Source organism: Panacibacter ginsenosidivorans, assembly GCF_007971225.1.
Lineage (GTDB): Bacteria > Bacteroidota > Bacteroidia > Chitinophagales > Chitinophagaceae > Panacibacter > Panacibacter ginsenosidivorans.
The window spans coordinates 1,211,098-1,441,783 of the sequence record NZ_CP042435.1 but is presented as its reverse complement, the minus strand read 5'-3'; the positions used below and the strand labels follow the sequence as shown (position 1 = coordinate 1,441,783).

General features: G+C 37.8%; 180 protein-coding genes, 3 tRNA genes and 1 pseudogene (1 of these 184 cut by a window edge). 67 read left to right on the top strand and 117 right to left on the bottom strand.

The window, feature by feature from the left end:
* The 3 genes from FRZ67_RS05955 to FRZ67_RS05945 form a co-directional block, all read left to right on the top strand.
* Positions 1 to 939, top strand: partial view of a glycoside hydrolase family 3 protein gene (locus tag FRZ67_RS05955; RefSeq protein ID WP_147188667.1) — the final stretch only. 1,386 nt of this gene lie to the left of the window's left edge; only the last 939 of its 2,325 coding nucleotides appear in the window; its start codon lies off the left edge, out of view; the stop codon is at positions 937 to 939.
* 177 nt (positions 940 to 1,116) lie between these two features.
* Positions 1,117 to 2,703, top strand: a complete 1,587-nt coding sequence (locus FRZ67_RS05950; RefSeq protein WP_147188666.1) for a GDSL-type esterase/lipase family protein — start codon at positions 1,117 to 1,119, stop codon at positions 2,701 to 2,703.
* Between the two features lie 161 nt (positions 2,704 to 2,864).
* Positions 2,865 to 4,421 (top strand): carboxylesterase/lipase family protein, encoded by a 1,557-nt coding sequence (locus FRZ67_RS05945; RefSeq protein ID WP_147188665.1) that lies wholly within the window; start codon positions 2,865 to 2,867, stop codon positions 4,419 to 4,421.
* A 26-nt stretch (positions 4,422 to 4,447) separates the two neighbouring features.
* On the opposite strand, the gene FRZ67_RS05940 is transcribed toward FRZ67_RS05945, so the two are convergent.
* The 40 genes from FRZ67_RS05940 to dnaA form a co-directional block, all read right to left on the bottom strand.
* Positions 4,448 to 5,368, bottom strand: a complete 921-nt coding sequence (locus FRZ67_RS05940) for a DMT family transporter (protein ID WP_147188664.1) — start codon at positions 5,366 to 5,368, stop codon at positions 4,448 to 4,450.
* Positions 5,369 to 5,871: 503 nt separating this feature from the next.
* Positions 5,872 to 10,419, bottom strand: coding sequence for a T9SS type A sorting domain-containing protein (locus tag FRZ67_RS05935; RefSeq protein WP_147188663.1), 4,548 nt, complete (start codon positions 10,417 to 10,419; stop codon positions 5,872 to 5,874).
* A 485-nt stretch (positions 10,420 to 10,904) separates the two neighbouring features.
* Complete coding sequence (gene pcaB, locus FRZ67_RS05930) at positions 10,905 to 12,242, bottom strand: 3-carboxy-cis,cis-muconate cycloisomerase (RefSeq protein ID WP_147188662.1); 1,338 nt, start codon at positions 12,240 to 12,242, stop codon at positions 10,905 to 10,907.
* Positions 12,243 to 12,355: 113 nt separating this feature from the next.
* The gene (locus FRZ67_RS23860; RefSeq protein ID WP_147188661.1) at positions 12,356 to 13,705 is read right to left on the bottom strand and encodes a 3-oxoacid CoA-transferase; all 1,350 of its coding nucleotides are present in this window, start codon (positions 13,703 to 13,705) and stop codon (positions 12,356 to 12,358) included.
* A gap of 170 nt (positions 13,706 to 13,875) precedes the next feature.
* The gene (locus FRZ67_RS05920) at positions 13,876 to 14,436 is read right to left on the bottom strand and encodes a DUF3237 domain-containing protein (protein ID WP_147188660.1); all 561 of its coding nucleotides are present in this window, start codon (positions 14,434 to 14,436) and stop codon (positions 13,876 to 13,878) included.
* A 135-nt stretch (positions 14,437 to 14,571) separates the two neighbouring features.
* Entirely contained in the window at positions 14,572 to 15,792 is a 1,221-nt protein-coding gene (locus FRZ67_RS05915) for a flavin-dependent oxidoreductase (RefSeq protein WP_147188659.1), read from the bottom strand.
* Positions 15,793 to 15,799: 7 nt separating this feature from the next.
* Complete coding sequence (gene pcaG / locus FRZ67_RS05910; RefSeq protein ID WP_147188658.1) at positions 15,800 to 16,381, bottom strand: protocatechuate 3,4-dioxygenase subunit alpha; 582 nt, start codon at positions 16,379 to 16,381, stop codon at positions 15,800 to 15,802.
* Positions 16,381 to 17,067 (bottom strand): protocatechuate 3,4-dioxygenase subunit beta, encoded by a 687-nt coding sequence (gene pcaH, locus FRZ67_RS05905; protein WP_147188657.1) that lies wholly within the window; start codon positions 17,065 to 17,067, stop codon positions 16,381 to 16,383. Before pcaH ends, pcaG begins: the two co-directional genes overlap by 1 nt.
* Before the next feature lie 77 nt (positions 17,068 to 17,144).
* Positions 17,145 to 17,525 (bottom strand): 4-carboxymuconolactone decarboxylase, encoded by a 381-nt coding sequence (gene pcaC, locus FRZ67_RS05900; protein WP_147188656.1) that lies wholly within the window; start codon positions 17,523 to 17,525, stop codon positions 17,145 to 17,147.
* A 5-nt stretch (positions 17,526 to 17,530) separates the two neighbouring features.
* Complete coding sequence (gene pcaD / locus FRZ67_RS05895; protein ID WP_147188655.1) at positions 17,531 to 18,316, bottom strand: 3-oxoadipate enol-lactonase; 786 nt, start codon at positions 18,314 to 18,316, stop codon at positions 17,531 to 17,533.
* A 91-nt stretch (positions 18,317 to 18,407) separates the two neighbouring features.
* On the bottom strand, positions 18,408 to 19,589 hold the full coding sequence (locus tag FRZ67_RS05890) for a 4-hydroxybenzoate 3-monooxygenase (protein ID WP_147188654.1): 1,182 nt from the start codon (positions 19,587 to 19,589) through the stop codon (positions 18,408 to 18,410).
* Positions 19,590 to 19,689: 100 nt separating this feature from the next.
* Entirely contained in the window at positions 19,690 to 20,802 is a 1,113-nt protein-coding gene (locus tag FRZ67_RS05885) for a 5-methyltetrahydropteroyltriglutamate--homocysteine S-methyltransferase (RefSeq protein WP_147188653.1), read from the bottom strand.
* A gap of 65 nt (positions 20,803 to 20,867) precedes the next feature.
* Complete coding sequence (locus FRZ67_RS05880; RefSeq protein WP_147188652.1) at positions 20,868 to 21,635, bottom strand: SDR family NAD(P)-dependent oxidoreductase; 768 nt, start codon at positions 21,633 to 21,635, stop codon at positions 20,868 to 20,870.
* 98 nt (positions 21,636 to 21,733) lie between these two features.
* Positions 21,734 to 22,222 (bottom strand): cupin domain-containing protein, encoded by a 489-nt coding sequence (locus tag FRZ67_RS05875; RefSeq protein ID WP_147188651.1) that lies wholly within the window; start codon positions 22,220 to 22,222, stop codon positions 21,734 to 21,736.
* A gap of 85 nt (positions 22,223 to 22,307) precedes the next feature.
* Positions 22,308 to 23,066: a cyclase family protein gene (locus FRZ67_RS05870; protein WP_147188650.1), complete on the bottom strand. Its 759-nt coding sequence runs from the start codon at positions 23,064 to 23,066 to the stop codon at positions 22,308 to 22,310.
* A 171-nt stretch (positions 23,067 to 23,237) separates the two neighbouring features.
* Positions 23,238 to 23,534 carry an antibiotic biosynthesis monooxygenase family protein gene (locus tag FRZ67_RS05865; RefSeq protein WP_147188649.1) on the bottom strand — a complete coding sequence of 99 codons (297 nt, stop codon included), beginning with the start codon at positions 23,532 to 23,534 and terminating at the stop codon, positions 23,238 to 23,240.
* A gap of 20 nt (positions 23,535 to 23,554) precedes the next feature.
* Complete coding sequence (locus tag FRZ67_RS05860) at positions 23,555 to 24,517, bottom strand: fumarylacetoacetate hydrolase family protein (protein ID WP_147188648.1); 963 nt, start codon at positions 24,515 to 24,517, stop codon at positions 23,555 to 23,557.
* 211 nt (positions 24,518 to 24,728) lie between these two features.
* A complete protein-coding gene (locus FRZ67_RS05855; protein ID WP_147188647.1) occupies positions 24,729 to 25,961 on the bottom strand; it encodes an MFS transporter in 1,233 nt (410 codons plus the stop codon).
* Positions 25,962 to 26,091: 130 nt separating this feature from the next.
* Positions 26,092 to 27,234 (bottom strand): FAD-dependent monooxygenase, encoded by a 1,143-nt coding sequence (locus FRZ67_RS05850; RefSeq protein ID WP_147188646.1) that lies wholly within the window; start codon positions 27,232 to 27,234, stop codon positions 26,092 to 26,094.
* A 112-nt stretch (positions 27,235 to 27,346) separates the two neighbouring features.
* On the bottom strand, positions 27,347 to 28,123 hold the full coding sequence (locus FRZ67_RS05845) for an SDR family NAD(P)-dependent oxidoreductase (protein ID WP_225975519.1): 777 nt from the start codon (positions 28,121 to 28,123) through the stop codon (positions 27,347 to 27,349).
* Positions 28,120 to 29,454 (bottom strand): histidinol dehydrogenase, encoded by a 1,335-nt coding sequence (hisD, locus tag FRZ67_RS05840; protein WP_147188645.1) that lies wholly within the window; start codon positions 29,452 to 29,454, stop codon positions 28,120 to 28,122. The genes FRZ67_RS05845 and hisD overlap by 4 nt, the downstream gene beginning before the upstream one ends.
* Positions 29,455 to 29,552: 98 nt before the next feature.
* Entirely contained in the window at positions 29,553 to 30,638 is a 1,086-nt protein-coding gene (locus FRZ67_RS05835; protein WP_225975518.1) for an alpha/beta hydrolase family protein, read from the bottom strand.
* 92 nt (positions 30,639 to 30,730) lie between these two features.
* Positions 30,731 to 31,723 carry a VOC family protein gene (locus FRZ67_RS05830; RefSeq protein WP_147188643.1) on the bottom strand — a complete coding sequence of 331 codons (993 nt, stop codon included), beginning with the start codon at positions 31,721 to 31,723 and terminating at the stop codon, positions 30,731 to 30,733.
* Between the two features lie 167 nt (positions 31,724 to 31,890).
* Positions 31,891 to 32,088, bottom strand: coding sequence for a family 1 glycosylhydrolase (locus FRZ67_RS23910; RefSeq protein WP_147193084.1), 198 nt, complete (start codon positions 32,086 to 32,088; stop codon positions 31,891 to 31,893).
* Positions 32,089 to 32,457: 369 nt separating this feature from the next.
* The gene (locus tag FRZ67_RS05820; RefSeq protein ID WP_147188642.1) at positions 32,458 to 33,999 is read right to left on the bottom strand and encodes a GMC oxidoreductase; all 1,542 of its coding nucleotides are present in this window, start codon (positions 33,997 to 33,999) and stop codon (positions 32,458 to 32,460) included.
* A 196-nt stretch (positions 34,000 to 34,195) separates the two neighbouring features.
* A complete protein-coding gene (locus tag FRZ67_RS05815) occupies positions 34,196 to 35,134 on the bottom strand; it encodes a hydroxypyruvate isomerase family protein (protein WP_147188641.1) in 939 nt (312 codons plus the stop codon).
* Positions 35,135 to 35,151: 17 nt separating this feature from the next.
* Complete coding sequence (locus tag FRZ67_RS05810) at positions 35,152 to 36,171, bottom strand: sugar phosphate isomerase/epimerase family protein (RefSeq protein ID WP_147188640.1); 1,020 nt, start codon at positions 36,169 to 36,171, stop codon at positions 35,152 to 35,154.
* Positions 36,168 to 36,566, bottom strand: a complete 399-nt coding sequence (locus FRZ67_RS05805; RefSeq protein WP_147188639.1) for a C-glycoside deglycosidase beta subunit domain-containing protein — start codon at positions 36,564 to 36,566, stop codon at positions 36,168 to 36,170. Before FRZ67_RS05805 ends, FRZ67_RS05810 begins: the two co-directional genes overlap by 4 nt.
* A gap of 34 nt (positions 36,567 to 36,600) precedes the next feature.
* Positions 36,601 to 36,999, bottom strand: coding sequence for a C-glycoside deglycosidase beta subunit domain-containing protein (locus FRZ67_RS05800; protein ID WP_225975517.1), 399 nt, complete (start codon positions 36,997 to 36,999; stop codon positions 36,601 to 36,603).
* Positions 37,000 to 37,139: 140 nt separating this feature from the next.
* On the bottom strand, positions 37,140 to 38,165 hold the full coding sequence (locus FRZ67_RS05795) for a sugar phosphate isomerase/epimerase family protein (RefSeq protein ID WP_147188638.1): 1,026 nt from the start codon (positions 38,163 to 38,165) through the stop codon (positions 37,140 to 37,142).
* 149 nt (positions 38,166 to 38,314) lie between these two features.
* Positions 38,315 to 39,529: an MFS transporter gene (locus FRZ67_RS05790; protein WP_158638315.1), complete on the bottom strand. Its 1,215-nt coding sequence runs from the start codon at positions 39,527 to 39,529 to the stop codon at positions 38,315 to 38,317.
* A 332-nt stretch (positions 39,530 to 39,861) separates the two neighbouring features.
* The gene (locus FRZ67_RS05785; RefSeq protein WP_147188636.1) at positions 39,862 to 42,741 is read right to left on the bottom strand and encodes a TonB-dependent receptor; all 2,880 of its coding nucleotides are present in this window, start codon (positions 42,739 to 42,741) and stop codon (positions 39,862 to 39,864) included.
* Between the two features lie 349 nt (positions 42,742 to 43,090).
* Positions 43,091 to 44,005: a helix-turn-helix domain-containing protein gene (locus tag FRZ67_RS05780; protein ID WP_147188635.1), complete on the bottom strand. Its 915-nt coding sequence runs from the start codon at positions 44,003 to 44,005 to the stop codon at positions 43,091 to 43,093.
* Positions 44,006 to 44,332: 327 nt separating this feature from the next.
* A complete protein-coding gene (locus FRZ67_RS05775; protein WP_147188634.1) occupies positions 44,333 to 47,197 on the bottom strand; it encodes a TonB-dependent receptor in 2,865 nt (954 codons plus the stop codon).
* Between the two features lie 535 nt (positions 47,198 to 47,732).
* Complete coding sequence (locus FRZ67_RS05770) at positions 47,733 to 48,638, bottom strand: helix-turn-helix domain-containing protein (RefSeq protein WP_147188633.1); 906 nt, start codon at positions 48,636 to 48,638, stop codon at positions 47,733 to 47,735.
* A gap of 81 nt (positions 48,639 to 48,719) precedes the next feature.
* Positions 48,720 to 49,298: a TMEM175 family protein gene (locus tag FRZ67_RS05765; RefSeq protein ID WP_147188632.1), complete on the bottom strand. Its 579-nt coding sequence runs from the start codon at positions 49,296 to 49,298 to the stop codon at positions 48,720 to 48,722.
* Between the two features lie 126 nt (positions 49,299 to 49,424).
* A complete protein-coding gene (locus tag FRZ67_RS05760) occupies positions 49,425 to 51,143 on the bottom strand; it encodes a M61 family metallopeptidase (protein WP_158638314.1) in 1,719 nt (572 codons plus the stop codon).
* Positions 51,144 to 51,533: 390 nt separating this feature from the next.
* Positions 51,534 to 51,607 (bottom strand) — tRNA-Pro (locus tag FRZ67_RS05755).
* Positions 51,608 to 51,648: 41 nt separating this feature from the next.
* Positions 51,649 to 51,737 (bottom strand) — tRNA-Ser (locus FRZ67_RS05750).
* A 229-nt stretch (positions 51,738 to 51,966) separates the two neighbouring features.
* Positions 51,967 to 53,400, bottom strand: coding sequence for a chromosomal replication initiator protein DnaA (dnaA, locus tag FRZ67_RS05745; protein ID WP_147188630.1), 1,434 nt, complete (start codon positions 53,398 to 53,400; stop codon positions 51,967 to 51,969).
* Positions 53,401 to 54,145: 745 nt separating this feature from the next.
* On the opposite strand from dnaA, the gene FRZ67_RS05740 reads away from it, so the two are divergent.
* From FRZ67_RS05740 to FRZ67_RS05730, 3 genes are all read left to right on the top strand, one after another.
* Positions 54,146 to 54,523 carry a DUF3127 domain-containing protein gene (locus FRZ67_RS05740; protein ID WP_147188629.1) on the top strand — a complete coding sequence of 126 codons (378 nt, stop codon included), beginning with the start codon at positions 54,146 to 54,148 and terminating at the stop codon, positions 54,521 to 54,523.
* A gap of 69 nt (positions 54,524 to 54,592) precedes the next feature.
* Positions 54,593 to 55,162, top strand: coding sequence for a hypothetical protein (locus tag FRZ67_RS05735; RefSeq protein ID WP_147188628.1), 570 nt, complete (start codon positions 54,593 to 54,595; stop codon positions 55,160 to 55,162).
* Positions 55,163 to 55,255: 93 nt separating this feature from the next.
* Positions 55,256 to 56,857 (top strand): NAD(P)/FAD-dependent oxidoreductase, encoded by a 1,602-nt coding sequence (locus FRZ67_RS05730; RefSeq protein WP_147188627.1) that lies wholly within the window; start codon positions 55,256 to 55,258, stop codon positions 56,855 to 56,857.
* Between the two features lie 100 nt (positions 56,858 to 56,957).
* Here the strand turns inward: FRZ67_RS05730 and FRZ67_RS05725 are convergent, their stop codons facing one another.
* Positions 56,958 to 57,956, bottom strand: coding sequence for a zinc dependent phospholipase C family protein (locus FRZ67_RS05725; RefSeq protein ID WP_147188626.1), 999 nt, complete (start codon positions 57,954 to 57,956; stop codon positions 56,958 to 56,960).
* A 266-nt stretch (positions 57,957 to 58,222) separates the two neighbouring features.
* Between FRZ67_RS05725 and FRZ67_RS05720 the strand changes: the two genes are divergently transcribed.
* The 5 genes from FRZ67_RS05720 to FRZ67_RS05700 all read left to right on the top strand — a co-directional run bounded on the left by FRZ67_RS05720 (position 58,223) and on the right by FRZ67_RS05700 (position 63,709).
* A complete protein-coding gene (locus FRZ67_RS05720) occupies positions 58,223 to 59,158 on the top strand; it encodes an ABC transporter ATP-binding protein (protein WP_147188625.1) in 936 nt (311 codons plus the stop codon).
* Between the two features lie 66 nt (positions 59,159 to 59,224).
* Positions 59,225 to 60,529, top strand: a complete 1,305-nt coding sequence (locus FRZ67_RS05715; protein WP_147188624.1) for an ABC transporter permease — start codon at positions 59,225 to 59,227, stop codon at positions 60,527 to 60,529.
* 186 nt (positions 60,530 to 60,715) lie between these two features.
* Complete coding sequence (locus tag FRZ67_RS05710) at positions 60,716 to 61,336, top strand: hypothetical protein (protein ID WP_147188623.1); 621 nt, start codon at positions 60,716 to 60,718, stop codon at positions 61,334 to 61,336.
* 266 nt (positions 61,337 to 61,602) lie between these two features.
* Complete coding sequence (locus tag FRZ67_RS05705) at positions 61,603 to 62,187, top strand: riboflavin synthase (protein WP_147188622.1); 585 nt, start codon at positions 61,603 to 61,605, stop codon at positions 62,185 to 62,187.
* A 22-nt stretch (positions 62,188 to 62,209) separates the two neighbouring features.
* Complete coding sequence (locus FRZ67_RS05700; protein WP_147188621.1) at positions 62,210 to 63,709, top strand: hypothetical protein; 1,500 nt, start codon at positions 62,210 to 62,212, stop codon at positions 63,707 to 63,709.
* A gap of 93 nt (positions 63,710 to 63,802) precedes the next feature.
* On the opposite strand, the gene FRZ67_RS05695 is transcribed toward FRZ67_RS05700, so the two are convergent.
* Together FRZ67_RS05695 and FRZ67_RS05690 are read right to left on the bottom strand one after the other, a co-directional pair.
* Complete coding sequence (locus FRZ67_RS05695; RefSeq protein WP_147188620.1) at positions 63,803 to 65,230, bottom strand: hypothetical protein; 1,428 nt, start codon at positions 65,228 to 65,230, stop codon at positions 63,803 to 63,805.
* 356 nt (positions 65,231 to 65,586) lie between these two features.
* Entirely contained in the window at positions 65,587 to 67,578 is a 1,992-nt protein-coding gene (locus FRZ67_RS05690) for a sensor histidine kinase (RefSeq protein WP_147188619.1), read from the bottom strand.
* A 703-nt stretch (positions 67,579 to 68,281) separates the two neighbouring features.
* On the opposite strand from FRZ67_RS05690, the gene prfB reads away from it, so the two are divergent.
* Positions 68,282 to 69,377, top strand: a protein-coding gene (gene prfB / locus FRZ67_RS05685) for a peptide chain release factor 2 (protein ID WP_374728502.1) whose coding sequence is annotated in 2 segments (ribosomal slippage) — positions 68,282 to 68,329 and positions 68,331 to 69,377 — 1,095 coding nt in all. Because the reading frame shifts where the segments join, the coding sequence is not laid out codon by codon here.
* A 514-nt stretch (positions 69,378 to 69,891) separates the two neighbouring features.
* Here the strand turns inward: prfB and FRZ67_RS05680 are convergent.
* From FRZ67_RS05680 to FRZ67_RS23745, 3 genes are all read right to left on the bottom strand, one after another.
* The gene (locus tag FRZ67_RS05680; protein ID WP_147188617.1) at positions 69,892 to 70,065 is read right to left on the bottom strand and encodes a phosphatidate cytidylyltransferase; all 174 of its coding nucleotides are present in this window, start codon (positions 70,063 to 70,065) and stop codon (positions 69,892 to 69,894) included.
* A gap of 220 nt (positions 70,066 to 70,285) precedes the next feature.
* Positions 70,286 to 70,942, bottom strand: coding sequence for a DUF6629 family protein (locus tag FRZ67_RS05675; protein WP_147188616.1), 657 nt, complete (start codon positions 70,940 to 70,942; stop codon positions 70,286 to 70,288).
* 127 nt (positions 70,943 to 71,069) lie between these two features.
* Positions 71,070 to 71,201, bottom strand: coding sequence for a hypothetical protein (locus FRZ67_RS23745; protein ID WP_262713660.1), 132 nt, complete (start codon positions 71,199 to 71,201; stop codon positions 71,070 to 71,072).
* Between FRZ67_RS23745 and hemG the strand changes: the two genes are divergently transcribed.
* Complete coding sequence (gene hemG / locus FRZ67_RS05670) at positions 71,194 to 71,730, top strand: menaquinone-dependent protoporphyrinogen IX dehydrogenase (protein ID WP_147188615.1); 537 nt, start codon at positions 71,194 to 71,196, stop codon at positions 71,728 to 71,730. The genes FRZ67_RS23745 and hemG overlap by 8 nt on opposite strands.
* 375 nt (positions 71,731 to 72,105) lie before the next feature.
* Positions 72,106 to 73,752, top strand: coding sequence for a hypothetical protein (locus FRZ67_RS05665; RefSeq protein ID WP_147188614.1), 1,647 nt, complete (start codon positions 72,106 to 72,108; stop codon positions 73,750 to 73,752).
* A gap of 157 nt (positions 73,753 to 73,909) precedes the next feature.
* Here FRZ67_RS05665 and FRZ67_RS05660 read toward each other — a convergent pair whose 3' ends face one another.
* From FRZ67_RS05660 to FRZ67_RS05650, 3 genes are all read right to left on the bottom strand, one after another.
* Positions 73,910 to 75,511: a GMC family oxidoreductase gene (locus FRZ67_RS05660; protein ID WP_147188613.1), complete on the bottom strand. Its 1,602-nt coding sequence runs from the start codon at positions 75,509 to 75,511 to the stop codon at positions 73,910 to 73,912.
* A 258-nt stretch (positions 75,512 to 75,769) separates the two neighbouring features.
* A complete protein-coding gene (locus FRZ67_RS05655) occupies positions 75,770 to 78,160 on the bottom strand; it encodes an ABC transporter permease (RefSeq protein WP_147188612.1) in 2,391 nt (796 codons plus the stop codon).
* Positions 78,161 to 78,480: 320 nt separating this feature from the next.
* Positions 78,481 to 79,998, bottom strand: coding sequence for an alpha/beta hydrolase-fold protein (locus tag FRZ67_RS05650; RefSeq protein ID WP_147188611.1), 1,518 nt, complete (start codon positions 79,996 to 79,998; stop codon positions 78,481 to 78,483).
* 261 nt (positions 79,999 to 80,259) lie between these two features.
* Between FRZ67_RS05650 and FRZ67_RS05645 the strand changes: the two genes are divergently transcribed.
* Both FRZ67_RS05645 and FRZ67_RS05640 read left to right on the top strand, forming a co-directional pair.
* Positions 80,260 to 83,502 carry a S41 family peptidase gene (locus tag FRZ67_RS05645; protein WP_147188610.1) on the top strand — a complete coding sequence of 1,081 codons (3,243 nt, stop codon included), beginning with the start codon at positions 80,260 to 80,262 and terminating at the stop codon, positions 83,500 to 83,502.
* A gap of 297 nt (positions 83,503 to 83,799) precedes the next feature.
* Positions 83,800 to 85,107 carry a sulfatase-like hydrolase/transferase gene (locus FRZ67_RS05640; RefSeq protein WP_147188609.1) on the top strand — a complete coding sequence of 436 codons (1,308 nt, stop codon included), beginning with the start codon at positions 83,800 to 83,802 and terminating at the stop codon, positions 85,105 to 85,107.
* A 33-nt stretch (positions 85,108 to 85,140) separates the two neighbouring features.
* Here the strand turns inward: FRZ67_RS05640 and FRZ67_RS05635 are convergent, their stop codons facing one another.
* Positions 85,141 to 85,419, bottom strand: a complete 279-nt coding sequence (locus tag FRZ67_RS05635; RefSeq protein ID WP_147188608.1) for a hypothetical protein — start codon at positions 85,417 to 85,419, stop codon at positions 85,141 to 85,143.
* A gap of 293 nt (positions 85,420 to 85,712) precedes the next feature.
* On the opposite strand from FRZ67_RS05635, the gene FRZ67_RS05630 reads away from it, so the two are divergent.
* Positions 85,713 to 85,991, top strand: a complete 279-nt coding sequence (locus FRZ67_RS05630; protein ID WP_147188607.1) for a hypothetical protein — start codon at positions 85,713 to 85,715, stop codon at positions 85,989 to 85,991.
* 292 nt (positions 85,992 to 86,283) lie between these two features.
* Here the strand turns inward: FRZ67_RS05630 and FRZ67_RS05625 are convergent, their stop codons facing one another.
* Positions 86,284 to 86,781: a DUF4251 domain-containing protein gene (locus tag FRZ67_RS05625; RefSeq protein ID WP_147188606.1), complete on the bottom strand. Its 498-nt coding sequence runs from the start codon at positions 86,779 to 86,781 to the stop codon at positions 86,284 to 86,286.
* 516 nt (positions 86,782 to 87,297) lie between these two features.
* On the opposite strand from FRZ67_RS05625, the gene FRZ67_RS05620 reads away from it, so the two are divergent.
* On the top strand, positions 87,298 to 88,641 hold the full coding sequence (locus FRZ67_RS05620) for an oligosaccharide flippase family protein (protein ID WP_147188605.1): 1,344 nt from the start codon (positions 87,298 to 87,300) through the stop codon (positions 88,639 to 88,641).
* A gap of 254 nt (positions 88,642 to 88,895) precedes the next feature.
* On the opposite strand, the gene FRZ67_RS05615 is transcribed toward FRZ67_RS05620, so the two are convergent.
* Positions 88,896 to 89,189: a putative quinol monooxygenase gene (locus FRZ67_RS05615; RefSeq protein ID WP_147188604.1), complete on the bottom strand. Its 294-nt coding sequence runs from the start codon at positions 89,187 to 89,189 to the stop codon at positions 88,896 to 88,898.
* Positions 89,190 to 89,550: 361 nt separating this feature from the next.
* Complete coding sequence (locus tag FRZ67_RS05610; RefSeq protein ID WP_147188603.1) at positions 89,551 to 89,892, bottom strand: hypothetical protein; 342 nt, start codon at positions 89,890 to 89,892, stop codon at positions 89,551 to 89,553.
* Between the two features lie 355 nt (positions 89,893 to 90,247).
* Between FRZ67_RS05610 and FRZ67_RS05605 the strand changes: the two genes are divergently transcribed.
* The 4 genes from FRZ67_RS05605 (at position 90,248) to FRZ67_RS05590 (ending at position 92,549) form a co-directional block, all read left to right on the top strand.
* On the top strand, positions 90,248 to 90,628 hold the full coding sequence (locus FRZ67_RS05605) for an iron chaperone (RefSeq protein ID WP_147188602.1): 381 nt from the start codon (positions 90,248 to 90,250) through the stop codon (positions 90,626 to 90,628).
* Between the two features lie 201 nt (positions 90,629 to 90,829).
* On the top strand, positions 90,830 to 91,255 hold the full coding sequence (locus FRZ67_RS05600) for an SRPBCC family protein (RefSeq protein WP_147188601.1): 426 nt from the start codon (positions 90,830 to 90,832) through the stop codon (positions 91,253 to 91,255).
* 364 nt (positions 91,256 to 91,619) lie between these two features.
* Positions 91,620 to 91,760, top strand: coding sequence for a hypothetical protein (locus FRZ67_RS23365; protein ID WP_158638313.1), 141 nt, complete (start codon positions 91,620 to 91,622; stop codon positions 91,758 to 91,760).
* 327 nt (positions 91,761 to 92,087) lie between these two features.
* Positions 92,088 to 92,549, top strand: a complete 462-nt coding sequence (locus FRZ67_RS05590) for a VOC family protein (protein WP_147188599.1) — start codon at positions 92,088 to 92,090, stop codon at positions 92,547 to 92,549.
* 97 nt (positions 92,550 to 92,646) lie between these two features.
* Here FRZ67_RS05590 and FRZ67_RS05585 read toward each other — a convergent pair whose 3' ends face one another.
* A complete protein-coding gene (locus FRZ67_RS05585; RefSeq protein WP_147188598.1) occupies positions 92,647 to 93,081 on the bottom strand; it encodes a lipocalin-like domain-containing protein in 435 nt (144 codons plus the stop codon).
* 76 nt (positions 93,082 to 93,157) lie between these two features.
* Positions 93,158 to 93,230 (bottom strand) — tRNA-Thr (locus FRZ67_RS05580).
* A gap of 170 nt (positions 93,231 to 93,400) precedes the next feature.
* On the opposite strand from FRZ67_RS05580, the gene FRZ67_RS05575 reads away from it, so the two are divergent.
* Entirely contained in the window at positions 93,401 to 94,000 is a 600-nt protein-coding gene (locus FRZ67_RS05575) for a c-type cytochrome (protein WP_147188597.1), read from the top strand.
* A 369-nt stretch (positions 94,001 to 94,369) separates the two neighbouring features.
* On the opposite strand, the gene FRZ67_RS05570 is transcribed toward FRZ67_RS05575, so the two are convergent.
* Complete coding sequence (locus FRZ67_RS05570; protein WP_147188596.1) at positions 94,370 to 94,828, bottom strand: hypothetical protein; 459 nt, start codon at positions 94,826 to 94,828, stop codon at positions 94,370 to 94,372.
* Between the two features lie 318 nt (positions 94,829 to 95,146).
* Between FRZ67_RS05570 and FRZ67_RS05565 the strand changes: the two genes are divergently transcribed.
* On the top strand, positions 95,147 to 97,012 hold the full coding sequence (locus tag FRZ67_RS05565) for a M61 family metallopeptidase (RefSeq protein ID WP_158638312.1): 1,866 nt from the start codon (positions 95,147 to 95,149) through the stop codon (positions 97,010 to 97,012).
* 173 nt (positions 97,013 to 97,185) lie between these two features.
* Here FRZ67_RS05565 and FRZ67_RS05560 read toward each other — a convergent pair whose 3' ends face one another.
* On the bottom strand, positions 97,186 to 98,103 hold the full coding sequence (locus FRZ67_RS05560) for a BPSS1187 family protein (protein WP_147188594.1): 918 nt from the start codon (positions 98,101 to 98,103) through the stop codon (positions 97,186 to 97,188).
* Positions 98,104 to 98,459: 356 nt separating this feature from the next.
* Between FRZ67_RS05560 and FRZ67_RS05555 the strand changes: the two genes are divergently transcribed.
* Positions 98,460 to 100,076 (top strand): T9SS type A sorting domain-containing protein, encoded by a 1,617-nt coding sequence (locus FRZ67_RS05555; protein ID WP_147188593.1) that lies wholly within the window; start codon positions 98,460 to 98,462, stop codon positions 100,074 to 100,076.
* 379 nt (positions 100,077 to 100,455) lie between these two features.
* Here FRZ67_RS05555 and FRZ67_RS05550 read toward each other — a convergent pair whose 3' ends face one another.
* Both FRZ67_RS05550 and FRZ67_RS05545 read right to left on the bottom strand, forming a co-directional pair.
* Positions 100,456 to 100,680: a helix-turn-helix domain-containing protein gene (locus FRZ67_RS05550; RefSeq protein ID WP_147188592.1), complete on the bottom strand. Its 225-nt coding sequence runs from the start codon at positions 100,678 to 100,680 to the stop codon at positions 100,456 to 100,458.
* 3 nt (positions 100,681 to 100,683) lie between these two features.
* The gene (locus FRZ67_RS05545; RefSeq protein ID WP_147188591.1) at positions 100,684 to 101,217 is read right to left on the bottom strand and encodes a DUF2975 domain-containing protein; all 534 of its coding nucleotides are present in this window, start codon (positions 101,215 to 101,217) and stop codon (positions 100,684 to 100,686) included.
* 348 nt (positions 101,218 to 101,565) lie between these two features.
* Here FRZ67_RS05545 and FRZ67_RS05540 point away from each other — a divergent pair, with 348 nt between their 5' ends.
* Both FRZ67_RS05540 and FRZ67_RS05535 read left to right on the top strand, forming a co-directional pair.
* Positions 101,566 to 101,904, top strand: a complete 339-nt coding sequence (locus FRZ67_RS05540) for an alcohol dehydrogenase catalytic domain-containing protein (RefSeq protein WP_147188590.1) — start codon at positions 101,566 to 101,568, stop codon at positions 101,902 to 101,904.
* A 50-nt stretch (positions 101,905 to 101,954) separates the two neighbouring features.
* A complete protein-coding gene (locus FRZ67_RS05535) occupies positions 101,955 to 102,614 on the top strand; it encodes a zinc-binding dehydrogenase (protein WP_147188589.1) in 660 nt (219 codons plus the stop codon).
* 143 nt (positions 102,615 to 102,757) lie between these two features.
* Here the strand turns inward: FRZ67_RS05535 and FRZ67_RS05530 are convergent, their stop codons facing one another.
* The 6 genes from FRZ67_RS05530 to FRZ67_RS05505 all read right to left on the bottom strand — a co-directional run bounded on the left by FRZ67_RS05530 (position 102,758) and on the right by FRZ67_RS05505 (position 109,765).
* Positions 102,758 to 103,453: a fibrobacter succinogenes major paralogous domain-containing protein gene (locus FRZ67_RS05530; RefSeq protein WP_147188588.1), complete on the bottom strand. Its 696-nt coding sequence runs from the start codon at positions 103,451 to 103,453 to the stop codon at positions 102,758 to 102,760.
* A gap of 108 nt (positions 103,454 to 103,561) precedes the next feature.
* Positions 103,562 to 105,313: a T9SS type A sorting domain-containing protein gene (locus FRZ67_RS05525; RefSeq protein WP_147188587.1), complete on the bottom strand. Its 1,752-nt coding sequence runs from the start codon at positions 105,311 to 105,313 to the stop codon at positions 103,562 to 103,564.
* Positions 105,314 to 105,447: 134 nt separating this feature from the next.
* Positions 105,448 to 105,660 carry a YgaP family membrane protein gene (locus FRZ67_RS05520; protein WP_147188586.1) on the bottom strand — a complete coding sequence of 71 codons (213 nt, stop codon included), beginning with the start codon at positions 105,658 to 105,660 and terminating at the stop codon, positions 105,448 to 105,450.
* Positions 105,661 to 105,827: 167 nt separating this feature from the next.
* Positions 105,828 to 106,454: a Crp/Fnr family transcriptional regulator gene (locus FRZ67_RS05515; protein WP_147188585.1), complete on the bottom strand. Its 627-nt coding sequence runs from the start codon at positions 106,452 to 106,454 to the stop codon at positions 105,828 to 105,830.
* 189 nt (positions 106,455 to 106,643) lie between these two features.
* Positions 106,644 to 108,959 carry a GEVED domain-containing protein gene (locus tag FRZ67_RS05510; protein WP_147188584.1) on the bottom strand — a complete coding sequence of 772 codons (2,316 nt, stop codon included), beginning with the start codon at positions 108,957 to 108,959 and terminating at the stop codon, positions 106,644 to 106,646.
* Positions 108,960 to 109,348: 389 nt separating this feature from the next.
* Positions 109,349 to 109,765, bottom strand: coding sequence for a DoxX family protein (locus FRZ67_RS05505; protein WP_147188583.1), 417 nt, complete (start codon positions 109,763 to 109,765; stop codon positions 109,349 to 109,351).
* A 380-nt stretch (positions 109,766 to 110,145) separates the two neighbouring features.
* Between FRZ67_RS05505 and FRZ67_RS05500 the strand changes: the two genes are divergently transcribed.
* From FRZ67_RS05500 to FRZ67_RS05475, 6 genes are all read left to right on the top strand, one after another.
* A complete protein-coding gene (locus FRZ67_RS05500; protein WP_147188582.1) occupies positions 110,146 to 111,555 on the top strand; it encodes a T9SS type A sorting domain-containing protein in 1,410 nt (469 codons plus the stop codon).
* Positions 111,556 to 111,876: 321 nt separating this feature from the next.
* Positions 111,877 to 112,179, top strand: coding sequence for a hypothetical protein (locus FRZ67_RS05495; protein ID WP_147188581.1), 303 nt, complete (start codon positions 111,877 to 111,879; stop codon positions 112,177 to 112,179).
* Between the two features lie 62 nt (positions 112,180 to 112,241).
* Positions 112,242 to 113,483: a DUF4153 domain-containing protein gene (locus tag FRZ67_RS05490; protein WP_147188580.1), complete on the top strand. Its 1,242-nt coding sequence runs from the start codon at positions 112,242 to 112,244 to the stop codon at positions 113,481 to 113,483.
* A 254-nt stretch (positions 113,484 to 113,737) separates the two neighbouring features.
* A complete protein-coding gene (locus FRZ67_RS05485; protein ID WP_225975516.1) occupies positions 113,738 to 115,279 on the top strand; it encodes a sensor histidine kinase in 1,542 nt (513 codons plus the stop codon).
* Between the two features lie 129 nt (positions 115,280 to 115,408).
* Entirely contained in the window at positions 115,409 to 116,758 is a 1,350-nt protein-coding gene (locus FRZ67_RS05480) for a serine hydrolase (protein ID WP_147188579.1), read from the top strand.
* Positions 116,758 to 117,444 (top strand): LytR/AlgR family response regulator transcription factor, encoded by a 687-nt coding sequence (locus tag FRZ67_RS05475; protein ID WP_147188578.1) that lies wholly within the window; start codon positions 116,758 to 116,760, stop codon positions 117,442 to 117,444. The genes FRZ67_RS05480 and FRZ67_RS05475 overlap by 1 nt, the downstream gene beginning before the upstream one ends.
* Before the next feature lie 198 nt (positions 117,445 to 117,642).
* Here FRZ67_RS05475 and FRZ67_RS05470 read toward each other — a convergent pair whose 3' ends face one another.
* Positions 117,643 to 118,515 (bottom strand): TIM barrel protein, encoded by an 873-nt coding sequence (locus FRZ67_RS05470; RefSeq protein ID WP_147193078.1) that lies wholly within the window; start codon positions 118,513 to 118,515, stop codon positions 117,643 to 117,645.
* Between the two features lie 455 nt (positions 118,516 to 118,970).
* Here FRZ67_RS05470 and FRZ67_RS05465 point away from each other — a divergent pair, with 455 nt between their 5' ends.
* On the top strand, positions 118,971 to 119,351 hold the full coding sequence (locus tag FRZ67_RS05465; protein ID WP_147188577.1) for a hypothetical protein: 381 nt from the start codon (positions 118,971 to 118,973) through the stop codon (positions 119,349 to 119,351).
* Between the two features lie 234 nt (positions 119,352 to 119,585).
* On the opposite strand, the gene FRZ67_RS05460 is transcribed toward FRZ67_RS05465, so the two are convergent.
* From FRZ67_RS05460 to FRZ67_RS05440, 5 genes are all read right to left on the bottom strand, one after another.
* Entirely contained in the window at positions 119,586 to 122,000 is a 2,415-nt protein-coding gene (locus FRZ67_RS05460) for a TonB-dependent receptor plug domain-containing protein (RefSeq protein ID WP_147188576.1), read from the bottom strand.
* Between the two features lie 219 nt (positions 122,001 to 122,219).
* Positions 122,220 to 122,417, bottom strand: coding sequence for a DoxX family protein (locus FRZ67_RS05455; protein ID WP_147188575.1), 198 nt, complete (start codon positions 122,415 to 122,417; stop codon positions 122,220 to 122,222).
* Positions 122,418 to 122,586: 169 nt separating this feature from the next.
* Positions 122,587 to 123,882: a hypothetical protein gene (locus tag FRZ67_RS05450; protein WP_225975515.1), complete on the bottom strand. Its 1,296-nt coding sequence runs from the start codon at positions 123,880 to 123,882 to the stop codon at positions 122,587 to 122,589.
* 267 nt (positions 123,883 to 124,149) lie between these two features.
* Positions 124,150 to 124,929: a carboxylesterase family protein gene (locus tag FRZ67_RS05445; protein ID WP_158638311.1), complete on the bottom strand. Its 780-nt coding sequence runs from the start codon at positions 124,927 to 124,929 to the stop codon at positions 124,150 to 124,152.
* Positions 124,930 to 125,055: 126 nt separating this feature from the next.
* Positions 125,056 to 125,781 (bottom strand): FkbM family methyltransferase, encoded by a 726-nt coding sequence (locus FRZ67_RS05440; RefSeq protein WP_147188573.1) that lies wholly within the window; start codon positions 125,779 to 125,781, stop codon positions 125,056 to 125,058.
* Positions 125,782 to 126,268: 487 nt separating this feature from the next.
* Between FRZ67_RS05440 and FRZ67_RS05435 the strand changes: the two genes are divergently transcribed.
* Complete coding sequence (locus FRZ67_RS05435; RefSeq protein ID WP_147188572.1) at positions 126,269 to 127,324, top strand: LLM class flavin-dependent oxidoreductase; 1,056 nt, start codon at positions 126,269 to 126,271, stop codon at positions 127,322 to 127,324.
* Positions 127,325 to 127,395: 71 nt separating this feature from the next.
* Here FRZ67_RS05435 and FRZ67_RS05430 read toward each other — a convergent pair whose 3' ends face one another.
* Together FRZ67_RS05430 and FRZ67_RS05425 are read right to left on the bottom strand one after the other, a co-directional pair.
* Entirely contained in the window at positions 127,396 to 127,785 is a 390-nt protein-coding gene (locus FRZ67_RS05430; RefSeq protein ID WP_158638310.1) for a Dabb family protein, read from the bottom strand.
* 400 nt (positions 127,786 to 128,185) lie between these two features.
* Positions 128,186 to 129,568, bottom strand: coding sequence for an FAD-binding oxidoreductase (locus FRZ67_RS05425; protein WP_225975514.1), 1,383 nt, complete (start codon positions 129,566 to 129,568; stop codon positions 128,186 to 128,188).
* 255 nt (positions 129,569 to 129,823) lie between these two features.
* Here FRZ67_RS05425 and FRZ67_RS05420 point away from each other — a divergent pair, with 255 nt between their 5' ends.
* The 3 genes from FRZ67_RS05420 (at position 129,824) to FRZ67_RS05410 (ending at position 132,259) form a co-directional block, all read left to right on the top strand.
* Positions 129,824 to 130,672 carry an NAD(P)-dependent oxidoreductase gene (locus FRZ67_RS05420; protein WP_147188570.1) on the top strand — a complete coding sequence of 283 codons (849 nt, stop codon included), beginning with the start codon at positions 129,824 to 129,826 and terminating at the stop codon, positions 130,670 to 130,672.
* A gap of 163 nt (positions 130,673 to 130,835) precedes the next feature.
* The gene (locus tag FRZ67_RS05415; RefSeq protein WP_147188569.1) at positions 130,836 to 131,414 is read left to right on the top strand and encodes a DJ-1/PfpI family protein; all 579 of its coding nucleotides are present in this window, start codon (positions 130,836 to 130,838) and stop codon (positions 131,412 to 131,414) included.
* The gene (locus FRZ67_RS05410) at positions 131,411 to 132,259 is read left to right on the top strand and encodes an alpha/beta hydrolase (RefSeq protein ID WP_147188568.1); all 849 of its coding nucleotides are present in this window, start codon (positions 131,411 to 131,413) and stop codon (positions 132,257 to 132,259) included. The genes FRZ67_RS05415 and FRZ67_RS05410 overlap by 4 nt, the downstream gene beginning before the upstream one ends.
* 488 nt (positions 132,260 to 132,747) lie before the next feature.
* On the opposite strand, the gene FRZ67_RS05405 is transcribed toward FRZ67_RS05410, so the two are convergent.
* Positions 132,748 to 139,659, bottom strand: a complete 6,912-nt coding sequence (locus tag FRZ67_RS05405; RefSeq protein WP_147188567.1) for a DUF8696 domain-containing protein — start codon at positions 139,657 to 139,659, stop codon at positions 132,748 to 132,750.
* Between the two features lie 491 nt (positions 139,660 to 140,150).
* On the opposite strand from FRZ67_RS05405, the gene FRZ67_RS05400 reads away from it, so the two are divergent.
* Positions 140,151 to 140,975, top strand: a complete 825-nt coding sequence (locus FRZ67_RS05400; RefSeq protein WP_147188566.1) for a hypothetical protein — start codon at positions 140,151 to 140,153, stop codon at positions 140,973 to 140,975.
* 171 nt (positions 140,976 to 141,146) lie between these two features.
* Here FRZ67_RS05400 and FRZ67_RS05395 read toward each other — a convergent pair whose 3' ends face one another.
* Positions 141,147 to 141,959 (bottom strand): class I SAM-dependent methyltransferase, encoded by an 813-nt coding sequence (locus FRZ67_RS05395; protein ID WP_147188565.1) that lies wholly within the window; start codon positions 141,957 to 141,959, stop codon positions 141,147 to 141,149.
* A 219-nt stretch (positions 141,960 to 142,178) separates the two neighbouring features.
* Here FRZ67_RS05395 and FRZ67_RS05390 point away from each other — a divergent pair, with 219 nt between their 5' ends.
* On the top strand, positions 142,179 to 143,042 hold the full coding sequence (locus FRZ67_RS05390; RefSeq protein WP_147188564.1) for a helix-turn-helix domain-containing protein: 864 nt from the start codon (positions 142,179 to 142,181) through the stop codon (positions 143,040 to 143,042).
* Positions 143,043 to 143,238: 196 nt separating this feature from the next.
* Here the strand turns inward: FRZ67_RS05390 and FRZ67_RS05385 are convergent, their stop codons facing one another.
* Both FRZ67_RS05385 and FRZ67_RS05380 read right to left on the bottom strand, forming a co-directional pair.
* The gene (locus FRZ67_RS05385; RefSeq protein ID WP_147188563.1) at positions 143,239 to 146,256 is read right to left on the bottom strand and encodes a PVC-type heme-binding CxxCH protein; all 3,018 of its coding nucleotides are present in this window, start codon (positions 146,254 to 146,256) and stop codon (positions 143,239 to 143,241) included.
* Positions 146,257 to 146,613: 357 nt separating this feature from the next.
* The gene (locus tag FRZ67_RS05380; protein ID WP_147188562.1) at positions 146,614 to 147,399 is read right to left on the bottom strand and encodes a nucleotidyltransferase domain-containing protein; all 786 of its coding nucleotides are present in this window, start codon (positions 147,397 to 147,399) and stop codon (positions 146,614 to 146,616) included.
* A 712-nt stretch (positions 147,400 to 148,111) separates the two neighbouring features.
* Here FRZ67_RS05380 and FRZ67_RS05375 point away from each other — a divergent pair.
* On the top strand, positions 148,112 to 148,675 hold the full coding sequence (locus tag FRZ67_RS05375; RefSeq protein ID WP_147188561.1) for a hypothetical protein: 564 nt from the start codon (positions 148,112 to 148,114) through the stop codon (positions 148,673 to 148,675).
* Positions 148,676 to 150,170: 1,495 nt separating this feature from the next.
* Complete coding sequence (locus FRZ67_RS05370; RefSeq protein WP_147188560.1) at positions 150,171 to 151,400, top strand: hypothetical protein; 1,230 nt, start codon at positions 150,171 to 150,173, stop codon at positions 151,398 to 151,400.
* 337 nt (positions 151,401 to 151,737) lie between these two features.
* On the opposite strand, the gene FRZ67_RS05365 is transcribed toward FRZ67_RS05370, so the two are convergent.
* From FRZ67_RS05365 to FRZ67_RS05345, 5 genes are all read right to left on the bottom strand, one after another.
* Positions 151,738 to 152,640, bottom strand: a complete 903-nt coding sequence (locus FRZ67_RS05365; protein WP_147188559.1) for an abortive infection family protein — start codon at positions 152,638 to 152,640, stop codon at positions 151,738 to 151,740.
* 143 nt (positions 152,641 to 152,783) lie between these two features.
* Positions 152,784 to 153,398, bottom strand: coding sequence for a hypothetical protein (locus FRZ67_RS05360; RefSeq protein ID WP_147188558.1), 615 nt, complete (start codon positions 153,396 to 153,398; stop codon positions 152,784 to 152,786).
* 77 nt (positions 153,399 to 153,475) lie between these two features.
* Entirely contained in the window at positions 153,476 to 155,266 is a 1,791-nt protein-coding gene (locus FRZ67_RS05355) for a hypothetical protein (RefSeq protein WP_147188557.1), read from the bottom strand.
* A gap of 195 nt (positions 155,267 to 155,461) precedes the next feature.
* The gene (locus FRZ67_RS05350; protein WP_147188556.1) at positions 155,462 to 157,435 is read right to left on the bottom strand and encodes an FAD-dependent oxidoreductase; all 1,974 of its coding nucleotides are present in this window, start codon (positions 157,433 to 157,435) and stop codon (positions 155,462 to 155,464) included.
* Positions 157,436 to 157,918: 483 nt separating this feature from the next.
* On the bottom strand, positions 157,919 to 159,133 hold the full coding sequence (locus tag FRZ67_RS05345) for an acetyltransferase domain-containing protein (protein ID WP_147188555.1): 1,215 nt from the start codon (positions 159,131 to 159,133) through the stop codon (positions 157,919 to 157,921).
* Positions 159,134 to 159,380: 247 nt separating this feature from the next.
* Between FRZ67_RS05345 and FRZ67_RS05340 the strand changes: the two genes are divergently transcribed.
* A complete protein-coding gene (locus FRZ67_RS05340) occupies positions 159,381 to 159,845 on the top strand; it encodes a nuclear transport factor 2 family protein (protein WP_147188554.1) in 465 nt (154 codons plus the stop codon).
* 135 nt (positions 159,846 to 159,980) lie between these two features.
* On the top strand, positions 159,981 to 161,213 hold the full coding sequence (locus tag FRZ67_RS05335) for a carboxypeptidase-like regulatory domain-containing protein (RefSeq protein ID WP_147188553.1): 1,233 nt from the start codon (positions 159,981 to 159,983) through the stop codon (positions 161,211 to 161,213).
* A 2-nt stretch (positions 161,214 to 161,215) separates the two neighbouring features.
* Here the strand turns inward: FRZ67_RS05335 and FRZ67_RS05330 are convergent, their stop codons facing one another.
* Complete coding sequence (locus FRZ67_RS05330) at positions 161,216 to 161,653, bottom strand: thioredoxin family protein (protein ID WP_147188552.1); 438 nt, start codon at positions 161,651 to 161,653, stop codon at positions 161,216 to 161,218.
* 219 nt (positions 161,654 to 161,872) lie between these two features.
* On the opposite strand from FRZ67_RS05330, the gene FRZ67_RS05325 reads away from it, so the two are divergent.
* Complete coding sequence (locus tag FRZ67_RS05325) at positions 161,873 to 162,070, top strand: hypothetical protein (RefSeq protein WP_147188551.1); 198 nt, start codon at positions 161,873 to 161,875, stop codon at positions 162,068 to 162,070.
* 79 nt (positions 162,071 to 162,149) lie between these two features.
* On the opposite strand, the gene FRZ67_RS05320 is transcribed toward FRZ67_RS05325, so the two are convergent.
* The gene (locus FRZ67_RS05320) at positions 162,150 to 163,403 is read right to left on the bottom strand and encodes a DEAD/DEAH box helicase (RefSeq protein ID WP_147188550.1); all 1,254 of its coding nucleotides are present in this window, start codon (positions 163,401 to 163,403) and stop codon (positions 162,150 to 162,152) included.
* A gap of 442 nt (positions 163,404 to 163,845) precedes the next feature.
* On the opposite strand from FRZ67_RS05320, the gene FRZ67_RS05315 reads away from it, so the two are divergent.
* Both FRZ67_RS05315 and FRZ67_RS05310 read left to right on the top strand, forming a co-directional pair.
* Positions 163,846 to 164,676, top strand: a complete 831-nt coding sequence (locus tag FRZ67_RS05315; RefSeq protein WP_147188549.1) for a hypothetical protein — start codon at positions 163,846 to 163,848, stop codon at positions 164,674 to 164,676.
* A 223-nt stretch (positions 164,677 to 164,899) separates the two neighbouring features.
* Positions 164,900 to 167,254, top strand: a complete 2,355-nt coding sequence (locus tag FRZ67_RS05310) for a T9SS type A sorting domain-containing protein (protein WP_147188548.1) — start codon at positions 164,900 to 164,902, stop codon at positions 167,252 to 167,254.
* A gap of 155 nt (positions 167,255 to 167,409) precedes the next feature.
* Here FRZ67_RS05310 and FRZ67_RS05305 read toward each other — a convergent pair whose 3' ends face one another.
* The 5 genes from FRZ67_RS05305 to FRZ67_RS05285 form a co-directional block, all read right to left on the bottom strand.
* A complete protein-coding gene (locus FRZ67_RS05305; RefSeq protein WP_147188547.1) occupies positions 167,410 to 167,793 on the bottom strand; it encodes a DUF3037 domain-containing protein in 384 nt (127 codons plus the stop codon).
* Positions 167,771 to 168,568, bottom strand: a complete 798-nt coding sequence (locus FRZ67_RS05300) for a HipA family kinase (protein ID WP_147188546.1) — start codon at positions 168,566 to 168,568, stop codon at positions 167,771 to 167,773. Before FRZ67_RS05300 ends, FRZ67_RS05305 begins: the two co-directional genes overlap by 23 nt.
* A 186-nt stretch (positions 168,569 to 168,754) precedes the next feature.
* Entirely contained in the window at positions 168,755 to 169,168 is a 414-nt protein-coding gene (locus FRZ67_RS05295) for a DUF5655 domain-containing protein (RefSeq protein WP_225975513.1), read from the bottom strand.
* Between the two features lie 116 nt (positions 169,169 to 169,284).
* Positions 169,285 to 169,488 carry a hypothetical protein gene (locus FRZ67_RS05290; protein WP_147188545.1) on the bottom strand — a complete coding sequence of 68 codons (204 nt, stop codon included), beginning with the start codon at positions 169,486 to 169,488 and terminating at the stop codon, positions 169,285 to 169,287.
* A 132-nt stretch (positions 169,489 to 169,620) separates the two neighbouring features.
* Positions 169,621 to 170,331 carry a 3-keto-disaccharide hydrolase gene (locus FRZ67_RS05285; RefSeq protein ID WP_147188544.1) on the bottom strand — a complete coding sequence of 237 codons (711 nt, stop codon included), beginning with the start codon at positions 170,329 to 170,331 and terminating at the stop codon, positions 169,621 to 169,623.
* 194 nt (positions 170,332 to 170,525) lie between these two features.
* Between FRZ67_RS05285 and FRZ67_RS05280 the strand changes: the two genes are divergently transcribed.
* Positions 170,526 to 171,158 (top strand): class I SAM-dependent methyltransferase, encoded by a 633-nt coding sequence (locus FRZ67_RS05280; RefSeq protein WP_147188543.1) that lies wholly within the window; start codon positions 170,526 to 170,528, stop codon positions 171,156 to 171,158.
* A 95-nt stretch (positions 171,159 to 171,253) separates the two neighbouring features.
* Here the strand turns inward: FRZ67_RS05280 and FRZ67_RS05275 are convergent, their stop codons facing one another.
* Entirely contained in the window at positions 171,254 to 171,952 is a 699-nt protein-coding gene (locus tag FRZ67_RS05275; protein ID WP_147188542.1) for a c-type cytochrome domain-containing protein, read from the bottom strand.
* A 662-nt stretch (positions 171,953 to 172,614) separates the two neighbouring features.
* On the opposite strand from FRZ67_RS05275, the gene FRZ67_RS05270 reads away from it, so the two are divergent.
* The 3 genes from FRZ67_RS05270 to FRZ67_RS05260 all read left to right on the top strand — a co-directional run bounded on the left by FRZ67_RS05270 (position 172,615) and on the right by FRZ67_RS05260 (position 173,772).
* Positions 172,615 to 173,070: a hypothetical protein gene (locus FRZ67_RS05270; protein WP_147188541.1), complete on the top strand. Its 456-nt coding sequence runs from the start codon at positions 172,615 to 172,617 to the stop codon at positions 173,068 to 173,070.
* A gap of 103 nt (positions 173,071 to 173,173) precedes the next feature.
* Positions 173,174 to 173,611: a tail fiber domain-containing protein gene (locus tag FRZ67_RS05265; protein ID WP_374728504.1), complete on the top strand. Its 438-nt coding sequence runs from the start codon at positions 173,174 to 173,176 to the stop codon at positions 173,609 to 173,611.
* Positions 173,536 to 173,772: a T9SS type A sorting domain-containing protein gene (locus FRZ67_RS05260; RefSeq protein WP_147188539.1), complete on the top strand. Its 237-nt coding sequence runs from the start codon at positions 173,536 to 173,538 to the stop codon at positions 173,770 to 173,772. The genes FRZ67_RS05265 and FRZ67_RS05260 overlap by 76 nt, the downstream gene beginning before the upstream one ends.
* Positions 173,773 to 174,160: 388 nt before the next feature.
* Here FRZ67_RS05260 and FRZ67_RS05255 read toward each other — a convergent pair whose 3' ends face one another.
* On the bottom strand, positions 174,161 to 175,300 hold the full coding sequence (locus FRZ67_RS05255; RefSeq protein ID WP_158638309.1) for a choice-of-anchor V domain-containing protein: 1,140 nt from the start codon (positions 175,298 to 175,300) through the stop codon (positions 174,161 to 174,163).
* 1,255 nt (positions 175,301 to 176,555) lie between these two features.
* Between FRZ67_RS05255 and FRZ67_RS05250 the strand changes: the two genes are divergently transcribed.
* Both FRZ67_RS05250 and FRZ67_RS05245 read left to right on the top strand, forming a co-directional pair.
* A complete protein-coding gene (locus tag FRZ67_RS05250; RefSeq protein ID WP_147188537.1) occupies positions 176,556 to 178,220 on the top strand; it encodes a glutamine--tRNA ligase/YqeY domain fusion protein in 1,665 nt (554 codons plus the stop codon).
* Between the two features lie 692 nt (positions 178,221 to 178,912).
* Positions 178,913 to 182,194, top strand: coding sequence for a PKD-like domain-containing protein (locus FRZ67_RS05245; protein WP_158638308.1), 3,282 nt, complete (start codon positions 178,913 to 178,915; stop codon positions 182,192 to 182,194).
* 416 nt (positions 182,195 to 182,610) lie between these two features.
* Here FRZ67_RS05245 and FRZ67_RS05240 read toward each other — a convergent pair whose 3' ends face one another.
* On the bottom strand, positions 182,611 to 184,215 hold the full coding sequence (locus FRZ67_RS05240; RefSeq protein WP_147188535.1) for a carboxylesterase/lipase family protein: 1,605 nt from the start codon (positions 184,213 to 184,215) through the stop codon (positions 182,611 to 182,613).
* Positions 184,216 to 184,714: 499 nt separating this feature from the next.
* Between FRZ67_RS05240 and FRZ67_RS05235 the strand changes: the two genes are divergently transcribed.
* Positions 184,715 to 185,548, top strand: coding sequence for a class I SAM-dependent methyltransferase (locus FRZ67_RS05235; RefSeq protein ID WP_147188534.1), 834 nt, complete (start codon positions 184,715 to 184,717; stop codon positions 185,546 to 185,548).
* Between the two features lie 2 nt (positions 185,549 to 185,550).
* Here the strand turns inward: FRZ67_RS05235 and FRZ67_RS05230 are convergent, their stop codons facing one another.
* On the bottom strand, positions 185,551 to 187,272 hold the full coding sequence (locus FRZ67_RS05230) for a PQQ-dependent sugar dehydrogenase (protein ID WP_225975512.1): 1,722 nt from the start codon (positions 187,270 to 187,272) through the stop codon (positions 185,551 to 185,553).
* Positions 187,273 to 187,710: 438 nt separating this feature from the next.
* Here FRZ67_RS05230 and FRZ67_RS05225 point away from each other — a divergent pair, with 438 nt between their 5' ends.
* The gene (locus FRZ67_RS05225; protein WP_147188532.1) at positions 187,711 to 188,526 is read left to right on the top strand and encodes a glycoside hydrolase family 16 protein; all 816 of its coding nucleotides are present in this window, start codon (positions 187,711 to 187,713) and stop codon (positions 188,524 to 188,526) included.
* A 4-nt stretch (positions 188,527 to 188,530) separates the two neighbouring features.
* Positions 188,531 to 189,511 (top strand): glycosyl hydrolase family 18 protein, encoded by a 981-nt coding sequence (locus tag FRZ67_RS05220; RefSeq protein ID WP_147188531.1) that lies wholly within the window; start codon positions 188,531 to 188,533, stop codon positions 189,509 to 189,511.
* A 141-nt stretch (positions 189,512 to 189,652) separates the two neighbouring features.
* On the opposite strand, the gene FRZ67_RS05215 is transcribed toward FRZ67_RS05220, so the two are convergent.
* The 3 genes from FRZ67_RS05215 to FRZ67_RS05205 form a co-directional block, all read right to left on the bottom strand.
* A complete protein-coding gene (locus FRZ67_RS05215; RefSeq protein ID WP_147188530.1) occupies positions 189,653 to 190,252 on the bottom strand; it encodes a hypothetical protein in 600 nt (199 codons plus the stop codon).
* A gap of 166 nt (positions 190,253 to 190,418) precedes the next feature.
* Positions 190,419 to 190,667, bottom strand: a complete 249-nt coding sequence (locus tag FRZ67_RS05210) for a hypothetical protein (RefSeq protein WP_147188529.1) — start codon at positions 190,665 to 190,667, stop codon at positions 190,419 to 190,421.
* 363 nt (positions 190,668 to 191,030) lie between these two features.
* Positions 191,031 to 191,942: a prohibitin family protein gene (locus FRZ67_RS05205; protein ID WP_147188528.1), complete on the bottom strand. Its 912-nt coding sequence runs from the start codon at positions 191,940 to 191,942 to the stop codon at positions 191,031 to 191,033.
* Between the two features lie 198 nt (positions 191,943 to 192,140).
* Between FRZ67_RS05205 and FRZ67_RS23905 the strand changes: the two genes are divergently transcribed.
* Both FRZ67_RS23905 and FRZ67_RS23740 read left to right on the top strand, forming a co-directional pair.
* Positions 192,141 to 192,536, top strand: coding sequence for a putative zinc-binding metallopeptidase (locus tag FRZ67_RS23905; RefSeq protein ID WP_147188527.1), 396 nt, complete (start codon positions 192,141 to 192,143; stop codon positions 192,534 to 192,536).
* Positions 192,448 to 192,702 (top strand): annotated as a pseudogene (locus FRZ67_RS23740) (putative zinc-binding metallopeptidase); the annotation flags it as partial. The gene FRZ67_RS23905 and the pseudogene FRZ67_RS23740, both read left to right, overlap by 89 nt.
* A 51-nt stretch (positions 192,703 to 192,753) precedes the next feature.
* On the opposite strand, the gene FRZ67_RS05190 reads toward FRZ67_RS23740, so the two are convergent.
* The 4 genes from FRZ67_RS05190 to aroQ form a co-directional block, all read right to left on the bottom strand.
* Complete coding sequence (locus FRZ67_RS05190; protein ID WP_147188525.1) at positions 192,754 to 192,960, bottom strand: type II toxin-antitoxin system antitoxin; 207 nt, start codon at positions 192,958 to 192,960, stop codon at positions 192,754 to 192,756.
* 12 nt (positions 192,961 to 192,972) lie between these two features.
* The gene (locus FRZ67_RS05185) at positions 192,973 to 193,845 is read right to left on the bottom strand and encodes an SPFH domain-containing protein (RefSeq protein ID WP_147188524.1); all 873 of its coding nucleotides are present in this window, start codon (positions 193,843 to 193,845) and stop codon (positions 192,973 to 192,975) included.
* A 157-nt stretch (positions 193,846 to 194,002) separates the two neighbouring features.
* Positions 194,003 to 194,677 carry a toxin-antitoxin system YwqK family antitoxin gene (locus FRZ67_RS05180; RefSeq protein WP_158638306.1) on the bottom strand — a complete coding sequence of 225 codons (675 nt, stop codon included), beginning with the start codon at positions 194,675 to 194,677 and terminating at the stop codon, positions 194,003 to 194,005.
* A 275-nt stretch (positions 194,678 to 194,952) separates the two neighbouring features.
* Entirely contained in the window at positions 194,953 to 195,372 is a 420-nt protein-coding gene (gene aroQ / locus FRZ67_RS05175) for a type II 3-dehydroquinate dehydratase (protein ID WP_147188522.1), read from the bottom strand.
* Positions 195,373 to 195,487: 115 nt separating this feature from the next.
* On the opposite strand from aroQ, the gene FRZ67_RS05170 reads away from it, so the two are divergent.
* Positions 195,488 to 196,033, top strand: a complete 546-nt coding sequence (locus FRZ67_RS05170) for a methylated-DNA--[protein]-cysteine S-methyltransferase (protein ID WP_147188521.1) — start codon at positions 195,488 to 195,490, stop codon at positions 196,031 to 196,033.
* A 67-nt stretch (positions 196,034 to 196,100) separates the two neighbouring features.
* The gene (locus tag FRZ67_RS05165; RefSeq protein WP_147188520.1) at positions 196,101 to 196,628 is read left to right on the top strand and encodes an O-acetyl-ADP-ribose deacetylase; all 528 of its coding nucleotides are present in this window, start codon (positions 196,101 to 196,103) and stop codon (positions 196,626 to 196,628) included.
* 179 nt (positions 196,629 to 196,807) lie between these two features.
* Here the strand turns inward: FRZ67_RS05165 and FRZ67_RS05160 are convergent, their stop codons facing one another.
* From FRZ67_RS05160 to queA, 9 genes are all read right to left on the bottom strand, one after another.
* Positions 196,808 to 198,181 (bottom strand): dipeptidase, encoded by a 1,374-nt coding sequence (locus tag FRZ67_RS05160; RefSeq protein ID WP_147188519.1) that lies wholly within the window; start codon positions 198,179 to 198,181, stop codon positions 196,808 to 196,810.
* Between the two features lie 242 nt (positions 198,182 to 198,423).
* Positions 198,424 to 200,358, bottom strand: coding sequence for a glucosamine-6-phosphate deaminase (nagB, locus tag FRZ67_RS05155; RefSeq protein WP_225975511.1), 1,935 nt, complete (start codon positions 200,356 to 200,358; stop codon positions 198,424 to 198,426).
* A gap of 424 nt (positions 200,359 to 200,782) precedes the next feature.
* Positions 200,783 to 202,441, bottom strand: coding sequence for a beta-N-acetylhexosaminidase (locus tag FRZ67_RS05150; RefSeq protein ID WP_147188517.1), 1,659 nt, complete (start codon positions 202,439 to 202,441; stop codon positions 200,783 to 200,785).
* Positions 202,442 to 202,449: 8 nt separating this feature from the next.
* Positions 202,450 to 204,330 carry a CocE/NonD family hydrolase gene (locus tag FRZ67_RS05145; RefSeq protein WP_147188516.1) on the bottom strand — a complete coding sequence of 627 codons (1,881 nt, stop codon included), beginning with the start codon at positions 204,328 to 204,330 and terminating at the stop codon, positions 202,450 to 202,452.
* Positions 204,331 to 204,721: 391 nt separating this feature from the next.
* A complete protein-coding gene (pyk, locus tag FRZ67_RS05140) occupies positions 204,722 to 206,215 on the bottom strand; it encodes a pyruvate kinase (RefSeq protein ID WP_147188515.1) in 1,494 nt (497 codons plus the stop codon).
* 48 nt (positions 206,216 to 206,263) lie between these two features.
* Positions 206,264 to 207,247: a 6-phosphofructokinase gene (pfkA, locus tag FRZ67_RS05135; protein ID WP_147188514.1), complete on the bottom strand. Its 984-nt coding sequence runs from the start codon at positions 207,245 to 207,247 to the stop codon at positions 206,264 to 206,266.
* Between the two features lie 811 nt (positions 207,248 to 208,058).
* Positions 208,059 to 208,847, bottom strand: coding sequence for a 5'/3'-nucleotidase SurE (gene surE, locus FRZ67_RS05130; protein WP_147188513.1), 789 nt, complete (start codon positions 208,845 to 208,847; stop codon positions 208,059 to 208,061).
* A gap of 142 nt (positions 208,848 to 208,989) precedes the next feature.
* Positions 208,990 to 209,862 carry a transglutaminase-like domain-containing protein gene (locus FRZ67_RS05125; protein WP_147188512.1) on the bottom strand — a complete coding sequence of 291 codons (873 nt, stop codon included), beginning with the start codon at positions 209,860 to 209,862 and terminating at the stop codon, positions 208,990 to 208,992.
* Positions 209,863 to 210,138: 276 nt separating this feature from the next.
* On the bottom strand, positions 210,139 to 211,188 hold the full coding sequence (gene queA, locus FRZ67_RS05120) for a tRNA preQ1(34) S-adenosylmethionine ribosyltransferase-isomerase QueA (RefSeq protein ID WP_147188511.1): 1,050 nt from the start codon (positions 211,186 to 211,188) through the stop codon (positions 210,139 to 210,141).
* A gap of 486 nt (positions 211,189 to 211,674) precedes the next feature.
* On the opposite strand from queA, the gene FRZ67_RS05115 reads away from it, so the two are divergent.
* Positions 211,675 to 215,529, top strand: a complete 3,855-nt coding sequence (locus FRZ67_RS05115; protein ID WP_147188510.1) for a TraB/GumN family protein — start codon at positions 211,675 to 211,677, stop codon at positions 215,527 to 215,529.
* Between the two features lie 120 nt (positions 215,530 to 215,649).
* Positions 215,650 to 216,246 carry a TrmH family RNA methyltransferase gene (locus FRZ67_RS05110; protein ID WP_147188509.1) on the top strand — a complete coding sequence of 199 codons (597 nt, stop codon included), beginning with the start codon at positions 215,650 to 215,652 and terminating at the stop codon, positions 216,244 to 216,246.
* 118 nt (positions 216,247 to 216,364) lie between these two features.
* Here the strand turns inward: FRZ67_RS05110 and FRZ67_RS05105 are convergent, their stop codons facing one another.
* The 5 genes from FRZ67_RS05105 to FRZ67_RS05085 form a co-directional block, all read right to left on the bottom strand.
* Positions 216,365 to 217,564 carry a PQQ-dependent sugar dehydrogenase gene (locus FRZ67_RS05105; RefSeq protein WP_147188508.1) on the bottom strand — a complete coding sequence of 400 codons (1,200 nt, stop codon included), beginning with the start codon at positions 217,562 to 217,564 and terminating at the stop codon, positions 216,365 to 216,367.
* A 321-nt stretch (positions 217,565 to 217,885) separates the two neighbouring features.
* Positions 217,886 to 219,133 (bottom strand): hypothetical protein, encoded by a 1,248-nt coding sequence (locus FRZ67_RS05100; protein ID WP_147188507.1) that lies wholly within the window; start codon positions 219,131 to 219,133, stop codon positions 217,886 to 217,888.
* A 167-nt stretch (positions 219,134 to 219,300) separates the two neighbouring features.
* A complete protein-coding gene (locus tag FRZ67_RS05095; protein ID WP_147188506.1) occupies positions 219,301 to 220,392 on the bottom strand; it encodes an MBL fold metallo-hydrolase in 1,092 nt (363 codons plus the stop codon).
* A gap of 156 nt (positions 220,393 to 220,548) precedes the next feature.
* Positions 220,549 to 222,207: a glucose-6-phosphate isomerase gene (gene pgi / locus FRZ67_RS05090; protein WP_147188505.1), complete on the bottom strand. Its 1,659-nt coding sequence runs from the start codon at positions 222,205 to 222,207 to the stop codon at positions 220,549 to 220,551.
* Between the two features lie 173 nt (positions 222,208 to 222,380).
* Complete coding sequence (locus tag FRZ67_RS05085; protein WP_147188504.1) at positions 222,381 to 223,397, bottom strand: threonine aldolase family protein; 1,017 nt, start codon at positions 223,395 to 223,397, stop codon at positions 222,381 to 222,383.
* A gap of 406 nt (positions 223,398 to 223,803) precedes the next feature.
* On the opposite strand from FRZ67_RS05085, the gene FRZ67_RS05080 reads away from it, so the two are divergent.
* The 5 genes from FRZ67_RS05080 to FRZ67_RS05060 all read left to right on the top strand — a co-directional run bounded on the left by FRZ67_RS05080 (position 223,804) and on the right by FRZ67_RS05060 (position 228,492).
* Positions 223,804 to 224,661 (top strand): sigma-70 family RNA polymerase sigma factor, encoded by an 858-nt coding sequence (locus FRZ67_RS05080; RefSeq protein WP_147188503.1) that lies wholly within the window; start codon positions 223,804 to 223,806, stop codon positions 224,659 to 224,661.
* A gap of 257 nt (positions 224,662 to 224,918) precedes the next feature.
* Positions 224,919 to 225,524 carry a DUF4142 domain-containing protein gene (locus FRZ67_RS05075; protein ID WP_147188502.1) on the top strand — a complete coding sequence of 202 codons (606 nt, stop codon included), beginning with the start codon at positions 224,919 to 224,921 and terminating at the stop codon, positions 225,522 to 225,524.
* Between the two features lie 145 nt (positions 225,525 to 225,669).
* Entirely contained in the window at positions 225,670 to 226,704 is a 1,035-nt protein-coding gene (locus tag FRZ67_RS05070; RefSeq protein WP_147188501.1) for a sensor histidine kinase, read from the top strand.
* Positions 226,704 to 227,420, top strand: coding sequence for a LytR/AlgR family response regulator transcription factor (locus tag FRZ67_RS05065; protein WP_147188500.1), 717 nt, complete (start codon positions 226,704 to 226,706; stop codon positions 227,418 to 227,420). Before FRZ67_RS05070 ends, FRZ67_RS05065 begins: the two co-directional genes overlap by 1 nt.
* Positions 227,421 to 227,592: 172 nt before the next feature.
* Entirely contained in the window at positions 227,593 to 228,492 is a 900-nt protein-coding gene (locus FRZ67_RS05060; RefSeq protein ID WP_147188499.1) for a TraB/GumN family protein, read from the top strand.
* A 33-nt stretch (positions 228,493 to 228,525) separates the two neighbouring features.
* On the opposite strand, the gene FRZ67_RS05055 is transcribed toward FRZ67_RS05060, so the two are convergent.
* The 3 genes from FRZ67_RS05055 to FRZ67_RS05045 form a co-directional block, all read right to left on the bottom strand.
* Positions 228,526 to 228,942, bottom strand: a complete 417-nt coding sequence (locus FRZ67_RS05055; protein WP_192903900.1) for a nucleoside-diphosphate kinase — start codon at positions 228,940 to 228,942, stop codon at positions 228,526 to 228,528.
* Between the two features lie 187 nt (positions 228,943 to 229,129).
* Entirely contained in the window at positions 229,130 to 229,429 is a 300-nt protein-coding gene (locus FRZ67_RS05050; protein ID WP_147188497.1) for a hypothetical protein, read from the bottom strand.
* Positions 229,430 to 229,508: 79 nt separating this feature from the next.
* A complete protein-coding gene (locus FRZ67_RS05045; protein ID WP_147188496.1) occupies positions 229,509 to 230,657 on the bottom strand; it encodes a hypothetical protein in 1,149 nt (382 codons plus the stop codon).
* Positions 230,658 to 230,686 lie beyond the last annotated feature (29 nt).

The window sequence follows — 230,686 nt, the reverse complement described above, 5'->3', positions numbered from 1 at the left end:
GGTGAAAAATTTATGCGTGCAAGGTTTGAAGAATCCGCTGTACGTTTATTGAAAAATATTTTTAGAACCGGATTATTTGAAAACCCTTATGTAGATCCTGAAATATCAAAGAGCCTCGTAGGTAATCCTGAATTTATGAAAGCTGGTTACGATGCTCAATTGAAGTCAATGGTTTTGTTGAAAAACAAAAACAATGTATTGCCGCTACAAAAAAATAAAACAGTGTATGTGCCCAAACAATTTACACCTGCCGGCAGAAATTTCTTAGGTATGGAAACACCGGAAAAATTAGATTATCCTGTCAGCTTGAACATTATCAAAAAATATTTCAACGTTACAGATAATCCTGATGAAGCAGATTATGCATTGGTATTTATCAATAGCCCAAATAGTGGTCTGGGCTACAAAGCTGATGATGTAAAAGCAGGCGGCAATGGTTATTTGCCAATTAGTTTACAGTATGGCCCTTACACTGCAACAGATGCACGTGCAACAAGTATTGCAGGCGGTGATAAGTTTGAAAAATTTACCAACCGATCTTATAAAGGCAAAACAGTAACGGCTATAAATACAACAGATCTTGCAATGGTTACAGAAACTTTTACAAAGATGAAAGGCAAGCCTGTTATAGTTTCTGTTAATGTATCCAACCCGATGGTTTTTTCAGAGTTTGAAAAAGATGCAAATGCTATTCTTGTAAATTTTGGTGTGCAGGCCCAGGCTATTCTTGATATACTTACCGGCAATGCAGAACCCTCTGGCTTGTTACCTTTTCAAATGCCGGCCAATATGCAGGTTGTAGAAAAGCAAAACGAAGATGTACCTCACGATATGCAATGTTATAAAGACAGCCAGGGCAATGTATATGATTTTGGTTATGGATTAAACTGGAAAGGCGTTATAAAAGATGCAAGAACTACAAAGTATAAAGTAAAATAATTTTGTTAGCCGTACAGTAGAATATGCATGAAGCTTCCGTTGCGTCGCACTCTTGTACGTTCTGTATTTTGCTCAACTATGAATAAAGCGCACAAGAGTGCGACGCAAGTAAAGTTGAAAAAAGAAACAAAAGCCCGGTAAAAAATTTTTTATATTCATTCCTCAAAATATTTTAGTATGCTCAAACGATCATTGCCATTCTTCTTTATTGGTTTATTCATTTTTGTTATTGCACACGCACAGCAAAAAGTAATTCAATTATACAACGGAGCTGCGCCGGGTTCAGAAAGCTGGACATGGAATGAAGCAGAGAATGATAGCAATATCTGGCAAACAAAAGTGGTATATAATGTTTCACATCCTACCCTTACAGTGTTTGCACCAGATTCAATGCAATCAACAGGTACAGCGGTTATTATTTGTCCTGGCGGCGGGTTTCATGCACTTTCTATTAACAGCGAAGGTTATGATGTGGCAAAGTGGCTTGTAAAAAAAGGCGTTACCTGTTTTGTTCTTAAATACAGATTAATACATTGTCTTACCAACGATCCTGCAGCAGAGTTCATGAGCAAGGTAGGCAAGCCTGAACTTGAAACAGAAATGAAAGCAGATATACCACTTGCAGTAGCAGATGGCAGGAATGCAATTGCTTATGTACGCAGTCATGCTGCAGAATTTGGGATAGATAAAAATAAAATAGGCATCATTGGTTTTTCGGCAGGCGGCACTGTTACCGCATCAACTGCATTTGGATACACTGCAGAAAACAAGCCTGATTTTATTGCGCCTATCTATCCTTTTTTTCCACCCGAAATGGTTAATAATATACCGGCAGATGCACCACCGATGTTTATTACAGTAGCAACAGATGATGGCTTTCAACTAACACCACACAGTATTAATCTTTACCAGCAATGGTTAGCATCAAAACATTCTGCCGAGCTTCATATTTATTCAACAGGCAATCATGGTTTTGGTTTGCGTGTGCAGCATCTGCCGAGTGATACATGGATCGATCGTTTTGGCGATTGGCTTAGATTGAATGGTTATTTGAAAATGTTGCATCAGCCAGACTGGATGAAAAAATTTACAGACTGGCAGCTTGATGACATGCAAAAAGAAAATGAAAAACGCTTTCATAATGACTGGCAAAATCTTGGTCGCTACAGAGATGCAAATACAGCGCTTGCATCAACTACTTCAACCAAGCCGCGTGTTGTATTCATGGGCAATTCTATAACTGATGGCTGGATCAACGCAGACTCATCATTCTTTGCTGGTAAAAATTATATTGATAGAGGAATCAGCGGGCAAACAACGCCACAAATGCTGATCCGCTTCCGTCCTGACGTTATTGACCTGAAACCCGCTGTGGTAGTGATTCTTGCAGGTATTAATGATATTGCACAAAACACAGGACCAATGACCCTCGAAGAAACATTCGGCAACATTGTCTCCATGGTTGAGTTGGCCAAAGCAAATAAAATTCATCCTGTTATTTCATCTGTTTTGCCTGCATTTGATTTTCCATGGCATCCCGGTATGGAGCCTGCACCAAAAGTTGTAAAGCTAAATGCCATGCTGAAGGAGTATGCTGCAAAAAATAATGTGGTATATCTCGATTATTTCAGTGCAATGAAAGATGAACGCAATGGTTTGCCAGCGAATTTGTCTGGTGACGGTGTACATCCAAATCTTGCAGGTTATAAAATAATGGAGCCGCTTGCAGAGAAAGCAATTGCTGAAGCAATGAAGCAGAAATAATTTTTGTTACAATCTTTAGTGGTTGTGGCATCATCTGTTGCGTCGCACACTTGTACACTTTGTTATATGTTCAGCAAAGAACAAAATACTGAAGCGTTTGACGCAACCATGTTTAATAGTAACGGTACGGGTCAGTAAAAAAATCAATTATAAAAAGAATAATGAAAAAATATTTTGTTTCAATAATATTTTTATCAGCAGTAACACTGCAGGCAACTGCACAGGAAAACCTTGACATTGTGAAAACCAATGCAGGTTTTGTGTCTGGCACAGCGAATGCTGACAATAGTATTCATATATTTAAGGGAATACCATTTGCGACTCCGCCAGTTGGTGCGTTAAGATGGAAAGCACCGCAACCTGTTGCAGCATGGGAAGGTGTAAAAAAATGTGATGCTTTTTCTGCAAGCCCCATGCAGAATAAACCAACACCATTCATGATGTACACGCCGGAGTTTTTGATTCCGGAGCAACCGATAAGCGAAGATTGCTTGTATCTGAATGTATGGACAGCTGCAAAATCTTCAAAAGACAAAAGACCTGTTATTGTTTGGATTTATGGTGGTGGTTTTACATCAGGTGGCAGTGCGTGTGCTATTTATGATGGAGAAAATTTAGCAAAGAAAGGAGTGGTATTTGTATCCATTAATTATCGTGTGGGTGTGTTTGGTTTTTTGGCGCATCCTGAATTAACAAAAGAATCTAATGGCAAAGCATCTGGCAATTTTGCATTCCTTGATCAGATCGCAGCGTTGCAATGGGTGAAAAAAAATATTGCTGCGTTTGGTGGAGATCCAGAAAGGGTAACTATTGCAGGGCAATCAGCAGGATCATTCAGCGTAAATGCATTGACGGCTTCGCCTGTTGCAAAAGGATTGTTTCAACGTGCGATAGGAGAGAGCGGTGCCATGTTCAACAGCGATGGAAGAGCATTGACATTGCATACGGCAGAAGAAAACGGTAATAAATTCATGCAGGCTGTTAAAGCAAGTTCAATTGCTGATATGAGAAAGATGAGCGCAGAAGATCTGCAAAAAGCCTCCGCTTCGTTTTCTGCAGGCCCGGTAATAGACGGTTATGTTTTACCAACTAGTGTTTACAATATTTTTGACGCATCAAAACAAAATGATGTGCCGCTGCTTACAGGCTGGAATGGTGATGAGGGTTTTGCTTTTGGTAAAGACCCATCACCCGATGAATATAAAGCAAATGCCGGAAAACAGTATGGTGATTTGTCTGCAGAATTTTTAAAAGTATTTCCTGGCAACACACCTGCAGAAATAAAAAAATCAGCATTCAATTTAGGGCGTGATAATCTTTTTGCATGGCAGGCATATACATGGGCGCGCATGCAAAGCAGCAAAGGGAAAAACAAAGTGTATTTGTATCAATTCAATCATGTATCACCGGGTGAAGAAAAGTGGGGTGCATTTCATACTTCTGAAGTACCCTATGCATTACATACTTTACATACATGGAATTTGCAATGGACAGATGCCGATAAACAGCTGGAAGATATTATCTCTTCTTACTGGGTAAATTTTGCAACGACCGGGAATCCAAACGGAGCGGGGCTTCCGCGATGGGATTCGTTTGATGCAGGTAAAGATGCCATAATGGTTTTAGATGCAGATGAACAAAAGATAAAACCTATTTCCGTAAAAGCAGAGTTTGATTTTATTGATAAATACCAGCAAAAGTTGCGAAACACTAAATAAAAAATTATGTTTTTTAAAAGCAACAGTCACACTGTTGCTTTTTTCTTTTGCACCAGGTATAGACCTGCAATTACAAAAGCTACACCAATAAATGTATAAGTGCTTATAGGTTCTTTCATTAATATTGCTGCAATAACAAACCCAAAAGCCGGGCAGAGAAATAACCAGAAGGATGCTTTTACAGGATTATTTCTTAATAAATAAAGCCACAATTGAACAGCACCAATAGATACAGGAATTGCTAACCATAATACACAACTAATCCACTTGAGATCATAAGTGTTTTTAGTTTTGTCATAGAAAATAAAAAGAAATGGTAATAAAAAAAGGCCACCCAATAAAGTTTGCCATCCATTGATGGTAAGTATATGCAGGTCGTTCCATTTTTTTTGAGAAAAATATAAAGCACCGACAGAATAAGACAGCATACTGATAGAAAGAATAATAAGTCCCGTTGGCGTAGCGTAACTGTTTTCCAATAAAGGGTAAGCGGCAATTACAATACCTGCAGTGCAAAGCAGTAAACTGAAAATGGTATTTCCTTTAACTGGTTGCTTAAGCCAGATAGAAGTTATAATGCTTATCAGTACAGGGTTTGTGCCTACAGATAAAGAGCCTAACCCGGCTGAAACATTTTGCATGGCAATTACATAGCAACCAAGGTAAATGCTGATGTTGAGTAAACCGTACATGGCAAGTTGATTCCATTCTTTTTGTTTTGGTAAACGTTTTTTCAACAGCACATGCGTAATAAATAACATAATAGCACCACCAATAAAAAATCGGGTTACGGCAATTACAAAAGGTTGTGCGGATTCCAATCCAATTTTTGTAGCAGCAGAAGCTGATGACCATAGAATAGCAAAACATAATCCTGTTATAGTAAGTTTAACGCCGGTTGCTTTCAATGAAAATTTGTTATTTGAAAATGATTTTAAAAGAGTCATAAAGAAAATGATTTTTATTTTTTGGGGCAGCTATTTTTTATGAGCCGGGCTTTAGAACTGCTTGTAAACATCGTTGCGTCGCACACTTGTACTGTAAATCTTTTTTTGCGCGGGTATAATAAATATAGATTATCAGCTATTCTTAATGTCAAGTAGTAATAATTCTACATAAGATAGATATGCTATTCTATTTTGCATGGGTCACTTTAGCTGTTATTTTGTGTTATCAAAGTGAGTAAGTATAAGTGAGGTAAGCAAAACTTTAAAATAAATTTGGTGTTTTTCATAGGTTAGCAACGGCCGGTTCTGTCTAGATCTGGCTTTTTTATTTTTACATACAGACAATTCTACAAACAGGCAGTAATAAAAAAGCACCTTACTTTTCAGTAAGGTGCTTTTTTAGTTGCCAGGCAGATCAATTTGTTTAGGACGCCATGCAAAACTTATGTACAAGTGTGCGACGCAAGGAACGACGCCACAAGACCTAAAGCCTGGCTCAAAAACTATTTACTAATTATTAGCATATTGCTCCAGTTTGTTTGTGCTCCAATAACATTTACTATATAAGTACCATTTTTCAAGTTCAAAGTTGAAATGGTTATAACCTCATTCTTGGTAAAAGTTTCAAACGATTTTTGATAGACCTTTTTGCCATCCATGCCTGAAATAATTACTGAGAACTTTCCTGCAATGGCATTACCCAATTGCAACGTAACAGTACCAGACGAAACAGGATTTGGATAAAGCGCAAATTGTTTTTGTAATGGTGTGCTATTTAATTGACTATTATCTGTTGCGAACAGGCTGCTGGAAGGCCCTGAACCCGGCAATTTAAATACTGCAAAACCTCTGCGGAAATTGCCTCCTACGGTTGTGAAATTGCCTCCTGTTAATAATTCATGCCGGGCAATAAAATTATCCCAGACATAATAATTTAAGTTAGGATCAAAAGCTAAAGTTGCTGTACCGGCTGCACCTCTAACGGCACCTAAATGGTTACGCGTAACTCCATTTAATGTGTAAAGGTATCCACCTGGATAAACCGTATCTGTTGCAGAAGCAAGACCATAGATATAGCTGTTTGCTACCGGATTCCACCCGGTCAAATTGCCTGCTGATAAAGTATAAGCTGCAAGATAACTGCGGGTAGTTGTGCCACCTTTTACAGAAGTAAACTGGCCCCCTACATATAAATTATTATTGCTTATTGATAGCGCATTTACATTACTGTTAATATCAGGGTTAAATGTAAGTAATGTACCGGTTGTGGTATTTACAGATGCCAAATGATTTCTTATAGTACCGCCATTGAGGGTTGTAAAATTTCCTCCTACATAAATTGTGGCGCTGTTTATTGCTATGCTGTTTACAGTGTTGTTGGCATCAGGATTCCAAGTCCGCAAAGTGCCTGCACCCGCAGTTGTATACGAAGCGAGGTTATTACGGGTAGTACCTTTAGCTGTATTAAATGTACCTCCTACATACAGAAAGTTTGAAGAATCAAAAGCGATTGCACTTACAGTACCCTGGCCACCGTTCGATTGTATCACCGGATCAAAAGAAGTGGCGGCACCTGTACTGGCACTTACAGAGCCAAGACTTGTTCTGGTAACAGTGGCAAGCTGACTAAAATTACCTCCAACATAAATATTCGAACCATTTCCATTTAAAGCATATACATATCCATTTGCTCCGGGATTCCACGTTGTATTCACAAGGCCTGTTGCGGAATCAATTTTGGCAAGATATTGCCGGCTTGCGCCTTTGCAGAAACTAAAATCACCTCCAACTAATAAATTAGTTCCATTCAAACCAATAGCTCGCACAATATAATCTGGTCCGGGATCCCAGGTTTGCAGTGCTGCCGTACTTGCAGAAACAGCCGCCGCATTATTTCTTACCTGGCCACGGGCATGATCAAAATAGCCACCGAGATAAACATTATTTGAATCAGCAGTAACCGAATTCAGGTCAGCATATACTCCATATCCAGCTCTGGTTAATTGCGGATCCCATGCTAGTAAGCTACCCGTTAAACCAAATGCCGCGGCTCCCGGATGAGGCGTCCCCGCTACATTATCAAATTGCCCTACTAAAAATATGCGGTTATAATTTACTGCAACATCAAAGACATAGGAATCTGGCGATGGATTCCAGGGAAGTATAACCCCGGTAGAATTTCTAATTATACCGACATAATTTCTGCCTGTAAAATTGCTGAATCTAAAATCACCTCCGTAAACAATAGTAGTTCCCTGTACATTTATCGCATAAACAATATTATCTGCAAAAGGATTTGTGGGTAAAATGGTGCCGGCTCCGGTAATAATTTTTGCTTCAGCAAAATCATTTCTTAAAACAGAACCTGCTTTATCAAAATCTCCACCTACATAAACTGTAGTATCATTAGCAAATAAGCTCCATACAGAGACATTGCTCGATCCCCCCTTCGTAAGGTTAAGATTAGTGCCCAATAAGGCGCCTGTTAAACCGAATGCTGCAAATCCGTTTCTTGCCGAGCCATTAACTGTATGGAATGCGCCACCAATGATAATTTTATTTTTATTGTAAGTAATATCATAAACTGCATTGTCCAAAACAGGATTCCATCCAAGCAAAGCTTTTGTAGCGTATTTAATTACTGATGCATAAGTATGAGAGGTTTCCTGGAAGCCTGAAAAGCTACCACCAATAAATACATTTTTATTAGCAGTATCAATATTTATTGCATTTACAACATAGTTTGCCGAAGGGTTCCATGTCTGTAATGCACTGGTTGATGTATTGGAAGCCGCAATATATTTTCGATCTGTACCATTAACAGTCGTAAATGTTCCACCATAATATAAGTTTGTTCCAGACTTACCTATAGTATAAACATAGCTGTTTGGATTCGGATTAAAGGCATTAATTGCGCCATTTGAGATAGTAATTCCACCAAGATAATTGCGTGAAGTGATCGATCCTGACTGCGAGGTAAGCTGGGTAAAATAACCTCCTACATAACAGGTTGTGCCCTCTGCATATAAAGCCAAAACATAGCTGTTTGCGGTAGCCCAGTTTGAAGCAGCCCCATTCGTATTATTTAATTTAGCTAAATAATTTCTTGCTACTCCTCCGATAGTGGTAAAACTTCCGCCTGCAAGGATATTTGTTCCTGAAATAGCAAGCTTTTCCACCGAACCACCACCACCGGTTGCATTAGGATTCCATGTTGCATTAAGGTTTCCGCTTAAATCAAATTTTGCCAAAAGATTGCGGGTAGTTGAACCATTGACAAGTGTAAATATTCCACCTGCATATATACTTGTACCATCCGTTACCAGCGAATATGTATAACTATTCAAAGAACTGTTCCATGTTTTGTTACTACCAGGATTAGCGGTACTTAATGCTGAAATGTATGGCCGGGAGACTGCATTTGTAGTACTAAACAAACCGCCTATATATAGTGTGGTACCTGACAGAACCATTGTACGTACCTGGTTGTTTACCGCAGGAGCCCACCCCGTTAACACCTGGAAAGATGAATTCAATTTTGCAACATAGGCCTGGTTTACACCACCAATAGTAGTAAATGATCCTCCTACATAATAATTACCTGCGCCATCCGGAACTACAGAATAAATTAACCCATTAGTAGCAGGGAAATTTGGATCCTGAGTTATTGATGTTGTGGTCATTTTGGCTGAATAAGGCGAATAATAACCAGAATATGTATAGGCACCTCCTGTTAAAATAGAATCACCTCTCACTGCAACTTTATTTACATAATTATTATATCCTGGTAATCCTCCAATCGGAGTACCGTCTGTTTTTGAAAGTGCTGCTACGTGGTAAGCATTTTTACCTTTCATAACAGTAAAATATCCACCAGCTATCACTGCCTCCGTCCCTTTCACTGCCAGTGTATATACGTAAGAATTGGCATTCCCATCCCATCCAGTTACTACGGCACCAGTTGTGGTACTTACAGCAGCAATATAATTTCTTGTTGTACCATTAACCGTGGTAAAATAACCGCCCAGGTAAAGCCTTGTTCCATCTTTAACCATTGCAAATACATAAGAATTGCAAGACGCCGTAAAGCTTGCATCTACTGTTTTATCAGATTTAATATGCGCCACATAATTTTTACTGACACCTCCGATTTGTGTAAACTGACCTCCAACATACCAGCCACCAGTGCCATCAGAAATAATACAACTTATGCGTCCGTTTGCATTGGGCATGGTTTGACTTGAACTGCTGCTACCTTCTGTTATAGTGGAAAGATAATCTGTTTTCAACCCCAATCGTGAAAAGTCTCCTGCAACAAAAACAGAATCACCCCGTTTTGTTATCTTATTTACTATATAATCGGCGCTTAAGGATCCACTTATGAAATTACCGTTGGTAGTATTTACTTTGGCGAGGTAAGGTCTGGATAAATTAGTAGCGTTGATAGTTGTAAAATATCCACCCAGCCAGATTGTTGTATCTGTTCCAAATGATGCCGAAATAGTATTAACTGTAGAATTTGGTGCAGGATTCCATGCATTCAGCAGTGCGCCTGTAGTAGAATTTAACGCGGCCGCATATAATCGGGCCGTTCCGTTTACTGTTGTAAAGCTACCGCCAATGTATAACCTGCCGCCAACTTTTAATATAGCCCGTACAACATTGTTACAGTTGCCATTGAAATTGGCATCAACAGAGTTGTCTGATTTGATATGGACGAGGTAAGATTTCGATATGCCACCAACAACTGTAAAGTAGCCTCCGGCATACCATCCGCCATTTCCATCAGGTATAATTGTATATACCTGGCCATTAAATTGTGGAAAATCCATATTGGGGTAGTCATTGTTTGATTTGGTCAACGCCCCATATCCGGTATTTAAGCCTACATAGTTAAAAGTGCCACCCAGGTAATAACTGCTGCCATTTTTGTATACGGCATACACATCGCCATTAGTAGAACTCATGTTTTTTACAAGTGTTTGTGCCAGAGTCTGATTAGCTATTGTTGTGATCGTGACAAGCAATAGAAAGTAGAATTTTGTTTTCATTTTAGTTAATTGTGGTGTACAGTAAAAAAATAGGGTAACTCTCTTGGGGGTGGATAAACTTTCTCAAACTTAATAATAAGTTTTGAGAAGAAGAAGAAATTGTTAGATGGTTATTTTAATTTAATGAACAGCACTTTTTTTTAAGGAAGCATAAACAGGTAATATTAATTCTTTATGATCAAACTGCAATCTATTAACATGAATGTTATGTATGGTTATCTCATTCCTTTTTTCTGAAAGATGAGCTGTTTAAAAGTACAGCAGGTTAAAAACGTCTGCTTTAAATAGAAAATAAGTCCTATTACTTAATAATTGCGATAATTAAAATCACCTGTTATTTAAAATCTTCTTTTATAGTCATTTAATTTTATGTATCCGGCTATAACTTGAAATTGAGCTTCTGTTGCGTCGCACACTTGTACTTTTTGTTAGAAAAGCAGCAGTAATAATGTATTGCATGCATCTTGTGGCATGTAATTTTTAGGTTAAATTAATGGGGAAATAACACGATCTATGAATGCATTACATAAACCTAATGCATTGTCAGAGCTAAATAGTTGTTGCATGTCATTTAAAGAAAGATACCGGGATATGGTATCATTTTTTTCAACTAATTCCTTCAAATGTATTTTTTGATCGACTGCTTCTTTGCAAAGTGTTTCCATTAATGTATGCGCATCTGATTTGCCGATATGTTCTGCCAAAGCAAGTGAGATATTTTCTGCGTAGATCAATCCATTGGTTAGTTCAATATTGCTGCACATTTTTGCTGTATCTACTTCCAGGCCATTTGTAATAATACATGCCTGGTGAACAGTTCCTGCAGTGAGTTGTACTATATCGGTCAGTGTTTCCCATTCTGCATGCCAGTTGCCTGTTGCTCTTTCATGATCCTGTACCATGCAGGAGAGCATGGTGGCAACCAAGTTAGGTATGCGTTGAGTATTGGCAAGTATTGCAATACTGCCAACAGGGTTTCTTTTATGTGGCATGGTTGAAGACCCACCTTTACCGGGAACAGATGGTTCAAATACTTCCGCTATTTCTGTTTGCATCAGTAAACTAATATCTTTTGCTATTTTACCGATATTGCCGCTGAGTATGCCAAGTGTTGTAGCTGTTTCGGTAAAACGGTCACGTTGTGTATGCCAGGGAATTGCGGGTATGTTGAGTCGCAGTAATGCACTCATTGTTTCTGCAACCTGTAATCCTTTATCCTGCATACCTGATAAAGTGCCTACTGCACCACCAAGTTGCAAAGGCAACTGTTCTGCTAATAATTTTACAACTCTTTGTTTCGATCGTAATAAACCATCCAGCCAGCACGATACTTTAAACCCAAAAGTAATAGGCCTTGCATGCTGCATAAAAGAACGGCCAATCATAATAGTGTTGCGATGCACTTCAATCAATGATACAAGCTGATTGATGAGTTGTTGCAGATCTTTTTCAATAATCTTTAAAGCATCACGTAATTGCAAAGTAATGGCTGTATCAATCACATCCTGGCTGGTTGCGCCAAGGTGAACATACTTGGCAGCTTCTGTATCTTTTGTTTTAACTGCATGTGTAAGTTGTTTAATCAATGGGATGGCAGCATTACCGCCTGCTGCAACTTCTGAGATTAAAGTTTCAATATTAATATTTGATACAGTACAATTCTCTTCAATAATTTGTGCTGCTGTTGGTGGAATTAAATTATGTTTTGCCTGTGCATTCGCCAATTCGGCTTCAAACTGCAGCATGTATCGTATGAACGACTCTGTTGTAAATATTTCATTTACTTGTTTATTATAGAAGAGATTTTCGTACAGTCGTTGCATGTGTTGTTGTGATATTAATATTGATAGCTTCTTATTGCCGCACAAAGATATAAGTGTACAAGAGTGCGACGCAAGTAAAGCATAATTAATAAACTTTAGTGGGGTTTATAAAACTATACTTTTAAATTCTCTTCGAATTTAGCAGTTGTTTTTGCTCTTACTTCTTCTAATGTTGCACCGGGCATTAATTCAATCAATGTTAACTGACCATTATTATAATTGAATACAGCGAGTTCTGTAATGATGAGATCAACAACATTGAACGCTGTTAACGGCAATGTGCATGACGGAACAATCTTTGCAGAACCATCATTATTCGCATGCGTCATAACGATAATTAATTTCTTTGCACATGCAGCAAGGTCCATTGCTCCGCCTACGCCCAGCAAGGGTTTGCCGGGAACGGCCCAGTTGGCGAGATTGGCTTTTTCATCCACCTGCAAACCTCCCATGATGGCAACATCCACATGACCTCCACGGATCATTGCAAAAGAATCAGCGCTGTCAAAGTAACTGCTGCCGGGCAATGCAGTCACCGGGATCTTTCCTGCATTTACCGGGTAATCCATTGCGCCGCCACCATCTTCAGGCGAAGGTCCCACACCAAGCATTCCATTCTCTGTATGTAAAATGATTCCATCTTCGGGCTTTATAAAATCTGCTACCAGCGTTGGGATACCAATACCAAGATTTACCACTTCATTTTTTTTTAATTCGGCAAATGCACGTGCCGCCATATTATTTCTTGCAGCATCCGTTTTCTTCGAAGTGCCTACCGATGCAGAAATACCAAGCTCTTCAACTGTTACATGTGCCTGCACCAGGTAATCAACATAACATCCGGGTGTGTGTACATGCTCTGGCTCAATGCTGCCGACAGGAACAATTTCTTCTGCTTCTGCAATAACAAGATCTGCTGCCGTTGCCATGGCACGATTGAAATTTTGTTCCGTCATCCGGTATGTTAGATTGCCCGCTGTATCTGCTTTCCATGCACGTATGAATGCAACATTTGCCCTGATACCTTTTATAAAAACCTGTTCAACACCATCAATCATTTTTGTTTCTCTGTCTTTCGCGATCAATGTGCCTGCAGATGTTGGTGTATAGAATCCGCCAATGCCTGCGCCGCCTGCACGAATGGCTTCGGCCAGCGTGCCTTGCGGTAATAATTCATATTCTATTGTTCCGTTTTGTGCCGCTTTTACTGCATCTGGATTACTCGTAAAAAATGAGCCGATCATTTTTTTTAGTTGCCCGTTCAATAATAATCTGCCACCACCAAGATTTGGTTCACCAGTGTTATTGGCGATGAATGTTAAGTCTTTTGTTTTTGTTTCGGCCAGTGCATGCAATAAATGAATGGGGTTGCCCGTCATGCCAAAGCCGCCGCCAAAAATCGTGTCTCCCTCTTTCACTAATGCTGCAGCTTCTGCTACTGATATCTGCGGTACTTGTTTCATAAGCCCCTAGCCCCTGAAGGGGAATTTTGCCCTAAATCCCTAAAGGGACTTAAGAAGTTTAGAAATATTATTTTGATAACTCCATCCATATGATACTGATTATTTTTTGTACTAAGCTTTTGTACTGCTATTAAACTTTTGTTGTGTCACTCACTTGTACTGCAACAATATTATTCAACTCTCCAAACCTGTATAATTACGTTGTGTGGATTTCTGATTCCTTTTGCTATAAATATTGATTTCATCAGCCAGTCATACTTGCCAACAGATGTTTCAAATACAGGAATCGTTCTGAAATAATATGCATTTGGATCTACCTGTTCGCCGTTAGATAATTTTTTTAACACTTCTTCTGATGCAACCCTGATGCCGGTGTTAGAAATATAAATGAGTACACTGTCGTCTGTTTGTAAGGTGTAACGGGCATCAATATTTGCTACTCCATCTTTTTTGATAAGCTGCCAATCTGCACCGCCGGGTAAAATAATACCGTTCATCTTTGGTCCTTTGAACGTGCCACCCATCAGTGGAATTACTCTTCTTGTTCCGTGACCTGTTTCACCCACTTGTTGCGGCTTATCTACATTTACTGTTAGTTCACATACAAATTCAAGTTGAGGAGTATTCATGTTTTGCATTGTATTTTTGGTACTATCGGTTTGTGAAAAGAGTAATGTTGGAAAACAACATAATCCAAGAATGCAGATAATGATACTTGTTATTTTTTTCATTTTGTTCCAAGCATTTTGTTCCAGCATAAAATTGAATAAAATACGCTTCGATAAAAGTTCCATATTTATTCAACAGATGAACGTAATGCGACGCAACGAAGATGCCAAGCATGCATTTGTTGGTAACAACATTGCTTACACCTTCTTTTCAAACCCTGCAATTTTTTTATATTGATTGGCTACTTCCTGCAATTCTTCTTTAGAGATCACATCATCAAGGTTTTCAAAACCGTTTGGTGCTCTTTGTTCCATGATCTCCATAATTTTATCTGGGCCGTTTTCTCTATTGCTTAATACAATTTTTGAAGTAGGTTCTAACCTTATCCTTTCATATTCCACCAATGCCTTTTGTATATCATTATTTGCAATCAAATTTTCAGTTAAAGCTTTTGCATCAAGAATGGCCTGCGATGCGCCATTGGAACCAATGGGATACATGGGATGTGCAGCATCACCAAGCAAAGTAATTCTTCCGAAAGTCCACCGTGGCAAAGGATCGCGGTCGATCATGGGGAATTCAAATACATCACCTGCGGCTTCGATTAAGGCGGGTATATCAAGCCAGTCGAATTTCCATGAACGAAATGCGGGAAGAAAAACTTCTTTGTTTACTTTCTTGTTCCAGTCGCGTTTTGGCGGCGTTGTATTGTTTTCATTTTTTATTTCTGCGATCCAATTGATAGTGGAAGATGTTGCATCCTCACGAATAGGATAAGCCACAAACTTTTGCATGGTATTACCGATCATTACCATTGAGCTGTTCAAAAAATTCGGTGTTGTTTCTGTAACAGCACGCCAGAGTGTAATGCCGGTAAACTTGGGCTCGCCTTCATTTGGATAAAAATATTTTCTTACTACGGAATGGATACCATCTGCACCGATCAATGCATCGCCGGTTTCTTCATGAATAAATTCATTAAATGAATGATCGATAAAACCGGCAATAATTTTATCATCTTCTTCCTTGAACGATTGCAGGTGATGATTGGTGAAAATATTTTCTTTACCAATTACTGCTTTTGCTTCTTCAAAAAGTAGTTGTTGAAATTTCCCGCGGTGAATAGAAAACTGCGGCACTTTATAACCTGCGTATAGACCACGTGGTTCTTCCCAGTATTTCTGGCCAAACTTATTATAGTAAAGCAATGCCTTAGATGATACAGCAATTTGCGCAAGCTTTGGAACGAGGCCTAATTCATTTAACACTGTAACGGAATGTGGTAAAAGATTTATGCCTACACCAAGTGGTTTTACTTCTTTTACCGATTCAAATACTTTTACTTCAAAGCCTGCTTTGCGTAAAAGCAACGCTGCTGTCAGACCTCCAATACCACCGCCTGCTATAATTATTTTCATTGTTTAACTATACTTCGAAAAATACGGTTTCTTTTTCACCCTGCATGTGCATATCAAAATGATATGTGATGCTGCCATTTATTTCTTTCCGTTCTGCGATCAATGTTTGCCTTCTTGATGCCTCTACACTACTTAATAAAGGATCACAATAATTTGCTTCATCTGAAAAATACATTCTTGTGTATAATGCATGCAACGAACCACGCATAAATAAGATGACATTGATATGTGGTGATTGCCCGTTTACAGAACCTGGCTTTATTGTTTTAAAAGTGAAATGATGTTTTTCATTTGTTCCTGTTCCTAATCTTCCAAAGCCGGTGAAACCATCGTTCTTTTTATTAATGGGCAATGCACGATAATTACCGTCTGCATCGGCTTGCCAAAGTTCTATCATGGCATCAGAAATTGCATTTCCTTTTCCATCATAAATGGAGCCTGTTATGTAAATACGTTCGCCCTCTGTATTGTCATCAAGCAATAACTCATTAACAATACTATTGTACTCGTAGCTGTATTGCTCTGCAGTTAAACTGTAAGCAAAGAATGGCCCCACTGTTTGGGAAGGTGTTTGTTGTAGTCTTTCCATTATTCAAAAGGTGTTTGACTTTTCCCATTTAATACAATATTGAATTCATAAGCCAATGCAAATTCAGGGTCTGTCCAGTCCATCCTGAATTTTGCAATCAGCAATCCTCTTGCATGTTTAGGTACCGATTGAAAAATAGGATCAAACTCAAACAATGGATCACCCGGAAAATACATTTGTGTTACCAGCCTGTGCCCTATCTGGTGACCAATTACAGAGAAGTGGATATGATTGGGTCTCCACGCATTAAAATGGTTGCCCCATGGATAAGCACCAGGCTTGATGGTGTAAAACGAATAACTTCCTTCAGCATCGGTAAGCATGCGACCAGCACCCAAAAAATTTGGATCAAGTGGTGCGTCGTGTATCTCTGCTTTGTGTATATAACGGCCAGCAGAATTGGCTTGCCATATCTCTACCAATACATTGTGCAAAGGCCTGCCATATTCATCCATTACTTTACCCGAAACTTTAATACGCTCACCAATTGGTTCTCCATTCTTACGGGCATTTTTTGTTAAGTCATTATCAAATTTTCCAATCATCGATTCTCCAAATGCAGGGAGGCTAAGATCTTTCAAATATTCCTTTACGATCATCAATGGCTTTGTAGGACTGCGAAGAATCGTTGATTTATACTCCGGGTATAAATGCGGTGGTTGAACATTGTAATCTATCTGGTCCATTGTAATTTTATTTTGGTCCCCAACTTCTGTACTACTATTTACCTATTGTTGCGTCGCACTCTTGTGCTGCGACAACTTTATTGATCTTTTTCTTCTGCAAAAATCTTCTTTGCAATTTTAATAGCGCCATTAGCAACAGGTACACCTGCATACACTGCCGTATGAAGCAACACTTCTTTCACATCATCTTGTGTGGCACCTGTATTTTTTGTTGCACGAATATGCATTGCCAATTCCTCATCATGACCCAATGCTGCAAGCAGTGCAATTGTAATCAAACTTCTTTCTCTTTTTGTTAAACCGGGTCTGCTCCATACAGCCCCCCATGCATTGTTGGTAATGTATTCCTGGAAGTCTTTGTCAAAATCTGTTTTGTTTGCTTCTGCTTTGTCAACATGCGCATCCCCTAAAACAGAACGGCGTGTTTGCATGCCTTTATTATACAATTCATCATTCATAAATGCTATTTAATAAAATCAATAATCAGTTTGCTTAATACCGACGGATTATCAATACATGGAATATGTCCCGAACCTTTAATTATTTTATATGCAGCACCTTCAATTAGATCTGCAAGATATTTTACTTCTTCCGGTGTGGTTGATTTATCTTCAGAACCAACAATACATAAAGTTGGAGTCTTAATTTGCTTTGCTATCGCAGTAAGATCCGCATCTCTTATTGCTTCGCAGGCTTGTATGTAACCCAATGCAGGTGTTCGTTCCAGCATATTTTGATATCCTGTAACTTTTACAGCTTGTGTTCTGTGAAAATCAGCAGAGAACCATCTTTGGATTACACCTTCACTTATTGATTCTAACCCTTGTTCTTTCACCTGATGTATCCTGGTATTCCAAATATCTTCGTTTCCAATCTTATATCTTGTATCGCAAAGTATAAGTTTTTCTATTTGTGTTGGAAAGCGGCTTGCTAAAATCTGTGCTATCATACCACCTACTGATAAACCAACAATAATAAATTTATTGATGTGTAAGTAATTTAAAAGCGCGGCCGCATCATCAGCAAAATCATTTAATCCTGTAGTATTCGTAAAAACATCACTCAAACCATGACCACGCTTATCAAACAAAATAATATTTCCATATTCTTTCAATGATTCCACAACCTCATCCCATATTCGAAAATCTGTACCGAGTGAATTGACGAACAGAAAAGTGCTGGTTTCATTTGCAGTTGAAATGATATGTTTATAGTGAATTGTATGTCCGTTAATACTTACGAATTGCATGTTTGTATTTTTTTGCTTCATAGTAAAACAGGCGATGAACGCAATGCGACGCAACGAAGTTTAACCGGAGTTACTGTAGCTGGTATCATTATTAAATTTCCTTTAGTCCTACATAATTCTCTGCAATAGTTGTTGCCTGTGCTTTTGATAAACCTATATAATTAAATCTTGATTTTTGTAAATGATATTCAAACGAGCCATGCGTTGCCTGTTTGTGAAAAAGGTACGTCATAAAATTGGAAAAATCCTGTGCACGCCATATTCTTCTTAAACAATCCTGCGAATAAGTTTGCAGCAGGTCATCTTTTTTATTCTTATACAAGTTGGTGAGTGCCGCAGAAAGAAAACGGATATCTGCTACGGCAAGATTCAAGCCCTTGCCACCTGTTGGCGGAACAATATGTGCAGCATCGCCAGCTAAAAATAATTTTCCATGCTGCATATTATCGATCATAAAGCTTCGCATGGGTGTCATGGCTTTTTCAAAAATTTCACCGCGGTTTAATTTAAAGCTTTTATTATCACTTAAACGAATTTCCAACTCATCCCAAATATTTTCATCGGTCCAGTTTTCCACTTTATCATTGTTATCAACTTGTATATATAAACGACTCACTTTTTCACTGCGCAAACTATGTAACGCAAACCCGCGTTCATGATAAGCATAAATCAATTCATCGCTTGATGGCGCTGCATGTGCAAGAATGCCCAACCAACTAAATGGATATTCTTTTTGAAATTCGTTGTAAGCGCCTTTTGGCATTGACTTTCGGCTGATGCCATGATAACCATCACAACCGGCAATGAAATCACATTCCAGAATATGGTCTTCATTATTTTGTGTATAATGAACTTTTGGAGTAGCAGTATCTATGCCTTCAATTTTTGTTGCTGCTGCTTCAAAGTGAACGGGCACACCGCGTTCAAGATTTAGTTTGATGAGATCTTTCACTACTTCCTGCTGCCCATAAATCGTAATACATCTGCCGCCTGTTAATTCATTAAATGGCACTCTTATTCTTTCACCATCAAAACTCAAATACACACCGTGATGTTGCAGGCCTTCTTTGTTTAATCTTTCTGCGGCACCTAATTCATTAAAAAGATCAACGGTATTTTGTTCAAGCAAACCTGCACGTACTCTCGATTCTACATAATCACGGCTGCGGTATTCCAGTATTACACAATCAACGCCTGCTCTTTGTAATAATAACGCAAGTGTTAGACCTGCAGGTCCTGCACCGATGATACCTATTTGTGTTTTTAAAACCATATTATTTACTTTATGTACCCAACTGCTACACTGCTATTAGACTTTTCTTGCGTCGCACTCTTGTACTTTCTTTTCTTTAGTCAGCACTGTCAGGTCACCATTAATAACCCCAGACAGTATCTGCAATTTTTACTACCAGTTCAAGTTTCCTCCATTGATCATCCATGGTAATATTGTTGCCGTGAGAGGTACTGGAGAAGCCACATTGCGGGCTAAGCCCCATATTTTCAACTGGCATATAGTGTGCAGCTTCTTCAATTCTTTTTATTACATCGTCCATCTTTTCCAGCTGAGGAATTTTTGATGAGATCAATCCAAGTACTACTACTTTATTTTTTGGTACAAAACGAAGTGGTGCAAAATCACCACTGCGCTCATCATCATATTCTAAAAAATAGGCATCCACATTAAGATCATTGAACAATACTTCTGCAACTGGTTCGTAGCCACCTTCTGCAAACCAGGTGCTTCGATAATTGCCACGGCAGAGATGTATAGCTACAGTCAAATCATTGGGGCGATCATTAATAACTGAATTGATCAATGCTGCATATGTCTTGGGCAATTCATTGGGATCATCACCACGTTGCTTTGCTTCTGCCCTCATCTTGATATCACATAAATATGCAAGGTTGGTATCATCCAATTGTATATAACGGCAGCCGGCGTCGTATAATGCTTTTATTTCATCACGGTAGCATTGTGAGAGATCAGCGAAAAACTCGTCCATATCGGGATAGGCATTGATATCAATTGCTTTTCTTCCGCCGCGAAAATGCACCATGGTTGGTGAGGGAATAGAAACCTTTGGCGTCTGTGTTACTACTGATTTCAAAAAATTGAAATCATCTACCTGTATATTTCTTACGTGTTTCAACTTACCGGTAACACTCAATTTTGGCGGCGTAAAATGATCTTCGGCAGTTTTAGCATGCGGGTTGGCAGCAATACCGCCAGTAACTTCTACTCCCGATAATTGTTGCAAAAAGTCGAGATGAAAATAGTCTCTCCTGAATTCTCCATCTGTTATGGATTTCATGCCAATGCTTTCTACTTTCCTTACTGTTTCAGCAATGGCTTTGTCTTCAATAGCACGCAGTGCTGAAGCACTCAATAAGCCTTGCTTCCAGCGAAGGCGGTTTTCTTTTACTTCAGGTGTTCTTAGTAAACTACCCACCTGGTCTGCCCGGAACGGAGGATTTAATTTTTTCATAATCTGAAATTACAAAATGATTTTACTGTTGAATATCCTATTATTTGAACAATCGGGTATTACCATTAAGCAAAAGCACCACCATCCACTGGCATAGCATGGCCTGTTATAAAAGATGATTCATTTGAACATAGCCACAATATCACATCTGCTACTTCTTCCGGCTGACCCATACGTTTCATTGCCTGGTAGTTTTTTGCTGCTTCCAACGCCTCGGGATTGAAGGCAAGTTTTCTTCTGCCATGCATGATCATTGGCGTTTCAATTGCTGTTGGACAAACTGCATTGATACGGATATTCTGTGTAGCATACTCCTTAGCTGCTGTTCTTGTTAAACCCACAACACCAAATTTAGAAGCTGCATACGGCGAATTAAATGGCTGCGCAATCAAACCCGCAGCAGAAGAAACATTTACAATGTTACCGCCACCATTTTGCAACATTTGTTTTACTTGCTCTTTCACGCAATAGTAAGTGCCAATGAGATTTATGTTGATCATGTTTACCCAATCATCTTCGGGATATTCATGTACAGCTAAAGTATGTTTCCCTGCAATACCTGCACAATTCACAGCACAATCTAATTGCCCAAATCTTTTTACTGCGAGTGCAACCATTTTCTTTACCTCACTATGCTGTGCAATATTTACTTTTATAAAAATCGCTTTGCCCTTATCTTTTTTTATTTTACCTGCTGTTTCTTTTGCTGCATCTTCATTTATATCTGCTGCAATAATGATTGCTCCTTCTTTTGCAAATGCAACCGAGGTTGCTGCACCAATACCGGAACCAGCGCCTGTAACAAGACAAACTTTATTTTCAAATCTTTTCATTCAGTATAGTGTTTTACTTGTTCAATATTGTTATGTTGTACAAGTGTGCGACGCAACAGAAGCTTAATAGTAGCAATGCTGTTTGGTTCATAAAAAAATCAATGCTCCATGTATTCCTGCAAAGCTGTTCCATTTAACTCAAAAGGTTTTGCTTCTGTCAATACAAATACGATCCTGCAAATTGTTTCTGCACTTGGATTACGCCATTTATGTATGGTACCGCGTTGCACAATAATATCTCCCGCTGCTAATGTTTTAAAAATATTATTATCTAATTCCAGTTCAATAGTGCCGCTGATAATAATTCCATAATCAATACTATTTGTACGATGCATTGGAGAAGAAGCACCGGGCAACATATCTACAATGCGAATAACTGAGCCGCCTTTTAAAGTTGTGCCTGCATCTCTTTCGCGTCCATCTGTTTCATCATTCAAATCTGCAGGAACTGTTGCCGTTGTCCAGATAGTTGTCATGGCTGCGTCGCCGGAAGGAATAGCAACAGTTTCGAATGTATTATCAGATACAAAAACTGCATTGCCTTTTTTATCATGACCCGTTACAACTTGTCTTATCGGTGATTCCATTCTTTTATTTTAATTTCGGATTTCGGATATATGATTTCGGAATTTTAAAGTCGAATACAATTTCGCTGTTCGAATCTTTCCGAAATCATAAATCTAAAATGGCTACAGCTCTTGTCCAGCCTGCACTTGCCTTTTCTATTTTACAAGGGAAGCAAGCCACTTTAAAACCAAATGGAGGCAACTGATCCAGGTTGGCTAATTTTTCAATCTGGCAATATTCTTTTTCAATGCCTACATAATGCGCCTGCCAGATAATACCGGGACGTGGATTGTTGCGAAAATCTGCAGCTTGTATATGCAGTGGAATATCCCATCCCCAACCATCTGTACCCATCACTTTAATACCCTGGTCAATTAACCAATGCGTTGCTTTTGCCGAAGCACCCACATGTATTTTTACAAAATCATCATCATGAATTCGTTTGTCTGCATCGCAGCGGATCAACACAATATCAAGTGGCTTAAGCGTATAATTTATCGCTGCTAATTTTTCTACCAAGTCTTCCGGCTCAAACATGTAGCCATCGGGCTTATCAGTAAAATCAAGCACTACACCATCCTGGAAAAACCAATCCAACGGCATTTCATCAATCGTTCTTGAAGCCTTACCTTCTGAAGTTGGAAAATAATGATATGGCGCATCCACATGCGTACCACAATGACTTGTAACAGACAAAAATTCACCTGCAGGACCATTGCCATCAATGAACACATCTGTCAATCCTTCAAATAGTTTACCACCCATCTTTTTTGCGCCTTCCTTGTGATCCTCATAAACAATTTTAGTAGGCAGTGGCTCTTTAATTTTCTCAGAAATGGTTACTGATAAGTCAATTATTTTCATTGCAATTATTTATGTAGTTATTATGTTCCCGGCTTTTATACAACTATTAAACTGCTGTTGCGTCGCACTCTTGTACTATATACCATTATGCAACAAGAAATTTCGGATTGATGATTTCGGATCTCGGTCGTTCATATTCCGAAATCTAAAATCCGAAATCCGAAATCATCTTCACATTTCAAATTTTAATTCATAGTGTTGCACATTTGGTGCAGATTCAAAGAATGGTCCAATCAATGCACGCCATTCCTTAAACAATTCTGATTCACGAAAACCTTTTGTATGTGCTTCAAGGTTTTCCCATTTGATCAAAAGAATATATCGGTTCTCCTGTTCAATGCATTTTTGAAACTGGTGACTGATATAACCTTTGGATTGGCTAATTACATGTTGGGCTTTTTCAAGATTAGTTTCAAAGTCAGTGTTAGTATCCTGTTTAATATCGATTGTTGCTAATTCTAAAATCATATGTTTAATTTATGCCTGCATTATACAACTTTATTTCTCAATACTCCAATGCCTTCAATCTCTAATTCCACTGTATCACCCGGCTCCAATGGACGATGGACAGTAAAATTATTTTCAACTAAGCTTCCGCCGCCCACAGTGCCACTGCCGAGAATATCGCCGGGCATAAGTGTTACATTATTTTCGGAGGCTCGCTCAATCATTTGTGGAAAATTGAAGAACACCGTTTTATAATTTCCTTCCGCTACAACTTGTCCATTAATTCTGGAAACCATTTTCAGATCAAACCTGTCGCCTTTAACCGTTGGGACTTTCAATGGCGCTTCAAAATAACTTTCATCAAAGGGTACACGATATTTTTCAAACTCATCTTTTGTTACAATACATGGACCAATGGCATTAGCAAAGTCTTTTCCCTTATGTGGTCCCAACGGAATTTCCATTTCCTTTTTCTGAATAGCTCTTGCAGTCCAGTCGTTGAAAATGGTGTAACCAAAAATGTGATCTTCTGCTTCCGCAGCGGTTATATCTTTTCCTTTCTTTCCAATAATGACCGCTATCTCCAGTTCAATATCAAGTCTTGTTTCTTTCAACGGACGTTTTATTCCATCCTCAGGGCCAAAGATTCCATGATGATTGGTGAAATAAAAGATTGGCATATCGTACCATGCAGCACCAATTGTATGCCCGAATGATCTTGATGCATTCAGCATGTGCATTTCGAACCCTATATAGTCTCTGAAGCTGCGAGGATTTGGAAGTGGTGCAAGTAATTGCACTTCCGCTAAGTTGTAAGTTGGTGCTGCGTCTTCTAAATGTTGTTCTTTGATGATCGAAAAATATTTTTCATAATCATCGATAAAGGCAAGCATATTATCAGGCAATATTCCATTGCTTACAAGCTCCATATCTACTACACCATTGTCTTTCAGCCAGCCTGTTCTTGATTGACCTTTTTTGTTTCTGAATGTTACAAGTTTCATTTTAACCTCACCTCTTGGTCTCCTCTCCTAAAGGCGAGGAGAGACCGAGCTTTTATTAATTAATTAATCTTTTGTAGTTACATATTAGTTGAATCATTTTATTCATCAGTCGTTGCTCAATTTGCTGCACAAAATTCTTCGGTACAATTGTGCGACGCAACAAAAGTTTTATCTGTGATTCAATTGCTAGGTTCATAAAATATATAAGCACTTATACAGTTTGAATAGTAGCCAAAGCTCCTTTGTTCCTTAATTTCACAGGTCCAGTTTCAATCAATAAAAAACCGATAAAGCCAGCTAACAATACGGCGCCAGCCGCAATAAGAAACGGTGCCTGCAAACCAAATTTGTCTGCTGACCATCCTGCAATTGCAGGTGCAGCAAAACCACCAATCAATTCACCGATTCCCATGATCATTCCCAATGTTTGTGCAAGGAATTGACGTGGCACTGTTTCCGAAGGAATGGTTGCGAGTACGATTGGAAAGCAACCCATTGTTGTTGCGCCAAGAATAACAAGTGGCGCAACAGCGCTGAAAGTATCACCTGCATAAACAACAGACAACGGCATGATCATGCTCATCAAAAAGAAAAATATTACAACAGGTTTTCTGCCGAGCTTGTCTGAAAGCGCCGGTACCACTGCGCCCCAGATGATCGAACCAAGTCCGTAAGCAGCCATTGTTTTGCCCATATCTTCTTCTGAAAAGTGTTTTATGGCTATTAAAAATTTTGGCATGAAAGTTATCTGTGCAAACATCCACGTCATCATGCAACCACTGAGAATAATGGCAACCCACACGTTGCGGTATTTGAAAAGATCAGCAACATTTGCTTTTTGTTTTTTTTCTTTTACAAAAACAGGTATTTCCTTTATCATGAAGAAACCAAGCGTTGCAAGTATTAGTCCGGGAACACCTGCAATAAAAAATGCATTACGCCAGCCATAATTTGTTGCAAGTGCAACAAGTATAACGGGTGCAAGCATAGTGCCTAACAGATTGCTGCCAAAGCTTTGCATAAAACCCATGTTGAAACCTCTGCGTTTTTCTGCTGATGCGCTTACCATAATAGAATGTGCAAGCGGCAATACTGGTCCTTCTGAAAAACCCATGATGATACGTGCCACTAATAAAAATGCAAATGATGCTGCAAGACCAGAGATGAATGAGCACGCAGAAAAGATAGCAACTGATATAATGAGGTATTGTTTTCGTTTGCCAGTTTTATCAGACAATGTGCCTATTGCGTAACCGGAAATTGCCCAAGCCAATGCAAGCAGTGAAGCAAGCAACCCAATTTGTGTATTGTTTAATCCAAGTTCTTTGTCAAAGAAGGGAACGAGAAAGTTCAATGCCATCCTGTCGAACAATACAAAGCCAAATGTAAAGGTCAACAGTATGAGCATTTTGTTTTCGTAAGGGAAGATTTTTTTTGCTGGCATCGTTGTTAGATTGTTAGAGTATAAAAATTTCGTTTATTTCGGATGTCGGATTTTAGATTTCGGAAGTTCATCCAAAATTGAAAATGGTTACTGTTTGTAAAATCCGAAATCCGAAATCGCATATCCGAAATCAAATCGGTGCTGTTAATGCGCCACAAGTTCTGCCCATCAATGCCCCAACGTTAGCGCCTTCCGGCAATGACTTTCCTTCAAACATCATAAGCTCCCATTTGCCTAATGTTTCAGAGGCATCTACTACCATCTGGCAACGCTGATAACGGCGCTGCATAAATGCTTCAAGCATTTGTGGAACATCAGTATTTGATTGGATCAATTCGCTTAAAACTACTGCATCTTCAATTGCCAAAGCCGCACCTGAGCCTAATTGCGGAATGGTTGCATGCGCAGCATCACCAATAACTACTACCCGATTCTTATACCACGGCGCAAGCAGCTGTAATGTTTCGAGCGGACGATAATTTACTTCTTTTGGATTTGTTACCTGCTCAATCAATTGTTGTATCATCGCTACAGGAAATTCCTGCATATATCCTTTAAACTTTGGAATTAATTCATGCGCGGGAATAAAAGGATTATCTGCGCCTTCTGCACTTACAATGAACATATAACAAGTATTTGCAGTCATCGGTATTATACCGATCTTACTATTCTTGCCAAAATAAATATAACCGGTATCAAGATCAGCCAGACGCTTAAATGAATAACGCCACACAGATAAGCCAACATAGTTTGATTTATATTCTCCAAACTCCATTGTTCTTATCCTGGAATTAATGCCATCTGCAGCAATCAGCAGATCATAAGTGCCGGAGCTTCCATCTGTAAAAGTCACGTCCACTTTATCAGGTTGATTATTCAAAGTATCAACGGTCGTTCCCATCTTAAATTCAGCGCCTGCTGCTGTTGTGGCTTTCAGTAAAATATCGTGCAGTATTTTCCTGGAGATTCCATTGTGCGATGGAAACCTGCCAATAGGCGGTGTACCTGCTTCTCCAATAACATGCCCGAGAGGTGTACACATTTTTACCGCCGCATAAGGAGAGCCATGTTGCATCGCTTCATCAGCAACACCCAATGCATCCAATGCTCTCAATGCATTCGCCTGCTGAATAATACCAACACCATATACATTAAATTGCGATTGCAGTTCAGCAATTTTTACATGCACACCTGCTTTACACAAGCCAATGCCGGCGGATAAACCGCCTATACCTCCACCAACGATTAATACTTTTTTAATTTTATTATTCATATAACAAGCAATTATTTTTTTGATACAGACTTTTTGTTTTTATGGCATCGCCTGTTGCGTCGCAAGCACTTTATCGTTCTGTTCTTTGTTCAGCTTTTATCGAAGTGATTTTTTATTTTAATAACCTTCCACCGTCTACAGGAATAATACTTCCTGTTGTAAACTTCAACGATGTTGTTAACGCATATACTGCAGCAGCAACATCTTCAGGCGTTGCAAAACGGCTAAGTGGTGTTGCATCCAATTGCTTTTGTAGAAAATCAGGATCAACAGTTTTTGCATATTCACCCATCACCCAACCGGGAGATACAGACACCACACGAATCTTTGGCGCCAATGCTCTTGCCAATGAACGGGTCATGCTATCCATCGCCGCTTTGCTTGCGCAATAAGCCACATTGCTTCCAATGCCTGATACAGCTGCAACAGATGAAATATTTATTACTAATGCATCATTACTTTTTAATAATAATTTTTTACATGCTCTTATCGTGGCGAATGCACCACGAAAGTTTGTTGTAAAGATTTTATCTATCCATTCGTCCGTTAAACTCTCTAAATCATCATGAGCAACAGGCGTTGTAATGCCTGCATTGTTCACAAGTAAATCAAGTCTTCCATATTTTTCTTCGATGAATAATGAGAGTTGTTTTACACGTTCACTATCATTTACAGGTGTATGAAAAACAGAATGATTATTTCCTGCTAATTCTTCTTGTAATTTCTTTGCCTTCTCCTCATTGCTGTAATAAGTAATAATAACAGATGCGCCAGCTTCTGCTAACCTTTTACAGATAGCAGAACCAATGCCACCAGCACCGCCTGTTACTAATGCTATTTCCCCATCCCCTAATGGGGGGCTTGTATGTCGTTTATTATTTTCCATCATTCTTTCTCTGCAAGAAAATTTTCAGTAACTGTTTCACTCCCCTTTAGGGGATGGGGGCTTCCATAACGTTTTACTCTAAGATCTGCCTGCGCCTGGTGACCAGCGAAATTTTCTATCGCACACAGCCTTGAGCAGTATTCACCGATCATTGCACTGGCTTCATCGGTTCTGATTTCCTGGTAAGTGCATGTCTTTAAAAACTTGCCCACCCATAAACCACCCGTGTATCTTGCCGCTTCTTTTGTGGGCAATGTATGATTGGTACCAATTACTTTATCACCAAAAGCAACATTGGTTCTTTGTCCAAGGAACAGTCCACCATAGTTGGTCATTTTATCTAAAAATGTTCTTGGGTTTTTTGTCATCACCTGTACATGCTCACTGGCTATACGGTCTGCTTCTTCCATCAATTCATCTTCAGTATCTACCAATATTACCTGTCCATAATTTTCCCATGAAACACTTGCTACATCTGCCGTTGGCAACGTCTTTAACTGGCTTTGAATTTCTGCTTCAATTTCATCAGCGATCTTTTTACTTGTGGTTAATAAAATTGCCGGAGAAGTAGGTCCATGTTCTGCTTGCCCTAATAAATCTGTTGCACATGTTTCTGAATCAGAAGTATCATCAGCAATCACCAATGTTTCTGTTGGACCGGCAAAAAGATCAATGCCAACTTTTCCATAGAGTTGTCTTTTTGCTTCTGCTACATAAGCATTACCGGGACCAACGATCATATCAACAGGTGTAACAGTTTCTGTACCCAATGCCATCATTGCCACAGCCTGTACACCGCCTAATAAATAAATTTCATCGGCACCTGCCATATACATTGCAGCAACTGTTGCTGCAGGTATTTCGCCATTGATCGGGGGCGTACATGCGATCACTCTTTTTACTCCTGCAACTTTTGCAGTGAGTACACTCATGTGTGCAGATGCCACCATTGGGTAACGTCCTCCGGGAACATAACAACCAACGCTGTTTACCGGGATATTTTTATGACCGAGAAATACACCAGGCAATGTTTCTACTTCAATATCTTTCAAGGCATCTTTCTGATGTTGCGCAAAATTTCTTATTTGTGTTTGCGCAAATTTTATATCATCTATTATCTGTTGGGGCAGGTCTGCTACAATGTTTTCTATTTGTTCATCTGATAAGCGAAAACTTTCAGGCGACCATTTATCTAGACGTGCTGATAGTTCACGAACAGCAGCATCTCCACGTTCAGTAATATCATTCAACATACCTTCCACAATAGCACGCACTTTTGCATCAGCATCTTTGCTTTCTGCATAAGTGATTCCTTTTTTTATAACGTGTTTCATTTTATTAGTTTTTTTATTTGCTCGATAAAGCGCTAAACGTACAAGAGTGCGACGCAACGATGTTAAATAGTAGCACTACAGGTTGGTTCATAAAAAAATTATTGCTTTATCTTCTTTTCAATCCAATCATACATATTAAACGACTTGGTGAAATCATCTACCGAACAGTGTGCTGAACCACTTTCATCTTTCGGAACTATTTCCATAACATGTTCGCAGGTGAGGGCATCATTTACTTTATAAGCATTCTCTACAAAATTCTGCCGATCGTCTTCACCGTGCAGAATATAGGTTGGGCATTGAATTTTTTCTGCCACACCTTCTAACGTAAATTTTTTGAGTCTTTCACGTGCATCGGTCATATTATCAGCACCAACAATATGCTGCACGATCTCTGCGAGAGGATGATTGTCAGGACGATTTTTCCAGATATCATAGTACGACCAGACAGCACCGAAAATCATGCAGACCTTGAAACGATGTTCGAAAGCCGCACAACGCGCCGCCATATATCCACCCATTGAAACTGCACCGATACCAATGCGTGACGTATCAACATGATCTGCAAGATTTGCGATGATGTAATCGTAAACAGCAGTTCCCGGAACATTGTAATCGTAGCGTGTATGAATATGATTTAATCTCAACGCTGCTCCCTGCCCCGGACCATCAACAGCCATCATGGCAATTCCTCTTTCGTTGAGATGCTGTGCTATTCCAAAATACAATTCTTCCGCCAGGCTATCCAAGCCACCAAACATCACCATCACCGGTGGATTTTTTACTCCTGTTGGTTTGAATAAATAAGCAGGTAATTGCGAACCTTCAAATGGAATTTCGATTTGAAGTGGCTTCTCATCAAATAGATGAATCGCTTTGATAAACGCATCGCGGCATTTGAGATAATAAGGAATCTTTCTGTCGTCATGAAGTGTCATAAAAAATTCAGCAGTACGCAAGTAATTGAATGCACGCAGATATGTTCTGCGTGCAGAAATATGTTGACCTGCTTTTGCATAGTTTTCTGCTTTTTCATAAACCTTATCGCCCATTTTAACCCAAGCCTTATTAAAATTTTCTCTATCGGCAGGATCTATTTCACCTGCCACTTCCAGTATCTCTGCAAACTCGCCGCCGCCATAATGCGCCTGCGTTAATGCACGGTTTACCTGGTAAGAAGGCATGTACTGATTTGGAAAATAATGCCACATGATGAGTTGCCCCCATCCCCTAAAGGGGAGTATTTATGATTACAGATTTGCTATTGATTTTTGTTTTAAACATCTTGTGGCTTTACCACGCCATCAGTCAATCCTAATTTCTTTCCTTTACCCATTTCTGCAAATGGATTAGCATTGCCCCATGCATCATTGGGATTATCTTTTAAGTAATGAATATCAGGACCATGATCCGGTGCAAAAATTAATCTTGCACATGCATAAAATTCAAACAGGTAACCGCTGCCAGGATCGATGATGTAAAAGAAAAATCCTTCATCTGCTTTATGACGTGTTGGTGCGCCCATCACACTTCTAAAACCTTTCTCTGTGAAGTAATCCAATGCAAGCAATACTTCTTCGCGACTATCAAAATTGAAACAGATATGATTGAGTACTGCTTCGTTTGGTTCTATATTGGGATCAGTAAAGATGGCAATGTCATGCGAAAGATTTCCTGTTGTCCATAGTCCGCCAATAGCAGGTATGTTATCATCAATTCTTACTTCATCAGGGTTTCTTAAACCAAGCCCTTGCCAGAATTTTTTTTCTTCTGCATATTTAAATTTTGCAACCATATAAGTGATATGATCAAAGCGGCGTGGATTAACAGCTCTATGCCTGTTGCTTGCATAACGGTCTGCATAAATACTTTTTTTGTCACCACTTTCTCTTAACCACACCACATCCCAAAACACTTCATGCACATGACCTTCAGGAGATTTAAAACGATATGCTTTGCCATGCCCCATATCACCATCATCCCAGCCGATGCCAGCACCAATGCTTTCCAAATATGCTACTACATCTTCCAATGCTTCCGGGCTATCTGCTCGCCAGCCGATATGCCCCAGCCCTTGTTTATCACTCTTTGTAATTTTTAGTGTGTGATGAAAATAATCTCCCCACGCACGGAAGTAAACAGAGTTTTCATCGCGACCTGTTTCATCAAGTCCAACTATATCTGTAAAAAATTTGATTGATTCTTCAATCTTTGTAGCGTAAATTTCTATATGCGCCAGTTGAGAAAAGTAATGCGGATTTCTTGCCATCGTTATTTATTTGAATATTGTTATTTATTTTTTGTTACCGGCTTTTGTTTTTCATAGCATCGGCTGTTGTGTCACTCACTTCAGCGTTCAGTTCATTATTGAACAAAGCGTACAAGAGTGCGACGCAACGAAAGCTTGATGCTTATTCAATTGCCCGGTTCATAAATTTATTTTCGCTGTTCTTTTAAAATAGATTGATAGGTATAATAACTCTGCTTTGGTATGCGCTGCTGCGTGTTGAAATCAACATGAATAATCCCAAAGCGTTTTGTATAACCGAATACCCATTCAAAATTGTCCCAGCCACTCCAAACAGTATAGCCTTTTAAATTGGCGCCATCATGCTGCGCCTGTAATTCGCTTATTTTTTAAATGGCTTTGTAAAAGTGCTTAAACTAACAGAGAAGGTATTGGCAAAATAAGGCAATTAATATGCAGAATCAATCTCTGTTTTGTTTTGTGTTTTTATGGTGAGCCGGGCTGTGGAACAGGAATGAGGCTTTTGTTGCGTCGCACTCTTGTGCGGTTGGATTATATATTAAGCTTTACTAAAGTGAAGAAGGTAAATAACAACGACCTTCGTTGTATTCTTACATGCAGAGCTATGAGTGGAGACATTATTCAGGCAACTACTTATACCCGCTTCCGTAAAGCCGCACAACATTCCTCAAAGTACAAGAGTGCGACGCAAGAGATGATGCCATTAAAACCTGTCGCTGGTATCAAAAAGTTTCTCAGACAGTTTCATATTCCACTGTTTTAAACTGCTTAACTATTTTCTCCGCGCTTCTCACCGCCAGCGCCACACTGGTGAGTGTAGGATTACTTGTAGTTGCAGTTGGAATAACACCGTTGCCACCAACAAATAAATTATCGTAGCCCCATACTTTTGAATAAGTATCGCAAACAGAAGTGCCATCATCTTTTACACCCATGCGTGTTGTGCCTTCGTAGTGAAGCGATGAACCAGGAGGCATCAATGTTTGCTGACCATCTTCGATCTCTTTGCCAAACAACGCAGCTACTTTAGATTGAAATTTTTTTGCTGCTTCAATTGCTGTAAGATCTTCTTCAGAAAACTTGTATTGAAAACTCATCTTCGGCATACCGTAATGATCTTTCTCTGTCTCAGAAAAAATGATCTGATCATCAAAACTTAATTGCTTTATGCAACCCCAACCCATACCAACAATTTGTTTTGCAGGCTCTGCAACAGTTGTCTTCATTGGTGAAAGATCTATGTGCATGATCTGTCCATGAAAAGGATGATTCGGTGCATCAAACGGAACCCAGAAAACACCAACTGTAGGATCAGCTGATTTCGGATTTTTGATTTCGGATTGCGGATTTAATTCAACGAACGTAAAAATAAATGGATGTTCATTTAAGTAATGTCCTAATGCTTTGGGTCGAATGCCTGAATGCCAAAGCAGTTGCGGTGTGCGCAATGCATCGCATGCAGTGATAACAATTTTTGCTGCCATCATTTCTTTTGTTGCTGTTGGCAAATGTTCAATTTCTGCGTGTGTAATTGTTCCGTTGTTATAGACCAATCGTCTGCAAATTGTTTCTGAACGTAATTCAAAATCTACATCATCAATAATGTCGCCTAAAATAACATCAGAGCCTACCCAATAACGATTACCTTTTTCATCTGTCTTACATGCAAGCGGCATTGGTTGTGCCTGGCGACTTGGAGAATGTTTTGAACCAATTGCTTCATTAAGAACTTTCAAAATATTTTCACTTTCTGCATTCTGCGGAAAAGCATTTTGTGTAACACATAATAGTTCCTCAGCTTTAACAAACGCAGACTCCAATTCATCTTCAGGTATAAAAGAAATTTTTTCTGTATTGCCCGGACGCGGACAAGCGCATGTCCAGTGAATACCCATGCCACCAACATTGCTTGATAAAGATGCAGCAGGCATTTCATTCGTTTTCAGATCTTCTGCATCATTGCTTACGAGATGCGTTCCTGCACGTGCAAGTACTTCAGGTCGCAGGTCGCCGCGTTGAACTGCCAAAGCTCTTTCTCCAACAGATATCGTCGGATATGGTTTCTGTATTGGTCCCTGCGATAATATCTGTGCCTTTTCCTGTGCCTGCGTATTAGAAATATTTTTTACATGCTGCCCCGGCGTATCAGAAACTTTCGGACCAAGATCAATCATCGTAATTTTTATTCCCGGCAATGCATCGTGTATCATGCGTGCATAGGTTGCACCAACAGGTCCGCTTCCAATAATCAAAACATCTGTTTCTGTCTGCTTCATCTGAAATATCTTTTGTATAATTTATGTTACCAACTTTTGTTTTTCATAGCATCGCCTGTTGTGTCACTCACTTGTGCGTTCGGAAGAAGAGGCAACAAGGCAAAGAAGCAATAGGCAAAGTGTTATCACTTTATTGTTCGCTGTTCATTTTTCTTCAACTGTACAAGTGTGCGACGCAACGAAAGCTCAATGCTTATTAAACAGCTGGGCTCAAAATCTTTTTCTCTTTTATTATATCACTGGATGTATTAAAATCATCGCATTGTTTGTATGCTTCTAGCAAAGCGTTTTCACCTTCTATACCCTCTTTCGATTTGAAATGCTCCATGCCTATAATAAGATTTTTATCTTCTGCTTTTTGCTTGTGATAAATGTGTTTGAAAATATTTTTATAATTGATTTCGCCAGTGCCAGGTTCCTTTCTGCCCGGTACATCGCCTACCTGGAAATAACCGATCTCAGACCAAACCATATCGATGTGCGCTATCAGGTTACCAATATTGCGTTGCAAATGATACATATCGAAAAGCATTTTGCATGAAGTACGATTAACACCGCGACAAAGCAAATAAGCCTGCTCTGAAGTGCGCAAAAATAATTCATGGTGATCGCTAAGCGTTTCCAAAGCCATTGTGATACCATGAGGTTCAAATATATCAGCAGCATATCTCAAAGCATCTATTACATTTGCGGTCTGCACTTCAACAGGTAAACTGCGATCGTATACATCGGCAGAGACTGTTACGAATTTTGCGTTGATGCGGCGAGCAACTTCAACACCTTTTTTACATTTCTTCAAAAAAGTTTCTCTGAATTCAAGGTTGCCTGATGTAAGCATTGCAACAGGGGGCCAAACAGGTGGTGTCATCACAAAGGTTCCCATTGTCAATCCTGCATCTGCAATAGTCTTCCCGATTTTATCCAAGTAAGAAGGCTCCTGCCCGAACATACCTATACCCATTGGCGAGGTATCAAATGGGATATGCGACGCATTGAAACCACTGTCTTCAATAGCTTTAAAACCCAGATCTGCTATATACTTGATCTGATCAATCGGATCTTTTCCTGCTGAATTGGTAAACAGGTTAATATGTGGTGCGTAGTTGAGATTGTATTTATATTTTAGCGAACTCATTGTTTGTTATTTTTTATTTAAGCACTTACATAATTTTTTTCTTCAAGACCTTTCAATATTTTCTTACAAAGTGCATGATGTTTTTGAACCATTTCAAAGCCTGTAAATTCATCGGTGAATGCAGTGCCTTCATATTCACTTGAGATGTAACCATTGTAACCACCTTCATAAAATACTTTGAGTATTGCTGCATAATCAATAGAAGGTTCATCACCATTTTCATCGAAGCCATAAAACTTTCCATGTAAATGCACTGTTTGCGGAATAATCTCTTTCCATGCATCAACAGGTTGCCTTCCATTCATGCTAAAAGCCATGTTCAGCCTTCCTATTTGTGGTGCTGTTGCGCCAAGTGTTGAAGCACGTTCGTATAACTCACCAAATTTTGCCGGAGTTGGTATATCTTTTTTCCAGATCTCTTTTGTTACTGCAATCTGTTCATTTGTTACACCTACTTCACGAAAACTATTGAGCAATGCATCAGGTATGTTACGCATAGATGTGCCGAAGTCAGGAATAAAACCGAGATAAGGAGAATCAAGTTCTTCATACAATTCACGCAAAGCAATCACTGAAGGATGATCAACGAGGTAAGGCGTATGCAATTCCATACCCAATTTTACATTCACTTTTTCTGCAAGAGGTTCTAATTTTCTCATTACTTCAGGCTTTGCCGTCATTTGCACACGCAGAACAGGGAAACCTAATTTAGCCGCAACCATAAGTTGAGGTTTCAAATACTCTACCGTTTCATCAACGGTGAGATGCCGGTCTCTTCTTATGGCAACATCAACATTTGCATCAAGACATGCAGGCTCAAATTCAAATTTTTCAATAAGACTCTTTACTTGTGCAATTGTACTATCAGGAATATTTGGAAAGCCTTTTAAACTTTGAAAGCCGATGATCTCAAGTCCTGGTCCTAAATCTAATTCCTTCACTTTTGCTATCATTTGTTCAAGTGAATATTTTCCCGAATTCCATTCCAATGCAAATGAAAATAGTGAAGTGCTGAGCTTTATATTTCCGTTTTTCATTGACAGTTTAATTTTTTTGTTACAGTACTCGAAGCCAATAACGTTTTCCCTTCTGCACTTACAATTATATAAGGAATGAAAAGATCAAGTTTGAATTCAACTGTATAATCTTTTCCTCTTTCTAATGGTTCATGACTAACATGTAATGTTGCTGCATCAGTAATGAAGAGCCATTCATTGTATTGCGTAGCTATTTCATTAAAAGGATATTTATTACCATTTGCTTCAATGTAAATATTTTTTTCATCTATACCTTCTCCATCAATAGATGCTTTACAGTTCATACAGGAAAGCGGCAACGACCTGTACCAGTGCGAATGAAACTGCAGTTCAAAACCTGTTGCGGTTGCTCTCAAAGAATCGTCGCGGAGAATAAATTTATCTAATGGTCCCATGTAATAATTTCGGATTTATGATTTCGAATTTTAGTTATGCTATCGCTACTGTTTTCTCACTCTTTCTTATCGAAGGAAATGGCAGATAAGCAATCCGCATATTCAGCAGCATAAAAACTTTGTGTTCACCTTTTGGCAAGCCACCTTCTTTCTCAACAGTGATATATGCTACTTCCCCCATATTCCACCGGTCTTCTGTTTCAGTCTCCATTTCTTTTAGTGTGTAAGTGTTTCCATGCGCACTGAATTTTATCGTTTCTCTTGGCACATCTTCACCATCAACTTTTATCACAATATCTTCCACAAGCGAAAGTGCAATTCCACGATAGTAGGGGAGTCGTGCTCCGAATTTGAAGGCGGTTACCTTTCCGTTTTCAATGATGTTCTCTGCATCATTTTCAACGATCATATATTTTTCAAACATCTGAATCATGTAATTTCGGATTTGAGATTTCGGATTTCGGAATTTAGTTTCGAAGAGAAATCTGTTTTAAATTTTATTTTCCAAACTTTAGTTATCCAATTTAGCATCCGTTGCGTCGCACTCTTGTACTGCTAAACTTATGACATCAATTACGCACTCAATGCATTTGCTACTTTAGGCACTGGAATTTCTCCCAGCAATCTTTTAAACATTTCCTGTTGCCTTCTTACCTGTTCAACACTGTCCACTTCATACACATCCTGTATATGGCGGTTGCCTTCATATTCACTGGATAAATAACCATCATATCCACCTTCAATTAATATGGGGATGATCTTTTCGTAAGGAATGCTAAACTCTGTTCCATCATCAAGCATTTCATAAAACTTTGCATGGATGTGAACAATGCGCGGAATATGCTGCAATAATGCAATTGGATTGTAATAAGTGTTATGTCTTGAAAGCTCCGCTACCGCTATATCAATAGGGCGCTTAGACATTTGTACTACCTGGGCAATAATGTATTCAGCCATTACACCTTTCTCGTGTTGCTCACAAACGAATTCTACAATCTTTGGATCAGCGCCTTCTCTTATCATGCGGTCTGTTTGTACTCTTGCCAAACGCTTTGTAAATGCACCCATATCAGGAACAAAGCCTAAATATTTTGAACCTGTCTTTTCCATCACTTCCCAATGTCTTGCCATCCATGCACTGTTGATATGCCAGGGACTATGCACTTCAATACCAATTTTTATATCATACTCTTCAGCATAAGGAGCAACTTTTTCCATTAGTTCAGGAGTAATGTTTACGATTGCTCTCATTACTTTAAAGCCAAGTCGCTTTGCAAACTTCAGATCACGTATGATCGATTGCAGCGCTTCATCATCAGAAAAATATTTTCCTTTGATCATGGTGTAATCAAGCATGAAATCGTGGCATACTGGTGTTACACCATATTTGTCCATCCAACCGAACCACTGATCAACAAATGCATCAGTCAATTTGGGAAATCCAAACATGCTTTGTTCACCAAGGATCTCGATACCTGTAGCTCCGGTCTTTGCTACAGCAGCAATACAATCTTCCAAACTCATTTTCTTCAGGAAAAACTCTTCCTGGTAACTGTAAAGACTTACTCCGCGTTTGATGGAGTGTTTTTTTTCAGTCATGATTAAAATCCTCTAACCCCTGAAGGGTCCTTTTATATTTATGAAAATTTTTCTTTTTCTTGTTGCCAAAAGTTATGCAGACAAAGTGCTTGCGACGCAACAGTTGATGCCATGAAAAACAGAAGCTCGTATCAAAAAAATTATACTAATCATACTAACGCTTTTGTTTTTTTCTGACCATAAAATTTCGGCAACCATACTGCAACAGCAAGTACAATACAAATAACACCGATAACAGTAACTGTACCTATAATGCCATCAGTAAACCCATTGATAAAGCCAATCACCAACGGATTTACAAACTGACCAATAAAAAAACTTGCGCCCCAAATTCCCATTCCCAAACCTCTGTGTTCAGCGGGTAAATTCATCAACGCCCATGCTACCAATGCAGATACCGTCATGCCCACCGCAGTTTGTTGTATGAACGCTGCTGCCATAATTAATTTTTCCTCATGCATCATACTGATGCCGATATAACCAATGCCCATTAGCGCATAGATGACCAGTAAAAGAAAATATATGGATCGGTTTGAAAGCCGTTTGTAGATATAAGCCCCCAGCGGAACGGTCAGGCTTACGATAGCGGATATCATACCAATCTTTCCTTCCTCCTTTATTCCATTAGCTGTAAGCACTAATGAAAAATGAATAATAAAAACATAGTAGATAACTGAAGTAATAAGTGTTACCAGTGCAATCCACAACACAGTACGCCACGGAAAAGTTTTCATATCAACTTTTATCTTTTCTTCTGTTCTTTGTATTGGTTCCCATATATAAAACCATGCAGCAAAAAATATCGGGAACGCCAATGCATAAACAATGAAAGGATATTGCCAACCTTTTGCTGCAAGAAAGCCACTTCCAAACATGATTAATGCAGCAAGAAAAGGACCAACCATACCTTGTATAGAAAGCCACTTTGGTCTTTCTTCTTCAGGAAAATAATCTGCAAGCAATGCATTGCCAATTGTAAGTATAAATGCTTCTGCAATGCCTAATAAAATTCTTCCTGTCATTACTGCTGCAAAGCTGTCAACAAATAAAGGAACGAGTCCACCAAAGCCATAAAGAAACATTGCGATCAACAACAAACGACGACGACCAAACAAATCACTTAATCTTCCGGCAAATGGTGACAGTATTGCAATACACAATGCAGGCGCAGTTAATATCATCGGGACAAACACACCAAAGTTTGGTATGTAGCTAAAGTGCCCGATCAATGTTGGCAACGCTGGAGCCAATGCAATGATTGCCATGATGGGCAGGAACATTGCGAAGATCAACGTCCATGCCTGCGCTGCACCTGCCTTACGCTGCACTGCTACCGGTTGCTGAATAGTTATTGTTTCGTTCATATGGATGGATGCTGTTTGATTCATGGAAAGTGTAGCATTAAGATATTGCGTTATGGTGATATATCATTATTGTTTTTTTGCAACAAGCTGCATCGTTTCATGGCATCTTCGTTGCGTCGCATTACGTTCATCGTTCAGCACATTTGGCAGCAACTGCGATTTTTTTCGTAGTGGTCTGACGGCTTTGAGCCGTCTGACCACTGATTACTTTGTTGTTGCATAAAGAACTAAAAGTACAAGAGTGCTACGCAAGCAAAGCTTTATAGTAGCAATGTCGCCCGGCTTAAAAAATATATAAGCACTTATACAATTGACATTTCAAATAGCTGAGTCTAAAATTTATACGTTGCCGAAATAAAATACGCTCTTGGTTGTATGGCTAGCACAGAATAAATTGAATTAGGATTTGCTGCACGTCTTTCAGGTGTAAAACTGTTATGCGAGAAGCCATCGATCAAACTGTTCTCGGTAGTGGCAGACCAGTTCATTACACCAAACGTGTTGAATAGATTATTGATGTTTGCTGATATGCTGAACTTGCTTGTGAAGTTATATCCTGCACCAAGATTTGTTTCAAGAAAACCAGGCAGCGAAAATGTGTTTGCCATATTAGCTGATCTTTTGCCCATGTATTTTCCCGCAACAAACACATAACCTTTTTTGAAAGAATAAGTAGGCACAAGAGTAAACATTAGTGAAGGAACATTCTCTGCAGTGTTGCCATTATTGTTTACAAGTGCATCATCCTGTTTTCCATTTTCACCCATTACCCAGCTTTGCCATGTAGTAGCTTTTGATGATTGCACTGTAAGACCTGTTCTTACACTGAAGTTCTTTGTGAAGAATACATTTGCTTCTGCTTCTACACCAAATGTGCTGATCGTATTAAAAACAACAGGAGTAAAATATGCAAAGCCTGTTGTATCCTGACCAATAGATGAAACAGGAATATTGCTAAGCCTGCTATAGAATGGAATAATTGAACCGGTAATTTTTGAAGACTTGAATTTATAACCTGCTTCTATCTGCATTACATTCTGCGCCTTTGTTTCAGGTGATGCTGCTGTGTTATTGTAATTATCAAAATAGAACTGCATGTCTGGTGCTTTTTGTCCGTTTGAGAAACGTGCGTAAATAGCATTGGCATTGTTTATCTGATAATTGATACCTGCAGAATATGAGAATGTATTCAACGTTGTGTTGTATGGAACATCGGTACCTTTTACGAAATAATAATTGTCGTATAAAGTATTGGGATCACCATCAACACCACCTTCTGCTGAGTTAGGATTTTCTTTGCCGATATTATTGCTGCCATTAACTTTAAACAAATCGTAACGAACACCGAGATCCAAATTTAATTTTGGTGACAGCTGGATACCATCTGCTACAAAACCTGATAATTGTGTTTGAGTTGCATCATAAGTGTTGAAAGAAAATCTGCCACCTGATAATTGCGCATAACCTTGTGCATTGGTTACTTGTTGAGTTTGTCCGGTGAAACCATTTACCCAAATAATGTCAAGTGGTATAGGTTTGTTTTGAATAGCTCTTATTGATGTATTACCTGTTCCGTTTGGAACTGTTGTAACATGCGAAGATGCAATGAATGTTCCAAAAGAAATTGATTGTTTACCTGCTTTCTTGTTGAAGACAAGCTGATCCATCACTTCATTTAATTTGCTTTTGCTATAACTGGTAAAGTTGAACAACACACCGTTTTGCATTACACTCTGCGCAGGCAGGTTGTTGTTTACAATAGTATAGCGGAAAGGAGGACCGGGTATTGTTGGATCAAAATCACATTGTACTGTTGCCAATGCTTGTTTTGTATTTCTGTCACTGAACGTAAAAGTACCAGGACCAACCATGCCCATCAATGCATAAGTGAAGAAATTATCCAAGCCTGTAGGGCTCGACATAATGGTCAAATTTTGCTCAACATTTTTATTGTCTACTTTAAAGCTGTTGGTCAGGCTCCATCCTTTACCAAGATTGAGATTTAATTCAGCACCAAGCATTGCATCTGTAGAGTGCGTTAGGTTAGCCGGGTCAAACGTATAGCTTTTATCAGGTCCCCACAAGGGTTGTACAGAACCACCTTCGGGTAACATATAAGTATCTGCTGCGCCGAAACCTGCAACTAATTGAGGTTTATCGTAATTCTTTGCAGGAAGATTTTGTGGCAAGCCATTTTTATCGTTAAGATATTTTGCAAATATTTTGAGAGAGCCAGTTGAAAATGTTTTTAATAAATTGGCTTTTATTTGTCCGCCTTTATTTAACGCATAACCAGGAGAACGTGCTCCTTCTGCATTCCTGTAAAACCCACCAAAATTGTAATACCAGTTGTTACCTAATTTGCCGCCAAAGTTTGCATCAAGACGATGAAATGGATTTCTTCCATCACCTTCCAACCCGAACTTATAGGTAAGTTCATTTGAAGATGTTTGACCTGTTTTTGAAACATAGTTAAAAATACCACCTGGTGCATTTGCTCCTGTAATTGATGCAGAGCCACCTCTTACGGATTCCAAACGGGATAATGTTGCATCAGCTCTATAAAAATAATCTGATACAATATTTCCTGATGAAAGGTTGGATACAGGCAGACCATCTTCCATAAGTGATACATAGTAATAACCGTTACCACCGGCAACTGCAAATTGATTTGCATTAACACCTCGTGAGAAAACTGTGTTATTAATCTCCCCAACGGCGGAATTCACGTACACACCGGGTGTATAACTCAATAAGTCTGCCGCGCTGTTAGGAGCAAGCTTTGCAATATCAGTGCTCTTCAAAGTACTGATGGCTATGGAAGATTGCAAAGCAGTTCGTTTATCAAATACACCTGTTACAATAACTTCCTGCGTTTCTGCTGATTTTTGTTCAAGTGTGATAGTAACGTCTTTCCGATCAGCGGAAAGCTTTATTTCTTTATCATCATAACCAACATAAGAGACAATCACTGTTGAAGCAACCGATATATTTTCAAAAGAAAACACACCCTGTTCATTTGTTTTGGTTATTTGTTTTGTGCCTTTGATTTTAACGGTAGCACCGGTTAATGGATTACCGGAACTGTCCATTACTTTCCCGGAGATACTCCCTGTTTGCGTAAACGCACACAGCGTAATGAGCAGCATAAAAATGGTAAGTGGAATGCGCAAGCAATTGGCAAAAAAGTTTGCTGGTTTTTTTTGGTACATGACAAGCAGATTTAAGTTGTTCCTTTATTAATTTAAATCAATAGCAAAGGCTATAGATAAGCTAACCGGTTGTTACTGGTATAATCAAAACGGGTTTTCTTATGATGTAAAAGTATTTCAGCACAATACCTTTTGGTAGGAAGAAAAATGACAATGATGGGGAAAATCAATCAATTTTTATTTTTATGGTTTAGTAAGAAGAATTTTTATGAACCAGGCTCAAGAATAAGTATGAGTCTTAAGTTGCGTCGCACACTTGTACAACTTGATTATATATTCAGCTTTATCTAAGGGGAATAGTTGCAGATACAAAAACCAAAATGCGAAATCATAAATCCGAAATCCGAAATCACTCTTGCTTCCTGTATTCCGTAGGCGTTACGCCTGTTTTTGATTTAAAAAATTTTGCAAAGTCGCTGGGATCTTCTTTGCGCAGTTTCCATGCTATTTCATTTACAGAGAGATCAGTTTGTTTCAGTAATGCTTTCGCTTCCATCAGCATCATTTCTATCAATAGTTCCTGTGCGGATTTATTAGTAGAAGTCTTTACGCATTTGTTCAAATGATTAACAGATACATTCAGCATGGAAGCATAATCAGCGATTCTGTTCTTTTCATAAATATTGCGGATCAGTAAATTTTTGTATTGCTGTGCAATACGTGTTGACGAATCCTCTTTTATTTTCTCATCAGCTTTGGCATATCTTTTTATTTCAAAAAAAAGTGCGAGTAAATAAGAGCTGAAAAGATTGGAAGAAATATGTTTATTCCCATATTCACTTAATAGCCGTTCAAGAATATTGATGATTGCAACCACTACATCAGCATCTTCCACATGCACAAGCGGGTAACCGGAAAATGTAAGAAATGGAAATTCATTCAGCGAATCTTTCTGTGAAAATTTGTTATTAAAAATTTCCTGGTTGAAATAGCAAAAATAGCCTGTTGCATCTTCACTGATATATTCGTGTGCAGTGATCTGATTTGCCGGAACAAAAAAGAAAGCGTTTTTATTGAACTCGTAATTGTCAAGCCCTTTGCTTCTTTTTGATGAGCCGTTTGTAAGAAAGAAAAAATCGTGCACCACATGCCGGAAAGGAGCTGCAGCAAGTTTCATAAATGGCCGGTAATCTTCTATGCGGTTAATATGAAAGAGCTGTGAGTGATGTTTTTTAAAAGCAGACTCCCACTCAGCATGTTCATTTATGTTGAGGTGCCGTTCATCTTCATGCGGCCTGAACAATGGAATAAGCGCTTTCTTCATATGGCGGTTGCTCGTCGTAATAGTTAGTTCAAAATTTTAAAAGCAGTAACATATAAAGGTATAATTTTTAGAGTGGGATTTTTTAGCCCGGCTGAAACGTTTTGCAAATCAACTGTTGCGTCGTACTCTTGTGCGGCTGGATTATATATTTGTCTCTAAATCTACATCACTTTACTTATAAATGCTCCTTATTATTCTTCAAAGTACAAGAGTGCGACGCAAGAGACGATGCTATAAAAAACTGTTGCCCGGTACAAAAAAATTTTGTTTCAAATAAAAAACAGCCGGTTAAAAACCAGCTGTTGACTGTGCTTGCTGTCATGAGAATTAAAGCTTAAATGATGCAGTAAGAAAATATGCTCTTGGCATTGAACCCTGTGTAGCATAAACAGCATCGGGATTTGCGGCAATAAACTCAGGCGTAAAACCCTGGCGGTTTAATGCTGCGGGGAAACCACCGGGACCAGACCAACCGAGTACGCCATATTTGTTGAACACATTATTGATATTGGCCTGCAGGCAAACTCTTTTAGAAATATCATAACCAAGACTTAGATCAACCTGTCCAAATGCAGGAAGTTTAAAAGCATTCGGAACATTTGCCTGGCGTGAACCGAGATAATAATAATTTATAGCTGCAAAAAATTTCTTTGTAGTGTAAGATGGAGAAATACCAAACATCAGCTTAGCATTGTTGTCTGTTTCATTTCCGGAATAATCTACCAATACATCATTCTGCGGAGCTTTGCCACTTGCGATCCATGTTTTATACTCAACGGCTTTTGAATTTTGAATTGTAGCCTGTGCACTTATACTGAAGTTATTGGTGAATGCATAGCTGCCTTCCAGCTCTACACCATACGTTCTGTATTTGGCATATTGTGTAGGTGGATTATAATTGTTGCCCAATGAATCCTGGAAAGCAAACTGCAGGTTGGGCACATTATCAAGCACGCTATAGAATGGTGTAATGTTCAAAGTTGTTTTTGCATTCTTCACTTTCAATGCAGCTTCTACCTGCTGAATATTTTGTGCTGTTGTATTGATGCTCTTGATTAAGAAATCGCTTGTTGCAGAAAAATAGTTGTTAAGTTCAGGCGCTTTGTTACCGTTTGAATAACGGGCATAGACTGCCATTGTGTTACTTATTTTATAGTTCAGCGCTGCGGAGAAAGAAAATGTATTTACGGTTTCATCAAAAGGTAAAGCTGCACCAGCTATACCACCACCATTGTCATAAACCGTCAACGGGTTCCCATCGCGTCCACCCCATGTTGGATCATTTTGTCTTGGGTCTCTTGATACGGGAACATTCGATCCAAAAATATGCGTTGCTTCATAACGAAGACCCCAATCTAAATTTAGTTTTGATGTTAAGTTCCAGTTATGACCTAAGAATAAAGCCAACTGGCTTTTAGTGCCATCAGATGTAGTGATACCACCTCTGCCAACATCCATAAAACCATTCGGATCTGTTATTTGATAATTCTGGTTGTCGAATAATCCATGCAATGTAATATCTACAAGGTGTGGTTGATCTTCTAATGTACCAACACCAACACCATCATCTTCCTGTCCGCCTATTCTTTCCATTTTAGAGTTTGCATAAAAGCCGCCAAAATTGAATGTCATATTCTTTAGCTTTTTAGAGAAAGTAAACTGATCCATAAATTCCTTTATATGAAAATCCTGATAAAACAAAGGAAGAAAGAATAATGAATTTGGCTGAATATTAGCGCCGGGAAAATTGTTATTTTCTCCGGGAATAAAACTTATTCCTGTAGGTCCCGGAACTACAGTCATAGTGCCAAGCGTTTGCCCGTTTACTTTATCTGTAAACGTATAAGTACCAAACTTACCTGTCTGTAACAAATAGGGTAGTCCATAAAAAACAACATTGTCTGTAGCGAATGGTGTAACTACAGCGGGCACACTACCTGTAACATGTTTAGCTGAATATTTGCCATCGTTTCTGAAAGTCCAGCCACTTCCTAAATTTTGTGACCAGCTTATACCAAATGTTTTATCACGGGCATAGTATTTATCTTTTGAATTAAATGTGGCAGTGCCTGTATTGTTTACAGGGATCTGCATAGAGAATGCAGGTAAATTATAAGAGTCTGTTGTAGATAAGCCGGGCATTACTTTAGGATTGTTCCAATCCTGTGATGGTATAAATTCAGACTGGGCATTTTTATCGTCTAATATTTTTACATAGAGTTTTAATGAACCTGATTTGTATGCCTTTAAAATGTTTGCTTTTATCTGTCCTCCGTTATTACTTGGATAGCCCGGATATCTTGCACCGTTTGATACACGATAGAACCCACCGATATTATAGGTCCACGTTTTATCCTTGCTAAGTGGGCCGCCAAAATTTAGGTCTGCCCTGTAATAAGGATTTTTACCATCGCCTTCCAAACCAAATTTTAAACGGGCTTCACCTGCAAAAGTGCTGCCTCCCGTTTGCGAAATATAATTGAAAATTCCACCAGGTGCATTGGCACCAAAAATGGAAGCGGTTCCACCACGAACGGCTTCCAAACGACCCGTAGTAATGTCGGCTCTTAAAAAATTATCTGTGTTGTAATTCACATTGGTTACCGGCAAACCATCTTCCTGCATAGATACATAGTAATAGCCCGAGGCATTATCAATTGAGTTGGCAGAAATACCTCTTGAATAAACAGTGTTCGCAATTTCGCCACGGGCATTGTTTACATAAATACCAGGAATATTTCTCAGCAGGTCTGCTGCACTGGTAGGTGCAAGCTGTGCCATTTGTTTAGCACTTAAAGTAGAAATTGATACGGATGATTCTAATTTTTTTCTTTTGTCGAACACACCTGTTACAATTACATCATCGCCTTCTGCAACAGTTTCCTCAAGCGAAATATTCACTGCTTTACCTGCAGTATATTTTATTTCGTCCTTTGCATACCCCACATATGAAATAATTAATGTGCCACTTGCAGGAGCATTGGTTAAAGAAAAAATGCCCTGTTCATTGGTAGTAGTTGAATTCTTTGTTCCCTTAAGTGTTACAGTTGCATTGGCTAATGCATTTCCTTTTTTGTCTGTTACTTTTCCTGAAACAGTTCCACCCTGTGCAAATGTGTTTAATGAAATAAATGAAAGGAGTAATAAGACAACAGTTAGGCACACAATTGTCCTTAATTGTTTAGCTGACATAGCAAGCAATTTTAGCTGGTTATCGTTGTTGTTTCTTAGGTTTTTATTTCCAGGAAAGAATTATAAACCTTTCGTAAAACTATTTTTTCAGCAATGCTTAAACGGTGGCAATAACAGTCAATTGATATGCAAAATCAATCCATTTGTCCATTTCGGATTTTAGATGTCGGATTTCGGATGGGATAAGACTGGAAGTTGTTTAGATTTTTTTGATACCAGCTTATGTTTTTTTATAGCATCGTCTGTTGCGTCGCAATCCTTTCATCAGTATATCAATGGGCATCTTTTATTGGTGCGAAGTGAAAAAATGATTAATTCAAAATTTCGGAAATGCTTTGCTGTATTGTGCATGCGCCTCATTACTTTATTTAATAATAGAAATGTAGAAATATGCTGAGTAAGATTTAGCCGTACAAGGGTGCGACGCAACGATGCTTCATAGCGGCAATATAGACGGGTACAAAAAATTCATTATATATTTTTGTGTCGTGCAAAGTATGTCAACTGAACCCCAACATTTAAAACCGGAAATCAATCAATCCATTTTCCTGTATTCAGTAGGAGTAAAGCCGGTTTTTGATTTGAAGAAACGTATAAAATCACTGGCATCTTCTTTGCCAATTTTCCAGGCTATTTCATTTACAGTTAATGCGCTTTGTTTTAATAAAACTTTTGCTTCAAGTATCACCATTTCACTTAAAAGATCCTGTGCAGATTTTCCTGTTGCAGCCTTTACACATTTATTCAAATGGTTGGGCGAAACGTTAAGCATTCCTGCATATTCTGTAACAGAATTTTTTTCGTAAATATATCTTGCGAGTTTGCTCTTATACTGTTGGGTGATTCTAAAAGCAGCATTCTCTGTTATCTTTTCCTGTTTGGCAAACTGCCTTACTTCAAGAAATAAAGCCAGCAGGTTTACACTGATGATATCAAGATCAACTTTTGAATTGTTGTTATATTCAAACTCAAGCCTGGTAAGTATATTCAATACATGAGCTTTTGTTTCATCGTCGATTGTTACAAGTGGGTTGCCTGTAAATTCAAGAAAAGAAAAATCATGCAAAATATCCTGCTTAATAAATTTGCGGTTAAATATTTCCAGGTCGAAATGACAATAAAAGCCTTTTACATCGCGGCTCATAAGATCATGGGTAGAGATCTGGTAAGCTGGTAAAAAGAAAAAAGTATTAGCGCCAAAGTCGTATTTATCAAGACCCTTGCTACGTGTTGATTTTCCTTTGCTGAGAAAAAGAAAATCAGAGACTGTTTGCCTGTGTGGTGCAAATGGAAATTTTAAATGGCCTATAAAATCTTCCAGCTTATTTATGTGAAACTGTTGGTGCAGTGTTGGAAAACGCGGTTTCCATTCAACAGAGTCATCGAAGAACTTTTTTTCTTTTTCAAAAAGGCTTAATATAGGAACAGTTTCTGTTTTCAAATGGCAATAATTATATAAAGGCAGTTGAAGTTAGAAAATTAAATTATTTATAGTAACATCCATTTCTCAAAACAAGGTTGTTTAATCTTTCAATGCTTTTTCAATATTCTTATCCGGAATAAGCCAGATAGCTGATTGCAGAAAAAACAGCGCTGCTGAAGCAGCAGGATAAAAAAATGCAAATGGTATAGCTGCCAGCACCAATAAAACTGATATGATCACTTTTTTATTTTGCTTTTTTAACTCCACAACTATATTACTTCGCTGATCGAGTGTTTTAAGAATACTGTTTTGTAAAATCCCATAAGCGATGCCACATAAAATAAGTATGATGGCGTACAAAATGATACTGTTGGGCTCAAAATGATTTTCTCCCATCCATCCTGCTGCAAATGGTACCAGCGACAGCCAAAATAGTAAATGAAGGTTTGATAATAGTATACCTGAATTAATATTTTTCACAGTATGTAACAGGTGATGATGATTACCCCAGTAAATACCAACGAGTAGAAAGCTGATCATATAACTTACAAAAACAGGGATAAGCGGAATAAGATCATTCCATTCTGTGCCATGTGGTACTTTTATTTCCAACACCATAATAGTAATGATAATTGCAAGGACTCCGTCACTAAAAGCTTCCATCCTGTTTTTGCTCATTGTTATAGTTTTGGAGGGATGAATATCGCAAGAATATTTCATTATATTTTTGGATCATAAAATCAGCAAGAACTTGCGACTCTTGAAAACTCTTCTTAATCTTAATTAACAAGTAGGTGGCATCATTTATTTACCTGTCCAGCTTTTATAAATAGCAGTTTGCAAAGCATCAGGTTTTGTAATGGGTGTGATGGTGAAACTTTTTTCAAACTTTTGCCCAAGTGTAATAGTCACTTCTTTTTTATCATTGCCTTTTGCAACAAGAAGTGTAATGTTATCACCAATATTTTTCGACTGCATAATTTTATTAAACTGCTCAAGGTTTACCTTATTCCCATCTACTGCAAGTATAATATTTTTTGCACGCACATCTTTATTCCATGCAGGTGAATTCCAATCTACTTCTGTTACGGTAAGTGTATCGTTTTTTTCTTTCAGCTTTATGCCGCACCATGGGCCGGATAAAGCTTTGGGCATAGTATCTATATTAAGACCTGCGTATGCAAAATACTTTGGATAATTTGGCGGCTTGACAGTTGATGCGTAATCAAACATTTCTGATAAAGAAGTGCCGGCCATCTTTTCGCATTCATCCCGAAATTCCTTTTCTGTAAAACCTCTTTTCTTAGTTTGATAATATTTTGTGTAAAGCAATCGCATTACATCATCCAATGATTTTTTATTATTGGTCGCATGCCTTATACTAAAGTCGAGCATCAATCCAAGCACAGGGCCCTTATCGTAGTAAGAAATAGTTTTGTTTATTTCATCGCCCGTTCTCCCAAAAGGCCCGTCGGACCATGTGTCGTAGCTGGCTTGTGTTGCTGATTGAAATAAATGCCCCGGTTTGTTTTCATAAGCCTGGATATTTGATTGAAATGCTTTGAATACATCATCATCATTCATAAGACCGGCACGTCTTAGTATCATATATTCATAATACACCGTAAACCCTTCTGATACCCAAAGCATATTGGTGCGGTTTTCTTTTGAGTAATCGAAAGGCCCCAGTTCAATAGGCCGTATGCGTTTTACATTGTAATGATGAAAGTATTCATGCGCAATAAAGCTGTATAGACGCTTTCTTGCATCCGGTGAATCAAAACCCTCACCACCACTAAAACTCAGTGATGTGGAATTCAAATGTTCAATACCACCTCTGCCCGGACCGATCGCTAAAAATGTATAGTGCGTATAAGGAATATCTCCAATAATATTACTGCCGCTTACAACGATCTTTTTAAGATCACTCATAAACTGGTTGCGATCAAAATCTCCCAGCTTATAACCAATAAAATAATGCGGAATATTATTTACGGTAAATGGAGGAAGTGACTCCAGTTCTCCCATCAAGAAAGGACTGTCATAAAGAACATCAAAGTCTGCTGCAATAAAAGTATTCTGCTTGCCTGGAATTGAATCAAGACCGGTTGCAACAAAGTTTGTCCATTTGCTATAAGGTTTTATTTGTATTGTCACAGGGTTGCGCAACTCCTGGTCAAGATACAGGAAAAGTCCACCGGGTGTTATGTAGCCGCGGGTTTCATCAAGATAAATATTACCCACAAATGAGACCTTTGCTTTTACATCATAAGTAATTTTTACAGATTCATTGTTGCTGTACACATGCCAAATATCTGCGGATGGTTTTTCCCATTTAATGGGTTTGCCTGCTGCATCCGTTACATCAAAATTTTCGACTGCTTTAGCATAATCAAGAATTTGATAATAGCCCGGTGTCCATGCACACATTTTAAAATCCAATGTCGCCGCTTTTGTTTTGCATTCCAGTACAACGTGGTAATATTGATTGGCAGCATCCTCCATGGATACTGTATACTGCATATTGGCTTGCTTTTGCGCCATTGATAAAACAGTGTGCAGACATACAAAGACTAACAATAAAAACTGTTTATAAATTTTTTGCATAGCAATATTTTAAAAACTAAAATTATATGTTTTACTTCTTACTGTTTATATGCCTTTGATAACAGCATTTATAGTGGTAAATTTTTCTAAATACCCGCTACAGTTTTTTATAGCATCTTCGTTGCGTCGCAAGCACTTTATCTGTTGTGCAAATGGCAACTGCAGTTTCAAAGCTAAAGTTGCAAATGGCATTCAAACTATTTCAAAAAAGATTTATACGAAATATGGCGCAAAATATTTATGCTGTTTAAAAAATTAGTGTATAACAAAAAAGCAACTTCATTGCTGAAATTGCTTTTAAGTAAGTCGGGAAGACAGGATTCGAACCTGCGACCCCCTGGTCCCAAACCAGGTGCGCTACCGGCCTGCGCTACTTCCCGTGTCCTTTTTTTCAAAGTTATTGCCGTAGATTAAAACTTTGCGGTGAGGGCGGGATTCGAACCCGCGGTACAGTTTAACCCGTACGGCAGTTTAGCAAACTACTGATTTCAGCCACTCATCCACCTCACCTTAGCTGAATTGGTTCCCGTAAGGGGCTGCAAAAATAGGTAGCTGCACGCAAATCCCAAAAAATAAAAATTCTAATTGGAAAAATATTTTATACTCTTTTCTGCTGCGTATTGTAATTAAAGTACAAGTGTGCGACGCAACAGGTGTTTAATAGGATTTCATTTGCCTGGTTCACAAAAAAATCCCAAAACAGTTATGTTTTGGGATCGTTGTAATTTCAAAATAAAATTTACATAGCGGCAAGTTGTACTTTCTGTGTTAGTTCCATTACATTTTCGCGAAAAAGACTATCTGTATCCATCAGGTCTTTTACTGTCTGGCAACTGTGGATAACAGTTGTATGATCGCGGCCACCAAAATGTTCGCCGATTGTTTTTAAAGAATTTTTGGTGAAAGCTTTTGCAAGGTACATCGTGATTTGGCGTGCCTGCACAATTTCGCGTTTGCGTGTTTTTTGTAAAAGTTTATCATAAGGCACATCAAAATACTCGCATACCATTTTTTGAATAGCATCAATGGTAATTTCTTTGCTGCTTGTTTTTACAAAATTACGCAACACTTTTTTGGCAAGTTCAAGATCGATCTCTCTTTTGTTAAGTGATGATTGTGCAAGCAATGATATTAAAGCGCCTTCGAGTTCTCTTACATTGGTGCTGATATTATATGCCACATATTTCACTACTTCTTTCGGCATGTCAAGACCATCATTCTTCATTTTTCTTTCGAGGATCTCTATGCGTGTTTCGTAATCCGGTATCTGAAGGTCTGCACTTAGGCCCCAACGGAAACGGCTGAGCAACCTTTCCTGCATACCATCAAGATCTTTTGGTGGTTTATCTGATGTTAGCACCAGTTGCTTTCCGCTTTGATGTAAATGATTGAAAATAGCGAAGAATGCATCCTGGCTTCTTTCTGCACGGGAAAAGAACTGTACATCATCAATGATCAATACATCTATTAGTTGATAGAAATGTATAAAGTCATTGATAGCGTTATTGCGGCTATGATCCTGAAACTGGTTGATAAATTTTTCACTGCTTACGTACAATACCACTTTGTTTGGATGCAGGCGTTTTACATCATTGCCGATGCCTTGTGCAAGATGTGTTTTGCCAAGCCCCACGCCACCATATATAACCAATGGATTAAAAGAATTGGCACCTGGTTTTTCTGCAACAGTCTTACCTGCACGGCGTGCCACACGATTACAATCACCTTCAATAAAAGAATCGAATGTATAAGTTGGATTAAGCTGCGGGTCTATTTGCATTTTTTTTAGCCCTGGTATTACAAAGGGATTCTTAACCGGGCTATTTATTATCAAGGGGAAATCCATTTCATTATTATTATACATTTTCATATTGCCTGCGGGAACATCCATTGTTCCATTGCGGCCATTGGTTCCACCGCTATCAACCATTATGCGGTATTCCAGCCTTGCTTCTTTGCCTAACTCCCGTTTCAATGTTTTGGCAAGCAGGTTTACATAATGTTCTTCCAGATATTCGAAGAAGAATTGGCTGGGCACTTGTATCAACAACACATTTCCTTTTAACTCCACCGCTTTTATTGGTTCGAACCATGTTTTATAAGGTTGCCAGTCTACAATATCTTTAATGATCTTTAAACAATTACTCCATATGGATTCAGCGGTTTTAGTCATGATACTCTTAATAATTTTCTATGGGATTAACGAATGCAAATCTTTTTTTACTTCCCGAAAAATTTAATCAACATAATGTGAAGAAATTTTTTAGGAGGGGGACGAATATCAAATTTTTATGTTGAAAAAAAAATTTTTTCATATCGTGATTTTTGTGGCATCAGATTTTTTTTCATCTTTTAATTTTTATTTTTTTTTGTCCAATTAAAAGACTATTAAAGATTATTGTTTTACTATGATTTACGGATTAATACCCAGTCAAAAAATCACATTTGTTATTGCTGCTCCTCAGTGGTAGTTTGTAAATGATGTAACGACTAATCTAACCATTATTTCGTGGAAAAAAAATTAATTAAAAATATTTTATTCGTTATAATACAAAGCACGCAGATATTGATGCTTTTTTATTTTGCTGACCCGGCAGAAAAACCTTACCGGATCAATTGTTGCGTCGCACTCTTGTACGGTATTAACTTCACGCAGCAAACAAATTCTACTATGCTATTGCAAATGAAAATGTAGGCTAGATTTTATTCCAATAAAGTACCGCTTTATGTTAAAATACTATAACCGAAACTGGTAAAGAATTATTTTATGTCGATCAAAGAATAAAGCGTTGAAGAGTGCGACGCAACCGATGCTTAATAGCAGCAGAAGGCCCGGTACAAAAAAATATTTACACAATTTTAAGTGCCTAATAGCTCCGGCGTTTTTTAAAGTTACATTTGCACAAAAATATCTCAACATGTCATTCGAAATTACCGGCAAACTTGTAGCAAAATATGATACTGTGCAACGTACAGAAACTTTTAAGACAAGAGAATTTGTAATTGAAAAAACAGAAGAGATAAACGGACGCAGCATAAGCAATTATATTAAATTTCAAAGCGTGCAGGACAGAACAGCAATGCCTGACAGGTTTAATATTGGAGATGAGGTAAAAGTATCATTCAATATAAAAGGTACCAGGTGGGTGAAAGACGGCAGAGAAAATTATATTACCAATCTTGATGCATGGCGTATGGAGCATGTAAAACTTGGTCAAAACGCTGATGCGCCTGCAGTACAACCTTCCGTTACCGATATTCCTCCCTCTGATGTAGTGGACGACCTTCCTTTTTAAACAGGCATATAATAATATACCCGTGTTTTCGTTTTTATTGTAATTCACACATCCTGTAAAAAACCGACAATGAGAAAAGTAATTTTACTCACTTCCCTTTTAATGGGTGCAATCCCCGTTTTTTCGCAAATCACTACATTATCTGATGCCGAACTTGGTTTTGGACTTGAAGCAGCAATGCCAATGAAAGGTTTAAAAGAAACAAATAAAACAGGTATAGGCGGCTCTATAAAATTTGCATATACCATTCCCAATACTTTTTATTTATCACCAACATTTCAGGCTGGGTTCTTAACGTTTTCTGGTAAACCAATACCCTCTGATCAAACCCAATTATTAAAAGATACTTACAGGCCTGTAGTAATAATACCGGTGAAAGCAGGTATGCGTTACACTTTTGCAGGTGGTATTTACGGTGAACCACAATTGGGTGGTTCTGTATTTCTTGCAGAGGATAATATGGGCGAACCTGATAACGCAATCGGATTTACTTATGCCATGAATCTTGGCTATCAAACTTTGCCGGGGTTAGATGTTAGCCTCCGTTATGAAGCATCAAAGTTTGTGAATGGTGATGTCGCTATGGCAGGCGTACGAATAGCATATCACTTTACATTCAGAAGACAGGAAATATACTAATATCAACCTTAAGCTGTTTTTTTAAACCGGTCATGCGCCGGTTTTTTTGTTTCTTTGTAAAAATTTCCGGGTCAACTGCCCGGCATTTTATATATGCAACAGAAAATATCCCTCCGGCTTTTGCCAAGTGAAGCAGATGATGCAACTATCATCAATAAATATATCCAGCAAACGATAAGTCCAAAAGATGCATTGGTAACAGGATTTCATGTTTTAAAGAAATCCATTGATGCACGCAGCAAGACTATATGGGTCAATCTTACAATAAATGCTTTTATCAATGAACCTTTTATAGAAAGAGAAAAAGAATTATTGCAGTTGAACGATGTAACAAATGCGCAAAACTCAGTAATTATTATTGGTGCAGGCCCGGCAGGTTTATTTGCAGCATTAGAGCTTATTGAGCAGGGAATAAAGCCTGTGATACTTGAAAGAGGAAAAGATGTGCGTGCCCGCCGTCGAGATCTTGCTGTATTGAATAAAGAAGGTATTGTAAATCCGGAAAGTAATTATTGCTTTGGAGAAGGCGGTGCCGGTACATACAGTGATGGTAAATTATATACACGCAGCAGCAAACGTGGCGATATAAACCGAATACTAAACATCTTTGTGGAATTTGGTGCGGAAGAAAAAATTTTATACGAAGCACATCCGCATATAGGCACCAATAAATTACCGCAGATTATCACTGCTATGCGGGAAAAGATCATTGCCTGTGGCGGGGAAATGTTGTTTGAAAAGAAAGTATCAGATTTTATTATTTCAGATAACGTAATAAAAGGTGTAAGAACTGTAGATGAAAATATTTTTTTTGCTGACGCTATTATACTCGCAACAGGTCACTCTGCAAGAGATATTTTTGAATTACTACATATTAAGAATATATTGATAGAAGCAAAGCCTTTTGCTTTGGGTGTACGTATAGAACATCCACAAACTTTGATAGATTCAGTTCAATACCATTGTTCGCTTCGTGGTGATCATTTGCCACCGGCATCTTATAGTTTGGTGGAACAGGTAGACGGCAGAGGTGTATTTAGTTTTTGTATGTGCCCTGGTGGTATTATTGCGCCTGCTGCTACAAACGCAAATGAATTAGTGGTAAATGGATGGAGCCCAAGCAAACGTAATAATCCTTTTGCAAATAGTGGGATGGTGGTGCAGGTGGGAGTAGGAGATGCGATAAACTATTTTAAAAAATCCAAAATCCAAAACCCAAAATCCAAAATTGATGCTGATGATCCATTATTGCTAATGTATTTTCAACATGATGTGGAAGCAAATGCATACAATGCAGGTGGTGGAAAATTTGTAGCGCCTGCATTGCGTATGGTCGATTTTTGTGAAAATAAAATTTCTACATCATTGCCGGATTGCAGTTACGTGCCTGGCCTGCATATTGCTTCACTAAAAGAAGTGTTACCATCTTTTATTTATACAGCATTGCAAAATGGGTTTAAAGCTTTTGGTAAAAAGATGCGTGGTTATTATACCAACGATGCAGTTGTTGTAGCTACGGAGAGCCGCACTTCTTCACCCGTGCGCATTCCCCGCAATGATGAAAATTTACTACACCCTCAAATAAAAAATTTATATCCCTGTGGTGAAGGTGCCGGTTATGCAGGCGGTATTGTAAGTGCAGCAATGGACGGCGAAAGAGTCGCTGCCATGATTACCTTGCAATTGAAAAAATAATTTCTTATTTATGAGCCCGGCAGTTGGCGGTATAGCATCGCCGGTTGCGTCGCACTCTTGTGCGGTTTGTTTGTACAGGAGCAAACAGAATATAAAGATCCTATTTTTTTCCCTTTGATCTTAAGTACCCATCTTTAATAAGAGTATTGTGTTTAAAAGAACGCAATTCTTTTTTTAACTGCTGTTTTTCTTTATCACTCAATTTTGCTTTTGGCAATTTATCCAGCTCAGGTTTGCCTGCGTCTGTCCATGCCGTGTACCAAAAGTCTGCAACCATATTAGCTGCATTCATTAGTTGTTGGTTGATACTACTACCCAACGCTGCGCCATATGCTTTTGCAAAATCTGTTGTGTAATATTTTACATCTTTGCCATTGCGATGTTCTATACGGTATTTTGTTGCGTCTGTAAATCTTCTACTTACTTCGGTTTCTTTTGCAAACACCGCAGGCAATAATGCATGAGATCTTTGTGCTGCGCTCCATACAGCTCTTTCTTTATTCTTTATGTATTTTGCTTTATGACCAGAAGAAAGATTGTAATTAGTTATTTCGATCTCAGGTACGACTGTCTCCCATAAAGCATGTAAACCTTTTTGATTGGTTAACTGACCGTCATAATTAATGGAAGTATGTAAAGGCACATTTATATCTTCTATATAATGTCCAAGATCTGCTGCATAGAATAATATGCTGTCAGCGTTACCTTGCTTAAAAGCATTGGTTAGTTTTTTTTGCATTTCAATGATCCAGTAAGGAGCATAGCCATATTTCAGCAAAGTATCTTTGGAGAATTTTTTACAGGCATCATTCCATTGCCAGGGCATTGTATAAGCGGCACTATCACCATATGCTTCAAAATCGATATAATGTTTGGGTTCTTCACTTTTGTCATTATTCCTGCGTATATCTGGTCTTACTGAATTGTATTGCAGGTAATCTATGTTATGGTAAAAGAAATTGCAGAGATCTTTTGGTAATTCATAAATAGCCAATTGATGGATCGTTTTGTGTGCCAGGAACCCCCAGCTGCTTATAACCAACGTTATCGAAACCAATAAGACTGAAAATAAAATTTTTTTAAAACGATTCTTCCACATGCTCCCTGATTTTTAAAGCGGCGAAGTTATAATAACTGTTATGAAAGGTTGTAATATTTTGATGTTAAGTGCAACTAATGATAGCGAACAAATAAAGCCACGAATTTTAGGACGAATTACATAAATTATTTGCATAACGATGATTATAGAATAGAACGTATAAGTGTGCGACGCAAGGGACGACGCTTTATACACTGTTGCCGGGCTCATAAAAATTAATTGTATAACCAACTTAACTGTACATTTAAATATTAAACCTATATTTTATGGCATTGCTTGAACTTCAACACCTGAAAAAATATTATGCTACACAGAAGGCTGTTGATGATATCAGTTTCAGTATACAGCAGGGAAGTATTTTTGGCTTACTGGGCCCTAATGGCGCAGGTAAAACCACCTTGCTGCGTATGATAACGGGTATTTTTTATCCCGATGAAGGCTCTATACTTTTTGATGGCGCTCCTTTCAATGCTATAAGTGATGTGCAACGCATTGGCTATATGCCCGAAGAACGCGGCCTTTATAAAAAAATGAAAATAGGAGACCAGGTGCTGTACCTGGCACAGCTAAAGGGTTTGAGCAAAACTGTGGCGCTGGAAAAAATAAAATTCTGGTTCAAGCGACTTGAGATGGAAAGCTGGTGGAATAAAAAAGTGGAAGACCTGAGTAAAGGTATGAGCCAGAAATTACAATTCGTTACAACTGTAATGCATGAACCAAAACTGATCATTCTTGATGAACCTTTCAGCGGTCTTGATCCTTTAAATGCAAATCTTATTAAAGATGAAATTTATGGGCTTGCGCAACGTGGCAGCACCATTATATTCAGTACGCACCGTATGGAACAGGTAGAGGAAATATGCGATCATATTGTGCTGGTAAACCTTGGTAAAAAAATTCTTGATGGTACGGTGCAACAAATAAAACAGGATTTTAAAGAGAATAAATTCAATATACGTTTAGACGGTGTTCCTGCAGGCATTAACAGTAATGCATTTGAAGTGCTTTCATCTGATATGCATGATCATACAGTAAAAATAAAAGACGGTTATAAAAGCAATGATGTGCTGAAATATTTTATTCAGCAGGATATAAACGTGGAGGCATTCAATGAAATACTACCATCACTGAATGATATTTTTATAAGGCTGGTGGAAGATACCAATGCCAAAACAAGATCCTTTCAAAAAGTAAATGTTTAAACCTCACCCTAAAATCCTTCTCCCGGAGGAGAGGGACTTTAAAACTTCACAACTGAAACTGTTCATATGAATAAGATATTATTGATAGCACGCCGCGAATTCTTAACAAGAGTGCAGAAGAAAACATTTTTATTAACGACCATTTTATTGCCGCTGATCATCTTTGGGTTTTATGCCATGATCATTTATTTCTCTGTACATGGGGGTAGTTCGGTAAACATTGCTGTGGCAGACAATGCACATATTTTTGATGACAGCATTAGTAAAACAGATGACGCAAACTTTTCTTTTGTAAAAGCAAATAGTGCTGAAGAACTCAGGCAGCAGGTTACTGCAGGAAAATATGATGGTTATATTTTTGTACCGGCTTCAATAGATATCGCAGGAAAAGATTCAATACAACTTGTGTCTGCAAAATCAATCGGGCTTATTTCACGGGGTAGTATACAGGATGTAATAAATAATAAGCTGGAAGAAAAAAGGATGCTTGCTTTAAATATTTCCAAAGCACAGCTTGATAGCGTTCATCGCAAAAACGAAATAAAATTTTCTACGATCAGCGGCAGCGAAGATTCAGATGCCAAAGCAGGCATCAGTTATGTAGTTGGTATGATATCCGGCTTTCTTATTTATATCATACTCTTTATTTATGGCACCATGGTTATGCGTGGTGTAATGGAAGAAAAAGTAAGCCGTATTGCAGAAGTAATTGTAAGCAGTGTGAAACCATTTCAGTTAATGATGGGTAAGATCATTGGTATTGGTGCAGTAGGTCTTGTACAATTTTTAATATGGATCGTTCTTGTAGTTGGCACAAGGGTTTTACTGTTCAGCATATTCCCCGAACTATCCGGCGCCATGCCCGGTGCATCTGCTGCACAACAAGTGCAGGCAAGTGATGTAGCCAGCGCCATGCATACACTCGGACAAATAAACTGGCCAATGATCATAGGTTGTTTTATCTTTTATTTCCTTGGCGGTTATCTTTTATATTCTTCTTTATTTGCAGCTGTAGGCAGTGCTGTAAACGAAGATCCGCAGGATGCGCAAAGCCTTACACTTCCCATCATTATGCCCATCATCTTTGCTATCGTTATCATGATGAAAGCAGTGAATGATCCATCGAGTGGCCTTGCCATCTTCGGCAGTTTGTTTCCGCTTACGTCTCCAATTGTTATGATGGCACGCATTGCACATGGTGTACCCGATACTGTTCCATACTGGCAGCTTATAACAAGTATGCTCTTGCTCATACTTGGTTTTCTTGGCACTACCTGGGTTGCCGCAAAAATTTACCGCACCGGTATTTTATTGTATGGCAAAAAAGTAACGCCCAAAGAAATGTGGAAATGGGCTTTTAGAAAGAATTGATTTTATGGGCCCAGCTATAGTGCTGTATGATGCATCGTTGCGTCGCACACTTGTGCGATTATAACTTTATGCAGCAAATTTTATTTTACTATTAATAAAAGTCTGAGACTTTTTCGCAAAAAAACAAGGAAGTAAAATATTTTCATCACCAAAATGTATTTCCATCAATAAAAATAATTGTCGTTGATGCTAAAGCAACAATATAATTTGCTTTATAAAAGAGCTATTGCAGGAATAATACTCTTTCTAATTATTTCTTTTTTTGCTTCTGCACAGGATGATACTATTACAAGAATCGAGTTGCCCTTTAAATACAAACCAGATCCTGAGTATATTAAAAAAAGTATTGAATTCATGGAACAGGTCATGGGTAGACAAATAAACGATTCATCCTTTATATTAGATGATCTACCTCTTTCTTTTAACGAGTTTTTCATGGATAGACTTATTGCCGCTGCAGATACAAGTTTTTTATCAAAAGATGAATTAAGATTTATAGAAAAAAAGAGATATCCGTCATTAACTTATTGGTCGAAAGAAATACTCCCAAACGTCAAAATAATAAGCCACGACACAATAGAAAATATTTTCAAGCATAAGCCTGATGGGTGGGGCTATTTTAGAAAAAATATTGGGGAGGCTATTAATGAATTTTCATTTCCTGTTTTTTTGCGAAATTATACTTATTGTATTTTTTGTTTTGATTATAGTTGTGGTTGGGTATGCGGCTCAGGAAAAATGGTACTTTATAAAAAATACAATAATAAATGGGTACAAGTAAAAATTTATTGTGAATGGGTTAGCTAAACAATGATTTTTCTTGCCCTGGTAAATATCACACACAAATATCTACAACTCTCTCAAAGCCCAAATATATTGCCAACAGATGAAAGGATTGCGACGCAAGAGGTGATGCTATGAAAAGCCGTAGCTTGAAATCAAATAAAATTTACGGCTTTCACAAACACCAAAATAAAATGATAGACAATGTTTGTAAAAACGATAGCGGTATCATAATCTTCTTCTTTATGGTTGCATTATAGAATCCGCATCAAAACCTATAAATTGCAGCCATGTTTACAGGTATTATTGAAAATACGGGCAGGGTGGAAAAAGTAGAAGTGCATGGCACCAATAAAACTTTTTACATTAGTTCGCCACTGTCTGCAGAATTTAAAGTTGACCAGAGTGTAAGCCACAATGGTGTTTGCTTAACAGTAGAAGCGGTGGAAAATGATATGCACCGCGTTACTGCAATTGAAGAGACGTTGATGAAATCGAATATTGGTTTATGGCAAACCGGTGATATGGTAAACATTGAACGCTGCATGCAAATGAATGGCAGACTTGATGGACATATTGTGCAAGGGCATGTAGATGCAACTGCTGTTTGCGTGGAACGAAAAGATATGAACGGCAGCTGGGAATTTCGTTTCAGGTTTCCTGAACAGTTTACCACGCTTGTGATTGAGAAGGGTTCTATTGCGGTTAATGGCATTAGTCTTACCCTGTTTAATGTAGGCAGCGATGAATTTTCTGTTGCCATTATTCCTTACACATTTGAACATACCAATATGAGCCAGGTGTATGAAGATGTTGTGGTAAATATTGAGTTTGATATTATTGGGAAATATATTCAGCGTATGCTGACAAGATAGCTTTGCAACACAACAGTTTTATATGCGGGAAATATTCACTGACAAAAATTATATAACAGGTAAGCTGATCTTTTTTGCAAAATTGTTGCTGATAGTTGCACTAATCATTTTTTTTGCGCCATTATTTATACTTCCTTTTTTTAATCATCCTTGTGCAGATGATTATATATGTGGGTATCATTTAAATACAAAAGGGTTCTGGGAATATCAACAGTTTATTTACAATAACTGGGGTGGACGTTTTGCTGCAACTTTTACGGGTTCTTTGTTTGCAAAGAATAATTATTTGTATGATCATTATTATATGCACAGTATATTATTGTTGCTGCTGAATATTTTGTCAGTTTTTTTTATGATTACTGTTGCGAATAAATACGTGTTGAAAGATGAGCACCTTAAAAAAAATATTGTATGGGTTTGTTTGTTATATACTTCATTGCAGGTTTGTTGTTTGGTTGAACCGTCTACTTATATATTCTGGTTCAGCAGCGCAATTACTTACCAGCTACCCGTTATATTATTGCAACTACAGCTTGGTTTATGGATAATGGTAATGCACACTGATAAAGCATTTACAAAATATATTGCTTATATATTATTGCCGTTGATGGTAATTATCGTGAATGGGTTCAATGAGCTTTTTATAATTGCGCAGGCAGTATTGTTGCTGGTTGTTTTTTTATCAGGTGCAGGCAAAAGAATTTCTAAAATTTTTATAGCAATTGTGTTGTTGTGTTTTGTTGCAAGTGCATTGGTAGTTGTACTATCACCAGGTATACAATCAAGAACTGCTATCATTGAACCAAAAGGAATATTGGTGGGTGGGGTTGCAATGGGTTATCATGTAGCAGAAAGTTTATGGAGCATTTGCATGAATCCTTTTGCCTGGTTTGCCATGAGTTGTGTATTCCTCTTTGGTAATTATAGAAGAGAAAAACTGAAAGATCTACATCTTATAAAAGTATTTCTAAAAAGAAGATGGTTGTTGCCTGCTGTCATTGTTCTATTCTTGCTTGTTGCTGTAGGTATTGCGGTCACAGGGTTAAAAGGCGGTGTAATACCAGATCGTTATATTAATGGTATCACAAGTATAAGTGTTACAATGATGTTGTTGATCGCTTTCACAGAAGGTATTGCGCTTAATAACTTTACCATAAAAATATTTTCCCAGCCCGTTCAATTGTTTATGATCATTATTTTTTTTATTTCGTTGCTTGCAAATAATTATTTAAGGGATGCCTATAAAAGCCTTATTGCGGCCCCATTGTACGATGCTGTGATGGATGATCGTGAATCGTCGTTGAAAAAGGCAGCATTAAATAAACAACCGGCTGTTCTAGAAAGTTATAATAATTCCATGCAACAGCACCTGCAAAATGAATATGGTCACAGCACTAAAACGCTCTATGATCTTGTGCAACAAAAGCCTTCTTTTATCTTCTTTGAAGATGATCTTGCTACTGAATACTCCATAGAAACGCTGAAAAACTTCTACGGTGTAGATAGTATTATTGTAAAATAACATTTTTGTTTACAGGCAGCAGATTCTTTAGGCATCAGTTGTTGTGTCACTCACTTGTGCGTTCTGTCCTTATAGCAGCTTTGTTGACCCCCGTTATTTTGAAATAAAGAGTGCAGCATCAGTAAACTTAAGAAGCAATGTATCTTTTCCTGGTTTTATGAATTTGTTATTGTATGCAATACCAAGTGTATCGCTATAAATAATTTTATAGGGATATTGTAAAGGCAGTAATTCATAACGCTGTGAGCAGATTATAACAGTATCAGGCTCTTTTCCTGAGAGCCAATGCATCATTTGCGGCAGACCCTGTCTTAAAATGAAAGCACCATTTTGTGCCTGTGGTACATCAACTGCATATACTATTTTTTGACTGCCTGTTATTTGTAGTGCTTCAGCTATTTGTTTATTGACAGCACCTGCAATGCGGTAATTTTCTTTTACGGTGAAAAGAATAGCAAGATGAATTATAAACAAAAAAGGATAAAGCCAATATACTTTTTTACTTTTTGAATTACCTGCTATTAATGCAATAAGTATAACTACAATGAGTGTGGGGAAATAAAGAAACCTTTCTGATTCTGTACCATTTGTATCAACACCTAAAGATATATATGGCACAAGGCTTATAAGCCAACAAAGAAACAAAATGGCAATAACCTTTTTATTTTTTTGCAGTAAAAAAAATAGCAATACAATGATTAAAGTAAGTGCTACAAATAAACCAATAAGTATTTTATTATTGATAAACGCCGGAACAAAACTTCTTATAAATAATAAAGCATATTGCCTGATAAGCAAAGTATAATCGCCTTTTAAGAGTAAGCCGGATTCATAATTGCCTGTTACCTCATGAATGTAATGATCTCTTATAAAGAGGTAAATAATGAAGATTATAATAGTAACCCCCAAATAGGAAAATTCTCTTTTCAGCACTGTTTTATTTTGCCTTATTGTTGATATACTTATAAGCAAAGTAAATAATGGCAGTAGCCATGTTGACTCGTAAGTAAGCAAGCTTAAGACCCAAAAGAATATAAAACCGACAATAAATAAGAATGCATCATTTCTGCGTATGTAGCAATACAGGAACAGTAAAGAAAATATAGTGGCAAGTATTGCTGATCTGCCGAGTATCCAGAGCACTGGTTCACTGTGCATAGCGTATAAAAAGAATAATACTGTACTTAACCAGCAGATGAAATTACTGTTTACAATTCCTGTATATTTTTTGAATAATAGTTTCAAAAAAATGAACAGAAGTATACATGCAATTATATGCAGTAATAGATTGCTTAAATGATAGCCCCATGCAGTCTTGCCCCAAATATTGTAATCTATCATAATGCTCAGATCACAGATAGGGCGAAAACTGTTTTGCTGTAAGAATTTTCCGGCAGCACTTAAGGGGATATGAATAAAATCATCTGCCTGGAAGAATAATACGAAGGGATTGTAACAATAGAATGCCAGCAGTATAGCAGGAATAGCGCTTATGTAAATAATCTTTTTTTGAGCCGACATGATTGCTCTAAAATAAATAAAAATGACATCTAAATTATTTGCAAACTGTTCTTATGCTGCATAGCGCAAAGAATGTACAAGAGTGCGACGCAACAGAAGTATAATACCTGTACAATTGCCGGGCTCAAAGAAAAAAATATACAGGCATGAAAAAAGCATCAAGTTTTGTTCATTTACCAGCCTCGACCGGTATACTTACTAACCCGATGCTTTCGTTCAAAGACTTGCGATTATCTTTTAACGGATATTCGCTTATCAATTGTAAACTGAAGATACGTTCAGCTAATATCCTTTCCCAAATTTTTGTATTATTTGTTTTTCACCTGTTGTTAACGAGGTTATCCACACCTTTCTTACTAAAGCTTATAACCAATATTCGGCAGCATTACTTTTATACTGGTACCGTCTTCTTTTTTTGAGTTGATGATAACATAGCCGCCTAATTTCTCTACTGTTTCTTTTATAATATACAGGCCAAGCCCCGAGCCTGTGCTACTGTTGGTAACCCTGTAAAACAACGTGAAAATTTTATCGAGGTGTTGTTCTTCAATGCCGATGCCATTATCTGCAACTTCAATAGTAGCCATATTATCTGCTACCAGAATGTTGATATTTATTTCGGGCTTTTCTTTTGTAAAATCAGCATATTTAATGGCATTAGACACAAGATTATTCAGGATTATATTTACTCTTCTTGGGTCTGAAACAAATTTTTCATATTGTTTTATATCAACCTGCTTTGTAACTTTTTGAGCATTGTTCAGAAAAGCATGATCGTCAAGACTATGGCTTACAGCAACCGTAAAATCTATTTCTTTTAATTCAAGGTTAAGTCTTTTATTTTTTGAGAAATCAATTATATCGCTTATAAGACTATCCATTCGAATCAGGGTTTTTTCCTGCATGCCCAGGTATTTATTGACGATGTCTTTATTCGTTTCTTCTTTTGCCAGTGTATTAATGCCTAATATAGATGTTAGAGGAGATCTAAGATCATGAGACGTTCTATTTACAAAAGCATCCATTTCTGTATTGATCTTCTTTAATTCTTTATGTTTATTTTCTATTTCCTTATTCATGATTCCCAGTTCTTCATTGGTGAGTAATAATCTTTTGTTGGCCACCTGCAATTGTGAAAATGTGTCTGAGAATTGTTTAGAAAGCAGGATGGACAACATGATAATGAAAATGGCTAAGCCGGCATAGAAGAGCGGAACAGTATGTATGATAAGATTCACATACAAAAGGTCATTAATGATAGTTACAAGGAAAATACAGAAACCGGTAAGAAATAAAATGCTTCCGGGGCGTTTCCTGATGGCAGCTTTTATATAAACAAACAAACCATAAAAAGCAGTTAAGAGAATGATCAACTGGTAATATCTTACCACATAAGTATAGTAATAGTAAGAGCCAATGAGACTGAGTAAAATAAAAATGCCACAAACAGGTAAAGTTATATACAGTGCTCTTTTACTGAAATCTTCCGGGAAAAGAAAATAAGAAAACAGACACATTACGGGCACTGATAAATACAAAGAAATGAATTCAAGCCTTCTTGCTACATGCCAATCCCAGGAAGTAATATGATACAATGGTATTTCGCCGATAACAAGGCTGCGGATAAATATAATAAAACAAAGCAGGCTGAAATAAAGTAACGTATATCTTTTACGGAAAGAGAAGTAGAGTATTAGATAGTAAATGCCCGCAAGAAAAAAACATCCGGCTATAAAAGATTCCAATAGAATATTACTGGTAAATTTTGCTTCTATCTGTTCCTGTGGACCCAGTCGCACAACGTCCCACAAGCCACCTACACGGTTATTAAAATTAGCCACCTGTACCACAATATCAAGCGTATTGTTTTTGGGCTCAACTTTTACAATCAGTGGTCTCAGGTCTCCAATTGTTTCACGTGCAGTGGTATCTGCATTTCCAACATTCAGTATTTCTTTTCCATTTACGAATAAACGATAGGCTGATTCGACTGTGAAGAATTTTAATGCAAGCTGCTCCTTCGATTCCGGGCATTTTACCACGACTCTGTAAGTGGCAAAACCAAATGCAGGTTTGAATTCTGTATTACCAGGAACCGCGTCATTCCATAAAGAAGGAACGTATTTATAATTTTTGGAATAGTGTGCAGTGGAATCAGAAAAAAAAGATGGCGGATAAAATTTGTTCCAGTAAAATTCCCAATCTCCTGTAAGTTCTGCCAGCCCGTCTTTTTGCCAGTTATAAACGCTAAGATCAAGTACCCCTTTCTGAATATCCGGGCTGTTTCTGGCGTTTGCTGCCAGAGAAATGAACAAAAATATAGCGACACCCGGTCGGAGTTTTTTCATAACAAATTTTTTTTGCTGGTCAGCTGGTTGTTCTGCAAATAAAATTGCATTGGGGTGTTAAACGCTATCAGGTAAAAATAACATCATTTATTTTTATACAAAAAATATAATGATGTATAATACGTTCATTAATCGTTTGTTAAGGTGTTTTTAATAGTAGGGATTTGCGAAAGATAATATTGCAGTGTTATATGTAATTAAATAATAAAATTTGTGCTCTTTAAAATTCTTTTAAATGGCTCCATCGAGAAAAATCACGCCGCCTGTTGCAAAATTTTGCAGGTTCATTTGCAGCATTAGAAGATGAAATTTGAAAAAAGAAAACTGGCTTTAATTATGACTTTTTTGTATGCAGATAAAATTTGTTTGAAAGTATAGAACATTTGTCAGATGGTATAACGGTTGTTGTTTTTGATATAAGCTGTAATATTTCATGGCATCAACTGTTGTGTCACTCACTTGTACGTACGGAAATATATGCAGCTTAATAAAGTAATTCTTTGGTTATTTTGGGTAAACAGAATTTTTTTGTTTTTCTTTCAGTCTCTTTCTCTTTGCGTTTTATTTTGCTTCATAGAATTGTTTGCGTACAAGAGTGCGACGCAACGACGCTTAATAGTAGCAATGTAGCCCGGCTCAAAATATTTCTTCTTCATTTTCAAATCTTCAAATTCTCAAATTTTCAAATTACTTTCGCGGCATTATGACTACAGAACAGATTAAAGTTTTACGGGACCGCGTTAGTGTTCTAAGGAGGTTTCTTTGACGTTGAGAACCGCACACGCAAAGTAGAAGAAGACCGCACACTTTCTCTATCGCCGGGCTTTTGGAACGACAACGACCGCGCCACGGCAATCATGAAAGAAATAAAAGTAAACGAGTATTGGCTTAAAATGTATAAGCAGTTAGATACTGCTGTAGAAGATTTTGTGGTGCTCTTCGATTTCTGGAAAGGGGGCGATGCATCAGAAGAAGAAACAAAAGCTGCATATGAAACAGCAGTGAATGCAATTGAAGATGCAGAGTTCAAGAGCACATTAAATGCGCCGGAAGATGAATTGCCTGCAGTGCTCCAGATTAACCCCGGTGCCGGTGGAACAGAGAGCCAGGATTGGGCGGAAATGTTGCTGCGCATGTACCGCATGTATGGTGAGAAGCAAGGATGGAAAGTTACCGAGCTCGACTACCAGGAAGGTGATGGTGCAGGAATAAAAACAGCAACGCTGCAATTTGATGGCGCATTTGCTTATGGCTTTTTAAAAGCAGAAAGTGGCGTGCATCGTTTGGTGCGCATCTCGCCGTTTGATAGCAATGCGAGACGTCATACAAGTTTTGCAAGCGTGTTTGTTTATCCGTTGATCGATGATAGTATTGAAATAGAAGTGCGCCCCGATGAATTGGAATGGGAGTTTTATCGCAGTGGTGGTAAAGGCGGACAAAACGTCAACAAAGTAGAAACGGCAGTACGCCTGAAACACATACCCAGCGGTATTATTGTGGAGTGCCAGCAATCAAGAACACAGGGAGAGAACCGCGAACTTGCATTGAAAATGCTGAAGAGTCGTCTGTATGAAGAAGAACTCCGCAAACGTGAGGAAGCGAAGAGCGCAAGCAATGCAAGCAAGAAAAAAATTGAGTGGGGCAGCCAGATAAGAAGTTATGTTTTTCATCCGTATAAGATGATCAAAGATCACCGCACAGATTATGAGGTTGGTAATGTGCAACCTGTAATGGATGGTGAGCTGGATGGTTTTATAAAAGCATATTTAATGGCGAGCAAGGAGGAAGTGAGTAATTAATATTTGAAAAATATTTTGCACTAAGCTGATGAGCTTGTAATGAAGCATCGTGCGTCGCACACTTGGGCTAATGATTAATTATTGGGCAAATGAATTCTTGTACCCGTTGGCCTAACAATGTCAAATATAAAAACAACATGCTGGCAGGAATGAGGCGTGGGTTTATGCTTGGTTTTCTGTGCGCGTTAACCAGGCAAGGCTTAACATGCCACGCTTCAAGCAAGTATAGAACAGAACGTACAAGTGAGTGACACAACGAAGATGCCATAGGTGGTACTACAGCAGGTACACCAAAAAAGCAATAACGTTCAAATTTGTTAAGCCATACACAGTGCTCTTACTCTGTGAATTTTAAAACATCGGCGTTTCTCCGGCGAGCTTCAAACTGCAATGTGTGTGCTGGTTTTGTAGCATCCGCCGCCCCGTTAACTATAACAATGCGCCGGCTCCTTTGCATGTAACAAACATACCTTAGACTTGCCATAGAAACTTAAATATGTGTTTTACAGCACAGTTATTTTTTTCCCCCTGCTATTAACCTTATAATTATTACAATCACTATCACAACTCCTAATACACCCACCCAGACACCGGCTTTAAAAATATCTCCAATAGCCTGGCAACCGGTTAACAAAAGGATCATCAATGTTAGTACCGACAATGAAGTGTAAGCGGATAACTTTTTCATAGTAGACTTTATTAATTCCACCTGTATTTCCGTGCCAGATTTTTGAAACTTACATTTGAACTAAAAAAATTGGGTATGTGTATTTACTTCCTCAAATAGTACAAGTTTATAAACGTGTTCAATAGTTGCAAGTAAACAGCAAAGCACACTTGTAGGCAGCACCTGAATATTAAAAACCCAAAACAATAATAAACAGCAGTGCTCCATCCAATCAATCAAGCTATTGCAATTCTTTTCGCAGACCGCTTATGATCCATAAAACAATAATGCTTAACACTGCTGCAAAATAGCACCATACAGAAATAATAAATCCGTTATAAAATATAATGGCAAAGAGAGAGGAAGCTATTAGCATATAGCCAAACCATCTCATTCTTTTTACGCTTGAAATAAAAGGAGCAACAAGTGTGGCGGTGCAATAAAGTAATGCAAATATTAGTTGCATGTAATTTTTATCCAGGTCAATATCAAAACTGTAATGAATATGATCTGCAACCGCTATGGGATGAACAGGGTTACTGTATAATATATAACCCGAGCCTGCACATACTACTATACCTGTGCACAAAAGGTACATCATTGTCTTTCTGCGTTTTATATTCTTTTCCAGCATGCGTATGGTAAGGGGCACCCATACCGGCCATACCATGATTGCAAAAAAAAGAAAAGTGTAGGTGAAAAACGATTGACCCCATTCATAGCCTGTATGCTTTAATGACAGCCAGAGCATTCCTTCTGCAAATTGTTGTATGGCAAACACAAGCGGTATGCATGCAAACAGATGATGTGGAATCGTTTTTGCTTTTATGATCGTTGCTATACCAGTAGCAGCTAGCACTGCACTTGCTCCAAAACTCGCGGATGCTGAAAAACACATAGTATTCCTCTCTTTTTAAAAACTTTGTACTAAAGAAAAATCCGGTAAGAAAAACTGGTGAGAGGAATTGCCGGCATAGCCCCTGTGTAAGGTAGCCTTTGTTTCTAACACGTGCCATTATGTTTTCTTACTCTTTGGGATCTGTCAAAGGCTGAAGCTTAGCAGGAAGCGTATTTTCGTTGTTCCGCCACGAATGATCTTTATCATCTTTTGTGATCATCATCGTATTTATCTTTAGACCAAAAGTAAACATGAACATACTGGTTGTTTATGGCACCACAGAGGGACAGACCCGCAAGATTGCCCGTTTTATGGAAGATGTTTTAACTAATGCAGGAAATAAAGTCACTATCGCTGATGCATCTGATGAACCACCTGCTCCAAAAGATTATAACGCGGTGTTAATTGGCGCTTCTATACACGCACATAATTATCAGACTTCTGTAAAACATTATATCAATCGCCATATTGCTGAGTTGAATAAAATGCCCGGCGCATTTTTTTCTGTATGCCTTGCAGTGGCATCTGACCTGCAGGAAGAACACAGAGAAGCACAGAAGATAACAAATGACTTTCTTGAACACACAGGGTGGAAGCCTTTATTGACCACTCAAATTGCAGGAGCGCTAAAATATACGCAGTACGATTTCTTTAAACGGTTAATTATGAAAATGATTTCGAAAAAAGAAGGCCGCACTACCGATACCTCACAGGATTATGAATATACAGATTGGGATGCCGTAAAAAAATTTGTAAATGAGTTTGCAGATAAAATTGCGGTAACATAACATATTCCATTAAACTTTTAAAGCCTCCTTGCACCGCTTTATCATGCAGCACTTAAGCATAAGGGCTCCAAACACAATGCAGAATAGATAACAGAACGTACAAGTGAGTGACACAACAGAAGACGAGCGATGCTGTTACTGCCTGTTCAATAATAATAAAATTTAACCTGGTACGAATGAGGGTGCCATCTTTTGTATTTCATGGCATCGCCTGTTGTGTCACTCACTTGTACGCTACCACTTTGACCGGCATAAACAAAACTTTGAAAGGCTGAGGAATAAAGCAGAAACTTTTGCCGGCTTATAAATAATAACTTACAATTCTATGTTCACGTTAATCTAATGCTTAGTTTTAATTGCCATATTGAATTGTATATGAAAAAATACCTCACTATTATTTGTTGCTGCCTGTTGCTTGCCTGCCAGAAAGGTATTCATTGGGATATTGCTTCTACAGGTAATTTATTAAAAGACGAAAGTGGCAATTGCCTTCCTGTTTCTGTTAGTGGTGTATATGTTGCAGACAGTGGGATCAATTCAAATAATTTTATTACAGTTGATGTAAATGTTACCGGCATTGGGACTTACAATATATATACTGACAGCATCGATGGTTTTGTATTTAAAGCATCAGGTGAGTTTAAGAATTCCGGAGTTAACCATGTAAAACTTGTATGCAATGGTAAACCGGTTGCTGCAGACACAAATTATTTTACCATACATTATGACACCAGCATTTGCGAAGCGGTCGTTATTGTTAAGACAAATACGGTACCTCCCGCAAAATTTTCTTTGCAGGGTGCCCCGGGAGAATGTTTGAATAACTCTGTTATAGGCACCTACACAAAGGGTGTGACTTTAGATTCAAATAATAAAATAAACATTAGTGTTGATGTTATTACTCAGGGCAGGTACACCGTTACAACGGATACTGTAAATGGTTATTCTTTTACTACTTCGGGAGTTTTTGAATCAAAAGGAATTCAAACTATAGCAATTTATCCAAAAGGCATTCCTCAAAAAGAAGGTATCGATGTTTTTAATGTAACATCAGATTCGGTCTCATGCAGTTTGCAGGTGAAAGTAAATAGTGACGATGCTCAATTTACCTTAGAGGGTTCTCCGGGAGAATGTATGAAAGACAGTTTAACGGGAACTTTTGTAAAAGGAATTGGCCTCGATACATTTAGCAAAGTGGAAATAAGTGTTGACGTAACCTTGCCCGGGAAATATGTTGTGAATACCGATGTCGTGAACGGATATTCATTTAAAGGTGGCGGCGTGTTTGCAACAACAGGTGTACAAACCATTAGCTTATATGCAGACGGAACTCCTGTAAATGCGGGCACAGATGTGTTTTCTGTAACTGCAGGCAATTCACTTTGTAGCTTTAGTGTAATAGTATTGCCCGGCGTTACATCTGTAACAGGTGATGATCTTTTTCCATTAACAGATAGCAGTTATTGGGTCTATGACGATCTTTTTAATAAGGGCAACTTGTTCAAAAGGTCTATCACCGGCGATTCTTCAACGAATGGAAAAGTGTATAAGATAATGCAGCAAACAGACAGCTACAATATCAGTGATCAATCTTTATTCAGAAGAGATGGAAATAATTATTTTGAATACGCAAAAGAAGATAAATACACTGGTTCTTTTCAATATGCCAAAAGCCTTTATACAGAACTGTTCTTTTTAAAACAAAATGTTGCGCAAAATGAATATTGGGAATCTCCCGAGTTTAAGGATGAAGCCACTTTTAACCAGGTAATCATTCTTAAATATGATTATAAATGCCTGAAGTCGAATGGTGTGGTAACTGTTAATGGCAAAGCATTTGCAAATGTATGGATCATTGAAATGCGTCCACAGATACGGACCTTAACCGATCCGTGGGGTGACACAAATGAGATATATACGTATTACTATGCAAAAGGCGTTGGATTAATTTATTATAAAGCCATAAGTAATTTTGGTTATAGAAAAGCCGAAATGCAAATAAGCAGTTGGCTGGTAAAATAAAAAACTGTTTTTTAAACCTTCGGACGCATCATCTAATAAAGGCACGTATGCTGCCTTATAAAATCATAGCCGCATATAGGACAGAACGTACAAGTGAGTGACACAACAACCGTTGCTATTTTTACTACAGCCGGTAACATAAAGCTTTACAGGTAGCTTAGTTGGTTTGTTTGATCATATCCGCACCTTTTTCTGCGATCATAATCGTTGGGGCATTTGTATTTCCTGAAATAATCGTTGGCATTACAGATGCATCGATTACTCTTAAATTTTTGATGCCATGCAACTGAAGCTTATTGTTTACAACGGCCATATCATCATTACCCATTTTACAGGTGCCTACAGGATGGTATAATGTTTCGAGGCTTTTATAAATATGGTTCATCAGCAGATCGTCAGAAGCATTTCGGTTGGGATGATGAAGGCCATCAGGAGCATAGGGTTTAAAAGCCGGAGCGTCTGCTACCTCCATAGCTTTCTTTAATCCTTTCAGCAAGTTATTTCTGTCATTTTCGCTTTGCAAAAAGTATGGTTGTATAAGTGGTGCATCAAAAGCATTTTTGCTTCTTATAGTTACATAACCCCTGCTTTCCGGATGCAGTAATATTGCCAATATGCCGAAGCCATTTATGTGAGGATAAGTTTTTAAATTATAGATATCGGTTTTGTAATCATTACCAATGTTAACAGGAGCAAAATGAAATTGGATATCGGGTTTGCGGGTGTTTATGCCTGTATTTATAAAAGCATTTGCTTCAATGGGAGAGTTGGTAAATGCACCTTTTTTAAACAGCAAATAACTGATCATTTCTTTCAACATATTTGCAGGCTTGATTACATTATTGGCTGTTGGAATATTGCATAAGTTAGTGGTGCCTGTCCAAACATGATCCTGCAGATTTTTTCCTACACCGGGCAAATACAACTTATGATCAATACCGGCATTTTTTAAAGTATCAGTATCGCCAATTCCTGAAAGCAGTAACAATTGAGGAGACTGTACAGCACCGGCAGAAAGGATCACTTCTTTCTTGCAATAAATTTTTTCAGTTGACGTGTCGCTTTTAAAAAATTCAACTCCTTTGGCGCTGTCATTTTCAATAATAATTTGTTTTACCACCGCATTTGTACGCACGGTTAAATTATTGCGTTTCATAGCAGGTTGCAGAAACGCAGTTGCAGTGCTGTGACGTTGATTATGCTTAATAGTAAATTGAAGCATGCCTGCACCTTGTTGTTGTGCACCGTTATAATCTTCATTATATGCAATGCCTGTTTGCCCGCAAGCTTCTAAAAAGATATTACTTAACAAGGAGGGATATTTTGCAAAGCTTACATACAGCGGTCCGTTTTTGGCATGATAAGGTTCACCAAACTTTTCATGACTTTCCGATCTTTTAAAATAAGGCAACACCTCATCGTAGCTCCATCCTTTATTTCCCCGCAATGCCCATTCATTATAGTCTGCAGCATTACCTCTTACGTAAGCCATTGCATTGGTGCTGCTGCATCCCCCTAACACTTTGCCCCGTGGGATGAACAAACGACGGTTCTGCACGAAGGATTGAGGCTCAGTCCAAAAAGCCCAATCCACAGAAGACCTGTGAAGAATGCCGTATGTTCCGGGAATTTTCAAATGCATTTTATTTTTGCCACCTGCTTCAAGCAATAATACTTTGCAGGAAGCATCTTCTGTTAAACGACTGGCAAGCACACAGCCTGCAGAGCCTGCGCCAATAATGATATAATCAAATAGCATATGAAGGTTTATATATGCTGAAGATAATGAAGTGTTTTGATGAAAGCAATTGTACTGAATATGATACAGGCTAAGCATGCATGCTGCAAAGCACAATACACAGCAGCATAATAGCTAAATCAAAGCATACGAATGAACGGGTCGTACATCCTTTCATTAGTGACTTTATGGTTGCGTAAAGAGCAGAATGTACAAGTGAGTGACACAACAGAAGGTGAACATTGTTATTGCTGCTGATTTAATAAAAGTATTTGCCGGCTATTCCGTCTTTAATGCTTTTACAGGATTGGCAAGCGCTGCACGCATAGTATGAAATGTTACAGTAAGCATTGTGATGAGCAATACCGTAGCTGCTGACAGCAGGAACGGCATTATACTTAAGCCTGTATTGTAAGGAAATATTTTGAGCCAGTTGTTCATAAAATACCATGCAACAGGAAATGCAATAAGGCACGACAAACCTACCAATGCAACAAAGTTTCTAGTAATGAGTGGGATGATCTGCGATATGTTTGCACCCATTACTTTTCTTATACTTATCTCTTTTTGTCTCTGCTGCGTTGTGAATGCGATAAGACCTAATAAGCCGAGACACGTAATAAGAATAGTGAGTATGGAGAATGCGGTAAATATCTTTCCACGTTTTTGATCTGCTGCATATTGAGAATTAAAATCCTGGTCTAAGAAGGTATATTCAAATGCGAGGTCGGGAAAATATTTGTTCCATGATTTTTCGATTGAGGCAATACCTGCATCAATATTCTTTGCATCAAGTTTTATTTGAATAACGTTATTGGTGGGTCTGTATAAAAACATCAATGGAGTAATAGGATTATATAAAGATTTTTGATTAAAGTCCTTTACTACGCCAATCACTTCAAGATAAAAGCCAGATGTATCGCCTGCAAATTTTATTTTTTTGCCGATAGCATTGTCGCCCCATCCATATTCCTTTGCCATGTTTTCATTTACAATAACACTGCGCAGTGTATCGGACAGTCCTGAGAAATTTCTTCCCTTTACTATTTTTATTCCAAGGGTTTTAAAGAAATCTTCATCTGCGCCAAAGTAAACATCAACACCCTTATCTACATAACCATTCTTTGTTTCAACAGAAAACAGGTTGAAAGGAATACCACTGCCTGGTACACCCTGTGCTGTGCTTACAGCAACTACATGCGGATTATTGCGTACTTCATCTTTGAAGGAACGGATATTACTGCTGAGGTCTTTATTGGAATTAGCTGCTACCGTAAGCACCTGGTCTTTGTTGAATCCAAGATCTTTATTGCGCAGGTAACTCATTTGCCCATACACTACCCATGTACAGATCAGCATGATCATGGAAATAGAGAATTGTACTACAACCAATGCACGTCTTAGCGCAACATTACTCGATCCTTTGGAAAGGCTACCCTTTAATACGTATACGGGATTGAACTTCGATAAATAAAATGCAGGGTAGCTTCCACCTGCAATGCCTACAAAAACAATTACGCCAAGTAAAATAAATTGCATATCAGGCTGAAACAACGTGGTAAATGAAATGAACTTACCAGCGATGGTATTGAACGTTGGCAAGAACAATGCAATGAATCCAATGCTCAGCAACAAAGCAAACAATGCAGTTAATATAGATTCAACAAGAAACTGCATAACCAGTTGTCGTTTGCTTGAACCTGTTACTTTTCTTATACCAATTTCTTTTGCTCTTCTTGCAGAACGAGCTGTAGTAAGGTTCATATAATTGATGCATGCTATCAGCAGCATAAAAAAGGCAACTGCAGAAAATATGTAGATGTAAGACATACTGCCAAGGTCTTCCGGCTCATTCACCATATCAGAATGCAGGTGAATAGATGTAATTGGCTGCGCACCAAAACGCATCTTTATATTGAATTGCGAAAAAATTGATGCAAGATATTTATCATACACAGGTGCCAGTTTCTTTTCAAATGCAGCAACATTTACATTTGGCTTCAGCAACACATATGTATAGAAACCAAAGCCACCCCAGTTGTTAGCAAAATTTGCAGGCAAAGAACTTCTTGAAATAAGTGCGTTAAAAATCAAATGCGAATTCTTTGGAACATCTTTTATAACAGCAGTTACTTTATATATGTCACCACTTGCGTTCTCTAATGTTTTACCAACATAACTTCCGCTGTTGCCGAAATATTTTATAGCTAATGATTGTGTAAGTACCAGCGAGTTTGGTGAAACCAATGCAGTTTGCGCATTACCTTCAATGAACTTGTGTGTAAATACCCTGAATATATTGCTGTCTGCATAATAAATTTTCTCATCATAAAAACGCTGGCTGCCATTCTTCAACATTGTTTTACCATTATTCCATAACCGCACAGCTTCTTCCACTTCAGGATAATCTTTGCTTAATGCCTGCGCCATAGGAAACGGCGTAATAGCCCATTTCATCGTATCTTTTTCCGGCTCCTTAACATAGGCATTGATGCGACAAATCCTGTCAGCCTTTTCATTGTATTTGTCATAGCTCAATTCATCTTTTATATAAAAGATCAGGAACAGGCTAAAGGTAATACCAATCGTTAATCCAAGAATATTCAACAGGCTATACCATTTGTCTTTCACAAAGTTGCGCAATGCAACACGAAGCAGGTTTTTAAACATATACTTGATTTCAGTACGTTCAAATTAACGAAATGCTTCGTATATAAAACATGTTTACAAATTTTTATGCCACATTTTTGTTAAGCGGTCTATCACCATGTTGAGAGGTTGTAGAAAATTTTTGAGCCAGACTGGAGTGCTACTATTAAGCTGCGCTTGCGTCGCACTCTTGTGCGTTCTGAATTTTATCAACAATGGAAGTTGACATAGAGTTTGTGAAAACGGAAAAATACTTTTAAGACCAGACTACAGCAACGTTATTCAGTCGTTGCGAACTTTGATGCTTCTGTTATAATGAAGTGGGATTTAAAGGAGAAAAATTAATCTTTTTTATAAGTAGCTGTATAAGTTCCATTTGGTTGATAAGAAGTAAATCCTTTTGGTTTATCGCCATCCATTTCAAAAATTACCTTATAACCTTCGAGACTCTTTAGCTTAAATGTATTAGGTGATGTGGGTACTAATTCAAAATCCCCTTCGCCTGGAACGGAAGCCCACAGCGCATTATTTTTTACAGAAAAAGTAGCCGTTGCGGTAATGCCCTCAAATGTATATACACCAACATATTTTTGTAATTCCTGTTCAGACAATTTAAAAACTTCCTTGCCCTGCATCTGGTTTAACTTTTGTCTGGTGTCATCCACTTCTTTTATTGCAAGTGCTTTCTGGTAATAAGAGATTGCGGTTGCTGTATCTTTCTTTGAAGCAAAAAAATCTCCGTAAGAATCATATACATTCGTGCTGTTTGGATAATTGGCAATATTCATTTCAAAAAAACCTGCGGCCTTTGAAAATTGTTTGCTGCCTAAAGCCTGGTAACCAAGACTGTTTATAGATAACTCAGGAGGCGAAACCTTGAAACCAAATTCTCTGGAAACAGTTTCATAATGTTTTTTATATTTTGCCACGATTGCAGCGGATGAATCTGTAAAATCCTTAATGGTCAGTTTCATGCGATAGTAGCTAAAAATAAATCTTAGCCCATCATATTCACTTATTAGTGGAACGGAGCCGTGATCATCGTCAGCATAATATTTACTGGAGAATTTTAAACCATTTTGCGCATTGGCTTTTATGAATCTGTCCAATGCAAAAATGGAACGGATATGTCTTGTATTTGAAGTTGTATCCTTAAGCATTTTTTCAACCGTCATGCCTTCAGGCATTGTATTGGCAATACCTAAATACAATTTTACACCATCATATTTTTTAGCAGTAAGTTTCTTTTCTGTTGCGGCAAGGAAACGTTCTTTATCATACCACATGCTTGGATCGATAGCAATGTAAGCATTGAACAATTTTGTATGGTTGGTTAAAATATTCATTGCTGTTAAGCCGCCAAACGAATGGCCAATAAGTGTTCGGTAAGGTTGCGTTGGATAAACAGAATCTATATGGGGCATCAATTCCTTTTCTATAAATGAAACAAAATTTTCTCCACCGCCTGTGCTTTTGGAGAAATTACTATCCATCATTGGTTGATCACTGCTTATATGCGTTGGCGTCAGATCTCTTGTTCTGTCTGTATTTGGAATGCCTACAACGATCATCTCAGGGCAAATAGTGTTTCCATTTATTTCGCTCAATTGTTGAATCATTCCTGCCACTGATTCAAAATGCCCATCGCCATCTAATAAATAAACAACAGGATAACGCTGCGTGGTATCACGATTGCCGCTAAGCATATCTGGGGTATAAATCCATACCTTTCTTTGCTCGCCCAAAATATTGGAATACACACTGTCAACTTTACCAATTATGATCTTATTGTCGGATTGCGCATTTGCACTAAAAAAAATAATAATAAGAAGAAGACAGAGTGTAATAAAGTGTTTCATGTATGCATTGATTTTAAACAGACTAAACAAATATAATTTTATTTGTTTTTACCACGATATTGTTTGCAGCTTATTCAATCAAAGGTGATATGAACTGATGGCAGGAAATTTTTGCTTCCACAAAGCACAGAACGTTCAAGTGAGTGACACAACAAAAGCCGCATAGCATTACAAAAGACCACTTAAAAAATAATTATTACTGTCAATTGCTATTCCTTTTTATTTGCTGTAGCTTAATGCCTTGAAATTAAAACAACCAATATGAGAAAATATGCTATCCTCTGCTGCATCTTCTTTTCTTTACATGCTATTAGCCAGGATACTGCTTCATGGCTACGTTATCCTGCAATTTCACCAGACGGGCAAACCATCTTATTTTGTTATAAAGGTGATATCTATAAAGTAAGTGCAGGTGGCGGGCAGGCAACACCCATGACCATTAGTGAAGCCTATGATTTTTCACCTGTATGGAGTCATGATGGTAAGTCGATCGCTTTTGCATCTGACCGTTATGGAAATTTTGATGTATTCATTATGCCTGCAAGTGGTGGGGAAGCAAAACGATTAACATACTATTCAATCAATGATATACCCAGCAGTTTTTCTGCAGATGATAAACAGGTTATCTTTTCTTCATTAAGACAAAAGATGGTAACTGATGTGCAGTTTCCTGACGCTGGTTTTGGTGAATTGTATAGTGTCTCAGTAAATGGAGGCAATGCATCTCAATTGTTGCCCATACCGGCAATTGATGCTACGGTAAATGCCAAAGGTGATAAAATTATTTATCATGATCTTAAAGGTTATGAAAGCGACTGGCGCAAACATCATACTTCTGCAGTGACAAGGGATATATGGTTATATGATGTTGCAGCAAAAAAATATACGATGCTTACCACCAATCCGGGTGAAGACAGAAATCCTGTGTTTGACAGTGATAATACTGATTATTATTACTTGAGTGAGCAAAATGGTGGTTCATTCAACGTGTACAAAAGTTCGATAAATAATCCTTCACAATCCGTTGCCGTAACAAATTTTACAAAGAACCCTGTTCGCTTTCTTACTGCATCAAAAGACAATACACTTTGTTTTGGTTATAACGGCGACATATTTACAAAAACACAAAATGGCGAACCTCAGAAACTAAGCATTACTGTTGCACAGGATGGAAGGAGTACACTGGAAAAGGTTGTTCCTGTAATGGGTAATGTTACGGAAATGAAAGTTTCACCAAACAACAAAGAGATCGCATTTGTATTTCGCGGGGAAATATTTGTAACAAGTGTTGAAGGTGGTGTTACAAAACGTATTACCAATACACCGTGGCAGGAAAGAAGTATCAACTTTAGTTCTGATGGAAAGTCGATCGTATATGCGGGAGAGAAAGATAATAACTGGAACATATACAAGATAAGTATTGTGAGAAAAGAGGAGCCTTATTTTTATGCATCCACACTATTGAAACAGGATACTGTAGTAGCGACTGCGGCCGAAGAATTTCAGCCCGCATTTTCTCCCGATGGAAAAGAAGTTGCTTACCTGGAAAATCGTGTTACACTAAAAGTGGTAAACCTTGCAAGCAAACAATCAAGAACAATTTTAACTGCTGATAAAAATTATTCTTATGCAGATGGTGATCAGTATTATCAATGGAGCCCCGATGGTAAATGGTTTATTGTACAGTTTGGCGTGGTTAGATTGTTTACACCACAGCTTGGTCTTGTATCAAGCGACGGAAAAGGGCAGGTAAATAATATCAGTAAAAGTGGTTATGATTGTTTTAATCCAAAATGGGTGATGGATGGTAAGATGCTCATTTACGGATATGATCGGGATGGAACAAGAGCGCAGGCAGGTTTCCCCGCTACTTATGACGTGTACGCATTGTTCCTTACCAAAGATGCATTTGACCGTTATAATTTGTCAAAAGAAGATTATGCATTGTTGAAGGATATGGAAGACAAGCAAAAAGATTCTACGGAAGAAACGGCTGCGGATGCAAAAAAAGGGAAAGCAACTACAGAGAAAAAAGATACCACTAAAAATAAGAATATAAAGATAGACTGGGATAATATAAGCGACCGTAAGGCAAGGCTTACTATCAGTTCCGCAGACATTGCAGATATGGTCTTATCAAAAAATGGAGAAAAATTATTTTACCTCGCAAAATTTGAAAAGGGTTATGACTTGTGGGTTACTGAACTGCGCACCAAAGACACAAAACTTTTTGTAAAGCTTGGTGCAAGAAATGCAAGTATGGAATTATCTGCTGACGGTAAATCACTTTTTGTGCTGAACAATGGCAACATTGTAAAGATCGATCCAGAGAGCGGCAAGATGGATGGCGTTAGTATGAACGGAGAAATGAACCTGAACCAGTATGATGAAAAAGCATACATGTTTGATCACATGTGGAGACAGATGAAAGAGAAATTTTTGTTTGAAGATCTTAACCATGTTGACTGGGATTATTACTACAACAATTACAAAAAGTTCTTACCATACATCAACAACAATTATGATTTTGCAGAAATGGTAAGTGAAATGCTTGGCGAGATGAATGCATCTCATACCGGTTGTTACTATCGTGGAAACAGGGGGCCTGGATTAGACCAAACAGCGGCGCTTGGAATATTTTACGATTATACTTACAAGGGCAACGGATTAAAGATCCAGGAAATAATTGAAGATGGTCCGCTTGACAAAGCAACATCTAAAATAAAGGCGGGAGATATTATAGAAAAGATAGATGGCGATGCAATAACAGATACAGTTGATCATTACAAATATTTAAATAGGAAAGCAAACAAGTTCACATTGCTTTCTGTTTACGATCCTGTAGCAAACAAGCGCTGGGATGAAACAGTGAAACCAATTTCACTTGGTGAAGAATTTGAATTGCTTTACAAACGTTGGGTAAACAAGAGGAGAAAACAAGTTGATTCATTAAGTGGTGGTAAAGTTGGTTACGTTCATGTAAGAGCGATGGATGATGATAGCTACCGCACAGTTATAGAAGATGTGCTTGGAAAGAATATCGAAAAACAATCCATCATTGTTGACACACGTTTTAATGGTGGTGGTAATATTCATGAGCAACTCTCAGATTTTCTTGATGGTAAAAAATATTTCGATGTAATTCCGCATGGGCAAACAGTTGGCTACGAGCCTTATGATAAATGGATCAAACCATCTATCGTTCTAATGGGCGAATGCAATTATTCTGATGCGCATTTATTTCCTGTTGCATATAAACTTAAAAATGTTGGAAAGACAGTGGGCATGCCCGTTCCCGGTACCGGTACTTTTGTGTGGTGGGAAGGACAAATAGATAACTCATTGGTGTTTGGCATTCCGCAAGGCGGCTGGAGAATGCCCGACGGAAAATTCTGCGAGAACACACAGTTGGAACCAGATATCAAAGTGCGTAACACTCCTGCATTATCAACTACAGGTCGTGATGAACAAATTGAAGCAGCAGTAAAAGAATTGCTGAAATAATTAAGAAAGAAAATAATTATGCCACCAGCTATAGTGCTGGTGGCATCTTCGTTGCGTCGCACTCTTATGCGGTTTAATATTCTGTGGAACTTTATCAACCTCTTCCGATATATCGGGAGTTAAAAGAGCATAAAACAAAAGTTGCCTAAAGAACAGAAAGTACAAGTGTGCGACGCAAGGAACGATAATAGTAATTATACAGCCAGGTATAAAAACTAAAAATGATTTATGAACAACGTGATGAATAAAATGAAGCCCATCAAATAAAGAGTGTACCTTACTCAATAAAGAAAAGCTATGTTTCGCCGGTTTTTTTTGTTTTTACTTTTTTTAAGTGGTTTGCTGGCACCTGTTCTGTCTCAAACAACAAGGCCCAATATTATTTACATAATGGCAGATGACCTGGGTTATGCCGATCTAAGTTGCTATGGCCGTAAAGATTATAAAACGCCGAACCTTGATAAACTTGCAGGACAGGGCGTAAAATTTATGAATGCTTATGCAGCTTCCTCGCTTTGTACGCCAACCCGTACTGCGTTTATGACCGGTCGCTATCCGGCACGTACACCGGTGGGTTTGATGGAGCCGCTCCGTGGAAGACATAAAGATAGTATTGTTGGCCTTACACCTGATTATACTTCTGTTGCCACACTGCTGAAAAAAAGTGGTTATGAAACTTATCTTATTGGTAAATGGCATTTGGGTTTTGGCCCTCAGTATAGTCCCAATAAAAACGGCTATGATTATTTTTTTGGGTTTCATTCAGGTGGCAATGATTATATCTCACATAGCAATCGAAAAGGCCAGGGTGATTTGTATGAAAATGAAACACCCGTAAAAAAAGAAGGTTATCTCACAGATATATGGCGGGAAAAGGCGGTGGAAATAATTAAGGAAAAACATGGGAAGCCTTTTTTCCTGAGTATCATGTTTAATGCGCCACACTGGCCATGGCAGGCGCCGGGCGATAATCGGTATCCCGATAGTTGGGATTGGGATAGCGGTGGAACAAAAGAAAAATTCGCTGCGATGATGAAAAGCATGGATGATGCGGTTGGAAAAATTATGCAGGCGATAGATGATGAAAACATTGCCGGCAATACATTGGTTATTTTTACCAGTGATAATGGCGGAGAAGAATTTTCTGATATGGGAGTCTATTCCGGTGGGAAAGATCAATTATGGGAAGGAGGAATAAGAGAACCTGCATTTGCGAGATGGCCGGGTGTCATCCCTGCCAACAGTATAACACAACAGGAAACCATTACCATGGATTGGACAGCTACCATTCTTGCTGTTGCCGGTGCAAAACCTGATCCTTCTTTTCCACCGGATGGCATTAACCTTTTGCCAATTTGTACAGGAAAGGAAAAAGCGATAGAAAGAACATTTTACTGGAGGCTTTTTCAATCAACAAAGCAAAAAGCCATCCGACAAGGCAATTGGAAATATCTTCAAACAGAGGATGGAGAATTTCTTTTTAACCTTGTTGATGATCCGGGAGAGAAGAAGGATATGAAAGAAAAATTTCCGGATCTTTTTGAGCAATTAAAAAAGAAGTACGGTGAGTGGGAGATGGGTGTGTTGAAGCCGGTGGAATTGTGAGAGTGGAATTGATGTAAAACTTCAGCCTGCCTATTATGGCTTAACTATTCTATCAGGATTTGTAAGGAATACAAGTGTATCACTAAACGGTTGTTTAGATGAATCTACGATACCTTTTACATAAACATACACGCCTTTGGTTGTATCTCTTTCTTTCCTTTTGTATCCACTAAAGTCCATAGCAGTTATTTTCCTGCCTTTACTTTCTTCATATCTTGTAACCTGCCCGGTTACTTCGGGCTTATAATGCTCTTTTTTATTATGGCAGGAAAAAAGAATGGCCAGGAAAATGATAAGTACAATCTTTTTCATTGCTCTAATGTAGATTTTTTCAGTATAAGACAGTTGTAATACGCCCCGGTCTTTACTCCGATATATAAGCCCATACATTCCTCTGTCAACAAAGAAAATCACCCTGGCTAAGTATACCTGAACGAGCAGTTTATTCCCTTCAAATTACTGAAACTGTAAACAACCGAAAAATAAAATGCACCAAATGGTTACAATGTAATTATTGCCCGCTACTAATAGTTTACCGGTGGTTATAGTACGAAAGTTTAATGCAATAAACCCGTATGAAAATTTTAATCTTAAAAATCACAAACATGAAAAAAATTATTCTGGCAGCAGTAGTACTCGTTTCGATCAGTAGTGTACAGGCAAGTGCTTCGAACCATTTGTCCACAATTTCTTATAGCCATGCTTTAAGAAATAATTCTCCGATTCCCCCGGCTTGTGTTGATGCATACAATGCGATGTATCCCGGCGCAACTACATTAAAATGGGCAAGAAAAGGAGAAGGTGTTTACCAGGTTACTTTTATTTTTAATGGTCAGAAACTGACAGCACGTTATAGTTATACTGGTGTTTATCTTGGTAAATAAAAGCTCTATAAGCAGTTTAAACTGCAGCTATAAGTTTTATCCCGGCATATATTTCGTGGTGCTTCCACCAAGAAAATTGCGCGGGGATATTTGCTTTATAAGGAGGATGTTCAAGTTATTTAAATAAGTAATGCCGCTTTCATGATATAAACTCAACAAGACTGCCTCCCGCTGCGTGAAGACCAAAACGCAAGAATATCCTTTCATTCTATGTAACTAATTACTTAGAAAGAGACGTGCATTTTTTATAGCATGCTTATTCCATAACTGGCAAAAAGATATATAAGCATTTTTATTTAACCGGTTTGAGTGCAGTAATGTTTCCCTGGTACGAAATGGTTTGCCTGCTATTTGAAGTGATGCGCAGATCTGCAGTGCCACCGGGATATACAATAAGATAAATTTCCTGTATATCACTTACGTCTTTTGGTTTTATGATGATCTGCTCACGGGATTTGGTAAGTGTTTGGGAATTGTAAGCAAAATCTTTGGAGGTGAATTTCATGCCAACATCTGTTGTTCCAATAGGGGCGCTTGTTGACTTGCCAAAATAGGGCAGGTCTGCTTCCACTAAATCTTTATCTACTTTGAATGTATAGTTATCGCCAGTTACATTTTTCTGCCGTCCACTCATAGGTTGTACATACGTTGCAGTAAACTGGTAAGTATGATTCAACAGCATTTTTGCCAACGGCGTAAGGTTGGTTGTGTCAACAGCATTGTCTTGCGCATAATTGCTGAATGGCAAGCACACTAATAAAATTATTGCGAAAGATAAATTCGTTTTCATAATTCACTTTTTATCTGTGGCTGTCGGGTCTAAAAAATGCATTTTATAAAGAAAAAATACAAAGTGAAGCATATCTTTTGAATAAACTGTAACATCAACAGATAAAAAAAATATAAACCTTTATAACTGTAGTTTTATGCAACAGGCGTATAAACGGGGCAAGCATTTTTAACCGTGAAACTATGATAGCTTTTGTTGCATAACTCTTCTAAAATTTGATTTACAGCCACTATGTTTAACCAAAGTGAGACAGATAACTATGAATGTAATAAAAAGGAATATTACTTTGAATAACTTTTGGTTTATTTGCATCCTTTTTGGATGTATCGGAGAGTCAAAGGGTAATAAAGAAAGCCGCACATAGTGAGCATGTACAAGTGTGCGACGCAACGAAGATGATAGCAGCAGTGCAGATGACTAACAAAAGAAATACTTGCCATATTTAAAGTTCAGTTTACATTAAGTGTTTTATTTTATACAATAGACCTATTATAAATATCCTGGAGAATTAAAGAAATGCAACAACTTGTAAAATTGAAAAACAGGTTTATTAAAGACCGGCACATGAATGAACTAGCCACACACTCTGCATTTTCTTTTATTATGCGTGTGGTTGGGCTAATGGTAAATTACCTGTTCCTTTTTTTTGTAACACGCTTTTACGGTGCAGATGGCTGGGGAATATTTGCCTTATGTTTTTCCATTATACAGATCACTTCAATGCTGGGCATACTGGGTATAAATGTTGCCCTCGTTAAGATCGTATCAATGGGTTATGGCAATGTAAAAGAGTTGTACTATCAAACGCTGAAATTTGCTATACCTGTAAATCTCCTGCTTACTGCTCTGGTGTTTATTTTTTCTGAGCAGTTAAGTAAATATTTCGGGGTTGCTGATGGTATATCTATCACCACACATATACGTATAGCATCATTGGGTATTTTACCATTTTCTATTTCTATGATCAACAGCGGTATATTCCGTGGTAATAAAGAAATTATTCTTTTTAGTTTTTTTGACAGCCTTGGAAGATTTTTGTTTGGATTCGCTATGGTATTTATACTGCATTTTTTTTCTTCAGATACGCTTACAACTATCACAGGTTTTGTTGCAGGACTTTATATACTGGGTATTTTTTCTTTTCGTGGAGTAAACAGGATATTGAATAAGAAATATGAGCATACGCATGGAGATAAACGAGATCATTTTCCGTTTAAAGAATTGCTTAAATTAAGTGTTCCTTTGTTTTGGGGTGCATTGATGCTTCAGGGAACGCTGTGGGCACCTACCATTATACTTGGTTTGTACGTTTCAAAAGAAGAAGTGGGCATCTTTGATTCTACCAACAGGCTTGCCGGTTTGCTGACCATTATTCTTTTTGCTATTAATAGTATATCAGGACCTAAGTTTGCTGAATCACTTGCTGATAAAAACCTGCTCAGAAAAAATATCAATGCAAGTTCGAAACTTATTTTCTGGGCATCTGTTCCCCTGTTCCTTTTCTTACTGGCAGGCGGACCTTTTATAATTAAATTGCTCGAGCACAGACCGGGGTTTAATGAGTATTTCATCTTTGTAATTATTCTCATTGGTCAGCTTATAAATTCATTAACAGGTTTAACCGGTACCATTATGCAAATGACGGGGCATCATGTTATGAACCAGAATATTTCAATGGGGTCTTTTATATTAACGACTATCCTTCTTTTTATAATAACACCAGTGTATGGATTGGTAGGTGCAGCAATCATTACCGGACTAAACATAGCCCTGAAAAATATTGTAAGCGTTATATTTATTTATCTTAAGCTTGATGTGTTAACAATATACCTGCCTTTCAAAAGAAAAGCCGCAGCATAGTATATAAGAGTATATATTGTGTACCCGGCAGCAGAATATTTATTTAGCTTTTCGTGCGTCGCACCCCTGAACGTTTATTTTTTTATTCATCATGTAATCACAAAGATTTCTTTTTTCTGTCTTTTTAAATTGGGCTCAATACTTGGATTGCCGCATAAATTTAGGCGTCATTAAATCGTGACTTCTAAAATAGATAATGCAAAAAGTATTACTGTTTACCGAAGTCTATAAATGCAATTATAAGGGTATAAAAATTATTTGATCGCTAATAACTCCACCTGCTCAATCACCGGATCTTTTGCCAGCAGTGCAGATGCATTTGCCATAAGGGCTTTTGCAATTTCTCCCGAAAGATGTGCCTGGCGACCAGCTTCTGTTTCGAATGTATCAAATATGCCAAATGTTGATGGCCCGATTTGTAACGCGTACCATTTTACAGTACCAGACTCAGCCTGCGCAAGGGGCAGTGCAGATTTTAGAAATTCAAGAACTTCGTTTTCTTTTCCCGGCCTGGCTTCTACTCTTGCCAATAATGCAAATTTTTCCATAGTTAAAGTTTTATGAAATGAAAATTATAAAGCAAATGTTATGGATAAATAAAACATTCAAAATGGAAATAAATTCAGGAATGACAAATAGTTTACATTTTAACAGATTTAGTTGTAAATAGTACAGGTAGTTGCTGAAGTTTTAGAAACAACTAAAATCACTTTATAGTGGCAACTGGTTTAATCAAAATAGCTTTAGCGGTGTATTAATATTTTTCAATGCCTGTGCATTACAAAGTTTTTTTTATTTTATTAGATAAGCAAATATCTCTGAGGCATCTTCGTTGTGTCACTCACTTGTACTGTAGTTTTTTATGTCAGCAGGTAACACTTATATTAAAAGTGTGGTGCAACAGCAATATCATTTTGTAGCTTTTGAATCGCTCATGGTTACCAGATATTTTAGAATTGCCTGCTCACCATTTGTATCTAAGACATTGCCTTCTTTCTTGTTTACATTCCTGACCATTTTAGGCACAACTGTTTCCCATTGTTCTTCTGATCTTTTCGTTGGATCTTTAAGGCGATGGCAGTCTGCGCAATGTTGCTCGAACAGCATTTTTCCGTGGTTCAGGTCTGTTAATGAATAGCCGGGATATTTTGATGAAACCCTGTCAACATCTGTTTGTGATGGCGTGGCTAATTTAACAGTGGCACAGCCCGTGAATAGTGCTATAATTGTTATAAGTATTATCTTTTTCATTTGATTTGTTTTATAGTTATTTTATTTCTAGTTGTGCGTAGTGTGAAGTGTTGAAGTTGCATAAATAGAAGCTATCATCAATAAAGATTAGTACTAATTAAACCGAACCGGCAGATAAACTTTTTGCCTCAATAAATTTTTTTTAAAAATGCTTTAATTGCAGCGGGTTGTCAGAGTCTGTAAGGCATGCAGCACATCTAATTTACTGTAAAAAATGACACTAACAATAATTTTTGCAAAAAGATTAGTATGGTTTAGTCAATGAAATTTTGTAAGTATAAAATAGTTCGGTGGCAAATGTGACATGATTAATTAATTTTGGTAACCTGCTTTTTACATATGCAAATAGAAATGTATGTTCTCAAAAAAATCAAAGCCGGCAACTATAGAAGCATATATTGATGGAACTCCGGAAGATGTACAGGATAAGTTACATGAATTACATAAATGTATCCGCAAAGCTGCGCCTGGCGCTAGTGAAGGTTTAAAATGGGGCATGCCTGCTTATTCTTACAAAAGAATATTGGTAACGTTCGCTGTTTTCAAAAAGCATATTGGATTTTATCCTACGCCTTCAGCAGTAAAAGCATTTGCTAAAGAACTTGAGCATTATAAGACTGCAGAAGGGTCTGTTCAGTTTCCTTTAGATAAAAAATTGCCGCTTTCATTAATAACAAAAATGGTGAAGTTTCGTGTGCAGGAAAGTTTGACTGGTGATGCTAAATGGAAAGTATAATTAAAGCAGCATACAGAGCAGAACGTACAAGAGTGCGACGCAACAATGCTAAATAGTAATTGTGAAAATGGGCAAATAAAAATCTTTCAGCTCTGTCGTAAATAACCCGTTAATTGTCGTTTTTGCACAGTAATTATTTTAAATAATTGACGGATGTTTGTAGGGTAAACAAAAGTCACCACAATAAAAAGTATCTGTAAAATGGAAACAAAGGAAAAAATTGTAATTACAGTAGAAAGCACTGTTAATGCGCCGGTAGAAAAAGTTTGGAAATATTGGACAAAGCCTGAGCACATTACACAATGGAACAATGCATCAGACGACTGGCACACGCCAAGAGCAGAAAATGATCTTCGTGCAGGTGGCAGCTTTTCCGCCAGGATGGAAGCAAAGGATGGCAGCTTCGGTTTTGATTTTGGCGGTGTGTATGATACAGTAACAATAAACAAGTACATAGCTTATACACTTGGTGATGGCAGAAAAGTAAACATAACTTTTACTACAAATGGCAACACAACTAAAGTGAGCGAAAGTTTTGAAGCAGAAGACATGAATTCGGTAGAATTACAAAAAGGAGGATGGCAGGCAATACTTGATAACTTTAAAAAATACACAGAAGCTCATTAATACTTTTGAGTAAACAATTACTTGTATACAAGCTACGCGGCAAGCGCTTTATCTTTCCTGCAAATAGCATCTCTTTAAAAGCAATTCAATTCAAATTATACACTCTTTAATAGAAATTAGCTGCTATCGGGATAATAACAACCCGGTACATTAAACCGCAATTTTACTTGGGCAATCGTTGCAGGATTTCTGTTGGTAGTTGTTTTATCTGTTACAACAGATACGCGGCTTGAAAAAAAGGTATAATGAAAACACCTTTTGACGACAATGCATCATGGTTTATTGTATTAGTGATTGTTTACCGCAATGTTTATGGAACAGCGGGCCCATATATATCACAGCTGTTTTAGCACCAGCCAAACCTATGCGTCATGCAATGATTGGTGGGTTTATAGGATTTGTTTTAAGTATTGTTGGTGCAATTGTAATTTTGGACAAAGCTCCTCACTGGTATGCCATTTCACTGATTATACTTGCGTTGCCTTCTGCATGGTTAGGGGGGTAAGCTGAGAACTAAATGATCCGCTTTATGTAGCTATTATATGCTCTTGATTTAATTAAACTTTGTCGTAAAGGGTACCTTCTATTGTCGCATTCGCACCTTATAACAATAAATTTAAAAAGGTAGGTTTGTTCATTAAATTTTAACGCTGTTTGAATTGAGTGATGTTGGTTGAAAATGAAACTGCAGATGACATGTGATATAAAGATAAAGTTATTGCGACGCAAGGGACGATGCTATAAAATACTACAGTTGGCATAAAAAATTAAATTGAATTTTTATGATGGGCGTAAAGAATAAAAATCATTATAGAAAATAAAACAAAACGATATGCAAAAGATAACACCATTCTTATGGTTTGATGGAAGAGCAGAAGAAGCTGTAAATTTCTATGCTTCTGTGTTTAAGAACTCCAAGGTTACCAGCATTAAACATTGGGGCGAAGGCAGCCCGTTTCCAAAAGACCAGGTAATGTCTGCCACTGTTGAACTGGAAGGTTTAAAATTCCATGCATTTGATGCGGGGCCTCAATTTAAATTTACGGAGGCAATTTCTTTTTTCGTTGATTGCGAGAACCAGGCAGAAGTAGATTATTTCTGGGGCAAACTTTCTGAAGGCGGAGAAAAAAGCAGGTGCGGATGGCTTAAAGATAAGTTTGGTGTATCGTGGCAGATCGTTCCAAAAACATTAGGCGAACTGCTGGGTAATAGGGACACTGCAAAAGCAAAAAGAGCAATGGCTGCTCTTATGCAAATGGATAAAATAATTATTGCAGATCTTGAGAATGCTTAAGTCGAAAAGGAATTTGTTATAAAGAGTACCTGTAAAATTAAAGGTCTCGTTATTAAGGCCTTTAATCTTCTGTAATTACATAGAGTTATAAATTTGATTATTGTTTTTCCAGTGTGGTAGTAGCTGTTGCTCCTGTCTCTCCATCAGCCACACCTGTGAGAATTAGTGTTTTGCCGTTAAAACTTTGTATTTTGGCATTTGAATAATTACTGCTAAATATTAAGCTGTCTCCCTGTAAATCCCAAGTGCCGTTATCATCCTCAGGCGGGGTACACACAGCACCCGCATCAATATAATCTACAGTTTTGTCTGTATTGAACTTTATAAGATTGTCTTTCTCACAGGCATCAAGCGAATCGTATACATTGAAATTAAAACCGCCAAAGGTCCAGGTCAATCCTTTTAATGCATAAGTGCCTGAAATATTCTCTATGGTTATTGCAGAACTGTCTGTGCTTACACTTTTCTTACAGGCAAGGAAGCCAATGCAAAATATCCATGCAACAACGGTATACAAAAGGGCTCTTTTCATAAAAACGATTTAAGTAAAAATAATGTTATTCGATCTTGTTAACATAAATGATTTCTTTCCATTTGTTGCACTTATGAGCCAACTATCGGAATCGAACCGACGACCCTTTCATTACGAATGAAATGCTCTGCCAGCTGAGCTAAGTTGGCTTAAGGTACTAAAGATATTATTTAACGAATAAATTGCCATGCTTTGCATTCATTTGCCACGTCAATTCATACAGCTTTGTAAACATCTCATACAACAGTTGCTGCTTTTCTTTAGCATTCCTTTGTTGATTTGTGTTATTAAAACAACCAAAAAAGAAAAATATTACTTTATGAAAAAGATCACCATTTTAGTTGCAGCACTTGTTGTAATAGCAGGAGCAGCGATTTTTGTTTCCTGCAGCAGCAATGCAGAGACAAAAACAGCTGTGGAGTTCAACACAAGCAATTTTACAGCAGAGCAAATTAATCATGGGAAATATCTTGTTACCATGATGGGCTGCGATGATTGTCATTCACCAAAAGTATTTGGCCCAAATGGTCCTGAAGTAGATCTTTCACGCCGTTTTTCAGGCCATCCGTCTGATGCAGTTTTGCCTGCAGCTGATACCAGTCAATTAAAATCATGGATGTTATTTGCACCGGACCTTACTGCATATGTAGGTCCATGGGGCACTTCTTTTTCAGCAAATCTTACCAGCGATTCAACAGGAATTGGCAACTGGAAATTTGATCAGTTTAAAAAGGCACTAAGAGAAGGAAAATACAAAGGTTTGGATGGTACCCGTCCACTGATGCCACCAATGCCCTGGCAGCAGTACAAAAATCTTTCCGACGAAGACCTTAGAGATATATTCGCTTTTCTTAAATCAACAACACCAGTTAAAAATTTAGTGCCTGCTTATATTCCTCCTGTTACCGCGATGAAGTAGGAATAAGATTTGAACAATAAAACTATCAGCGAAATTATTAAGAATTGATTTTTTGTGCAGGCTTTAATGTTATTATGGCATCGGCGGTTGTGTCACTCACTTCATCCTTCGAAACATTGAGCGGCATGCAGGAATAGCAGGTTTGGCAACAGAGTACAATATGCTGAAGGGGCATCTATATAAAAACAGTAAAGCTCCCCGTAAGGAGCTTTGCTGTTATATGTACATTTAGTCTATAAAACTATCAGTAATCTCTGGTATATAACTGCTGCCATTTTAACCAGCTGTACAAGAGTGCGACGCAAGTGCAGATGCTATGATATACTACTGCAGGGTATCAAAATAATTTTGCAAACTTTCAACCGTACATTATTTCATCTTTACCACGCTCGTTTTAGCAAAGTCTGTACTTTCTTTAGGCATAACTGTTTTCCTGGGAGTGAAGGTTCTTACTTCTTCCATTTTGAAAGTGTAGTTATTACCTTTTTTACTTACATAGATGACCCTGGTGAAATATTGTTTGTAAAATCCTTTAGTAAAGATATCTGCATAATATTTTCCTTCAGGAAGGTCAGTTATGATGATCTTGTTATCGTTTACCAGGAATTTCTGGCTTACATAGCCTGCGCCTGTGCGGTTGTATTTATCTAAGATAACATAAGCGGTTTCAATTGGTTTATTACCATTTATTGAATTATCCAGCGTAAAGATCACATAACCTTTATTCTTAACCGGCTGAACGCCTTTATTGAAGCGGCCCGGTGTGGCGAAGGTAATTGCTGGAATGAGAAATAAGAAAGTAATAATGCCGGTGTAAAGTTTCACCATAGAATAAGGGTTTATGTTGCAAAATGGTTTTTATTGATATTTCGATTTTATAGCTTCTGTATTGTTATTAAAAATGATACAAAAACTTATTGCCCATCATTTAACCAAACCCGGTGCCATTGTTATTATATATTGGTAATCAATTAAATAGTTTTCCAATTTTGTACTCACTTCCAAAATCGGGAAAACAACTTCTCTTCATGGGATATTTTACAGCTCTTAACTTTATTTCATGACAGACACATTTATCTTAATGAAGAGCGGTAAATGTTGAGTCACACTATTACTTTTCTTTGCAGTTTAACCAATAGCAGTAATATGAAAAAGCATATGCAATATAAGCCTTTTTTGTTGAGTTTAATCCTTGTGGGTCTCGTGTTTATTGTCGATGCACAAAACACCTACAAATACAGTGTGGACCTGACCAAAGTTGATAGTGACCAATTACATATAGAATTGATTTGCCCCACGGTATCACAAAAAGAAATTATTTTTTACTTACCTAAGATTGTTCCGGGTACTTATATGAACAGCAACTATGGTAAATATGTACATAACCTTAAGGCTTTTGATAAAAAGGGAAAGGAACTACCTGTTTCCGCAGCAGGTGACAACGGATGGGCCATAAAAAAAGCTAATAAGGTCTCCAGAATAACCTACAACGTTGAAGATACCTGGGATGCCAGTATTAATAATATGGTTTATCCCATGTGCGGCACCAGCTTTGAAGCAGGAAAGAATTTTGTCATAAACACACCGGGGCTTTTTGGTTATTTCGATGGTATGAAAAAGATGCCTTTCCAGCTTTCTTTTACCAAGCCTGCCGGCTTTTATGCAGCCACAGGTTTAAGACCTGTTTCTTCTACCCCGGTACTCGATCTCTTTCAGTGCGACAATGCTGACAATCTCTATGATTCCCCTATCATGTTTTGTTTACCAGATACCACTACTGTAAAAGTTGGTAATGCTGATGTTTTAGTGGCTGTTTACTCTCCACACAAACTCGCTACATCCCGATACCTGGCAGAACATCTTGAAAAATTACTTATGGCAGCCAGAGATTACCTTGGTGGTAAACTGCCGGTGGATAAATACGCCTTTATCTACTATTTCAATGGCGAACAAAAAAAGAACCCTATCGGAGGAGCCTGGGAGCATTCCTATTCTTCCTTTTATGCTTTAGACGAAGCCCCTGAAAAGGAAGCTATTGAGCATTGGGTAGACATTTCATCCCACGAATTTTTTCATATTGTAACACCACTTACCATAAGTTCCCGGGAAGTAAAGGAATTCAATTTTAATGAAACCATTTTAAGCAAACATCTGTGGCTTTACGAGGGTAGTACAGAATATTACGCTCATCATGTGCAGGAATATGAAGGGTTAAAAACTCCGGAACAATTTCTTAATACCTTATCTCAGAAAATTACTATTTCACGATCTTATTACAATGACTCACTTTCTTTTACCGAACTCAGTAAAGAAAGCGCAGGTAAATGGGCGCCTCAATATGGAAACGTTTACCAGAAAGGCGCACTTATTTCTGCCTGCCTCGATCTCTGCTTATTAAAACTTTCAAATGCTCAATATGGACTTAAAGACCTGAAGCACGATCTTGGTATCAATTACGGTAAGGATAAATTCTTTGAAGACGATACTTTGTTCAGTGTCATCGCTCAACTTACCTATCCGGAGCTTAAAGATTTCTTTACCACTTATGTTCAGGGTACAACGCCCATTCCTTATGAGCAATTCTTTGGTCTTGCAGGCGTAGATTTTATTCCTAAAGAGACTTATAAAGAATTTACTCTCGGAGGGTTTGCCGTTAAAGTAACAGAAAACGGCAATATTGCTATAGGTACAAAAAACCTGAACGACTTTGGGAAAAAGATGGGCTATAAAGATGGAGATGAAATTATAAGTATCAACGATTCACCTATAACTGCCGGCAATTTTGAGGAAAAGCTCGATCAGTTATATGCAAACTTGAAAGAAGGTGATGCAATACACATAAAAATAAAACGCAGGAATGCTACAGGCCAGATAGAGATGGTTGATCTCTCCGCCCCCGCCACTAAAATTGACAAACAGCGACTAAATATATTAAGGTTAAACAACAATCCTACCGCAGAGCAGTTAAAGATCCGCAATGCATGGTTAAATATTTGCGACGGCCGCAGGTAAATTTCCTGCTGCCATCATAAAAAAGTTGAATAAGCGCAGCAAAAGTTTATTCAACTTTTTTGTTTTATGCTATGGTTGTTTTTTTATGTACCCAACTTAGTTTTTCATGGCATCACCTGTTGCGTCGCACACTTGTACTATTGAACATATTTCAACATATACAAAATAATCTTCTAATCCTTCAGCAACCATATCCAAACCTTGCTATGCATAGGCATTATGCTTGCCATATGGTTTTGCATTCCCATATTTTGTTGCGTAGTATTTGGCACCTGTATACCAGAAATAAATATCCTGCACTGTTTTGAAAATGCATTCATGTTTTGAAAGCGACAGATAACAGACGAGTCTGCATGCATCGCAGTAAGATCATTTCTTATTTGCCGTTGTGTGTTGTAAGCATCATCATCATGAAGAAATGAGTAAAAGCTGCTGTATGGTGTTTTTGAATCTGCAGATAACCAGGGTGCAGGCATATCATAGTTTGATAAAAAATCCTGTGGACCAGAAAGCATAATAACTTTATGAACTTTGAATGCATGCCCAATATAACTTACATGCCCCGCACCTTGTGAATGCCCGGCAAGTGTAACACGCTCCCATATTATTTTATCATGATCCAGGAAATTATTCCAGCCTTCTGCAGGTCTTGTTTTAGCAAGATATATTACCAGTTTAGTGATGCGGTTAACAATACTGTTCAAAGAATCTACATTCACAGAATCAGAAACAGGTGTGCCGAAATCCAGCTCCTGCCTGAATTTATTAAACGCCTCTTTATCTATGCTGTTTATAAAAGTTGCAGTATTGCGGTTATTAGGATAGTCAATACTGATAGTATGATAACCTTCAAGCGCTGCAACACTATCGAATGATCTCATTACATCGGCGGGCCCTGTAGTACCGGGAATACTTACCAGTAATTTTTTTCCGGACCTGTTGCTCATATTAACGGTAATAAAATGGCCACTGTGTATCTTCTCCATTCCCGGGAAAGTACTGTCCGCGTTGATGTAATAACTTTTTACCTGCGCAATACTTATACCACGCGATATAATAATTGCGATCAAAAAACTAATAATGATTTTCATTGTAAGATTGGTTATAAGCTTTGGCTAAAGTAGTACGAAAGTTAGTATACAAAATCGGCGTTGAAAGAAAACATTGTTTGTCAGCTACGGTATTTACTTCATGAATATTGCTTTTTTATTTTTAGTAAGCAGCAATATTTCATGGCATCCCTGTCGTGTCAATCATTTCACCTTCAAAAGCTAAATTGAGCAACTAAATATAACAAAAGGGAATAAATGACTAACAAAGGCACAATGATCTTAATCATCTCTCAGGCAAATGTGTATCAAGTAATAGTTGTAAAAGTCTAAATAGTTTTGAACATCCGCTTTCCCTGCAAATCTTCGTCAATAGAAACTTAGTTAAACATCTTTTTATGAAACAAAGTTTTTTATGCATCATTATACTCACATGTATCATATCCGTTAAGAGTTTTGCGCAACCTGAAATCAAAGCGCAAAAAGAAATCGGTGGCAATTATAGTGACTGGTTTAGCAATATGTATTTAACAAAAGACAAAGGCATAATTGTCGGGGGGTATTCTACTTCATGTATATCCGGCGATAAAACTGAAAATATAAGAGGGGGTTATGATTATTGGATCATAAAAATGGACAGCACATATAAAATCCAATGGGATAAAACCATTGGTGGAAGTGACCAGGATTATTTATCTGATCTTCTGCAAACCAGCGATTACGGGTATCTGGTAGGCGGTTTCTCACAGTCAAACATATCGTCTGAAAAAACTGAAAATAGTAGAGGTGGTGATGATTACTGGGTAATAAGGCTGGATAGCTCAGGAACTATACAATGGGACAAAACCATTGGAGGAAATGGTACTAATGATAGGTTGACTTCTCTTCAGCAAACTACTGGCAACGGATATATATTAGGTGGCCAGTCTGATTCAAATATTTCTGGTGAAAAAACACAAGATAGCAGAGGCGGATTTGACTATTGGTTAGTAAAACTTGATAGCACAGGAAAAATTATATGGGATAAAACAATCGGCGGAAACAATACGGATGGATTAACCTCGGTTCAGCAAACCAGTGATGAAGGATATATTTTGGGTGGTTATTCCTGGTCAGATATATCAGGTGAAAAAACTGAAAATAGCAGGGGACAGGATGATTATTGGGTTGTAAAACTTGATAGCCTGGGAAACATTCAATGGGACAAAACGATTGGAGGTAGCCTTGCTGATAAGTTAAACGCTCTCCGGCAAACCAGTGATGGAGGATATATTTTGGGCGGTTATTCCACATCAGGTATATCAGGAGAAAAAACAGAAAACAGTAGGGGTAAGGAAGATTATTGGGTTGTAAAACTTGATAGCATGGGAAAGATACAATGGAACAAAACGATTGGAGGTAGCGACTATGATGAGTTAACTTCTCTTCAGGAGACCTATGATGGGGGGTATATTCTGGCAGGATATTCCTTCTCAAACATATCAGGCGAAAAAACAGAAAACAGCAGGGGAGACGAAGATTATTGGGTTGTAAAACTTGATAGCCAGGGGAATATTCAGTGGGATAAAACAATAGGAGGGAACGATCCTGATGAAGCTTATAGCGTCATAGAAATTTCAGGAAATAATTATATAGTAGGCGGCTACTCCCAATCTCGCATATCAGGAGATAAAAAAACGCATTCAAGAGGCGGTCGCGATTACTGGGGTATGAAATTAGTCTACAACAAAACAGGCAGGTTTGAAACAACGGAATTACCAAAAGAAAACAAAGCAAAAGCATCAAAACTCAACAATGGCGGCTTCACTGTTTATCCCAACCCCGCAAGAGATCAGATATACATCCAGGCTAATACTAAAGCAATTGTTTCACTTATTGACCAGTCGGGTAAAACGCTGCTTAGAAAATCAATCAATGGTAGTACGATTATCAATATTGCCGGTGTAAGTCCGGGTTTATATTATCTAAAGAATAATACTACCGGCGTAGTGCAGAAGATAATAATAAACAGGTAAAAAATATTAGGAAGAAATCTTCATTGTGCAGCATAAAACTATTATAAAGGCAAACAAGCGGAGAATTGCTTTAGTTGCGCACCTGCACTTTAAAAAAGGAATGATTATTTGACTGAAATGTAATGCTGTCAATTGTTACTGCAGTTGTTCAGTTTATTTTTTATCGTTCGTGTTCATACCCGTCCTTGCTTAAGGCATCTCAGCCGGTTCGGTTCCGGCTAAGCCGAAATTGCAGCGATGGCGCAGCCATATCGCGGCAAAGAAGCGGGTGCAGCGCCGTTGAAAGGACAAGGCCCTGCGGGCATGACCAATATACAATGTCTTTTTGCGAAGATCTGTTTGCCAAACGTTGCAGCTAGTATCCTAAAAATTACAGCAACTAAATTTGCGATTTGTTGCCTTCTTCTACATACTCAAGTATATCACCCGGCTGACAATTAAGCACTTTACAAATTGCTTCTAACGTGCTGAAACGAACAGCTTTTGCTTTGCCCGTTTTTAAGATAGAGAGATTAGCCAATGTAAGATCAACTTTTTCTGAAAGCTCATTCAGCGACATCTTTCGTTTAGCCATCATTACATCAAGATTTACAATAATCGGCATAGGTTATACGGTTAATTGGTTTTCTTCCTGCATTTCGATACCACGTTTAAATATCTGCGAGATGATATAAACAATACCTGCCATAAAAAAGTATTCATCACTGCTGTTGTTAGCCGGTAATTGTATGCCTGTATCCTGCGTGAGGTAGTAAGCATAAATCTTCCAGAAAATGGCGCTCACGATCCAAACAGCAAGCAACAGGAAGGCGATGCTTTCAAATTTTTTTTCTACTTCCATAGAAAAAGGTGTTTTAAGTTTAAGCTTCATAAGCAAGGCATAAACTACGTACCAGATAGTTGCTTTTAATGCCGAAACCGCAATGGTTAAACACATGGCGTAAGAATAATACGCAATACTTTTCTCACGAATGTTGAATATATCCAGGTTAACCTCGTACGTACGTTTCGCCCATTCAGTGTTTATAAAGCTTGCTACAAAATTGGTTAACTGGGCTCCGCAGTCAATTGAATATTTAATGGCACCCAGGAGGGCAAGAATTTTAAGGACTACTAAAATTTTTTCTGTTCTTGTTTTCATGTTAGTTTTTTTTAAATAATGATGCAATTATAGATAAATATTTATTGAAAAACAATAAATATTTATTAAATAAATTGTTATCTAATGTAGATATGAGAATACCTGGCTGTATATCAACACGCTGTAAAACTGAAATAGCAGCAGGTATTGTTGCTGCAGATGTTTATTGTTTGTGCCGGAGAAATAATAACTCCCCGGGGATGACTTATGGAGCAAGCTTTAGTATTTCATGGCATCGCCTGTTGTGTCACTCACTTGTACGTCAGGTTTTAATGGCAACTATAGGATAAACGGAATATTATGGAACTCCTCATCCTCCTAATGTTACGCAATCTTTAACTTCACACAATGCAGGCACTAACATTCGGCGGAAAAGAAATCATTGAATATAGCAACGTTCAGGATCCTCAATTGCTTCATTCAACAGATGCAATTGTAAAAATAACCATGTCCGGTATTTGTGGTTCTGATCTGCATGTATATCATGGAAGAGAAACAGGACTGGATCATGGAACAGTGATGGGGCACGAGTTTACCGGCATTGTAGAAGAAGCAGGTAGTGATGTAAAGAGATTCAAAAAAGGTACAAAAGTATTAGCCCTTTTACTACCTCATGTGGTGAATGTTTTTATTGTCGTATTGGTCTTACATGCCGCTGCGAAAAAGGAAATCTATTTGGTTGGGTAGAGAAAGGTTATGGTCTTCATGGTGCACAGGCAGGTTATCTACGCGTGCCAATGGCAGATAGTACTTTACTTCCATTAAGCAATGATCTTAATGAAAAGAAAGGGTTGTTATTGGGAGACGTTTTTTCTACAGGTTATTTCTGTGCAGACAATGCAGGCATAAAACCAAAAAATGTTTATGCAGTTGTCGGGTGCGGACCTGTAGGTCTTATGACCATCATTGCTGCAAAGCATCTTGGTGCTGAAACCGTATTTGCGATTGATGTTGTACCCGAACGATTAGCCATTGCAAAACAATTTGGTGCAGTTCCGCTTAATCCATCGCTTATTGATATTAAAGAAGAAATTCTCAACAACACACATGGTCGCGGTGCTGATGCAGTAATGGAGGTTGTTGGTAGTTCTGCTACATTGAAGATGGCTATTGATCTTCTTCGCCCCGGTGGAACCATATCATCTGTTGGTGTGCATACAGCAAACCATTTTTCTTTTTCTCCAGGCGAAGCGTATGATAAAAATCTTATTTACAAAAGCGGTCGTTGCCCTGCACACTATTACGCTGAAAAATTAATAAGAGAAGAAGTGCTGCAGCGTTATGCAATAGAAGATATTATAACACATCAATTTTTATTACAGGACGGAGCAAAGGCATACGAAGTATTCGATAAAAAACTGGACAACTGCGTAAAAGCAATTTTACAAATTTCCTGAACGAATGATTCTACATACTTAGAACAACTGTGTCACTTGTACATTCCAAACATGTATCATCATAGCGAAAACAACAGCAGAGGTTTTGTGTAGTGTTGTCTGTGGCTATCTGTTTGAATATATTACTCAGTAGTAAGAAACAATTAGTCTTTTATACAACGAACAGAGAAACCATTTGTTTTGTAATCTGTAAATCTTGAAATAGCGCCATAGAAATAAGTAAGCAATCTGTGATAAGCTGACTGCGAATCTGATTCTGTTGAACTCCACCAGTAACCATAGCCACCAACATCAAAGAAGTCGCCAAGATAATATCGTGTGCCTCCGGGAAGTGCAGTAAACCCGCTACTATTGGTAGCATCTGCATTAGGCGTAAGCCAGTGTGTAGTTCCGGTTTCTTTCATCTTTCCACCAGCCACAGTATAACCACCTAAAAATGTAGTTAATGCAGTCCACTCTGCATCACTGGGTATATGCCAACCTGCGGCGGGTGCAAGCCCCCTGGGATCATTTACAGCATACCAGTTATACAGCTTACCATAGCGTGGATCATTATTATACCAGCACCACGCTCCTGTTGTTAACTTAGCCCATTTAGCTGGATCTTTTACCTGTGGTATCTTATCTCCGTTCCTGTAATAGCTGGTCGTAAGGTCTTTTTTCATCCATACCTGTGTACCTATTATTACTGCATCAGCAGCAGTAAGATCTGAGACCGATAATTGCATTGCACTGTCATCAGTTTTTGCAAAAGCACGCATGTTTGTATTTTCCTTTTTGCAGGAAATTGCTATTAGCATAATCAATGCCGCAAGCCCTGTCTTGATTGTTGTTTTCATACCTGTATTTAATTTTTTGTTACCATAAAATTTGATTTTGAACCTGCAGTAATTACTACCACCAGCACCTATATAAAGCAGTCAAAATCCTAATTATCAAAACCATGATTATTTTATCACTGCGATTTTTTGTCTTGTAATTATTCTATTGTCTATTTCAACAATATAAATTCCTGCACTAATATTTTCTGGCAGTTGAATAATGCCTGTAGTACAGCTGCCTTTTGCAACCTGCCTGCCTGCGACAGTATATAAAGTAAAGGATGCATTGCCTTGTATGTTCTTTATGAAAATTGTTCCTCCTGCTTTTACCGGATTTGGATAAACAATTATGGCATTGTTTTCAGAAATAATTTTAGAACCGGTTTTAGCAATAACCGCTGCACAAGCTGCAGTAGTAAAGTTTTGTGTTGCGGAAAATGCAGAAGTATTATTGCCTGCGCTATCACAAATAGCCCTGATCTTCCATTCGTAAGTTGTACCACAGGTAAGTGCCCTTGCAACAAATGAATTATTAGCAGCAGGCACAAATATTTTTTTCCAGCGGTTTGTGTTTGCAGGTCTTGCCCATAATTCATATTGAAAAGCACCGCCTGCAGCAGACCAGTTTAGCCTTGCTTTGTTCGTGCTTATATTTGAAACATTCAAACCTGAAGGAGTTGCGCAAACATCAGACTGCACAAATTTTGCTGTATTACCACCAACCACATACACGTTATTATCGTTACCAATGTCAATGGCATAAGCATAACTTCCCGCAGCAGTATGCGTCCATGCAGAAGCACCGTTGCTATACACTTTACAAACTGCCATTTCAAATAATGTGCCTGCAGCCAGGTAAGCATTATTGGCTTCATCCAATTTCATTTGTGCATGCAACAGTAAAGAGTATGATGGTCCATCGGCATCTAAATTTTGCCATTGCACATTTCCGTTGCTGTCAAACTTCATAAAAGCAGCGCCAAAACTTCCTGCATTCGGGTAACCACTAATAACAGGTAAATTATCTGTACCAACTTCCACGCGGTAACCTACCATGTCATATAGCGTTTGCCATATTACGCTTCCTGTAGGTGAAAGTTTTTTTATTACGCCCCTGCCGGTTCCTGAATAATCCTGGTGTGTAACATATGTGTTGCCAAAGATATCACCGGCGGCATCTCCTATATATAAGCTAAACACTCCTGCATAATTCCAGATATTATTTCCATCAAGATCAATTTTTGCATAACCATTTACACTGCCGATAATGCCTCTGCCTGCAATAACAATTTTATTATCTGCTGTGAATTTAAAATTAAGCGGGGCACCTATGCCGGCACTGTCGTAGTATGTCCACAATGTACTGCCATCAGGTGCAAATTTCTTTACTTTCGTTACGTATCCCCGCGGACCGCTGCCCATGCCCAATACATAAATATTGTTAGCTGCATCTACTATGCATTTTTTTGTATAAGATCCGTCAAAAGAACTCTCATAAACTTTTCGCCACAATAAATTACCCGCAGGGTCATACTTCATCAATATACTTGCAGCATTTACAGGATTGGAATAACCAGATCTTACCGTGCCCGTTACAAGAATATTATTTTGATTATCTGTCTCAACCCATGTAGCTACTTCATGTCTTGTAAAATCTGTGTTATCGTAAGGCACCTGCCATAGAATATTGCCTGCAGTGTTGCGTTTGGTAAGCGTAATATCTCCACCGGGATTGTATTCCCAATCAACACTGTAAACATTGTTGAATGCGTCTGTGGCAATGGCATTGCCACGTGGCTGGTTAACCCATTCTGTTGCAACCTGTGCATTTGATATCAATGCAATGCTGCATAACAGATAAGTAATCAATTTTTTCATAGCGGTCTCAATTATTTAAAACATTATTTTTTTGAGCCCGGCAGTTGTTTCTTTAATCAGCTTCGTTGCGTCGCACACTGCAACGCCTTATTTGCTATTATGCTGGCTAAAAGCAAATACAAAAGCATAGCTGTTTATGCTTTTCTTTTTATACCACATGTGTTGATTCCAAAAATGCTGTACAGCGGGCAAAAACTTACAAGGCTGGTTAATATAAATACTCCCGCCAGTACAAGTAATACAATACCCAGTGTGCCTGCAATGGTCCCATTGTAATAAAGGAATCCAATGACCAATGCAATAAGTACGCGTATAATTCTGTCTGATTTTCCCATGTTCTTTTTCATACGTATTTTTTTATTTTTTAGTGAAGTATTGAACCAACAAAACAATACCGGTAACAATAACAATACAGCTGATGCATACCAGTAAAAATTTTATTATTTTTTGTTTCATGATTTAATAACATAAAGTTACTCAGGCACTGTTGCCTGTGCGGTGACCTCTGTCACCACTAACATATTTCTATGCTGTTGCCATGCTGTTTTACTTTGCCTTCCTGTTCCAGTCTTTTCATTACACGTGTTATTACCTCTCTTGCAGTGCCCAATTCTGTTGCAATTTGTTTGTGCGAAATTTTTAAAGGGTTAGTACAGGTAAGTTTTGAACGTTCTTTTAAAAAATGGTATAATCTATCATCCAGTTTTGTAAAAAGCAAATGATGAATAGTATCCAGCAGTTCACTGTACCTTAAATTATACATCCTGAAAAAAAGCGTATTGATAGAAGGGTATTGTTTTATCCACCCTGTAATTTTATTTACGGGTAAGAGCAAAGCATCTGTATCATCTTCGGTAATAGCAAATACTTTGCTGGGTTCATTTTTAAGACATGCGGCAAAAGACATAATACAGCTTTCTTCCGGCCTTATATAATAAAGCAGCAGTTCTTTGTCTTTATGTTGCGTATAGACTTTTATAAGCCCTTTCAGTACAACCGGTATTACTTTTACATACTGCCCTTCTCTTAATATCTCTGTATCTTTTGGTATATGTTTTAAAACAGAAGCATGCTGAATTTCTGTAACCAACGATTCATCCAGACCTGGTAATGTTTTAAATATTTCATTACTGTTTATCATGCATTCGTATTTATTAAATTCATTGATTTTAATTATTACAAAATATTTTTTACAGATGTATTTTAAAGCTCCCCAATGAAACTGCAGTACAAGTGTGCGACGCAAGTAAAGCCGAATAGTATTACTTGCAGCCGGGTACAAAAACAATAACCGGTTAAAAATCTCAACCGGTTATTGCTTCATGAGCAGTTATCGTTGAATTAATAATTTGCTGCTCTTTGTGGTATTGCCCTGCCTTAACTGAACCATGTAAAAACCATTAGAGAGTTTACTAACATCCAGTGTATTGCCTGAAAGTATTTTTGATATTACTTGTTGACCATTACTATTAGTAACTGTAACGTAAACAGGTTTCGTATTATCAAGATCATGTTGAATGTTTACATAGTTACTTGCAGGATTGGGTGTAATAATAAATGACCCCGTTTTTTTCTGAATATTTTCTGCTGCTATTAAAGTGTTTGCAATTGTTGCCGGCGGAGTCTGTATTACAAAACCATAATCTTCTGTTTCGCCTGCTGCATAAGAACCGCATGGTTGTGGCGCTGAAAGATTTTTCATGCTTACACGCATGCGGGTGGTGCCTTGTTTTGCGGTTGTGGGTACCACAAAGGATACAGCAATCCACCCGATAGAAGTGGTGGAAGTATCGATTACTTTTTCTCCCGGATCATTAAAATCTCCGTCAATATTGAAGTCTATCCAAACACTAAAAAATTCATTGTGTGTACCCGCACCATAAGATGCACTGAGATAGCCGCTAACAGTTGCACCAGGGGCAGCTTTGGTTGTGAGGTAAGTGAGGTCTGCATACCCGTTGTTATTTCCAGAGCCGCTTTGTATAGAGCCCAGCCATACAAGGTCTATCCAGTCGGCAGTTGAATTTGCACCACCGGTTGCACAATAACCTTTACCCAATGTAGTAAATTGTCTTACTGATGTATAACCAGATGGTCCGCTATTGCAAACATCTTTTATACGATAGTCATAAGTGGTACCGGGGGTTAATCCTGTTAATTTAAATCTTGTTTTATCTGTTGAAATAGTTATCCAAACCGGCGAAGTGGAAGCTTTGTATTGAATATGGTAAACAAAAGCATTTGTATTTTTTGCATATTGAATTACGGCTACATTCCGGGTAATGTTAATAGCTCTTGCCGTATCAGTAATGCCACAGGTTCCTGTTCCTGTATGATCGAAATAATGTATCACGGTGGTAAAGCTTAACCCCAATACATATAAACTGCCATCGCTTGCTGATGTAAGTGCCAATCCATTGCTTGCGGTGGAATCGTACAATGCAGACCAGGCAATAGTGCCATCAGACAGGTATTTATTTGTACCAATTGCAAGATAACCGGGGAACTGATTGCCACTTGCTTTGGTTCCTGTAACAAAGAGTTCACCTTTACTATTGCCAATGAGGTATGCCGGGAATACGTCATATGGACTAGTGTTGATCGATGCCTTGCTCCATTGCAACGCACCGCTCATATTTATTTTTAGTACCAGCCAGTCTATGAAAAAATTGGTGGCAGATGAGTAGTAACTTATAATACCTAATTCATTTGTTCCGGTAATACAAATTTTTGAGGCAAATTCACTACCCCCAAAATCATATTTATTTCTTTTAATCTGGCTGCCGCTGCTGTTGTATTGCAGCACCACTATATCTGCCCCGCTTGTTGGGCTTACTTCATTATAATTGCCCGTGAGTATATAAGAGTTGCCGGCATCGTCCAGTTCTACATCTTTACCTCCAAAATATTCTGACGTAGTTGCATACCATTTTTCATTACCCGAAGTATCGTACATAACAGACGATACATTATGATTGTACAATTCTGATGAACCTGTTAAAACGATCAGGTTCTTTTTTAAACGCATAGAACTAAAGCCATGCTGCGTACTGAAGTTGTGCGTTCTGTTCCATACCATATTACCCTGCGGATTAATTTTTACCAATACAAATCCTGAAACAGGATTGCCGCTAATATTTCCGGATGTACCAACGTATATATTTCCACCTGTATCAATTTCACTTCTGAATTTTAAAGGAGAACTGCTGTAAGGAAGGGTTAACCCGAATGATCCGGGCAAAACAAATTTCCATAAAAGATTACCATCGGGATCATACTTTAAAACTATGATGGCGTTTGGAAATTCATAAGGTGGCTGTGTGCTGATGGTATAACGGTAGCCGGTTACATACACATTATTTTGTGCATCGGTATTTACCCAAATACCTTTTTCATAGTTACTATGAATATCCGATGATGAAGATCGCTCCCATTTAAAGTTGCCAAACTTGTCGTACTTCTGTGTGTAGATAGACGAACTGGTGGTGTAGCCAGTAGCGATAACATTATCTGCATTATCACGGGCAATCATAGAACCGTTTTTAAGATAGCTGTCTGCGGTACGCACCCAGTCAAGGGAATAACTTTGAGCAAAGGAGTATATGCTAATAAGGATAGCAATCGTTAGGTGTAATATCTTTTTCATGATTAACCAGTTTAATTTTTGACAACTCTTTATTTCAGTTGATATAATGAAATCGTCCCCTGCAAATTATACTACAGGAAACAGATAAAATATGACGTAGATTAGGAGTTATAGAATTTAAAGATTCCTGCTGGTGTTATGCCCTTATGCTCTTTTGTAACAACTGGATTTGATTTTGTAACCGGCAATGAAAAAAATGAGAGGTAATCATTATTTTTCTTTATAGATATTTTATAAAGGAGTTTGCAGGGTATAAATTGTTCATTCAAAACACTTGCTGCTTAAAGTTAAAAGTGTACAAGTGAGTGACACAACCACAGCTTAATAGTTTTACTGCAGTTTAGTGCATAGATAAAAAGCTGCGTAGCCCATAAAGAAGAGCAGGATCATCATTTGCGGCCAAATGCTTTCAATGCGCCGGTACTCCATAATGCCCATATGATCAGTACCGGTTGAAAGAATAAGCGTACGAATCTTTTTGTATCAGTATCAAGTCCGAAAGCGTTTGTGTGATTGATGTATTGGGCTATATTTCCGGGAAAGATCAATACGTAAAATATAGCTAAAACAATTCCCACATTTACGCTTTGTTTTTTCCAGAAGATCATGCTTAAACCTAATGCCAGTTCAACTATACCTGATAAGATAACAACAAGGTCTTTGTTTAAAGGCATCCAATCCGGCACCTGTGCCTGGAATTCTGATCGCAAATAAGTAAGATGACCTATAGCTGCAAACACCATAAATGCGCCGAGCAGTATTCTTAAAATATTTTGCAGCTTTGTTGTTGGCACGTTAGTAAGCATAGTGTGGAAGATGTATAACGAAACTAGCTGATTTTTTTAGTATACTTTAGTTAATGCTGCGTAAAACAACCAACCGTACAAGTGAGTGACACAACCAAAGCTTCACAAATGACCCGCAGTCTGCTTACTAAATAGTCGATTTTATATATAGATAGTGATAATGGTATGTATTGATGGTGACCACTTACCATATTGCAAAAGCAAATTTCCATATGGAAAAAGTAAATTTCTTTTTACAGTTAAGAAGTAATTTCTTCTTTATAGCTTATGTGTAAAGGCAGGGATGTTGTGAAGCCACAGGGATTAAATATTCTGATAGATTTTATTTTGTCGCATCAATAAATAAAATATATTTATCAGGTAAACCTAAAACTTAATGTATGCCTGCCCTACGAAACCTGCTCAACCTTTTCTTATCTACATTACTTTCCCTGCAAACTGTAAACGCACAAAGTGGAAACACGGATACTGCTGTTTACCAATATCAAACGCCTGGAAGTAGTATCTGGATCAACAGTTCTATGAATGTGTCAACCTATAACAGCGATTGCAAATACAGCCAAATTGAAACATATTTATGGAACGATATAAGTGCAACCTGGTATAACTACAGTAAAGTAACCTACTCGTACGATGCAGCAGGAATTTTGTTGCAGGAATTAGACCAGCAATGGAACAATGTGGCAAGTGATTGGCAAAATCAAAACCTGATAAAATATACAACTTCCGGTAACATCAAAAAGAGGAGTACAGCCCAGTGGAATAGTATAGATAATCAATGGCACAAAACTGAACTTGATGTAGATTCAGTAGATGGCAATGGCAATGTTGTTAAGAATGCGATATGGTTTGGAGTAAATGACACATTGCAGCCGGCTTCCCGTACTAAATATCTTTATAATGAGCAACAACAAAAAGCAGGTGAGTTATCATATCAAATAACGAACGGAATTTATAATAAGAGTAAATACAATTATACAAACAATGATCTTTCTGTCGAAGTGAAAGGTCTTTATCGTTTTAATGAACAAGACCCGTGGCAAAATAGCACAAAAGATTTCACAAATCTTTCGGCTGTTACAAAGCTTAAATCTTTTCACTTACTGCAAATCTATGCAGATGGTCAGTGGTATAATATTTACCGTGATTCATTTACCTACACAAACAATAATCAACTCAATACAGCTTATCATCAATACTGGGATTTTTACGTAGACAGTGCGTGGAAAAAGTTTTATATCGACCAACAGGATTACTATAAAGACGGTTCCCTGCATCACGTTTATTCCGTTCCATGGGGCGAAAACCCTTACGGGAATTACTGTTCTAAAGTCACTTACACGCATCATGGTTGTATGCTTCAGTTGCAGGCAATTACAGATGATGAGCATGCAAGATATTCTTCTGCTTTGCGTCAAGGCAGCAATAAATATATTTTTGATGCTTTGCCTGTTAAATATTCGAAAACTAAGAGCATTGTACCCCATTATATGCTTGTTACCCGCAAAGCATCATTGCAGGCTACAGTATCAGCAAATGCAATAACACCTGCATCAGGCGTTATTGTTTATCCCAATCCAGCAAAAGATTATGTGAAGTTGCAGGTTACAGATATGTCGTTGCGTAATGCGCATATAGTATTGACCGACATATCTGGTAAAACAGTTTATACAGGTGTTTATAATAATACCACACAAACAATTCAATTGCCAAAACTTACTGCTGGCATATATCTTTTACATCTTCAGTCAGGCACCAAAATAATTACACAAAAGTTGGTAATAAAATAATATTTCAATAAAATATTTGTTGGGTAAATAACCTTACTGACGCAGACCTCCCTGATTGTGCCTGCTCGTTATTTTTTTCACCCATTCACACCGCCATGTATAACACAACAAGATGGCACTGTGCCCAATAGATAATCCAACCGCACAAGTGAGTGACACAACCACAGCTTAACAGCCCCTCACAGCCTGCTACAGAAAAATCGTTGTAATACCACCAAATCTTCCTTAAGAGAAAAATAATTTAAATTTACTTTGTAATTCAAAGTACTTTTAATAGTATTGCATTCTCAAATAGTTTGTAAGCTATAAATCATTCTCAACATGGAAACAAAAACATTTAGCGCTGTCACTTCCATATCAATGATATTAACCCTTGCGGCAGCAGTGCTCAGCATTATTGGTATTGCAATCACTGGTCTTTACCCTGGCATCATTGTGTTATTGCTAGTGGCGCTTATTCCAATTGCTTCTAAGGTTTATGCTAAAAAAATTACTGACAAGTCAAATGATGTTCAGAGAAATTATTACACAACATGTACAGTGATTAATTTTCTATTGATCCTGGTAGTGTTATGGATGAGTTTTGTGATCCTCGTGGATCGTGTTTTCCCTACATTTTCATAACCGGTGTTTAGCCTGACGAATTGATATGTTTTGTGCATTCATGCAACACTTAAAAATATTTTATGAGAGAAGAGATCATGATGAACATTGACAACCCGGGGCAATTGGAGAGACTTTACCGGGATAATAAAACAGGTTTCAGAAAAGCGTTCAATGCTGTTTATACCGGCATCCGGGAGCATACAGTGGCACAGGTATGGCATGAACGGTTAAATTATGAGCAGGAAGAAATTACCTGGGGTACAAGGAAGGAACTGATCTTTGTACTCTCCGCATGTTTCATAGCAGGGCTCATCGCAAAAATTCCGGATTATACACAACTGGATCCCGAACAGTTTTACACAAGAAATATTGCCTTTATTGTTTTTCCATTGCTGACTGCATACTTTGCATGGAAACAGAAGATCAATACCAAAAAACTGATGTTCATTGCAACAGTGTACCTTGTTACAGGCGTATATATTAACCTGCTTCCCGGCACTACAAGCGACACACTCATCTTGGCCTGTATCCACCTCCCGTTGTTTTTATGGGCAGTGCTTGGTTATACATTTACAGGCAACGATCCGGGGAACTTTCAGAGACGTCTTGATTTTCTAAGATATAACGGCGACATGATCGTAATGACAGGGCTCATACTCATTGCAGGTGGAGCACTTACAGCCATAACATTTAATTTGTTCAACTTAATTGATCTTAAAGTAGATACTTTTTTTGAGCAATACGTCGCGGTCTGGGGGCTTCCTGCTGCGCCTATCATCGCAACCCAATTAGTGCGCACCAATCCACAGTTGGTCAACAAGATTTCGCCGGTGATTGCAAAACTATTTACGCCATTGGTGCTGATCATGCTTACCCTCTACCTGGTTGCCGTAATTATCACTGGAAAAGATCCTTATAACGACAGGGAATTTTTGTTAATCTTTAATGCACTGTTGATCGGGGTGATGGCAATCATTTTTTTCTCCATTGCAGAAAACCAAAAAAATCGGCAAAGCAGGATCAGCGAATGGTTATTGTTCGGTTTATCAATCGTAACGGTTATTGTAAACGGCATTGCACTCTCAGCCATCATATTCAGGATTTTCGAATTTGGAATAACCCCAAACAGGCTTGCTGTTTTAGGCGGCAATATCCTGATGCTGGTCAACCTGCTTATTGCTACATATTGGCTTTATAAGACAATTAAAGACAGCAATGAAATAGAGAAGGTAGAAAATAGTATTGCTGCTTTTCTGCCAATATATGCAGCATGGGCACTCGTGGTAATTTTTGTTTTACCGGTAATGTTCAATTTCAGTTAATGCGGGCAAATGAGCATTACTGTTGGTTGAAGAATGATAAACCGGGCGTACGGTAATACGCTGATGTTGCGCAAAGAACAGAACGTACAAGTGAGTGACACAACGAAGCTTAATGGCATTACAAAAGCTTGCTACAAAAAGATATCATAAACCTATACTGTTGTGTACATATTGCCGGTTTTATCACATTATAGAAGGTTTCGTCACATTTTAAAATAACCAGCTAATGCATTGTGTAAACTTGCATCAACATAATGCAAACAGCAATGAATCAACAGGTGGAAAATATTAAGTGGCGAAAACAAGAACTGGTATTTGTAACAGCAATAGCTGCTATTGCATTGGCAGGAAGAATGTGGTATGTGATGCATCACCAAAACCAATTGCAAACTCCGTTTAATGAAACAAATACTCCGTTTAACTTATACAGGAATGTAATTATTCCTGATATTTCAGGAGGCTTAATGCTCTACCTGGTTTACCTGTTACTTAACCTATATACACTGCCGCTTATAAAAAGCATTCGGGAGAAAAAAAGTTATAGATACGCCGGGCCTGTTTTACAGATAAGCATATCAATAATAATACTTGGGTTTGTAATAAACATTGCAGAATACTACGTAAGGCAGTGGCAATTTAACTACCCGGAATTTTCAATATTCTTTGATAAGAATAATCCAAAATCTCAAATGAATATAGCAGGTAATTTTTTTGTTGCTGCTGCTATTATTGTTGCGTATCTATTGTACCAGTTTATTAGAGAATATATCATTAGCATTTTAGAAAGATCAAAGCAAAAGGCATATAATATCTCTGTTTGCAATAAAGTAACTGTTTTCGTTTTTACGATTTTCGCGGTACATTTTTTTCTTACCACATTTGAATTCTTCCAGGAACGTGATGAGTTTGCGAAATACATTTTTGTTGTAAGCAGCATGTTTGCCATATTCGTAAGTAATGTTTACTGGTTATTCCCGCTGAAAGGAAACGATTCATTTTTCAGCAGCAGGATACTGATAAGATTACTAAGTACATCTTTTGTTTATGCAGTTCCGCTAACTGTATTGGTACATGAGAACGGACCTCTTGCTATGTTGTATAGCTGGGCGTTGCAATTGTTTATTGTTACTCCTTTAACATGGATTTATTTTACGTATAACAAAGAAAGCATACTGCGTTTGCGTACTGCAGAAAAGGAGCTTGAACAATCAAAAGCAGATCTTCAGTTTCTGCGCTCACAGGTAAACCCACATTTCCTCTTCAATACATTAAATACTTTATATGGCACTGCTTTACAGGAAAACGCAGAACGCACTGCAGAAGGCATACAAATGCTGGGAGATATGATGCGTTTTATGCTGCACGAGAACAACCGCGATTTTATCAACATGCAAAAAGAAACAGGCTATTTAAAGAACTATATAGCGCTACAAAAACTTCGCATAGCGACAAGTAATGATATTGCTATTACAGACAATATTGAAACTGCACAATGCAATCATATGATCGCACCTATGGTATTGATACCACTCGTGGAGAATGCTTTTAAACATGGTATTAGCCTGCAGGAAAGATCATGGATAAACATACAGCTTGTGTGCAACGAAACTTCCATAGTATTTGAAGTAAGCAATAGTGTACATGTAAAACAAGCAGCTGATACAGAAAAAGACAAAAGTGGCATCGGGCTTAACAATGTAAGAGAAAGGCTGAAACATATTTATCCGGGCAGGTTTGATTTCTTAATAACCGGGAAAGAAAATGAATTTACTGTAAAGCTTTCTATTACACCATAGAAATTATTCGCTAATAAAACTGTTGTCATGTAAACGGAACGTTGAACCGGCGTGGCAAGAGGCGATGCTATGTAAAACACAAAACTGGTACTATTGATAATTATACACAACAAAAATAAATTGATACAAATGAAAACTTTAATACTATTATTATTTCTATCTCCATTAACTGCTTTAGCACAAGACACAACCACAAAAAAATTAGAGGAAGTAATGAGTGCATACAATAAGGCTGGTCACTTTAATGGTTCTGTACTGGTTGCTGTCCACGGAAATATTTTATTACAAAATGGTTATGGCATAAAGAACGCGGAAGAAAAAAGTTTTAATGATAAAAACACCATTTACCAGATTGCATCTGTTACAAAACAATTTACTGCAACAGTTATATTAAAGCTTATACAGGAAAAAAGAATGACGCTGCAGGACAAGCTGAGTAAGTATTACAAAGGTTTTCATAATGGAGACAGTATAACAATAGAACAACTGCTTACGCACACATCAGGGCTACACAATTTTACAGAAGAAGACACTACAATAGCTGTAACAGACGAGCAACATTTTATTCCTTACTTGCAAAAGCTAAAACCAGATTTCGCACCAGGCGCAAAATGGAATTACAGTAATACAGGTTATGTAATGCTGGGCTTCATTATACAAAAAGTAAGTGGTATGAGTTATTGGCAGGCTGTAAGAAAATATATTTTTGACCCATTGCAAATGCAGAACAGTGGCTTCGATTTTGCACAACTTTCAAACAGAAGCAAAGCTGTTGGATACGATACATTAAATGACACCATACAACAGCGTGCAAACATTACCGATTCTTCTGTGCCCTTTGGTGCAGGTGCTATTTATTCAACTGTCGGGGACTTGTATAAATGGCATAAAGGTTTACAGGATTACAGGATCATTGATAGTGCATTAATGAACAAAGCTTATACGGCATGCGCACTCAGCAATTATGGTTATGGCTGGCAGATAGATTCTGTATATGGCAGAAAGATGGTTTCTCACAGCGGTGCCATCAGTGGCTTTGGAAGCAATATTGCACGCATACCTGCAGATGATATTTGCATTGTATTGCTTAGTAATAAAAGCGGTTCCACTTTTGATGTAATGCACATTACCAACAAACTGCTCGCTGTGCTTTACAATCAGCCTTATGCTATTCCTAAAAAAAGAACTGCGGTTACTTTAAGCACTGACATTATAAAACAGTATGTGGGTACGTACGAAGTAGCAGACATGCATGTGACCATTGAAGTAAGTATCAACGACAACACACTTATAGCACAGCCACAAAGAGATGGACATCCCGGCCCAACCTCTGTTATGCTTGCTGCAGATGAAACGCATTTTTTTGATTCCAGGGATGATGAACTCGAAATAACCTTTAATAAAGATGATGCAGGCAACATAAAAGGAATGACTATTTTACAGGCTGATAAAATAAAATTTGCACAAAAAATAAAATAATGCTTACTGCTATTGCTATAGATGACGAGCCCGTTGCACTGCAAGTTATAAAAAGTCATGCTGCCAAAATACCTTTCATTAACCTGAAAGCCTGCTACACCAATGCATTTGAAGCAATTGACCTGTTGCGAAATGAGAAGATAGACCTGTTATTCCTCGATATAAAAATGCCCGACATATCAGGGATAGATTTTCTGCAATCTATTCCTGTAAAACCAATGGTCATATTCACAACAGCTTACAGCGAACATGCGTTGCAAAGTTTTGAACTCGATGCTATTGATTATTTATTAAAACCTTTTTCGCTTTCCCGTTTTTTAAAAGCATGTAACAAAGCAAATGAACAATACAGTTTGCGTAATGCAAACGCAACATCAAACAACGAAACTATTTTTATTAAAAGCGGTGCTGAGCAGGTGCGTGTTTCTATAAACGATATTCTTTATGTAGAAAGCAATGGCAATTATGTGCAGTTTGTATTGCCTGGTAAAAAGATCACTTCAAGGCTTACCATGAATGAAGCAACAATGCTGCTGCCTGGTTCATTATTTATACGCATTCACCGCTCTTATATTGCCGCAAAAAAACACATTACTAAAATTGAAAAGAATAACGTATTGGTAAACAAAGAAGAATTACCAATCGGCGCAAATTATGTTAATGATGTAATGAGTATCGTTAAATAAATTTTTTAACTACATTGAATGCTTAATTATTAAGCAGTCCGCGACAATTACAATAAAAGCAATGAGGCTTGCAGATAATGATTAATGCCCAATAAAGTATCAGAGCGCACAAGTGAGTGACACAACAGGCGATGCTATAAAATACAAAAGCCCGTAAACAAACGAGCTTTTATTTTAATACATAAACGTGTTACGTTTTTATGAAATTTCCTTAAGATAATTTGCGCATCCCTGCATAATGCTGGGGTCAGATTCCATCTCTACAAAAACATATTTTAAACCACCTGTTTTAGCTGCTACAAAAAAATCTTTCCAATCAACAATGCCGGTACCCATAACCACCTCCTTTGTATTATCTGAGGGACTATAATCCTGGAGGTGCGCCGAAATAAAACGACCGGGAAATTTGCGAAAATAATCCTGTGCTTTATAACCTGATGTAATAGCGGCTACCTGGAACTGCATCTTTACCAGGGATGCATCGAGGTGTTCGAGCATAATATCATATTGTGGACGACCATCTATCTTTTCATCAAACTCACCATTGTGGTTGTGGTAACCTGCGATCATGCCACCTTTCTTCACCATTTCGCCAACATGATTCATCTGGTCGCAACGTTTCTTTATTTCATCTGCTGTCTTTGCGCCAAGACCGCCGGAGCAGACCATGCATTTTAAACCCAACTGGTTTGCAAACTCTATACGTTCGGCAAGGCTGGCATCATCTGTAATTTCCTGCCACGTAAAATGACAACTGGTGGTTTCAAGACCCGCATCGTTGGTGATCTTTTTTAGTTCTTTGCCGGAATACTTTACAAGAGGTGTGAAGGGTCCCTGGTAACCTTTGGGGCTGCACCATTCTACATTCTTATAACCATAGCTGGCGAGTCTGCTCATCGTTTCATGTGGCTGGTTGGAGATTTCTTCTCTGAAAACATAAGACTGAAAACCAATAGGCATAGCAATGCCTTTCTTTTTTGCCAAAGCAAAAACAGGTGAGGAGATTGTTGAAGCCAACCCTGTTGCAGCCACGCCTACAGCAGCTTTACCTAAAAAAGATCTTCTGTTCATAATAATAATTTTATGGTGATAGTTTATAAAGTTAAACTATCAGAAATATAAGCCGGAATTTTTGTAGGCAATGTTTTTTAAACAAATTGCTGGTGCAGCGAAAGCATGACTTTATGCATAGTAAGTTTTTTTGTAGCAGGCATTTCTTTGTGGCAGGCTGCTGTGCACATGGCATCGCCTGTTGTGTCACTCACTTGTGCGTTCTGTTTTTATAGCAGCAGGTTGGTAAAAATTAGTGACGGGATTTTTAATAATGCAAATAAGTAAAGTAAGCCACAGGTCCGGAGAGTTGCTACAGCAGGCTATAGACTAAAAAAAACCTTTGCATTAAGCAATAAAACAATAAGTAAATGATGAGTTATATCAGTGCTTTATTTGACGGGGATCATATTTATTCTGTAAGTATTCTTACAATTTTGAAGCATACAACGAAATAAACATTTAAAATTAGTATTATGACTTACACAAACGCATCTAACCTTAGCGTAGAACATGGAGTATGGCTGGGTTCGCTTGACTTTTATGAAAAAGAACTTGATATACTGGAAAACCGTCTTGCAGAAGTGGCAGAAAAAAATACAGATGCAGAAGCAAAGGCAGGTATTGAGCATTTTCAAAACCAGTTTATTGTACAGCGCAATAATATTGGTGAGCTGAAGCATACAGTGAATGAACATGCACATCTTGTTTTTGAAGACGCTAAGCATCATGCAGGGCACGTAGAGCAAGCACGTGTGGATGATCATAAAAAAATTGATGACGCTGTAAAGACGTTTGAAAAAGTGATCAAAGATCTAAGGCATGAGTTTAATACTTTCCTGTCTAAATGGATGTGAGTTATCAATTTGGTAGTTTTTTAAAAAGAGTTTTTATGGTGCGTTGAATACGCACCATTTTTTTGTTGAATGATATGGTAATTCTTAGTTATGTGGAAAGTAATTGTATGTACATAGACATAGATAAAAGCTGCACCGCAGACCGAACGTACAAGTGAGTGACACAACAGCAGATGCTATGAAAACATTGGCTGGTCTCACAAAAATTGTAATGATATATGTTTATTATCTTGTTTACCTGCTTTGTACGGTAATGGTTTTGTGAATAATATCTCCGTTTTGGGTAATGCCTGTAACGGAAATATTATAAGTTGAAGGAACATCGCTGCTATAAAAGGTAAGAGTGGTATTACCGGCACCTGCAGTAAAGTAATTCCCATTCCAAAAAATAGTAGAGCGCGTGTCTGTAGTAGCAGGAGCCTTTTTATCTTTATGATCGTAGCTGATAATGGGGAAAATAGCTGGGCTGCTGACACCATTGAGGTAAAACATTTTCATGTTATTGTTATTAGAACCAAGATCGCGGATCTTATTGGATAAATTAATAAGGATTACACCATTCGCTCCTCGTACGCCGTAATTGGCAGCGGCGCCATCCTTTAAAACTTCTATGAAATCAATATCTTTTGGATTAAGCGCATGTAAATAACTCATTACCGGGCTGACATTTCCAACGCCATCGGGTGACATAACGATGGGCGCACCTTCAACAAGCACCAACGGTTCTGAACTGGCACTTGGTGACTTAAATGCATTTAGCCCGTGAATAACAAGAAAGCCATTTAAGAGTTGCAGACCGCTGATTCGTAAAATAGCCACATCTACCGGGGTTCTTCCGTCAAGATCTTTGGCCGTAAGAAGAGCAGAGTAAGGGCTAACTCTTTTTGATTCGTCGAAGTCAGCAATAGTTTTTACTGAAACAGGAGGTAATTGCCTGCCTTCTGCGTTTGTCCATTTTGCATTAATGTAAGTATTGATTTTTTGGCTGGCTCTCCTGGGATCAATATCAGGATATTGTTTTAAGGCACCAGGTGTGGTGAGTTTGGGAAAAGTAATTGCATCAATGACAACCTTGCTGTTAATAACACGGTTGTTGTTAAGGTCTTTTATTTCCAGCGCTATTTGCAAGCTATCGGGACGATGGTCTATTGGAAACAGAAAACGGCCTTCATTATTGGTAGTATCAATATCAAATAAATCTTTACTGCCTGAATTGGAAATCAACATGACAGATTTATCAGCCAGAGGAATGTTTTTATCGCTTAGAACAGTTCCTTTGATAAATAAAAGACTGTCGTCTGCAGGAGTAACGGATGTTATATTCTTTTTATTAAGTGATTGATAAGTGTCATGCCTGGTAAGCATCATCATATCTATATCATCATCAGTAAAACAACTGTTACCGGCTAAGAATAAATTATCAACCGCCTGTAAATTAAAAGAAGTATTGCTGAAGCAAGATTCTTTCCTGGCAGTAAAAAGAGAATCGCTTACAGAAATAGCAAGCAGTGACGGAATAGCATTTTGTGCTGTATCCGTTATGGATAAATTGAGCGATATTTTATCGTGTTTAGCATAGATATTTTTATCAGCAGCTACAGTAGTGTGCAAATTATTGCTGGTTACATAAACCGTTCTTTCACTCAACAATTTAAAGTCTTTTGAAAAGAGATAGAATGTTGTAATGCCCGGTGGCAATTTTGTTTCTTCTACCGTTACTTCACACAAACCTTTACCAATGCCTGCAAAGACCAAACTATCTTTTGAGATACCTAATATATAGGTCGGCGTTTCTTTTGAATAAATAGAATCCCCCAACAATATTCTAAGTTTAAATGAACCTGGCTGATGCGAAACTGATATTTGCCCTGCATAATAATTGAAGGCGGGTAAAAAATAACTAATGTCTTTTCCGTTCCAGGTTATTACGGCCCTGTACCTTCTGTAACCGGAAGGTTCAAAATCAAATTTTGCGAGGCCGGTTGAGTTGGTGGTAAAGTGTGCTACAATTGTGTCGCGATTGTCTTTTATAATACCTTCAACATGTAGTGGTTCACCATTATTATTAATTGCCTGCAATGCCACTGTTGAATTAATACCTGTCATTATGCTGCCACCTTCCGGGTAAAATGTAATGGCAGGCATATCATCCCGGGTCATGGTTTTTTTTTCTGTTTTAATTACAATATTATCGTTTGTTTTTCCAAAGACATATAGTGGCTTTACGGCAATTTCACCTGTATCATGTTCGGCCATTTGCCTTGTGTATGCACGAAGCCAGTAATAGCCGGTAGGTAATGAGTCAGGCAATGCAATGCGTGCACTAAGTTGTTTATTAGTTGCATCTAAGATTATCTTCTTTATAATGCTGTCTTTGTCATTTACTACATCTGCAAAAAGATATTTGCTTTTGCTGCTTGTTTTTTGCGAAACGGCGTTTAGCAAAAATGTTTTGAACCAGATGTATTCACCGGCTCCATAAACAGACCGGTCTGTTATAAGGTATGCACGTTCTTTTTCGTTCGTTCTGATGGCGGCAATAAATTTTGCGGAGAAACTGTCTAATGTATTCATGTTTGCATCCTGCGCTTTTGCAGAAGACATAAAAGCACAAAACAACAACAAGTAAATTACTTTATTGAAACACATGGCTGCAGTTAGTTTCAATAAATATATACCATTTTTATTTGTGCGTGATAAAATGAAATAAAGCCAAACCGTTAAAATGTGTATTCAACATTTATTTCGCAAAAGATAATTTGTTTACAAGGTGCATTGCATATGGCATCGCCGGTTGTGTCACTCACTTGTGCGTTTAGAAACATATTCAGCAAAATAAACCTTACTGGTTATACAGCAGCATCCTTTTTATGCCATAAATAATATGGCAACAGAGCCATTTACTTTTGCAACACCTATAAACGGAATAAAATATTTTGGATAGTCTAAGCCTGCTATCAATTCTACAGATGCATTAACCATCATTATATTTGGTATGGCCGTAAATAACATAAATGCTGCAAACAAAGCTGTAATGATCCGGCAGGCAATGGTTATTTTTTTCATCTTTTATTTTTTAAATGCAGTTTAAAATGGTTCCAAAAGATTATATTTTTTGATGCCATCAGCACAACAGATGAACGGAATGCGACGCAACGATGATGCCATGAAAAGAAATTGCTGGTATCAAAAAAATAATCCTGATAAAGTTTTGCCTGTTGACGAAGGTGTAGTACTAATGCGAGAATGCTATTATATAAGTAGAAATGTATTCACTCGTATCATTATGCTGATCTTTATAAAATAACCTTGCCTTGGCACCCAATTTTAAACAGGTGTTTTTCTCTGCAATATCTGCAGCTGAATTTAAAGGCTGCAATGAAGGATACCATATAATATGTCCGGGCTCCTGTAAAAGCATTATTGGCTTAGACCAATCCTGGGAATTGTTACCTGCCCCAAGATCTTCATGTTTATTAAATGAAATGTATATGCTGTTTCCTTTCCAGGAAGGGCCTTCTGATTTTGCCATCAGCATAACCCAGCACTTAAGATAATTATTCCAGCTAACAGATGGTCCCCAATAAAATTTTGATCGGGGAGAAGAAGCTGGGCCGCCACCTTCATCTAAAGGAATCTGTATAGATGCAATGGGTTTTCCTGTTCCATCATAAGGAACAGTAAAAGCGTTTCCGTTCCATCTTTTTGCTTTGCCGACAGGGTTATCAAGGTCTGATAATGCAATTCGTGCAACACTTATACATTGACCGCTCCATTCAGTTTGGGCATTATATTTTGCCGGGTCATATTTTTCAGGATATCCATACTCTCCATAAAAAAGATATAAATAATCTCCATTTGCAACTGCAGATGGGTCGCCAACACCACCTGCGAAAGTAACAGAAGTGTTGTGTGGTTTTAAGATCATTCTCGGCTGATCATCTTCAATAAAAATGCCCCGGTTTATCCAGCTTCTTCCTCCGTCAACAGATTTCATAATACCGATCCTGCAAACGGCTGCAGGTGTTGTTGCTCCCGTTAATCCCTGTGGCCAGTTTTTATCTGTATAACCTTTGCCAGTTAAATTATCATAAGGTAAAGTAGCAGGATAATTCTCGTTATGATATACTGCATATAATGTTTTACCGGACTTATCTTTTGCATCCTGGTAAACAGTTTCAAACCATACAGCACCGTGTAAGCCATTCTCTCCGGGCTTTACATTAGGCGGCATAACAGGTTCTGTAAAAGCAGCAGGCTTATTTAGAAAAGTTTCGTCAGCATTACTGCCATCAGCAAACTTCAGATCATGTGCGTAGCCCCATAAAGGATCTTCACCATACTTACCTGGAAAAATGCGGAATGTATCACCTATCCAGGCTTCTGCCATATTGCAATCAACAAAGGAATTGAAATAAAATTTTTCAGTTGCGATAAGCGTAGCACGAGGCTCATTATTTTTCAACGGCACCGCTGATACAAGAAGAGAAATGATGATCAAAAAAAATATACAATATTTAAAAGCAGGCATCTGTATAATATTTCAGCGATAAAAAATATATGTATGTTTTAAAATACAACTTACTCAATATTATGCTTTATAAATTGAGATAAATTCAATTTGGGGTCTAATCTTTCACCGGAAAATAAACTTCATCCCTGGTCATTTCTCTTTGCGTGGCGACAGACTCTCTTCCAGGAATTGCAATAAGTGTTGATCCGGCACCTGAGCTTGTCTTATTCAGATAATTACCCGGCTCAATACTATTAATAAAAGCCTGTTCTTTATTTGTAAGTTTTATTTATGTTGCCTGAATAACCAATTCAACGCTGAAGGATCGCTGTATGCAGCTAACCATGAGAAATGCCCTGTTTCAGGATAAAAAGTAAATGCCGGATGCGCACCAGCTTTAATCAATGCGTTCATCATATTAACAGAATACATCGGATCTACTGCAGGATCTTCTGAACCGTGAAAATTCCATATAGGTATGTGAGCAATTGTTGCAGCCATTGAAACATCTCCACCGCCACAAACCGGCATTGCAGCAGCAAAAAGATCAGGGTATCTTTCAATCGCATCATACGTACCAAAACCACCCATTGAAAGCCCTGTAATATAAATACGGTTTGTATCAATAGAAGCATTTTTCATAAACTCATGTATAAGACCAATCAATAATTCCATAGGCTTGGAAGGTTTAGCTTCCAGGTGCATGTCTGTAGTGCCTTTGCTGCGACCGGAAAAATTAGACCAACTCATTTTCTCAGGGCATTGAGGTGCTATCACAAAGGCAGGATGTGCCACCATCGTCTGGTCGGTTGCAAAATTCATAACACCCCATTTCAATTGCGCCTCATTGTCGCTGCCTCTTTCCCCTGAACCATGTAAAAAAATAACCAGCGGATACTTTCGCGAAGTATCAGAATCAGGATAAAGCATACGATAATTTAGTGTATCACCTTTTCCATTGGTGTAATGGTTCACACTAAAACGGGACGATTGTGCTTTTGTGGTGGCACAGGTAAATGTCAAAAATGTAGTAAGTAAAATAAAGATGTGTTTTGCAAATTTCATATGGAAAGTTTTTTGTTGTGATACATTGATCGCGTAAATGAAAATAAGCACAAAGCCGTAAGCAATTGAAAAATGATGCAAATTAATTTTTGTGCAAGTACAATGTTGCTTAAACTGCATCCATTTTTATAGATCATCATTTACAAAAACCAGGTTTTCACCACTTCTTTTAAAGGAGAAATTAAATGTTGACGTTGCTTTAAATACTGATTTGCTGCATCCTTTTTTTAATCCGTCATGTACCTCAATAACGAGGTATTTTGTTTTGCTTAACCAGGGTTCATAACCCTCTGCAAAAACTTCCTTCTCACTTCCTTCAATATCTATCTTCAAAATATCAATAGTGGGAAGATCGTAATTGCTAAGCAGGTCAGTTAAGGTGATCGCTTCAATTTCTCCTTTGTTTTTTTCAGTAATCTCTTCAACTGCAAAGGCCCATTCTCCGTTGCCTGCATCTTTTATTATAAGGGCAGCATGTTTGTTCCAGATAGCTTTCTGAAGGCAGGTAATTTGCGGATATGGAGCAGCATTCTTTTTCAGCATTTCAAAATTGCCTGCATCTGGTTCAACAGCATAAATAGCAGCTCCGGGAAAACGGTTGGCAAAATAAATGCTTGCATAACCGGCATTGGCACCTGCATCTATTATAACAGCAGGCGGTTGTTTTATTTTAAACTCATAAGACTTTGCAAGCAGTATGGTATATAAAACAGTAAAGTCGCTGGAATTCTTCCTGAAATAGACAGGATATTTTATATTCGGAAGGTTTAGTTTTCCATTTGACAGTTTAATTTTTATCATTAACCAAAGCCCCTGGAAAATTCCGTAATTATATATCAGTCTGGCAAACAATAACTATATTTTTATGAATTAATAAAGATGCTTTTTTTTGTTCATGAAGCAGATCATTTTTCAGGATATCAAACAAAGCTAAGTAATTCATGCTTTCGCTTATTACTATTTGAGTGTTGACAGATGAATAGCATTCAGAATGCACAAGTGAGTGACACAACAGGCGATGCCATGAAAATAAAATGCTGATAACACTTTAGTAATAAAGGTATCCCTTCATTTATATCACGGGTAAAAACAGCAAATGAGAAAATGATTGTTCGTTGTTGTTATCTGTGCAGAAAAGATAAGAGATAGTTTATGAGCCCGGCATTAGTAATACCATTTAAGCATTCGTTGCGTCGCACACTTGTACGTTCTGTTCATTATGCTGCAATGTATATGGCAGATCAGACTATTTTCAATCCATTTTGTTCATGAAATAGTTTGTCGTTAATTGCAGTATTCAAAAATTTATTATTGCATATCGTATTTATCTTTAATCACCATGGAATTAGGCATTAGCACGTTTGTAGAATTAACACCAGATCCGTCAACAGGAAAGTCTATTACAGCTTACCAACGTTTGCAAAACTTGTTAGAAGAAGCTCAACTCGCCGATCAGCTTGGGCTCGATGTATTTGCCATTGGTGAACATCACCGCCCTGATTTTCTCGTGTCTTCACCAGCTACAGTGCTTGCAGCAGTGGCAGCAAGAACAAAGCAGATAAAGTTATCAAGTGCCGTAAGTGTATTGAGTTCTGATGATCCCGTGCGAGTATTTCAGCAATTTGCCACTATTGATCTTTTATCTGGTGGCAGGGCAGAGATCATGGCGGGCCGCGGCTCTTTTATTGAATCGTTCCCATTGTTTGGTTACGATCTTGATGATTACGATACGTTGTTTGATGAAAAATTAAAGCTGCTTGTCGCCATAAATGAAAACGAAAAAGTTACCTGGAAAGGCAGGCATCGTGCAGCTATATCAAATCTTGGTGTGTATCCAAGACCTTATCAAAAGAAGTTGCCGGTATGGGTGGCAATAGGTGGTACCCCGGCGTCTGTATTACGGGCCGCGAAATTGGGATTGCCACTTACCATTGCTATTATTGGCGGCAAGCCTGAACAATTTGTGCCACATACAAAATATTATCGTGATGAATTTGTAAAGGTTGGTCATGATGTTTCCACACTTCAGCTATGCATCAATTCACACGCATATATCGCCGGTAATTCTCAACAGGCTGCTGATGAATTTTTCCCCACGTATGCTTATGTAATGAGTAAGATAGGGCGGGAGAGAGGATGGCCGCCAACAACACGTGAGCAATTTGAATTGATGCGCAGCCCTTCAGGTGCCTTATTGGTAGGGAGTCCGCAACAAGTGATCGATAAAATATTATACGAACATGAGCTGTTTGGCAATACGCGTTTCATGGTTCAGTTTAGTGTGGGCACCTTGCCTCATGATAAAATGATGCATGCCATAGAATTGTTTGGTAACATTGTAGCACCGGCTGTACGTAAAGCATTACAACCCGTTGTTACATCCAACAATAAATAATAAATAGGTAATTATATTTTTATAAAATGCCTCGGTATAATAAATGCAAATGTGTAAAGCAGAAGGGGGAATTATTTCTTTACCCAATAATCAGCCACGGTAACATCTTCTGCAATAGCAAGTGAAAGTTTAAATAATCCTGAATAGGCAGGAACCTTTTTATAGTTAGCCAAATCGTCCTTTGAAGTAAAGGTTGTTACAAACACATGTTTTACAAGGGTATCACGGATGGACATATTTATGCCCATCTCAAAATCTTTAACCATTGTACTTTTAGATAAGCTCTTATATATATTGTCCAGCGCCTGTATGCTGTCAGCGGGAGCATCTTTCTTAAAAGTTATCATAACAATATGTCTTAATAGATCTCCTGGTGCATTGTTACTTTGCGCGGTTGCTTTATTATGCAATAAAAGGGCTACAGTCAGAAGCATAAGCGCTGCAAAAAATATTTTCTTCATATCCGGAGATTTTAAAAGTAAGTTACCATATTTTCTGCTAAGGTTTTCTTTGGGCCATAAAAAACACTTCCCAATAATTGACATTTATCAATCTTATCAAAGCTGCATCTTCAAAAAAGTTTTTTGATCCGGAGACAGTACAACTATTGCGCTTTTGTTGCGTCGCACACTTGTGCATTTTGTTCATTGCTCAACAGGGTTACGAACGCACAAGTGTGCGACGCAACAAAAGTTGCAACTGACATTCTATAGCCTGGCACCAAATCTCTTTTATTCATATCAGCCACCGCCACAGAATTATTGTTATCGTTTATATCAACATCAGCAACCGGCATGGCTATTCTGAGTATTATGCATCATTGTATTGTAAATCCGGTTATGGTACACTGTTCAAAAAGAATTAAAATATTTTGCCCGGGTTCATAATATTATTCGGGTCCAGTAAATTTTTAATAGACCGCATTACAGCAATCTCTTCCGGCGATCTGGAAAAAGAGAGCCATTTTTTCTTTGATAGCCCAATACCATGTTCGGCAGAAACAGAACTGGGTATTGATTGTAATGGTGCATAAACAATTTTTTCAACCAGTTCTTTAGCGTCAGTATTTTCTTCCCCGCAATTGATCATCAAATGAAGATTGCCGTCACCCATGTGCCCAAAAGCATAGTTGTAAAAGGTATCAAAATTTTCTTTCAATGTTGCATCTACAGTTATTACATATTGTTCCATTTCAGAAACGGGTAAACTTACATCAAACGTAAAAACGGGATTATGCCGAATAAGTATCTGATCGATTTTTTCACGTATTTGCCAGAACTGTTTTCTGTCTTCCTGCCGCTGTGCTAAAACTGCATCCACTATAATATTATCATTGAGTACAGTCTCTAAAAATATCTCCATCTGAGATTCCAGAGCAGCAGCCCCGGCAATTTCAGTAAGCACATATAAAGGGTAATTGTCGGCTATCACTTTTTTATTGCCCGAATTTTCATTGGTAAGCAGCTTATAAAATGCCGGCCATAAAATTTCAAATGAAGTAAGCTTATCTCCAAAAAATATTTTAGCTCTGTTTAGTAATTCTTTGCTGTTGTCGAAATTTTCCAATGCAATAAAAGCAGTAGAAAAAAATGCAGGTGCAGGTGTTAGTTTAAGAATGGCACGGGTAATAATACCGAGGGTTCCTTCAGAGCCGATAAACAAATGTTTCAAATCATATCCGGTATTATTCTTTAATACAGGATTTAAATTGTTGAGAATAGTTCCATCTGCTAAAACAACTTCAAGACCCAATACAAGATTGCGCATAACGCCATATCGTAAAGCCTGCAAACCGCCTGCATTGGTGGCAATATTTCCACCGATCATACAACTGCCTTTTGCTCCTAAATCTAATGGAAAAATAAAACCACTTTCTTTCACTTTTTCATGCAGTTGCTCAAGTATCACGCCTGCCTCAACTTCTACAAACTGGTTAATACGATCCACCTCTTTAATGGCATTCATTTTTTCAAGCGATATAGCAATTTCATTTTTATTTGCTGTAGCACTGTTAACAACATTTGAAAGACCGCCCTGCGGCACTACTGCTTGTTTATATTCATTACATATTTTTAATGTTACCGCAACATCATTTGTTGATGCGGGTAAGACCAATGCCCTTACATCCAGCGATCTCGCCTTGCCATACACATTTGCAATTCTTTCAGCAGCTTTTTCACTGCTTAACACTTTTTGTTCACCAAGTGCTTCGATTAATTTTTCAATAACAGGCAAGTTTTTCACTTTTAATAATTTGAGTTTAAAGGTAGCGTTTATGAAAGCGTGTAAGAGTAGGCAGAATTGCATTTTCATTGATATTTTTTGTAATCAACTGTATTAATGCTATTAAGCTTTTGTTGTGTCACTCACTTGTACGTTCTAAACTTAATGCAGCTAAATAAAACTATCCTTTCTCAAAGCATTCAAAAGTTTAATTTACTAAGAACCTAAGATGGGTTAAACTACCTGGGCTTTACTAACTTTATAAAAAGTTGTATTATGAAAGCATTTATAGGTATCGGATTATTAGGCTCCGGCTTCGTTAAGGCAATGCTGCAGAAAGGCGATGCAGTTCAGGTTTGGAACCGCACGGCAGCAAAAGCCAAAGCATTGGAAGCATATGGTGCAAAAGCATTCAACAGGGTTGAGGAAGCTGTACAGGGTGCAGAAATTATTCATGTTACACTTAAGGATGATGCAACTGTTGATGAAGTATTAACATCTGCCAGTAATGGATTGCAACAAGGAGCCGTTATTATAGACCATACCACTACTTCGGTTAAGGGAGCTATACAGAGAACGTCTTATTGGAAAAGCAAAGGCTTCACGTATTTGCATGCGCCTGTTTTTATGGGTCCTCAGAATGCTTTGGAAAGCACAGGTTTTATGATGGTCTCTGGCAATCAATCGGTAATTGAAAAATATGAACCTGCATTATCTAAAATGACAGGGAAACTACTCAACTTTGGTGCTGAAGAAGGTAAAGCTGCAGGCATCAAACTCTCCGGAAATCTTTTCTTATTAAGCCTTACTGCCGGCCTTGCTGATGCGCTTGCATTAGCTAAGGTGCATAATATACAGCCATCAGAACTGCTTACACTTTTCAATAACTGGAATCCCGGCGCATCAGTTCCTGCACGGTTAAAGAAGATATCAGAAGCTAAGTTTAATGAACCATCATGGGAATTGAACATGGCACGTAAAGATGCAGGGCTAATGCTATCTGCAGCCAAAGAAGCCGGAACAAACTTAACCGTTATACCCGCCATTGCTGCCGTAATGGATACATGGATAGCCAAAGGTAACGGCAGTGATGACTGGAGTGTTATTGCTAAGGATAGTCTTTAGTATTGAAGTGTATTTATTTTTATCTACTGCTGCAATGCTATCAGCCTTTCATTGTGTCACTCACTTGTACGTTCTGAACTTTATGCAGCAACAAGATCATAATTCTTTATCTATCTTTAACCATTAATCCTTTTAAAAGTAATTTCATTTAAACACGATTGTTATGACAGCCAGGAAAATACTCATCATCACCGGAGATGCAGGTGAAAGTTTTGAAATTCTTTACGCATCACACAGGTTAAGGGAACTAGGGTTTATTCCTGTAATTGCAGCACCTGCAGTAAAAAGGATGAACCTTGTGATACATGATTTTGAACCAGGCTGGGATACCTATGTAGAAAGAAAAGGCTACCTCGTTGAGTCTGATATTTCTTTTGATGACGTAAACACTGCAGACTATGAAGCATTACTATTGCCCGGTGGCAGGGCGCCGGAATATCTACGAAATGATAGAAGAGTCATCAATATTGTAAAGGAATTTGCCGGCAACAATAAATACATTTTTGCTATTTGTCATGGTGTGCAAATATTGGTAACCGCAGGTTTGGTGAACAAGAAAAAGATCGCCTGTTACGAGCATGTAAAATTTGAAGTAGAAAGTTGTGGCGGTGTATATGTATCACCAGACGAAGCAGTGCAGGATGGTAAAATTGTTACAGGAAAAACATGGCAATCGCATCCATGGTTTTATAAGCTTGTTTTTAACTGCCTGCAACCCCAGCAAGTTCCTTCTTTTGCATGATCGTTTACAAGCAATACAACCAGGAGCAACTCAACATCCAATATAATAACCGGTTGCATGTTCCCGACTTTGCAACCTATCTTGAGCGTTGGGATAATCTTAGCTCTGCAACAAGAGAAAAGCATTCGTTCATAAAAGATATTGCATATGGAGATCATCCACGGGAATGCCTTGATATATTTCCTTCCAATAAATCAAATGCAAAAGTCTTTGTCTTTATTCATGGCGGGTACTGGCAAATGTTTGATAAAACCAGGTTTCATTTCATTGCCGCATCTTTTCTGCCATACTACGTAACAACCGTATTCATTAACTATCCGCTTGCCCCCGCTGCAACAATGGATGAAATAGTTGCCTCCTGCCGCAAAGCAATGCTATGGCTGCAGCAAAACCTGGCCGCTTATAATGCCAACCCAAATGATGTATATATTGCGGGTCATAGTGCAGGTGCGCATCTTGCAGCAATGTTGCTTAGTAAACAATGGGCTAATGAAATGCAGCCTTTCATTAAAGGTATTTTTTTACTTAGTGGATTATTTAAGTTACTTCCTATACTTCTTTCAGAAAGAAATGATGTTTTGCAAATGAGCAAAGAAATGGCTGCAAGAAACAGCCCTGTTGAACTAATACCCGCGCAAAACTACCCGCTGCTGATTGCAGTAGGAGCGGCCGAAACAGACGAGTTTAAAGATCAAAGCCGGGATATGTATAACAAATGCATAAACAAAACGTCGTCTGTTGAATTGCTGCAACTGCAGGAATTAAATCATTTCTCCATTCTTGATGCGCTGGCAGATGAAAATACTTTGCTGCATAGAGCAATAGTTAAGTTAATGGAGAAATGAAACTTTTTTATTTGACTGGCTATAGCACTGCTATGAAGCTTTTGTTGTGTCACTCACTTGTACGTTCTGAGCTGTATTCAACAAAAAATGCGTCATTCCCGCAGTGAATAAATGCGGAAAAAGTTCTGAACTTTATCTGCAGTGAACATTATGAAAGATATCTTCGCAAGTAATTAACGAAATTAACTTACTATAGACGAAGCAATTTTAAAAGCACAAGATTCTGCAAAGAGCTTATGCAGCAAACAGGTATAAGGTAGAAAATTCAAAAGTTAAAAATGGTCAGCAGCTTTGCTGAGTAGCAGACAAAATGCCTAAGTGTGCGACGCAAGAAAAGCATTATAGCAGCAATCAGCCGGGTACATAAAAATTCTTCCATCCTTACTTTCCTGGTGCAAATAAAATAGTATCAGCGGCAATATCCGTTAGCATCATTAACGGTAGTAATTACAGTTGTGCCTGTTTCTTTTTGTATGTGCAGGTGCCCCTTATTCTATTACAACATGTATATTGTAAGTGGCAACTTTATTGAATACGCTAACAATATAAACGCCACGTGCAATGGAAGATGGCAATATGATTTGCTGCATTGCGTTTCCACCACCATGCTCGATTTTTTGATTATAAATTTGCTGACCACTCATATTGCTGATGACAATTGTATAATTTCCTGCAGCAACATTATTTAACTGCAGGTTAATGATTTTATTAAACACAGGATTTGGCTGCACAGTAACCGATGATTTGGCAGTGCCTATATTAACGACAACAATAACACTATAACTTACTTCACCGTTTTTATTAACAGCTTTTATACGATAAAAGTTGTTACCCAAAACAGGTCTTGTATCATGTACAGTATAATAATTCTCTGCAATATCGTTGTTGCGGGCATCAACATTTTCAATAGTATTAAAACTGGTGCCGTTTGCTGATCTCTCCACTTCATAATGATCCATATTCAATTCATTAAGTGCTGTCCAATCAATGTCTATCGTATTGTTTTTCTGGTAAGCTTTTATATTGGTGAGTGTTACAGGCAAAATAATGTTACCAATATTCACAACAGAAAATTTATTGAAAGCAGTGATGCCGTTTTTATTTCCCTGGTTATCTGAACTTACATCTATAAAGTATCGTCCGTATATCTCTGTGTTGAAAGCATTGCCGGTATAGTTAGGTACATCTGCTGTACCTGTTGTTGCCACATTCACAAAAAGATTATTGTTGTCTTTTTGTACCAGATGCGGATCACTCCAAAGAAACCCGTCCTCTACTTCATCCTGTGCAGAACCATATGGGAAAACGCCCCAGTTTCTTTTTGTAAAATATAATTTCATGGTAGTTGTACTGCCGCCGGGCGTTGCTTCACTTACATACCAGATGCGATTTACTTTTGGAGCAGAGGTGCCGCCGATATCACCCTTTCCAACAACAACAGTAAAATCATCAGCAGTGCTGTTATTCATGTTTAAAGACATTCGGTTGGGAGAAACAAAATCACTGCTTACAGGAAACATCTGCTCTGAACTACCCCTTACATTAATAATACGGAAGCCATTGCTGCCGGTAGGGGTAACAGGTGAACCATCTGAGTTGCAGGTGCAGATATAACTATCGGTATAAGTTGCAGGTAAGACAATTGAGCCTGAAATATTACTCCATGTAAACAGGTTATTGTTCGTTGCAAAGGCGCCCTTCGTAAGTGTAAGATTATTATCTACTGTAACGTTTATAGCAAGACTTGCAATACCCGAAGTTTTATTAATTTTCAAATTATAAAATAGTTCTGCCTGCTTTGCTGCACTTATTGTTTGTGTTACCGTTCCTGTTAAGATCACATTTCCAATTCCATCCTTAAAGCCTAAGCCAGCAGTGCTTACCTGGTCATCCCAGCTTCCCTGCACTTCAAACTTACCGCCATTTGTCATGTTGATAGTCCCTGTATTTTTAATGGTAACATTTCCTGCAGTTATTAAACTGTCTGATGCGTTTATAAATGAGAGCGTATTGTTATCGACAGTGAGGCTTTTTGATTGTGCAACATTTCCATATGCTGAGGCATAAGGAGAATTGGCTGCATCGATATTACAAACATTAGCAGCTGTGCTAGGAATATTAACATCAACGGATGTTGTAGGAATCTTTCCATCGGCCCAGTTAAGACAATTAAACCAATCCTTGTCTTTTGCACCTGTCCATAACCCTGCAGCCCCGTTAGGACAAATTACTGTTGCACTACCTGTTAAACCTGCAGCAGCACATGAACCATTTGTTAAACTGCTGATCGTATAAGTGGTAGTTACTGTTGGTGCCACATTTACTAAAACCGTAGGAGCAGTTCCATTAAAAGGGGTGCCATCTGAAAGTGTGCCGGAGATGAGTCCATTACTTCCGGTAACATTTATCGATAGGGTAACGCTTTGACCATTACAGATGGTTGCAGAGCCGCTGATAGATGCCTGGGGAACCGGGTTAACTATTACACTTATTGTTATAGGAGTGCCACCACAAGTATTTGCTGTAGGGGTTATTGTAAAAGTTACTGTTACGGGATTAGAAGTAGTATTAGTTAATACACCACTAATAGTACCGGTACCACTTGCCGCAATTCCTGTAACAGCGGCTGTATTATTTCTTGTCCAGTTATATGTTGTTGGGCTAATGTTACTTGTAAATGAAACAGGCATAATTGAACTTCCTGAACAAATAGTTTGACTGGTAAGTGATGCAGAGATAGCGGGTAAAGGATTAACAGTAAGTGTAACATTTGTATTGCCACCCGCACAACCTCCCACCAGTGTATTTACATTATAGGTAAATGTTCCGGCGGTAGTTGGTGTGGCAGTGACGGTTCTTCCGGTATCAACTGACAAATATGTTGCCGGTGTCCATTTATAAGCAATAGGCTGGTAAGGATCAGGAATGCCTACATTATCTATGGCCCAGTTACTTCCTGCAGTGCCATTAAAAGAAAAACGTATCCTTAAATTGGACTGACTGAGATAATTGGTTAAAGGGATAGATACTAATGAAAACCCGCCGTTCGAAGTACCAAAAGAAGAAGGGCCAGTGTATTGTTGTAGTATGGTATTATAAGTAACGCCACCATCAAGCGAAATTTCAATTTTACCGGTTGTTCCTGCATTGAAATTAAAAGCCTGGTAAAATTGTAAGGATGCCGATGCTAGTCCGATTGTGCTAAAAACAGGTGTTTCCAAAGTAGTCGTTTCTGCACCGTTTGCAATTGCAAATTTGCCTCCTAACTGGGAATTATAAACAACACTATTAAAAGTTTTTGGACCATTTGTTTCACTCCATGGATTTGTAGTTTGATTATCTGCACTCGCAGGGAAATTAATAGACACACCATTGTTTGTTACGCTCCAGCCGGCTGGATTTGCATTATTAAAATCTCCTCCTGCAAACGGGCCTGTTGCGGTTGAATACCCACTTGCTGAAAATATTGAAGATTGACCGAGACATATTGTAACAGGGGTTGCAGTAACTGTAGGTGTAAATGTTGGATTAACTACGATCACAGCATTTGAAGAATTTGCTGTAACAGTACACACGCCGCTTTGTACAACTGCTCTGTAAATTGTAGTTTGTGTTAGATTGTTATACGCCTGTGTTGTGGAAGTATTGCTTATTGCTGTCCATGAAGTTCCGGCATTTACAGAAGATTCCCACCTGATAACACTTCCTGTTTGGCCAGACAATGAAATTGAGCCATTATTAGAACCGGAGCAACCAATTGCTGAGGATGGTGTTAGCGTTCCTCCAACCGAAACAGGATTTACGGTAATTATTACTGATGACGAATTTGCAATGCTGCATACGCCGCTTTGCACTATCGCCCGATATTGTGTTGTTTGAGTAAGATTAGTATATGATTGGGAAGTAGTTGTATTGGCAATCGTTGTCCATGTTGTACCGCTATTTACAGAAGATTCCCATCGCACTACGTTTCCTGTTTGTCCGCTTAAAGTGAGTGTGCCACTATTGCTTCCTGAACATACAGTAGCTGTACCACTAACTGCACCTCCAATAGAAACTGGATTTGCCGTAATTGTTGCAGAAGATGAGTTTGTAATACTACATGCACCACTTTGTACTACTGCTCTGAATTGAGTTGTTTGAATAATATTTGTATAAGATTGAGTAGTAGTTGTATTAGTGATCGTTGTCCACGTTATGCCACCATCAGTAGAAGATTCCCATCTTATTATAGTCCCTGTTTGTCCGCTTAATGTAAGTGTTCCACTATTGGACCCTGAGCATACAGTTGCTGCGCCGCTTACTGCTCCTCCCACTGAAATAGGATTTACCGTAATAATTGCAGAAGAAGAATTTGAGATACTGCATACGCTACTTTGTACAACTGCTCTGTATTGTATTGTTTGGGTAAGGTTTGTATACGATTGTAAAGTTGTTGTGTTAGCAATCGTTGTCCATGTTGCTCCGCCATTTACAGAAGATTCCCATCGCACTACATTTCCTGTTTGACCACTCAATGTAAGTGTTCCGTTGTTGCTTCCTGAACATACTGAAGTAGTGCCGCCGAGAGAGCCGCCAACAGAAACCGGGTTAACTGTAATAGTTGCAGAAGATGAATTTGCGATACTGCATACACCACTTTGCACAACGGCTCTGTATAAAGTCGTTTGTGTAAGGTTTATATAAGATTGAGAAGTTGTTGTATTAGCGATCGTTGTCCATGTTGCTCCTCCGTCAGTTGAAGATTCCCATCGCACTACATTTCCTGTTTGACCACTCAATGTAAGTGTTCCGTTGTTGCTCCCTGAACATACAGTAGAAGTTCCGCTAACAGAACCCCCAACAGAAAGCGGATTTACTGTTAACGTTGCTTTTGTTGAAAATATAGTGGGGCAGCTATAGCCTGCCGGACCCGATATTATTACATCATACTCGGCTGCATCAGAAGCTGCAACATTAGAAATAATCAAAGTACTGTTCGTCTCTCCCGGAATATCTGTACCACTTTTTCTCCACTGATAAGAAAGGGGGTCTGAAGCAGTAGCATCAATAGAAAAACTAACCATCTGGTTTTCACAAATCGTTTGTGAAACAGGTTGGGTATTGATAATTATTTTTTGATCAACATTCAATACAGCATCAACTGATGTTACTGATGGACATGGGCTCGTTCCACTCACAACAACATGATAAGTGGCTCCATTGTTTGCAGCACTAACCTGTGAATAATTTAAAGTGTTGGTAGCCGCCCCGGAAATGCGACCCCCGTCTGAAAGAAGAGAGCCATTTCTATACCATTGATACATTAAGTTATCGCCGGTTGCATTTACCTGGAAAGTAGCAGGGAAGGTAGCGCATACTGTTTCATCGGATGGCTGAAGGGTAATATTTACTGGTTGATGAACGATTATTGTTGCCGAGCCATTGGTAAAGCCTGTATTGCTTTCGCAACCATTATTATCAGTCACTGAAACAATTGCATAAGTATTTGTAGCACCGAGTGGATTTGTAAGCAAATCAAATGCAGTTCCACTTATTACATTATTTTGTGTTTGATCTGAAGAGCCATCATTGTAAATAATAGTGAAAGGACCTGTACCTGCAGAAGATGTCCATGTAAGCATGCCATTACCCGATGAACAAAAAGGACCATTAGCAGACAAACTTCCCTGAGGTTGTGGTTTTACAATTATACTGCCGTTTGCTGTTGCCTGTGCACAGGTTCCTGTTGTAGTTACTGTATAGTTATAGGTTCCCGCTGCTGTATTTGGAGTGCCACTAATGGTAAATATACCTGCATTGTAAGAACTGGTCAAACCTGAAGGTAAGCCGGTAGTGACGGCACCTGTTCCACCATCTGCAATCACATAAGTAATTGCTGAGATAGGCGAATTGTTACAAAGAGCCTGTGCATCTGTTCCTGTAAAAGAAGTTAAACTTATTGTGGCATCAGGTTTTATTGTTATGCTCCCATTTGCACTTTTTTGCGTGCATGTTCCGGTTGTGTTTATAGTATAATTATAAGTGCCTGCTGCGGCAGTTGGTACTCCACTGATTGTAAAAACACCTGCATTATAAGAACCACTTATCCCTGTCGGCAAGCCGGTGACAGTAGCGCCTGTACCACCACCGCCAATTGCATAGGTAATGTTTATGATGGCTGTATTAATGCAGGGCGTTTGCGCATCAGTTCCTGTAGCAGAAGTTAAAATGATCGTTGCATTTGGTTTTATAGTTATGCTTCCATTTGCGCTGGTCTGTGTACAGGTTCCTGTAGTATTTACGGTGTAATTATTAGTACCTGCTGCGGCAGTTGGTATTCCACTGATCGTAAGAACACCTGCATTATAAAAACCATTTATTCCTGCTGGCAAGCCAGTAACAGTAGCACCTGTTCCGCCTCCACCAATTGCATATGTAATATTCGTGATAGCTGTATTAATACAAGTGACTTGTACTTCAGTTCCTGTAGCTGAGGTCAAACTGATCGTTGCATTTGGTTGTATAGTTATGCTTCCATTTGCGCTGGTCTGTGTACAGGTTCCTGTAGTATTTACGGTGTAATTATAAGTACCTGCTGCGGCAGTTGGTGTTCCACTGATTGTAAAAACACCTGCATTATAAGAACCATTTATTCCTGCTGGTAAGCCGGTAACAGTAGCACCTGTCCCTCCACCGGCAATTGCATAAGTGATATTTGTTATGGCTGTATTGATACAAGGTGTTTGTGCATTAGTTCCGGCAGCAGATGTTAAACTTATTGTTGCGTTTTGGGTAATGGTAAATTGTGAATTTGCACTGGTAGTAAAAATATTATTTCCGCCCGTGGCATTTCCTATCGTCATGGAAAGCTGATAGTTTCCTGCTGCACTGTTATTGGTTAGTCCATTTAGAACAATAGTAAAAGAGGCACCTTTTGCAATTGATACAGGCGTAGAAAAGGAAACTGTAGTGGCCGTTGCAGTTATTGTTCCTATCGTATTTCCATTAAGCGCGCCACCGGTAATTGTGCTCAATGTAAAACCTGAAGGCAAAGTGATCGTTACAGTTTTACCACTTGCTACAAAGCTATTAGAAGTTGAATTTCCGCCCGATGTGGCGTTGGTTGCATTAAGTATATAATTTGAAGTTGTCGATGTGCAACTGCTGCTTATTGAAACTGATGACCATGTGCCACTACTAAAATTTGTCTGCGCAAAACTCTTTGTGGGTATAATCCCAATAACAAAGAGAAAAATAACACACGCAGGAGTAACAGCTTTCTTTTTTAAAAAATTAAAAACATTATCCTGAAAAGAAAAACATTTTATAGCAGGTTTAAACAATATTGATGCAGAATCAAAATGTAGGAAAGAAAATAAAATCTTCCATAGAGATTTTAAGGGTACAAATTTGGGCATACGGATTAATTAGTGTTAACAAAGGATATAAAGGATACAATTATTCTCTGTCAGGGTAAATACTCCAGTTAAAAAATTACTGTAACAAAAAAATTGAGCTGAAAGATTATATGTTCATCTAAAGGTTATCTGGGTACTTTTCTATCTGTCAATTAGGGCTGCGATCTGTTTTCAAATGTAAAAGTATCTTTTTTTTTGCCGCAAAAATCAATAATTGATTTCTTCATTACTTTTTATAAAAAATGCTTTTACTTAATTAAAAATTAAGGCGTGAAGATTATTGAACAAGATATTGGCCTGAAGCAAGCTTAATTAAATTTGATAAAGCTTTTGTTGAGTCGCACACTTGTACGCCTTTATTATTACCTGGCTTTTCCCACCCAGAGTAAATAATTACAGTACAAACATCAAATAAACCAATTCATCCACTTCGTTTGTAATTATGATCATTCTTTAAATAAATTTTGCGTTTGAAAAAAATATAGCTTGCAATGAAACACACCATATTGTCTATAACATTATGTCTTACTTTGTTTGCTGCCTGCAAAAAGGAAAAAACGCAAGAGCCGTCGCCTGGAGATCCGCCTGTTGATGTACATACCATTCTTTTAAAAGATATGATCGTAAAAAATCTTCCTTCTCCATATTATCATTTTGAGTATGATAATTCCTCTTTTATAACGCACGTAAATGTTCAAAGTGGCTATGAAATTTATGATCTCTTATACTCTAATGGACGAATCAGCCAGATGAATGATAATACCTTAGTAAACAAAGACAAACTGCAGTATGTATATGATAATGGAAAAGTTTCTAAAATAAATTACATTAACCAGGCGGGAATTATTTTCAAACAAAATATTCTTACCTATAATTCCGCAGAACAATTAACTGCAGTTGAATGGGATTTTGTTAATGCAGATGAGACCACAGCACCTGAAAGAATTATTCAATTCGAATATTATTCTGATGGTAATTTGTTCAAAGTAAATGACCACTGGTTTGAAATACCTGGAAGACAACCTGAAACATTTACCACAGATACTTATGAGAACTACGATACCAAAACTAATGTTGATGCATTTGCCATACTGTATAAAACGAATGATCATCTTTTTCTTCTGCCAAATATTGTAATTCAAAAAAATAATCCTCTTAAAGAAACACGTAGTGGAGATGGTCTTAATTATTCAATTAACTATACTTACACTTATAATAACGATCTCCCTGTAAAAAAGGATGGGGACTTACTTATTTTGAATGGAGAGAGTGAAGGCACCCATATCGACTATCTTATTACTTTCAGTTATTACTAAATACTACTTTTTGCTTCTTCTTATCCTGCAGTTGAAGTACACCGCCGCATACAGCTATGTCGTACAAGAGTGCGACGCAACGAAAGTTTAATAGTATTACCAGAGCTTGGTACATAACAATAAAAAAGGTTGCCACATTACGCGGCAACCTTTTTTAGCACAACCTGTATTTTATTTTACTACTGCTACCCTTAAATAAGTGGCGGGTATAAGTGTAGTGTTATTATCTGCACTTTGATTCTGGCTGATAAACAACGTTTCCAATTCCTGCTGCAACGCTTCTGCTTTGCCATTCTTTTCTGCTGCTTCAAAAGCATTCATGGTAGGACCATAGTACAGTCTGAACCTGTTTAAAAATTCTACCGGTGAGAATGATGCTTTGAAGTTGAATGTGTCTTTTTCAAAAGAGATATTTTCTTTTGGTATGCCCGCATTGGTAAACCTTTCGGTTACATGGCTTTCTACTCCCCATAGCATAGGGCTTATAAATCCTTCAGGTGGCGGTGGTGTGTAAGCAGAACTGATCTTTAATATTTGAGCCACCATCGTTGGATCACCCGGTATCCAGTTACCCATAATAATACGACCGCCGGGCTTTGCTACACGTACCATTTCTTTCGCTACATCCATAGGGCGTGGTGCAAACATAGCCCCGAAAATACTTACCACTACATCAAAAGTTGCGTCATTCAATTCGTGCAGATCCATTGCGTCTCCTTCTATAAAACTGCAGTTGGTAATACCTGCTGCTTTTACACGTTCATTACCTGCAGCAACAAGATTGCCTGCTATGTCTACGCCCAGTACACTGGCGCCGAGTTGTGCTTCAGGTAATGCGGTGGTGCCATCCCCGCAACCAAGATCGAGTACGGAAATTCCTTTGGTGATACCAAGTTTTGAAACAAGTGCTTCGCCGCTTTCACGCATAGTTTCCGCAACCTTTGTAAAGTCGCCCTTTTCCCAAAGTGCTTTGTTTGGATTCATTTGTATGGTGTTTTAAAAATTAGAATATAAATAATCAATCATCAGATCATAACACAAATATATTTAGGTAATATTCCTGAGTCATGATTATAAAGTTCAAAGATGTTACTTAAAAGTTCAACTGGTGTTTTTCCGGATTGAGAAGCCATTTACTTTTAAATAATATTTATTGCCCGGGTATAATTACTTTTATTGAAATAAATTACTACTACGCCAACAATGGTTAACTTTTATGAAAAAGTATTGCAGCAGCCGGATTATTACAGACAATTTGTTTGTAATAAAAGTCTTATAACTGCATTTAACTGCCCTATGGAAGCAAGGCTTATGAAAACCCGCTACGCCGACCTGTGGACGGAATACAATTACCTTTTTTATGTAATAGGCGGAAGAAAAATATGGCATACTGCCAAGGGTGTATATGATATACAAAAAGATAGTTGTGTGTTTGTAAGAAAAGGTGCATTCATATTGGAGCAATTACTTGATGAAGGTTTTTGCGTTGTACTCTTTTTTATTCCCGACGAATTCATATGCAATACCCTGCAATCAAAAACAAAAAAAATATCGAGTTACAAGCGGCATTATGAACCATTGATGTTGTTAAACACCAGTGATACGCTGGTTGGTTTCTTTCTTTCTATGAGTGCCTATTTTGCTGAAGTAAAAGAACCCGATCCCGCTTTGCTTGAATTAAAATTTAAAGAGCTGATACTTACACTTGCAGATGATACCAGTAATACAGAATTGCTCTCTTATTTCTGTTCTTTAATGCATGAGCCGCAGTCAGTATCACTGCAGCGCATCATGGATGAAAATTATTGTTTCAATCTTAAAATGGAAGAGTACGCCAGTTTATGTAACCGTAGTCTTTCCACTTTTAAAAGAGACTTTGAAAAAATATACAATACCACACCCGGTAAATGGTTAACAGAAAGAAGACTGGAACATGCAAAGCGTTTACTAAGCAATATGCATAAAACAGTTAGCGAAGCCGCGTTTGAAAGCGGCTTTGAAAATACCTCACATTTCAGCCGCGCATTTAAAGAAAAGTTTGGTATTTCACCGGCGGCTGTTAAATAATAATTTTTGTAAACAGGCTTTTGATTCTTTACTCATCGCCTGTTGTGTCACTCACTTGTACGTTCAGAACATTGTGCAGCTAAATAAAATAATACAACAAAATGTCGACAGATGAATATTGATATAAACGATGAAAGGATTGCGACGCAACGAAGCTCCATCAACGGTATGCAGTTGGTATTAAATAAATATTACTTTACCTGCTGTTCTTAATAAAACCTAGCAGGTCTGACATTTGTTGTTGATTGATTGATGTTTCCAGCCCAATAGGCATTGCAGATGTTTGTGATATTTCCATTGATCTGATATCACTTCTGGCAACAGTTGTTTGCAGCCCGCCAATATTGTTTAATGTAACACTTGCAGGAGTTTGGGCAGATATGATGCCACTAAATTTTTCACCATTCTTTTTTGTAACGATCCACAGATCATACGTTGTAGCAATGGAACGATTTGGGTTTAGTATATCGGTCATAATACTGCCGGCATCCCGGTTGCGCACGGTGCCAAGATCCGGCCCGAATGAATGTCCATATCTTCCGTTTATATTGTGGCATGTTGCGCAAATAGTTTTGAACACCAGCAAGCCTTTCGACGTATCAGCTTTAAGTGTAAGTGCGGTTTGATACTTCTTTATCGTTTCTTCCCTGCTGCTTATACCTGCTGCAAGCAAATCCCTGGAGCGGTTGCGTATAAACGCATCATCATTATTCATAAGGTCAACCATATGTGGCCAACTGATAGCCGTGGGTAAGATCTGCTTTTGTTGTATTGCACTCAGCAAAATCTTTGTATTACCGGTTGAAGACAAAAACGCCTGCATAGCCGTTTCCCTTGCATTATACCCGAGCGATTTCCAATTGCGGACAATACAATTGCTGCAGGAATCTGGCGAGACATTATTAAATGCCTTAATTGCCGTTTGAATGAGCGTTTCATCATTGGCTACATTACTGATTATTTGATCGAACAAGACAGCATTGCCCGCTTCTTTATCAAGCGATAAAAGGCGTACCGCGTCTTTGCGATAATTAATATTGGCACTGCCATCTGCCGCAACAGCTTTTGCCTGCGCAATTGCAGCAGCCCATGAATTATTTTGTGGTGCGCCTAACAGCATTAATAATTCTATGGCAGCTGTTCTTAACAATGGCGTAGTACCAACATCAAACTTTGAAAGCAGCAACGATCTTTCTGCTTCAAAATTTGTACTGGGTAATCCTTTTACCGGGAGCGCAGTTGATAATCCTTTCAAACAGGCACTTTGCCACCAATCAGCAGTGCTTGTATTATTTTTTGTTGCAAGAGCTATTACATTTTTTATATCATCGATCCTTTGCGACAAGCCAATAACACCTGCACAATTAGCGAAGAACAATGCTTTTCCATCTGATGGTTTTAAAGAAATAGCTGCGATACTATTTTTCAGCAAATCATATTCTTTGCCATGTGCCGCAGCCAGTGCAGCAACCTGCAACCATTTGTCATCAATATCTTTCATCAGTATTTTTTGTTTGGCAGATTCTGCCGGTGCATCATGAATGTCTCCTAATGTGCAGAGCATCTGGTAACGCACTTTTGCATCAGTGTCATCCTGTAATGCCAGCAGTTCTTTTTCTAATTGAGGCACTTCCTTCAAATGCAGTTCGGCTATCTTAACAGCATTCTCTCTTACACCCGCAACAGGATTATGCAGCTGCATGTTCAGTGTTGCAATATCAATGATATGCATGCCTTCCAGCGACCACAATGCATGTACGATCGCCGTGGCAGATTTTGTTGTATCGATCAGCTTTAATAATAATGCTGCAGTTTGCGGATCTTTCCTGTCCATTAATAAACGCTGTGCATTGCGCCGCCACCAAATATTGCCGCTTGTTAAATATTGAACCAGTTGTTCTGTTGAAGCGCCTGCTAAATTCAATTTGCTGCACCAGTTCATCTTTGCTGCATTGGCAGGAGTTACCCGGTATATTCTTCCTTTATCATGCCCATTATACAAAGCGCCGGAATTGATCACACTGTCGCTCAGCCACTCGGGGTGTTCAATGATCTGCCGGTAGTAATCCATCACATACAAGGCACCATCGGGACCAACATACATCATCACCGGTCTGAACCATGCATCAGTGGATGCAAGAAATTCTTTGTCTTCATATACTCTCGCTGCATTAAAAGATGCACCTTTCTGTGTTACCTTGTCTGCATGAATGATGTTGCTCTGCGGTTCGCAGGTGAGAGAAACATTATTAAAACTGTCAGGAAATAAACCACCGTTGTACCAGGTAATACCACATGCTGAAGTAATAACGCCAACATCTGTAAGCAGTTGGTTTTCGGGGTTGGTAGTTATCGGAAAAACCTTGCTCGCATCTCCATGATCGCTGATATAATCTGACGCATCGCTTATTAAAAGATCCGGATTTTGCTGCAGGTATTTTGCAGCGATGGCTTCCACAAAAATATGGTCAGCATTTTCTACACAGAAGTGGTGTCCCCAATTGTCAAACGTATGCCCATACTGCGTTTCGCCTGAACACATTTCCAAAGTATACGTATCGGGGTTGAAACGGATATTCCTTCCATCTGCATTGCGCGGCAGTTGTGGCGCAGTGGTATCATCGGCATATCTTACAATATGCCCGCTGTCGCTGAACATCATGGAAACTTTGGGTGTAATGCTACCCATATGCGCCAGGTAGATCCAGTTATCCAAACCAAATATTGGTGTATTGGCAATGTGTTGCGGATTCGTTAGTGCTACCCCTGTAAGCATCACTTTTCTTATATCTGCTTTGCCATCATGGTCTGTATCTTCCAAATACAATACATCCGGAACATCCACTACCATAAAACCATTTTTCCAGCGCATGATGCCTGTTGGTAATTTCAAGTGATCAGCAAACACTGTGCTTTTATCGGGCATGCCATCTCCGTTTGTATCAACCAGTAATTTTATTACACCCGACCCTGCCGTATCGAGCGGATAGCCATGTAATTCCACTATGTACATATTCCCCTGTTCATCCACTTCCATCGCAACAGGATCAGATATCAAAGGCTCCGCAGCTACCAGTTCAATTTTGTACCCTTCAGGCAGTTGAAATGTTTTCAGTGCATCCTGCGGAGATAAACCACCAGCGCTGGTTTCTGTTGAACGACTACAGGAAAATAAAAGGACGGATAGAGACAAAGCAGTCAGGAAAGTTCTCATAAAGGAATTATCAGGATGTTAATTTATAACAACTAAAGCAACAATGTATGTGGCTGGCTTAGGAATTTTTATTCAGCTTTAGTTGTGTCACCTGGAACACCAAGCTTTAGCATGACACTTTACGTTCTGTTGTTTATGTAGCATGTAAACTTTATAACATTATTTCAACTATTATGCATGAATGCCGCAGAGTCCCTTTCAAGTAACTCTGCGGAGACGAAAATCTCCTTTGTTCTCGGTTAATGTGTGTTGGCGTACCTGTGCCTTGAATAATAGTTTACAAAGCTGTACCACATGCGCCAGTAAACAGGTTTACATGCCAGCACCTTTTTAAAAGTAAAGAGGTTTTATGCTGCTTTAATTACCTGGTAATTCGTTTAACAGTTCACGAAGCATTTCAACTTTGTTATTTATTTCATTGCTTTCTATGTTTTTTATAGATAAAACAGGTGAAAGTCTTGGATACAGATCCGGTTTGTTAAGCTTTTCTTCAAACTGGTATTTTATCCATTTATTATACGCTATAGGATATGTTTTACAAGCAATAAAAAGTAGCTGTAAAAATTTCTGGAAGGCTTTATACAGAATATCAAATGCCTGGAAGTATAAATGCCGTTTCACAAAAATGTGGCAGTGGTTTAAATCATATATACAGGCATCTTTTATCATTGCCAAACGTTGCAGGCGAAGTTCTTCACTGTAATATGGCAACCATTTATTTTGTAATTCCAGAAAATATTGTCCTGCATTATTCATTGGTGCTGAGTATGAAATCTGGTTGCCGATCTCCAGTTCAAAACTGTCTACCGGCTCACCTGCTTCAATTTTTGCAGAAGTGTATTTGCCATTAATAATATCTAAATGCAGGTGTGCAAATTCACTTGATCTCTTGTATTCCAGATAGGTTGGCTGCTCAATCAAATAATTAATCCAGTCACTTTCAATATTATTAATTTCAGAGATTGAGGTTTCGGGCTTTACTAATATGGCAAAGTCAAGATCACTCTCCGGGGTAGCTTGTCCCCTTGCACAGGAATTTACAACAAGAATAGTATCTACTTTAGGGATACCCACAAAATATTCCCTAACCATTTCTGCAGTGCTTGTATGTAACTGTGTAGGAAAAATTGGCGTAGAAGACATTTTCAGAAGTTAATATTGATTGTTGTATTGTTTAATTGCGGGCAACACATGCCCATACCGAAGTTTTGCACCTGGTTAATTTTTTTGCAGTGAACATTCTTCGTAAAAGAAAAGAAAGGTTGGCAATTTAACCTTTAGCAATAAGATAGTAATATTTTTATTTACAGGCGCCTGGTTATTTACTCATCGCCTGTTGTGTCACTTGAAACATCAAGCTTTAGCATGACACTTGTGGCGCCTTCGTTTTATTCAACTGAAAGCTGCGGCGCCATCACGCCAAAGGCGTTGATACGTTCGGTTGTTTATGCAGCAATGTGGTTTGTTCTTTTTTGTTACAGCAATAGAATTAAAAGATAAGTAAGGCTTAAGCACAGGTCAGGAGATCTGCGCCAGTGTGGAGGTATGCATTAAGTATGACATCTCGGCTGGTGAGGAGAGGCTGACCGATAGAGCGTAGTAGTATTACTGGTTAAAGTAATCGTACATCTTACATACTACCGGCGGTGTGTCCTCACCCGCCGGAACATTTGAATTATGGGCACCGACCAATAGGAAACATCAAGCTTTAGCATGACACTTGTACGTTCTGTTCTTTATGCAGCATGTAGACTTTATAGCATTATTTCAGCTGTTGTGCATGAATGCCGCAGAGTCCTTTTCAAGTTACTCTTCGGAACTGTCAAATTAATTAAAGAAACCATTATCTTCAATTATGATTAAACCTTTAATAACAACCCTTATTTTCCCGCTCCTTTTTCTTTCCTGTAATAAAGATTCATCATCATTAAGCAAAAGCATATCGGGAAAATGGAAATTTACAGATTGGCGTTTTGATGAAGGAACATGGATAGGCAATGATACCATTTCAGATCCTTACCCTGCCGTTTCTGTAGCAATAGGCAAATACAATAATGATACATTTTCTATTTCGTTTACTGCCAATGGTAATTTCACTTTTGTATATCCTTCAACAATTTCGCTAAACTTACCACACACGTGGCAAACTGCATCGGGAAGTTATCACATCATAACTGATTCTTCAATGATCATCTCACCAAACAACTCACCATTATTTGGCTGGCTTTATTATTTCCATTATCCCAATTTTATTGTTGATCATTATCCTTTGTATGATACTGTTACTTTCCGTCGTATATCTGACGCGGAACTTTCTTTAAACTTACAATGGTTCTTTACGCAGCCTGTTGATATAGGGGCGTCATATGATGCAGTTACCATCAGAGGCGAAGGCATATATACCTTGAAAAGACAATAGACCCTTATATCATCATTTCAACTGTTATGCATGAATACCGCAGCATCCTTTTCAAGTTACTTTGCGGAGACTGTAAGTTGATGCTTGTTAAGCACGCTGGCGTCGTTAGTCTTCGTTAGACCAATGGGCAAATGCTTTTGGTTACCGGCTTTGGAATCCCTGTTCATCTTCGTTGTGTCACTCACTTCTACGTTCTGTTCTTTACGCAGCATGCACTCTTTATAACTTCTACTGTTGGGCGCTAATACCAAAGCGCCCATCTTAAAAGATCCTGTGGAAACAAAAAGCACTATAAATCAAGCATTTTAAACTGTATTTAATAGTTTTCGTCTTAACGAATCCAAATTTCATTGGAGTGAATACACCTTTCGTTGCATATAGGTGACCACTTGTATGCATATAGGTGACCACTTGTATGCATATAGATGACCACTTATATGCATATAGGTGACCATTTGTATGCATATAGATGACCACTTGTATGCAGATAGATGACCACTTGTATACAAGAAACGCATTATTTCTCGCGGGAAAGTGGAGTGAGAACAAGGTATTGTGGGTTTAAACTGCCAGTTCTTAAGGCAGCATTGGTTGTGTCACCTGGTACATCAAGCTTTAGCATGACACTTGTACGTTCTGTTCTTTACGGAGCATGTAGGCTTTATATCATTATTTCAACTGTTGTGCATGAAGCCGCAGAGTTCTTTTCAAGTGACTCTGCGGAGACAGAAGTGTAACATTTCGGCAGGTGAGGACACCAGCCGATAGAGCGTAGTTGTGTTACTGGTTAAAGTACTCGTACATTTTGTGTACTACCGGCGGTGTGTCCTCACCCGCCCGAACGATTGAATTATGGACACCAACCGATAGAAAAAACTTGGTACATCAAGCTTTAGCATGACACTTGTACGGTTTGTTCTTTATACAGCATGTGGACTTTATAACTTATCTCAACTATTTACTTGAATGCCGCAGAGTCCTTTTCAAGTGACTCTGCGGAAACAGAAGTGTAACATTTCGGCAGGTGAGGACACCAGCCGATAGAGCGTAGTAGTGTTACAGGTTAACCTGGTTGTACATCTTACGTACTACCGGCGGTGTGTCCTCACCCGCCGGAACGATTGAATTATGGACACCAACCGATAGGAAAATTATGGACACCAACCGATAGAAAATGCTGCAGAGTCTTTTTCAAGTGACTCTGCTGAAACAGAAGTGTAACATTTCGGCAGGTGAGGACACCAGCCGATAGAGCGTAGTAGTGTTACAGGTTAACCTGGTTGTACATCTTACGTACTACCGGCGGTGTGTCCTCACCCGCCAGAACGGTTGAATTGCTACGGACACCGACCGATAGGAAAAAGTTGACTGCATACTTGCACCTGTGAACAGGTGTACATACTTAGACCATTTGGGGAGACCCATCCTTCAATATTTTTTATATTCATTTAAATGATTAATTTGGAGTATTGACATAATTCAAAAAAGCTAAAGCATGAGCCTCGCCCTTCTTCTGCTATCACCTTTTCAAAAAAGAAAAGATTCAAATAAAATTATTTACAACTTAGAAGTTGATTTCACGAAAAAATTGAAAAGTCAGGGATACAATCTTAAAGAAAATAGTGAATATAAAATTTTAGATGAAAAAGAAAATATTGAAAGAATCTTTACTTCAAATGACGTTGAATTATTAATTCAAGATATCATAAAAAAAGAGTTACAAAACGACATCTATCAAATATGGGGATATGAAACTTCAATTAACATAGAAAAAGTTTTGTATGGTAGTTTAACTATAATTTTTTCAGTAGTAGCGGCAGTATACTATGGAGTTTCAAAATATAAAAATTTTATTGAAAGTTGTGAGTTAATAAAAAAGCATGCTATTAAGCTTTTAAATAAAAAGATTCGTGAAAAATTTGGGGAAGGCATTTTCAACGTTTCAATTAGTATTGAATTTCCAACTCACACAATTGAAATTATTGAACGGAAAAGCCTATTTAACGCAGTAAATGTTCCAATTTTAGTAGCCATTCTTACATTAGGTGTAGGGATATGGAATCAATATGAATCAAATAAAAATAAATTGCAATCCGATCTTATATTGAAAGCGTTTGATAATAAAGACACAACGAGCATTGCTTCAATGCTAAGATTTGAATTGAATGCGCACTTAATTGATGACCCTACTGGTTATATCCGAAGAGTTGCAGATCATCCGAGTGAATTAGAAAATCTTATTGGCATTAATGTCCAACCCAACGATCTACCTACAATGATGGTTGGAAACATCACGCAAGATCATGGATGTGAGGCGGGATATGGTGCTGGTTGTTGGAAAACATTTATTAATGCTAACCCAGGAGATACTATTGCATTTCAAATATTTTTCCATAACAGTGAAAAATATCTTGCCGAAAATTTGACAATGAATATGAATCCATTGAAAAGCTCATCAGATACCTTTCACATATTTGTGAGCGACATTATTACGCCATCTCTTCCCATAGTTAATGGTTATACAATGGTTAAAACGTCAAAACCCGTTTCTATCTCTTTTATTCCTGGTTCAATTCGACTTTACAAGCATGGAGAAAACATTGGTTATTCATTCTCAAACGAGGAATCATTATTTACAAAAAATGGTTTATTGATTGGAAATATTTCTCCTGGCTGGGATACTCAAGGAGCGCTTGTAGTTAATTTTAAAGTTTCCGATTTATGACTTAGAATGTCATAAAATTAAATACTGTAATTACAAGTGGTAAATGTTCCGCCTCAACGCAACACCTTTTTCACAGCAACGTCTTTTTGCAAAGCCGTATAAATTACTATGTGAAGTTGCGTTACAGTTGCTTTAGCTTTTTTCTCAGCAACGTCTTCATGCAAAGCCTTGTGAATTGCCATGAGACGTTGCGTTACAATTGACTTCGCAACGTCCCTGCCTTTGCACATAACCTATAAAGGAGATGTTGCGGCGAAAGAACGCTGAAAATTGACTGTCGAGCACGGACCACTGTTGACGCTTTTTACATAGTTGATGTTGTGCGTTCGACTCTTCATTATTGCCTAAATTTATGTGTTTCAAGTAAAAATATTGCAAGTGTTGAAGCTGCACCAACAGAAAGCTTAGCATGTCTTGCTGTTAACCCTTTGAAGTCTGCTTTTTTGCCGTGTCCACTACCATATTGATTTCTTAATTCTCCTATTCCTTGAACAACAGTTGTCAGGCTTCCTAAAATGCTTTTGATTGTTTTCGAAGCTTTTGCTTCATCGGGAATTCCTTCTGCGGTTAGATTAAGTTGTTTGGTGGTTTGTTTAAGTAATTGTAGCAAGTCCCAATTCTTATCCGTTTCAATTTGCCGTTCAGTAAGAATGGTATGGCAGATTGTTTCAATTAATTCTTTCGCTGTTCCAATTGCTAATTCTGGTGAATTTTCAATTGCTCCTTCCATTAAATTAATCTGCTTAAGTACATACTCATCAGAAAGATAATTTGAGATTTCCTTTTTTGACTTTTCAAAAGTAGTCTTACCAAGCAGCTTATGTCTGCCTATAAAAATAGGTCTGTCTGAAATTTTTGTTTTTTCAACTAATTCAAAATTATCTTTTGAAAGATATTCATTAAAAAGTTGATGCAGTTTAGTTACCTGGGTTACGTCGCTTCTTACAATTGGATGAAGCATCTCACACAGAAATTGAAGGAATGTCACATCGTCGCAATGCATTAAGTTGAACCGCCTGTCAGAAAGTACCCAATTATCATCCCAGTCATAATTGTTAATTCTGTGTTGCCAAATGTCGCCAAGAGCATTATTAAATCTGCTGTCTGTTGAAGGCATGTTTTCTAAATCGTAAAGTCTTGATAAAAATTCTGTTTCTTCAAGGCGTCCATGCCAACTTATTCCTTCCACAGTCATTGTGTCGAAAATATCACGCCTTGTAATTGTAGATATCTTGTTCATTGATACACTTATTTCTGAGCAACGTTTTCATAAAAGCTTTGTGTTTAGCTAAGAAATGTTGCTTTGTTAATAATATACTTCAAGTCACGCAACGTCCCCATGTTGCACATATTCTGTTAGGCAGACGTTGCTGCGAAAGAGGTTTAGTTTTGCTTTTTGTGATAATTGTCCCACGCCTTATATGCGTATTTCTCAATGTCAAGATGCATTTTAAATGCAAAGTCAGTGTCCGGAATGATTATCTTACTTCCTTCTCTAGACTTGGAAAAAAATCTATGACCATTATAAACATGATCTATTTCTTTATAAGAATAATATGCACCATTATAATGAACAAAAGCGTTTCTTATGTAATAAAATAAATCCAAGTTTTTCTTCTCCAACTGGGTTAGTCCAAATATATTTTTGTAATAGTTCACTGAAATATCTTCTTCACTCAAAGCATAATTTTTCTTGGATAAACTTTTAATTATTAACTCGAATACTACCCAAGAATTAATTAGTAAGGTTGTAACAATGTCCTCTTGAAAATTTAATAGTAATTCTTTGTTCCCCTTTTTTAGAGCTTTGAGATATTGAGGGAAGTCTAAGTGGTCGTTTAGAATCGCTTTAACATCTTCGGGAATATTAATAATCAATTTTTTTCCATCAGTGTGGTTTATTAATAGAAGTAGTTTTGTAAAAAAAACAGACCTTATAGATTCGAAGTAACCTAAGGCTTTTAGTTCATCAAGATTTGTTATTTTTTCAATATCCATAGCTTATATTCGATTGAACAGGATTTTCCTATCTCTGCATATAATCTATAAAGGAAACGCTGTCGTGAAGAAGCACTTCAATTTCGTTCCCATGCGACAATATAATATTCTTTGTCTCTTTTTAAAGCTTTGAAGGAATCCAAATTGTCTTTAAGTTTCTTTGCTTGAGTGGCAGCCAATTCTCCATTATCTTTTAGTAATATATCCCTAAGGCTTTTTATTATTTTTTTTATTTCATCGTAGTTTTCAACTTCATCAGGTAACTGAGTATTTTCAATCTCACGTTTCATTACCTCTAATGTTTCAATTATATAATTGATTGCTTTTTTTGCCATTTCATTCTTCTTAAAATACTCTGAAATGATTCGTGATAATGCTCCCCATTCATCTAAAAGCCCGATTGAATAAAGTGTTCTTTGTCTTTGACATTTAATTATAAAGTCACCGATACTAGTCATGATATATTGTGTGTACACTTTTTCTTCTTTTATAGCTCGTTCTAACATATATTTTTCAAGTTTGAAAGGGTTACTTTTTTTGTCAAACAACTTCGATTGTAAAGCAGTTTCTGCGTTATAGATTTTATCTCGTACAATATCAATGATCAGATACGCAATTTGCAATTCCCCTAAATTGGATATTTCACCATTGGAAATACGGCTTAATATAATACTGAGTTCTCTTTCACAATTCTCATATAAAGTTCTATCGTTGTTCTCAATGGCAATCTTCTGAATTTCAAATATTGATTCCCCAAAGTCTATAATATAATCCCATTGTAAACTAGCATCAATATTGTAAACACCCCCCTGTTTTTTAAAGTATCCATACAACTCCTCTAGTAAGTTTTCTTGTGGGCAATTCTCTTGCAAACTAAATCGGAATATATTAGACAGAGTTTTTGCTGCCGTTGATAGATTATCATGCAATTTGTTTCGACCCAAGAAACTCAGGAAATCCTGTAAAAAAAAGAAACCGATTTCTTGATAGTGTAGATATGGATGCTTTTTCTCAATGGCGTTTATATAAATAGTTAGGATGCTATCCCAAACCGCATCGAAATACTGATAGCTACCTACACGAACAGCTTCAAAATTTCCTCCTTTCCAAATTATTACTAACCCTCGCTGAACCTTTTCCACTAAGCTTCTATTAGAGCCATCACCTATCAAATCGATTATCCTCCAGTTTAGTGCTTTTAGTATTAAATTGTACGTCTCAAAATCGTTGTCCCGAATTGAAGAAATGAGTTCAGCTTTTATAAGAAAAAAAGGTGTTTCATCATTCTCTAAAAGAGAGATAGAATTACTATCGAAATCATTTACGTCAAAATCTTCCACTTTAAGACTATGAATTGATTTGAGCACCTTTCTCAAGCCACTTGTTGAATACAGAATTGACTTCATTACAGGATAGATTAATACAACGAATAAAATGAAAAGATAACTTACATAATATGCAATTGTAATATTCTTTCCATTTGAAAAATCAGGAATAAGAACATATGATGCTATCGATAATAAAATAGTTACTACCCCAAGAGAAATAAAGTTCCTGACTATTGAATTATTTAAAATATTTCCTCCTATTCTTTTGAATAAGGTATGCTTTGACAATTCAAACGTTAGTAAAACAACTGTTACTACAATTCCAAATATTGAAGCAGTCGTACTTATAATAACATTGAAATAATCTTTGGCTTGGATTGACTGAATTCTAAATAAATCTGTGAAAATTGGCATTTCCTTGTTGCTAAGTAAGAAGTATATAAAAAAAAGAGCGATAGATATCCAGTTTTTAATAAGACCAATAATCAAATGCTCCAAAAATATTTGAAGGAGTGTCTTTTGTTCAAGGTTGTCATTCATAAACATTTTGTTTTTGATAAATTTACTTCATCATTTATGAATTTAATTCCTATGTCTACAAGTATATTTCTTTTTATCAAGGTGCTGCTATACGAAACTAACCGTACAAGTGTGCGACGCAACGAAAGCCTCATAGCAGTACTTCAGTTGGGCTCATAAAAAAATATTAGATTCCTCGTACCTCGGAATGACAAATTACTTCTCCGGCACAAACAATACTGCATCTGCAACTACAACTCCGTCTACGTCTTTGCTGGTAAGGGTTACTGTGGTTGTATTTCCTTTTGGGAGTTTGTATGTACCGAGTGTTATCCACTCGCCGCTGGTTTGCCCTTCGGCTTGTGTGGGTGTTGGTATATCAACATTTTTTGCGGTGCCATTATTAATTGTGTAATGCAATGTTGTTGCTGCATGCGCTACCATTGGCACATACACATAAATAGTATAGTTACCGGGGGTAAGTATGCCTGGCGTGTATGCAACAGTTGCGGGCTGTGCAGAAACGGGCAGTTGCAACCAGGTGGGTCCGTAGCCGCCGGTGGTTTGTTTTTGATGCGCACCTGTTATAGTTACATGCAGTGAATCATTATCATCAACAAGTATTTCGGGTGTGCTGCCATTCATTAAAGGGTTTTGTACAAGCAGTTGCTGTAACTGTTTTACATTAACCTGTTGCACTGTTTGGTGATTGTCTATTGCCATGCAAGCCGCGGCAGCGCTGCTTTCCGCAAGCACCATAAACACAGGCTCCATACGTATGGAACCATACGCTATATGACTGGCACTTAAACATACGGGCACATATAAATTTGTGCACTCATTTGCTTTTGGCACAAGCGCACGATAAGCAACAGGGTAAGGACCAAAGCCACCTACCTGCACATCGCCTTCGTTCTTTACCATGCCGTTTACAACAAGCCGTTCGCAGTTGTGCGAATCCATTGTGTAGGCAGCCATGCCTGCTGCATCTGTTATTTGTTCTCTGCCTTCGCAATTATTTTGTGTCATAACATAAGCGCCAATCATGCGGCGGCTTTCGCGTATGTACGCCTGTGGTGTGAAATTGTTATTGTCTGTGTATTCATCTCTTGGATAACCCCATTGCAACATTTCATTGCGCAGATGTTCGGGCATGCGTGGGTCGTGACCAATAAAATACAACAAGCCTTTTGTGTATTGCAGTTGAGAAAATAAAAACTTTTGCCGTGTGTTGTAATCTGCTTCGGGATAATCCCAGTTCATGCCAATATAATCTGTTGAGAACGGGCCATTGTTGTTGATGTCTGTTTTGTGATTGGGCATAATGTCGATCTTAAGCACACGATCGTTGAGTTCTTTGGGTTTGTATTTATTTATATAGCGTAAGAGTAATTGGTATTGAGAGGCGTCGTAACCATCGGGTGCGGTAATGTCAATCTTGTTTGCAGCATCATTGGTTAAGCAGATGCGGTAGTTGTAGGTTTGTACCATCTTGTTGCCAGTACCATTTGGCAACGGCTTATTATTGCTGATGCCCCAGAGTAAACCGCTTGTTGAATCGCCGGGAATTTTGTAAGGATCAATGCCATCAGGGAACTGGTGTTTATCGAGTAGCTGTGAGCCGTTCCATGTTTCGTTGTAGGTTTTATTATCTTCCCTGCCTACGGTATAGCTTACGCCTGCTTTAGCCATGAGATCGCCTTCGTAACTGCAGTCGATAAACATTTTTGCAGTGATGTTTTTCTTAAATGTTGATGCGGTTGGATTTAAGTTTTGTATTTCTATACTTTGTATGGCACCATTTTGTTTTGTTGCATTTGTAATAACATATTGAAACAACACGGGCACATTTGCTTCTTTGATGTATTGATTAAATATTTCTTCTGCTACATGCGGTTCGAAGATCCATGATTCGAATTTGCCATAGTGCTTGCCTACTCTCCTGTAGAAATCTCTTGCAAGACCAGTTACTACATATTTGTTGCCGATGTCTGTATAACCTAATCCGCCGGAAGTTAAGCCACCTAGGTGTTTGCCGGGTTCTATGAGGATTACCTTCTTGTTTTGCTTTGCGGCAGTGTATGCGGCGATTACGCCTGCGGAGGTGCCGCCGTAGATGCAGATATCGTATTGTGCTTTTGATTGAATGATAATAAGAATGGAGATCGTTAGTGCAAGAATGTGTTTCATACGATTAAAGTTATTGTTCTTTTGCCTTGGTGCAAGTTGGGATTTACTTTTTTGTCCTGACACAAAAAACTAACAAAAAAAGTCAAGGCTCCGGAAAAATGGCTAAAATTTACTTCATTAGGCTACAGCGAAGCAGGTTACTATGTTGCTTTATATCTTTTTTCAGCTAAGACTCATTAAATTCAGCTGAACTTTATTGAAAATCTTCGCTGCTTAACGCTCCATTCCATAAATTTCCTAATGCCATTTTGCTGATGCCGGATTCCAAGGTTCAGTCCTCGCATCTGACAAAACGGTATTAATTACTCACATGCAAACAATAATCAGGTACATGAAAATACAGCGGCCCCAAGCTACAGTAGTACTACAGCTTAATCAAGGCGAATGCACGGATGGGCTGTATATCATCAGTGCTTGAACTTTTGTTACTTTTTCTTTCAAGAGAAAAAGTAAAGAAAGACAAAAAGCAAATGAGATATTATTCTACAAATAACTCAGCCACCAATACTGCGGATGGTTTCTTTTATACCTGTCATATTTTTTGCACAGGAAATAGAGTATAACAATAACAAGTATCCAAACTAAATAAACAACGCCTAATGAAAAACCATAACCTTTTAATTTGGGGTCAAAATTTATCCATGTGGTAAGTATCATATCACTCCATTTGAAACCACATAAATAAGTTGCTGCCATTGCCAGCAAATGAATGAGGTAAAGATGCACGATGTAATAAAACATTGCTACACGGCCAATCATTTTTATTTGTTTACTGAACCAGCTTGTTACATTTTCACTATAGGCAAGAAACAATAATGCCGGCCCTATGGTAACAAGCAGGTATAATAGTGATGGCGGATATTTAGTTACGTTTATAAATGAAAGCAATGTGAAAACGGTAGTTGACTGCTCACTCCAGGGAGATGGATCTCCATACATATTCGAGAAGCGCAGTGCAACAAATAAAGCAAGCGCACCTGCACCCAGTTGCTTCAATATTTTTTTTCTTTTATCTGCATCAAAATCTTTACTGTATAGTCTGCCAATGCAATAGCCCAATGCCATAACGCCTATCCATGGAATAATGGGATAACCTACAAAATAGGTATGACCTCCATAAAAGAAAATTTGTTGCTCATGCAACATGGCCCATAAAAATGATGGGGCGCCATCACCAGGTACATGTATGCCATCAAGCAGGTTATGTCCAAACACCATGACAAGACCTATCAACAGTATCGCTGAGAAAGGCAGGTAAATAATAGCCGATAAAAACAGCATGCTTATACCAAGCGCCCATATAACAATGAAATCAATAACCGTAAAATGCACATCGAAATACCAGGCAAAACCTATAAAAGTAAATTCTAAAAAGATCAGCCATAAACCACGTGTAAATAAAAATTTAGAAAGATACTTTTTTCCTTTTTTCTCACCCACAATAAAGGCAGATATGCCGCTTAATACCATGAAAAGCGGTGCGCAAAAATGAGTAATCCACCTGGTGAAGAATAACAGCACATTTGTTTTAGAAAGATCAGTAGGTGCATACAAACCAGCGTCTGCATGAAAATAATCACGAATGTGATCGATGGCCATTATGATCATGATCGTTCCTCGCAACAGATCAATAGATTCAATACGTTTTGTCTTTGTTGTTATGGTGCTGGCTGATATAACGGGGGTACTTGTTTCCATAAAGATGATTTGTAAGCAGGTATTGATCCTGCATGCTGGTTGTTTTGGTTTGCCGTATTAATAATGTAAGACCTGAAGTTAAGCAAACAGAATCGTAAATGCAAAAGCCCGGTTCAGGCAGTGAAATAAAAAACTTTGGTGGTCAGCTATATCAGGCTATTGCGCTTCTGTTGTGTCACTCACTTGTACGTTCTTTTCTTTACTGAACAATGTAAAACATTTATATTCAATCTTAAATAATCACATTATGAGAAAAGCTTTTTTACTTACCACAGTCACTATAATATTATGCACTAACAGTTATGCTCAAAAAGCCGGTACTGAAAAGGAGATCAGAACAAGTTTACAACTATGGAATAATGCTGCAAAACGAAGAGACACCATTGCTATCATGAATATGTTTGATAAAGCTGAAGATATTATGGTTGTTGGTTCTGACAGTGGTGAGATTTTTAAAGGCCCGGCCTCAGTAAAAGAATTTATGAGTTTTCTTTTTGCCCAATACAGTTTTTCATGGGACATGAAAAGAATTGACATTTCTTATAATGAGAATACTGCATGGGCATTTACAGACGGCAATATGACTGTTACGGATAACAACGGTGGTATAATCGTAACACCTTACAGGTTTACTGCAATTTTTGTAAAAAGAAATGATGAGTGGAAATGGCGTTTGTATAATGGCTCAATCCCAAAAGGAGAGGAGCAATAAAAGTTGCAGTATATTATTCTGTACAAGTGTGCGACGCAACAGAAGTTTAATGCCCGAGCAACCGCATGGCCCCAAAAAATATTTCTAAAAATAAGTAGTAACTAATTTTTTAGTTATAAATTTCTATATTGCAGCATGCAAAAAATATGCTGTTGCGTAATTGCCTGTATTCTTATAACATCAACTGTTTATAGTCAAACACTTTTGTTGAAAGGAAAAGTTTTAGATGCAGCGTCCGGCAAGCCTGTTGCGGGTGCAAGTGTATTTCTGAGCAATACTTCTTATGGCAGCGTAAGCAACAGTGCCGGTGTATTTGAAATTACAGGCATAAGGCAAGGTAACTATGATCTTATTGTTTCTTATGTGGGCTATGAAACATACAGCAATTCAATATCACTAAATGCATCGAAAGAAGGTTTGGCGATAAACATCAAACAAAAAGTGGCAGAATTAAAAGAAGTGATCGTTCGCAATTATCAAAAAGATGGCTGGCAAAAATGGGGCAGTTTTTTCATAGAAAATTTTATTGGCACTTCCGCATTAGCACAACAATGTGTTTTGAAAAATAAAGACGTACTTAAATTCAGCTATTCAAAAAAAGATGATGAATTGAATGTTGATGCAACAGAACCAATATTGATAGAGAACAAAGCATTGGGCTACACCATTCAATACCAGCTGGAGAATTTTGTTTATGATTTTGAAAGAAAGTCGCTTTTTTTTGCAGGCTATCCTCTATTCATTGAAATGCAGGGTGGAGCAAGTAAAAAGAAAAAATGGGAAAAGGCAAGAGCGGATGCATACGAAGTTTCGAGTATGCGTTTTATGCGATCGCTTTACAGGAACAGGCTTACAGAAGATGGCTACCAGCTTTTATTACTGGAACGTATTCCAAACCTTGAAAAGCAACGACTACAGGCTAAAGAAAAATTTTATTACGATACTGTGCGGCATAAGAATTTTGTTGTAAGCTTTGAATCAACACTTCAACCAGACAGCCTTGATCATTATAAAAAGGTAATGGCGCAAAAAGACCCTATTGAAATTATACACCCAGGTTTATTAAAAGGAGAAGATATTGCTTATGGCGCGGATAGTATAACTGCTGCACTTGACTTTAAGCAATATCTTATTGTTCGTTTTCCGCAAAGAACCATTCCACAGGAATATGCAGCTATAATACCACAGGGCTCCACCAAACAACCTGTGTCGTCCATTATTTCTCTTATAAACCAGGTGCCTGTATATGTAACTTCAAATGGTTATTACTATAACGTAACTGATATGGAGATGGAAGGTTTCTGGGGATGGTGGGAAAAGATATCTTCTTTATTACCGTATGATTATATGCCTTCAAAAAATAACTGATATTATTTAGCCACCGCTTTAGCAGCTTCCTGCAATACTATTTCGGGTGTATTTTGTTTCTCGGTTAAAGTAACCTGGTAAATAACTTTTACATCAGTATTATAAAAAAGAAAGGTGGGTGTGGATGCAATGTTCAGTTTTTGTTTTTGTACAAAGGCCTGTGTTTCCACACTATTAGCATCAAGTCTGTAACTGATAAAATGATCGTTGTAATATTTGGCAACTTTTGCGTTGGCAAAAGTGGGTTCGAACGTTTGACATACATGGCAGTCCGGTGCATACACTTCCAAAAAAACTTTTTTGTTTTGTGCTTTGGCAAGTTCAAATACAGTACGGAGATTACCCTGTGTAAGAAAGTTCACTTTTTGCTGTGCATGCAACAGGTTGCTGAAAATAATAAAAGCAATAATTAAGCAACTGTATTTTTTAAGATAATTCATGAGTTTAGTCTATTGGCCAAATGTAATATATCTTTTATCAATATTTTTATTCGTTGTAATCATTTGCCTATCTTTCACACTAATGTACAAGTGTGCGACGCAACAAAAGTTCAATAGCATTGCAATAGCCGGGTACAAAAATATTTTACCTATATTCAATGCACACATGCTTATGTAGCATGGTTATTTTTTAAGATATGCGCGATAAAATAAATTACTATGGACAACAAGGGTAAAGGTATTCTCTACAGTATTCTGGGAATTTATTCGTTGATGGTAAGCTGGTATTATAATCATTCCATTATTTTGCTGATCATTCATTTTATATTCTGGCCCATTTACCTGATATACGAATTATTGACCGGGCATTTATCTCATGATATGTGGAAGATCATTCCTCAATCTTATTTTAAATAAGATCTGACTATAATTGTGCTCAAAAAAAATTCGTGCAGCGGAAAACTGCACGATTTTGTTTTAAGGATCAATTTTATTTTTATGCACGCTGCAACGAAGGCCTGCCATACCTTTTAGCCGGTCTGGCGTTCTTATTGCTATTATAAGATGGCTGACGACTGTTAACCTGCTGCGGCACTGCATTGCTAAATGAAGTGCTGTGGTAAGGGTGCTCGTTAACAACTGGTATTGTTTTATTAATGAGCTTTTGTATGTCGCGTAACAATAATTTTTCTTCCCTGTCGCAAAAAGAAAAAGCTGTACCACTGGCACCTGCCCTGCCTGTTCTTCCAATACGATGTACATAAGTTTCCGGCACATTGGGAAGATCAAAATTAATTACATGCGCCAGTTCATCTATATCAATTCCTCTTGCAGCAATATCGGTTGCAACAAGTACTCTTGTTCTCCTGTTCTTAAAATTTTCCAATGCAGTTTGCCGTGCATTCTGAGATTTATTGCCATGAATAGCTTCTGTAAAAATGCCTGCCCTGTTCAGGTTTTTGGCAATACGGTCAGCACCATGTTTGGTTTGTGTAAAAACCAATGCAGTCCCGATCTTTCTATCGCTGAGCAAATGCTGCAGCAATGATTGTTTATCCTGCTTCTCTACAAAATAAATGGATTGCTGAATAATATCAACGGTAGATGAAACTGGTGTTACCTCTACTTTAACAGGATTGGTCAGTAAAACATTTGCCAGTTGCTGAATTTCCTGTGGCATCGTTGCAGAGAAAAATAATGTTTGCCTTTTTGCAGGAAGTTTGGCAATGATGCGTTTTACATCGTGCACAAAACCCATATCAAGCATACGGTCTGCTTCATCAAGTACGAAGAACTTTATATCGTTAAGCGTAAGATGACGCTGGTTAAGCAGATCAAGTAAACGGCCCGGTGTTGCTACTAAAATATCTACACCGCGACGCAATGCATTTACCTGGTTAAATTGTGAAACACCGCCAAACATAACAAGATGTTTCAGGTTGAGAAACTTTCCATACGACTTAAAACTTTCTTCGATCTGTATTGCCAGTTCACGAGTGGGCGTAAGAATTAAGGCTTTTATTTTTCGCTGACCTTGTGGTGATGCCTGCTGTTGCTGATGCATCAATTGTAATATCGGTATTGCAAAAGCTGCTGTTTTACCGGTGCCTGTTTGGGCACAACCAAGCAGGTCTTTGTTTTGTAAAATAGCTGGAATAGATTTTTCCTGGATGGGTGTAGGTTTTGTATAACCTTCAATGCTTAAAGCCTTTAATACAGGCTCTATTAGCTGTAAATTGTTAAATGACACGTATAAAAAATTTGATTAAAAAATGTGGCAAGGCTATCAAAACGGATGATACTTTACCTGCCTTACGTTAAGCCATCACTGGATTTGTGTGGTATAAAAACGGAGAGAGCAATAACATTAAGAACTGCAAATATAGCTGCTTTAGCCCAAAGTAGGAGATTTTATATTTGTGTAGTGAGCTGTAATGCAGGTGGCGTCAACTGTTGCGTCGCACTCTTGTACAAAGGAATATTTTTCAACTTTAGAATACTTAAATTATCCGTAAAGCATGAATCAATTTAAATTAGCCGGATTATCATAATTTTAAAACTACTCTAAATACGATTCAACTTCTTAAATTATTAGGCTAAAATAATTTTGTAATTGCAACCATTAATTCTAAAAACTCTAATGCTAACTGTTCCTAAAAACATTATTACAAATAATATTTAAATCTTCAATAATGAGCAAAAAAAATGTTCCTGATAGCGAAAGAATTTTTGAAAATGTTATTTTTAAATATTATCAGCCGGCTTCGAATTTTATAAAAGAAAGGCTTAAGCAAGCGAAGAAGGTTTATCCTGAAATATTGCAGCAGGAACAAAATATCCAGGATACCTTAACAATCAGTTGTGCATATAGGATCTTAATTTCTCTTGATGATGAAAGCATTAAACCATTGATACCCGCAGACAGTAAATATCCGTTTGCAGGGATAACAGATGTAAAAAATCTATTGAAATTGATTCACCCCGGATTTCTTGTTCCTTTTTTGATTTATTGTGTAATTGCGTATGAACTTGCCGGAAAAGTAGAGGCAACACCAAATGATATCTTGTCTATTTTTTTTCAAATTACTTTACCTATTAGATTTAAAGGGCAGAAAGAATATGCATGGTATATTCAACGAACAAAAGTATTATCAGTAAATGAACGTAATGAAGTAATTAGTCATATTAATACTTATCATTTTGAAAGAGAGTTTATTCCACTTGAAGAAACTGAATACCGACTTATACAGGCTTCTGTTTTAAAGGATGAGTTTTTACATGAAACATTCCAGGATGAAATTGCGAAGCAAATGAAACTCTATTATGAGCATGAAGTATTTCAAAAACAACACTGGGATATATTGAAGTCATACATACACACAGAAAATAAATTGAAATATACCCAGAGTACTATTTATGCTTATAACAAAGATATCTTATCCCTCATGAAATTACATACAGGCTACGCGTTTGGCAGCGTTAAGTCTGTTGTTGCCTACCTGCAGAAAATAAAAGTGTTTTAGTATAATTCGATATACTTTTTTCTGTTCTAAAAGAATAACCCTAATAGGGTTATTTTTTTTCTTTTAACTCTAATAATTTGATTTGCAAAATAAATACAAAGAAAAAATGAAACCCACTTTTCCCATTATTACTATCCCATCAAACCTTTAAACTCTTACAAATAGATTTTTGAAAGCTCATCAATTGAAAATATAAAAATCAACCATCTCTAAAACTTAATTTATGAAAAAGACATGGCAAGTAAAATTTATTCCTTTGTTTTTGTGCACATTTTTGCTAGTTAAAACAAATGCGCAAAGCATTAATCCAAATGGATATGGCGTATGGCAAGCGTTTGGCGACGTGGCTTTTTCCAATCCTTCTACACACCCAGATCTGCTTAGGGGAAGACTTTTTAATATTAACTGGAGCCAAATTATGGATCCGGTTACCGGCAACTATGATTTTACAAGCATGGACCAGTCAATTAAAGTAAGAACTACTGATAATGGTGCAATTGCTGCCTTGCCAATCATTGTTATGGTATATGTTTATAACCTCCCTGACAATGGCCCTGCTTATATTCTTGCTGATCCGAGTGTGTCAAAAATAAAAGTTACCTATAATACGATCCCCCAAACAAGTTATGATATGCCTTATTTCGATGATGCCGACTATAAAGTATATTTTAAAAATATGATAACTGCACTCAAAAATCACATTCAGGATGTTTTAACCACTGGAAATTATTCAAACAATATCAAAAATGCGTATAAAAAAATTATTGGTATTCAGGCGTGCCTTGGAAGTACCGGCGATTATATAAGTTATAAAGGCGATGTTATTAATTACCAAGCCTATGATACTAACTTGCGAAGTCTTACCTGTGATGATTTCACCAGATTGTTTAAAGAATTTACAAAATACTATTACCAGGAATACAATGCTTTAAATCAGGTAATAACAGCAAGCCCTTATTCTTTAAGCCCCATAAGAGTTTTGATCAATCCAGACAATTCACGGAATGATAATGATGCATGGATTGCAGGCACAGGCGTAAATGATTGTAATTGTAAAGATACATGGCGCAAGAGCTCAATCTTAGGGCATATATATCAATTCAACCAGGAAAAGAATAACCCCGTTAACCCTGATCAATGCTCTTTTGATCAATGTCTGAATGGCGTACCAACATCCGATTGGTGGTATACAACCCTGAACACATTTTATCCTTCTTCAGTTTTCCCCCCAAGTGGTGATTATATGAGAGCTCGTTGCGAATTGTCAGGTGAATTAATTGGTAATACTGCAAATTGGTGGTATGACGGAAGTGTTTCAGGCAGTCTACCGAATGCACAATATAGAAATTTGTTTGCGTTGTATGCCTATATGCTTCATTGGGGAGTTGATTGGAGCAATGCTACCCCAACAGTACTTAATGATCAGAACTATTGGCCTGCTATGGACTTTTTCAATAAATATTCTGCTCCGGAGCTAAAAAATCCGGGAACAGCCACGAAAGCATTTTGTATGCTCAGAGATGGGCTTGACGCTTCTGACTATGTAAGGTTTAACAATGACCCAAACCCTCAGATAACCTGCCTTAAAGATGCCACCAATACAGCACTTATGAATCGGTTTAATTATGCACTGAATTATGTTGATCCGCAATTCCCAACAACAGCAACTTTTATTCAAAGAGGTGCTGATATACGCGATATGTCAGCAGCTATAGGTGGGTCATCATCAAACAGAAAGTCTACAAGAATAAATGATGTTGGTTGGGAAATAATACCGGATAATTACAGCAGATATATTACACAAATTAAACCAAGATTCGATCTTGATGGAGATGGCATCAGTGAGCTTTTGCCTTTATATAAATCGTGTGATGGATGGTGGAATTTAAATTATCCTTTCACAAAATCCGACGGAAGCACAATTGTTTCTGTGTATGGCCGTTTTGCAAAATCAATAACCAATGTTTATGGTAAAAGGGCCATGTATTTCGATATTAATAATAGTTTTTTGTCAGGATATACCGGAAATATTAAAATAACTATTACTTATCTTGATAAGGGCAGCAATAAATTTTATTTAAAATACAAAGATGCATCAGGTGCGATAGTTATAGAAAATATTCAAAAGTCAAATGCAGCCTCTCCTACATGGAAACAGTATGTTTCACAAGTAATTCCTGCATCTTATTTTGTGAATTCCTGCGCATTTGCAAGCGATTTTTTTATTCAAACACAGTATACAGGTGGTGTAACGCCTGAAGAAGATATCGTTGCATTGGTAGAGGTAGAAAAAGTTGCCGGACCTATGAAACAAACATTAACAAATAAGACAACAAATTCCTTATTATCTGTTTACCCCAACCCAGCTTCAGATCGGTTTACAGTTTCTTTACAAAACAAAAAAATTATGTCTAACATAAGTATAATAGATCAATCAGGAAGAGTTGTTTATCAAAAGCAGGCCAACAACGTGTCGGTAACAATACTTCGTTCTGAAATTGGAAACAGACCGGGTATTTATTTTATTTCCGTTACAGCAAATGGTGTTGTATATAAGAAAGAATTGAAATTACTATAATCCTAAACTCTTAAAAGAAAAGCTGGTTATTAAACCAGCTTTTCTCGTTTAGTATGAAAGTTATTTTATTATATTTTTTGCCAAACAATAGGAGTTTAATTAAGCATTGTTGCGTCGCACTCTTGTACAATTTATTCTTTATTCCACTGGTTGCTTTATACAACCAGTTGCTCATATAATTTCATCAATGTTTCTTTTGCATCTGTACAAAGACCCGGATGAACTGCAGAAGTTTGAACAATGGTACTTCTTGTAGCTGTCAACCACCGAAATCTGGAAGCAATGGGTAATGTTGCGATTGTTCCTCCTTCTTTAACGCCGGCAGCAATTTGTACAAAGGCTTTAAGTCTTTTTTGTACTTCATCTATATCAAGCTCTGTTGATAAAGAGAGAAACCTTTCTTCATTCAAACCAACAACAGCCTGCAAAAAATTTTGCGCAGCACAATACACTACAACGCCGGCGTTGATGAACTCTTCACGCTCTACACAAGGCACAACGCGTATAACAGCATATTCAAATAATTGCTTCTCTTGCATGTTTTGCTTCTTTAACAAAATTCCCGGAAAAGTTAAGACGTGTTGTTAAGAACAATAAATAGCCTGCACGTTTTTCTGGTTCAGATAAATTCGATGATTCATCCAGTAACCATTCAGCAGGTACAAGATCAACGATTGTTTTTAGTTTTTCTGCACTAAGTATATCATGAAATAATTTGTCTGTAGCATCAAGTTCTGCAGCCAAATGTAATAACACATGATCTTTTATTTGTGCAAAAGGTTTCTTAGCCTGTTCTTCGGGGTTCGTCCATGAATGATGAAAATAAAGCGACGCACCATGATCGATCAGCCATAATTCATTTCTCCAGCTTAGCATATTTGTATTACGTGCAGTGCGGTCTACGTTGGTGATAAAACAATCAAGCCACACAATGGCAGAAGCAAGCTTTGCATCAATACGCGTTACTGCAGGATCAAATGTGAAAGCGCCTGAAAGAAAATGCAGTGCAAGATTAAGCCCCTTACTTGCTTTCAGCAGATCCTGTATTTCTTCATCGGGCTCTGTGCGGCCAAAAGCTTCATCAAGGTTTGCAAATACAATTTCAGGAACTTTAAAACCAAGTGCCCGGGCTAATTCACCGCCAATTAATTCTGCTATTAATGCTTTTACACCCTGCCCTGCGCCGCGAAACTTTAGTACATACATAAACCCATCATCAGCTTCCGCAATAGCAGGCAATGAGCCACCCTCACGCAAAGGTGTTACATAGCGGGTCACATTAACTGTTCTGAGCTCGGGTGGACTAACATTCATACATGATCATTAAATATTTCCTTTTATGCAGTGGAGCAAAAATAACTAACTGTGATAATGAAAGTAAAATGAATATTTGAAACTGCAGAATAGTTATTCGGTTAGTATTGCTGAAAAATGAGATACAAGTACAAGTGTGCGACGCAACGAGAGCTATATGCATATTGTGTTGCAGGGTACAAAAAATTACAAACCACTTTCATATGCCAGCTTCATAAAATGTTGCACTTCTTCATTCACATCATCTGTTTGTTGCATACGAAAATGGTGATTGAATTGCTGCTGGCCTGGCACTTTTGCTATTTTATGAAAACATAAATTATCGTTGTAAGGTTCTTTAAACGGAAGAACAATATCAATAAAATCTTTACCGAGCCGTGTTATGTAAGCGAAGCGTTTCTTTGCTGCAAAAGCGATCATTGTTTTTGTGGGTTGTATAGCAATGTTGCCGATCTGTTCATAACATTGAGTAAAATGCCAGAAAAGTGAAATAGTATGCTGGGATTTTCCTTTAAGAAAATCTGCTAATGTTTTATCATTGCAGGAATGTTGTTGGTTGCTCTTAACAAATTGCCTGTTGCACAAAGGGCATGTCCACATAAACTTTTTTTGACCAGTATTGAAAGCAATATTTTTCTTTCTAAACTGATGCAAACATATAATTATTAAAAAGCCAGGCATCTGAATGCCTGGCTTTTTAAATAATTTCAACCAGATTAATATACTGCAATGGTTGCTTCGTTTGTATTGCTTTCCTGTTTGTCAGTATTTATTTTTTCATTGGTATCTGTTTTACCAACAACAATAACTCGTTTTGGCCTTGGCCTTGGATGCCTTGCACGATATTCTACTGAGCAGGAAGACACTGCTATCATTGCTATGGTTACTATCATTAATAAACCTGATCTGTTTGTTTTCATTTTTCTTGATTTTACAAATCAATCAGTGCAAAAGAGATGCCTGTATATATTAATCCATTCTTTGCAGGCATAATCAGCGTAAAACCTTTATATCACAAATTGAAATGTGTGGAAAAAATTACCGAAATGAATTTATTTGTGTGCATCATCTGCAGAAAGTTTTGTAATAGGCGTTAACTGCACTTTGCGAAATTCAACTTCTGACCCCTCTGCCTGTATTGCAATATTTCCTTTATCTGCTGTGCAATCAAAGCCATAATTTACGAGATCGCCGTTTACCCATATCTTAATTGACCGGCCCACACATTCAACTATCATTGTGTTCCATTCACCCACAGGTTTTTCAGAACTGTCTGTAAGATTAATGATGCGTCTTTCTTTACCTTCTGTAATGCCCCAGTTTTCTTTTGGTCCACGACGTTTTTCCATATCGGGCACTTTTATATCTTCTACAATGCACCAGAAATCGCCTGCATTATCATGCATCATTTGTGCTTCTATTGATTTGGGAAACATCTTATACAATGCTCTTGGGGTAGATGCATGCACCAGCACACCACAATTGCCCGGCACACCTGCAAAGCGGTATTCTACTGCAAGCCTGTAATTCTGGTATACTGTATCTGTTATTAAATGCCCTTGTGGTGTGCCAAGACTTACCAGCATCCCATTGCGGATAATAAAAGGAAAGACCGCACTTTTATTAGTGTCCAGTTCAGGAACATCTGCATGCCATCCATTCAGATCTTTTCCATCGAAAAGATTTATTGTTTGCGAAAAGATATTGACAGGCAGATGGCAGATCAATAAAGCAAGAAAAGATATAGTTGCAAAATGTTTCATACTTTAATCGTTTGTATAAGCAAGATAACTGAAAATATAATGATGGAGTGCTGTAATACGCTGGCGAAAGAACTGCTTCTGTAAATAAATTTTTTTACCCAGGCTTTGGTATTAGTGGCATCACCTGTTGTGTCACTCACTTGTACGTTCAGAACGCTGTGCATCATAAAGCCATTCAATTTACATTTGTACAGATGTTATATCAACTGCAGTTACAGGAATTTGCATTTAAAGAAATAAATATTCATGTGTATGTACCTGAGCGTGCGCAGGTGCAAAGCGTATATAAACAGCAGAGAGATATTAATGATGCAACGCCTTTTCCTTACTGGGCTAAAATATGGCCTGCAGCTTATGCTTTATCCAACTTTATAATAGAGCATAATCATTTTGTAAAAAATAAAAACGTTGCGGAACTTGCTGCAGGGCTTGCATTACCATCGTTTGTTGCTGCAAAATATGCGGCCATTGTTTGCTGCAGCGATCACTCAGCTGATGCAATTGAAGTTGTGCAGCAATCTGTTTTATACAACAGGTGTACCAACATAAAAGCAACTGTGTTTGACTGGCAAAAATTGCCCGTTGATTTTTCTGCTGATGTTGTGTTACTAAGTGATATTAATTATGCACCTGAGATATTTGATGCGCTCTACAATATGCTTTTATTGTTTTTAAAAAAAGGAATCACTGTTATACTGAGTACACCACAGCGTTTAATGGCAAAAACATTTATTGGAAGAATACTTCCTTTTGTAATACAACAGGAAAATATAGTTGTGCCGGATAATGATACAATTGTAACTATAGCGGTCTTTGTTTTAAAATAGAAAGATCACCTGTTGCATTTTGCACCAAAGTACAAGAGTGCGACGCAACAGGCGATCAACAAAAGTTAGATGGCCGGGCTCAAAAATTTAATTACTTAATTATTGGGAGCACCTGCAGCTACCCATTTTTCGATCTGTGTTATGTTGCAATCGGGCAGCATTGGGGCATTCTGTGGCATTGGTGAATATCCCGGAGCATGTGTTACAGCGCCTACCAATCGTCCATTAAGCGCTACTACTGATGCGCCTGCATAAGTTGACAGATCTATACCACCACTAGCATTGTTGGTGCTATGGCAACCAATACAATTTGTTTCAAAAATTCCTGATATAGTTCCGCTGTAGGTATATTGCGTGGTGTCGCATGTAATGCAGTTCTTTGTATTTAAAGCGCCTTGCCTTATCCATCTTCTTATGAGCGTAACCTGCTCTGTTGTTAATTTGGGATTACCTTTTGGAGGCATTTCTCCTTCTGCAATCACCTGGTACACTTCACTTTCATGCGGCTGGTAAGGCACTATGCCTTTTGCAGTAATATGTTTGTAATTATCAAATACATACCCTTCTTTATGTGAGGTTGCATCGTGACATCCGCTCTTGGCACAGTTGGTTTGAAAGATAGGTAATACTTCACCTTCAAAGCAAACAGTTGGTGCTTTGGCATCCAATATACTTTCGTTTGCAAGACTATCAGCATTATTTCCGCCCGAGTTATATTCGGGATTGCTAACCTGACGCTGACAAGCAAAGAAGATAATAACGATTAATACAACCAGATAAACTGACTTTTTCATAACAGAGAATTTTAAAGTTGATTTTATAAATAACCCTGCGCATTTACATACACACAGCGCACAATAATTAACCCGAACAAAACATAATAACTATGTTGTTTCAATATCATTTAAAATGTAAGCTTAATAATAAAGGTTGGGGCAACAGTTGAATCAAATGATTGTAGTGTTGCATTATGGTATCAAACTGTATTGTCTTGTGCTGTTAACGTAGGAGTTGTTAGAAAAAAAATGCACTGGCTTCAATACGTTTGTAACTATATTCTAAAATAACAAAACCATTTTCTGATTCAGAAAGGTGATGGGCTGTAAGCGTAAAATAATATGCTGAACAGGTAAATAAAAAGTCTCAGCTGGTAAGCCTCTAAATATTATTTGGACGGATAAATGGGTGACTTATAAAATTACAAGTATTTATTTTTCAATTGTTTAGTGTAGGCCATTTCACCTTGTAATTACCTTTTGGGTTACTTTTTATCCAAAAGGGTATTAATAGTGTAATAAATACACATTGGCTAGCAATGCATGTGCAGCCAAAAGCAACCCGGGAGCAGTAAAACAACTGCATGTATGTCCACGAATGTCTCGCCAGAATGAAACCCAGGCAAATGATTATCAACTGATCAAAATAATGTGCCTGGAGCAAAAACAAGGAGAAACAAATGAAAAAATATGTACTCATGCTGTCTGTGATCTTATTGATTACAGGGACCGCATTTTATAAACCAATAAAAGAAAAAATACAGGAGAAACCTGTTGATAAAAACATCTCATTTGCTATTTATAAAGGTGCTGACTATACTGCAAAAGTTTACGACTGTACTTATGTACAGGTTCAGGTAACTGTTGAAAAAGTAAGAGATGATAAGTGCACTGTTGTATGGGATAAAACATTTGATGAAAAATTACTGAAGCAATACCCTACAGCTAAAAATGCAATAGCAGAGCAGATAAATATAACGGGTGTATTTGAAAAGAAAGAACATCTGCAGGTGAAATATGTACTTACCTATAATTCAAAAGGAACTGAGTTGCAAATGCAGGGTGAAAACGTTATTGCAGACAGTGCTAACATTTCAGCATTATCACCAAAAGGTCAATTGGCCCTTGTGTTGTAATATTTCAGCAAATAATTTTAAAAAAAGCTTTATTAATATTTCTTCATTCAATGGAACATCTGGTGCCTACACAGCGCTTTCTGACAAGAGATAAAAAAAAGACATTGTACCAATGGATAAGGTGCTGGATAAAGTAATGCAGCTAAAACCAAGCTTATATCATTTTACCAAACAACAATCAAATGATCGCAGGTTTATGGGAATGATTGCACAGGAAGTACAACCTCTTTTTCCTGAAGCCGTATATGAGCAACTTGGAAAAAATGACAAAGCTGAAGATTATCTTTCTCTTGATTACACAACTTTTGGCATTATTGCAATAAAAGCCATACAGGAACAACAAAAAGAAATAGAAGAATTGAAAGCACTATTGAAAGGCAATACCAGTGTTAACCAGCAGCCAGCTTCTGTTTCACAGGAAAATGCAATCAACGTAAAATTAAGCACTACAAGCCTTGAACAAACGTGCCTAATCCCTTACGCAATACAACGAGTATACGTTACAATATTCCTGCAGATGCAAAGAATGCTTCTCTCGTAATTACAGACATGAGTGGAAAAGCTATTAAACAATTATCAGTAAAGGCAGGAAGTGGTATTATAAACATAGATGCTTCTTCACTGAATGCAGGAATATACAATTATACATTGATTGTAGATGGAAGAACAATTGAGGCTAAAAGAATGGTCGTTCCTAAATAAGTGAAAGCAAAAACGGGCATTAAGAGGTGCCCGTTTTTATTGCTTGTTATTTTGGGTTCGATAAATGGTAATAACTTTTTTGTTGCAGGCTATAGTGTTTTATAGCATCAACCGTTGCGTCGCACTCTTGTACTTATAGAATTTAATGCAGCAAAAACACAATTGACAGCGGCATTGCGTATTTTCAATATTGTTGAATTTGAAACTTAATGCACAAGAGTGCGACGCAACAGGTGATGATAGCAGTATTGCAGCCCGGTACATAAATATTATTTTACCATTTATAAACGATAGATGAAAAACAGTAACAAAAATTAGTGAAACAAAAAGAGGCCGCCCAAACGCAGCCTCTTCCATTGTAAGCGTGAAAACCAAAAGTATACTTGTTTTAAGGAGTGGTAGCAAACTTCAACGAAGTTCTGATACCATCTTCTGTAATAACATTTACGATAACAATACCTTTTATTTTGGTACGGGGAATATCCCACGTGTTATCCCCTTCGTTAGCAAATGTAATACCGCTGCTCAAAGGCCTGCCTTGTATATCTGTGTATACAACCTGCACTTTTTGTGCTCTGCCTCCATTTGAAAACAGTATGTATGAATAACCTGCATGATTGTATAAACCAAGTTTATAATTATTTTTATCCGGCGACGCAAGTGTAACTGCATCGCTGAAAGATGTGTTGCCATTTACATCTGTAATTCTGACTCTGTAATAAGCTTTGCTGTTGAAAGCCGGATCAGTAAACTTATAATCGCCACCACCTTTTGACATTACGGTTCCGATTTCTTGAAAGTTGGTGTTATTAGTGCTCTTCTCAATTATATAACTATGCACTTCATTTTCATTGGGAGTTGACCAGGTAATATTTGCAATATTATTTTGTATGTTTCCATTTAGATTATTTAAAGTAATAGCAGCAACAGGAGCAGATTCTGTTACTGTTAATATTGCACTTACTGGTTGGTCGCCAGTAGTACCCCCGTTATTATTTACAAGATTACCTGCTGTATAAAATTTTATTGAGCCAGTGCCTTTTTTAGGCCCTGTCCATGGTATTCTTATAATTGATGTAGTTAGTGCTGTGGATTGCTCTATATAGTTATGTGAGGAGAGTAATGTATTATGTGTGTTTGCAGGCAAGGTGTTCCATTTGTTAATGTTTACATTAGTTAAAGTAGCGGCTGTTGTTTGAAAACCATACAGCGTAGTGGTTGTAGAAGTTTTACTAAACATTATTCTGAATGTATATTTTTTACCAGGCATATACTTGCCAACTGCTTTATTTGTTGAATCAAGTAATTGAGTTTTAATACTGCCGCCGTAGCTGCCTCCGCCATGGCATTTGGAACAGGTAAGGCTGCTATTAAATGGAGCGCCTGTTACCGCCTGTCCATTTTTAGCAGGACCACTCTTATAGCTTTGCAGTATTAGCAAAGCAACTACACAGAGGCTGCATACAACAATTATAAATTTTTTTTGTCTGTACAATGCAGCAAAGTGAGTGCGTGAAAACTTAAGCATATAGTTGTATTTTATTGGTGAAAAAATCTGCAAGCGTTTCAAATAGATTTTAAAGTGTATTGATAATTGGATTATATTTTTTAAAACATGACCACATGCATTTTGCAGCCGGGTCATGTTTTTATAACAACTCCTACATTGTTACAAAAAATTTTGCTGATTTTTTCTTTTCAAAATTTTTTCTAACTGTTTGAAGTATGTAATGAATGAACCGATAATAATATTCTTCATGCTGTGCAGGAAAACAGGTGTTATAAAAAAATACTTTGCTTTACCTGCTTATGAAGAGAAAAATTTTGTTTAATTATTTTAGTATAGATTTTGGTTTTAAATGATTATTTTTTTTGATAACCACCTGAATATATTCCTATATGCTTCAAAGAAATGACACATAGTAGTTAAGTTATTTTGCTATCACTACATAGTATGATCAATATATAGCAATACATTGTCAAATGCTTATGCAGCATGCATTTCAGACAAGCTATCTGTGGATATTACACAAGCAGTCCTGCCATTTAATAGCCTTTAAAACACAACAGTCTGGTAAGTTTTTTAATTACATCAACATGTATTTATGATGCAATTACAGGGGTGGGAGCAATCATTGAGATTGCTGCAATTGGTAAGTTTCTGGAAGGGATGTTACTTCATAATCTTTCTTCTCACTCGAATAGATAAGTCTTTTTATTAACTCACATGGTACTTATCTGTGTGCAAATATTGCACGTCAATACACATGAAACTATTCTTTTAAAAGAGCAATCGTGTTATTGTGATCTTTAAATAAATCTATAATAAATTGTTAACAAAAAACGGGCCAGTATAGGTGTGTTCTAAAAACATAGCCTTATGATCATTGCATTGTTTTATTCTTCTTCATGTGTATTGAATTATATCTGCTGTAAAATAATTACATACTATTAAATAGTGAAAAGGTAAAAACCAGGCAAGGATACTTTACTGCCGAAATGGAAATTTTTATAGCTGAATGAAAAGCAAAAGTCTATTTGAATAGAGTGGCAAAAACAATATACAGTACAAGAGTGCGACGCAACAGGCGCTGCACTTTTTACTGAACGCCGGGATCAGGAAAACGCTACTTTGCCAATAGCATGCCTTTTTGAAAATAGTAAAATGATAATAAAATATTTAGCCATTTCCAAATGAAATAACCATTTTTGTTAACCTTTCAGCTATGCCAACAGACTTGACTTCGATTCCTTACTTTTGTCGTCCCTGAATTTAAAATAGCATGAGCGAAGAGAAATCACTAAATTTTATAGAAGAGATCATAGAAGAAGATCTTAGGAAAGGGAATTACAAGGAGATCGTAACACGCTTTCCTCCTGAACCAAATGGCTACCTGCATTTGGGTCATGCTTCCAGTATTTGTTTAAACTTTGGACTTACAAAAAAATATCCCGGGTATACAAACCTTCGTTTTGATGATACCAATCCAACTACTGAAGAAACGGAATATGTAGATAGCATTAAAGAAGACGTAAAATGGCTTGGTTTTGAATGGAAGAATGAACGCTATGCTTCCGACTATTTTGATACGATGTATGATTATGCAGTGAGTCTAATAAAAAAGGGACTTGCCTATGTAGACGATTCTACATCGGAAGAAATAGCTGCCATGAAAGGCACACCTACAGAGCATGGTAAAGAAAGTTCATACCGCAACCGCAGCATAGAAGAAAACCTGGACCTCTTTGACCAAATGAAGCAAGGCGCGTTTCCTGATGGTAGCCGCACATTACGCGCAAAGATCGATATGGCTCATGTGAACATGCTGATGAGGGACCCTGTTTTGTATCGTATCAAACATGCTCATCATCACCGTACAGGAGATAAATGGTGTATTTACCCCATGTATGATATGGCGCATGGTCAGAGTGATTCGATTGAGCAAGTTACACATTCCATATGTACACTTGAATTTGTTCCCCATAGAGAGTTATATGATTGGCTGATTGAAAAACTCGAGATTTATCCCTCACATCAATATGAATTTGCACGCCGCAATATTAATTATACAGTTACCAGTAAGAGAAAATTACTGCAACTTGTAAATGAGCGATATGTAACTTCATGGGATGACCCACGTATGCCGACAATTAGTGGGCTTAGAAGAAGAGGTTATACGCCAGAAAGTATAAGAGATTTTTGTGACAGGATCGGTGTAGCAAAGCGTGAGAATATGGTAGACGTAGGCCTCCTTGAATTTTGTGTACGGGAACATTTAAATAAGATTGCGTTACGCCGAATGGTAGTATTTGATCCTGTTAAAATAATTATTACAGATTATCCCGAAGGACAGTTGGAAATGGTACCAAGCGAAGACAACCCTGAAGACGAAAATAAAACTTACCGCGACATACCCTTTAGTCGTGAGATATATATAGAAAGAGAAGATTTTATGGAAGACCCGCCAAAGAAATTTTTTCGCCTCGCTCCGGGCCAAATGGTTCGTTTAAAAAGCGCCTATGTTATAAAATGTGATGAAGTAATAAAAGACGATTTAGGGAATATCATTGCATTGCATTGTACGCACATACCTAATAGCAAAACAGGCGAAGCTAATGCAAATATTAAAGTGAAAGGGACACTACATTGGGTAAGTATATTACATGCTGTACCTGTCGAAATAAGGCTTTATGACAGGTTGTTTAAAGTGGAAGATCCGTCTTCTGAAGAAGGTGATTTTAAAGAATACATAAATCCGGATTCTTTGCAGATTATCAAAACAGCTTACGCAGAACCTGCTTTGAAAACATCTAAATTCAATGACCGTTACCAATTTCTTCGTAAGGGATATTTTATGCTTGATAAAGATACCAGTGAAGAAGGCTTGATCTTTAATAGAACTGTTACATTGAAAGATACCTGGGCTAAAGAAAGCAAAAAAGATTAAAAGCTAATAAAAGTCTATTAAGATGCCGTAGAGTTTCTACGGCTTTTTTATTTGTGGCCCGGCATTTGAACTTTTCTCAGCAGTTGTTGCGTCGCACACTTCAACTAAAAATTAAGTTTTTTACTTACAGAATACGACGTTGATATAATGTCCAAAAAAGACATTTATAAATATAATTATATCTTATTCGGTATTTGTAATTGAAGTATAAAAGCATAAATAAAATAGCTGAAATATATACCAGTATTGATTTTTAAAGGCGTATTGTGCTTGCTGTCATTAAATTTTTTTAATTACAAAAAGGACATTTTTTAAGTGAATAAATTTGTTGAGCAAAATAGTACTGAGTAATTTGCACCCATCCAATATCATCAAACCCCCAATACGTATGACCAGGTATTTATATTCATACATTGGCTTACAACCAAAACCGAATGCTCATTTAGATTTTCTAAATCATATTTTTTTTATAAATAATGCAAGTGATAATTTCTTCGCAGAATTATTCAAGGCAATATACTCATGTAGCCTGAAAGAGACTCAAACATTATTAAACATATTTTTTTCACTATCAAAAGAAGTCTTAAAAAAGTAAAAACCGGAATATTCGTAGAATATCTATTCCACGTTTTATGATGATAAAATCCAATCTAAAAATCCAATAAAAATCCAAAAGAATGAAAAACCTCTACATGAAAGCTCTTATAGCTTTATGCAGCCTGTGCTGGCTTAGCGCTGGTGCACAAACAGACACCACACACTATAAATATGGTGTTTGGCAAAGTTTCGGAGACGCCGTATCTGCAACTCAATATCCCGAAGTACAGGGAAGATTAGCAAATTTTCGTTGGGCAGATATGGAACCAAACCCTGATCAATGGAATTGGACAGAGTTTGACAGTGAGATGACGAGTAAAGCAAAAGATGGCCTGCCTATCATTTTTCTTGTTTATACAAAAGAAGATGCACCGGATTGGTTATACAGTAACGGTGTGCCTAAGGTAACAGAGAAAGATGACCTTGGTAATGTTACCGGCTACTCTCCTTATTATGAAGATCCTGAATACAAAACTTATTTCAAAAGAATGATCTTAAGAGTCCATCAGCATCTGGAAACATTACCTGATTATGTGCGTAAGTCAATCATCGGTGTACAGCCATGTTTTGGCAGTACAGGTGATTACATCAGTTATAAAGGAAACGTTTCTTCGCAGTATGCACTTTCTGATGCTGATTTTTATGCATTGTTCCAGGAGTTTACCATGTATTATTATGATGAATACAGAAATACTGATCCCAAAATTTATATTCTTAGTAATCCTAATAACAGTGGTGATCAGCAAACATACTGGCTTATGGCGAACTGCCCTGGAAGCTGGATCAAAACAGGAACTCTTGGTAAAGGGTATCAATTAAATAATGAAACGGATAAAGCTGCTTGGTTATATGATATCCTGAACAAGCCTGTATCAGGTGGTACTTTTATGCGTGCAAGATCTGAACTGATCGGCGGAGCTACTAATGCTCCCTGGTGGAATGTGGCTCCATACAAGAATATGTTTACTGTAATGGGGTATGCAATTCATTGGGGGCTTGACTGGAGCAACCAGGCTTTTGAACATATAGATGATCACAATTATGATGATGCGTTTACACTGTACAATAAGTATGCGGGTTATAAAGACCCTGCAACAAGCAATAATGCTATGTGTATGTTGAAAGATGCACTTGATGCGGCCGATGGGGTAAGATTTCCTGCATCACAATATGGTACCGTAGCAATGACTGCTACACGTTATAATAATGTATTAGCGCCTTATATTTCTTATGGTGCTAAACTGGAAGATTTGAATTCCGCTATGGGTGGTGAAATGGATAACATTGCCGCAAAAGGAACTAATGATGTTGGCTGGAAAATTTTCCCTGGTAATTATGAAAGATTTCTTCACCAGATCAATCCTAACGAAACCAGCGTTGGTTACTGGAATGTAACATCTGCAGAACCTAATACTGTTTATGGAAGATTTGCAAGAGGGTTTGATCTTGCGAAAGGAAAAGATGCTTTGTACTTTGATGTGGAAGACGCGTTTCTACATAATGCACCACTTGATGCTGCATACCCTGTAGCTGTTGAAATAACTTATTTAGACAGAGGTACCGGAAAATGGCAATTATTTTATGATGCTAAAGGAAATCCTGCTAAAGGATCTATTGATGTTACTTGTACCAATACCAATAAATGGAAAAAAGTATCTGTTACTTTAAGCGATGCTTACTTTGGTAACATGGGAGCAAATGGAGCTGATCTTTATATCAAAAATATGGGATCAGAGAATGTTATTTTTACACTTGTGGAATTGTCGCGCTCCAGCAATGGTGTTACTGGTAGTAACCTTTTTTATTCCGGTCCTCTTACATTTGATACCGTTTGCGTAAACAGCACACCTGCAGCACAACAGCTTAGCATAAGTGGACAGCTCTTAAACAGTACTGCTGTTACCATTGGGCCGTTACAAGGTTTCAGTTTTGCAACAACTAAAGATGGTACTTACAGCGACTCGCTGATCATAAGCGGTTACGGAGCTGGTTTCTCACAGTCTGTTTATGTTAAATTTAACCCCACTGAGGCGCGTTCATATACAGGTGCTTTGCCTGTATCAGGCGGAGGTGCTTCAAAGATCAATATCAATATTTCAGCAACAGCTATAAACAGCTCGCCTGATATTTCTTCTTCTGTTATAAATACTGTTAGCTGTTATAATCAAAAAGACGGATCCATAGATTTGAAACCGTTAGGTGGTCAGGGGCCGTTCACGTACAGCTGGGTAAATAATACAAATAATTTCAAATCTGCAAACGAAGATATTAGTGCATTGATCCCGTCAACTTACACGGTTACTATTAGTGCAGCGTATAACTGTAAGCTAAGTCAGAGTTTTATAATTACACAGCCTGATGTACTTGTGACGCATGTATCTGCAGATCCAATGCTATGTAAAGGTAGTACTACCAACGTTTATGTAACAGCAACAGGAGGCACAATGCCTTATACAGGCACTGGTACTTTTGTGAAAAGTTCTGGCTTCTATACATATACAGTGAAAGATAAAAACGGTTGTAGCGATAACCAGGGCTTCAGTGCACCTAACGGTACTTTAACAGCACCGGCAAAACCAGGAACAATACAAGGTGCTACTGCTGATCTTACGGGTGTTTGCGTTGGTTCATATTCATTCTCCATTAGTTCAGTTAGTAACGCTACTTCTTACTTATGGACTGCTCCTTCCAAAAGCAGTATAGCCACTAACGGAGGTACAAAAATTGTATTGAACACTGTTAATGGTTTCAATGGCGGCGCGCTTACTGTTGCGGCTGTTAATGCTTGTGGAACAAGCAATGCGCAATCCAAAACATTAAAGACAAGACCCGCAAAACCAGGTGGTATAGTTGGACCACAAACTGTAACTCCAAACCAAAAAAGCCTGGTGTATAGTACAGCAGCCACCTCAGGCTTAACTTATACATGGTCAGTGCCTGCAAGCGCAAAGATTGTATCTGGACAGAACACACCTAAGATCACTGTTAACTGGGGCTCATCAAGTGGAAAGGTAAAAGTAGCAGCGAAAAATGATTGCGCTACATCTTACAATACTGTAATTGATGTAACGGTTTCAAGTTCATTAACAAATCTTAGTACTGCTAAATCTACACCTACAACTTACGATCTTACGGCATCGCCAAACCCTGCAAGAAGCATAACTACGCTTTCTTTCAATGCAGATGTTGAATACCGTTACAGTATTGTAATTTATGACATGACTGGTAAAGTGGTAGTTCGTAAATCAGGTATAGCTAAGCAAGGAAGCAACAGCGTTTTGGTATCTGTTGCATCTTTAAAAGATGGGCTCTATAGTATAGCAGTTATAAATAATGATACTAATGAAAAAATAACAACGAAACTGGTCAAAGGATAACCGGATGTTAAGCACTATGTAAAACCCGTTATGCTTCTGCATAGACGGGTTTTTTTATTGTATATTATTTTTGTTGGCAGGCTTAAGATATTCATGGCATCGCTTGTTGTGTCACTCACTTTTACGTTCGGAACACAGCGCAACAAGTTTACGAGTTCACTATTCTCAAAGATTTACATTGTTTAGTTGCAAAGAACCCGCAGACGTATGAACTTGTAAACTGGAGAAACATATTCTACAGTACAAGAGTGCGACGCAACGAAAGCTTAATAGCAGCAATGTAGTTTAGTACACACATAAAAATCCCACAGTACTTATATCGTAATAATTAAACGGTTATAAGCAAAAGAACGATAATAACTATTATCGTTCTTTTGCTTATTTACATTACGGAAATATAAATTGAGTAATAATATTTACTGAGCACTTACAAGATCAAAAAGTTCTTTATCCATTTGTGGTTTTACTACGCATGTATTATCAAAATGCATAGTGGCAGTATTGGTTGTATTGTATGCAGGCCAGTTTGGTAAACCTTTATGATTTGGATTTCCGCTGCGTGCAAAATTTATCCAGGCCTTGCTTACTTTCTCTGCTAATGCATATGCATCTTTATTGCCGCCGGTCATCTCTTCGCAACGGGCAATATTATTAAATACGAAAGCCAGTTCCATGCAATGCACTGCTTTGTATTTTCCATCCATTACCGGTGATTGCCATGTAAAAAGATACATGTAAACAGGCGCAGCATTTAATGCTGATTTTTCATTAGCCTGCGATACCGCACCCGGGCGAAACATGGCATCTACATCCATAAGATCTGTTGGTTTCGTATCATCCGGATACGCTTTTTTTACCGCAGCTATATATGCATCAGCTTTATCACCGCGCTGCTTTTTTATGTATGCCATTACCTGGTCTTGTGTTGCATTGCTCATACCCGAAAATAGCGAAGGCATAAATTCATTTTTTACTGTACCGATCAGCAGCGGAACATCTTTTGATAATTCAAATGCTTCTTTTGAAAAAAGCTGGTAAGGCAGGTCTTCTCCATCAACACTTGGTCCCCAGCTAAGTCCAAAACCTGGTATTGTTTTACCCTGTGCTTTCATTTGATCGGCAATCACCTTCAGCGCTTTTCTTCCCGCATCACTTAATTGTGCAAAAGGAATTGTTTGCAAACTGTCTGCCTGGCTTGGTTGCAGGTTAAGTGCCTTTAATACTTCTGCTGTAAGTGCCTGTGTAGTTGCTTTATCAAGCATCGTTGTTCTGAAAGAGCCGCTCTCATTAATAGCTTTCTGAAAAAGCCCTTTGGCAGAAGGCATGGCCATCAATGTGTTTACTTTTGCACCACCACCTGACTGTCCAAAAATGGTAACATTATTTGGATCACCACCAAAGTTTGCAATATTAGCTTTTACCCATTCGAGTGCTGCTTTAATATCAATGATACTTACATTGGCCGAGTGCTTATATTTTTCACCATAAGCAGACATATCCAGGAAGCCAAGAATATTCAAACGATGATTAATAGAAACTACCACAACATCACCGGTCTTCGATAAATTTTCTCCATCATAAGATGGTAATTCCTGCGAGGAGCCTGCACTATAGCCACCACCATGTATCCAGAACATAACAGGTCTTTTCTTTCCATCATTGATGCCGGGTGTCCAGACATTCACACGCATGCAATCTTCATTGGTATATCCCCAGTCGTGATGAAATGCAAATTCACTTTCGTCCTGAACGGATGTGGTAGGTGTTTCTAATGGAGCAACAGGCCCATAGCTCATTGAGCTGCGTACGCCTGTCCATGGTTTAGGTTTTTGCGGTGCTTCAAAACGTTTTGCTGTTGCGTAAGGGATGCCCTTATAAGTATAAATGCTGTTATGAATATAGCCGCGTACTTTACCGGCATCAGTATTTGTTATGGCAACATTTTCTCCTGTTTGTATTTGTGCATCTGCGGCAATGCAAATAAACAAAACAGCTAAAAGGCAAGTCGTTATTTTTTTCATATTACAGTTTGATTTGGTGATTATAGAAGTGCGTTTAAAGATAAATGGATACTTCTATTAAAAATAATGCATGAGATGAAAAAAGCATTTTCATATACATACAACTATTTTAAAGCGACAAGATGGTCTTCAATGCGTTAAAAATACAGAATAATTGGTGGCCGGCTTTTATATTGTTATGATGCTTTTGTTGCATCGCACATTTTTGTTCAGTAATGTACTGAACGATGCAGTGAGTGACACAACTAAAGTTTAATAGAAGTGCTAAAGCGAAGTACGTAAAATGTACTGCTGCAATAAAACTTTCCTGTTCTTAAAATTTACGCTATCTTAACTATACAATATGTAGCAATAGCTATTAAGTAACCCAACTGTATTGCTGCTATCAAAACCTGTTGCGTTGCACACTTGTACTAAAACAATTCTATTCAGCATAATAAATGCTCTTACAAACTATGCTGATAATGAAATTATTTTTTAAGCAAATCAAAACATCAAAATGAACACCGTTTCTTCAACAAACTTTGACGATTATCTTTTAGACCGTACTTCCGGAGAGTACAAGCGTTTGCACAGGCAGGCACTTGTTTGGGAGAAAATTACACAGCGTGTTTTAATAGAAGCAGGCTTGTCAGCGGGAATGCATTTTCTGGATGTGGGTTGCGGCACAGGCGATGTAATGCGGCTTGCAGGGCACATTGTTACAAAAGCAGGAAGTGTATCAGGCATTGATATAGATGAAAAAATAGGCAACGAGGCACTTCCTCTTTTGCAGGAACTTAATAATAGCAATTATTCATTTAAACGTTTTGATATTGTAAAAGACAATATCGACCTGCAATATGATTTTGTATATGCACGGTTTGTTTTAATTCACATGACCGACCCTGTAAATATTTTAAAGAAACTATATAATGTCGTAAAACCTGGTGGCACTTTACTTATACAGGATTATGATTTTGGATGCTTAAAAGCGTATGGTAAATATGAAAAAACAAGTGGCTATATGCGAAAGCTTATGTTTGATGTTTTTATTAAATCGGGCAAAGATCCTGAAATGGGTACCAACCTCTCAAAATACTTTATAGATGCAGGAATTGGAAACCCATCTGGCACTGACGCAAGCAGTGTTATAACAACCATTACTGCAGCGGCATCAATGATGAAAGCGGTAACATTTGGTTTTAAAAATGCATTTCTTCAACATGGTATTGCAACGGAAGAACAACTGAATGAATATGTAACTGATCTTGACAAAGTAATTGCAGAACAGGAAAATTGTTTTTTTATCTGGCCTATGTTAAATAGTGCATGGATAAAAAAGCCTTTATGATATTACATATGTGCACTTGCCAGTTTATAAACTTTGCCATCAGCTTTTGTTAGAATATATATTTCCCCATTTGCATCCCTGCCAAAATGCAGGTCAACACGATCGCTGCCGCAAAGTTCACGCAAAGATTTTTGCTCGCCGTTAAAAGTAATCTTCCATTCCTTTATCGTGGCTTGTTTGCCCAACTTAATATCCGCCATATCTATGTAGAACAATCTTCCGGTAGGTATATCACCAAAAAGAAATTTTCCTTTTAGCTGTGGTATTGCAGTGCCCCAATATTCATAGCCGCCACAAATAGCTTTACCTTCATCATGATCATATTCTGCAACAGGGTAAGTGACCTTATAAATGCTGTCATCGGGTGGAAGTGGATAAACATTATTCAGCTTGCCATAGGGGTTCAACATAAAACTTCCTTCTCTTATAGGCCATCCGTAATCATGGCCCGGCAATATCATATCTACGGATTCAATATTGCCATGACCAACATTGCATACCAACATTTTTCCATCCCTGCTCCATGTAATACGATGTGGATTTCTGAAACCAAAAGCATAAATTTCTTTCAATACTTTATTATCAGCAGTTGCAAATGGGTTACTCTGTGGAATACCATACTTACCATTAACGCTATTATTACCTTTAGGATCTATTCGAAGAACAGTGCCGTAAACATGTTCTTTGCTATGCGCCAGGAATGGATAACCGTTTTCTACACAACCACCTTCGCCAATACCGATGTATAATAAGCCATAATCTTCATCACCACGTTTTGCAAGTGGGTTAAAAATTATTTCCTGTATACCATGAATTCCACTTACCATATTTACTCTTAAGAGTTCCCTGCCTTTACCCGAGAATGTTGCGGCAGCAGGATCATCTGCTTTCCATACTGTTAGCACCCATTGCAACGTAACCTTAATAGAATCTTCGTAACCAAAATCTGCTTTAGCTGTTCCTGCAGGTTCAGTATGTGTTGTATATAATAATCCATTCTTTGCAAAGTCAGGATGAAAAGCAAAGCTACCAAAACCAGTTGCAAGACCAGGTTCACTAATAAACTTTGGTTCCAGCTTTTTTATATCCATATAAACAACCGGTTTGTTGTTTTGCAGTTTATATAATTTGCCATGCAGGTCAAGTATAAATGTATTGCCGCTGTTTGGTTCAATGTCTAATTTGGTTATTCTTGTTAAAGGCAGCTTGTTACTGTCACTTGATGGCGGAATTTGTGTAACCAACTGCAACCCTGCAACAAGTTCTGAAATTTTAATACTGTCGGGAATAGGATTTGCTAAAGCCTTTGCTTTAGTTGTATCTGCATTTATTGCGGGCTTTGCACGGGTATTTAAAAAGGCAATAATGCCATTCATTTCGTCATTGGTAAAAGAAGCAAATGATGGCATCATTATTTTGTACTTTTTAATCAGTTGCTGTGCACGTTCATCTCCCGATTGAATGATCTTTTTCGGGTCAATAATAAAACGTGAGATCCAGTCAGCAGAAATTTCTTTTGTAATGCCTCCTAATTGAGGCCCGATACCATCTTCCCTGAAATTATGACAACCGCTGCAATGCAGTATAAACGCAGCTTCACCGGTAGCTATAACAGCACTGTCTTGCGAAATAGTGCTGGTATTCACATTGTCTCTGTTATGACATGCAATGAAATAAAATTGCAATAAAAAAATACTGATAATAAGCAGTGATCCTTTTTTCATGTTGGTATAATAAATAATAATGAAACCAAATCTAAAGCTTTGATTGTATAATTTCCAAAATGATTAAGCGATCAATGACCGGAAATTCAGATCAGTATAAATATTGTAGGGAACAAGCATAAGTATCTTATAACATCGTCTTTTATCAAGCCTGGTTAATTAATCCAATAGCTTTATAAGTTAATGTTACAAAGCATATTTTTTTGAAAAAAAATACATTTTATGAGCCATGCAATATTACTGCCGTGCAGCTTTCGTTGCGTCGCACACTGCAACGGAGTATCCTTTGCTCAGCATTGTTCAAAGTGTACAAGGGAGTGACACAACCAAAGCTTTATAGCAGCAATACAGCTAAGTTCATTATTCATTGCCATTCTTTCATGCATTAAAAGCACAAATGCAGTAAATTGCCATCACATTAAATAAAAGCTTGCATTCATGAAAAATTTTTCCCGTCACACAAAACATATAATTCTTTTTACGTTCGCTCCTGTTTTGTTTTTTACTTCCTGCAACGGAGTGCCAAAAGATGAAACGTCAGCAACGCCTGCAGAAGATTCAAATGGCTACAAACTTATTTGGTCAGATGAGTTTAATAAAAGTTTTGTGGATACATCAAACTGGGTCTATGATATTGGCGGTGAAGGTTGGGGTAATCATGAACAGGAATATTACCAGGCAGACAATGCAACCGTTGAAAATGGTAACCTGGTGATCACCGGAAAAAAAGAGGATAAAAGTGGCAACCATTACACTTCATCAAGAATGAAAACAAAAGGTAAACACGAATTTCTATATGGGAAGATCGAAGCGAGAATAAAAATCCCGGTGGGGCAGGGGCTGTGGCCTGCATTCTGGATGCTGGGCTCAAATATAGACGCTATACCCTGGCCAGCCTGCGGGGAGACTGATATTATGGAGCACATAAATACAGACAGCTTATTATTTGGTACCCCACACTGGGATAACAACGGGCACGTAATGAAAGGCGATACAACTTTATATACACCTTCTGATTACCATATTTATGGTATAGATTGGGACTCAACAGCTATACGCTGGTATGTTGATGGCAAGCAATATCATGAGTTGGATATAACCAATAATATAAACAGCACTGAAGAATTTCACAGGCCATTTTTTATTTTATTGAACCTTGCTATTGGTGGTGATTGGCCCGGCCAGCAAATTGATGAAAGTAAAATACCTGCGAAGATGTACGTCGATTATGTGAGAGTATATCAGAAAGGATGATGCAATGAAAATAAAATGCTGCTTATTTATTTCGTTTTTTGTTTTATTGTTGTGTTCAGCAAGAAGTCAAACATCAATTGATTCATCTGTATTCAGAGTAGTTGGATATTATTCTTTACACTCAGCTATGACGGAAAGTGTAAAAGATGTTCCGTTTAATAAACTCACACATATCAATCTTTATTTTCTTAATCCCGATTCATTGGGAAATTTTCCAAAGAATTTATCGGCATTGGCTCCTTTTATAAAATCAGCACATGCAAAAAATGTAAAAGTACTTGCTTCGATCGGCGGCGGTGGTAATCATCCTTATTATGCAAAACTTTTGCGAGATAGCAGCAGGTCTGCACTGGTAAATAATTTATTATCGATAGTACTTAAATACGATCTTGATGGGATAGATGTGGATATTGAAGATCATGACATAGATGAGAATTACGACAACTTTGTTATTGAACTGGCCGCATTGTTACACCAGCAGAATAAACTTGTAACAGCCGCCATAGCTATATATTTCAGGGGACAATACACTGATAAAGCGCTTGCGCAATATGATTTTGTAAACCTGATGAGTTATGATCATACAGGTTCATGGGCACCTGAAAAGCCAGGGCCTCATTCTACGTATATACAGGCTGTTGAGGACCTTGCCTATTTCAGAATTATGAGAAACATACCTAAAGAAAAGATTACATTGGGCGTACCATTTTATGGTTATGGTTTTGGGCCTACACTTACAACGCCCGGCATCAGTATGAATTACGGGCATATTGTTGCTGAATTTCCCGGTGCCGAATTAAAAGATGAGTTGGATATGGGTGGCGGCAAGACTTTGTATTATAACGGCATACCTACTATAAAAATGAAAACTACTTTGGCAAAAGCAGAAGCCTCCGGTATAATGATCTGGCAGTTATCAGGCGATGCAACCGGCGCAAAATCTCTGCTCGAAACTATTCATGAAGCCGTTACAGATAATAAGTAAAAGAGAATATTTTATGTACCGGGCTTTTGAATAAGCATGAAGCATCGTTGCGTTGCACTCTTGTACTAAATAATTATAATTCAAAAATAACCAGCAATATTATGTGCTGGTTACTTTTTTGATAGTAAGAATAATCTTATTTTATTGCTTCTTTAGTTTCGCAATTACTTTGGCATATGTAGTAGTAGTAATAGGCACTCCATAAACTTCCTGTGTCGCAGTTTGATTTACATATTGTGTCATAGATAAGATATCACCCTGCAGATCGAGCTTAGCACCGGATGGAGTTACATCAGTCGCTACACCACTCATAAATAAGCTTCCTCCATTAAAATGAATAGAATCTGCGCTAACACTTGTATAAGTAGCGGTGCCGCTGGAAGCGGGTGCGGTAAAATTAAATGGTAAGTCAGAATTGTCTATAAGTACCCCGTTAGAATAAATGCTTGCATGAGCAACTGTGCTTACTGAATAAGAAATGTTACTCGATGTCATACTCGAACCATCAATAACTATTGTACCTGTATTGTTACTGGTAGTATAGTCACTTGTTGTTACAGTTTTTGTAGATACACCACTTTCTGTGTATTCCTGGGTACTGCTGCTAGTGACATCCATTGATTGAAAATTCCATGTTCCCTGGATGTCAGCCGAAACACCGGGCTGACTGCTTTCTTTTTTACACGACACGGAGAACACACATGCACTAAATGCACTTAAGATCAAAAAACTTTTTTTCATTGTTTGAATTTTTAGGTTTAGAATAATGCAGCCGGGCAGTAATACGTGAAGCAACTGATAGTTTTGGATTCTTACTTTAAGGGCTCAGTACAACCTGCACATTGCAATTTCATTTCGTTTGCAAATAACGGAAAATCAGGCATCAATTATACAATGCTGGATTTTTTTATTGGTAATTCATGAAATCTAATATAGGCTTTTCATTATTGGGCAACGATATAGCGTACAAGTGAGATCGCTCACCAACTTTTTCTTTATTATATCTAAAGCCGCTTATTTGATCAATGAAACAACTGCACAAAATAAATTCAGCAATAGTAAAATCTAATTTATTATTGTTGATTTCTTCAATGTCTCGTAAGCTATAATTTGAAAAGCTATGAATAATTTGATCAATTATCTGGTCTTCAGTCATTATCTTTTTTTGTTAATGTGCTTACTTTAAATAAATCACTTTTCGGAATCAATAATTTTATTCTGACCAAAGATTTTCTCTAACGGCTTTTTACGTAATGCTGTAAACAGCAACACTCAATACTTATTCAAACACGAGATTTTAGAAACAAAATCACCCCTTCGGGGTTTTAATGTAGGCTACTATTTGTGTTTGTTGTGGTGATATCAGCCCTTCGGGCTTTACTTAAGTTAATGTGAATTATTTTTTTGAAAATTTAGTTTATCAATCTCAGGCAATATGATTATTGCACAAAAGCGATTTGGACCTACAAGAGTGCGACGCAACAATGCTTAATACTTATTCAAAAGCTTAGTACAAAAATTATTTATTGTCCTTGGTATCCAATATAACCGGTGCGTTGCTTTTACCCATGATAATAACTTTTGCATTCGGTGATTTTGCAATTTCCAGTTGTGCTTTAATGCTTTCGTACTGTAGCTGTTTATCCGTAAGACTTTCACTGATGATGCGCTGGTAATCGGCAATGCCCTGTGCTTCTACACGTTTACGATCCGCTTCCTGTCTTTCTTTTTGCAAAACGAACTGCATCTTTTGTGCATCCTGCTCTGCATTGATCTTTTGTTCAATGGTTGCTTTTACGCTTTCAGGCAATGTAATATTCCTGACAAGTAATTGCTCAAGCAATAAACCACGTTCATTAAAATCGTGCTCAATGGTTTTATAAATGCGTTGCTGAAATTCATCACGTTTGGTTGAATATAAGGCAACTGCATCATAATACACAGCGTTGTCCCTGATCCTTGTACGTGTTAACGGTCGAACAATTTTATCTTCATAATCTGCACCTGTTTCTCTGAGTAACTTTGGAGCATCTTTGGGTACTACACGATACAGTACAGAAAGATCCATGGTTACTTCAAGACCATCAGCGGTTAAAACACGTATTGCATCGTCACCGGATTTGGTACCTTCATCATGCGTGCCACTCATGGTATAATTTTTTGTTTTTATATCAAGCCGTTCTACTTCGAGCAGAGGATTGATAAAATGTAAGCCACTTGCCAATACATCTTCCTGTACTTTACCGAACAATTTTTTTACACCAACCTGGCCCGCGTCAATTTGTACGATACAGGCGGTTGAAATACCAAGTAAAATAATAATGAAGCCAACAATGCGGGCAGGATTGCCAAAGCGGCGCAGGTTATCATTTCCGCGACTGATGCTGAGACCCACAACAAAAATGATAATACCAAGAATAATGAGTAACATTTTGTATAGTTTTAGTATGGTGCATTTATAATATCAAAAGTCAAGGTACATTATTAGTCGGTTTGAAACATTAATTATTACAGTTATTGGATCATGAGCTATCAGGTTCAATTTTAAAAAAATAATTCTGGCAAATCATTTGCCTTACCGAGGTCAATATGAAACTCTTTAAATGTACAAATTGCGGACAACCCGTTAATGGCCCGCAAACAAATGGATGAAGTATATAGAACAGTACTTGGTCACTTCAGGCATGAGATAGGGCATTATTACCGGGACAGGTTAATTGAAAATTCAGATAAGCTTTTTTTTGCTTTCAGAAATTTATTTGAAAACGAGCAAATTGATTATGATGAAGCTTTGAAAAAACATTACAAAGAAGGCGCTCGGGCAAACTGGAATCAAAATTATATAAGCACTTATGCAACTGCGCATCCATGGGAGGACTGGGTAGAAACATGGGCACATTATTTACATATAATGATACACTTGAACGGCTTACTCATTTGGTATGAGCGTACATCCGCAGGCTGCAGATACAAAAACACTGCATGCAGAAATAAAGAAAGATCCTTATGCTATCGAAGGCTTTGAAGCCATTATGGAATTGTGGCTGCCATTACCTTTTGCTATGAACAGCTTGAAAAGGAGTATGGGTCTTAAGGATATTTATCCATTTGTTATCACTGCCGCAGTAAAAGAAAAAATGAAGTTTATACATAAGATTGTAATAAGCCATTCGCAGCAGAAGAATAAATAGTATTAGTCAACATAACCTGGGAAACTTAAAGAAACAGAAATATAAAAAGCCTCACTTAGGAGGCTTTTTATTTGCAGATAATTTTTTTTCGTCAGCATCACCGTTACTGTTTTTCAATCGCCCTGCTTCTTTAAGTTTTTGGTCAAGCAGCCATTCTATCTGTCCATTTACAGAACGAAATTCATCACCGGCCCATTTTTCAATTGCCTTGTAGGTAGTTTCGTCTATTCTTAAAACAAAAGATTTTTTGTCAGCCATCAGCTTTTTTCTTTATTGATACAAGGTGCCGGTATTCAATACAGGTGTTGCAGCTTTTTCACCACAAAGCACTACCATAAGATTACTTACCATGGCGGCTTTCTTTTCTTCATCCAAATGCACAATTTGTTTTTTACTTAATTGCTCCAGTGCAAGTTCTACCATTCCTACAGCACCTTCCACAATTTTAAAACGTGCTGCAACAATAGCGGTTGCCTGCTGACGTTGCAGCATGGCGCCTGCAATTTCTGGTGCATAAGCAAGATGGCTGATCCTTGCTTCTAATACAGTAATACCAGCAGCCGATAACCTTGCATTCAATTCGTGTTCCAGCATTTCATTCACTTTATCGCCACCATTGCGTAATGTAATTTCTGCACCTGCTTCTTCCATTTCATCGTAAGGACAAGAAGTTGCCAAATGCCGAACGGCAGATTCGCTTTGTGTTTTTACATACTGGTCATAATTGGTTACTTCAAATGCTGCACGGTAAGTATTAGCAACCTGCCAAACAATAACTGCTGCGATTTCAATTGGGTTACCCATTTTATCATTCACCTTTAGTTTGGTGCTCTCAAAATTGTTGGCGCGCAACGAAAGTTTTTGCTTACTGTAAAACGGGTTTACAAACAGCAAACCATTTTCTTTAATGGTGCCAACATACTTACCAAAGAAAGTGCAGACACTCGACTGGTTTGGATTAATGATAATAAGTCCTTTAAAAAGAAATACGGCTGCGATTATGCAAATAAAACCTACGAAAAAAAGAGGAGAGGGTCCATAATCGGTCATACCATTTGCAAAACAATAAACCGAAAAACCCATTAACAACAAGCCGATAAGCAAGGTGAGAAACCCTGAAACGGGTTTTATGATCTTTTCCATATAATGTTGTTTTGATATTATTTTGATATCAAATTTATATAAAATATTTTTTCTGACAATTAAAATTTTGATGAATGGTTAGAATGATTTGCCCTGTGTTTGGACCAAGAAATAAAAAACCCGCTTGTAGCGGGTTCTGATATTTTTATCATTTCTGTTATGGCACTCCTGTTGCACCATCCCTTACTTTTATCTTTTTCTTTTTAGAATTCTTCTTTTCATAATCCAGTACTTCCTTTGGTTTGGGAAGAACCTTCGTAGTATCATTTGATGCGGTTGAACTGCTGTCTATCGCAAAGGGATTACTTTTTTTGCTGGTCACCAGTTTATCCAGCACATAATCTTCTGTCTTGGTTATCATGCCTGTTTGTGGATTGTAATAATTCCAGGTGCCATGCTTATAAGTAGTGCCTTCCAGTTTTACAAGGCGGCGATAAACAACATCAGAATGAAGATCCGGCACATCAATAGTATCATAAGGATTTTTAGGATCTACGGCTTTCCAGCTTTCTTCCCGCAACATACCATACACAGTATAATAAGTGGATTTGCCATCTTTGAATCCAAACCTGTAACTTTCAATAGCCTGCAGGTCACCCATGGTGCTGTACTTTCTCCAGATACCATCTCTTTTGTCATCTTTAAAATAGCCTTCTTCTTCATAGCCCGGCTCACCACGTAAAGCATCAACTTTTATAACCCAGCGGCCCTGCTTAAGACCAGCATTGTCTACAATGTTAAGCGTATCGCCTTTTACGCCAATAACAAAACTTTTGTATTGGCCAAAAGATGATAAACTAAAAATCAAACAAACAAAAACGATCCCACGCATTACAAATATTTTTATTTTTTTGAACCAGGCTGTATTACTACTATTGATCTTTACTTGCGTCGCACTCTTGTACATTTTATTCATTACTCAGCCTTGACAAAAGTACAAAAGAACACAACCGGCATCTTGTTAATAAACGCATTTTAAAAACCGGGATTGTATAAAAAGGTGGTAAAGAAGTTAAAAATATGATTGCTTTTTGCTTGTAAGATAACAAAGCGTACAAGAGTGCGACGCAACAATGCTTAATTAATATTCAAAAGCCGGACTCAAAATTATTTTTCTATCAATGCACGCACTGCCAGTTCGTAACCCATTAATCCCAGACCGGCAATAGTGCCTTTGGCTTTTGCTGAAACATGCGATATTTTTCTAAAGTCTTCTCTTGCATGTACATTACTGACGTGCACTTCAACAACCGGCGTAGTAATAGCGGCAATCGCATCGCCTAGTGCTATGGAAGTATGTGTATAGCCACCGGGATTAATGACAATACCATCGTAAGAAAAGCCAACGCGCTGTATTTCATTAATAAGTTCACCTTCCACATTGCTCTGGAAATAGTGAAAAGATACAGCAGGAAACATAGCCTGCAGCCCAACAAAATATTCTTCAAAAGAAGTACTGCCGTATATGCCCGGCTCTCTTTTGCCTAATAAATTGAGGTTGGGCCCGTTGATGATAGCTATCTGCATCTCCAAATTTTTATTAAAGGTGCAAGTTTAAATAACGCAGTCAAAAATAAAATTGAGCTTTGAATTTATCTGTAGTTATTTACTGTAAAAAAATAATTAACTTTCACTCCTGCATATGCCAGATAAAACCTCCATAAGTCAGCCGCAACAGGGTAACCAAAACCTGCCGTCCCTGTATTATACTTATTATCAAAGCCCGCTGGGCCTGCTTAAGATTGGAGGTACAGATCATTATATTGCCGAGCTAAGCTTTGTTGATAATAAAGAAAGTATCTCTTATGGTGAGCCTGGCGTAAGCGATATTATACATCAATGTACGGAGCAGCTAATAGAATTTTTTAATGGCAAACGCAGGGTATTCGACCTGCCCGTGCACCAGGAAGGCACAGAGTTTCAGCAACGTGTGTGGGGCGAGTTGTTACATATCCCTTTTGGTAAGACTATCAGTTACCTTGACCAGGCCAAAAAACTTGGCGATGTGAAGGCCATTCGTGCAGTTGCTTCTACTAATGGTAAAAATAAAATTGCCATAGTAGTTCCCTGTCATCGTGTTATTGGAAGTGATAAAAGCCTTACCGGTTATGGTGGAGGATTGTGGAGAAAGAAATGGCTGCTGCAGCATGAATTCAGGATAATACATGGTATACAAACTTTGTTTTAAAGAAACCTTCTGATCCCCGGGGAATTATATTTCACTAACCTTATTTTATTACTCCACGGAGTTAACCATGACAAAAATCACCATCATACATGGAGATATTACCAAACAACCAGTTGATGCAATTGTAAATGCTGCTAATAGCTCTTTAATGGGCGGAGGAGGAGTTGACGGTGCAATACACAGGGCCGGAGGGCCCGGCATTCTTGCGGAGTGCGTAGAAATAAGAGACAGGCAGGGTGGCTGTAAAACAGGCGAAGCAGTAATAACAACAGCAGGAAGATTACCTGCAAAAAAAGTAATTCATACAGTGGGGCCCGTATGGAACGGCGGGCAGCATAATGAGCCTTTTTTGTTGGCCAATTGTTATACAAACAGTTTGCGGCTTGCGAAAGAAAATGGTTTACATTCTATTGCTTTTCCTAATATTAGTACGGGTATATATGGTTATCCAAAAGCGCAGGCTGCTAATGTTGCTGTGGCTGCAGTGCGCAGTTTTATAGATAACAATTATGGTGCACTGAAAGAAATTATTTTTGTATGCTTTGATGAAGAGAACTACAATTTATATATGCAGATATTGGAGTCGGCGAGTTAGATTAAACTTTTAATAATAATAGAAAGCCCCGCAGTTTAGTGCAGGGCTTTTTTATTTGTTGCTCGATGACATGAATGTACAAGTGTGCGACGCAACAGGAGTTTAATAGTAGCATTACAGACTGGTTCATAAAAAATCACTTCTATTACTTCAAACTATAAACTGTCAATTATCAATTCTCAACTCAATTTCATTTCTGCATAAAACTTATGAAAGTATGGAATGGTTTCAATGCCTTTATAGAAATTTACGATGTCATATTTTTCATTCGGACTATGCAGGTTGTCGCTATCTAAACCAAAACCAAGGAACACGACTTTGCAACCCAACTCACTTTCAAACAATGCTGTGATAGGAATGCTTCCGCCACCACGTACAGGAATAGGTGGCTTGCCAAAGGTTGCTTCAATCGCTTTTGATGCAGCTTTGTATTCAATACTGTCAACTGGCGTCATATAAGGATCTCCGCCATGATGCGGAGTAACTTTTACCTGCACATAAGGCGGCGCAATTTTATACAAATGATCGATGAGTAATTTTTCCATTGGTGCACTTTTTTGATTGGGCACCAAACGGCAACTGATCTTTGCATAAGCTTTTGAAGGCAATACTGTTTTTGAACCTTCGCCTATATAACCGCCCCATATACCATTTATTTCAAGTGTTGGACGAATACCGGTGCGTTCATTTGCAGTATAACCTTTCTCACCCCACAGTGCATTTACCTCAAGATCTTTTTTATATTCTTCTTCATCGAATGGTGCTTTGGCAAGTTCGGCTCTTTCTGCTGCTGAAGACTCAACAACATCGTCATAAAAACCGGGAATGGTTATATGATTATCTCCATCATGCAGGCTTGCGATCATCTTTGCAAGAATGGTGATGGGGTTTGCTACTGCGCCACCATACACACCGCTATGCAGATCACGGTTTGGTCCGGTAACTTCAATCTCAACATAGGTAAGCCCACGCACGCCAACATCAATACTTGGTGTATCAATGCTGATCATCGCGGTATCGCTGATAAGGATTACATCAGCTTTTAGCAAGGCTTTATTTTGTTTTACAAAATCTGCGAGATGTGATGAGCCGATCTCTTCTTCACCTTCAATAATGAATTTTATATTTACCGGTAGTGAGTTTGTTTGCACCAAAGTTTCCAAAGCTTTTACATGCATGTAAAACTGGCCCTTGTCATCGCATGCACCTCGTGCAAAAATTTTTCCATCTTTTATGGTTGGTTCAAAAGGCCCGCTGTGCCAGAGTTCCAGCGGCTCGGCCGGTTGCACATCGTAGTGCCCATATACGAGCACTGTTGGCTTTGATGCATCAATAAATTTTTCAGCATACACAACCGGGTGACCATTTGTTGCATAGATTTCTGCTTTATCTGCACCTGCATTAAGAAGGCTTTTTTTCACTGCTTCCGCGCAGCGTAGCATGTCATCTTTATGTTCGCTGCGTGCACTTACGCTTGGTATACGCAACAGTTCCAGTAATTCATTTAAGAAACGATCTTTATTTGCTGCCTGGTAATCTTTCCATTCCTGCATATCAAAAATTTTTAAATAAAAATTGAGTGCAGCGAATGTAGTGTGTTTTGAGAAATATTTTAAGCCCGGCTGTAGAATAAGTATTTAACAGCCGTTGCGTCGCACTCTTGTGCGGTTGGATTATTTATTTCAGCATGTGTCTATAGACTAGTGCAAATAAAAACACCTGCAAAATATAAGCGCATATTTTGCAGGTGTAAACTCTATGTATCTTTTAAAGATATTACGCTATACGTTTCTTATCAATAATGCCATCTCACAAAGGCCTCCATCGCTGCATATTTTGTTAAACCAAGCGAAGCATAAAGCCCGGCAGTATTGCCATTGCGGTCTTCAGCGCGTTGCCAGAATTCTCTTAGATCAGTTCCCTGGAATGGAACAGAATCTTTCTGAGATTGATGTATAAAAATGCCAAAACGTTTTTTCATTACCTGGTCAGGACTCATTGGAATTGCCATTTCAATATCGGCAATATCCCATTCCTGCCATGCACCTTTATACAACCAAACCCAGCAATCTTTCACCCAATCATCCCCTGCAGCTTTTATGCGGCGCAAACTTTCAAACACAATATCCAGGCAAACTTTATGAGTGCCATGTGGATCAGCAAGATCACCTGCACAATACACCTGGTGCGGTTTTATTTTGCGTAAGAGTTCCATGGTAACGATCACATCTTCTTCACCCATTGGTTTCTTTTCAATGGTTCCTGTTTCATAGAATGGCAGATTTTGAAAATGCCATCTTCCTTCAGGCAAGCCAACATATTTGCAGGTTGCTTTAGCTTCGCATCTTCTTATCAAACCTTTGATACTCCTGATCTCCGGCGTATCCATCTGGTTTTTCTTTTTGCCGGCAAGAAATTTATCAGCATCAGAAAGTATCTTTTCACTTTTGTGTTTATCCATACCAAACATATCTTCAAAGCCTACAGCAAAATCAAGAAAGCGTGTTACAAATTCATCTGTTACTGCAATGTTGCCGCTTGTTTGATATGCCACATGCACTTCGTGCCCCTGGTCGTGCAAGCGCATGAATGTGCCACCCATACTTATAATATCATCATCAGGATGAGGAGAGAAGATGATGCAGCGTTTTGGATAAGGCTCACTTCTTTCCGGATGTGTTGGTAATGCCGCACCCGGTTTACCGCCCGGCCATCCTGTAATGCTATCGCGTAATAAATAAAATACCTGCAGGTTTATTTCATACGCATCACCCTGCTCAACCAATAAATCACCTAAACCGTTTTCATTATAATCAACTGCTGTTAAACTCAAGACAGGTTTATCTAATTTCAACGCCATATTTACTACAGCACGTTTGATCATCTTTGGCGTCCATTCTATCTGACCCGTAAGCCACGGTGACTTAAATCTTGTTAGTTCAGATGCTGTATTTTCTTCGAGTACAAAAGTGCAGTTGTTGTGTTGCTGCAAAATACTTGCAGGCACTTGTTCTGTTACATCGCCTTCAACTGTTTTTGCAATGATCTGTGCTTTAAAACCCCACGCCATCAAAATAATTCGTTTTGATTTCATGATGGTGCTGATGCCCATTGTTAAGGCAAGTCTTGGAACTTTTGCTATGTTTTGAAACTCTCTTGAATTGGCAACACGTGTGCTGTTGTCAAGATTTATCAAACGTGTTTTGGAAAAGATACTCGAACCGGGTTCATTAAAACCAATGTGCCCGTTATTGCCAATGCCGAGCACCTGTAAATCAATGCCACCGGCATCTTCGATCATCTGCTCATATTCCATGCAATGCGCTTTGATCGCTTCTTTTGGTAATTCACCATTTGGTATGTGAATGTTTGCTTTATCAATATCTATATGATCAAATAAATGCCTGTGCATAAAGCTCCAGTAACTCTGGTAAGCATCTTTATCTATCGGGTAATATTCATCGAGGTTGAATGTAATTACATTTCTAAAACTCAATCCCTCTTCTTTATGCATGCGCACAAGTTCTGCATACATGCTTATTGGCGTAGAACCTGTAGCAAGCCCTAATACACATTTTTCTCCTTTCGATTGTTTCTCTTTGATAAGTGCAGCTATTTCTTTTGCTGCATAACGGGAGCCTTCTTTAGCGTTCGAAAAAATTTCGCAGGGAATTTTTTCAAATGAATCAACCATGCTCATGTTGTTGTTGGTTTTATTATTAGTGCGCAAAAATATTGTTTGCTTTACAATTTATGTTGTGCAATCGTTTGTGATTTTTATGTAACCAGCGTTTGTTCTTCTTGGCATCGCCTGTTGTGTCACTCACTTGTGCGTTCGGAACTTTATTCGTCAACCTCACCCTCCAACCCCCTCTCCTTGAGGAGAGGGAGCGGTGCACTGCGACATTTATTAACTTACATATTCCAAATCATCTCTATATCTTTTTCAGCACGATACATTATTACAAGTCTTGATTTTATTTTAAGAACTGTGTTTTAATTATCGAATAGAATTGTTATAGCACAAGAGTGCGACGCAATAAAAGTCTCATTCTTATCCTATCCCTGAGTTCATAATATTCTTTTAAAATCAATTAACGCAAATTAAATCCTTAAGTTCTTTGCAAGTCCCCTTCAGGTGGATTTAGGGTTTTTTATTCTCCTTTATTAATGCCTTTTGGATTATACTTTACATGCCACAGATCGTAGCGCTTGTATTGCATTTGCAAACGTTGCTGAAAATCTGTCCAATTCTTTTTGCTTTTATCGCTCCATGCAACTTCGCATAACGCATCCATTCGTGGAAATACCATGTATTCAACTTTTACAGGTTTGGTTACATATTCCGTCCACAAATTTGCCTGTACACCTTTTATATACTGTTGCTCATCGGCTGAAAGCTGTACTGGCAAAGGCTCGTAGTTGTACACTGTTTCAAGTGGTAGATATCCGCCAATGGTAAGACTGTCTTCTTTTTTTGTTTGCGAATAATCGAAGTAAACATAAGTTGTAGGCGTCATGATAACGTTGTGATGTTCCTTTGCAGCTTGTATGCCACCGGCTTCTCCGCGCCAGCTCATCACCGTTGCATTTGGCGCAAGACCACCTTCTAAAATTTCATCCCAGCCAATTATGTTGTGACCTTTACTGTTCAAATATTTTTCTATAGTGCCAATAAAATAACTCTGCAAACCATGTTCATCTTTCAGATCTTTTTCTTTGATGAGATTCTGGCAAAATTCAGAACGCTTCCAGTTGTCTTTTGGACATTCATCGCCGCCAATGTGAATATATTTTGAGGGGAAAAGTTCCATCACTTCATCAAGCACATCTTCTAAAAAATGAAAGGTATAATCTGTTGGTGCAAACACATCTCTGTAAACGCCCCAGCTTTGTTGTACCTGTTTGCCTGTTGAATCGCCAGCCCATTTTACGCCTTTTGCAATCGGAGTGTTCTCATCCGGAAAGCAACTCAGCTGCGGGTATGCAGCAATTGCAGCAGATGCATGACCAGGCATTTCAATTTCGGGAATGATGGTGATGTAGCGGTCAGCAGCATATTTTACAATGTCTTTAATTTGCTCCTGTGTATAAAATCCGCAATCTTTTTTATTATCATTACCTGTACCTGGATGATGACCAATGATGGTTCCGTTTCTGCAACTTCCAATCTCAGTAAGTTTTGGATATTTTTTTATTTCAATGCGCCAACCCTGGTCTTCTGTTAAATGCCAGTGAAAAGTGTTCATCTTATGTAGCGCAAGAAAATCTATGTATTGTTTTACAAAATCAACAGAAAAAAAATGACGGCCACAATCGAGCATCATACCGCGATAAGCAAAACGCGGTGCATCTATGATTGAGCACTGTTGAAGCGGTAAGGTGTTTTTCTTTTCTTTCTTTACAGGTAATAATTGGATCAACGATTGTATGCCATAGAATACGCCTTCTTCATCATTTCCATGAATATAAATTTTGTCTTTGTCAACAGTTAATTGATAACCACCTTTTATACCAGTACCTGATTCGTCAAAATCTAACACAATTGCATTCTTCCAATCTTTTTCTTTTTGCGATCCGGGCTGAACAATGAATTGTAATTTAAGGTCGTAATATTTCGTAAGATACTTATTGAAGAATGCTGCACTTTTCTGAACTTCAGTTGGTGTCAAAACAATTTTGGTTGAAGCAGAAAGTGTAAATATTTCCTGCCCAACTTCTACCTTTTGCGGCGCAGGAATGATGTTTAATGATTGCTGTGCAAAACACGAAACTGTAAGAAAAACAAAAAAGCAGAGCAGTAATGGTTTCATATTGTAATTTATTTTAGAACAGGTAAAATTATTTTTGATGCATATTGACTGTTGTGATAAATGCTGATATTACTTTTTATGAAATCTTTTGGATCGGCATGATAAATATCAATGAACTGTTGCGGATTTCTATCAGCCAAAGGAAACCAACTACTTTGAATTTGCACCATCAGCCTGTGACCTTTTTTGAATGTATGCGCAATGGATGGAAGTTCATATTTTACTTCTTCAACTTTGCCAGGTGTAAATGCTGAAGGTGATTCATAACTTTTTCTAAAGCGACCGCGGAAAATTTCTCCTCTCACGAGCATTTGATAGCCGCCCATCGGGTAAGTTTTCGCAGGATCATTATCTGCGTAGATATCCACATCATTATAAGAAAGATCATCAGGAAAAACGTCAATGATCTTTACTACGAAATCAGCATCTGTTGTTGAAATGCTGGTCATGATATCGGCTATCACATTTCCTGTTACAGTCATATCTTCTGTTAATACATCTGTTCGAAAAGTTAATACATCAGGTCTCCTTGAAGCAAAGCGTTGATCATCTGTCATGTATTCTCTTGTGCGGTTGAAATGCACATCTTCAGTGTATGGAACAGGATGCGCAGGATCGCTTGTATATGTTGTAGAGCCCTTTGTTGATGAGGGTTTCGACCAATCTAATTTGCCATCGCTTTGCAAATACATTGCTTTATCTTCTTTATTTGCAGGTGGCCATTGATCAAATGTTTTCCATTCATTAGCACCTGTAATAAAAATATTTGCCTCTGCAATTTTCGAAACATCGCCTTTGCCTTTCAGAAAATAATCAAAGAAAGGTATCTCAATATTCTGCTGAAAATATTCATTGGTCTTAGAATCAAAATGTATGTTGCCTAGATGTGAGCCATCATTGCTTGCCCACTGACCATGATACCACGGCCCCTCCACCAATTTATTAAATGCTTTACCGGGATTATTTTGTTCTGCTGCTTTATACGCGTTCCATGCGCCCCAGCAATCTTCTGCATCAAATAAACCGCCTACCCAAAGCATGGCAGGTTGCAAATTTTTTGTTGCATTGCGTGCATCACGTGCATGCCACCATGCATCATAGTTTGGATGTGCATATAAGTCTTTCCAAAACTTAATGCTATCGCCCATGTAGCTTTCCAGTTTTTTAAGCGAACCTGCTTCTAAATAAAATTTATAATTATCATGCGTTGGGTAATCAAAACCATCAGGGCCAATAGTTGTAGGCTTTGGTCTTGGTTTGCCAAATGATGAGTAGAATGCAAAAGCGTCCATTTGAAAAAATACTCCGTTGTGATGAAAATCATCTCCAATAAACCAATTTGTTACAGGGGCTTGCGGGCTAACGGCTTTCAGGGCAGGATGATTTGATGCAGCAGCCATCGTAGAATAAAAACCGGGATAAGAAATGCCAAATACTCCTACATTACCATTGTTGTCTGGAATATTTTTTACAAGCCAGTCAATGGCATCATATGTATCACTTGCTTCATCAATTTCATTTCCTTTTTTGTTTGCATTGAACGGACGGACATCTTCAAATGTTCCTTCACTCATCCAGCGGCCACGCACATCCTGGAGTACAATAACATAGTTTTCTTTAAAATAATTTTTCACATAGCTGTTCCAGAATGATCTGAAATTATTTTCCCCATAAGGTGCACATGAATAGGGTGTGCGTGTCATAAGTATCGGATGCTTTTCACCGTCATCTTTAGGCATGTAAACAGACGTAAACAATTTCACGCCATCACGCATAGGAATCTGCACTTCTTTCTTTGTATAATTATTTACGATCCAGGCAGAGTCAGCATTTTGTGCATGTGCATAATAAAATGAAATTACCAAAAGGCAGGTAAGCAATCTTTTCATACTTATAATTTGAGTAGCATTAAAATTATGCCATCTGAATTTGTTATTGCAGGAATTTTTTGAGCCAGGCTGAAGTATAAGCATTAAGCATTCGTTGCGTCGCACTCTTTTACTTTCTGTTGTATGCTGAACTTTTCTCATTAAGTTTAAACCGGAAAGCTAATACAGGCCTGTAATATTTCTATGCTGATTATTGGTAAATAATTCTTCAATATTTGCGTATTTGTAAAATCATGAAACCTTTGCTATGCAAAGATGCCACCGCTACTTCAGTACAAGAGTGCGACGCAACAGTTGATGCTATGAAATACAGGAGCATGGCTCATAATAAATAAAACATTAGTGTATAAACAACACAAAAAAATCCCCCCGATTTTTCGGAGGGATTTTTTTATTCAACTTTCGTTATTTTAAGTACGTTGGTCGGCAAATGCAGGTCGACCGGCGTACTGCCTGTGTTAATTACCGTATCTCCTTTTTTAAGAAAACCTCTTTCTTTAAGAATGTCTATCTGGTCGAAGATGATATCATCAAGACTATTTTCTTCGTCATAATAAAATGCTCGTACGCCCCAGCTTAAACTCAACTGGTTTACCAGTGTTCTTGTTTTAGTGAAAATATACAGAGGTGATTTTGGGCGATAACTGCTGAGAATAAAACCGGTGTAACCGCTCTGCGTCATACCAACCAACGCATCTGCGCTTACATCTTTTGCAATCTTACATGCATTGTAGCAAATAGCATCGCTGAGAAAAGACGGTGATTTGGCTTGCGGCACAAGATCTTCTTCGCGGTTATAACGGTATTCTGTTTTCTCAACTTCCAGGATGATCTTGCGCATAGTTTCTACTACAAGCGCGGGATGCTTGCCGGTTGCAGTTTCGCCACTAAGCATTACTGCGTCAGCACCTTCTAGCACAGCATTTGCAACGTCGGTGATCTCACTACGGTTTGGTTTAACGCGGTCGATCATACTTTCCATCATCTGTGTGGCAACGATCACGGGTTTTGCCCGGTGAATACATTTGCGGATAATATCGCGTTGAGCTGCCGGTACTTTTTCAACAGGTAGTTCTACCCCAAGATCGCCACGTGCCACCATTATACCATCTGATTCTACGATGATATTGCGAAGATCTTTGAGTGCGGAAGGCATTTCAATTTTGGCTATTACTTTACTGGAGCAGTTTGCTTCAGCTATTCTTTTCTTAAGATCGATAATATCTTCTGCCTTACGTACAAAGGAAAGTGCTATCCAGTCTACCTCCTGGGTAATAATAAATGCAAGATCAACAACATCTTTTTCTGTCATAGCAGGCAAAGAAATTTCTGTATCAGGAAGGTTTACACCTTTTTTTGGAAAAAGTGTTCCTCCATAAGTAACAGCTACTTTTACATCTCCAGCTTCTGTTATTTCTATAACAACAACTTCGAGTTTCCCATCATCTATAAGAATCTTATCGCCGACTTTTACATCTGCATGCAAGTCCGGGTAAGAAACATAAATTTTTTCTTTCGTACCTACTACTTTTTCTTTGGAAGTAAAAGTGAGAATATCTCCTGTTGCAATTTCAAGAGAACCACCTTCAAGATCACCCACCCGCAATTTTGGCCCCTGCAGGTCTGCAAGTATGGAAATATTATAAGGCTCTTTCTGGTTCATGAGTTTTATATACTCAATGATCCTTGCTTTATCTTGATGTGTACCGTGTGAAAAATTTAAACGGAATACATTTACGCCTGCTTTTACCAATTCAAGTAGTTTATCATAGGTGTCGCAGGCAGGTCCTACCGTTGCTACAATCTTTGTTCTGTGAAAAGAATGCTGTATACCTGCTTCTTTATCCATGTCTTTGTGCAGGTATTTGGTTATAGTTTCTGACATACTTAAAGCAATGTTTTAGTAATTGAAAAATAACAAAATTTCTTACCACTAACTGGCAAGGATCTTAACCATTTTCATCCAATCGTCACCTAATCTTTGTTTTTCCCTGATGGCTATTTCAATAGGAGTGTAGTGCATAGCGTTATTTAAAATACCTACCATAACATTATGCCTTCCTTCCAGCAAGCTTTCTACGGCATGATAGCCCATGCGGCTTGCAATCAACCTGTCTAAGCAAGTTGGAGAACCCCCTCTCTGAATATGCCCGAGAATAGTAACCCTTGTATCCAGATTGGGCAGGTTAGCTTTTAGTATTTCAGCCACGCCATTTGCTCCACCAGAGCTATGACCTTCAGCTACCACTACAAGGTTAACTAATTTTTTACGTTTCTCTTTTTCAGAAAGTGAAGCAATTACTTCTTCGATTGTAGTCTCTTCTTCCGGTATAAGAATATTTTCAGCACCTGTAGCAATACCACTGTGTAATGCTATGTAACCCGCATGACGTCCCATCACTTCTACAATAAAAAGTCGGTCATGCGCATCGGCTGTATCCCGTATCTTATCTATGCACTGCACAGCAGTGTTTACTGCTGTATCGAAACCTATCGTAAAATCTGTTCCGTAAAGGTCTTTATCTATGGTGCCAGGCAAAGCTACACAGGGTAAACCAAATTCCTGGCTTAACTTATAAGCTCCTGTAAAGCTTCCATTTCCACCAATAACTACAAGCCCATCAATGCCTCTTTTAACGAGGTTGGCATAAGCTTTTTTACGACCTTCTTCATTATAGAATTCTTTGCTTCTGGCAGTTTTAAGAATTGTTCCTCCACGTTGTATAATATTGGCTACTGACCGGGAGTCCATTTGTACAATTTCATCTTCAATCATCCCATTGTATCCCCGATAAATACCAAATACTTCCAGGCCATAATAAAGCGCAGTTCTTACTGCCGCCCTGATAGCAGCATTCATTCCCGGCGAATCGCCTCCTGAGGTCAATACCCCGATTTTGGTTACTGTTTTTGACATTGTATCAAAATAAAAATCATTCCGTTAAAAAATCTTCAGAAAGGCAGGCGAATTGTTAGATGAGTTGTACTACTCATTTGGCAACGAAAGTAAGGATTTGCTGATAAAATAAGAAGCGTAATAAAATTTACCATGTTTTAGTAATACGATTATATGTACATAAACCAATAATTTCAATCGACTCATTAAAAATCAATATGATTTCCTTAAATATCCATTACGGGTTTAAAATGTCTCTTTAGGATATATTATTGTTCATAAATTTCACAATGGAATCAAATGATTTGTATTTTTACAGTGTCCAAATCCAATATCCAAAACCGAAAGTCAGTTATCTAATTAAAGGCTCCCCCAAAATGGAGCTTTTTTTATTTTAGCCAAAAACTTTGCAAACGTATTGTTTCAAAAAGATATTACAGATGAAGAGTGCGACGCAACAAGTGATGCTATGAAATACAGATGTCGGGTACAAAAGACTAATAAGTTCAATTAGGCACTAATATCAACTTTTCTAATAATCTAAAAAAATAACTTATAAATTATAGCAGGGACAGCTAATAGCAATGTGACTGCGAATATGCCTTTGGCCGTTCGATCGTGTTTTGTATTTAATGCTATTGTAAAAGCGGCAGCATTTGCAAGTAAAGCAAAACTTATCATGGCCGTAAGTAATGAACTGGTGTGTATGACTACATTTAAAAAGTCAAAGAATTTGGCGGAACTTGCTTTCCAGAAATAAAATATAATTATACCTACAAAAGGAGCCAGCAACCCTATAACTATGCCAATGGGCAAACTATCTTTTTTCAACTTATTTTATAATTAAATATTTTTCCAATTTTTCTTTCAATACATAATGTGTAAGATCGAACTGTACGGGCACAACACTTATATAATTATTTTTAAGTGCCCATACATCGGTATCTTTTCCTTTATCAAAATTTATAAAGTCACCAGTTAGCCAGTAATATTTCTTTCCGTGCGGATCATGACGTTCATCAAATTCTTCTTCATATTTAGCATAAGCCTGTTTGCAAACTTTTAAACCTTTCAAAAGACTTTCCGGCACAGCAGGAATGTTTACATTAAGGCAAAGATGTTTGTCGTAAGCTTTATTTAGTAAATGCTCAACCAATAATCTAGCATATTTTTTTGATCCGGTGAAGTCTGCTTCAATACTATAATCAAGTAAACTGAAACCAACGCTTGGAATGCTTTCTATAGAAGCTTCCAATGCGGCACTCATAGTTCCCGAATAAATAACATTGATGCTGTGATTGGGGCCATGGTTTACACCGCTGAGACAAATATCAGGTTTACGATGGAGCACTTTATCAACTGCAAGTTTTACACAATCAACAGGCGTACCTGAACATTGATATGCATCTATTCCTTCAAATAAATGAACCGGGTGCATACGTAGCGGATGACCAATAGTAATTGCATGACCCATACCGCTTTGTGGCTTATCAGGTGCTACTACCACAATTTTACCTAGACCAGTTACACTCTCAACCAATGCCCTGATGCCTGGCGATGAAATTCCATCGTCGTTTGTGATCAGTATTATTGGTTCGTCTTTCTTTTTTGCTTTTGCCATATATGCAAGGTAAATCTTTTTGATTGCAGGAAACAGCAGGCTGCTTACAGTTAGTCAGGAGTAATAAATTTATGAACCAAACACTTGTACATAAATGAAACTTCCGTTGCGTCGCACACTTGTACGTTCAAAACTTTATGCATCAATTATCAAGCAGGTCTGCTAATTGTTTTAATTCATTTTTTTTATAGCTCAAATCACTGGTGTCAAAGCATTTCGCTAATTCCTCAATCAGTATTTGTATAATTCTTTTTTTTGAAAGCGGTTTAAAATAAGACGCAACGGGTGGCACAGATATTCTTTTAAAATATTGTTCCACATCTTTGTGCGTAAATGGATGGCCGGTAGTGGCATCAACATAAAAAATGATCTTACTTTGTGGATTATCAGTGATATTCAACGGGTCGGTATCATTATTAAAAAAAGCCAGTACAAACTGGCGGGGTATATTAATAGCCTTAACAGGGATATCAAGCAGCTCTGCCAATACAAGGTATAAAATGCCATTAGAAATAGCGTTGCCCTTTTTACATTGTAATACTTTGTGCAGAAAAAAATCATCAGGGTTAAGATAAGCGATCTCAGTTCCCTTTAGTTTATAGTAATTATACAAGATGTTACTAACTACGTTTGCCTGCTCTAAAGATGTGAGGAAACTGTTTAATTCCAGCCATACATTGCGTCGGATCTTTTCTATTTCCTGTATTACCGGAGTTGTATGTAATTCAGGGTATTGAAATTTAGCTACAAGCAAAGCGCCAAACAAAAGATCATGATAGGCGCTATCCCGCCATTCTGTAAGATCGTTGGTAAGATCTGTATAGTGCAACCTGTGTATCAGCATTTCTATCCGGCTTTGGATATCATTGCTGGGCGTGGTTTCCCAAAGATTTTCCAGATTAGGAATGATACCTGTACCATAATGTACTATTCTTTCCGATACGTTAGAAAATACCTCTTCATCAGGATCATCGATCAATGTAAATAAGGCTGATATTTCTTTTGTTTCGTTCATAACGGATATGCAACCCAAACTAAAGAATTTTTATCATTATATCAATGAGTTAGTTATTAAGCTATGTGGATTATGTAGCAGTTATAAAAGAGATTTGTGGATTACTTTTTAAATGCAGCCTGTATTGTTATAAGCTTTTCTGCAATAAGCTGCATAAAGAGCTGAACGTACAAGTGAGTGACACAACAAAGGCCTAATAATAGTAATGTAGTTTAGTGCAATAAAAAAAGCTCCTTTATCTAAGGGAGCCTCTCTTATAAAATTATTATACCAAACTTATAACACGATCATTGCATCTCCATAACTGAAGAAGCGGTATTTATCTTTAATGGCTTTTTTGTAAGCTTCCATTGCAAGATCATAACCGGCAAAAGCACATACCATAATTAACAAGCTTGTCTTTGGTAAATGAAGATTGGTTACAAGACTATCCGCAACATTGAACTGGTATGGAGGGTGAATAAAAATATTTGTCCAGCCCTCACTTGGTTTCAATAATTTCTGTGCAGTAAAACTTGTTTCCATTGCACGCATAGTAGTCGTGCCAATAGAACAAATGCGATGCCCTGTTTCTTTTGCTTTGTTTACAATGCGGCAAGCCTCTTCATCTATTTTATAATACTCAGCATCCATTTTATGCTTGCTCAGATCTTCTACTTCAATAGGGCGAAATGTTCCAAGTCCTGTATGCAAAGTAACTTCTGCAAAACGAATACCTTTTATTTCGCAACGTTTAATCAGTTCCTGGCTAAAATGCAAACCTGCAGTTGGCGCTGCCACAGCACCTTCATGTTTTGCATATACGGTTTGATAGCGCTCCCTGTCTTCTTCATCGGGCTTGCGTTTGATATATTTAGGCAAAGGTGTTTCGCCTAAGAACTCCAACATTTTTTTGAAACTCTCATCATCATTATCCCACAAAAAACGAATGGTACGGCCGCGGCTGGTAGTGTTGTCGATTACTTCTGCAACCAGTTCGTCATTTTCACCAAAATATAATTTATTACCAACGCGTATTTTTCTTGCGGGATCAACGATCACATCCCATAAACGATTGGGTTTATTTAATTCACGCAACAGGAAAACTTCAATACGGGCACCGGTTTTCTCTTTGCGGCCATACATGCGTGCAGGAAATACTTTGGTATTGTTTACAACAAAAACGTCTTTGTCGTCGAAGTATTCAAGAATGTCTTTAAAATGTTTGTTTTCTATATTACCTGTCTTGCGGTGAACAACCATCATACGGCTGTCTTCTCGGCGTTTCGTAGGATTTTGAGCAATAAGGTTTAGTGGAAGATCGAATCTGAACTGCGATAATTTCATGTGTCTACTGATTTTTGTATAGGCCACATTTAACTCGCCGCCGCCTTACGGGGCGGTTCGTGCAATGCAACTGTAATAATTCAAAAGTGGGCAAAAGTACAGCGAAAAATTGATTCTGTAACTTTATTTTTCTAAATTACAGGTAACTGTTCAATTGTTGCTTTATATCCATTCAATCCCGCTCAAGAGAAAATTTGTAAAACGGGAAATTGGAAGCAGGACTCTGCCGGCGTAACAGGAAGATAAATATAAGGGGGTGATTGATGCATAATTTTTTGTTCCTATCTTTTGCACTACTATTAAACTTTGTTGCGTCGCACTCTTGTACCATTTAGTACAATATGCAGCATAAAACTATCGAATAGCTTTATGAAATAATGATCAGCACTGCATCTTAATTCTTTCAAATAAAAACGTCATTTAATCTTTATTGTTATTAATCAATAATAATATTGCAATGATGTTTTTTCAACCAATTGTATCAATATGAAAATGAAAATTGTCTTTGTGCTGTTGAGTATCAGTGTTGTCTTATTCGCCAACCCCTTTAAAAGCTTTTCACAGAAAAAAAATACTGATTCAAAATCCAATACTGCTGCTGCAAATCAAAAAAAATATCCCAGCCTTTTATGGGAAATAACAGGCAACGGCCTAGTTAAACCATCTTACCTTTTCGGTACGATGCATATCAGCAATAAAATGGTGTTTAACCTCAGCGATTCATTTTATAAGGCCATTAAGAGTGTAGATGTTGTGGCACTTGAACAAAACCCCGAGGTTTGGCAGGAAGCCTATTCCCGGGAAGATTTTAATGGTGGCAATGATTTTATACATTCTCAATTGTTTCGCAGTTTTAATATGTCTAATGAAAGATTAACAGAGCAAACATTTTCGCTTTCAAATTATGAATCTAAAATTCAGCTTGGGCTTGCATCAGAAGCAAGAATGGTAAATGGAATGCTTTACCGAAATAATGTAGGACAGGAAGACTTTGAAGAAGAAACCTATCTTGATATGTATATCTACAGACTGGGCCGGAAACTGAATAAAATTGTAACAGGCGTAGAAGATTACAAAGAGTCTGACAAATTGGTAAAGGAAGCTTACAGGGATATGTATAAAGATAAAAAGCCAAGAAGAAGTTATGATATAAGTGGTTTTGATTATAAACATAAAATGGAAGACGCCTATCGTAAAGGTGATCTTGATCTGCTGGATTCTTTACAGGACATCACAACTGTATCAGACGCTTTCAATGAAAAATTTTTATTTAGGAGAAACGATATACAAGCCAATTCAATTGATACGATTCTTAAAAAGCATTCCCTGTTTGTTGGTGTAGGTGCTGCTCATTTACCAGGGGAAAGAGGGGTGATAGAATTACTAAGAAAAAAAGGATACACCGTAAGGCCTGTTGTTATTGGCCAACGCAACAGTGAAGAAAAAGATAAGCTTGAAAAAATAAGGGTGCCGGTTGAATTTAAACGACAGTATGCGGAAGATAGTTTGTTTAGCGTGGAGATTCCAGGTGAAAAATTTTTCCGTTTTGGCTCCTTTGCTCAAACCAATATGATGCAGTATGCTGATATGGCAAATGGCAGCTATTATATGGCAACTCGTGTAAAAACCAATGCTGCTTTATTAGGTCAGTCTGCAGAAGAAGTCTTAAGAAAAACGGATAGCATGTTATATGAAAATGTGCCGGGCAAAATTTTATCGAAGAAAACAATAACAAAAAATGGATTCAATGGTTTTGATATTACCAACAGAACAAGGAAAGGAGATGTACAGCGCTACAATATTTTTATTTTACCAAATGAACTGGTCATATTAAAAATAAGTGGCATCGCAGACTATATATCAGGCGGAAAAGAAGCCGATCAGTTTTTTTCTTCTGTAATTTTTGATAGCAGCGCTTATGTATTTAAGCAAACAATTTATCAGCCTCCCTATGGGGGCTTCACCGCAACCTTTCCTTCAAAACCTGTATATGTAGCAGAGAAGCGTAATGATAAATCACGAAGCGAGTGGCTAAGCGTTGATAACAATGGCAACGATTATTTTATTTTCAAAACAACCATTAATCAATATGATTATATAGAAGAAGACACATTTGAATTAAGATTGATGGAAGAAAGTTTTAAAAGTTCGCCCGTTATCAAAGAATCTGCTAACGGTAAAACTGCGTCATGGAAAGGCTATCCTGTTATTAATGCAAAATACCTGCATGCTGATGGCTCGCAAATGAAGATCCGTTATTTAATACAAGGTGCTAATTATTATTTAATAGGTGTCAGGTATAAAACCAATGAATCTGTTGCAGACGATTTTTTAAATTCATTTAATATTACTGCTACGCATTACGGCGAAGTGAAAGAAAGAAAAGATGCTGCAGTTGGCTTCTCCGTAAACAGCCCGTTATTTTATCCACCTGCTGATACAACAGATGATTTTTCTATTCAGGATTTATACGCTATGTCTGGTGGGGATGAAGACAAGGTCGGCCCCTACATTGATATGCTGAAATCCATGTTTATAAAAACCATAGGCAACGATACAACAGGAGAACGAATTACATTGGTCTCATTCCGTTTTCCAAAATATACTTACCTAAAAGATTCGGCTGCATTCATGAAAAGTAAGGTCTTTATTGGTTCTCATGATAAAGATTATATTATAAAAACAAGAAAAGAATCTGTAACACCCAATCATTGGTACACCATTTATTACCAGGCAACAGATACCGCCAGCAGCAGGATCATAACGGCCAAATCCTTCTATAAGGATGGTGTTATTTTCTATCTTGCCAATATGAGCGATTCTGTTACGCCACCCGGTTCATTTGTAAGCAATTTCTTTGAAACCTTCACACCTTCAGATACTTTTAAAGCGGTGAATGTATTTGAAAAAAAATCAAAACTTTTTTTTAGCGAATATTTTAGTTCGGATAGTGCTTTAAGCAAGAAAGCCATGCAATCAATGGCTGCTTCTTTATTTGATTCATCAGACTTATCACAAATAAAAAAAGCTATTTCACAATTATCATGGAGGAATAAGAATTACCTGTCTCTTAAAAAAAGATGGATAAATGTGATGAGCAATTTTCATGATACTGCATCTGTAAATTATCTCACAGATCTATACACACAAGTAAAAGATACATCAGGATTACAAAATGCTATATTGAATGCCTTGCTTGAAATGCGCACAGCAGCATCGTTTGCCTCATTTAAAGATCTTTTGCTGCAAGAGACACCCGCACTAATAACCGGTGATAATGCTTATGATGATTACCAGGGTTTTAATATGGATATGATGCTTGATGCTTTTACGAACGAAAATACAGTAGACAAACGTTCAGCTTTTAATGGACACAAATGGGCGCCGCTATACGATACGTTAGCATTATCTAAAACTATTATACCCGATTTGCTGCAGATGATCACGCTTGATGATTATAAAGATGATATATTGGAACTATTAACCTATGCTGTTGACAGCGGGTACATAAAAGCTGATGATTACAAACAGTACTATACTAAATTGTTGTTAGATGCAAAACAACGGGTGAAAAAACAAGTTGCAAGAGAAGATGAAAAGGAAATGAATAAACTTGATCGCGATGATGATGCAGATAATAATTATAACTACAACCTTAATAACCGTTCAGTAAATAATTACCTTGAAAATTATGCTGTTCTGCTTATGCCTTTCTGGGATCGTTCAGCCGAAGTTCCGGCGCTGTTTGAAAAGCTATTACAGCTTCGCGATAAAGACATAAAAATATCTACTGCCGTTTTAATGTTGCGCAACAAAAAAAATGTTCCGGATAGTATATTAAACATGCTTGCAGCAGACGACCATTACAGGCTTTCATTCTATAACCAGTTGAATGATGCAGGTATTGCTGATAAATTTCCGGTAAAATATAAGAACCAAACAGATATGGCGCTAAGTGCTTTAAGTGCAGCTTTCTATTACAGTAAAACAGATTCTCTTATTTACCTGGATAAGTTACAGGTGAATGATGCAAAACACAAAGGCTGGCTATATTTCTTTAAATACAAAAAATCAAAAGACGATAAAGAGTGGCATATTGCCTATTCCGGTTTGCAGCCGCTTGATGCAACAAAGATCAGCACTACATTCAATGCATATAAAAATGATTTTATTGGTTATAGCAGGGAAGTATACAACACTGCGGATGTAAAGCAAAAGATGCAACAGTTATTAAAAGAAAATTTGTATGCGCTTCGGAAAAGCTCTTCTCAGTTTTACGGAAACAATAACGATGAAGATGCCCTTGTTGTAGATGAAGTAAAAGGCGGAAGAGTTGAGTGATTTTTTGGACCATGCAGTAGTTCAATGAGCATCACCTGTTGCGTCGCACTCTTGTACTCTTGATCCATATGCAACATAGAAAGCTTCCTGTAAATTAATTTTATTATCACATATTTTATAATGACTCCTGAAAGAAAAAATAAACTATTAAAAGTATTAAGTAAAAGGCAACCCGGGCTTACTGTAGTAATAGAAAATGTGCAGGACCCACATAATATTTCTGCTGTCATGCGCACCTGCGATGCGGTTGGTATACAAGACTTATACATACTTAATACAAAAATCCCGCGTCATAAAAAATGGGGAGCCAAAAGTAGCAGCAGTGCCGCTAAATGGTTAACCATTCATCAATATGATAAAACTGCAGCATGTGTTGCTGAACTACGCAAACACTATTCAAAAATTTATACAACACATCTTGCTGCAGATGCTGTAAGTTTATACGAGATAGATTTTACAGCAAGTGTGGCACTTATTTTTGGTAACGAACACGAAGGTGTAAGTGAAGAATTACGCACACTGGCAGATGGCAATTTTGTTATACCACAGGTGGGCATTATTCAAAGCCTGAATATTTCCGTTGCATGCGCTGTAAGTATTTATGAAGCATTCCGGCAAAAAAGTGTTGCGCATCATTACGAGGCACCTGCACTTACTACAGAAGCTATGAATGAACTGATGATGCAGTGGAGTAATAAAACTGAAGAAACTGAATGAGATTTTTAAATACCAATTGCATTTTACAATTTATCAGCTGCACAAAAAAATAAATGCACAAGAGTGCGACGCAACAGGAGATGCACAATGAACTTATGCCCGGTACAAAAAATTGCTGCTAATTTTTAGAACCTGCTACAGGGTTAACGGCGCCTACTTTGTAAACAATTCCGCTTGAAGAAGTTGCGTATAACTCTGCATCCTCTCCTTCGCCGAAGCTGGTAATGCCGGCAGGAATATTTATTTGTTCAAAAATATTCCAACCGCCTGCACCATTGGTTATTATTTTCCAGGCCTTATTTTGTACATAATCTGCACATACATAATATCCTTTTAAAGGGCGATAAGCTTTGCCACGATAAACATAACCGCCTATGATGGCTTGTGCGCCGGTTGTATCTGGTGGATTTATAAAAATGGGGAAAGTATAAGTAGAAGAGTCTTTGCAACCTTTTGTAAGAAATGGCTGTGTGCCTTCATAACATGGCCAGCCCATATTGGCGCCCACAGGTTGTTTGCGGGTACGTACACTTACTTCATCCCACTGCTCGCCACCATCATCTGCGATCCACATGTTAAGCGTAGTACGGTCAAAACTCCAGCGCCATGCATTCCTGAAACCCAATAACCATATTTCATCACGTACAGTGGAGTCATTTATAAAAGGATTATCGGGAGGAATACTGTAATAGGGTGCAACAGTTGCTTTGATATTTAAGCGCAGCATTTTACCAAAGAGTGACTGGCCATCCTGCGCAAATTTTGTTGTATTGCCGAGATAACTGCCATCATTAATCGTGATATATAGATAACCATCTTTACCAAAATGCATTTCCCCAAGGTGTGGCCCGTTTGTAACGGTATCTTTAAGCGAAAGTAATTCTACACGTGAACTTAATACAGCGGAATCGGGATTTGTTTTACTTGCTTGATAGCGTGCAAGAATGGTATTGTTTCCCTTATCATGATAATACACAAAGAACTGGCGGCTTTTTTTGTAGTCCGGTGCAAAAGCAATACTCCATAAACCTTTATACTCGCCAACAGCAACAAGGCTGGTAAGATCAATAAATGGAGTTGGCTGTACAGCACCGTTCTTATATATTTTTATTTTACCGGTTTGCTCTACGATGAACAAGCGACCAGAGCTATCACCCGCATTTTTTACGTTCACCGGTAAATTCAAATTTTGAATTAACGGTGTAAATGTAAGCTGTGGCTGTGTTTTGGCGGTATATACAACACCGCTGGAAAAGAAACAGCATAAAATAAATACACGGAATCGACGGAACAAAAAATTGGTATAATATTTTTTCATTGCAGCAGTTTATATAAAAAATTAACCAGAGAATTTTGATGGATTATTAAAATAATGGTTCAGCTAATTTAGAAAAACATAAAAATATATTTGCGGATAGTAAACGATATTATAATATTTATATTATGATAAATAGTAATAAAAAAAACTTTAATTGTATATTAAGATGCATGTTTACAATTGTAAATCAGGATGCAAGAGAGAATATTTTCTAATGTTGAACCTGTATAAATATTAGCTGCAAAATGTTTCAACAGTAAAAGAGTGCGACGCAACGAATGATGCTATATAGGTTACAGCCAGGCAACAAAAAATGTTCAACTATTTACGGTACACAATATTTACAGAGCTACTTACGGTATAATCTGAAGAAATAGTTAGATCCTCTTCTTTGGCGCCATAAATTATTTCAAGCTTTGCAGTGTTGGGTGGAAACTCGCCAAGATTATGCGCGTAAAAAACAAGTGTGTTGGTACCATCTGTGTTTACCGGAATTTTTAGTGTAACGGCTTTTGAAGTAAGTGATAATTTATCAATCACAATTTTATCGTTGTACACTACAGAAACAATATCTCCATCCACTACACCATTGTCGTAAACGCGTATGGTAATGGAATCTTTATCTACGGGAATTGTTCTTATAACATTTACTTTTCTCTCTGTATAACCAACAGGTAAAAGTGCAACGCTATCTTTTAAAAGTGGAGTATTTTTTAGCGTTGCTGCAGTTGTGTTTTGTTTCGCAACCAAAGCCAATGTATCGGTAACAGGAAGGATTTTTTGCTGAACCTCTAATGCTTCGCTTTTTCTTATTATTAATGAGGGCTTCGTCCGCCTCAAAGAGGCCAAAAGATTCTGCGAGGCAAGCAGTGGTTTATCATCTTTTACCTGGGCAATATCGCCCGGAGGTGCCAATATGGTTCTCGGCATAGGAGGATTTTCTTTTTGTACTGCAACGGCTGTATCTTTTATTTTGACTGCTGATGCAAGAGCCTCGTCCTGTGCTTTCGCAACCGTATCCTTTTTTGTTGATGCTGCAGCAATATCCTTTGGTTTTTCCATATGCATTAAAGCATACAAAGAATCCTGTATAGCCGCACTCATTTCTTTTATGTCTTTTACGAATTCGCTGGTGCCCTTGCATTGCTCATAGCATTCTTCTGTTGACCCTTTAAAAGAAAACTTGTCATTTTGCAATGAGAATATCATTTTTGGTGGCTTGCAGTTAATACAGCTAAGCAGCCATTGGCTGCCCGGTGAATTTCTTACATAAAATACTTTGGTTGATTTTATGGTCAGGTAATCTTCAAACAGCTCTCCGTTTATTTTGGTGTCGTAACGGATAGCTGTATCATAAGGTTCCATAGTGCTAAGAGTGCCTTCAAATTTTTTTCCTTTAATAGTATTAATTCTTAAGGTAAGTGAGAAATATTGTGCTGCATCGCTTCCCGGTAAATAAGATTTTCCTTTCCATACACCCTGCAGCCATGCAGTATTCTGACTATAGCAGCTTGCCGAAATAATTAAACAAACAAAAATACAGCTAACACGAGGCATTATTCCCGGCATAGACAGTTGTTCTGGTTTGTATTCAGTAACGTTTATAAAAGCTAATCATTGTAGGAAAGTAGTAATTTTTATGAACCTGGCTATGGTATTTTATGGCGTCTTTTCTTGCGTCGCACTCTTGTACATGCTCATCAATAGTCGTCAATAAATACAGGTTACGGTTTTTATTACACCCGGCCCTGCCACCATTTGTTTTCAGGTGCAGATTTATTTAACACAACCGGTTCGCCAATCATAGGTGTGGTAACAGGTTGATTATTTTCAGCAGCAGCTTTCATAACTCTTTCTATCGGCTCGTTCCAGGCATGCAGCGATAAAGAAAATTTTGCCCAGTGCACAGGCAATAACAACTTTGCTTTTAAATCTTTTGCAGCAACAGCAACCTCTTCAGGCATCATATGAATATATGGCCAGTCTTTTCCATATTGACCACATTCAAGAATTGCGAGATCAAACGGCCCATATTTTTCTCCAATGTTTTTGAAATGGCTGTCGTAGCCTGAATCTCCGCCGATGTAAATTCTATAGCTATTCAATTCCAGTATAAATGAAGACCACAATGTTTTCCCTCTGCCAAATTTTCTGCCCGAAAAATGGCGCGATGGTGCTGCAGTTAATAGAATATTATCACTGACTTTCTTCGTATCCCACCAGTCAAATTCCGTTATTTTATTTTCATCAATTTCCCAATGTTTTAAATGAGCTGCAACACCTAATGAAGTATAGATATGTTTTACTTTAGGGTTTAATGCCAACACTGTTTTATAATCAAGATGATCAAAGTGATCATGTGTTATGATGAGCATATCTATAAAAGGCATGTCTTCCGGTTTATAAATATCCGCTCCGTTAAAGGCTTTTACAGAAAACGAGAATGGAGATGCATGACCGCTAAAAACAGGATCAACCAAAACATTGACTCCTTTATATTTTATTAAATAAGAAGAATGCCCAAACCATACAATTGCAGGTTCGTCATCACTTAAACTATGCAGGTTGGTTTTAACAGCGGGTATTAATTGTTGTGGTTTTGTATCTTTTGGTTTGTTCAGGAAAGCTATCATCATTTTAGAGTAAGAAGCGCCTTTTCTTGTAACCTCAGTAGGAGAGAGGTTTTGAAAAACGCCGTTCCTGTAATTTGATGAATTGCTTAATCTTGTTATTGTTTTTGCATCAGGCTCTTTACCAAATATTTTTTGTTGCATAAATGCATATACGATAATAAAAAGAACCGCTATTATTAAGAGTGCTGCTACCATATTGGCTAAATAACAGTTATGAAAATATATTTATTTAATAAAAAAGCACGATAAGTTTTTGGTTCTGCAAACTTATCGTGCTGAATAGAATTATTATAGCACAAGTGAGTGACACAACTAAAGCTTAATGTATATTCTAAAGCTTAGTTCATAATATTATCCTTTGCTCAAAGCTTTAAACGCATTGATCAAACCATTGGTTGATGAATCATGCGAACTAATGATGGCTTCATTTTCAAGCTCAGGTAAAATTTTGTTGGCCAGTTGCTTACCCAGTTCAACACCCCATTGATCAAAGCTGAAAATATTCCAGATAACACCTTGTACAAATATTTTATGTTCATATAAAGCGATAAGGCTACCTAAAGATTCGGGTGTAATTTGTTTTATAAGAAATGAATTGGTTGGCCGGTTGCCTTCAAAAACTTTAAAGGGAAATAATTTTTTTATTTCTTCTTTGGTCTTACCTGCTTTCACCAATTCTTCTCTTACTTCTTCTTCGCTCTTACCGGTCATTAGCGCTTCTGTTTGTGCAAAGAAATTGCTAAGCAGTTTTACATGATGATCTCCAATCGCATTGTGACTAATAGCCGGTGCAATAAAATCGCAGGGAATCATAACTGTGCCCTGGTGTATAAGTTGATAAAACGCATGCTGACCGTTGGTGCCGGGTTCACCCCATATTACTGGGCCGGTTTGGTAACGAACATCATTGCCATTGCGGTCAACATTTTTACCATTGCTTTCCATATTACCCTGCTGAAAATAGGCTGCAAACCGATGCATATATTGATCGTAAGGAAGAATGGCTTCTGTTTGTGCTTTGAAAAAGCTTGTGTACCAAAGCCCTATCAAGGCCATAAGTACCGGAATATTTTTATCATGTTTTTCTGTGCGAAAATGTTCATCAACCTTATAAGCTCCGTTAAGCAATGCCTCGAAATTATCGTAGCCAATTGTTAGTGCAATTGACAAACCAATAGCGCTCCACAAAGAATAACGGCCACCAACCCAATCCCAAAATTCAAACATGTTTTGTGGGTTGATGCCAAATTTTGTTACTTCTTTTTCATTGGTGCTAAGAGCTGCAAAATGACCTGCTATATGCGCTTCATCTTTTGCATGTTCCAAAAACCATGCACGTGCGGTGTGCGCATTGGTCATTGTTTCCTGCGTGGTAAATGTTTTGGAAGCAATCAGGAACAATGTTTCATCTGGTGTAATTTTCTTTAAGGTTTCGGCTATATGCGTTCCATCAACATTGCTTACAAAATAAGTTTGAATGCCTTGCACCCAATAAGGTTTCAATGCTTCTGTAACCATGAATGGACCAAGATCGCTGCCACCAATACCGATATTTAAAATGTATTTAATTGGCTTGCCGGTATAACCTTTCCATTCGCCGCTGTGAATAGATGCGCAGAATGCTTTCATATGCGCCAACACTTTTCGCACGGCAGGCATTACATCTTCGCCATCGCTCAACACAGGTTTGTCGCCCATATTGCGCAGCGCAGTATGCAGCACAGAACGGCCTTCGGTTTCATTGATTTTTTCTCCATTAAACATGGCTTCAACTGCTTCTTTTACATTGCATTCTTCGGCAAGTAACTGCAGCAATTGAATTGTTTTGGCGGTAAGGATATTCTTGGAATAGTCAAACAAAATATCATTGAAACGAAGCGAGAATTTGGTAAACCTCTCTGCATCAGCATCGAAAAGGCTTTTCATTTTCATGCGCTGCATTTCTTCCTGGTAATGCTTTTTCAATAAGAGCCAAGCCTGTGTAGTTGTGGGGTTAACTTTTGGAAACATAGATTCGGTTAATTAAATTTTGATACCGTATATAAACAAATGTTTTTTTTGTACCAGGCTGCATTGCTGCTATTAAACTTCGTTGCGTCGCACTCTTGTACTCAATATCTTTACTCCACAAACACAAATTTCTTCTCTTAATGCTGTTTTTATTATTATGTAACCCAAGCTTTTTACAACTGTTCAATTATATGAATAGCTTCTTCTATCATTGCCTTGGTAAGATCAAGATGTGTAACAAATCGTACCTGTGTTGGAGATATAGCTATTGATAAAATTCCTTTTTCTTTTAAGCTTGCTGCCAGTTCTTTTGGTGTAAATCTTCCTTTCACTTCAAAAATTACAATGTTCGTTTCTACGGGTAGCATTTCTCCTGCAAAATCTTTTTTGGCAATTGCTTCGCCCAAAAGTTTTGCATGCACATGATCTTCTGCAAGCCTTTCAATATGATGGTCTAATGCATAAATGCCTGCTGCTGCAAGATAACCTGCCTGCCGCATGCCACCGCCAAATATTTTTCTTACTCTTCTTGCCTTGGCTATAAGATCTCTCTTGCCGATCAATACACTGCCAACAGGGGTTCCAAGTCCTTTGCTTAAACATACAGAAATGCTGTCGAAAACCTTTCCGTAGTTTTCCGGTAATTCTTTGTTGGCAACAATCGCGTTAAAAACTCTTGCACCATCCAGGTGAAGTTTGAGATCGTTGTCCGCACAAACCTTTTTGATCTTGTAAAAGTCATTAAAATCATAACAAGCCCCGCCACCACGGTTTGCTGTGTTTTCCAGCGATACGAGAGATGAGAAGGCTTTATGTACATCAGTTCGGTTATTAATGGCTGAGGCAACCATTGCAGCATTTATTCTTCCACAATTGCCATCTAAGAGTTTTACTGAACAGCCGGCATTAAAGGCTATACCACCACCTTCGTATTGATAAATATGAGAGAGCTTCTCACAGATTACTTCATCGCCGGGTTGTGTATGGCATTTAATGGCAATTTGGTTGGTCATTGTACCGCTTGGACAAAAGATGGCGGCTTCCATGCCAAACATTGCCGCAGATTTCTCTTCAAGTTCATTTATGGATGGATCTTCTCCAAAAACATCATCGCCAACCTTTGCCTGCATCATGGCTTCAAGCATGGCAGAAGTTGGGCGTGTAACTGTATCTGACCGCAAATCAATCATGGTTGCGAAGATAAGCGTGGTGGTTGAGGATTTTTACAAAAGATTCCTGCCAAATGAAAAAGAAAATGGGTTACTTTTTACGCAATCCTGTATCTATACAGCAGGCTCGCTGGGAAATGCGAAACTGTATTAACACTGGTGATTAAAGTTCAAGCCGTAGAAGAGTGCGACGCAACGGAAGTTTAATTAAAGGATCTGTTGCCGGTTCAAAATAAAATCTTAACAGTATTCGTTAATAAAATATTACCAATGTCAGGTAGTTTTTACACATTTCTCACTAAAATCACCTTAAACTGTTGTACCTTTGCCCGCTATTTTCTATATTGTTACAAATTTAAGTGTCAAAAGCAACTTTAACCCAACATTTGGCGTCTTATAAGTGTTTATAAAACAGTAATTACCCAATATGAGGCAACTCAAAATCGCTACACAGATCACCAACCGTGATTCGCAAGCCGTAGAAAAGTATCTGCAGGAAATTTCTAAGATTCCAATGATCACTCCCGAAGAGGAGACCACATTGGCTCAGCGAATTAAGATGGGCGATCAAAGAGCGCTTGACAAATTGGTGCAGGCCAACTTACGTTTCGTGGTATCTGTGGCTAAGCAGTACCAGCACCAGGGCTTATCACTTAGCGATCTTATCAACGAGGGAAATCTCGGCCTTATTAAGGCGGCACAGCGCTTTGACGAGACAAAAGGTTTTAAATTCATTTCTTACGCAGTATGGTGGATTCGCCAGTCCATTTTACAGGCGTTGGCAGAGCAGGGCAGATTAGTCCGCCTGCCTCAAAACAAAATTGGCACGTACAACAAAGCCAATAAGGCTTACATGGCTTTTGAACAGGAACATGAACGCGAACCTTCTACAGAAGAGTTGGCAGACATTCTTGAAATGAGCGAAACAGAGATCAACAACATTTTCCAGAGCAACACAAGACACACATCACTGGATGCACCTGTGCACGAAGCAGAAGATGTGGCTATGGGTGATCTTTTGGAAGGTAGCGATGATACTGATGATGATGTAATGAAAGATTCCCTGCGTGAAGAAATTAAACGTGTATTGAAATCACTTAGTCCACGTGAAGCAGAGATCGTGAATGCTTATTTTGGTTTAGACGGTGAAAATGGCGTAACCATTGAGCAAATTGGTATGAAATACGATCTTACCAAAGAGCGTATCCGCCAGATTAAAGAAAGAGCAATAAAGCGCTTACAAAAAGCCCGTTACAGCAATGCGCTAAAAGCATATTTGGGATAACGGAACTTTACAAAAACATAGAACCTCTCACAAATTTGTGGGAGGTTTTTTATTTGGTGGCCTGCTATATCACTTCTGGCATCGCTTGTTGTGTCACTCACTTGTGCATTTTATTATATAATCAACTTTAATTATTTGTAGAATTAACGCAACTAAATGTTTCAATGTTCTACACATATTTTGTTTAATCCCTTTATTAAGATCGTGGCTTGCCATTTGTGTTATAGCTGATATTGTTAATCTAAAAAACACATTTTATGAAAAGAGCACTTTGTTTATCTTTTATAGCAGCAGGATTTTTAGCTTTAGGTTCATGCGGTAATAACGCTTCTAACCAGGACAGTGTAGATAGCGCTAAAGATGCAAATGATATGAAAGACACGACTTCTATGATGAATTCTACAGACAGTTCGGCAATGAATACGATGCCTGTAGATAAAGATGCAGCAGATTTTGCAGTTGAAGCAGCTAATGGCGGTATGATGGAAGTAGAATTAGGGAAGTTGGCACAGGAAAAAGCTTCTGATTCAAGGGTTAGAGATTTTGGAGCTATGATGGTTAAAGATCATTCAGCTGTAGGTGATAAGCTTAAGTCCATTGCTGCTGCTAAGAATATTACTTTGCCTGCAGAAATGGGAGATAAAGCCAAAAAAGAAATGGAAGATCTTTCAAAAAAATCAGGAAAGGATTTTGATAAAGCATATATGAATATGATGTTGGACGATCATAAGAAAGACGTAAAAAATTTTGAAGATGCGGCAGATAAATGCAAAGATCCTGATCTTAAAACATTTGCATCTACAACACTACCAACCTTGAGAATGCATCTTGATTCTGCGAAAGCAATAACAGGAAAAAAATAAAACACGCATAATTTAAAGCCAAATGCCGGTCGATAATATGACCGGCATTTGGTTTTAAACACGTTTCGTAGCTGATAATCTTTACTTCGTCGCAATATTTAACCGCTCATCCTTTTAATTTGCCAATTCTTGTTACTTTGGCATTATGAAAGTTGCATGGTATAGTAAAAAATGGATCATTGTAGTCTTGCACATGCTTAGCTGGCTGTTTATTTTTGCACTCCCTTTTTTGATTCGAACAAATTCTAATGATCAGCATAGGCCGGGTCCGGAAGAGGGTTTTCTTTACTTTTATATTGTTACAAGATTTTTGTGGGTAGGATTTTTTTACCTGAACGCGCATTACTTATTCAAAAAATTTCTGAACAGAAAAAGCTACTGGTTATATATAATATCACAATTTTTGGTATTGTTTATCATTTCAATACTTTCTAATTTATGTTTTAACATCTTTGTAAAAGACTCAGTGTATGATGTAGCGAACTTTTTGGTGTACAATATTTTTACTTATTTCTTTATTCTCGCTGCAAGTACTGCTTACAAGGTAGTGCTTGATAAAATAAAGTCAGATAAACTCTCACGTGAAAGAGAGAATGAAAATTTAAAAACAGAACTATCTTTTCTGCGCTCGCAGGTTAGCCCACATTTCATGTTTAATGTACTGAACAACATGGTTGCACTTGCTAGAAAACAAAGTGATCAGCTGGAGCCTTCCCTTATAAAACTTTCATCATTGATGCGATACATGTTATATGAAACGGACGATGATAAAGTGCTGCTGGAAAAAGAAGTGGAGTATGTAAAAAGTTATATCGATCTGCAGCAATTACGGTTTGGGAAGAACGTAAAAGTGAATGTGAATATTCAGAATGTTGATGGAGGGCACGAGATCGAACCCATGCTATTGATTCCTTTTGTAGAGAATGCTTTTAAACATGGTACCGGACTTATTGAATGTGCACAGATTGATATTGAAATGTCTGTAAAAAATAATATTCTTTATTTTTCTGCACGCAACAAATACAATGAGCAAAGCAATGAAGTAAAAGATAAAACTTCCGGAATTGGACTTACCAATGTAAAGCGAAGACTAAATTTGCTATATGGAAATAACCATAGCCTTTTGATAAACAGGAAGGATAACTGGTTTACCGTTTCTTTACAATTAAACCTGCACTAATGCTGCGCTGTATTGCCATTGATGATGAACCACTAGCTCTTGAGCTGCTGGTAGATAATATAAGTAAAGTTCCATTTCTTGAACTGGTGGCTGAATGTTCAAATCCACTCGAAGCTTTGAAGGTTTTACAGGAGAAAAAAGTTGATCTTATTTTTCTAGATATACAAATGCCCGGTCTTACCGGTTTACAATTTATACAGAGCCTGGCAGAGAAACCAATGTTCATACTCATTACCGCCTATGAAAAATATGCACTGGATGGTTATACGTTAGACGTGATTGATTATCTTGTAAAACCTGTTTCCCTTGATCGTTTTATCAAAGCATGTAATAAAGCCAGAGACCTGCACGAATTAAAAATTAAAGGCAACGATAATAACGGCAACACACAAAAAGCAGACTATTTTTTTGTAAATGTTGATTATAAACTCCTCAAGGTTGTATTTGCTGATATTACTTTTATTGAAGGATTAAAAGATTATATCAAGATACATCTCAAAAGCACTACCCGCCCCATCATTACAAGAATGAGCATGAAATCTGTAGAAGAGCAGTTGCCGGAAAATGATTTCATCCGGATACATAAATCTTATATTGTTTCAGTTTCGCATATTACCGCTGTAATGAAGAACAGTGTTTTTATTGGTGAACTTGAAATACCCGTTAGTGATAATTACAAAGACACACTTGCTGCTTTAACTGGAAAGCACGGTTAACTTTTATACCAAAATATCCGTTAAATGATTTTTGAAAAGGCAGATGTTTAATACAGCATCTGCTTTTTCGTTTATTTTGTTCCCGTAAGTTTATTGATCTGAACGATGAAGTGCTTGCGACGCAACGAAGATGCTATGAAAAACTGTAGCTGGTATTTAAAAAGAGAACAACATGAAAAAAAAATTATTAAAATATACTTCCCTTTTATTGAGTTTTACAGGACTTATTTCCTGCCAGGGTAAAAGCCAATTTGCAACTGCTGAAAATAACAAAAGCCTTTTATGGGAAATTACGGGCCCTGATTTACAAAAACCATCTTACGTTTTTGGTACCATGCATTTGCTTTGTTCAAATGATGCAAAACTGAGCACCAATTTGCAACAGGTTATTACCAACGCAAATGAAATATATTTTGAGGTTGATATGGATGATCTTGGCCAGTTGCTCACCGGGTTTACTGCAGGAACTATGAAGCATGATACAACGCTTCATCAATTATATACAGACGAAGAATACAACCGTGTAAAAACTTTTTTCGATACCCACGGCATGGGCATGCAGTTGCAAATGTTTAGCCACATGCAACCTATGCTGGTATCTGCATTGGTGTACCAGACCATGCTTCCATGTGCGCAGGCAGACGGGATGGAACTAAGCATTATGCAGCTGGCACATACCAAAAAGAAAGAGATAAAGGGATTGGAAACAGTAGCATTCCAGGCATCTGTGCTTGATAATATTCCTTACGATAAACAAGCCAAAGAATTACTGAACAGCATTGACAGCATTGAAACTTCCACTAAGGAAGCAGACGAAATGATAAAATTGTACAAAGAACAGGATATAGATAAATTACTCGAGTTTAGTTTAAAATCTGATGGCGGCACTACATCCGATGTACAGGATGTAATGATAGACCAGCGCAATAAAAACTGGGCAGACCAGTTTCCCAATATCACAAAAGACAAACAAATTCTTATTGCAGTAGGTGCGGGACATTTAGGAGGCGAGAAGGGATTACTAAATCTCCTGAAAGAAAAAGGTTACACCGTAAGAGCTATACAGAATTAAAAATCCCCCGATAAGTCGGGGGATTTCCTTTATCTAAAATCTTTCCAGCCCGGAAAAGAAGAAATTACCTTCTATTACTGCGTTCTCATCACTGTCGCTGCCATGTACCGCATTCTCACCAACTGATGCGGCATATTTTTTCCTGATGGTACCTTCTTCTGCATTGGCAGGATTAGTTGCACCGATCAGTTTCCTGAAATCAGCCACTGCATTATCTTTTTCAAGAATAGCCGCCACAATTGGCCCGCTGCTCATAAACTCAACCAGCTCTCCATAGAATGGTCTTTCCTTGTGTATTTCGTAAAAGGCACCTGCCTGTTCTGCGCTAAGTTTTATCCATTTCATAGCCTTTACAGAAAAACCAGCCTGTATCATCTGGTCCAAAATTGCACCCGTATATCCCTTGCCTGTAGCATCGGGTTTTATCATGGTAAAAGTTCTGTTACTCATCACGTATAAATTTGGCGGCAAATGTAAGCGTAAGAATGTAAACGGCGGAGAAATTTATGTTAACGGGCTGTAGTAATCCTATTCAACACCTGTTGTGTCACTCACTTGTGCGTTCAGAACTTTACGGAGCTTTTATGGATATAATTTAATTGATTTTTAGTCAACCTATTTCAGCAAGGTTTCCAAATTATTCCTGGTGTAAAATGCCATCATACTTTGCAGCATTGGCAGCAAATATTTGTTTCTGCTGGTCGTTTAAGAAACCCATCATTTGCTGCGTCATTTGTGCTCTTGCCTGCTGTATCTGGCTTCTGTCGCCACCTGTTGATTTTATACTTTGGCGTTGCTGTTTGAATGACTGAAATGCCTCCTTCAGTTTAGCCACCTGGTTCTGATCAAGATTAAGATCTGTAATAAGCGTTTGAAGAAGGTCAGCCATTTTGCCGCCACCTTTATTACCACCTAATAGTTTTTGAAAGAATCCCATAAGTTAGATTTTTGGATGATAAAATAAGCGAATGAAACTACAGGCTAATGTAGCTAAATAAAATAACCTTACTGTTAAGTTATTTGGAGTCTGTGCCCGGTTGTTTATATTCTATCACCACTTTGGCATTTTTCTTTTCATCAGACGATACAAACAATTCATAATGTCTGCCATCTGTAGTAATCACCATTAATGCAGTGTTGGGGGGTATGGTGCCAAGATTATTGGCCACCATTACGATCTCATGATAAGGATTATCAGCCGTTGCTTTTATATTGATAGTGATTGCTTTTTTGGTAAGCCCTCTCCTAAAAGCAATAACCTGGTTATTGTCATAAACAGTAATGGTATCACCATCAATTTCACCGTTATCATACAATTGTATCTGTATATCCTGCGATGCCGTAGTGATCTTTTTTACCAAAGGGTTATCCCTGTCTTTTATAACATCCGGTACAGGTAGCGTCTTCTTTGAAAGTATATCATCCGTTGGGTTTACAACTTTTGGTACCACAGGAGTCATCTTTACAATAGTGTCAGGCGAAGTATCTGTGCTTTTCCTTTTTACCGTGTTGTCACCGGCTTTTGGGGCAACAGGTTTTTTTACATCAGGAGTTGATTTTTTTACAACTGGTGGCGCAGTGGTATTTTTTTTGTTACCAGCTAATGGTTGTGCTTTCGGTGTTGTGTTAGCAGGCGGTGTTGTTTTTGCAACAGGTGGCTTTATTGCAGGTTTGTTTTTCTTTACCAAAAAATCTTCTTTTACAAAATCAGACTCTTCCACTTTTTCAAGATATACGTAGCCGCTGCCGCAATCTCCTTTTGAGTTCATGTTCACGCTTATAAAACTACCTTCCAGTATTTCTGTTTCCCCTTCTTTCCTGTAATCAAGATAACAGGTCATTAAGCAGGGTTCGCTTTTATCGGCGATCTTTAATTCTACAAGTTTGGTTTCTTTTATTGTAAGGCTTTTATTCTTTGAATCATAAATGCCCTGCAGGCTTGCTTTGCCATAAAAAACGGTGGTGCGGTAAGAATAAGTAACGCCCTGTATGCCTTTCTGCAGTGCTTTATTGGTAAGTTCATTTATCTGCACTTCATATTTGTATTGTTGTTTAAAGTAGCCGTAACCGGAATTGAAATAACCCCTCCATATCCCTGTAATTTTCTGGGCATGGACGGCGGCACTAACAAGTAAGAGAGTCAATAATAAAAGCCGGAATTTCATATTACAAATCTACCGTGCAATATAACACC

What these genes read in the sequence shown, in the direction of transcription:
- FRZ67_RS23365 (WP_158638313.1), top strand. Translation starts at nt 91,620, where the DNA reads ATGCGTCATGCAATGATTGGTGGGTTTATAGGATTTGTTTTAAGTATT.
- FRZ67_RS05920 (WP_147188660.1), bottom strand. Translation starts at nt 14,436, where the DNA reads ATGAAAAAAATAACAAGTATCATTATCTGCATTCTTGGATTATGTTGT.
- FRZ67_RS05860 (WP_147188648.1), bottom strand. Translation starts at nt 24,517, where the DNA reads ATGAAACTTGTAACATTCAGAAACAAAAAAGGTCAATCAAGAACAGGC.
- FRZ67_RS05560 (WP_147188594.1), bottom strand. Translation starts at nt 98,103, where the DNA reads ATGAAAATCATTATTAGTTTTTTGATCGCAATTATTATATCGCGTGGT.
- FRZ67_RS05575 (WP_147188597.1), top strand. Translation starts at nt 93,401, where the DNA reads ATGAAAAAGATCACCATTTTAGTTGCAGCACTTGTTGTAATAGCAGGA.
- FRZ67_RS05390 (WP_147188564.1), top strand. Translation starts at nt 142,179, where the DNA reads ATGGTTAACTTTTATGAAAAAGTATTGCAGCAGCCGGATTATTACAGA.
- FRZ67_RS05940 (WP_147188664.1), bottom strand. Translation starts at nt 5,368, where the DNA reads ATGACTCTTTTAAAATCATTTTCAAATAACAAATTTTCATTGAAAGCA.
- FRZ67_RS05315 (WP_147188549.1), top strand. Translation starts at nt 163,846, where the DNA reads ATGAGCAAAAAAAATGTTCCTGATAGCGAAAGAATTTTTGAAAATGTT.
- FRZ67_RS05510 (WP_147188584.1), bottom strand. Translation starts at nt 108,959, where the DNA reads ATGAAAAAGATATTACACCTAACGATTGCTATCCTTATTAGCATATAC.
- FRZ67_RS05710 (WP_147188623.1), top strand. Translation starts at nt 60,716, where the DNA reads ATGCTAAAGCAACAATATAATTTGCTTTATAAAAGAGCTATTGCAGGA.
- FRZ67_RS05865 (WP_147188649.1), bottom strand. Translation starts at nt 23,534, where the DNA reads ATGATTTTAGAATTAGCAACAATCGATATTAAACAGGATACTAACACT.
- FRZ67_RS05285 (WP_147188544.1), bottom strand. Translation starts at nt 170,331, where the DNA reads ATGAAACATTTTGCAACTATATCTTTTCTTGCTTTATTGATCTGCCAT.
- FRZ67_RS05055 (WP_192903900.1), bottom strand. Translation starts at nt 228,942, where the DNA reads ATGAGTAACAGAACTTTTACCATGATAAAACCCGATGCTACAGGCAAG.
- FRZ67_RS05490 (WP_147188580.1), top strand. Translation starts at nt 112,242, where the DNA reads ATGAGAGAAGAGATCATGATGAACATTGACAACCCGGGGCAATTGGAG.
- FRZ67_RS05550 (WP_147188592.1), bottom strand. Translation starts at nt 100,680, where the DNA reads ATGCCGATTATTGTAAATCTTGATGTAATGATGGCTAAACGAAAGATG.
- FRZ67_RS05500 (WP_147188582.1), top strand. Translation starts at nt 110,146, where the DNA reads ATGCCTGCCCTACGAAACCTGCTCAACCTTTTCTTATCTACATTACTT.
- FRZ67_RS05430 (WP_158638310.1), bottom strand. Translation starts at nt 127,785, where the DNA reads ATGAAGAAAATATTTTTTGCAGCGCTTATGCTTCTGACTGTAGCCCTT.
- FRZ67_RS05590 (WP_147188599.1), top strand. Translation starts at nt 92,088, where the DNA reads ATGCAAAAGATAACACCATTCTTATGGTTTGATGGAAGAGCAGAAGAA.
- FRZ67_RS05515 (WP_147188585.1), bottom strand. Translation starts at nt 106,454, where the DNA reads ATGATAAACAGTAATGAAATATTTAAAACATTACCAGGTCTGGATGAA.
- FRZ67_RS05820 (WP_147188642.1), bottom strand. Translation starts at nt 33,999, where the DNA reads ATGAAGCAGACAGAAACAGATGTTTTGATTATTGGAAGCGGACCTGTT.
- FRZ67_RS23745 (WP_262713660.1), bottom strand. Translation starts at nt 71,201, where the DNA reads ATGTTCATGTTTACTTTTGGTCTAAAGATAAATACGATGATGATCACA.
- FRZ67_RS05875 (WP_147188651.1), bottom strand. Translation starts at nt 22,222, where the DNA reads ATGGAATCACCGATAAGACAAGTTGTAACGGGTCATGATAAAAAAGGC.
- FRZ67_RS05110 (WP_147188509.1), top strand. Translation starts at nt 215,650, where the DNA reads ATGACTCCTGAAAGAAAAAATAAACTATTAAAAGTATTAAGTAAAAGG.
- FRZ67_RS05305 (WP_147188547.1), bottom strand. Translation starts at nt 167,793, where the DNA reads ATGCAAGAGAAGCAATTATTTGAATATGCTGTTATACGCGTTGTGCCT.
- FRZ67_RS05530 (WP_147188588.1), bottom strand. Translation starts at nt 103,453, where the DNA reads ATGAAAACAACAATCAAGACAGGGCTTGCGGCATTGATTATGCTAATA.
- FRZ67_RS05645 (WP_147188610.1), top strand. Translation starts at nt 80,260, where the DNA reads ATGAGAAAATATGCTATCCTCTGCTGCATCTTCTTTTCTTTACATGCT.
- FRZ67_RS05610 (WP_147188603.1), bottom strand. Translation starts at nt 89,892, where the DNA reads ATGAAAAAGATAATACTTATAACAATTATAGCACTATTCACGGGCTGT.
- FRZ67_RS05730 (WP_147188627.1), top strand. Translation starts at nt 55,256, where the DNA reads ATGCAACAGAAAATATCCCTCCGGCTTTTGCCAAGTGAAGCAGATGAT.
- pcaD (WP_147188655.1), bottom strand. Translation starts at nt 18,316, where the DNA reads ATGCAATTCGTAAGTATTAACGGACATACAATTCACTATAAACATATC.
- FRZ67_RS05460 (WP_147188576.1), bottom strand. Translation starts at nt 122,000, where the DNA reads ATGTGTTTCAATAAAGTAATTTACTTGTTGTTGTTTTGTGCTTTTATG.
- FRZ67_RS05845 (WP_225975519.1), bottom strand. Translation starts at nt 28,123, where the DNA reads ATGATGGAAAATAATAAACGACATACAAGCCCCCCATTAGGGGATGGG.
- FRZ67_RS05565 (WP_158638312.1), top strand. Translation starts at nt 95,147, where the DNA reads ATGAAAAAGCATATGCAATATAAGCCTTTTTTGTTGAGTTTAATCCTT.
- FRZ67_RS05675 (WP_147188616.1), bottom strand. Translation starts at nt 70,942, where the DNA reads ATGTGTTTTTCAGCATCCGCGAGTTTTGGAGCAAGTGCAGTGCTAGCT.
- FRZ67_RS05890 (WP_147188654.1), bottom strand. Translation starts at nt 19,589, where the DNA reads ATGGTTTTAAAAACACAAATAGGTATCATCGGTGCAGGACCTGCAGGT.
- FRZ67_RS23860 (WP_147188661.1), bottom strand. Translation starts at nt 13,705, where the DNA reads ATGAAACAAGTACCGCAGATATCAGTAGCAGAAGCTGCAGCATTAGTG.
- FRZ67_RS05915 (WP_147188659.1), bottom strand. Translation starts at nt 15,792, where the DNA reads ATGAAAATAATTATAGCAGGCGGTGGTATTGGAGGTCTGACAGCAGCG.
- FRZ67_RS05570 (WP_147188596.1), bottom strand. Translation starts at nt 94,828, where the DNA reads ATGGTGAAACTTTACACCGGCATTATTACTTTCTTATTTCTCATTCCA.
- FRZ67_RS05180 (WP_158638306.1), bottom strand. Translation starts at nt 194,677, where the DNA reads ATGCGTGGGATCGTTTTTGTTTGTTTGATTTTTAGTTTATCATCTTTT.
- surE (WP_147188513.1), bottom strand. Translation starts at nt 208,847, where the DNA reads ATGGCAAAAGCAAAAAAGAAAGACGAACCAATAATACTGATCACAAAC.
- FRZ67_RS05785 (WP_147188636.1), bottom strand. Translation starts at nt 42,741, where the DNA reads ATGTACCAAAAAAAACCAGCAAACTTTTTTGCCAATTGCTTGCGCATT.
- FRZ67_RS05700 (WP_147188621.1), top strand. Translation starts at nt 62,210, where the DNA reads ATGCGGGAAATATTCACTGACAAAAATTATATAACAGGTAAGCTGATC.
- FRZ67_RS05850 (WP_147188646.1), bottom strand. Translation starts at nt 27,234, where the DNA reads ATGAATAATAAAATTAAAAAAGTATTAATCGTTGGTGGAGGTATAGGC.
- FRZ67_RS05780 (WP_147188635.1), bottom strand. Translation starts at nt 44,005, where the DNA reads ATGAAGAAAGCGCTTATTCCATTGTTCAGGCCGCATGAAGATGAACGG.
- FRZ67_RS05485 (WP_225975516.1), top strand. Translation starts at nt 113,738, where the DNA reads ATGCAAACAGCAATGAATCAACAGGTGGAAAATATTAAGTGGCGAAAA.
- FRZ67_RS05520 (WP_147188586.1), bottom strand. Translation starts at nt 105,660, where the DNA reads ATGAAAAAGAACATGGGAAAATCAGACAGAATTATACGCGTACTTATT.
- FRZ67_RS05060 (WP_147188499.1), top strand. Translation starts at nt 227,593, where the DNA reads ATGAAAAAAAAATTATTAAAATATACTTCCCTTTTATTGAGTTTTACA.
- pyk (WP_147188515.1), bottom strand. Translation starts at nt 206,215, where the DNA reads ATGTCAGAAACTATAACCAAATACCTGCACAAAGACATGGATAAAGAA.
- hisD (WP_147188645.1), bottom strand. Translation starts at nt 29,454, where the DNA reads ATGAAACACGTTATAAAAAAAGGAATCACTTATGCAGAAAGCAAAGAT.
- FRZ67_RS05115 (WP_147188510.1), top strand. Translation starts at nt 211,675, where the DNA reads ATGAAAATGAAAATTGTCTTTGTGCTGTTGAGTATCAGTGTTGTCTTA.
- FRZ67_RS05310 (WP_147188548.1), top strand. Translation starts at nt 164,900, where the DNA reads ATGAAAAAGACATGGCAAGTAAAATTTATTCCTTTGTTTTTGTGCACA.
- FRZ67_RS05470 (WP_147193078.1), bottom strand. Translation starts at nt 118,515, where the DNA reads ATGAACAGAAGATCTTTTTTAGGTAAAGCTGCTGTAGGCGTGGCTGCA.
- pcaH (WP_147188657.1), bottom strand. Translation starts at nt 17,067, where the DNA reads ATGGACCAGATAGATTACAATGTTCAACCACCGCATTTATACCCGGAG.
- FRZ67_RS05080 (WP_147188503.1), top strand. Translation starts at nt 223,804, where the DNA reads ATGAGGCAACTCAAAATCGCTACACAGATCACCAACCGTGATTCGCAA.
- FRZ67_RS05405 (WP_147188567.1), bottom strand. Translation starts at nt 139,659, where the DNA reads ATGCCCAAATTTGTACCCTTAAAATCTCTATGGAAGATTTTATTTTCT.
- FRZ67_RS05230 (WP_225975512.1), bottom strand. Translation starts at nt 187,272, where the DNA reads ATGAAAAAAGGATCACTGCTTATTATCAGTATTTTTTTATTGCAATTT.
- FRZ67_RS05325 (WP_147188551.1), top strand. Translation starts at nt 161,873, where the DNA reads ATGGACAACAAGGGTAAAGGTATTCTCTACAGTATTCTGGGAATTTAT.
- FRZ67_RS05290 (WP_147188545.1), bottom strand. Translation starts at nt 169,488, where the DNA reads ATGAAAACAAACAGATCAGGTTTATTAATGATAGTAACCATAGCAATG.
- FRZ67_RS05270 (WP_147188541.1), top strand. Translation starts at nt 172,615, where the DNA reads ATGAAAAAATATGTACTCATGCTGTCTGTGATCTTATTGATTACAGGG.
- FRZ67_RS05085 (WP_147188504.1), bottom strand. Translation starts at nt 223,397, where the DNA reads ATGATTGATTTGCGGTCAGATACAGTTACACGCCCAACTTCTGCCATG.
- pfkA (WP_147188514.1), bottom strand. Translation starts at nt 207,247, where the DNA reads ATGTCAAAAACAGTAACCAAAATCGGGGTATTGACCTCAGGAGGCGAT.
- FRZ67_RS05740 (WP_147188629.1), top strand. Translation starts at nt 54,146, where the DNA reads ATGTCATTCGAAATTACCGGCAAACTTGTAGCAAAATATGATACTGTG.
- FRZ67_RS05585 (WP_147188598.1), bottom strand. Translation starts at nt 93,081, where the DNA reads ATGAAAAGAGCCCTTTTGTATACCGTTGTTGCATGGATATTTTGCATT.
- FRZ67_RS05190 (WP_147188525.1), bottom strand. Translation starts at nt 192,960, where the DNA reads ATGGCTGACAAAAAATCTTTTGTTTTAAGAATAGACGAAACTACCTAC.
- FRZ67_RS05050 (WP_147188497.1), bottom strand. Translation starts at nt 229,429, where the DNA reads ATGGGATTCTTTCAAAAACTATTAGGTGGTAATAAAGGTGGCGGCAAA.
- FRZ67_RS05385 (WP_147188563.1), bottom strand. Translation starts at nt 146,256, where the DNA reads ATGAGAACTTTCCTGACTGCTTTGTCTCTATCCGTCCTTTTATTTTCC.
- FRZ67_RS05690 (WP_147188619.1), bottom strand. Translation starts at nt 67,578, where the DNA reads ATGAAAAAACTCCGACCGGGTGTCGCTATATTTTTGTTCATTTCTCTG.
- FRZ67_RS05225 (WP_147188532.1), top strand. Translation starts at nt 187,711, where the DNA reads ATGAAAAATTTTTCCCGTCACACAAAACATATAATTCTTTTTACGTTC.
- FRZ67_RS05765 (WP_147188632.1), bottom strand. Translation starts at nt 49,298, where the DNA reads ATGAGCAAAAACAGGATGGAAGCTTTTAGTGACGGAGTCCTTGCAATT.
- FRZ67_RS05600 (WP_147188601.1), top strand. Translation starts at nt 90,830, where the DNA reads ATGGAAACAAAGGAAAAAATTGTAATTACAGTAGAAAGCACTGTTAAT.
- FRZ67_RS05810 (WP_147188640.1), bottom strand. Translation starts at nt 36,171, where the DNA reads ATGAAAAACGGAAATATAAAGCTCAGCACTTCACTATTTTCATTTGCA.
- FRZ67_RS05255 (WP_158638309.1), bottom strand. Translation starts at nt 175,300, where the DNA reads ATGCTTAAGTTTTCACGCACTCACTTTGCTGCATTGTACAGACAAAAA.
- FRZ67_RS05095 (WP_147188506.1), bottom strand. Translation starts at nt 220,392, where the DNA reads ATGGTAGCAGCACTCTTAATAATAGCGGTTCTTTTTATTATCGTATAT.
- FRZ67_RS05805 (WP_147188639.1), bottom strand. Translation starts at nt 36,566, where the DNA reads ATGGGACCATTAGATAAATTTATTCTCCGCGACGATTCTTTGAGAGCA.
- FRZ67_RS05795 (WP_147188638.1), bottom strand. Translation starts at nt 38,165, where the DNA reads ATGACTGAAAAAAAACACTCCATCAAACGCGGAGTAAGTCTTTACAGT.
- FRZ67_RS23905 (WP_147188527.1), top strand. Translation starts at nt 192,141, where the DNA reads ATGGCCCGCAAACAAATGGATGAAGTATATAGAACAGTACTTGGTCAC.
- FRZ67_RS05300 (WP_147188546.1), bottom strand. Translation starts at nt 168,568, where the DNA reads ATGAATGTTAGTCCACCCGAGCTCAGAACAGTTAATGTGACCCGCTAT.
- FRZ67_RS05205 (WP_147188528.1), bottom strand. Translation starts at nt 191,942, where the DNA reads ATGTTACTCATTATTCTTGGTATTATCATTTTTGTTGTGGGTCTCAGC.
- FRZ67_RS05400 (WP_147188566.1), top strand. Translation starts at nt 140,151, where the DNA reads ATGAAACACACCATATTGTCTATAACATTATGTCTTACTTTGTTTGCT.
- FRZ67_RS05275 (WP_147188542.1), bottom strand. Translation starts at nt 171,952, where the DNA reads ATGAAAAAGTCAGTTTATCTGGTTGTATTAATCGTTATTATCTTCTTT.
- FRZ67_RS05640 (WP_147188609.1), top strand. Translation starts at nt 83,800, where the DNA reads ATGTTTCGCCGGTTTTTTTTGTTTTTACTTTTTTTAAGTGGTTTGCTG.
- FRZ67_RS05165 (WP_147188520.1), top strand. Translation starts at nt 196,101, where the DNA reads ATGACAAAAATCACCATCATACATGGAGATATTACCAAACAACCAGTT.
- FRZ67_RS05545 (WP_147188591.1), bottom strand. Translation starts at nt 101,217, where the DNA reads ATGAAAACAAGAACAGAAAAAATTTTAGTAGTCCTTAAAATTCTTGCC.
- pcaG (WP_147188658.1), bottom strand. Translation starts at nt 16,381, where the DNA reads ATGGAAAGACTACAACAAACACCTTCCCAAACAGTGGGGCCATTCTTT.
- pgi (WP_147188505.1), bottom strand. Translation starts at nt 222,207, where the DNA reads ATGTTTCCAAAAGTTAACCCCACAACTACACAGGCTTGGCTCTTATTG.
- FRZ67_RS05615 (WP_147188604.1), bottom strand. Translation starts at nt 89,189, where the DNA reads ATGGAAAAATTTGCATTATTGGCAAGAGTAGAAGCCAGGCCGGGAAAA.
- FRZ67_RS05125 (WP_147188512.1), bottom strand. Translation starts at nt 209,862, where the DNA reads ATGAACGAAACAAAAGAAATATCAGCCTTATTTACATTGATCGATGAT.
- FRZ67_RS05885 (WP_147188653.1), bottom strand. Translation starts at nt 20,802, where the DNA reads ATGAAAAAATTAAATCCTCCGTTCCGGGCAGACCAGGTGGGTAGTTTA.
- FRZ67_RS05070 (WP_147188501.1), top strand. Translation starts at nt 225,670, where the DNA reads ATGAAAGTTGCATGGTATAGTAAAAAATGGATCATTGTAGTCTTGCAC.
- FRZ67_RS05735 (WP_147188628.1), top strand. Translation starts at nt 54,593, where the DNA reads ATGAGAAAAGTAATTTTACTCACTTCCCTTTTAATGGGTGCAATCCCC.
- FRZ67_RS05215 (WP_147188530.1), bottom strand. Translation starts at nt 190,252, where the DNA reads ATGAAAAAAAGTTTTTTGATCTTAAGTGCATTTAGTGCATGTGTGTTC.
- FRZ67_RS05620 (WP_147188605.1), top strand. Translation starts at nt 87,298, where the DNA reads ATGCAACAACTTGTAAAATTGAAAAACAGGTTTATTAAAGACCGGCAC.
- FRZ67_RS05250 (WP_147188537.1), top strand. Translation starts at nt 176,556, where the DNA reads ATGAGCGAAGAGAAATCACTAAATTTTATAGAAGAGATCATAGAAGAA.
- FRZ67_RS05185 (WP_147188524.1), bottom strand. Translation starts at nt 193,845, where the DNA reads ATGGAAAAGATCATAAAACCCGTTTCAGGGTTTCTCACCTTGCTTATC.
- FRZ67_RS05435 (WP_147188572.1), top strand. Translation starts at nt 126,269, where the DNA reads ATGGAATTAGGCATTAGCACGTTTGTAGAATTAACACCAGATCCGTCA.
- FRZ67_RS05340 (WP_147188554.1), top strand. Translation starts at nt 159,381, where the DNA reads ATGAGAAAAGCTTTTTTACTTACCACAGTCACTATAATATTATGCACT.
- FRZ67_RS05695 (WP_147188620.1), bottom strand. Translation starts at nt 65,230, where the DNA reads ATGTCGGCTCAAAAAAAGATTATTTACATAAGCGCTATTCCTGCTATA.
- FRZ67_RS05335 (WP_147188553.1), top strand. Translation starts at nt 159,981, where the DNA reads ATGCAAAAAATATGCTGTTGCGTAATTGCCTGTATTCTTATAACATCA.
- FRZ67_RS05495 (WP_147188581.1), top strand. Translation starts at nt 111,877, where the DNA reads ATGGAAACAAAAACATTTAGCGCTGTCACTTCCATATCAATGATATTA.
- hemG (WP_147188615.1), top strand. Translation starts at nt 71,194, where the DNA reads ATGAACATACTGGTTGTTTATGGCACCACAGAGGGACAGACCCGCAAG.
- FRZ67_RS05505 (WP_147188583.1), bottom strand. Translation starts at nt 109,765, where the DNA reads ATGCTTACTAACGTGCCAACAACAAAGCTGCAAAATATTTTAAGAATA.
- FRZ67_RS05630 (WP_147188607.1), top strand. Translation starts at nt 85,713, where the DNA reads ATGAAAAAAATTATTCTGGCAGCAGTAGTACTCGTTTCGATCAGTAGT.
- FRZ67_RS05065 (WP_147188500.1), top strand. Translation starts at nt 226,704, where the DNA reads ATGCTGCGCTGTATTGCCATTGATGATGAACCACTAGCTCTTGAGCTG.
- FRZ67_RS05760 (WP_158638314.1), bottom strand. Translation starts at nt 51,143, where the DNA reads ATGCAGTATACAGTATCCATGGAGGATGCTGCCAATCAATATTACCAC.
- FRZ67_RS05220 (WP_147188531.1), top strand. Translation starts at nt 188,531, where the DNA reads ATGAAAATAAAATGCTGCTTATTTATTTCGTTTTTTGTTTTATTGTTG.
- FRZ67_RS05360 (WP_147188558.1), bottom strand. Translation starts at nt 153,398, where the DNA reads ATGGATATTGAAAAAATAACAAATCTTGATGAACTAAAAGCCTTAGGT.
- FRZ67_RS05365 (WP_147188559.1), bottom strand. Translation starts at nt 152,640, where the DNA reads ATGAACAAGATATCTACAATTACAAGGCGTGATATTTTCGACACAATG.
- aroQ (WP_147188522.1), bottom strand. Translation starts at nt 195,372, where the DNA reads ATGCAGATAGCTATCATCAACGGGCCCAACCTCAATTTATTAGGCAAA.
- FRZ67_RS05635 (WP_147188608.1), bottom strand. Translation starts at nt 85,419, where the DNA reads ATGAAAAAGATTGTACTTATCATTTTCCTGGCCATTCTTTTTTCCTGC.
- FRZ67_RS05525 (WP_147188587.1), bottom strand. Translation starts at nt 105,313, where the DNA reads ATGAAAAAATTGATTACTTATCTGTTATGCAGCATTGCATTGATATCA.
- FRZ67_RS05455 (WP_147188575.1), bottom strand. Translation starts at nt 122,417, where the DNA reads ATGAAAAAAATAACCATTGCCTGCCGGATCATTACAGCTTTGTTTGCA.
- FRZ67_RS05725 (WP_147188626.1), bottom strand. Translation starts at nt 57,956, where the DNA reads ATGTGGAAGAATCGTTTTAAAAAAATTTTATTTTCAGTCTTATTGGTT.
- FRZ67_RS05380 (WP_147188562.1), bottom strand. Translation starts at nt 147,399, where the DNA reads ATGTCTTCTACGCCAATTTTTCCTACACAGTTACATACAAGCACTGCA.
- FRZ67_RS05330 (WP_147188552.1), bottom strand. Translation starts at nt 161,653, where the DNA reads ATGAATTATCTTAAAAAATACAGTTGCTTAATTATTGCTTTTATTATT.
- FRZ67_RS05410 (WP_147188568.1), top strand. Translation starts at nt 131,411, where the DNA reads ATGATCGTTTACAAGCAATACAACCAGGAGCAACTCAACATCCAATAT.
- FRZ67_RS05480 (WP_147188579.1), top strand. Translation starts at nt 115,409, where the DNA reads ATGAAAACTTTAATACTATTATTATTTCTATCTCCATTAACTGCTTTA.
- FRZ67_RS05280 (WP_147188543.1), top strand. Translation starts at nt 170,526, where the DNA reads ATGTTATATCAACTGCAGTTACAGGAATTTGCATTTAAAGAAATAAAT.
- FRZ67_RS05395 (WP_147188565.1), bottom strand. Translation starts at nt 141,959, where the DNA reads ATGAATCCAAACAAAGCACTTTGGGAAAAGGGCGACTTTACAAAGGTT.
- FRZ67_RS05235 (WP_147188534.1), top strand. Translation starts at nt 184,715, where the DNA reads ATGAACACCGTTTCTTCAACAAACTTTGACGATTATCTTTTAGACCGT.
- FRZ67_RS05870 (WP_147188650.1), bottom strand. Translation starts at nt 23,066, where the DNA reads ATGAAAATAATTGACTTATCAGTAACCATTTCTGAGAAAATTAAAGAG.
- FRZ67_RS05945 (WP_147188665.1), top strand. Translation starts at nt 2,865, where the DNA reads ATGAAAAAATATTTTGTTTCAATAATATTTTTATCAGCAGTAACACTG.
- FRZ67_RS05345 (WP_147188555.1), bottom strand. Translation starts at nt 159,133, where the DNA reads ATGGAAACAAGTACCCCCGTTATATCAGCCAGCACCATAACAACAAAG.
- queA (WP_147188511.1), bottom strand. Translation starts at nt 211,188, where the DNA reads ATGAAATTATCGCAGTTCAGATTCGATCTTCCACTAAACCTTATTGCT.
- FRZ67_RS05555 (WP_147188593.1), top strand. Translation starts at nt 98,460, where the DNA reads ATGAAACAAAGTTTTTTATGCATCATTATACTCACATGTATCATATCC.
- FRZ67_RS05445 (WP_158638311.1), bottom strand. Translation starts at nt 124,929, where the DNA reads ATGAAATTTGCAAAACACATCTTTATTTTACTTACTACATTTTTGACA.
- FRZ67_RS05420 (WP_147188570.1), top strand. Translation starts at nt 129,824, where the DNA reads ATGAAAGCATTTATAGGTATCGGATTATTAGGCTCCGGCTTCGTTAAG.
- FRZ67_RS05475 (WP_147188578.1), top strand. Translation starts at nt 116,758, where the DNA reads ATGCTTACTGCTATTGCTATAGATGACGAGCCCGTTGCACTGCAAGTT.
- FRZ67_RS05855 (WP_147188647.1), bottom strand. Translation starts at nt 25,961, where the DNA reads ATGCCAGCAAAAAAAATCTTCCCTTACGAAAACAAAATGCTCATACTG.
- pcaB (WP_147188662.1), bottom strand. Translation starts at nt 12,242, where the DNA reads ATGCAACGACTGTACGAAAATCTCTTCTATAATAAACAAGTAAATGAA.
- FRZ67_RS05150 (WP_147188517.1), bottom strand. Translation starts at nt 202,441, where the DNA reads ATGAAACCATTACTGCTCTGCTTTTTTGTTTTTCTTACAGTTTCGTGT.
- FRZ67_RS05105 (WP_147188508.1), bottom strand. Translation starts at nt 217,564, where the DNA reads ATGAAAAAATATTATACCAATTTTTTGTTCCGTCGATTCCGTGTATTT.
- FRZ67_RS05705 (WP_147188622.1), top strand. Translation starts at nt 61,603, where the DNA reads ATGTTTACAGGTATTATTGAAAATACGGGCAGGGTGGAAAAAGTAGAA.
- FRZ67_RS05950 (WP_147188666.1), top strand. Translation starts at nt 1,117, where the DNA reads ATGCTCAAACGATCATTGCCATTCTTCTTTATTGGTTTATTCATTTTT.
- FRZ67_RS05370 (WP_147188560.1), top strand. Translation starts at nt 150,171, where the DNA reads ATGAGCCTCGCCCTTCTTCTGCTATCACCTTTTCAAAAAAGAAAAGAT.
- FRZ67_RS05880 (WP_147188652.1), bottom strand. Translation starts at nt 21,635, where the DNA reads ATGAAAAGATTTGAAAATAAAGTTTGTCTTGTTACAGGCGCTGGTTCC.
- FRZ67_RS05800 (WP_225975517.1), bottom strand. Translation starts at nt 36,999, where the DNA reads ATGATTCAGATGTTTGAAAAATATATGATCGTTGAAAATGATGCAGAG.
- FRZ67_RS05625 (WP_147188606.1), bottom strand. Translation starts at nt 86,781, where the DNA reads ATGAAAACGAATTTATCTTTCGCAATAATTTTATTAGTGTGCTTGCCA.
- FRZ67_RS05835 (WP_225975518.1), bottom strand. Translation starts at nt 30,638, where the DNA reads ATGCCTTCTTACCAGGTAAACCGTGCATTAACGCAGGCGCATTATGGC.
- FRZ67_RS05775 (WP_147188634.1), bottom strand. Translation starts at nt 47,197, where the DNA reads ATGTCAGCTAAACAATTAAGGACAATTGTGTGCCTAACTGTTGTCTTA.
- FRZ67_RS05650 (WP_147188611.1), bottom strand. Translation starts at nt 79,998, where the DNA reads ATGAAACACTTTATTACACTCTGTCTTCTTCTTATTATTATTTTTTTT.
- FRZ67_RS05145 (WP_147188516.1), bottom strand. Translation starts at nt 204,330, where the DNA reads ATGAAAAGATTGCTTACCTGCCTTTTGGTAATTTCATTTTATTATGCA.
- dnaA (WP_147188630.1), bottom strand. Translation starts at nt 53,400, where the DNA reads ATGACTAAAACCGCTGAATCCATATGGAGTAATTGTTTAAAGATCATT.
- FRZ67_RS05240 (WP_147188535.1), bottom strand. Translation starts at nt 184,215, where the DNA reads ATGAAAAAAATAACGACTTGCCTTTTAGCTGTTTTGTTTATTTGCATT.
- FRZ67_RS05100 (WP_147188507.1), bottom strand. Translation starts at nt 219,133, where the DNA reads ATGCCGGGAATAATGCCTCGTGTTAGCTGTATTTTTGTTTGTTTAATT.
- FRZ67_RS05045 (WP_147188496.1), bottom strand. Translation starts at nt 230,657, where the DNA reads ATGAAATTCCGGCTTTTATTATTGACTCTCTTACTTGTTAGTGCCGCC.
- FRZ67_RS05680 (WP_147188617.1), bottom strand. Translation starts at nt 70,065, where the DNA reads ATGAAAAAGTTATCCGCTTACACTTCATTGTCGGTACTAACATTGATG.
- FRZ67_RS05605 (WP_147188602.1), top strand. Translation starts at nt 90,248, where the DNA reads ATGTTCTCAAAAAAATCAAAGCCGGCAACTATAGAAGCATATATTGAT.
- pcaC (WP_147188656.1), bottom strand. Translation starts at nt 17,525, where the DNA reads ATGAATGATGAATTGTATAATAAAGGCATGCAAACACGCCGTTCTGTT.
- FRZ67_RS05715 (WP_147188624.1), top strand. Translation starts at nt 59,225, where the DNA reads ATGAATAAGATATTATTGATAGCACGCCGCGAATTCTTAACAAGAGTG.
- FRZ67_RS05160 (WP_147188519.1), bottom strand. Translation starts at nt 198,181, where the DNA reads ATGCAGGAATGGAAAGATTACCAGGCAGCAAATAAAGATCGTTTCTTA.
- FRZ67_RS05465 (WP_147188577.1), top strand. Translation starts at nt 118,971, where the DNA reads ATGACTTACACAAACGCATCTAACCTTAGCGTAGAACATGGAGTATGG.
- FRZ67_RS05245 (WP_158638308.1), top strand. Translation starts at nt 178,913, where the DNA reads ATGAAAGCTCTTATAGCTTTATGCAGCCTGTGCTGGCTTAGCGCTGGT.
- FRZ67_RS05830 (WP_147188643.1), bottom strand. Translation starts at nt 31,723, where the DNA reads ATGGCAAGAAATCCGCATTACTTTTCTCAACTGGCGCATATAGAAATT.
- FRZ67_RS05170 (WP_147188521.1), top strand. Translation starts at nt 195,488, where the DNA reads ATGCCAGATAAAACCTCCATAAGTCAGCCGCAACAGGGTAACCAAAAC.
- FRZ67_RS05790 (WP_158638315.1), bottom strand. Translation starts at nt 39,529, where the DNA reads ATGAACGAAACAATAACTATTCAGCAACCGGTAGCAGTGCAGCGTAAG.
- FRZ67_RS05075 (WP_147188502.1), top strand. Translation starts at nt 224,919, where the DNA reads ATGAAAAGAGCACTTTGTTTATCTTTTATAGCAGCAGGATTTTTAGCT.
- FRZ67_RS05350 (WP_147188556.1), bottom strand. Translation starts at nt 157,435, where the DNA reads ATGAAACACATTCTTGCACTAACGATCTCCATTCTTATTATCATTCAA.
- FRZ67_RS05415 (WP_147188569.1), top strand. Translation starts at nt 130,836, where the DNA reads ATGACAGCCAGGAAAATACTCATCATCACCGGAGATGCAGGTGAAAGT.
- FRZ67_RS05665 (WP_147188614.1), top strand. Translation starts at nt 72,106, where the DNA reads ATGAAAAAATACCTCACTATTATTTGTTGCTGCCTGTTGCTTGCCTGC.
- FRZ67_RS05935 (WP_147188663.1), bottom strand. Translation starts at nt 10,419, where the DNA reads ATGAAAACAAAATTCTACTTTCTATTGCTTGTCACGATCACAACAATA.
- FRZ67_RS05375 (WP_147188561.1), top strand. Translation starts at nt 148,112, where the DNA reads ATGATTAAACCTTTAATAACAACCCTTATTTTCCCGCTCCTTTTTCTT.
- FRZ67_RS05450 (WP_225975515.1), bottom strand. Translation starts at nt 123,882, where the DNA reads ATGCCTGCTTTTAAATATTGTATATTTTTTTTGATCATCATTTCTCTT.
- FRZ67_RS05720 (WP_147188625.1), top strand. Translation starts at nt 58,223, where the DNA reads ATGGCATTGCTTGAACTTCAACACCTGAAAAAATATTATGCTACACAG.
- FRZ67_RS05660 (WP_147188613.1), bottom strand. Translation starts at nt 75,511, where the DNA reads ATGCTATTTGATTATATCATTATTGGCGCAGGCTCTGCAGGCTGTGTG.
- FRZ67_RS05655 (WP_147188612.1), bottom strand. Translation starts at nt 78,160, where the DNA reads ATGTTTAAAAACCTGCTTCGTGTTGCATTGCGCAACTTTGTGAAAGAC.
- FRZ67_RS05355 (WP_147188557.1), bottom strand. Translation starts at nt 155,266, where the DNA reads ATGAATGACAACCTTGAACAAAAGACACTCCTTCAAATATTTTTGGAG.
- FRZ67_RS05540 (WP_147188590.1), top strand. Translation starts at nt 101,566, where the DNA reads ATGCAGGCACTAACATTCGGCGGAAAAGAAATCATTGAATATAGCAAC.
- FRZ67_RS05210 (WP_147188529.1), bottom strand. Translation starts at nt 190,667, where the DNA reads ATGACTGAAGACCAGATAATTGATCAAATTATTCATAGCTTTTCAAAT.
- FRZ67_RS05295 (WP_225975513.1), bottom strand. Translation starts at nt 169,168, where the DNA reads ATGTGGACATGCCCTTTGTGCAACAGGCAATTTGTTAAGAGCAACCAA.
- FRZ67_RS05815 (WP_147188641.1), bottom strand. Translation starts at nt 35,134, where the DNA reads ATGAGTTCGCTAAAATATAAATACAATCTCAACTACGCACCACATATT.
- FRZ67_RS05535 (WP_147188589.1), top strand. Translation starts at nt 101,955, where the DNA reads ATGGCAGATAGTACTTTACTTCCATTAAGCAATGATCTTAATGAAAAG.